This window comes from Rickettsia asiatica, from assembly GCF_007989425.1.
Taxonomy (GTDB): domain Bacteria; phylum Pseudomonadota; class Alphaproteobacteria; order Rickettsiales; family Rickettsiaceae; genus Rickettsia; species Rickettsia helvetica.
Map to the genome: position 1 here is coordinate 115,344 of NZ_AP019563.1, position 230,686 is coordinate 346,029.

Below are 230,686 nucleotides of genomic sequence, written 5' to 3' on the forward strand. Positions count from 1 at the left end.
ACCTGAGAAAAAAGTTGTCATCGCAACAACCGGAAGCGAGTGAAACCCGATAAATAATAATTGTCTGATGATTAAACTCAAATATAAAGGCGGTCTTATGATACTGCTAACGGCAGCAAAGCTAAATAGAGAAAAACTGCCTACACTTTGTGCAAACTTTATAGTACGTTTACCGACCGAATTAGCTATATTTAATAACATTTATGTATATTTTTTTGTTTTATAATTGTTATCTAAATCGTCATTGCGAGCAGCCGTAGGCTGCGTGGCAATCTCATGAAATAATAACAAACTCCTGAGATTGCTTCGTCAATTACTTTGTAATTTTCCTCGCAATGACGCTTACTTATAAACCCTCTTATATCTACTACTGAGACTAGTCAATACCTCATACCCGATAGTACCTATAATACTCGCTATTTTATCAGGCGTGCAATGATTTCCGATAATTTCCGCTTCCTGCCCTAGAAAAATATCGGATGGCGGTAGATCGGTAACATCGATATTTATCAAATCCATCGATACTCGCCCTACTATAGGAACACTGCGACCGTTAATAAACACCTCGCCTTGATTACTAAAATTACGGCTATATCCGTCAGCATAACCAAGCGGTAACGTTGCAATGACACTATCACGCTTAGTTGTAAAAGTCATATTATAACCGATATGGCTATCTAGTGTCAAATTCTGTAAGTGGATTATTGGGGCTTTTAAGGTTACAGGATTTTTCATTACAGGGTTAAGTCCGTATAAGGCTGCCCCTGGTCTTGCTAAATCAAAATGGTAATCCTGTCCTAAAAATATGCCGCCGGAATTAGCAAGGCTTGCTTTGACGTTCGGAAAATATTGTAAATAAGCTTTAAATCTGTTTAATTGTTCTAGATTATAAGGATTATCTATTTCCTCGGATATAGCTAGATGGCTTATAATATATTGTAAATCTAGCCCTTTTAATAAATCACGATCATTAATTAGCTGCTCTATCTCATCAGAGCTTAAGCCAAGACGATTAATCCCCGTATTGAAATGTAAATCACAAGGCAATAATCGGTTTTTCAAATTACCGAATTTTTGCCAAATTTCTATTTGTTTTAAGTTATTTAGAACAGGTGTTAAATTATATTCTATAAGCTCTAAAGCATCATGCTCAAAAACTCCGTTAAGAACTAAAATATTTGCATCATTACTTAGTGCTTTGCGTAAATTCACTCCCTCTTCACTTGAGGCCACAAAAAAATGCTTACAATTTTCTTCTATTAAAGCTTTAGAAATTTGCATTGCTCCAAGTCCGTAACCATCAGCTTTAACGGCAGCACCGACTAACGAGGTTTTGCAAATATCTTGTAATAAAAGGTAATTATTTTTTATTGCAGATAGATTTATTTCTAGAGTACATAAACTCATAATATATTTCTTAACTCTTTAACGATAATTGGCATTACCGGTATTATATGAAATTTTGGAGGTAAGTCACCTACTTCTATAGTATCGGTAACAAAAATATTATCTATTACCGAATTTTCAATTTTATCTTTAGAGACGGCAGAAAGCACTGCATGAGTTATAAAAGCACTAACCGATAAAACCGTGTGTTCTTTTAAAAATCTCGCTGCTTTTACTATTGTTTCGCCGCTATCTATAATATCATCAATTAATATGCAATTTTTGCCCTCTACACTACCTGTTATTGATATCATCTCACAATTATTATTTATATCCCTTTCTTTGTTTATATAAGCTGAATCTATATTTAGTAAATTACTAATTTTTTGAACTCGATTAATATTCCTTGATCAGGTGCAACTATGACGAAATTGCTATAAGTTCTTAAAAACGGGATATATAAATTTATAGGTTCAAGATTTAGAAACAGGAATATTAAAAAATTTCTCTATTTTATCGGAGTGTAAATCAATAGTAATTACATGGTTTACTCCGAGCTTCTCTAAAAAATCTGCTATTAACTTAGCAGGAATTATATTTTGAGAATTTATATTATCTTGCCTTGCATAACCGAAATAAGGCATTACCAAAATTATTCGATTTGCTCCTGCTTTTTTTGCTGCATCTACTAGCAAGAACAGCTCAATTAAGCGATCATTAACGGGTTTTGATGTGGATTGTACTATGATTATATCTTCATTATGAAACGATTCTTGAATTTCTACTTTTATTTCGGAATCATTGAAATAAGTAATTCTCGGCTCAATATATTTTATATTTAATGCTATAGCTAAACGAGATGCGAGTAACTTATTACTACTGCCTGCTAAGATTTTCATGTAAGTGGTTTATGTTGTTTAACGTCATTGCGAGCGACTGAAAGGAGCATAGCAATCTCAGGATTTTGACACGAGATTGCTTCGTCAATTACTTCGTAATTTTCCTCGCAATGACGTTTTAGTAATAATACCGAATTTAAGAACGACTTTCTAATTTTTGTATTAGTGCCTCAAAACCTTGATTTTTTAAAGTATCGGTAAACTCGTCTTGTTGAGCTCCAATAAGACTTACACCTTCCGTAATTATATCAGAAACTTTAAAAACGTCTTTTCCGTTTCCTTTCATTTCACGTACAAGATATTCTACTTTAATAGGGTCTTGCTCTTTATTACTAATGATATTCATAGCAACCATAAAATCGGTCGAGCTTAAAGTACGAACTCCTACTATTTTAGGCTGTTCACCTTTATAATCTTTTATTAAATCAGTATAAGATTTAGTAACATATTTAGAGTAAACTTTGATGAATTCCTGAACCTGCCCACCTGATAAAGTTTTTATCCCATTTCTGCCTAATGTATATTTAGCCATCCAATCAAAATCTAGGTTCTGAGACATTAACTCACGTGCTTTAGCAATTTTTACTCGCTCAGATAGCTTACTATCGTTTAATATACTAGAAGCTTCATTTACTAAATTAGTAACGTAACTGTTCAAACCGGCAGGCACTTTTTCATTAGAATAAGCGGAAAACGTTATAACTAATAGAAATAAACCTGTAATAATTTTTTGCATATAATCCTCTTTTAAGTTAATTTTTATTTTCTTTCATAAGGGCTAGGACATTTAAAATTTTCAGGATATTGAACCGATGCTTCACGAGCACGATGTAATGCCGATCTAATAGCCACATAAGGATCGGTAGAATTCTTCATCACATAATCACTAAACGGTAATACAACATATCGATCGTTTATTTTACTAACTGCTAGTACTCCTAAGTCAAAATCATTATGAGTGTAGTACCTTAATGGATTAAGAGCATAATTAGTAATTACCGAATCCGTCATGTCTCTTGCGTTAGTACTACCGATTATCGGCAATACTAAATAAGGACCTGGGGCAACCCCATAATGTGCGAGGGTACTACCGAAAGTTTGATGATCAGAGGGTAAACCTACTTTACCTGCCACGTCAAATAAACCGCCTATGCCAAGCGTCGTGTTAATGAGAAACCGCCAAACGCTTTTCATAGTTTTATCGTAATTTAACTGAAGCCCGTAATTTACCGCTGTAAGAGGTGTATCGACATTACTGACGAAACTATTAACACGTGCTTTTACGTAATCATTCGTGATATTCTTATAACCTATCGCTAAAGGACGCAATATTATATAATCTAACACAGAATTAAATGTAAATACTTTACGGTTAAATTTTTCGTATGGATCATAAACTTCCAAGCAACCGTTTTCATTTCTTCCACCATTATAGTTATATATGTCATTATCAACATATTCAAGATCAGCTCTTATCGATAATGAACATAAAATAATGGATAATATAATTAATATTCTCATTGATTTATGCTGTTTTCTTACAAACAATAATACTATATTTATTGTTTTCCGCTAGTATTATTTCTTCCGCAGTTAATATAGTAAAATTATTTTTTTGTAAAATATTATTTATTTCATTCAAATTAAAAATAAATTCCTTGCGTTTTACTGAAAATTGCGTCTTTGCGGCGTTCGGTAAACAAAGGGCACAATACCCTTGTTTACTAAGAGATGAGTATATTAAATTAAAATATTCTATTAAATTGTTAGTAAACGGTAATCCGCACAAACTAAAAATAATATCAAATTTATTAGAGTTTTGTTTTAAAAATTCATCGATAGCAATATTATATATTTGATCGTAAATTTTAGTGTTCGGATAATATGTTTCTTGTAAATCATTCATTAAAGTAGAAATTTCTACACCGGTTAAAGTAAAACTTTCCGGAAAACGTTTTTGTATTTCATAACCTACAAGCCCTATATTACTTCCAAGCTCTAGAATAGAGTAATTATCCGGTAAATCAGATATCTGCTTAAGTGCTTCATTAACAAACCTATACGGAAGATGGATATTTTTATCGTTATTAAAAATAGTAGGATAATATTGTGCAGTTAAATCACGATATTTTCCCCAAATTTCTTGAGGTATTTCAGTAATATCTTTATAATTTTTCAAAAAATTTATAAATATAGCTTTATATTTTTCATTAGATTTTTCTAAATATTCTATAGCTTGCCTGTAATTATTTTTTAAAAAATAAACCCATCCGAGTTGATAATATACTTTAGAATCATTAGGATTAAAAAATTTATCGACTAGTTTAAACCTAAGCAATGCATCATTTAAATTACCTCTATATAAATGATCGAGTCCAAGTTGATAATTAGTTTCGGCTAAATGAGAGAATTTATATTTACAATCACTTATATAATTTTTAAATTCTAAAATTTTATTCTTAATAAAATTCGGTATATTTATTATAGTTAAGCAATAATGTTTGATTTTGTCTTTTATTTTACCGAGCATAGTTTAATTACTAAATTAATATTACTTACTATAATAAAGCATATCTTGATAAATTTTTAAATAAAATAATAGTTATATTATGAAATCAAACACTAATATCTACAAAAGAAACATTATATTTATTAATCTAATCCGGTAAATGCTAAACGGATAAAGGAAGCTATAGAACAAGCAGAAAAAGGAGAACTGCTTAAAGTTAATTTAGATGATTAAATAATTTTTTTATTTTAGATTATTTTACATAGTTGTTGCAGCTTAAATCTTCTTCACAGAATTTAAAATTTACTATATTATAACTTTCATTAATACGGACTCAAATTATGTCAATTATTTCTACGATGCTAAGTTCTATAAAGCCGTCGCCGACCCTTGCAGTCGTTAAAAAAACTCTTGAACTTAAAAAAGCGGGAGTTGATATTATCGCACTCGGTACCGGTGAGCCTGATTTTGATACGCCTGATAATATCAAAGAAGCGGCAATCAAAGCTATTAAAGACGGTTTTACCAAATATACCAATGTTGAAGGGATGCCTCTTTTAAAGCAAGCAATAAAAGACAAATTCAAACGTGAAAATAATATAGATTACGAACTTGATGAAATAATAGTAAGTACCGGTGGTAAGCAAGTTATATATAATTTGTTTATGGCATCTTTAGATAAAGGGGATGAGGTAATTATTCCGGCACCCTATTGGGTTTCATACCCTGATATGGTTGCACTTAGCACAGGAACACCTGTTTTTGTAAATTGCGGAATTGAAAATAACTTTAAGTTAAGTGCGGAATCTTTAGAACGTTCAATTACAGATAAAACTAAGTGGCTTATTATTAACTCTCCTAGTAACCCGACAGGTGCAAGCTATAATTTTGAAGAACTAGAAAATATTGCTAAAGTTTTAAGAAAATATCCCCATGTAAACGTAATGTCCGATGATATTTACGAGCATATTACTTTTGATGATTTTAAATTTTATACATTAACCCAAATAGCCCCTGATTTAAAAGAACATATATTTACCGTAAATGGAGTATCTAAAGCTTATTCTATGACGGGTTGGCGTATAGGCTACGGAGCAGGTTCAAAAGCTTTGATTAAAGCAATGACTATTATTCAGTCGCAAAGTACTTCAAACCCTTGTTCAATAAGTCAAATGGCTGCTATTGAAGCATTAAACGGTCCTCAGGATTATATAAAGCCTAATGCTTTAAATTTTCAGAAAAAGCGGGATCTTGCTTTATCAATTTTGAAAAGAGTAAAATATTTTGAGTGCTATAAACCTGAAGGAGCGTTTTACTTATTTGTTAAATGCAATAAAATATTTGGGCATAAAACTAAGTCAGGAAAAATTATTGCAAATAGTAATGATTTTGCCGAATATTTACTTGAAGAAGCGAAAGTTGCCGTAGTACCCGGTATTGCTTTCGGCTTAGAGGGATATTTTAGAATCTCTTATGCTATTTCTATGGAAGAGCTAAAAGAGGCTTGTATTAGAATTGAGAGAGCAATCGATGTCATTCCTGATTAAGCTTGTATGGATACTAAATCGTCATTGCGAGCAGCCGTAGGCTGCGTGGCAATCTCGTCAAATATCCTGAGATTGTGCTTCGTCAATTACTTCGTAATTTTCCTCGCAATGACGTTAAAAACAATACCAAACCAATAAAAAATCAATGCGGAAAGTTTTTAAAAAGTTTTTAAAAAATAATAAATACGTACTTAGTATAATTACTATTTTACTATATTGGTATTTGCGTTTTGTTTATTTTACTTCGAGGCAGAAATTTATATTTTACGATAACGGCAATAAGGAAAAATTCCTAAACGAACAAGGTATAATCTTTGCATTTTGGCATAATATGCTCGCCTTAAGTCCAGCTATGTTTATAGGACATAGAAATATCTATGCTTTAATATCACCGCATTTAGACGGAAAAATTTTAAATGATCTAGTAGGAAAATTCGGTTGCAGAGTTATAGTAGGTTCTACTAATAAAAATCCAATTGGAGCTTTACGTAATATTATAGGTAAGCTATTTCAAGGTGCAAATATAATAGTCACGCCGGACGGTCCTAAAGGACCGGTATATAAAGTAAATAGCGGCATTACCGAAATTGCTTATAGATATAACAAAAAACTTATTCCGATAGTAAGTAGTACCTCTAAATGTTTTAGACTAAAAAGTTGGGATAAATTAATAATACCTCTACCGTTTGGTACTATTAAAATCATAGTTGGCTCACCTTTAGAACTCACAAATGATAAAATACAAAACCATATAAGCCTTGAAAAACAATTAGCAAGCTTAACAGAGAGCTTAAGGAAATGATGCTATATTACGCTTTAAGCTTTATATTATTACCTGTTTATTTTATCATAATTCTTATACGTTTATTAATAGGTAAGGAAGATATAAGACGCATCCAAGAGCGTTTTGCTATTGGCAAACACAGACAAGACGATTCTTTCTTAGTATGGATTCATGTAGCAAGCGTTGGTGAGTCTATGGCAGCTTTAACATTAATATATAATATAAGTAAACGTTATCCTGACGTTCGTTTTCTAGTAACTTCTTGGACTAACAGCTCCGCTAAAATATTAACTGCCAAATTACCTGAAATAGCAGTTCACCAATTTTTACCGATAGATAATATTATTTTTACTAAAAAGTTTTTAAGAAATTGGCAACCTAATTTAGGTATTTTTATAGAATCGGAATTATGGCCGTGTACTATTAATGAGGGATCAGGGCAGTGTAAATTACTACTAGTAAATGCTCGTATTTCCGATAAATCGTTTAAAGCTTGGCTAAAAAGAAAAAGCTTCTTTCAGCTTATCCTCAAAAATTTCAGTAAAATTATCGTGCAAAGCGAGCGTGACTTACAAAAATTCAATGAACTTGGCATATCAGATGGAATTAATTTAGGCAATATTAAATTTGCCAATGAAAAACTTCCGGTCAATCTAGAAGAGTTATCAAAATTAAGCTCACATCTAAACAATAGGCGAGTCGTGGTATTTGCCAGCACTCACCCCGAAGATGAAGAGGTGATTTTGCCTATAATCAAAAACCTAAAAGAGCAGTTTTTAGATTGCTATATTATCTTAATTCCAAGACATCCTGAGCGAGTTAAATCAATTATCGATAATTGTAAGTCACATAATTTATCCGCTACCGCTAAGTCGCAAAATGATTTACCTGTTTTAAGCGATGATCTTTATATAGTTGATAGGTTCGGCGAAATGGGGCTATTTTTTTCCGTAGCGTTAATCTCATTTATCGGCGGTTCTTTTAAACAAGGCGGGCATAATATTTTAGAAGCGGCATATTTCTCTAATTGTATTATATTCGGTCCCGATATGAGTAAAAACACCGATATCGCTAAAGGCGTACTGCAAAATGAAGCAGCTATCCAAATCAAAAATGGTGAAGATTTACTAACTAAACTAACATATCTACTTAGGTCTAATAATTCTCTAGAACTTAAAGCCTATCGTGAAAATGCTTTAAAATTTGTTGAGGACAACCAAAAAATCCTAGATGAATATTTAAAAGTAATTATGAAGTTTCTTTGATAGCTGAATTCAGTTAATAAAAATAGAACTTCTAAAAGAATATTTGACTTCTAATTGCAATATGATTAAATAAGCCTATTCAATAACTAAGGATATACTTATGGAAGACCCAGACTATATACGTACCCTTATAAATCAACGAGCAGCAGAGGATCACGAAAGAAGAGAAAAAGCTAAAAAATACGATAAATCTCCTGAACAAATAGTAACAGAAAGAGAAAAACATAGGCAGCTTCAAGAAAAAGAAGGCTATGAAATATGTTAATCCTACCTTTTATTAATATACATACGAAGTGCGTTAAGCCCGTACTTCTTTTATTAACAATAAAATTTTAAGGAGTATTTATTATGGGCAGAGATGATGATTTGTATAGGAAAGCCGGTTATAATTATGGGGTATTAAAAAAGCAACAAGATAGAAGAAAACTTTAAAAATGACCCTATTATCAAAGGCATAACTTATGTAGGTAAAGGGATATATAATTTAAGGCAAGGGAGCAATAGAAGTAGGAAAAACTATAGCCACCACTTTAGTAAATGCATATAAAATTTCTACGGGTAGCATTGAAATAGTTAATACTGATGTGAATGGTAAAACTCAAGTAGTAATAAAAGATTCCGAATCTAATACTACTACTTCAAATAATAATTCTACCACTATTACATCAACTGTTACTACTACAGCTAATACTACCTCTACCTCACATATTACAAGTAAAGCTGTTGAATTTAAAAATGAAAATGGTGTAGTAATATTAAAGTACAAGAAAAAACAATAAAAACTTCCTTAAAATTTAAGCTAAATAAGCAACATATAGTAGAAGTTAGAGAATATAGAGATATTACTTTTCCTGATATTATGGATGGAAGCACAAATCTACAATTAGTTTTATATGAATCTAATGGTTCAAGACCAGAAAAAACAAATGCTTCTTACTTGAAACTTGATTATACTGATGATGGAAGAATAATTAAGCTATCTTTACCAAATCCTCCGGTTCTTTCTAGCAAACCATTATACCCAGCTTGCATTATTTATCATAGTAAATTATATACTTTATCGGTGAATAGCGAGCATTATGAGCATTTAACTCGAAAAATTTATGAAAATAACGGAGTAGTAGAAATAGGACATGCTGACCCTGCATATCATATAGAAGCTATATATGGTTAATAATCATGACTTATTTTTTTTATTAAACTTTTTTGGGATTATAAAACAAATAGGTTTTGTTGCACGGCTTAAAAAAAGTACGCGATGTCATCACCACAAAAGTGGAGGTTTGTTGCATGAATCCAAAATCGTCATTGCAAGCGACTAAAAGGAGCGTGGCAATGACAAAAAAACTGATTCATGAAACAAGGCCGTTAACCCTGTGTGATGGCAGCTACTTCATCGGCAAAGTTTTTTTCTTCGTGTTCTATACCTTCACCAAGTTCGTATCTAATAAATTTGGCGATTTTAATTTCTGCACCGAGTTCTTTTTCAGCATTTTTAATTACTTCCGCAACGGTAAGTTTAGGCTCAAATAAGAAATTTTGCTGCAGCAATACAACTTCAGAGAAGAATTTACGTATCCTACCTTCTACCATTTTTTCTATAATATTATCAGGCTTTCCTTCTTCTTTAGATTTCTCAAAAAATACTTTTCTCTCACGCTCAACTAAAGCTTGATCCAAGCTTGAATCATCTATACTTTGCGGGTTATTGCCTGCTACATGAACAGCAATTTGTTTAGCTAAAGCTTCTAGTTTTGCTTTATCTTTTGCGTTAGACGCAAGACCTACTAATACGGAAATTTTTCCTAGATTCGGTACAACTTCATTATGCACGTACGAGCCGATTGCTCCTTCGGATATCTCTAATATATCCATACGACGTAATGTTAAATTTTCACCGATTGTAGCGATATTTTCTATAATATCTTCTTCAACTGATTTACCGCTTTGCATTTTAGATGTTTTTAGTGTGTCTATAGTTTTTGCAATTCCTGCAAGGTTTGCAATATCCTTAACTAAATCCTGAAACTGCTCATTTCTAGCAACAAAATCCGTTTCGGAATTTACTTCAACAACCACTCCGGTAAGCCCATCAACTTTTGCAGCCGTTAAGCCTTCAGAAGCAATACGTCCGACTTTCTTTGCAGCAGCAGCTAAACCTTTCTTACGAAGAAAATCAATAGCTTCTTCAAAATTACCGCTGGTTTCTATTAATGCTTTTTTGCAGTCCATCATACCTGCACCGGTTTTTTCTCTTAATTCTTTAACCGCTGCAGCACTTATATTTACTTCACTCATACCTTACTTTCTCCTTAATTATTATATTTGGCTTGGGTTGTGGCACCTAATCGTCATTGCGAGCAGCCATAGGCTGCGTGGCAATCCACAAAAAATAATAAAAAAATGCTAATTTATAGTATTTTTACTGGATTGCTTCGTCAAAACTTACCGCTTTTCCTTACAATGACGAAAAAATACGAGTCACACAACAACACTTATGCATTATCAGAATTTTTATTTTCATCGGCATCATTTAATGCTTGCTCAAATTCTGTATTTGTCTCTTCATCAATATTTTTCGTTTTAGAGAATTTTTTAGCTTGTTTTAATTTAGAAACATTTTTAGAAGTTAACGCCTTATCTGTATGCTCCTGCATAGCCCCTATATCAACTCCTGAAGCTTTCATTGATTCTTCAAGTCCTTGTAATGCCGCATCTGCAAATAAACTACAATAAAGTCTTATTGATCTTATAGAATCATCATTACCCGGAATCGGATAATCTACATTATCAGGATTAGAATTAGTATCGACTACTGCAACTATAGGAACATTAAGCTTTACTGCTTCATTAATTGCGATATGCTCTTTATTAGTGTCAATAACTACTAGAAGATCAGGTTTAGAATTAAGATTTCTAATACCGGCAAGAGATAGAAGTAACTTATCTTTCCTACGGCTCATATCGAGTATCTCTTTCTTAGTATAACCCATAAGTGCTTCTTCGCTTTCTAAGGTTTTTTCTAACTTATTTAGTTTTTCTATTGAACCCGCAATAGTTTTCCAGTTAGTTAGCATACCGCCAAGCCATCTATGATTTACGTAATATTGCCCGCATTTTTCGGCATATTCCGCTATAATATCACTTGCCTGTATTTTAGTACTTACAAATAATATTTTACCGTCTTTTTTTACGGTTTCATATATTGCATTCAAAGCAACGCTCATTAAAGCGGCACTTTGTCTTAAATCGATTATATGAACATCATCACGTTCACCATATATATAAGATGCCATTTTAGGATTCCAGCGTGAGGTCTTGTGACCGAAATGCACGCCCGCATCTAATAATTCTTTAATGTTAACAGATGGTATTTTTGACATTTTTAAATTCTCCTAATTGTTAGTTTATACCTCCGTAAGATGTTCATTCTAATGAACTAACATATATCTTACGTGTGAATTTTTTGCTTAAGTTTTGGAAAATCGTCATTGCGAGCGACTGAAAGGAGCGTGGCAATCCAGAAAAAGTAATAAAAAATGCTAATTTATAGCATTTTTAACTGGATTGCTTCATCAATTATTACATAATTTCCTCGCAATGACGACTTACAAGCCTACAAATTATATACGCATATTATGTAATTTACAAGCTTTTATTCTTTTCGCCAGATAGTAGTACCGTCAGGTTTATCTTCTAGAATTATCTGTTGTTCTAATAATTGATTACGAATTTGATCGGCTAATAACCAATTTTTTTGTTTTTTTGCTTCTAAACGTTTATTTACAAGCTCATTTATATAGAGTTCATCCACACCGCTATTAAACCACTCGTGTGGAGTCTTATTCATTAAACCAATAAAATTAGCACAAGTAATAAGAGCAACGGCATTAAGCTGCCTTTCTTCTTCAGTTGTAGAAGTAAATACCTCTTTAGCGTAGTCATTAATTATTTTTACGGCAAGCGGCGTATTCATATCATCAAGTAAGCTTTGCATGAAATTATGAGGTAAATCTATTTTTTGCACATTAATATTTTCTATAGCTCTATACCAATAATCTAAAGTTTTCTTCGCATCTTCTATAGCTTTATCATTATAATCAAGAGGACGCCTATAGTGACTACTTAATAAAAATAACCTTACTACTTCTCCTGAAATCTCTTTATCCATTAAATCCCTTACGGTGATAAAATTCCCAAGAGATTTACTCATTTTCTCACCGTTAACTGTTAAAAAACCGTTATGTATCCAGTATTTAGCATAGGTAGAACTTGGAAAAGCACATCTACTTTGAGCAATCTCATTGGTATGATGCGGGAAGATTAAATCTGCTCCCCCTCCGTGAATATCAAAATTCTCACCTAAATATTTGTAGTTCATGGCTGAACATTCAATATGCCATCCAGGGCGACCAAGTCCCCAAGGGCTTTCAAAATTCATATTTGCCGATTCATTTTGCTTTGCCGGTTTCCATAATACAAAATCCTGTGGATTTTTTTTTGTTTTACTATTTCCTACACGTACTCCCTCAAACATTTCTTCTAAATTTCGGTTAGATAATTCCATATAATTTGGAGCTGATAAAACATCAAAATAAACATGATTATCAGCAATATATGCGTGATCTTTTGCTATTAAGCGTTCTATTATTTCGATCATTACATCAATATGCTCTGTAGCTTTCGGCTCAATACTCGGTAATTTACAACCTAAATACGCCATATTTGTATGAAACTCTTGAGTAACTTTATCAGTCAACTCATTAATAGTAATGCTAAGTAGTTCAGCTCTATCGATAATTTTATCGTCAACATCGGTAATATTGCGTACATATTTTACTGCTCTACTGCCGAATATTTTTATAAGTATACGATAAAGTAAATCATATACTACTACCGACCTACTATTGCCTATATGAGGATTATCATAAACAGTCGGTCCACATACATACATTTTTACGTTAGCCTTATCTTGAGGATTAAAAACCTCTTTAGTACGGCTAAGAGTGTTATATAAGTGAAATTGAATTTGCATATTTTATTTACCAAAAACTGAAATACATTTCTTTCAAAAGTTAGTATTACATACTCCTTTTGAAAAAAGTTTAAAATTCGGAGTATACATTAGCATGCGATATATTAAACACATTTTGGCTAAATTCTTATTAATTAATAAAAATTAATGATTAATAGTTTACATAAGTTAATAAATATTGTATAATTTACCTCGTTTATATTTAAATAAATAATAACTAATCGAGGTTTGAATGAATTTACAAAATTCCCACTCAAAAAAATATGTTTTAACTTTTTTCATGTCAACATATTTGTTGACTAGTAGCTTTTTAAGTACAAGTGCTAGAGCGGCAAGCTTTAAGGATTTAGTTAGTAAAACACCGGCATGGGAAAAGCACAATTCAAAACAGCAATAAAATATTTGGAAAGATTTTACTCCAAATGAAAAAATCAAAAAATGGCAAGAAGCAGATTTAATTCCTAGTTTTAGTCAAGCACAAGATGATCTAGGAATAAAGTATAAGGAAACAGATTTATCAAGTTTTTTAGATAATACTAGACATAAAGCAAGACAAGCAAGAGCTAAAATTTTATTATACATCGAAAGAGTAAAACAACAGGATTTTGATATAAAAAAACAAGAATATATTAAGCAAGGCGTAGTTCCTACAGATATGGAAGCAGCAACAAATCTTGGAATAAGTTATGACCCTAGCAAAATAGACAATAATATAAAAAAAGATCAAAAGGTACGTCGTGCAGAAAAAGACAAAAAAGCGGTAATCGATCTATATATCAGCTCAATAAACAGAGATATTAAATACAAACACTATGTTGATTGATATTATCCCTGAAATGAAAGAAGTAAGGACTGCTCTTAACATAAATAAAGATGATGCAGAATCTTTTATTGGGTCAATAAGAACTGAAATTATGGAAAATGCAAAGGGATAATATATAGCGGATAGTCATATTCCTACAGAAAAAGAGCTAGAGCAGAAATTTGGTGCTGATAAAGGTGAGGCAACAAACTATATCGCATCAATAGAAACTCAGATGATGCTTGGTAAAAAATCGTACTATATAGATAATAATATTATCCCTAACGCTGACGAATTAATGAATGAATTTAAGATAGGGAAAATAAAAGCAAATTCTTATATAGAACAAATAAGAGCCGGAATAGAACCAGTTTCTAAATAACAATGATACTACTAAACCGTCTGCGCTGGACGCTCTCAAAAAAAGAGCAGGACCAAAAGTGATAATTGGTATATGTCAAATCAAGGTACAAATAATACAGGAACATCTTCGGGGGTGCCCACGGGTAGAAAAGAGAAACAACCATATTCTTTTGATCCTATAAGTACTTTTAAAACTTACTTTAATAATAAAGAAAGTAAGGGTAATTTAACTCAAGCTCAACACAATATAAATAGAATAATACAACAAGAAGAAAATATTGAAGAATTTAAAAATCTTATTAAAACAGATCCTGTAGCAGCATTAAATCTTAAAGTAGATAGTAGTTATAAAAAAGAAGCAGTAAATACTATCTTCAGTGATTTTAATGATGATACTATTCAAAAAGTATTATTTAGCAACGATAAGGAGCAATTAGATTTCAATACCAATATTGACGTTAAAAATAGACCTATTCTAAAAGAATTATTAGAAAATAGTTCTTCTGAAGAAAAAACTAAATTTGCTGAAAGAATTAAAGACTATGCAACACGAAATATATCTAATAGTCAATTTGAGGAAAAGGCACGATTAGATCTTATCAAACTAGCAGCAAGTAAAGATAAGAGTTCAGTAGAAAAATTTTTAGCTCTGCAATTAGAGTTAAAAAACAAAATGCAACCACGTATTATAAAAAGCGTCTATATTTTAACACCGGAAATAGTAGAAGAAATAAATATAGAACTAAAAAATAAAGGGCTAATAATAGATAGTTTAACTAAAGACGATATGATTAAACTAGCCAAAGAAGTAAATAAACAAACATTAAATTCAGTAATTAAAGTAATATTATCCGATAGTAACGTACTAAGTAATGAAACCAATAAAATTTTAGGGTTAGCAGTAGGTAATAATACAAATAATTTAGAACAAACACAAAGCGGCATTCCGAATCCACCACCTCTACCGCTAAATGGGAGTATGCCACCCCCACCACCTCCCTTAAATTCTCAAGGCTTTAGTAGCAACTCTAACAATTTTGATTTAAATAAGTTACAAGCAGAATATCCTCACATACATTCATTATATACTCAGTTTACTCGTAATACTACTGTTCAACCAAAAGTGCCACTTCAACCTTTAGTGCAACCAGCACAGAAAGAAGCAAGCCAGAGACAGCTTATGCCAAACTATATGTAGAATATAGAGCTGAGACAGGAGGTAAAAAAGCTGATGATTTACAAGATCAGCTTATAAAAAGAAAAGATGACATTACAAATGTTATACGTCAAATATTAACAGAATTATACGCCAACCAAGGAGCTGACGAGAAAACTCTTGTAAATTTATTTAGCATTTCAACCCTTGAAATCGAAGAAAAAGCTAAAGAAGCTTTTAACAAACTTGTTCAAGACTCGTATATACAAGATATAACCGTAAATGGTAAGAAAGCAACAACAAGCGAAGAGATACTTAAAAATCTTTTCAATGAAGACACTGATGATGCAGTAAAACGTATTTTATTATCGTCATGTAAAATATCTGAAGAATTAAAGAGACCTATTAAACTTGAATTAAATATTAAAAGCTCTTAAAGAGTACTCGCAAGAAAAACTAAAAAACACATCCATACCGGAAACATGCCACCACTGCCACCGCCTAGTTCAAAAGATTTGGAATTAACTTATCTAATAAGTTTAGGGATTACTAAAGATTGGATAAGTAGAATTACTAAATTAAACGCAAATACATCTACTTTTAAAACAACTCCAAAAATTTATAACTTTAGCTCCGATATAGCTGTAAGATATAAAGAATTTGCTTTATCAGGACCAAAATCAGCAGGATATAAAGCAAAATACTCTGATGCCGATTTGTTTAAAAAAGCTATAATGGAATCAGTAGCATTTGAGCATTCAAAAAATTTATCTAAAGTTCATCAAAATAATAAGTATTTTGTAAAAATCCAAGAAGCAGTCAACACTATGCACTCTAGCTTTATAGGTCCTAGAACTGAAATAGGGCAAGAAGTACATAATATTTATAAATCCAAACTTTTAGAGTTAGCAAAAGATAAAGAATTGTTTTTATTTGTTGAACAATTACTAGCAGAGTCTACTGAACTAGAACAAAAATACGGTAGTAATGTTCAATCAGAAAATAGTAACAATGAAAAGCAAGTAGGACGTTTAGATCTGAAACAATTACGATTATTCCAACAAGAAAACGAAGCTACAAATGACGAATCCTCAACAAAGGATTATACACAACATGAAGATAGCAATAAAAAGTTAGAAACATCGGATTCAAAAACCACTTCATCAATGATGTTATCAAATTCTAACGATAGCGAAAATTATAAATCATCAGATGACAAAAGATCACTTCTGGCATTAAGATCTAATGATGAAGAAGATGAAACTGATGAAAAAGGCAATAACACCACTGAAGAAGAATTAACAAAAGATATAGTTTTAGAAAGCAAAGATAAAGCTATCGATGTGTCACTCAAAACTGAAGAAATTGCAGAACAAGATGAAGCGACACAGAGACAACAGGTATCTGATGATACCAGTAGAAAAGTAGCAATATTAGTTAAGGCGACTTCAACTCTTCACAAACCTGTTCATTATAATATTTTAAGTGATAGATTAAAGGTTGCTGCAATAAGTGCCGGTGATGAAGAAGCTAGTATAAACAGAGGGGTATGGATTAGCGGCTTATACGGCATCAACAAACAAGGAGCTTGGAAAAATATTCCAAAATATCAAGGTCGTACCACCGGCGTAACTATCGGGGCCGATGCTGAATTTATCAATAGTCATGATGTTATAGGAATAGCTTATAGCCGTTTGGAATCCCAAGTTAAATATAATAAAAAACTAGGAAAAACAGCAATTAACGGTCATCTTTTAAGCATTTACGGTCTAAAAGCACTAATTAAAGGTTTCTCGTTGCAGGCTATAACATCTTACGGTCATAATTATATTAAGAATAAATCTAAAAGTATTAATAATATAATTGGAAAATATCAAAACAATAATTTAAGTTTTGAAAGCTCGTTAAATTATAAATATAGTATAAAATACGGTTTATATTTAATCCCTAATATCGGTTTTAAATATGATTATTCAAGAGCTAGCAACTATAAAGAGTATAATATAGATATAGAAAATCTGATGATTCAAAAGAAATCAAATCAATCATTTGAAAGTAGTCTTGGCGGTAAAATAGTGTTTAAACCTATAGCGACTACAAGTAATATAGTATTAACACCAAGTTTGTACGGTAATATTGAGCATCACTTCAATAATAAAAATACAAAAGTTAATGCAAAAGCGACTTTTAAAGGACAAACATTACAAGAAACAATTATTATACCAAAACAACCTAAGCTTGGATATAATATCGGTAGTAATATACTTATGAGTAGAAAAAATATAAATGTTCTACTTGAGTATAATTATTATACACATAGAAAATATCAAAGCCATCAGGGACTTGTTAAGTTAAAAATTAATTTGTAAAGCTATTACTCAACCGTTATAGGATTTTAGCTTATTAGTGGTTGAGTATACTCCGAGTAAATGAAGAATAGTATACTTCGACACAACTTGGAAAATAGCAAGGAGTCTGTAAGCCGAGGAGCGGAGCGTATATTAAACGTTCAGCATCCGAGGACTTACAAAGACATTGTCACCAATTTTTCAAGTTCATCGAGTATAGTTTACTCAATCTTCCTAACTTATCTGCTAATTGATGCAACAATTATTTTTAATTTAACCAATATATTAATAAAAAATAATGTTTTTCTTGATAAATTTTAATAAATGTTATATAACTCGCCTTGTTCATATATTAAAAAATAATCATTGAGATTAAGTTAATGAGTATAACAGGCAAATTAAAATCAGTATTGTTAACATACTCTGTTGTTATTAGTATATCAATAAATTTATTGACCACCGGTTCAGAAGCAGCCAGCGGTTCACTTCCTCCACCTCCACCTCCACCTCCACCTATAGAAGGTTTAAAAAACTTTAAATCCCCAATGAATCAATCAAGATACAATTCTAAGGGCGATCAATCACAACATAACAATAAAAGTCATACTACTAGTAGCATAAAAACACCTCCTCCCCAATCGCTAGAAGTATCTATCCCTACTGGAGAATTTGGTAAAAAATACGCTGAATTAATTAATCCGAATGCTGGTCAACAAAATTTAAAGATAGAATTTTCAAAGAATATAACATCTCTTATACGCGATGAATTAACACTTAAGAATCTTACCGCTGATGCAGACAAAATTCTTGCTCTTTTTAGTAAGAAAGATGATGTAATCTTAGGTGAGGCAAAAGAAAAATATAAAGAGCTTATACAAGATCCTTATATAGCCCAGTTTATAAGTATAAATAACCAAAAAACAGGAGATTTTTTAGATAATAAGCTCTTTGAAGAAAGTCTAGAAGAAGCAACATTACGTCTTTTATCATTAGAGCCACTAGATGCACAAAGGAAACAAGAAATTTTAAGTAAACAGGGTGATATATTAGGACAATTGAAATTTATAAATGAAAATTCTAGAATTTTAGGTGCGTACGGTAAGACGGCATCAACAGATATATCAAAAAAATTACCTAAAGAATTACCTAAAATTTTAAGTAAACAGGGTGATATATTAGGACAATTGAAATTTATAAATGACCATTCTGAAATTTTAGGTGCGTATGGTAAGACGGCATCAACAGATATATCAAAAAAATTACCTAAAGAATTACCTAAAATTTTAAGTAAACAGGGTGATATATTAGGACAATTGAAATTTATAAATGACCATTCTGAAATTTTAGGTGAACACAGTAAGGCAATATTAAAAGATACACTAAAAAAATTATCTACGAAGTTAGATAAAATTTCAAGCAAGCAATTAGTAGGTTTTATACTTGATGAAAATAAGATCAACACAAACTTAAAAAACGTTCCTTTTTCAAAAAAAGAAGTAAGAGAGCTAATAGATAGCTTAAATAATAAAATCTTAGAGAAAATTTTTCTCCAAGATGATGGTACGATAACTGAACAAGATTTAACTAGAATATTACAAAAATATAAAGAAACAGATTTAATAAAAAATTTAACCAAAGCTATAGTATATATTGATGGCAATACAAGTAATGAAACTGTAAATAAAACTTTAGCAAAAGGTTTAGAAAACACTACTCCAGAACAACAAGGGTTGATCTTAAATGTATTGACTCATAATATAAGGATACGCAAAGTTCTTATAAGTAAAATAGAAAGAGAGCGAAAACAAGACCAAAATCAAAGACTAAAAGAAAGAACCAAAGATGATCCTTTATTAGATGGACTAAAGAAAGTGCTTGCACAAAGGAAATATATAAATCAAGAAACAATAGAAGAACAGCTAGCAAGAAGAAAGCAAGAAACAGCAGCAAATTTGAATGTGTGGAATAGGGTTAGACAAAATATTCCAGATAGCCAAAATGATAATCAAAATGCACAGGATGAGAATAATCAAAAATGGAAAGAGGATAATCAAGAATGGAAAGAGGATAATCAAGAATGGAAAGAAGATAAGAATAATAACGATATTGACAAAATAATAAAAGCAAATCAGGAATTAGAGCAAGCAGTTAGCGTTGCAACAAGAAAATCTAATGAAATGGATCGTCTAATAAAAGACAATATAATAAAAAATGCAACAATATGCCAAGGATATTTAAAAGGAGCTGAAGATCAACTAACCTTAGTAAGAGACAAAGGGAAAGAGCTAATAGAGAATGCAGTCCAAGCATTTAAAATAATACCTAAAGAATATCAAGATGATATGGATGAGAATTGGCAGAATTATTTATCACTGGAAGAAATAACAGAACTAAATACACTAGAGGCGAAGATTAAGCCATTAAAGAGCCAACAAAATAAATTCGGGAAATTTACATCAAAGACAGACTTATTAGAATTTAGAATAAAACAAGCAGAACTTCAAATATTATCTGAAAGATTAAGAGAAGACGTAGTTACAAAACAAAAAAAGCAACTTGTTCAAAAGTACGTAGATACAACGATCGCACGTGTTAAAAAGGCAGTAGAAAAAATAGAAATAACTTTAGAGAACTTAAACAAGAAGAAAGAAAATAAACATGATAATGCAGAATCTATTCCACTAATTTCTAAGGAAATATTAGAGGCTCAAGAGCGGCTAAAAAAAGCTGAAGAAAAATTAGCACATATTACATTCAAGCATATAATTGCTCAACAGAGGAAGGTGGATAGTTCTGACGATGATTCTGATGATGATTGGGATGATGATGATAAAAAGGCAATAAAACGAAAAAAAGAGTTAGAAAATGCTCAAGAAGAGATAAAACAAGCTAAGAAAAACTTAGAGGATGCTGAAACAAAAGATGCAGAACGTAAACAACAAGAAGCAGAAGCAAAGCGTCAAGAAGACCTGAAGCGTAAGCAAGAGGAAGAGCGTCAGCAGAGAGAAGACGCAGAGCATCAGCAAAGACAAGACGCAGAACGTCAGCAGAGAGAAGACGCAGAACGTCAGCAAAGACAAGACGCAGAACGTCAGCAAAGACAAGACGCAGAACGTCAGCAGAGAGAAGACGCAGAACATCAGCAAAGACAAGATGCAGAGCATCAGCAGAGAGAAGACGCAGAACGTCAGCAAAGACAAGACGCAGAACATCAGCAAAGACAAGACGCAGAACGTCAGCAGAGAGAAGACGCAGAACGTCAGCAAAGACAAGACGCAGAACGTCAGCAAAGACAAGACGCAGAACATCAGCAAAGACAAGACGCAGAACGTCAGCAAAGACAAGACGCAGAACGTCAGCAAAGACAAGACGCAGAACATCAGCAAAGACAAGACGCAGAACGTCAGCAAAGACAAGACGCAGAACGTCAGCAAAGACAAGATGCAGAGCATCAGCAAAGACAAGACGCAGAACGTCAGCAAAGACAAGACGCAGAACGTCAGCAAAGACAAGATGCAGAGCATCAGCAAAGACAAGACGCAGAACGTCAGCAAAGACAAGACGCAGAGCATCAGCAAAGACAAGACGCAGAACGTCAGCAAAGACAAGATGCAGAGCATCAGCAAAGACAAGATGCAGAGCATCAGCAAAGACAAGATGCAGAGCATCAGCAAAGACAAGATGCAGAGCATCAGCAAAGACAAGATGCAGAGCATCAGCAAAGACAAGACGCAGAACGTCAGCAGAGAGAAGACGCAGAACGTCAGCAAAGACAAGACGCAGAACGTCAGCAGAGAGAAGACGCAGAACGTCAGCAAAGAGAAAACGCAGAGCGTCAGCAGAGAGAAGACGCAGAGCGTCAGCGTCAAGAAGAGCAGAACCGCCAAGAGCAAGAGCATAAACGTCTAGCAGACAAGGCAGAAGCAGAATGTCTAGAAGATATGGCTTCAATGTTTAAGAACGCAGAAGATGAAGCTGAACAAAAAGAAGAAGCAAAACGTCAGCGTCAAGAAGAGCAGAACCGCCAAGAGCAAGAGCGTAAACATCTAGCAGACGAAGAAGCTGAACAAAAAGAAGAAGCAAAACGTCAGCGTCAAGAAGAGCAGAACCGCCAAGAGCAAGAGCATAAACGTCTAGCAGATGAAGAAGCTGAACAAAAAGAAGAAGCAGAGGAAGAAGAATTAACAAAAGATATAGTTTTAGAAAGCAAAGATAAAGCTATCGATGTGTCACTCAAAACTGAAGAAATTGCAGAACAAGATGAAGCGACACAGAGACAACAGGTATCTGATGATACCAGTAGAAAAGTAGCAATATTAGTTAAGGCGACTTCAACTCTTCACAAACCTGTTCATTATAATATTTTAAGTGATAGATTAAAGGTTGCTGCAATAAGTGCCGGTGATGAAGAAGCTAGTATAAACAGAGGGGTATGGATTAGCGGCTTATACGGCATCAACAAACAAGGAGCTTGGAAAAATATTCCAAAATATCAAGGTCGTACCACCGGCGTAACTATCGGGGCCGATGCTGAATTTATCAATAGTCATGATGTTATAGGAATAGCTTATAGCCGTTTGGAATCCCAAGTTAAATATAATAAAAAACTAGGAAAAACAGCAATTAACGGTCATCTTTTAAGCATTTACGGTCTAAAAGCACTAATTAAAGGTTTCTCGTTGCAGGCTATAACATCTTACGGTCATAATTATATTAAGAATAAATCTAAAAGTATTAATAATATAATTGGAAAATATCAAAACAATAATTTAAGTTTTGAAAGCTCGTTAAATTATAAATATAGTATAAAATACGGTTTATATTTAATCCCTAATATCGGTTTTAAATATGATTATTCAAGAGCTAGCAACTATAAAGAGTATAATATAGATATAGAAAATCTGATGATTCAAAAGAAATCAAATCAATCATTTGAAAGTAGTCTTGGCGGTAAAATAGTGTTTAAACCTATAGCGACTACAAGTAATATAGTATTAACACCAAGTTTGTACGGTAATATTGAGCATCACTTCAATAATAAAAATACAAAAGTTAATGCAAAAGCGACTTTTAAAGGACAAACATTACAAGAAACAATTATTATACCAAAACAACCTAAGCTTGGATATAATATCGGTAGTAATATACTTATGAGTAGAAAAAATATAAATGTTCTACTTGAGTATAATTATTATACACATAGAAAATATCAAAGCCATCAGGGACTTGTTAAGTTAAAAATTAATTTGTAAAGCACCAATGGCTTTATTGCATGGAACGATTTTTTCGTTATTGCGAGGAAAAATTGAAAATTTTGACGAAGCAAGGAAGAAAAAAAAATGTTAAATTAACATTTTTTTATTATTTTTCTGGATTGCTATGCTCCTTATAGTCGCTCGCAATAACGGCTTAGGTATCAATGTAATAAAGCACTCACCAATTGGCGATAAAATAGAAAGGGATAAGCTTTTCCTAAGAGCTTATCCCTTTCTTAATGAATAAACTTATTAACCAAACTCCTGCATAGAATACTGGAGTACTAAATATAGTAAAAAATAGTTTAAATGAATAGCTATTAAGTACAAGATGACCTAATTGGTCAAAAGGAAAAATATTAAATAAGCTCATAATCCCAATTACAATAAAAGTATCAATAAATAAAGAAATTGCCGTACTAAAATTGTTTCTTATCCATAAATATTTACCTTTAGTAATTTTACGTATCCATAAATATATATTAATATCAACAAGTTGAGCTATATAACAGGCAAAAGTTGATGCTAAAAAAGATATATGGTATGAACCAAAGACTTTATGAAAAGTTATGTTATCAACATTAGACCAATTAGTAGCTTCCAATTTATCCATAAGACTTATTATTAGAACTACTATTATATTAAAAATAATAGCAAGCTTTACACAAAAATTGGCTCTTTCTTTACCGTAAAACTCAGCTATTAAATCCGTTAATAAAAAAGTTAACGGGTAAAAAATTGCTCCTATAGATAATTCAAGAATATAAAAATTAAAAATATTAAGGTAAACAAATTTTTGATATATTAAGTTTCCTACTATAATAAGGACTGTAAAAAACGTACATAAAATGATATAAATTTTTTCTTTTATATTAAATGCTATAGACATTTCTAAAATTATTTTGTGAATAAAATATTGCTATACTTTAATAATATATATCGGGAGTTCTAAAAACTATACTAAACTCTCTGATGTCATTCCCGCTTCCGCGGGAATCCAGTAACTAAAAGATACAAATGTATTTAGTTTTTCATATTAAAAGCTCAAATAATTTCACTTTTTTCTGGATTCTCGCTTTCGCAGGAATGACATAAAACGCATTTTTCGATCCATGCAACAAGGCTTGATCCATGCAACAATGCCAATAAAGGTAGACAATGACAAGTATGAGAGATATTACTAAGATAAAGCTGTAACTATTTAGCTATAGGTAAACTATTTTCTGCTTGATTTTCTTCAATTTCATTAATCTTAGAAACTAAATCTGATTTCTTTTTTGAGGAAAGGTTAGCAAGTACTATTGCATTTATTAAAAATAATGTTGTAAGTATTATAGTGCTTTTAGTAAGAAAATTACCGACTGTTTTAGCACTGACTACTCCCATATTATTACCGCTGCTTATACTACTAATTCCATCCGATCCGCTACGCTGCATCAGAATAACTATAATTAGCAATATTGCAATAGTAATATGTATAAAAAGAAGGATGTCTATCATAAATATAACTATTTTTAGTGGTGCTACTAGGGGGAATTGAACCCCCGACCTCTTCATTACCAATGAAGTGCTCTACCCCTGAGCTATAGTAGCAAGATTATTTCAAACTCTTTTTGCCATATATTTGTTATTAAATCAAGAAGAATTTTGGAAATTCGTTTACTATTTACAAAAAAGCGCTTATTCTAGCTTTTCATTCGCTCCGCCTATATGTACCTCATCATAAGATGCTACTGTAGTTTCATTAGCATGCATCCCAAATTCTTTATGTAAATAATCACTTAAAATCTTTAGGATTTTTTCTTTGGTTTGGCATGCTAATATCATTTTATTATCTTATACTAACTTTTGTAATTGGGCTATCTCTTCTGCAGAAGCAGGTCTCATTTCTAAAGATCCGCTTTCTTCTTGCTGTATTCGGTCAGTCATTACAGTCGTAGTAACTCTATGGCACGTACCGAATAAGTCTATATCTATCCTTGAAATTGCCTCGTTACTAGTTATTTTTTCAATATTTTTGGAGTGATTGATGCTATCCTGTGAGATACTAGCAAAAACTAATCCATTTTTAATACTCTTGTATTCATGACCATGGTAAGAACTCTTAGGTGTAAAAGCTACAATTTTATCATTAAATTCAACTAGGTTTGCAGGTTTTGTAATTTTTTTCATATTTTATCTAAACTTCTATTTTTGTAAAAAGATAAGGCGATCAATGCAAAAATACAGCTTAATATGACATAATAAACTGCCGAGGTTACATGCCCTGTTTTTTGTACTAAATATTCAAAGACAAGAGGCGTAGTACCACCAAAAATACTTGTAGCAGTGTTATATGAAATAGAGAGAGCGGTGTTACGTATATTTGTAGGATAAAATTCTGCTTGTAATGCCGGTTCAGGACCGATATAGCTAGCGGCAAGTATAGCGAGTATAAATTGTGAGATAATTACGCTTGTGAAGTCCCCGTTCTCAAAATTATTAAGTAAAAACGGCGTTGTTACAATAATTATTATCAGATTAATTACAAAAATTTTCCTGCGACCTATAATATCGGATAGATAACCGCTTAATAAAGTTACGGCTATCATAATCACGTAACATACGCTAGCAAGGCTATTTACCTCATTTTCAGTAAAATTACGGCTGATTTTTAAAAACGATACCAAGTAAATTGTAGTTAGATAGAATATTATCGAACCGGGAGCATTGATAAAAATCGAGATTAATATATCAAACCAATGATTGGTAATGACTTTTTTTAACGGTGACTGTAAAATCTTTTTCTGTTCTCTTAGATTTTTAAAATTCGGTGTTTCATGTGTATGTTTTTTAATATAAAATGCTGAAAAAAGAATAAAAAAACCAAGTAAAAAAGGTATTCTCCAGCCAAAACTATCAAATTGTGAAGCTGTTAGGATATTCTTGACGATATAAGAAACAAAAGAACCAAGCAATAAACCGGAGCATATACTAGACATTGAAATACTACCGGTGAAGCCTCGGTGTTTATGGCTAGTATGCTCAATAACAAAGGAAATAGAGCCGGTCAAAGCTCCTCCCATTGATAATCCTTGTAGAATTCGTACACAAATCATTAATATAGTCGCAGTTATCCCGATAGTATGGTAAGTTGGTAATATTCCTATTAATATGGTTGGGGCAGACATGCAAAATAACGCACTAGTTAAGGCTACTTTGCGTCCAAATCTATCACCGATAACACCAAAAAATATGCCGCCCAACGGTCTTGCCAAATAACCTATAGCAAATACTAAAAAAGCTTGCAGTAAAGAAGTATTAGCATCATCATTCGGAAAAAATTTTGCTCCTATTATGGGTGCAAAATAACCGAATAATACATAATCATACCATTCAAAAGTGTTGGCGATACCGCTTGAAAATACTAGTTTACTGCGATTCATGTTTTTTACTCATAGCTTTTTTTTCGGAGTATATTATAAATAAGGTGACAGGAATTATTATTACTGCTCCATGAAGTGTGCTTTTATCGGGAAACTCGTTAAATATGAAATATGCCGCTATTGCCGAAATCACCAGCTCTAAATATCTATAAGGAGCGGTAGCGGTTGCATCTACCATGGAAAAAGCTTTAAGCAGGAAGAATAATATTAAGCTTCCACTACTACCGAGTACAAACAATAAAGCTAATTCAAAACTACTAGGAGTTAGCCAATACTGCGAGGCTACAGGTAGCGACACTATAGCAGTTACTATTGCCGAATAAAATAGCATGCTAATCATCGATTCTTTTATTACGAATTTTTTATTAATAATGTCAAGCATAGCAAATGAAATAGCCGCTAATACAAAATACAAAATTTCGGGGTTAAAATCCTCGGCATGCGGTTTAAGCGTAACAACAAGTCCTATAAATCCTACTATGGTAACTACCCATCTTTGCCAAATAATATTTTCGTTAAGAAAAAATACGGCAAGTATTAAAGTAAATAAAGGAATAGAAAAACTTACGACGGTTGCAGTAGTAACGGGAGCTATGGTAAGACCATAAGTCCAGGAAGTCATACCGAAAAATAATAATAACCCTCTTAATATATGTACAAAAGGACGACTTGTTTTTAAGGTATTTTTACCGTAATAAACAACAAAAGGTAGTAAAACTATGCTACTGAAAAAGAAGCGGAAAAAAGCTACTTCAAAGCTATGTAAACGAGTCCCAAGATATTTAGACATTACATCATTGGCACTACTACTTATTAAACTAAATAAAAACCAACCTATACCGGTTAAATATGTTTTTAATGCATCATTCATTAATATGCTCCAATAATTTTCTATAATTTTACTTAAATGTCTTGACTTTTAGCATAAAAGAATTCTATCTTTTATGACAATGGTATAAATATATAAACAAAAATTTTATATAATAATACGGTAATCAATTTTAAGCAAGTAAAGGTTATAATTATTATGTTAAGAATAGTGAAAAAATTAGGGATAATTTTGTTTGTATCTAGCATAAGTATTAATAGTTTTGCTAAAAGCATTTATGATGATGTAGATTCTGCTCCTGACTATGATAGTACACCGTATTACGAAAACGAAGGAAGTTTAGTTTTCAAGATGCGTCTAGGAGGTGTTTTTTCAAGTGCTAAGCAAAAAGGATTACCTCCTCCTACCTCTCCTCAACCTGTTTCAGTAGGAGAAGTTGCAAAAAACGGTTATGGAGGTGATGCATCCACTACTATATTCTTTAACAATTATTTAGCCACTGAATTATCACTTGGCTTTAATGTTTTACGCACTAAATATACCTCCCTTGCAGCCGTTGCTCATAATTATGGCGTTGATAATGTCAAACTAGGAAAAAACAAACCTATTTATATGATTCCTGCAACGGTTACCGGACAATTTCATATAGCTCCTTACGGTGGAATAAGACCATATATAGGCATAGGTTATCACGGTTCTTATATGCTTACACAAGCTACCGGTCTTAAAATTAGAAACGGACACGATGCCGTAGGACAAATAGGTATAGATTTTTATGCTAAAGATGATACTTTAATCAATATTGACGTAAGACAATTTTTCTTAAATCCTAAACTTGAGTATAAACCGAATTTAGTAGGTAATAAAACCGTGACCTCTAAAGTTAAACTTAATCCTTTAATAGTTTCCGTAGGTATAGGATTTACTTTTTAAAAATATTTTGTTATTGCGAAGAGACATTGTTGTATGAACTGAGCCGTCATTGCGAGGAAATTACAAAGTAATTGACGAAGCAATCTCAGGAGTTTGTTATTTTCATGAGATTGCCACGCAGCCTATTTGGTATCAATGCAGATAAACCTCCTCGCAATGACGTTTCTAAATTATTAAATAAATTCACCCATGTCTCTGCAGATTATCCAATTACTATATTTAGCTTCCGCTATTTGTTTTATTCTGTCGCTAAAGTTTTTATCCTCACAAAAACAAGCATGTTTAGGTAGTACCATAGGTATTTTGGGGATGGCGATAGCAGTCGGCGTTACTTTTTTCCTACCGGATTTTACTCATAAATTACCCATTATAACCACTATATTATTGGGCGGTATAATAGGAGGAATTATTGCACTTAAAATTTCTATGATGGCAATGCCTCAATTAGTCGCAGGTTTTCACTCTTTTATCGGTCTTGCTGCAGTATTTGTAGCTTACGCTACGATACTTGCACCTGAAAATTTTTCTATAGGTATGGCAGGGAGCTTACCTATTAGTTCTTTGATAGAAATATCCTTAGGCGTCTCTATAGGTGCTTTAACTTTTAGCGGTTCGGTTATAGCTTTTCTAAAACTACAAGGCTTAATGAAAAGTAGCCCGTTAAAATTCTACGGTCAGCAATATATATGCTTATTAACGGCAATAATATTAGTTCTTTTGATAATATCGTTTATTCGTTCAGAGAATATATTTTTATTTAATCTAATAGTCTTTTTATCGCTGTTAATCGGAGTATTACTAATAATACCGGTGGGCGGTGCAGATATGCCTATTATAGTATCAATGCTAAATTCTTATTCAGGTTTTGCGGCAGCAGGTATAGGGTTTACGCTTAGCAATAGCCTACTTATTATTACCGGGGCATTGGTCGGCAGTAGCGGAGCTATACTTAGCTATATAATGTGCAAAGCTATGAACCGCTCATTAATCAAGGTTATTTTTGGAGCATTTTTCCCTACTCCTGTAGGAATTAGCAAAGATATAGACGACGATAAAATAGCAAAAACAAACTACCCTGAAGATGCAGCACATTTACTACTTAATGCATCGTCGGTGATAATTGTTCCCGGTTACGGTATGGCAGTAGCCCAGTCTCAGTATATCATAAAAGAGATGGTTGATATATTAGAACGTTCAGATATTAATGTACGTTTTGCCGTACATCCGGTAGCAGGTAGAATGCCTGGACATATGAATGTTTTACTTGCAGAAGCTAATATAGATTATGAGAAAGTACTTGAGCTTGAAGAAATTAATAGAGATTTCGCTACCACTGACGTAGTGCTTGTGATTGGGGCAAATGACGTAACTAATCCTGCTGCTAAAAATGATTCGAATAGTCCAATTTACGGTATGCCGGTACTCGATGTCGAAAAAGCACGTACGATTTTGTTTATTAAACGCTCTATGGCATCAGGATATGCAGGTATAGAAAATGAACTATTTTATCACGATAATACTTTTATGTTATTCGGCGATGCTAAGAAAGTAGTTGAGGAGATAGTTAAGTTTCTAAATGAAGATTGACTTAAATAACTCTATTTGTTATAACTTCTTAAATTAAGCCAAAAAACAATTATCATGAATTCGCAAAAAACATTACCGCTTCTGCCAAAAGCCACGGCTATGTGGTTAATTGAAAATACTTCTTTAACTTTTAAACAAATTGCCGATTTTTGCGGTATTCATGAATTTGAAATAAAAGGTATGGCTGACGGTGAAGTAGCACAATCTATAAAAGGTTTAAATCCAATTGCAAATGGTCAGTTAACTTTAGAGGAAATTGAGCGTTGCAGTAAAGATCCTAATACTAATTTACAAATTTCATATAGCCCTGCTGATGAATTGATGAAAAATCAGAAAAAACAGCGTGCTAAATACACTCCTATAGCAAGACGTCAAGATAAACCAGATGCTATATATTGGTTATTGTCTAATTATCCGAACATCCAAGACCATCAAATAATTAAATTAATAGGTACTACTAAAACTACTATAGATGCTATTAGAACCCGTAGCCATTGGAATATGAATTCTATTCGTCCTCGTGATCCTGTATTACTGGGGATCTGTAGTCAAATAGACCTGAATAAAATAGTAGAAAGCCTAAAGCCTCCATAAAATCCTATAAAAGAATCATAAAATTATACTCACTTCTATCCTGCAAAAAGCTTGCTTACGTGAATTATTTTCTGAGTGCCCGCCTTGATCAGCGTTATTGCGTGGCTTGTTTATGTCATTCCTGCATAGTCTATGTATTTAATAAGTGTTTAGAATAATGCATAATTCTAGATACTGTAAGGAGGTAACGATGGTGGTCAGGTTATTAATTTAATTATAATTAATGAACCGTGCCCCGGTGTGTTACTCCTTACTTAATTTGGTTCCAAACAATCAATAGAGCAAGGGGTTATTCACGATCAACCATTAAGATCAAGTGAATAACCCCCTAGCTCGTACATAGGACAGGAGAGAAAAACATAACAAAGCATATTTTTATAGGTATCGATGTATCTGAAGATACTTTAGACGTCTGGTTACACCCATTGAATAAATATAAAGTTTTTAATAATGATCAAAAAGGCATTAATGAGCTAGCCGAATATATAGCAGGTTATAGTATTGCTAAAATTGTAATTGAAGCTACCGGTAGGCTTGAATATAAAGCGGCAAACACCTTATAAAAAGCAGGATATTTGGTGTCAGTAGTTAATCCTTATTTTACATCAGCATTTAGAACTATGAGAGGTAAGTTTACAAAAACTGATACCATCGATGCACAAATGTTAGCATTATTTGCAGAAAAAATTAACCCTGAATCTAGAAAAGTAGCGAATGAGATAGAAAAAGAATTAAAAGAACTTACAGCTAGACGTAACCAATTAATTACTATGATAGTATCTGAACACAATCGCTTACGTAGAGTTACTAATCAAAAAATAATTAATAGTATAAATAATGTTATTGATTTACTTAATAGCCAAAAGGAAGAAGTAGAAAAGCTTATATTACATCTTATTTTAAATCTAGAAAGTTATAAAGAAATTATAATTTACTCATTACTATTCCAGGTATTGGCTCGATTATAGCAATAACCTTAATTACAGAATTACCGGAGCTTGGTAATTTAAATTGTAAACAAATAAGCTTCTTTAGTAGGGGTAGCACCTCACTGTAAGGAAAGTGGCAAAACAAGATTTAAAGCAAAAACTAAAGGTGGTAGAAAAACGGTACGGGCAGCATTATATATGGCAGCTGTTATGTCTGTAAGATGTAATTCTGCAGTTAAACCTTTTTATAAAAGACTTGTAGAAAAAGGAAAGGCCAAAAAATTAGCTCTTACTGCTGTAATGCGAAAGATAATAATAATTATCAATAACATTGTTAAAAACAAACGACCTTGGCAGGAGCAATATAAACAAATTATCTTGACTTCTTTAAACACAAATCACCAGGGCATTGTTGTATGGATAATTAATCGTCATTGCGAGCAGTCATAGACTGCGTGGCAATCCAAAAAAAATAATAAAAAAATTCTGATTTACAGAATTTTTTTACTTTCTTGCTTAGTCAATTGCCATGCAATTTTCTCGCAAACGGATTTTTTTATGGATTAAAAAAGTGATTTATTGCCTAATAAGTCGTTTATCGCTAGGTAAAGTATAACTTTTATCGGTAGAACGACAGGGACAAATATCAATTCCTCCACGCCTAGTATATACTATATAAATAGAAAGAAAATCAGGATTTATAGCGTTTTTAATGTCTGTAAAAATACGCTCGGCACACTGCTCTGCAAACTCATTACAATTTCTAAAAGATATTAGATATTTCAGGAAATAATCATGTTTTAACTTTTTTCCTTTATATTTTATAACGATTGTACCCCAATCCGGTTGACCGGTTACTAAGCAATTTGATTTTAGTAAATTAGAATTAATCTCTTCTTCTACCAAAACATCTTCATATTCAATTAAACTATTATCGGGTGGACCGTAATTATTGCATACTATATCTAAATCATCGATATTTTTACCGCTTGGAACACCAAATTCTATTTTTGTATTTATAGGCAATATCCGTCCTGTTACTTTAGCGTATGTAACATTACTTAGATCCTGCAAGATAATTCTTTCTAGTGCTTCTATTGATTCAACAACAAAGTTATTAAAAGAATTTAGATATAATTTAAATGATTTTGACTCTACTATATTTTCAGAATCCGTCGGTATATAAAAAGTGCCTACTCCAACCCATGGCTTACCGTTCTTATTAAGACAAGATAGTTCATATGTATTCCAAACATCTACACCGTAAAACGGAAGATTATTACTATTTATTCCCAGTGCGTTTCGATTATTTATACGTGGAATTTTAAATAATAAAGTCGCATCATAACTATCTTTATAAGTACTTTTTTTACCAAGTAAAGAAGTAGATAAAGGCATTAATTATGCTCCTTGTGCTAAAATTTCTTTTTGTTGTAATTCATCATATTCTTTTAGCATATAACCGCGTCCCCATACTGTGTCGATATAATCTCTACCGCCGGCAGCATCACTTAACTTTTTACGAAGTTTACAAATAAATACGTCAATAATTTTCATTTCCGGTTCGTCAACACTACTATATAAGTGATTTAAGAACATTTCTTTAGTTAAGATAGTTCCTCTTCGGAGTATTAATAGCTCTAAAATAGCATATTCTTTGTTCGTCAAATGTACCTTTTTGCCGTCAACTTCTACACTTCTAGTATCTAGGTTTACGCTAACCTTATCAAACCTAAATACTGATGCTGCATGCCCTTTAGAACGTCTAACTATAGCTTTAATTCTAGCAATTAATTCCTCTCTTACAAACGGCTTGGTTAGATAATCATCGGCTTCGGAAGAGAAACCGGTAATTTTTTGATCCGTATCCGTTAAGCTAGATAAAATTAAGATTGGAGTTTTTATTTTGGCAGCACGCAATCTTAGTAATATCTCAAAACCATTAATATCCGGTAACATAAGGTCTAAAATCACTAGATCATAACCACCGACTTTACCAAGTCTTAAACCTTCCACACCAACTGAAGCTTTGTCGCAAACTATCCCTTCTGAAGCTAAAGTTAGCTCAATTAAGTTAGCCATTTCCGGCTCGTCTTCAATTAACAAAACTCTCACTATTTTTCTCCATAAAATTCAATTTTTATATTGTGCTATAATTTAATTACAGTTAATTATTGTTAACTAAATTATAATTTTTTATCTAGTGCTTTATACATTCATTAATTACATAAGTAAAGAATATTTAATCAAATTGATAAAATTTTTACTATTAAGCTCTATCTGTGATTTAAAAACCATGGCGTTTAAAACGAAATTTATTAAATAATTAAATGATTTGCTTAGTTTTGATGCTCCGACATTTTTTTATGATATAAGGCACCAAAATCTATAGGATCAATCATTAAAGGCTGGAATCCTGCATCTTGAGTACAACTAGCTATAATTTTTCTAGCAAATGGAAATATCATTGCCGGACAATGAACTGATAATAAAATCGGATGTTGTTCAGCATCAATATTAATTAAATTAAATACTCCGGCATATTTTAATTCTATCTGAAATAATTTATATTTTTCATTTCTTGCGATTGCTTCGATATTTAATTCTACTTCATAGAAATTTTCTTCCGATAAATTAGTAATATTTATATCTAGAGATAAATCAATTTGAGGGCGTTGATCCAAAGCCGCAAGAGAAGACGGGGCAGAAGGGTTCTCAAGAGATAAATCTTTTATATATTGTGCATTAACGGAAATATGCGGCATTGCCTCATTAGTATCAGTGTTTATTGTACTCATAAAAATCCTTATTAAAAATTTAATATAATTTTTTACATAAAAAAGTTATGTTAAAGGTAAAGTTACGCCTACTTGTTTCATATATTTTCCTTGTCGATCGGCATATGAAGTATCACAAATTTGATCACTTTTTAAAAATAAAAACTGACAAGCTCCTTCATTTGCATATATTTTAGCAGGTAATGGAGTAGTATTAGAAAACTCTAAAGTTACATGTCCTTCCCATTCTGGTTCTAACGGAGTCACATTTACTATTATACCGCATCTTGCATAAGTGGACTTGCCGACACAAATAACTAATACATCACGCGGTATTTTAAAATATTCTATAGTTCTGCCAAGGGCAAAACTATTAGGTGGAATAATACACACATCTACTTCTCTATCAACTAAATTATATTCACTGAAATTTTTTGGATCAACCGTAGTAGAATTTATATTGGTAAATATTTTAAATTCATTAGATACTCTAGCATCATAGCCGTAAGAAGATAAGCCGTAAGAAATAATCTTTTCTTTATTATGAACTCTTACCTGCTTTTCCGCAAAGGGCCTTATCATACTTTGATTTATAATAGCTTCTTTTATCCACTTATCTGACATTATAGCCATAATCAAAACTTAATTTAATTAATAAACTAATGATTATAACTCATAATTATTTACAATACAAAATTTTTCTTTAAAACTATAAGTCTGAGACTACTTGAATAATGATAATGATAGTGATAATAATACAACATTATATACTTAAAATTAAATTATTACAAATTAAAATAGTTTTTTATTGTCAATTCTGAAAAGATTATTATATTCTAGCGTAGTTGATTTATATTTATTAATACTAAAAAATTTATTTTGTAGTAGTAAATTTTATTATTTAAGTTTATAGGGACTTTATTAAAATGAAAAAATTATTATTAGCTGCAAGTACTATTTGCCTTGCATCGGCTGGTCTTGCCGAAGAAAATCCAACACCTGTTATTTCTAATTCTGATACTGAAATAAAATTAGAAGGGTTCTATTTATTTGAAAACGGTTATATTAAACAGGATCATTTAATTTTATTTGATAAAAATGTAACTGATAACAGGAAAAAGCTAGGGTTTTACACGGAAGCAGCGTTTGCAGCAACTATTACTAAAACTATCAATGATGTAATAGCAGGTGCTAAAATAGTGCTTCAGCCTACTACAAGAGCAAAAACCTCTACAAGTTATAATGGATCACATATCTTTATTAAAACTAGTTACGGTAAAGTAGAACTCGGCTCTCCTGCTGATGCAAGTGCTAAATTGCGTATTACCGGTAGTCAAGTAACTGCAGGTACCGGAGGATGGTGTAGATATGCTCTACTTGACGGTCAGTATATGAGGTATAAAGGCTTAAAACCGGATTTTGATACTAGTGCTAGTTTTTATCTTGAATCATACTCGAATTATTTTGATCAAATCAATGATAAAGCTGAGAGAGCTAGAAGATTAAACTTTTTTACGCCTAAAATGAAAGGCTTCCAAGCCGGTATCTCTTATACTCCCGATACTGCTAATACGGGCGGTAACAAAGATATAAATAATTTAACGCTTGAAAGGTCAGGAAGAAACGGGGTTAGTGTTTCTAGAACCGGAATAAAGACGGTTAAATTAGAGAATAATGAAACTATGACTATTAATCAGAATGTTAGAGATGCTTTTTCTGCTGGCTTAACTTATGAACATGAAATTAGCGAAGATGCAGACTTAAAATTATCCGTTACCGGAGAGTACGGTAAACCTGCTCGTCGTCTTATTCATGCTAAAATGGACGGAACTAAAGTAGTAGAAGTATTGAATACTTATAAGCTTTCTAATTTAAAAGCATATAATCTTGGAGCCGTATTTACTTATGGTAATTTCTCTTGTGGGGCTTCTTACGGTAATTTAGGTAAAAGCTTAACCGCTAAAGAATATTATAAAGTCGGTCGTGATACCTATTATTACAATGGAGCAGTTGCTTATGGACAAGGACCTATAAAAACAAGTCTTGAATATCTCAAAACTTCAAGATATAAAAACACCGTTGATGCTGTAAGCCTTGCTACTGAATATAAGATCATGCCTGGTTTATTACCATATGCTGAAATTTCTCATTTCCAAGCTAAAGGTAAACCTGTATATTACCCTGAAGCACCTAGTAAAACAACACGAGGTACTGTTGGTCTTATAGGTACAAAACTTAAATTTTAATGATCTATAGATAATACATCATCAAATTTTCCATGTCATACCGTGGCTTGATCACGGTATCTAGAGAAATTAGTATTTTAAGCTGGATACCGCACTCAAGTCGCAGCATGACAACTGAAAAATCATTCCACGCAACAAAGCCTCACAGGGATAACATCGAGGACTTTCTAAAAACTGTTCAGAACTATAAACTAAAAAATCGGATATAAGTATTATTGTAAGAGTTAACAAAATTACTAACAACCACGTTATAAGCAAATTTGATGCAATAAAAAGGTACCAGCACCTATGGCGGCTGCTACTGCTATCGGAGAACCTTTAATAGATATAATTAAAGAGGATTGTTCTACTATAATTCAATTTTTCAAAGATAGTAATAGCTCTTAACTGGTGTTTATAACCTTTTCAGTAATAATAATGAAGATTTTACATATTATCAGTTAGAGGAAGGTCATCAGGATGATCAAGTTGATGTTATAGGAGTAAGAGATAGTAACATCTATTAATTTTAAATAGGCAAGATGAATTTAAAAGCCTATAAAAACTTTTAATAATAGAACGGTACAAGCGAATTTGTAAATAATTCGCTTGTATCAAACCATATAAAATATGCTGTTTTTTTTGTATATATTCAATCTTTATTATAATTATGATGAAAATCTATTATTTTTTGGGAAACCCATAGGAGGTAATTTACCGGTACTACCTCTTTTTCCTAAAAATGCAATAATATTTTTCTCGAGCTTTACTTTTCCATTGTTATTCCAGCCTAAGCCATCTTCTTTATTAAATATTTTAATATCTAAAAGTTTTGCATTCTTAAATTTTTGCAGCGTTACACCTTGCCCTTTTTTCATTTCAGGTATTTCATCTACATTAAATACCAGTAATTTACGGCTTTCACCGATACAAGCAATACTATCCCCGTTTACAGGTAAACAAGCTATACATGCATGACCATCCGGTACATTCATAATTTGCTTTCCTGTTTTTGTTTGAGCTATTACTTCGTTTGAATTAACTAAAAAACCCTTACCTATGCTACTTGCAAGTAATAAAAGCTGATCAGGCTTATAGACTAAAATATTAGTAATATCATTATTCCCTATATCCACAAGTAGCTTTATAGATTCTCCCGTTCCTTTACCTTTGGAAATATTATCAGCAAGTAATGTAAAAAACCTCCCTTCTGAACTAACTATTAATATTTTATCAGTCGTGTAAGCTTCTAAAATAAATTTTTCTGCATCACCTTCTTTATATTTAATAGTCGATAAATCGGTGTTATGACCTTTTAACGAACGTACCCACCCCATTTTTGAGCAGATAATAGTAATCGGTTCTTTAGTAATGAAAGCCGTTATATCAACTACTTGATTCGTAAGCGTTACTTCTTCAAAGCTTGTACGTCTAGCTCCTATTACTGTATTTAATCCGAATTTCGTTTGTACTGCTTTGATTTCTTTTTTAACTATTTTCCATAGTTCTTTAGGATTATTTAAAATCTCTTCTAATATAGCTTGTTGCTTCTGCAAATTACTATGCTCATTAATAATTTCCTGCTCTTCAAGTTTGCGTAACGAGCGAAGACGAGTATTTAATATTGCTTCTACTTGTATTTCGGTTAGTTTAAACCGCTCCATCATTATCGCTTTTGGCTCATCCTCTTCACGAATAATTTTAATGATTTCATCAAGATTTAGATAAGCTATCCTAAGCCCTTCTAGAATTTCTAAACGATGCTTGATTTTATTCAAAAGATATGTTGATCTGCGAGTAACAATATTTTGTCTATGATCTAGAAACTCTTGTAAAATCTCTAAAATATTCATTACTCTCGGCACGTTATTACTGCCGATTACATTCATATTTAGCTGAATGCGGCTTTCTAAATTCGTTAGCTTAAATAGAGATTCCATAACTATTTGCGGATCACAACTACGATCTCTAGGTTCGATAATTAATCTAATAATATCAGTTGATTCATCTCTAATATTGCTAACAAGCGGGATTTTTTTATCCTTTAGTAATATTGCTATTTGTTCTATAAGTTTTGATTTCTGAACCTGATAAGGTATCTCGGTTACGACTATCTGATATGTACCGTAACTTAGCTCCTCTTTTTCCCATCTGCTTCTCACTCTAAGACTACTGCGTCCAGTAGTATATGCAGCATTAATAACTTCAGCTTTATCAATAATTATGCCGCCGGTCGGGAAATCAGGACCTTTGATAAAGTTCATTATATCATTAATTTCAGCTTTCGGGTGGTTGATTAAATGTATTAGAGCATCACAAAGCTCATGTAAATTATGCGGCGGTATATTGGTTGCCATACCGACTGCTATCCCTTCAGAACCATTAGCTAGTAAATTCGGAAAACTTGCCGGCATTATTACCGGTTCTAAATCGGAATCATCATAAGTAGGGCGAAAATCTACCGTATCTTTATCGATGTCCTCCATTAATAACGTACATATTTCCGTCATACGTGATTCGGTATAACGCATAGCCGCCGCATTATCACCGTCGATAGAGCCGAAATTACCCTGTCCATCAATTAAAGGATAACGCAACGAAAAATGCTGAGCAAGGCGTACCAAGGTATCATACACTGCCACATCACCGTGCGGGTGATATTTACCTATTACATCACCGACCACCCTTGCACACTTCTTATAACCGGAATTCGGCTCAAGCCTTAGCTGTAGCATTGCGTATAATAATCTACGATGTACAGGCTTGAGTCCGTCACGTACGTCAGGAAGCGAACGTGACATAATTGTCGACAACGCATAAGCAAGATAACGCTCCGATAATGCATTAGCAAAGTCAATATTTTCTATTTTAGCTTCTTTCATAAGTGATTGTGTATTTGTTTTTGTTACATGACTCCTATGTCATTCCTGCGAGGCATTGTTGCGTGGTTCAGAAAACGCATTCGATGTCATCCCTGCTTTCGCAGGGATCCAGAAAAAATAACCTTAATATAGGTACAAAATTATATACTATTAATAAAATAAATATATAAAAACGTGTTTTATATATTTTACTGGCTTCCCGCTTCCGCGGGAATGACATAGAGTATACAAATATCACTTCAACACACAACTCTGCTTGTTATAAGCTAATTTCTTACAAACCGCTTTAGCTTGACTAAGACTACTATAATCACCGGCTAAGATTAAATAGAAAAATTTGCCGTCGTCATATTTAACTTTTTTGGTTGTGATAACAACATTTTTAAGAATTTTCGGGAATTTCTTTTTTATTCTTTCCCCTTCTTTCATTGCTTCTGCTTCAGATTTTACCGAACCTAGTTGTACTTTATAACTTTCATTATTTTTACAATTTTTAGGATTATTAGACTTATCTTTACTTCCTTTTTCAAGCTTTATTATATTTAAATCCGTTTCATTTTTGGAGTTATTATTTGGCTCTATTAATGCAATAAGGTTAGATATTTCATCAAAAGATTCATCGCTTTGACTTTGGTTACGAGAATCTATACTCATAGGTTTCTCAGGGTCAGGAAGCAATTTTACGGTTTTAATATTTGTATCTTTAGCAATAAGATTTTCATATATCGTACTATGTACTGCTGCTATTTGGTTATTTTCTATTATAGACGGTTTTATTTTTGTAGGCAGCTCATCAGGATAAATAGTAATTACCGGTTTGCTATTCTGATAATATTGATAACCAAAATAAATAGCGGATATACATATTAAGCACACTAGAAATATTTTAATAAAAATATTATTGATCATATTTAGTAAATGAAAAATTAGTAGACAAAGATCAATTTCAAAAAGAGCAAGAAGTTCACAAGGCGAGGACCACAACGTATACTTAATACGTGAGAACCGCAGCTCTTGTAGAACAACATAGCCAATTTTTGAAATTCATCGAGTATACAATTACATTTTGTTCATCGGTTCTACACCTATCACTTCAAGGCCGCTAGCTATAACTTTTTGTATAGCTTTAGCAAGAGCAAGGCGTGCTAGAGTTAATTCTTTATTGTTTTCAATTACAAATCTATAGTCTCTATTTTCTTTACCGAAATTCCATATAGAATGAAATTTTGAAGCTAAGTTTATTAAATAAAATGCGATGCGATGCGGTTCAAAATATTTTGCAGATGCTTCTAATGTTTTTGTCCACGCAGCTAAAAGTTTTATGATTTCAATCTCTTCTTCTGATGATAATAAAGATAAATCATACTTACCTTCTTCAAAGTCATTATAATATTTCGGCATTAGTGCCATAGCTTTCGATAAAATCGATATTGTTCTTACATGGGCATATTGTACGTAAAAGATAGGATTTTCTCTTGATTGTTCTTTTACTTTTACTAAATCAAAATCAAGCGGCTTATCATTTTGTCTAGTCAACATCATAAATCTTATGATATCTTTCCCCACCTCATGATTTACATCTTGCACACTAGCAAAGCTCCCAAGACGTTTTGACATTTTAACCGGCACACCGTTTTCAACGAAATTGACCAATTGACAGATTTTAACGTCTACTTTAACCTGCTGCTCTTTGCCTAGAGCCTTAACTATTGCCTCAATTCTTTTAACATATCCGCTATGATCCGCACCAAGTACGTAGATTAAGTGACTCGCTCCTCTATCTATTTTATCCTTAGCATATGCAAGATCGGAAGCAAAATAAGACCAACTTCCGTCAGCTTTTTCTATAGGACGATCTTGACTATCACCGTACTTAGTAGATTTAAATAATTTTTGAACTCTGTTATCCCATTCATCGTGAACTTTACCTTTAGGAGCAGGGAGCGTTCCTTCATAAATTAACCCCATACCGGTAAGTAATTTAACTGTTTCTTCTATCTCGCCTTTATCATGCAATGACTGTTCAGAAAAAAATATATTATGTTTAATACCGAGGTCCTCTAAATCTTTTCTATTTAAATCAAGCATTTTTTCTACGGCAAAATTTTTGACTATTTTGAACCTTTCCGCTTCATCCATCGTTAATAATTTATTACCGTATTCTTTCGCTAAAATTTGCCCGAGCGGGATTAAATATTCTCCAGGATATAAACCGGTAGGGATAGTAATTTTTTCGCCTAAAGACTCTCTATAACGTAATAATACTGTACTAACTAAATCATTTATTTGTGAGCCTGCATCATTAACATAATATTCTTTTGTAACAGTGTAACCTACCTTTTGCAAAATTCTTGCTAGCACATCACCATATACTGCACCCCTAGCATGTCCTATATGCATTGGACCGGTGGGATTTGCCGAAACATACTCGATGTTAATATTTCTGCTTTTATCTATATCAATTTCAAAAAATTTTTCTTCGTGCTGTAAAATATCTTTTATCGATGCCTGCCAACTATCAGCTTTTATAGTGAAATTAATAAAGCCCGGTCCTGCTATTTCTATACTTGCAATATAAGGTAATGTTATAAGTACTTCTTTAAACTTTAAAGCCACTTCCCGAGGAGAAATACTTTCTTTAGCAGCAATAATCATTGCAATATTACTTGATAAATCACCGTTAAAACTATCTTTCGGTGTTTCAATAGTAGCAGTATTTGCTATTTCTTGATTATTATATAATTGCTGACTTACTGCAATTATATCTTGTTTCAATTGATTAAATATATTCATAATTAAGTTTTTAGATATTATTAAAATTCAGAGAACAAAGTTGATTATATTCCTGAATGGCAAAACGATCAGTCATACCTGCTATATAATCGGCAATAACTCTAGCTTTACTATATGTTTCATTAGAGTCTATTAGCATTTTCCAATTAACCGGTAATAAATTAATATCATCCATATAAACCTTAAACAGACCTTGTACGATTTTAGTACATTTAAGGCGGATGGCCGTAATTTTATTACTTTTATAAACTCGCTCATGTAAAAACTTCTTAGTTTCCTTAATACGTTCATTAGTTTTTTCCGTAAAATCCACTATCTGATAATTCAAGTTACGTATCTCGTCTATATTAGTAATTTTTTCTTTATTTAAATTTTCTTTTGTTTGCCATAATAAATCGGTAATTAACTCATGTATTAGCTTACGTACTACCTCATAAATCAGACATGAGGAGCTAATATTTTTAAATTTTGACTTGAGTTCAAAAACATGCTGATCAATATATTTAAGTTCAGTAAGACTATTAAAATCGATAATTTTAGCACCGATACTATCTTCTAAATCATGCGAAATATAGCTAATATCATCGGCAAGTGCTGCTATTTGAGCCTCTGCTGATGCATACGTATCAAGTTCTAAATCATTTTGCTTATTATACTCTGCTATATATTCATTTATTTCATTGGTTATAGGACCATTATGTTTTACTATTCCTTCTAATACTTCCCATGTTAAATTCACTCCATTATAAGCCGCATATCTTTTTTCAAGTAGTGTTAATATCTTTAAAGATTGAGCATTATGGGAAAAGCCATTATACTCTCTCATACATTCATTTAAAGCTCTCTCTCCCGCATGACCGAAAGGCGTATGCCCAAGATCGTGAGCAAGTGCTATTGTCTCAGCTAAATCACTTGATAAATTTAAAGTATTAGCAACTGAACGTGCAACAGTCGAAACCTCTAGAGAATGAGTTAGCCTATTTCTGTAATGATCTCCCTCGTGATTAATGAAAACTTGAGTTTTATATTGCAAACGCCTAAATGCATTAGTATGTATAATGCGATCACGATCACGTTCAAACTCGTTTCTATAAGATGTTGGGATTTCCTTATATAATCTTCCCCTACTTTTAAGAGGATCAGAAGCGTATGAAGCTAGCATCGTTATCCTTTATTACTTTTTGTAAATAAATAATCGGCATATGAAGATCAACTTTAAAAAGAGCAAGGAGTTCACAAGGCGAGGATCGCAGCGTATACTTAATACGTGAGAACCGAAGCTCTTGTAGAACGACGACGCCAATTTTTGAAGTTCATCGAGTATACGAGTATACTTGAAAAATATTCATTATACTATATAATTTATGAGACTTTTACAAGGTAATTTTGGTGATGATAACAATTACGGATAGAGCTTTTCAGCGAGTTCACAAGTTAATAGAGCTAGAAAAAGATAAGAATTTAGTACTGAGAGTTTCGGTTGATAGCGGCGGCTGCTCAGGTCTTATATATAATTATGAATTAGTCTCAAAAGATAATATAGAACAAGATGATTATGTCATTACTAAACATAATGCTACAATTATTATTGATCCTATCTCTCAAAAATTTATGCTGGATTGCACTCTTGATTTTATAGAAGAGCTAGGCAGTTCATATTTCAACGTTAGTAATCCGCAAGCTAAAGCAAAATGCGGCTGTGGTAATTCTTTCTCGGTATAAATGCAAGTATTGCGAGTGGGCATTGTTATTAGAATGCCGATGTCATTTCCGCGAAAGCAGGGTCTGTCAGATTCTTTGTGTAAGTATGATTTCTCTCCATTTGCCCAATTTTGTAAAGTAGTATCACAAAGGATTGCAAATTGATTTAAAGCCATCGCCCAATTCTTAATAGGCATTGTCCATTTTTTAGAGGCATTTGTCAACGCCAAAAAGATTATTTTCTGAATCGATTTGTCATCTGGAAACACTCCTTTATTTTTAATAATTTTATGAATTTGACGGTTAGTGGATTCAATAGCATTAGTAGTGTAAATCGCTTTTCTAATGTCTTCCGGAAAGCTAAAAAATGGAGCTATGCCAGACCAATTTCGTTGCCATATGTCAAAAATAACTGGATATTTTTCATCCCATTTTTTGGCAAAATTTTGTAATTCTCTTAATCCCTCTGCTTCATTTATTGCAGAATAAACTGCTTTTAAATCAGCTGTTACCGCTTTTAAATCTTTGTATGATACGTATTTTACAGAATTTCTTACCATATGAACAATACACAACTGCACTATGGTTTTTGGAAAAATGTTATTTATCGCCTCTGGAAAACCCTTAAGACCATCAACACATGCAACATATATTTGTTCAACTCCTCGATTCTTAAGTTCTGTTACTACCTGCATCCAAAATTTAGACCCTTCATCTTGCCTATCCAAATTCCTAATAGCTCTTTCTTGCCCTCCATATTCACTCCAATAGCTATATAAACTGCTTTATTTATTATTACATGATTATCTCTTGCCTTAACATGAATACAATCTAAGTACATTATAGGATATACATTATCAAGTGCTCTATTCTGCCAGGCAGTTACTTCCTCTAAAATACCATCAGTTACCTTTGATATTAACTCAGATGATACCTTGGTGGCATATAGTTCTTCTAAGTGCCATTGTATTTCCCTAATGGTCATTCCCCGAGCATATAAGGATATTACTTTATCATCAAATCCTTCAAATTTACGCACTCCTTTTGGAATTAGTTGAGGTTCAAATTCTCCGTCCCGATCCCTTGGCACTTCTACTTTCAATTTACGACCTTCTGGATCTATTAGAGTCTTTTCATAATTGCCATTATGTCTGTTATCTGAGTCTTTCTCATTTTTAGAATGTTTCTCATAACCTATATGAGATTCCATTTCTTTCTCTAAAATCTTATTTACTATCTGCTTTTTAATTTCCTGAAATATCCCTTCTTTGCCAAATATCTCAGATGGATCACTTTGTGATAGTATTTCTGATACTACTTTTTCTATAGTTGGATTTGATACTTTGCTCTTATTTTTCATATTAGCCTCATGTAAGTTGTTTTAATTAATTTTATTCTTAACTATTTTTATAACTTACACAAACTTTCTGACACCCTCAACATCGCTGAGTCTTTTTCTTAAATCCTCAGTCACAAAGCTTTCTTTTTCTATTTTAACACTATTTAGGTTAATCTTGTTCTTAAATGACGTAGGCAAATAATGTTCTAGAAACTCACGAGCAGCTACAGGCTCACTCATGACTTTTTTAAATAACTCATCATGCCTTGGACGCTCAGAAGCATCGCTATTTGTACTTAAGTCTATTTTCTGTTGTTGATTATTACGCTCTTCATTAGTCATTCTTGCAAATCCTTATAATCTCATAGTCATTGTATGTTCTAACTCCCTTTCTAGGCGTAGCTCTTTAACTTCTGCTTTTACCTTTGCAAAGGTTGTAGCTATTTGCTTCTCATCTACAAAGCCTGGTATATTATTTTGCATCTCATGCTTCATATATTTAAGCGGGCATGAATATTTCTTAGCTCCTACCATCACATGCTCATCATCTAATAGCTGCTTAATATTCTCATTATGATGCTCCATATAATGCTTCTCACATGTTTTACTTAAATTATTAAGCACATTATGACTATCAGAAGAGTTAAATTGATTAGTATATCTTGATCATTTAATATACCATGTTTTTGGGCATATACTACCATATTATGCATATTAGTAATTAACTTATCTTGCTCTATAGTCTTAGGCATTTGAGATCGCCGATAATACACTACTGTCATACTTCTCTGCATATTTAAGCTTACCATCAAGAGACTTAAAGAACTCATGCTCACGGCTAATTGCAGTTAACACTTCATCAGCTGTTTTAGCATTCGCTTTATCTTGCTGAATCACCTGATGCTGATTCTCTAATTGATGACGCTCTAAATTACTATCAAAGTGCTTGTATGTATCTTCTAGATTCTTACTATCCTTGAGCTGAGCTAGTATGTCTTGCGTACTGAAGACGTAATTATGCTCTACTGCTGCTGCTACCTCTTTTAATTTAGGTAAAAGTTCTTGTGCCTTGTATTCAAGAGCTTGTTGCGATAGTTTTTCAAATTTATAGTTAAATGTTGTATATTTGATATTGCCATTTAGTGCTACAAAAAATTGCTGATCTTTTTCTAAAGCTACAAATACCTCGGATACTGTCTTGGAGGTCAATATCTCATGCTTAATTTGCTCCGTATGCGATATTAAGGTCTTGCGTTCTGCTTCTCTTTCAATATCCACTAATCTTGTCTGTTCTAAGCGTCTCTGATAATCAGCATAAACCTTATAGCTAGTAGCAACTTGCTCATATGATTTCTGTGCCCAAGCTTTTAGGTTGCAATGTTCTTCATATACTGCATTTGCGATCTTGTTTTTATCAGTATTGTCTAGTGCATATTTACTACTATACTCTGAGATAGCACTATACACGTTTCATGCTATCTCGTTATGATGACTATCCGGTAAATCATTGATATTCATACCAAGCTGAGCTGAATTCAGAATAGATACGTCACGAACAATATTTTTGTATAACGTTACTTTTCCTTGTGATTCTCCAAAGTTTTTAACCATCAGCTCCAAGTAATCTCTATATATCGCATTAGTACCAGCGATACCACCATATGCTAACGCCTTTTTCTCATATAGATTTTGAGCATCATCTATTAACTTTGTTTTGGTCTCTATAGTTTCAATACCAGAAGCATTATTACTATTACTGCTACTTAAAACCTGGATCTGATCACTTAAACACTCATCACGAATAGCAAGACTAGTTAACATATCTTGATACATCAAAGAGTTGTATTTTAAATAGTCATGCGCTACGCCGCCCTTCCCTGTTGCCTCTAGATATTTAACGTAATTACTTGATTCTTCTGAACTAAAGAAAGTAGAAGCTTTATGCTCATTAGCACTGATGCTTGCAATTTTCTCTTCATCTAGGATCTTACCTTTAAATACCTCCTGCCAAATATTACGCTCAAATAGCTTCTATTGTACTTCTTGATCTACACTTCTTGCTTTATCTGTTGCTTCACTTGGTTCTTCAGCAAGCATATTAGTTAATTTAAAGTTAGTATTCTGAATCACGCTCTGTATCTGCTGCATATCTAAATGAGCAGATCTCACATTTTCTATTGCCTCTTTGACATTTGCAATTGTCATACCTTTAGGCAATCTATCCGCCAAATCCCATTTTTCAGGTAGTAAATCCTTGTGAAAGCTACCATTAAATTTTAGTCTGGGTGGATCAACAACACTCACAAAACCTATATGATCATTTGCTTTGTTTAACTTGTCTTTAATAATGTCTGCAGCTTTAAAGCCTGGCTGATCATTATCAGGCCATATTGTTACATCCCGTCCTTTTAGTTGCCCCCAGTTCACTTTATCAGCAGCATTACTTCCGCCCATCCATGATACTACGTCATATTCAGGCAATATTTTAGCTGCAGCCACAGCTGCTTTTTCTCCTTCCACTATCAGTATAGGTCTGCTGCTGCAAATAGCTTTCTCTATGCCAAAGATAGGCTTATCTCCTTTGTCGGTAAATCCTTTAAGACGCCAAACTATATTCTCGGCTTTCAGCGTTGTAGCAATAGGTGACAGGCATCGTGTTTTTCTTGCCATCTTTTTTGCCAACAAATCTCACTACATAGCCTAGGATTTTGTCGTCTGCATCTTTATAGCTATACACTGCCTCCAATGTATTATGCTGCATCATACCTTTTAGATGCTTGTTTGGATCAAAGATTTCAGCATTTGTAATTTTGTCGGACGCTACTACCCACTCATTTGCTAATTGAAGCTTTGCTTGCTCTAGCCCGTACTCTTTATTGGCTCTGCTGGCTGTAATATGAGCACGGTAATCATAACTACTTGATTCCGCACGAATTCCAGCAAGCTCGGCAACTATCTCAAGTGATTGACGCTTGCTAACTAAAGCTCCTTCTTGTACAAAACTAAAGATATTGCCGCCTGCTCCGCTACTATGACTTATCCATGTACCTTTGCTTAAATTCATGCTAAGACTACCAATACTAATCTCGCTGCCGCTTCTCTTAATAGGTTTAATGCTTCCTCTAACGCTGCTTGTGTACTGTCTAAATATACGCTCTATGTCGCTGCTCGTTAAAGCTTGCTCCACATCTTTAAATCTTAAAGATGGTACTTTAGTGCGTCTTCTACTATCCCGAGTATTAGTAGCACTAGCAAGAGTAGTACTAGAACTAGCATCAGGATTAACAGAGTGATCAGTGTTATGAGCTCTAACGACTTTCTCATGAGACTCAGCGTGGTGATGCTTATGCTCTTTGGAATATGCTTGATACTCATCATCATATTCCTCATTAGAATCATTAAGTCTTGTGTATTTCTCGTTCTGACTATTATTAGTACTCACAAACTAAATCTTGGACCTCATCACTCTCAATTAAAGACTTAAAGCTGCTGATATTTAAGCCGCTACCTACCTGCATTGATTTTAAACTATTTAAAAACTTCTCTTCTTCCTTGCTTGGTTTTAAGTGCTCGAGAACTTTTAGCTCTTCTTCAAGTACTTTAATTTTTAGCTCCTGCTCTTTTAATTAAATCACCATCCTGAATTTCATTAAGCCTTGCCATATTCTCCTCATACTTTAGAAGTTGCGTACCTAATTTGCTTACCTGCTCTATAGATTTACGTCTGCTGCTACTTACTCCAAATATCGTACCTATTCCAATGCCGGGCAACTTACCAAGCATTGATGGATTAGATTTAACTTTCGATATTAGTTCTTTCATATCTACATCAGAGTTAAAGGCTTTAACCGCTTCCCACCTATTTATAATATCGCTACCCTGCTGCTCGTAAATACGCCCAAGATAATGAGGAAATAATGTTTGAACGAAATTCTCTTTAACGTCCTTTTCTTGCTTTAAATCACTTAAATGCTTTTGACTCTCAAGCAAATCACATCTCTTTAGTTCTAATAATTCCTTATTATCGAATATATAACTGTCTATAGATGATAGGTCCTTTTGTAATCTTCTGATTAATTTGCTTGCAACTTTCGTAGTATTAGAGGTAGGTTTTTGCTCTACTGCCTGCGTACTTCTCGCACTATCTCTTTCTGACAAAATCTCACCGCTAGCATCTCGAACTAACATCATTAAATCTTGATATGCCTTGCAATTACTTATTGTGCTTTTTTGTGTAATATCCTGTAAATAGTACTTGTAGGTGTCAAAACCAGCATGTTTGCGTATCGTCTCATAGTTAAGATTAAGCTGAATGGTCTCCGCTCGCCCATTAATACGGCATTGCTGGTGAATGTGCTATTTTCTTGGATTAGCTGCAATCTAGTTGATATTCTACTAGCTATTTGCTCTAACTTCTCTTCGTACTTTGCTCCTTGCTCGCGTACCTTAGCAATCTGCTCTTCTAACTTGGTTTGTCTTTCCTCTGACTTGCTAAAATTCTTCTCTCGTACTAAAGCTCTAACTTCTACTTTGTTCTCGGCTAATAATTTGCTCTCATCTCTCTTTGCAATAATCAATCGCTTAAATTCATTAGCATTCTCAGCATCAATTACGCTAGCGTAGCTATCGCAAATAACCCCAGCGTAATCCCTTAAAATACCTTTCTCTAACTTTAATTCCTCAAAAATCTCCTTAACATTCTCTAAATCACTCTGTCTTAAGCAAATTGCTATGATTTGGCTTTGATGTTTGCTATCAAGCTCTTTAAAGTTAATTTTAAGCTTGTCTTCACTATAGGTGATGCCTTTTGTTTCTTTGTTTTTTCGTTCTTTTAAGTAGTTATTTTCAGCTCTCTCACCTCTTTCGCTTTTTAAAATATTTTCAATAATGTATTTAAAGCTATCCTCACCCTCAGCAAGTGCAATACTATAGGGATCTATCTTTAAATCTTTGATGTTTAAATCTAATTCAAAACTAAGGGCAGGACTTGTATCATCTAACTTGATGCTCTTTAAATGCGTCACTTGTGCTAAAATACGCCCATATAATCTTGTGATATTACCGGAAGACTCAATATCTCTCTTCCACTCTCTCATCTTTCTGTGGCATTCGAATACTCGTGACCTTGCCTCTAAATACTCCCTGATGATTAACTGGTTCCCGTCTAATGTGCCATTACTTCTATAGTCTATGGCAAAGCTATTATTAGCTCTTCTGCTGACTGCAAGCGTTAAGCCAATTAGGTACTTCTTGTGGCGAGTCTATTTTAGATGATGCCTCAAAACTATTAATCTTAAACTGCCTTCTGATGTTTTCTATATCACTATCAAGACGCTGATATACGAGCCCCTCTAACTCTTTTGCGGATGCATGAAGCTTCACCTCCTCCCGATGACGTGACATTAAAACTAAAAACGCTTCATAACCAATAGAACGGTCAAAATATACATGCATGCGGTCTACTGTCTCACCTTGCAATTTATAGCCAGTTAGAGCATATCCATGATTTAACTTCACTCTTCTCTTATTGTTAAAAGAATCTAAAAATGTATTAATCTCGATTATATCCTTTGAACCATCAGCTTTATGTACTAGTACCCGTAAAACTCCATCTCCTTTACTATTAGCACTGCCTCCAAAAGAATTTACAGACAATATTGTTCCAATCTCCCCGTTGCTTATACCGTATCTTAGACTATTCTCTTCAAATACAACCTGGTCGCCTTTCATCAGCGGCAGCATACGCCCGCCGCTACTAATTAATACCTCTTTTCCTTTTAACGCCCCGCTGTGCTTTAGCTCATCCCTGACTCTGATGTTAAATTCAGATACTTTCTCATTCGTATATGCACCAATTGCAATACTGCGTATAGCTATTAAATCATCTCGCTTAAGACTCTCCATCTGCTCAGTATATTCTTTGGTAAATGACGATACTAAGCTAGTTTTAGTCTCTTCTTCATTATCCTTAATATTAAAAACATCTAATTCTCTGTATATCTCAATTGCTTCATGCATCTGGAAGCGTCCCATAGCTTCAGTAGCTTTCCTGTACTCTACTCTTTCCTGTCTTCTGACTTCTGATAGTTTCACTCCACCTGCAATCTTACGGGCTTTGTTAAATGCTCCAGTCATACCAACAGCGGTAAACTGGTTGTTATCACCAACTAGCACTAATTTAGCCTTAGCTCGTAGTACCTCGTGAGCTAAATAATCCATATTAGCAAGCTCTATCATACTTGCCTCATCCACAATCAGTACAGTCTTGCTATCAAGCACATCTTGACGCATAAAGTTAAATACCGAGTCACAACCAATAGATTTTAAATATTCCTCCTCTTCATAATACTTACTGCTTAAATCTATCTTAAAGTTTTTTCCTTTAGACTCTGTAATCTTCTTGCGTAATAAACTCGTATTATCAGCTTTTATTCCAGCATTCCTGCTAAGTACCTTAGCAGATACGCTACTTGGTCCAGTACCTACTACCTTAAATCCTGCACTTTTGTACTGCCGCACTATCTCTCTCATTACGAAAGTCTTACCAGCCCCAGGATTACCTTCGGGTACGCTGATATCTGAGCTATTACATACTGATAAGATTGCGTCAATCTGCTCTGCACTAAACATGGTTCTTACTGCCAAATATATTAAGCTTTAAGCCTAAACTACCTCCTATATTATCGTTAAATTTATTTTGCAGGCGTACTCCTGCTGTGTTTACTAATTCAGCTATTTGTTCTTTGAAACTATTTCTTTCTAAACTCTCATTGTTAATATTAAGCTTATGTTCTTCTTTTGAATTTAACTCTTCTACAGCAGACACATAGCGACGCTCTAAATTCACTCTTGATTTAAGTGAATACAGCGTTCTGCCCATCAAGTCTTTTTGGTCCATCAGCTCAATCTTGTCAGATACCAAAAGCTGGTTGTAAAGTCTTAAAAACTCCTCTCCATATTCCTTGTTCAGATGCTCGATAGCTGGGTTATTACTTTTATTTTCTGCTGGATTATTACTTACGCTTTTTGGTGCATCTTCACTACTACCTTGCTCCTGCACTAACCCCTTGCCAAACCCTCTAATAGCTTCTTGTTCCTGACTAATATTGCTGCCTTTTGATACTAAATGCACCATTAAAGCGTCTGATAATGCTATTGCTATATCTTCTTTAGTAAATACCGGCTTCGTATATGAAATCTTACCTAATACTATCTCAGGATTCTCTTTTATCTTCCGTACATTCTCAACTATTATTTCTCGATTCTTTGCCTCTAACTCTGTACCCTGCATATGATACGTCACGCCCCGATGCTTAGTCGGCTCTTGTTCTATCCCAAGTACCTTGTATGACTTAGCAGTTACCCTAAAAGGTAAACCTGCTTCCTCATACAGCTTATTAATTGCTATCTCACATTCTTCTCTTAGAAAATATAAGACTCTTGGACTTTCTAACTCTCTATCTTTTACCTTTCTAATTACTACTTCCCCATTCTCTAAACGCTCTAATCTTCTTGTAAAATACTGTATATGCACATGTGGATTATTAGGATTATCATAGTAAATATTCACATCACATACTATACCTCGTGATACTATCCATTTTTGGACATATGCCTCAACTATATCTTATATTATCTTCCTTAGTTACTTCTTTAGGCAATGCAAATTCTATCTCAGCTCCAGGTCTTGAATCCACTCTTTTCTCTCTTGCTTCAGCTGCATTCCATAACTGCTCTCTATCTTTTAACCATGATATATCTTTAAACTCCTCAGGTACAAATATTTTACTATAAGCTACTCCTGTTTTTTTGCTAAAATCATAAGTAATACTAATAGCTTCTCCACTTTCTTTATCTATATGTTATACATGAGCTTTGAAGCACAAAAAGAAGCTCTAAAAGCTAAACTTGCGAGATGGAAAGAAGAATCGAAACAAATCTTAAAATTACTGCAATCAAAATATCCTCTATGCTTCTCTATCCCCGCAAAACCACTAGCTATAGGTATAAGTAAGGAAGTTATAGAGTATAAGCTAGACCATAGTAAATAGGTACATACTATGCTAATATATATGTTATAAATAATAATAAATAAATTATGGCAAGCAGTTACAGTTACGATTTAAGAATGAAACTATTCAAAGCTCTAGATGATGGGCTCTCAATTGTTAAAGCATGTAAAATATTCAATATAGGTCGTAACACTATATATAGATGGAAAGCTCTTAAATGGGAAACAGGAGATATAAAAGCAAAACCTTATGGTCTAGCAAAGGGTTATAATGCAAAAATAAATCTCAAAGAATTTGAAGAATTAATTATCAATAATCATGATAAAACAGCTAAAGAATTAAGTATTATACTAGGTAATAGATTACAAAGAACTAGAATAAATTACTATAGAAAACTACTAGGCTACACTTATAAAAAAAAGTCATCTTCATCCCAAAAGGGATATTGGTTTAAGGAATGAATTTATAGAAAAGATACAGCAAATTTCTAAAGAAACTCTAGTATTCATTGATGAGTCAGGAATAGAAGATAATGCTTGTAGAGAATATGGATGGAGTATAAAAGGTACTAGATGTTATGGAAACAAAGTGTATCAACATAAATCCAGGATCAGTATGATAGCGGGGCTTCGTAATAATCAAATTATAGCGCCAGTAATATTTGAAGGAAATTGTAATAAAGAAATATTTACAACAGTCTGTTCAGGATGATACAGATTTAAGTGATTGTTTCATAGTTTCTAAGGAGAGTTTTTATGCCATCAAAAACAACGTATCTAAAAGTAAAGAATAATACTGCAAGTAATATAACTACAGCAGTGCGTAATATTGATAATTATGATTGGGGTAGCAAGAATAGACCAGATCATAATTTTAATAATAAAGTTATTAAACCATCTAGAGAATTAATAATGCCTGAAGATATTAATACTTATGCTACTGCAAATTTATATACACTTGATTTAATATTTGATGATCATACAAAAATATCTTGTCGAATTGATCAAGGCATTGCAGCCGGTAGAAAAGAACAGTTTATAGATTATATACCTGCTACTATATTGGGAGCTTGTGTTGCCGTTACTCCTCCTGCTATTGTGGGGGGGGTAGTTGCTTCCACCTATATTGGGGATGCTATTTATTCAAACATCCAACATAGTGAACGTGGTATAATGGGCTCAGGAGATCATGCGAATCATGCTGCATCAATTAGTGTTATGGGAGATACTGTTGTGGTAGACGTGACCTAGACCTTGAGCATTTAGAGTCTATAATATAATTGATTTAAAGCAAGTGACTAATTTTAGGTATTTTTCAACAAAGGTACGAAAAGTCCTGTGTATGGGGCAAAAGTTAGATTTTGTGCTAATTGTACAAATAAAACATCAGTATGGATAAATACTCAAGTTTTTACAATGCTTATAATACAAGTAAAGAACCAGTATTTGGAATGAGTCATTGCTTTAATGAGGTGTAGAAGTCAAGCCGGATTGTTGAAAAAGTATTTTTATATCCCTATCCCTGCTGTGTAATAACTGTACCTATTTCCTATGGTCTAGCTATATTGTTGTTATATTTGATAAACTATCAGCTAGATTTGCAGTAGTTTTAGTAGTGCTACTTGAATAGTGATTAGCTAAATTACTTAGTTTTTGAAAATATAAAATTGAAACTAATATAAAAATACTTACCCAAATTAAAGTAGCTATAGCAAACTTTATATTGGCTAACGATAAAATATAAATAGCAAAAATTAATGCTAAACTATAAGCACAAAAACGATCTATAGATAGTTTAATTAATTCTATATGTACTATCAACTAGATTATTTACTTTATGCGTTAGATCGCCTGGGAAATTATTTATGAAGTAAGAATGGCTTCTGTTTAATAACGCATAAAAAGCTCTATCAGCTATTTTTGCTTTAAGTAAAGGAACCATTCTGATATCTACAAAATAACCATAAAGCCTAAAAATAGTAGTAATAAACAACGCCATAAAAATATAAATACTTATAGGTAAAAAAAGATGTTCAACAACATTATTGTCTTGATATTTTATCGCTGTATCTAAAATATCTTTTACCACGTACTTTCTCAAAGATAAATCAATAGCCCACATTAAAGTTACCAAAAACATTATTGCTATATTTACCTTGAACTGAGATAATATATTTAAGATAAATAAGAGAACTTTCTTAAAATTATGCAATGTAGTGTTATTCATCATAATTTATTGAAATAATTATTAAGAATTACAATATGCAATCCAGTCGCTCATGCAACAACGCTATCCTCAACGAGGAAAATACAGATTCACAAATAAAAAACATAGTGCCCTACGATTATAAAAAGAAACGTGAAGAATTAAATAAACTAGTCAAAAATCACATAGCAAAACAACAGCAAAATTTAACACAAAAAAACAAATCTATGTCTGTCTAAAAACGAACGTTTCCGTACACCCCTTATTCCTATATCCATAAATTATATTGACTTACTTTAATACAGACCTTATATTCAGGACACCCTTTTTAATACAATTTACACTATCTTCTATGTCTCGTACTTTTGCATATGCCCGCGTTTCTAAACTCGAACAAATACCTGAAAATCAAATCAGGGAAATTGAATCAGCAGGTTTTACCATCGAGCCACACAGAATAATTGTTGAAACTATATCCGGATCAATGCCTATAGCACAACGCCAAGGATTTGCAAAGTTACTAGATAAGATGGAGAAAAATGATGTATTGGTGGTAACTAAGCTAGACCGATTAGGACGTGATGCTATTGATGTAAGCATCACAGTTAATAAATTAGAGAAAATAGGAATTAAAGTTCATTGTCTTGCACTTGGGGGCGTTGATCTTACCAGTTCAGCTGGAAAAATGACTATGGGAGTAATTAATGCTGTTGCTCAATTTGAACGTGATTTGTTAATAGAGCGTACTCAATCTGGGCTTGCGAGAGCTAAAGCAAATGGTAAAACTCTTGGACGACCACAAATTTTAACAGAATTACAAAAAAAACAGGTTATACAGCAACTAAAAGAAGGCAAAACTATCACATCTATTGCAAGACATTTTAATACAAGCAGGCAAACTATCATGCGTATCGGAGATAATAACCTCTAATACTTGCTTGTACCGCTTTACATTCATTGATGATGGACACCACTGTCTCTAAAGGGCTTTGTTCGGAAGGGTAATAAATAGGTGTGAAGTATAGGGAGAATGATATATAATATTGTGGATTAGATTAACAATAAATTGATAATGCCATACAAGGAACGGGTAAAAGCAGGTTTACCGAGGAAAAGAGATAAACAAAAATATAAAGTAATAAACTGGTCACAATATAATCAAAGTTTAAGACAAAGGGGAATGATCAGTTTATATTTTCCTGAAGGGGATCTAGAAACATTATTTATTAATGCCAAGCCTTATGTAGAAGGAGAATCTGGCAGAACAACGACATACCAAGTGCCATATATATAACTAATTTACACATTATATCGTTTATTTGGTTTCGGGCAGCGTCAAATAACAGGTTACTTTGAAGATCTATGGCAAAATAAAGGACTTGAGATTCCAGTCCCAAGCTTTGGTCATTTATGTGATTTATTTTCAAAGATTCCGTTAGAGGTAAAGCAGTGTTGTAATAGACTTGCTGAGCGTACCAAGAATGGTGAAGCTATATCTCTGATACTAGATAGCACAGGTCTTAGATTTAATACAGCTAGTAACTGGTATGCAATGAAATATAATAAAATCTGTAAGAATAAGCCATGGCAGAAAATGCATATTTCTATGAATCCTGAAATGAATATTTATGATGTTGAGATTACTGATTGCCATACTTCTGATATAGAGATGCTAGAGTCTTTAATACCAGAGAATATATCGGTAGATAAAGTAATTGCTGATGGTGCTTACTATAGTATTGAAGGAGTTGAGAAATTAAGTAATAGCGGTATTACGCCAGTAATTCCTCCTCCACGCAATGCTAAAATATATGGTCGAGATAACACTATATGGCATGATAAGGTTGTAGGTTATATTAGTAAGAAAGGTAACATTTATGCATTTTATAAAAAATACTGTTATGGGGTTAGGGCACGAATTGAAGCTCAAATTTCAAGAATTAAGAGATGTATTGGTTCATCTCTATTAACTAAAAAAATAGCATCACAAAAACGCGAAGCCACTGTTATTGCTAATATTATAAATTTATGGAATTCATTTGGGTGTTAGCAACGGATGTAAAATGATACAGAGTAACGGATGAAAATTGATACAGTATTAAATATCTATCTTCTGAATAAGGAGGTAATGAATAATGATAATACTGGATCAAATAATGGAAATAAAAATATTGCATAAACATGGTAAAAGCCTAAGAACGATATCAAGAGAAGTAGGTATATCAGTAAATACGGTACGTAAGTATTTAAAATACGATGGTCCCCCAAAATATAAGGATAGGGAGAAGTTGGTCACAAAGCTCGCCCCATATAAAGATTACTTGAGTGATAGAATAAAATCAGCCCATCCTGTACCTCTGCCTGGTACTGTACTATTTCAGGAGATAAAAGAGTTGGGTTACGCAGGTGAGATAACCCAACTCAGGGATTATTTAAGAAGTATAAAGCCAGTAGTTAAACAGGAGAATATGATAAGATTTGAGACTGCTTCTGGAAAACAAATGCAAGTTGATTGGATTGAATTTCGTAAAGGGAAAAATCCTCTATCAGCTTTTGTTGCTACTTTAGGATTTAGCCGAGCAAGCTATGTAGAATTTGTTAGCAATGAGAAGTTAGTAACATTAATAGAGTGCCATAAGCGGGCGTTTGATTATTTTGGTGGAGTACCGGAAGAAGTACTTTATGACAAATTTACTATAGCTGCAGATTTGATGCTTGTACTTAATGCTGGGCTAAATCAGGGAAACCTAGACTCTATATATTCAAAAGAGTCATACTACCATATAAATTACTTATAATAGACGAATTTGGGTATCTGCCGTTAAAACAGGAACAATCTAATCTATTATTTTAGGTTATAGCAAAGCGTTATGAGAAGGGTAGTATAATTCTTACAAGTAATCTTCCATTTTTGGGCAATGGCACAACAGGCTTGCTCAGGATAGTGCTCTTACAGCTGCTATCTTAGATCGTCTGCTTCACCACTCCACTATACTCAATATTAAAGGTGATAGTTTCAGGCTTAAGGATAAAAAGAAAGTTGGTCTTGTGCCAATAGAAATGATTAATAAACAGGAGGATAATCTTATGACTTAAATATTAGATAATTTTTTTATGATACTGTATCAATTTTCAGCCGGCACATATTAAAAATCTGTATCATTTTTGAGGGTGTCAGAAAGCAGGAATCCAGTAACCTTTTGTCATCCTGCGACTTGATCGCGGGATCTTAGGACATAGTCTGTGATATAAAACCCCGTGATCAAGCCACAAGGTGACGCTCATTTCTAGATTTCCGCTTTCGCGGAAATGACATAAACCAGGTCTACACAAGCAAGCCTATCGCAGGAATGATATCGCAACGTCAAACTTTTAATGTTGATCATTAGGGTTGCATAGCTGCTCCACCTACCTCCACTTCGTCATTATCACCGTAAGGAGGACACACTATTTCATTACTATTACCGTTATTATTCCCATCTTCTTCGTCATCTGAAGCATTACTATCTACCATAATATAAATATGTTGTTGTTGGGCTTGTTGAGCTATTAAACTTTGTTTTAATGTTTCAGCTTGAGATTTTCTTAAATTTAGCCCTTGTCCTATACATTGCTCCGTAGAGAGAATTTCCAAACTTTGAGATTGTCTTATTAAATCATCGCATATAAAAACTCCGCAGTCCCAAGTATTATCTTGTTGTAGAATTTGTAAGTCTATTATTTTTGCATCAGGATAAACCTCAGTAATAAGTTCTATTAAGTCAGGACGATCATTTAACGATCTGCCCAGAGGATCATTATACGTAAATATTATCTTATTTGTATTATTATCTTTACTTAATCACCATACTTACCCAATATGCATGCCCTGTATTAATAGGCATAAGTACAACTTTACTTTTTTTCCTTCAAATCCTCATATACTCCCTCTCTAAGTGCATCTCTTACTTGTTCAGGCTTTGCTAAATCAACGTGGGTAACTATAGAGAATTTATTTTTGTCTATATTTGCTTCTAATATATTTTTTATATCATCTTCACTATACCAGTAATTTGGTTTTTGTATATTTTCTATAGTGCGAAGTGGGGTGTTTTCCATTGGCTGTGATTGTTGTTGATGCTGTTGTGTTTGCTGCGGCTGAATTAAAGCTTCTTTTTGTGCTTGCTGCTGTGTATTATTCTGTTTGGTTAATTCTTTTTGATCATTAGTTAATTGCTCATTTTGATTTTGTTGTACTTTTGGCCACTCCTTGGCTTGCAGCTCCGGCAGTGAAACAAAATCATTTATTATATCTGTGTATCACTTAAAAATTTTGTTCTGTCAGCCTCCTTGGCAAACATACTAAGATCCTCTATTTTGCCTTTGTCAAGCATTGCACGTATAAAAGCAGTATTTTTTGCCATATCTGTATCAAAAGCTTTTAAAGCCTTTGATACTCATTCTTGTTTTTCTTTCTCATTTTTGTCAACTCTACTTGCAGCTCTCAAATATTCAAGCCCTGCTTTTGGCATTAAATTTAATTTAAATAAAAATTCTGCTACAGATATATGAAGATCTTTTTCTAAAGATATATAATGTGCTTTTTCTTCTCGTTTATTTTTTAAAATACTAAAAATTTCATGAAGAATACTACTACTATCCTCAATATCCGGCTATACTTAAACTTACTTTAAAATATTTCATTGCTTAATGAATCAACTTGATAGCGTTCCCATTTTCATTTTTACTTCTACACCATTTCCCTAGTGCTAAAAATAAGTCACCTATTTTTTTACAAATATTGCTAAAAATGTCCGAAAAAGTGTCATGATCATAGCTAAAGTTAAAATCTTTATCAATTTCTAGAGCATTAATATATTCTCTTATTGCTCTAAACCAATCTAATTCCGATTTACTATTTTCATAGATCATACCTAAATAATAATAAGCATTGGCTTTTATTTCATTTATAGATATAACAATATGCTCAGCTTGCGGTCCCGTAAGTTTATCAAGCCATTCTAATGCTTCTTTATAATATTTTTTTTGTTCTTTATTAGATTCTACATTATCGGTTACTTGATAAGGTTTTAATTTTATATCTAATATAGCTTTATCTAATAAATTTTCTTCAATTAAGATTTTTTTTGCTTCTTCAACTGCCCCCGTCAGCGGCTGCAAATCTTGCGATTGCGGATAAAGTTTTTTACAAAAAGATAAAGCTTTACATTGCTGATTTAAGAAATATACATAGTGACCTAATATCTCTTGAAAAGAAATTTTATCTTTTATATTTTCTGCCTTATAAAATTTTCTTATAGTTTCTAAAAATGAACAAACCATATTTAGGTGATCATTAGAATATTTAATATATGTATCTTCAAGCTCTTCTATTTCTTTTAAAACAATGAAAAAGTTTTCTTCGGTTTTTTGTACCGGTGATTTATTTAATATTTTTTTGGGTATATAAGGTTTTATTAATGAATAATCACGTAAAAATATATCTGCATTTAATGGGTAACATAAATCAAGCTTATCAAAAGAAATAAATGGGCTTATTTATGTTATGTTTATTGACTTGAAAAAAATTTATAATAATTTTACCTATAGTTAAAATATTCTCCTTTACTTGATTAGATAAAACTGGTGATAAAATTGGCTTCTGTGTTTCTGATTTTTGTGGTTTTATATATACTTCTTTTATTGTAGCCCATTTACCTTGACTTAAGTCCTTAATATTAAGTGTATCCGAAAAGGGTCTCATACATAGGTTTATCAGTTTCTTTACATGTTCGATGATCAATGGCTCATATAAGGTTTTTTTACTCAAAATATCTTGTAGCTCTAATTTCAACGCAATACTTATAAGATTTTTTTATTCCTCAGTTATAAGAGGATTCGCATCGGAACCAGAATTAAGTAGAGCATCTCCTTTACCTTTGGTGGAAGAAGCAAATGTATCCAAGTTAGCATGTTTCTGCTCATCTATTACAGTAATATTAATGTTTTTTTCTTCTTCATTTTTACTCTTAGAAATAGCCTCTATAGTTGTAGAAAGATTTGCATCGGAAGCAGAATTAGGTAGAGCATCTTCTTTATCTTTGAAAGAAGCAAATATATCAAAGATTTTACGTTTTTGTTCATCTATGAGAGCAATATTAGCATTTTTTTCTTCCACAGTTTTACTCTGAGAAATAGCCTCAATATAAGAAAAATTTTTTCCCGCTCTACTTGTATTTCATTATTTGCGATTGTTCTAATTAATAACGAAATAGCAGATATAACAATAAAAAAATCTTTGGTATCAAGTGTTTCTAAAAAAGATTTAGTATCACCGCTAGGTTTTTTAAATAAATTGACAGATTTTTCTAATTCGGTAATTATAAATTTTTGTTTTTTATCTAGGTTTTGACGCTTCAAAGCCTTACTGAGTTTACTTTTTTCTGCTTTAATTTTAGCTTTTTTTTCTTCTTCAGTTTTATAATCAGCAACAGAAATTATATAAGATAAAGCATTTTCTAGTTCATTTTTAATGTCAGGTGTTAACTTACCTTTACTACCTCTAAAAATATTAGTGAATTGTTTATATGTAGAATCCACAATATCATTTGCACTATTATCTCTAATTACAACTGAAAATCTAACTTTTTCGGCTAATTCTAATATTTGCCAGTAAATATATGAATTAAGGATTGTTTGAATAGAACCTATCTCTTTACTATGAACCCCTAGACATTCTATAATATTAATTCCACCTTCATCATCAGATATAAAAAAATTATTAACAAGCTTATGTCCATTGTCTGCTTCATGATGTATTTTTGCATTATATTTTGGTTTTTATGCATGCAAAGAGCGTTCTTTGTCTTCTTCTAATTTTTGTCCGCTTAAAAAACAACTAAGAGCAGTCGCACCTACTTTATTCATTTCCACTATTGCAACTAGTTTCTTTATAATATTTCCTGTTTTAGTAATTTCATTATGACTTTCTGCAATCAATTTTAAAAGCTTATTACCGTTCTTTATGACTGGTCTTTCCAGTTCATAAAAATTTATAAGAGGTTGCAAATTTTTATTTTCGATTTCATCCTCGATGTTTTGAGCTTTTGTTTTCTTTAAATATGCATTTACAAAATTTTCATTAAAAATATCTATTTCGGAAATGAGTCGAAATTCTGAATTATCATTAAAATTAGGAGAGATTTTTAATTCTGTTAGCTTATGTTGATTATTATGTTTTATCTCTAATAAAGTTTTTATTCCGATATTAGTTATTGCTTTATTACTTACTAAAGAAAGTTTAGTTATTGTTTTGTTAAGCCTAAACACACCTCAGCTAAAATTTTTATTTGCTCATCATTTATACCGCAATTGTTCAAAAATACTTGCTCTATAGTCTTATTATTCCTTAAATAATTTGCTATATATTGTATATCTTCCGTTATAAAGGGGGTAGTTACTAAAATCCAAAGCGGTTATATGGATAAACTCCGCAAGCCCGCTATTTGGTTTTATTAATGTTTCATTAAATATAGAACGAGTGTTATTAGAGAGCCAAGCTATAATATCTTTATATTCATACTTAGATATGAAGCTTGTGTTTGGAGTTAATATATCCTTAATATTACGTAATTTCATTAATATATTACATTCTTCAAGAACAGTTAAGTTTGGAGTGTTTTTTCGTTCCAAAATATTATTAAAATACTCTGTCAAAAAATCATTTATATTTTTTAAACCTCGTTCCTGCTTGGGACTACCAAACAGTACATTACCAATCGCATTTACCATCTTTCTCATAACATTACACCTATAAATTATTTATCTTTCCACAAATCAAAATATTTTTGATCTATAAGTTGAATAAATAAATATTAATACTATTTAAAAATTTTCTGAATAAGTAAATTTACAACAAGGATTTAAAGGTGAATTGGTAAAATTCTGAGGATAAGAAACTTCTATTTTTTATGTTGTAAAAAATTATCACTTCTATTTTAAAATTGAATTAATAGGGGATATTTATATATATTTTGATAGGTAAAATTTAAGGTTATTTTTTTTTTGTAATTTTATCATATTTTTTTAGTTTGATAAGAATGGACTCTAGATTATCCAACTTAATCATACATGGGCCGTCACTTGGAGCGTTATTGGGGTCTTGATGTACTTCCATATACATACCGGCAATACCTATAGAAGTTGCTGCCCTTGCAAGTAGCTCTACATATTTTCTTTCCCCTCCGGTACTACCTCCTAGCCCTCCAGGCTGCTGAACGGAATGCGTCGCATCAAAAACTACAGGTACATTTAACTCCGCTATTATTGCAAGACTACGCATATCAGATACCAAATTATTATAACCAAAACATGCACCACGCTCTGTAAATAATATATCCTTTACTCCAAAAGCTTCTAGTTTTGTTTGTACATTTTTCATATCCCACGGAGCTAGAAACTGTCCTTTTTTTACTTTTACTATTTTACCTGTTTTTGCTGCAGCTTGCAGCAAGTCGGTTTGTCTACATAAAAATGCCGGAATTTGTAAAATATCTGCTACTTCGGCTGTTTCGGTACATTGACTCTCTGAATGGACATCAGTAACAATAGGACAATCGAATTCAGATTTTACTTTTGATAAAATTTCTAAACCTTTCTCAATACCAAGTCCTCTAATCCCATTTATGGAAGTTCTATTAGCTTTATCAAAAGAAGATTTATAAATAAATGGAATCTTAAGCTTGCTAGTTAATTTAACAAGTTTTTCTGCCATAAACAACGCATGATCTTTTCCTTCAATCTGACAAGGCCCTGCAATTAGGACAAACGGTAAATCATTTCCTATTTTGATATTGTTAAGTTTTACTACTTTTTGCATAATTCTTAGATTTAATTATTGAGTGAGGCACGGATTAGTATTTCTCTGTTATATCAGGTGCTGATTCATTTTCTATTAAGTCATTGTTAATTATTAGCGTATAATATTTTTCTTTTATTGTCGTTAAATCATAATTACCATGATAATAACCTTCTAGGTTAATAATTTTTTTTAAATAAAAATTTACCTGCTCTGTTTCTAACGGTTCATCTATATTTTTTATAATAGATGACTTAATATTAATTAAATACGCTTTTATTTTTTTAAATTCTTTAATAATTATAAAAATATCATGTGGTTTTGTTACCAAGATTCCTACAAATAAAATTAATAATATTTGCATTAAAGACATATTTATATTAATTTCTTATGTTTATATTTTGGATTAAAAATACTTTCCCCGTTAGTACTTAGCATATATTCATGATAATCTTGATAATTTCCTTCAAACCATGTAGCATTATTTTCTTTATCATATGATATAATATGAGTGGCTATTCTATCTAAAAACCACCTATCATGACTAATCACCAATACACAACCTGCAAAATCTAAAATAGCATCTTCAAGTGCTCTTAACGTATCAATATCTAAATCATTAGATGGCTCATCTAATAATATAACATTTGCTCCTTCTTTTAGTAATTTTGCCAAATGCACTCTGTTACGTTCTCCACCTGAAAGTTGTCCAACTTTTTTTTGTTGACCACTGCCTCTAAAATTAAAAGCTGCACAATAAGCTCTACTTTTAATTATTCTATTACCAAGTTGTAATTCATCTAGACCTTCTGAAATTTCTTCCCATATAGTCTTATTATCATCTAAATGATCCCGTGATTGATCAACATAACCTAATTTTACCGTTTGACCAATTTTAATAGAACCACTATCCGGCATTATTTTACCTGTAATAATATTAAATAAAGTAGACTTACCTGCTCCATTCGGTCCAATAATTCCTACAATAGCTCCACGTGGAACTTTAAAACTAAAATCTGATAATAATATTTTATTATTAAATTTTTTAGCTATATGTTTTGCTTCAATAACAAGATCACCTAAACGAGGTCCGTTAGGTATAATTATTTGAGTAGGATCAGTTTTTTGTTCTTGTTGTTTATTTAATAACTCTTGATATGCTGTAATACGTGCTTTATTTTTTGATTGTCTAGCTTTTGGAGTTTGACGAATCCATTCAAGTTCACGATTCAATTGTTTTTTTCTATCATCGTCTTCTTTACTTTCTAAAGCTAATTTTTTTTGCTTCTGCTCAAGCCAAGAACTATAATTTGATTCCCACGGTATACAATTTCCACGATCTATTTCTAATATCCATTCTGTAACATTATCTAAAAAATAACGATCATGGGTAATTACTATTACAGTACCTTCATAATGCTTTAAATAATCTTCAAGCCAAGAAACTGATTCTGCATCCAAATGATTTGTAGGTTCATCAAGTAATAACATATCAGGTTTCTCTAAAAGCAATTTACATAAAGCCACTCTTCTTTTTTCTCCACCGGAAATTTTTGTAATATCTGCTTCTTTTGGTGGGCAACGTAAAGCAAGCATTGCGATTTCTATTTCACGTTCTAGATTCCATCCATCACAATTATCTATTTTTTCTTGCAATTCTGCTTGTTTATCAAAAAGCTTTTGCATTTCTTCATCAGTGATTTCAGCAGCAAATTTATTACTTATATAATTAAATTCATCAACAAGTTTTTTCTTTTCATGAAGGCCTTCTATGATATTATTAAAAACATTTTTACTAGCATCAAGATACGGTTCTTGAGGTAAATATCCTACTTTTATACCAATTTTAGCTGTTGCTTTACCTTCAAACTCTTTATCAATACCTGCCATTATTTTTAATAAAGTCGATTTACCTGCTCCATTTGGGCCTATTATACCGATTTTAGCTTTTGGTAAAAATGATAAATTTGTTTCTTTTAAAATTCGTTTACCATTTATAATTTTGCTTAAACCAACCATTTCATAAACATATTGATATGACATAAATTACTTATTTCCTTATATTATTATTTTACACCGATAAATATATTTACTACTGCATTGTATGAATTATATTGCTCTATGATCATATAATTCAAAATCAGATATTGTAATTTCTATCATTGTTTTTCTCGTTTAGATATTTAATTTGCACAATCTTAAGAAATAAAATACTGTATATATACTTTAATTTTAATAGCTTGAGATTTGTATGTACTTTTATACTTACAATTTATTTCGTTCAAGCTTATTGATAATTTTTTCATATGCATTTTAATTTAATTTTAGTAATATCAAGTCTAATTCTTCTAAATCTTTATAATGAAATATTAATTTTCCGCCTAATGGATAATTTTCTATTGTTATTTTTATACCAAATTTTTCTGATAAAGCTTTCACTAATAATTCTAGATCATTATCGGTAGCGTTATCCTTTAAACAACGCTTTCCTACTTTGTTATTATTGTTAGGAGATTTTGTATACTCATTTTTATACCATTGTCTTACTAGTTCTTCTGTTTGACGTACATTTAAATCATTATTTATAATATGATCGGCTATTACTTCTGCATGTTCATGATTTATTAAACATCGAGCTTGACCCATACTTAGTATATTTTCATTTACTTTATCTTGAATAGACTGCGGCAAATTATTAAGTCTTAACAAATTAGCTATATGACTACGACTTTTACCAAGCCTCTCAGCTAATTTTTCTGCCGTATAATTAAAATTTTCTACTAAATATTTAAAGCCACGAGCTTCTTCCATAACTGTTAAATCAGTTCTTTGTATGTTCTCAATTAACGCTATTTCCATACTCTCTCTAGCATCTAAATTTTTTATAATTACTGGTATCTCTAAAACTTTTGCTAATTTACATGCACGCCAGCGTCGCTCTCCTGCTATAATTTGGAAATTATTATCAACAATAATAGGCTGTAATAAACCATTATTCAATATAGAATCTGCTAATTCTTTTATTTTATCATATTCAAAGTTTTTTCTAGGCTGATTCTCATTTGGTCTTATTTTATCAATATTTATTATTTGTATTATTTCTGATTCTATAGAAATAACTTCTTCTCCAAGTAATGAAGATAATCCTCTTCCTAGTCCTTTATTTTTCGCCATATCTTTCTAAGATTTCTTTTGTAAGTTCTATATATGCAACTGCTCCCGAACATTTATAATCATATATAATAGCCGGTTTTCCATATGAAGGAGCTTCAGATAGTTTAATATTTCTTGGAATAACGGTTTTAAATACTAATTCTCCTAAGCATTTTCTAACATCCTCTTCTACTTGCTCAGTTAAACGATTACGCTTATCATACATTGTAAATAATATACCTGCAATCTTTATCTTAGGATTTAATTTTTTCTCTACAATTTCAATTGTTTTTAGCAAGTGACTTAATCCTTCTAACGAATAAAAATCACATTGCATTGGAATCAGCACTTCATCGCTTGCAACTAAAGCGTTTACCGTTAATAAATTTAATGAAGGAGGGCAATCAATAATTATATAATCATATAATATTTTTATTTCTTCCAATAGCTTCATTAAAATATATTCTCGGTCCTTTAATTTTGTTAAATCTAATTCAGCCGCAGATAGATTAGTGTTTGAAGTAATTATTTCTAAATTTGGTATATCTGTAGAAATTATTGTATCTTTCAATTCTATTAAATTTGTTAATACTTGGTATATAGTATTTTTGCGTTGTTGCTGACTAATTCCAAAACCGGTACTACTATTCCCTTGAGGATCAAGATCTATAACTAAAATTTTTTTATTTACAGCAGCAAAAGCTGTAGCTAAATTTACAGTAGTTGTAGTTTTAGCTACCCCTCCTTTTTGATTAACAATAGCAATTACTTTCATATAATTTTTGTTAAATTACTAACTTCTAGAATTTTCCCTTCTTCACAAGTAATACTTTGATGTATTAAATAATCAAATAACCACATCTCTTTAGCTTCTACTATTTCAGTTAAATAATTTTTTCCTTTTAATAACAAAAATTTTTCTCGTACTGAAATATTTTTTATACAATTAAATATTGTATTTAAGTTAGAGAAAGCTCTACAAGTTAATATACTGCAATCTATTTCTACTTTTTCTATTCTTTGATTAATTATTTGTATGTTATTATTTGATATCTTTGATGCTTTTTCTAAAAATATACATTTACGTAAATCAGCTTCTATTAAACTTACTTTCGCTACCCCTGCTATAGATAATACTATACCAGGAAAACCGGAACCGCTTCCTATATCAACCAAGTGTATTTCTTTATTACTAATATATTGTATTAATTGTAATGAGTCTACTATATGACGTTGCCAAAAATTATGTATACTATTATCCGATACAAGATTTATTGATTTATTCCATTTTTTAACTAACTTTTGAAAAATTTCTAACTTTTCAATTATTTCATGTGGAACTTCCATCACTATATTTAGTTTTTAAATAAATTATAATAGCCGTAATTGCTGCAGGTGTAATCCCTGGAATTCGACGTGCTACGCCAATAGTAGCAGGTTTATGAGAAGAAAGTTTTTCCTGTATCTCTAATGATATACTTGGTATTTTAAAATAGTCAATATTTTTAGGTATTAACTGTGCCTCTTCACTTTGAAATAAATTAATATCTGCGTGTTGTCTAGTTAAATATGAAGCATATTTTGCTTCAATATAGAGTAATTGCAAAATATTATTATTTTGCGTTTCTTTAAGCATAGGAAAAATTTTAATAGCTTGTTCAACATTAAAATTAGGTATTTTAAATAAGTCTAATACTGTTTTATATGTACCATCCTGTGCAACCTTTATACCCATTTTAGCAAGTTTACTAGTAGTTAAAGACAAGGTATTTAATAATGATTTTGTTTTTTCTATATCTTCACATTTTTTTGTGAATATTTTTTTACGCTCTTCTGATACAACTCCAATATTTATACCTAATCTTGTTAAACGCAAATCAGCATTATCAGCTCTTATAGATAATCTATATTCCGAGCGAGAAGTAAACATACGATAAGGTTCTATAGTACTATATGTTGTTAAATCATCTATCATTACCCCAATATAACTATCTGCTCTTGTTAATATAAACGGCACTTGATTTTTTACTGCTAAAGCAGCATTTATACCGGCTATTATGCCTTGCCCTGCAGCCTCCTCATATCCTGTAGTACCGTTAATTTGCCCGGCAAAATATAGTCCCATTATTTTTTTTGTCTCTAATGTAACACTTATTTCATGTGGATCAACATAGTCATATTCTATAGCATAACCAGGACGTAAAATAGTTGCTTTTTCTAAACCAGGGATTGTTTTGATTAATTTATGTTGTATATCTTCAGGTAAAGAAGTGGAAATACCATTTGGATAAATCGTATAATCATCTAATCCTTCAGGTTCTAAAAATATACGATGTTCTGATTTTGTACTAAATCTGACTATTTTATCTTCAATAGAAGGACAATATCGTGGTCCTATCCCTTCTATTTGCCCTGAATACATTGCAGATTTATCAAGATTCTCACGTATAATATCATGAGTTTCCGAGGTTGTTTTGGTTATAAAACAATTTATCTGAGGAACATTAACAATATTGGTTAATTCAGAAAAAGGACGAGGAGTTTTATCGCCGGACTGTAAAGCTGTGTTACTATAATTAATAGTACGCCCGTCAATTCTTGGCGGTGTACCTGTTTTTAAACGGGCAATCTTAAATCCTACTCTTTTTAATGTGTTTGATAATCCATAAGAAGGTTCTTCATCTACTCTACCGGCAGGAATTTTTGTCGAGCCGATATGAATAAGACCTGATAGAAAAGTACCCGTAGTTAATATAATTTTTTGACAAGGAATTTTGCTACCGTTATTTAAAATAACCGCTTCAACTTTAGAAGATTTAATTTCGATGTCTTCCACTTTTCCATATAATATATCTAGATTAGGGTAATTTGTTAATATTTGATACATCGCTTTTTTATAAAGCTTTCTATCAGCTTGTGCCCGAGGTCCCCAAACTGCTGGTCCTCTAGTCTCATTCAGCATTTTATAATGTATACCGGCTTGGTCTATAACATAACCCATTAACCCATCAAGTGCATCAATTTCTTTAACTAATGTGCCTTTTGCAATTCCACCGATTGCTGGATTGCAAGACATCTCTCCTAAATTTTCCGGTTTTAACGTAATTAAGAGAGTAGAAATTCCAAGACGTGCAGAAGCTGCCGCTGCTTCCACGCCTGCATGTCCACCGCCTATAACTATTACGTCATATTTTAGCATTAATTATTCTATAATTTCAGATTTGTTAAAGAAAAATTCGATTTCTCTTTTTGCACTATTTTCACTATCTGAACCATGAATACTATTAGCCTCAATTGATTCGCCTAAATCTTTTCTAATAGTTCCTGCTTCAGCGTCAGCAGGATTAGTTGCACCCATAACGGTGCGGTTTAAAGTTATAGCATCTTCTCCCTTAAGAACTTGAAGTACTACTGCTCCTGAAGTAATATATTCAACTAAGCTATTAAAAAACGGTCTTGCTCTATGCTCATCATAAAAACATTCAGCTTCATATTTAGTTAAAAATTTCATTTTCTGAGCTACTATCTTTAAGCCTGCATTTTCCAAATAAGTATTAACTTGTCCTATTTTATTCCTCTTGATAGCATCAGGCTTAATCATTGAAAAAGTATATTGTATTGTCATTTTATAACCTTTATATAATTATTAAATTTATTTTTTAGCTGAACGATTCCATGTTAAAGCGAATAATCCTCCTCCTAAAAGAGCAGAAATACTGAAAAATATAAATACCCCATTCCAACCGTAATTATCGCTAATCCATCCTACGCCGACTCCCGCAATAGCCGCTCCTAAATAACCAAATAACCCTGATAATCCATTAGCCGTACCGACAGCTTGACGGGTACTGAAATCAGCAGCTGCTATACCTACAAGTAGTTGAGGACCGGATACAAAAAAGCCTATTAAAGAAAGAATTACTATACTTAATAATTCACTTTGAATAGGAATTTTCCAAAATAAGACTAATAATAAGCTAAGCAATACCATACATATGGATGCAACAGGACCTCGACGACCTTGAAATAGTTTATCAGATAAAACACCTGCTATTAATGCCCCTGGGATACCTATCATTTCATATAAACCGATTTGTAAGCCTGCATTTGCAAGACTTATATTACGTAAATCTTTTAAAAATGTTGGAGCCCAATAAATTACTCCGGAACGTATTATATAAACAAACATGTTTGCTAAACAAACATACCATATTAGCTTATTACAAAAGACCATTTTAAGTAATTGGGGAGTTAATAGCTTCTCATAATCTCCTATAGCTTCAGGCGGATATTCTTTATATTCCTCTACGGTAGATAAACCTACTTCTTTTGGAGAATTACGAAGCCTATTATATAAAAAAAGCGATACTATACAAGCAACTACACCGGGAATGAAAAAAGCAGCTCTCCAATCAAATTTATCGATTAAATAACCGCAACTTATCATAGCAAGGGCACCACCTATTTGATTAGAAGTTGCACCCATAGCCCATTTAGTTCCAAGTTCTTTTGAAGCGAACCAGTGAGTAAGCATTTTTGTTGCAGGAGGCCAACCCATAGATTGAAACCAATTACTGGCTATCCATAAAATTCCTATAAGCCATAAAGAATCTGAAAAACCTATTAGAATAGTAATGATCCCGACAAATAAAAGGCCCAAAACCATAAATATCCGAGCATTAACTTTATCGCTAATAAACCCGTTACAAGCTTTACTAACTCCATACATAATAGATGAAGCAGTTAATATCCAACCAATTTGTGTTTTAGTAACCCCAAAATATTCTCTTATAGCAGGAGTTGCTATATTAAAATTCTGACGACAAAAATAAAAAGTCGCATAACCTATAATAATAGAATACAAAATCCTTATTCGCCAACTATTATATTTTTTTACATATGGCAATCTTGGAGTTTTAATTTTGGGTTTTGTATTTGTCATATTATAAACTCTCCGACTATAAAAAAACAAGTTTCTTAGAAACTTGCTTTTTTTTATAATATTAAATTTTAACAAATTCTATTTTTCGGTTTTATTTACCAAAACTTGATACTCTTTATTTAAACCTTTAACAGCATATATCCATAATATTACTATTACAAAGAATATAGAAGCAAAATAAGGAGTTGCCTCTACAAAACCAAATGCAGGAAATAAAATAAAGAATGTAGATTGAATAATAGCACCGCTTGATTTACCGAATCTTCCTCCGATAACTTCAACAGCAGCTTGTCCTTTTACTCGTAAATCCTTATCAAGCGGGATATATGCCATATTTTTAGTGGCATCAAATAAAGAATATTTTACACCTTTACTTAAAACATTTTGAATCATACCGATCATAACAGCAAGTGCTAAAGGACCTGAAGCAAGAATGCCTGTTAAATGCATAGCAATAACGCTATCAAAAAAGATAAATGCAAAAAATGTTGCACCGGTAATTAACATCATTAATGGAGTTATCATAGCTGCAGTTAGCCATGATACTTTTCTTAAAATATTACTACCTATAAGCATGAAAGCAATTGCAACCCAACCCTGATAAAATTGGAACTTACCCATATATATAGTATAAGCCTCTTTCGTCGGATATAATTCTTTTACTTTGGATTTCCAAACACCTTCAACTAAATTTACTGAAACACCATAAGCAATAAGTAACAATGCAATATAACCTACATACTTAGAAGTAAAGATCATTTTAAAACTGTCTATTAATGACATTTTAGCTTTAGCTTTCTTTTCTTTTACTAATGCCGGATCATAAAGTCTAGGATCGGTTAGAACGTTTTTATTCATCCATCTATATGTTAATATTACCAAAAAGCTACTTGTTATCATTATAACAAATAAAGGCACAAATTTTAGATGTTCTGCAACTATTTGAGTTTTTTCATGCAAGAAATATCCAATAATCACGGATGTTACAGGCAATGCTAAATTAGCAAGTAAACCAAACATTGAGTAAAAACGTTTAGCTTCATCGGTTTTAGTAATTTGGTTAGCAAATTGCCAAAATAATAAACTAAGCATCATTGTTCCCCAAAGCTCTGCCATAGTATAAAAAGATGCAAAACTCCATTTCCCAACTATTCTTATAAACCATTTGAAATTAGGGTAAGCTAAACTTAAAGATTCTATGGTTTCAGGATCAGGATGAACTAAATCAGGGTAGGGGTAAAGAACAAATGCAAATAATGCAAAATACCCTAAGAAAAATGAAGTAATAACATAAAACACGTTTTCTTGCTTTAAAATATCGCAGAGCTTAACATAAATTACCATAGCGATTACGGCAGAAGGTAGTACTATATATGTTTTTAAGAAACTTATTGCTTCTGCCCCTATATCCGTTACTACAAACCCGTCTTTAATTGAACGAAGCGTTGAGTAGTTTAATAAAATACAGAACATCATAAACGCCATAGGAAGAAACTTCTTATTTTCATATCTTTCTATAGGCCAAATTACCTTTCTTAGTTCCGAGAGATAATTATCACTTTTCATAGTACTCATAAATTAAATTTTTCTATTTATTTTGAAGATAAATATTATACTAGAATATGTTAGAAAAGTCAAACCTATTGATTTTTCCTCAAAGGAAATTAAATAAAATATATTGACTCTGAGATGCATAAAAGAACTATGATAATTTATTTACTTGATTTTAATTTCTATCTATAATCTTCTATTTATAAATTATTATAATGAAAGTATATGTCCAAATTAAAAACAGCTCTATTATTAACTGCTATAAATTTTTACAACAGGTTGTAAAAGTAATATGAAAAATGAAAACAATATTTCATTACCGCAATATGTAACTTTGAAAATTCAAACCTTAAATAGTTCAGAGGATAAAACTATTAGAATAAAGGCAAAAACGTTAAACTTCCCTTTATCTGCAGAAGACTTACTTGATGTATCTATATTAGAGAAGAAATATGATCAAGAAGAAAATTGTGCAGGGCTTGCTGCACCACAAATAGGCATATCAAAATGTATAATAATATTTGCAGTACATGAAAATGAAGAGTTAAAAAAATGGCGTCCTGATCTTACGGATACAATGCCTAAAACTATATGGATTAACCCCTCATATAAACCGATAGGTATTGATAAACATCAAGATTACGAAGGGTGCTTTTCTGTTGAAAATGCTACAGGACCAGTAGCAAGATATAAGAAAATTCACTATCACGCATATGATATAAATGGAAATCAAATTCAAGGTATCACAGAAGGATTTTTAGCAAGAGTTATTCAGCATGAAATTGATCATCTAAACGGAAAAGTATTTTTAGATTATGTAGCTCCCGAAAAAATCATGAGTAAAGAAGAATATTTAGAAAAACGTAAAAAAGCAATGAAGTAAGGTTAGCGTTCACAGATTTTTCACTATCACCTAGTTCGCTTGACCACGGGGTCCAGAAAAAATAACTTCAGCACTGTTACCCACACTACATGTTTAACAAAATAAACATATAAAAATAAATATCTGCATTGTTGCGTGGACCGGTAAAATCCACTGTGTCACCCCGTGGTCAAGCCACGGGGTCCATAAAAACAATTTAAAATACTAATAATATTAGTATTTTAAGCTGGATCCCGCGATCAAGTCGCGGGGGGATGACAACGGAAAATCGATCCACGCAACAATGCCTTCCCGCAAAAGCGGGAATCCAGAAAAAAGCGAATTTATTTGAGTTTTTAATATGAAAAATTAAATATATTTGTATCTTTTAGTTACTGGATTCCTGCGAAAGCAGGAATGACATCGTTCCATGCTAAGGCAGCGTAAATTTACTTTATATTATTTGGTATAATAACTATTGCATCGGATACAGAACGTACCGTATGTTCGCCTAAAGCTTCATCTTCATCGCCTGTAACATTATTTATAATTTTTCCGTCCATAAATAACGTAGAAGAGCCGCCGCCATCTAAATTGATTGCCGATTCACATCCAAGGCTTAGCATATATTCTGCAAGCTCTGCTTTAGTTAACCCTATCACTGTATCATTAACAAGATGTTTTTCTAGAATTTTTAAAGCTTCGGGAATTGTTAATTTTTCAAAAGTTATACCTTTTTCTTTTCGTAGAATTGATCTCACTTGTGCAAGTTTAAGGTCTTTTACATGTTGCTTATAAATATGTTCGGCTACAGCTATAGTACCGTCATTACGCACTCCTAGAGCCGTACGAGCATGAGCCGGATCATTTTGCTTTGGATTATCTATAACATTTTTACCGTTTTGAACCAACAAAGGAATACCGGTTACTACTGAAGCGGTTTTGCTTAAATTTATAGGCTTACCGTCTTTATCGATAAATTCTAAATTTAGCTTTACATTCTCCCCTATTTTTTTACTATCGGTAAACTTATTTCTTATGGAAAGGACAATATAAAGCCTTTTTGTGGAATTTGATTATCACCATGTCCGCTTATTTCCGTAACAATAAAATTAGACCTCTTCGGAAACTTTACTTCTAGAGGTAATTTGTACGTCGATCCAGTACTCGAATCCTCACGCACATTTGAGTACGCTGCGGTTCTGCGTTCCGTGTCTCCTTCAAATTCCTCTCTATAAGCGAGTTTCCGAAGAGGTCTATTCTGATCAATCAAAATTTCTTTGTTAGTATATGGCGTTAATGTAGTAGACGTCCAAACATCATTATAGAAAGTAACATCTTTTGAATTTGAAAAATAATTAACTTGATTTGGAACAATAGATTTATCACCTATTTCTACTGAAATTTTTGCACTAGCCTTGGTAATTTGAATATTGCCCTGATCTATAATTAACAAGCTTTGTAGTTGTTTTCTAAGACTAAATAGCTTGCCGTCAATCATTAAAGTAAGACTTGGTCTGCCATCATCGCTACCGGCGATTTCAAAGAATCCGGTATTAATAGCAGCTATAGCATTAGTGCGTGATGCCATAGCGTCTACTGTTTCTCTACCTATAACCTGATTATGTGCTTTAACTAGTTTTAGCCTAAAATTCTTAGGATCAATAGTTAACACATGAATAACATGCTTATCTTTTTCATAACGATTATAGGTTAAGCCTTTATATTCCTTTGCGTATATTTTAAAACTGATTATTAAAGCAAGAAATAAGTAAACTAATCGATCATATTGTTTTACTTTTTTTCACAATAAAATTTAACCATAATGCCTCTTTACTTGGAGAGAATCTCTTACTCTTTTCCGTCCATATTTTAACTATCTCAAAAAGCCCGTTAAAATAAGGTTTTATTGTATCTTCATTCATATTGTAAAAATCGCGATCATCACTTTGTATAATATCTGAACCATATCCGTAAGAAGCATAAAAAATTCCCTCTGGCTTTAATGCAGCGTGAATTTTTTTATAAACATTGGTTGTTTCATTATAAGGTACATGAAGGAGAGTTGCTTGAGTCCAAACTCCATCAAACAACTCATCAAAATCAATATCTTGAAAAGTTAATTGCCTTACATTAGTTCCAGTTTCTTTTGAGGCTAATTTAACCATTTCGGTTGAACCGTCAAAAGCGGTAACTTGATAGCCTTGACTTAAAAAATATTTTGTATCACGACCAACTCCGCAACCGGCATCTAAAATATGAGCTTTTTCAGGTAAATAGCTAGTAAATGCTTTATAGTTATCAGATAAATCTGCATTGATTATTCTGTTATAAAACTCTTGAGCATTATTATTATAATATTGTATATTTTTCATAATTTTATATATTGTTCCCAACTGTTAGTATATTTATACTCACCCAATAATAAAATACAAATAATTTCTATTATATCTTTTAATTGACTATTAGATTTAAACATGATCTACTTGTTAAGAAGTTCTTGCGTAGATACCGAGGTCGTCATTGCGAGCCGCCATAGGAGTTGTTGCATGGTCTCTTATGTCATTCCGTTGATCGCAGGAATCCAGTAAAAAAAATGATAAAAACAAAGAAAATTATATAGAAATGTATGTAATTTGCTTAAAAAAACTGGATTCCTGCGATCAACGGAATGACATCGAACGCTTTTTTGAGCCATACAACAAGACCCATAGGCGGGGAGTCAAAAAAATAACTTCAATATTGACACAAAAGTTACATACTTGACAAAATAAACATATAAAAAACTTGTTTTTTATATATTTTACTGGAGTCCCGCGGAAGCGGGAATGACATAAGACGATCCACGCAACAATGCCACTTATTAAGAATAAGGTTTATATGATAAAAAAAATAATATTTGGAATAGCTATTTTACTTAGTACAAGCTGCTTTGCCAATAGTACAACTTCTGACGGCTCAAAAAAAGATGCAGCAAAAACTAACGATGTTACAACACAAAAAATTATAGATGATTTTTCTGCTTACGCCGGTACTATAAAACCGGAAGTACGGGAGGAAATACAAAAATATAGAGTAGAAATAGTCGATATTAATAAGAAGAAACGTGAACTATATAACAGCCTTTCCAAAGAGGCTCAAAATTTTTTAGCAGAGCAACAAAAATATAAACAAAAACTATCTATCTCTAAACTATCGGCAGAAAATGACCCAAAGAATAATACTGTTGATTCTAATAATAATAAGGATAAAGATACAAAATAAATTACTGTTATCAGCGTTGTTGCGTAACTCAAAAATCGTCATTGCAAGCAGTCGTAGACTGTATGGCATCCATAAAAAATAATAAAAAAATGTTAATTTAACATTTTTTAACTAGATTGCTTCGTCAATTGCTACGCAATTTCCTCGCAATGACGATTTTTGGTATCTCTACAAGCAACACCTTACAATAACAACTTATTTAACTTCATAAATCTGCTCCACTACACCATCAAGACCCATTAAAAAAGTATAAACTTTTAATTGGGGGAATTTTTCTTTTATTATATCACGTGCCTTGTTTAAAATTTCTGCATGTGCTGCCGTTTCTTTTTCCTTGGTATTTAGCTGTTCCTGACCTATAAGTATTTTATAAGCTCCACATTCTCTATGATCAAGAAAAACAATTTGTTTGATGTTATGTAATTCTTGCAAAATCTCGATAGTATCTTCTATTGTTTTTCCCCAATAAGTATATTTGTCGTTAACAAGGGCAAGCGATGCACCGGGCAATGATACTTTATCAAAATTATCTTCTAATCCTAATTGCTTCATTAATTTATCTGTTTCGTCTATTAATCTAAAATCTACACAACTAATTAAAAGAGTAGAAGCTTCATTTAATGTTTTTAAATGTTCATTACTTACTTCTACCTTTACAACTTTCTTATCGGCAATTATATCATTGTTAGCAGCGTAAAGATTTAAACTAGACACCATAATAAACCCTAAAATTACATATTTTACATATATCATAAAATTCTCCTATTTAAAAATATTTCTTACATGCTGTAAAATAAGAATAACCTGTAATGATTGTTAAAAAAGCGGCAATCCATAAAATTATTTCCCCTACTATATCTAAATAAATAATTCCTGAACCTTTTGAGCCTAGTATCAATATCGATAAAGCAAACATTTGTAAAAACGTTTTTACCTTAGCGAGTCTCGATACAGGCACACTAACCTTTACTAGAGCTAAAAATTCCCGAAGGCCGCTAACTAAAAATTCTCGTGCTAAAATTAATAAGCAAGGTATCTCATCTACGTTATCCTTTTTTAGTAGCATTATAATAACGCAACCTACTAGTAGCTTATCTGCTATAGGATCAAACATCTTGCCGAAACTTGTAACTAAATTATATTTCCTTGCAATATAACCGTCAAAAAAATCCGTAATACTAGCTAAAACAAATAATAATGCCCCAAGTTTACGTGCAAGTGAATTATTTATATAAAATACCAGTATAATAACCGGAATTACCATTATTCGAGCAATAGTTAGATAATTAGGTAAATTTTTATCTATTCTCATTAATTAATTAAATTTATTAATATAATATTGTTGAATTATGGATAGAATATTATTCCAAGACCAATATATTAAAAGTCCCACAGGAAAACTACTAAACATAAATAAAAAAATTAGCGGCATAAATTTCATTACTTGAGCTTGCATCGGATCTGCAGGTTCAGGACTCATTTTTTGCTGTAAGAACATAGTAATAGCCATTAAAATAGGCCATGCTCCAATCATTAAAAATGATGGCGGCGAGAACGGTAATAAGCCGAATAAATTAAAAATAGTAGTAGGATCAGATGCAGATAAGTCTTTAATCCAGCCGTAAAACGGTGCTTGCCGCATTTCAATAGTTACATACAATACTTTATAGATAGAGAAAAATACCGGGATTTGAACAAGTATAGGCAAACAACCCGCTATCGGATTTACTTTTTCTTTTTTATATAAAGCCATAATTTCTTGATTTAAACGTGCCTTATCATCACTGTATAAATTTTTTATCCTATCGATTTCCGGCTGTAAATTTTTCATTTTTTTCATCGAACGATAAGACTTATTGGCTAAAGTAAACATTAATAGCTTAATTATAACCGTAACAATTAATATACTAACACCGAAATTACCGACATAGCCATAGAAAAAATTCATGGCGTAGAAAACCGGTTTGGTAATTATATAAAACCAGCCGAAATCAATAGCTCTATCAAATAATTTAATATCATATTGCTTTTCATATTTATCAAACAAGTCTACTTTTTTTGCTCCTGCAAAAATTCTACTTTTAATGGAAAAATTTTCGCCAGGCTTTATTATTTGTACCGGTGAAATAAAATCTACCTGATATCTTTCAGCCCCTTGCTTAAGAGCATAATTAAAATTCGAGCTGTAATTACTTGATTTATCCGGAATCAAGGAAGATAACCAATATTTATCGGTAATTCCTATCCAGTCAACCTTACTTGCTGCAAATTTTTCACTTTTCTTATCTTTAATATCATCATACGAATATTCTTTAAGATTCTCGTCTATACACCCGATAGGTCCTTGATGTAATATATTCACCGCTTTCTCTATGGTAATATATTTACGGTTTATTAAACCGTAAGATTGCACAGGAAGTTCTTTATCACTATTATTAACGATGGTTTGCTCTATAGTAAATAAATAGTTTTCATCGACAGTAATAGTAACTAAAAATTTAACTCCGTCTTCATTAACCCAAAATAAATTAACGGGTTTTTCAGGGCTTAATATTTCACTATCACTATTCCATATAGTATCGTTGTTAGGGAGTTTTACACTAGATAAATTACTAACTAAACCAATTTCAGCAAAATATGCATTTTCTGTATTAGCCGGTGAAAATAATCTCACTTCAGGACTATTTTTAGATAAATCTTGTTTATATTTCTTTAATATTAAATCGTCAAATCTAAGTCCTTTTAATGAAATAGAACCGGTGAGTGATTCAGATTCTATTTTAATACGCTGTACTTGACTTTCTTCTTGAACAACAATATCAGCTGCAGGTTCGACTAAAGCTTTTAACTGTTGTTTCTTTAAATTTTCTGCTTTCTGCACTGTTATTTGCCGTTGCTGTTTTTTTTGTTCAGGTTTTACAACAAAATATTGCCAACCGAAAATTATACTTAAAGACAGTATAATAGTGGCTATTAAATTAATTATATTATTATTCATTCCTAGGTCTTAAATTTTCATATTTTTAAAGCCTTAAGTTTAAAGCATTTAGAGAAAATAATCAAGTAGTATATATGCTTCTTTTCTTTCAAAAGTAGTGAATATCCAAGATGAAGGGCGACTTCCATCTTGGATACAAATTTAATTTATTTTTACTACTTTTTATTTTACTTCAGATATATTATACCACTCCTACATTCTGAAATATTTTTAATTTAAATTCAGGAAGTATAGAAATTAAATGTTCAGAAATATTGTCCTGTATATTTTCATAACCTACTAAATTCACTTCTTTAATGAAGATATATATTTCTATAGGCAACCCATTAATCGTAGGTTCAAGCTGTCTTACTAGAAAAGTAAACCCTTCAGTATAAACTGCCGGATTATTTTTTAGATATTCCTGGATATATAATTTGAATAGTTTAATATTAGTTAAATCTTTCTCTTCTTTATCAAGAGTGATTTTATCTATTACATCCTTTGATATATAAGGAGATTTTTTTAGTTCTTTTAAAATAGTAGCATCACAGAAGTTAATAGTTGCCATATTAATATTAAATACTCTTTTTACCCTTCTTGCTCCTGATTCACTAATTCCTCTATAATTAGTTACGTTAGAATTTAAAATGCTGTAAGTAGGAACTGTAGAAATAGATTGATCAAAATTCCTAATTGTTACTACGGAAATAGTAATTTTTTCAACTGTTCCTTCAATTTCGCCTATACGTACCCAGTCTCCAATATTAATAATTTCTTGAGTAGTGAGTTGCAAGCTTGCAAGTAATCCTAAAACGGTATCTTTGAAAACAAATGTTAAAAGAGCTGCGGCTGCACCTAAGCTTGTTAAGAATGTACTAAGCGAAATATTTAATATATATGAAATAGTTACCATTGCTGCAATAACTATGACAATAATTTTTAATATTTGAAAATATAAGCTAAGCGGTGCATTTTTTGTAACGGCTTTGATCCTATTGTGATACAGATCTGCAAAAGCATCTATAAGCATTAATAATAAAATCGTCACGGATATACTAGTATATAAGATTACTATAGTATCTTTGATTCCCAGTAATACATGTGCTTTAAAAGAAGTAGGATGGAAAATATTTCCCCAACATACAAAGTAAAGTGCTAATAAAGTGTGTAATAAATAACGAAATATAGAATATTTGTTTAGTATCCTTTCATAATCATCATAATGATGTCTAGTTAAATAATTTTTTACAGGAATAAAAATTAATCTTTTAATTAGAAATATCACCGGTATAAGAGATACTAACATAACAAACAATAATACTAACTCAGTACTTGAGGTATGATATAGATCCATTAAATATTGCATATTTTACCTATCATTATTATTATAAAATATAAATCTTTTTTATTATTACTAAAAATTTTATTTTTATCAATAATTTTAACTCAAAAGAATTTGGTATTGCTAACCAAATATAGATACTGTCATTGCGAAGCCACGAAGCGGCTGTGGCAATCCATAAAAATAATAAAAAACTGGATTGCTTGATCAATTACTTACGTAATTTTCCGTAGCTCAGACGTTAAATGAATTAAATAACTTATTTATCTATGACATTTCCTAATATCAATCCAATTATTTTCTCTATAGGTCCACTTGCTATCTCTTGGTATTCTCTTTCATATGTAGTAGGAATTTTGCTAGGCTGGTTCTATGCAAATAAAATTATAGAAAAATTTAAGCCTCAAATTATCAAAAAAAATCTAGAAGATTTCATTACTTATGCCGTTATAGGCATAATAGTCGGGGGTAGACTAGGGTTTGTTTTATTATATAATCCTTCTAGATATTTTTCAAATCCAATAGATATCTTAAAAACTTATGAAGGCGGGATGTCTTTCCATGGCGGAGCTTTAGGGGTGATTATTGCTGCTTATTTGTTTTGTCGAAAATATAAAGTTAATTTTTTAAGCCTCACGGATATAATAGCCCCTGTAGTACCTATCGGATTATTTTTAGGTAGAATCGCTAATTTTATTAACGGCGAACTATACGGACGTATTACAAATTCTTCTTTTGGTATGATTTTTCCGAATAGTGATTTGATGCCAAGACATCCTAGTCAGTTATATGAAGCTTTTTTTGAAGGTTTAGTATTATTTTATATCTTAGCGTATGCAACATTTAAGCACAAAACTCTTAAAAAATGCGGTTTAAACTCAGGACTATTTTTAATATTTTACGCTCTTTTCCGAATCGCTATTGAAATATTTAGAGAACCAGACATACAAATTGGGTTTATTTTAGATAGCTTAACTATGGGACAGATTTTATCTATACCTATGTTACTTTTAGGAAGTTATTTAATATGTCAATCAAATCCAAAATAAGACAATTAATTGATCAAAACGGCTATATTACTTGTGATGTTCTCATGCAGGAGGTGTTAAACTTAAATCCTACTTCCTATTATAAGCAAGTAAAATCGTTGGCTAGTGAAGGTGATTTTGTTACGGCTCCTGAAATTTCGCAGCTATTCGGTGAAGTTATCGGCTTATGGTGTATCAAAGAGTGGCAAAGAATCGGTTGTCCAAAAAGCTTTAGTTTAGTAGAACTTGGGCCAGGTCGAGGTCTATTAATGCGTGATTTACTACGTACTACAAAATTAGTACCGAAATTTTATAAAGCTTTATCAATTGAACTAATAGAAATTAATCAAAATTTTATTGCTCATCAAAAGGCTAATTTACAAGATATTAATTTACCAATTAGTCATCGATCATTTGTAGAAGATATACCCAAAAAACCTACTATAATAATAGCTAATGAATTCTTTGATGCTATGCCGATAACACAATATGTTAAAGTCAAGGAATTATGGTATGAAAGAATATTTATAGTGCAACCGGTAGATGGAAGAATTAAATACGATAAAATAAGCGTTAATAAGCAATTACAAGAATATCTGCTGCATACTCATATTGAAGCAAAAGACGGAGCAGTACTTGAAGAATCTTATAAATCGATAGAAATTATAAAATTTATAGCTGAACATCTAAAAAAACTAAGCGGCAGCTGCTTAATAATAGATTACGGCTATGATATAGCTCCGAGTAACAGAACTAGATATCAATATAATCCAACATTACAAGCAGTCAAAAATCATAAATATTGTCCCATCCTTGAGAATCTTGGAGAAGCCGATTTATCGGCACATGTGGATTTTTACACATTAAAAACAGTAGCTAAAAATAGCAAAATAAACGTAATAGATACAATATCGCAACGAGATTTTTTAATAGAAAACGGAATCTTATTACGCAAGCAAACATTGCAAGACAAGCTTAACGATGAGCAAGCACAAATAATAGAAAGACAGGTAGAAAGATTAATATCACCGAAACAAATGGGAGAATTATTTAAAGTATTACAGATAACGAATTAATTCATTATTTTCCAATGGGGAACATATTTACATATAAATTCAAAAGGCCTCTCTTTGGCACAAGGAGTTAGTTTTATTTTATTATTCAAGAAGCCGCTAACATTCAAAATCTTATCCACATCAAACTGATAATCTTTATGCGGTAATTCCCAATTTGTGATATGTTGTAATGCACGAGATTTTGCCTCTTGTTCACTTTCTGCTACAACAAAAATATTTTTATGAAGCTCTGTAAACTGTTTGCTATCATATCCTCCCAAATTAATAAAATATAACTTGGCTTGATTATTATTAGGTTCAATTCAACAATTTCAATGCTATATCCATCAGCCCAATTCAGTATACCCCAGGCCTCTAAATGCAAACTTTCTAGAGAACCCCCACCAACTTTTTTTTAAGTAATCATAAGTATCCTCAATAGTTTCGGCTATGACTAATCTAATATCATGCAATTCTATTAAAGCTCCGCTACAAGAACCTCCTATGTAAATAATAAATAAGTTTTTCATTACACGCTGTGACGTTCTGCAATTAAATTTTTTATTTTACCGATAGCTTTAGCAGGGTTTAAGCCTTTAGGACAGGTTTTAGTACAGTTCATAATCGTGTGGCAACGATAAAGCTTAAATGGGTCTTCTAAAGCTTCAAGACGTTCACCGGTATGATCATCCCTTGAATCGGCAATCCATCTATATGCTTGTAGTAAAATCGCAGGACCTAAATATTTATCACCGTTCCACCAATAGCTAGGACAAGAAGTAGAACAGCAAGCACATAATATACACTCATATAAACCGTCAAGCTTTTCTCGGTCTTTAATCGACTGTAACCTTTCAGAGTTTGAAGGGGTAGGGCTATCGGTTTTGAGCCAAGGTTCTATCGATTCATATTGTGCGTAAAAATGCGACATATCAGGTACTAAGTCTTTCACTACTTTCATATGAGGAAGCGGATAGATTTTGATATCGCCTGATATATCTTCTATTGGTTTTATGCATGCTAAAGTATTTGTACCATCAATATTCATTGCACAACTACCGCAAATTCCTTCTCGACAAGAACGTCTAAATGTTAGAGTCGAATCGATTTCATTTTTGATTTTAATTAAAGCATCTAAAACCATTGGTCCGGTTTTACTTAAATCTATCTTAAAACTATCGATAGTAGGATTCTCGTCGAGGTCAGGATCATATCTATAAATTTTTATCTTTCTAGGTTTTAGCATTTCCTCGTTTTCTTTATGCTCTCTACCTTTTTTTACTACTGAATTTGACGGTAATCTTAACTCTGCCATTTAAGTACTCTCTTAAAATTTATTTTTAGGACTATACAAAATAATTAGCTAATTCACAATCTTTCATACCATTAATAAAATCTTTGATTTTTAATTTTAGTTGAATGTTATTACCAGGATGTCTAATTGAATCTTTAGGGATTGTTCTACTTAAAGAACCATTACCGCCTTTTCGTTGAATTACAAATATAATTACCTATTATAATATTACCCTTATTTGTAAAAATAATATCATAATTTAGAGTTTTTAGAACATCTTTCATTACATAATATACGCATTAATTTTTCTTCTCTTTGATATAAAACTAATAATTCTCTTGCAGTTTCATTTGAGAATGACCATTTAACCATTTCTTCTGCAATAGGCTGAAAAATTAATAATACCTTTTCTTGTTCTTCAAGTGGAATAAAATTCGATTTAACATTTCTTGATTTGTTAATTATCAAGTTCTGTAGATAATCTAAACAATTTAAGTTAAATGTTTTGCAAAAATTACTTATAGACACTCTTGTAAGTTGATTATAGGCTATTGCCTGCTTATATGCTCAATACTAACATCTATATTATGACCACAGCTAAAGCTCATTTTAACATCAGATTTTTCTGCATATATTCCTGTACTGATAGCATGGGAAAAATTACCTTCTATTTTAAAAACATCTCTAATTTTATCTATTATATCAATATGTTCACTGATACTATTTTTAAAAAGGGTTTCTACATTTTTACTATATATGCATTGCTATTATCCATTAAACTGCTCTTATTGAGTCATATATATTTGCTATTATTTGTGGAATTACTGAATTGCCTATAACCCTTTAATCCATCTGCAACATAATGATCTTGAGAGAAGCCCATTAAATATTTACATTCATTGATAGTCTTCTTATATTATCATTTATATAATAAAGACCGGTTTCTAGCACCGACACCGCCACCAAAAGCCGATAAAGTTATTGAATGACCGAAAGGGCTGTAAATCCTTTCACCTTGACCGCCTTTATTAACTTGACCGATCCTAATTGGCTTTTAATTGCTTTTCAACCGGCGTTTTATCTAAAACAATATCATCTCTTTCTTTCGGTTTTACATATTTGAGTATATATTCACTGCTAAAATCTTTTCATAAACAAACAAAATAAACTCTTTCTCTTGCTTGCAGTACTCCAAATAATGAAGCATTTAACACATTTCTATATACTTTATAGCCAATCCCATCTAATTTTTGGTCTATAGTTTCAATTACGCTGCCATTATTAATATTCAGAATATTTTTAACATGCTCAAGTAATAATTATAGGGTTTGTGATATTGTGCTATTCTGATTATTTCATAAAAGAGTCTACCATTATTATGCCAAGCTTCTTACCTGAAATACTAAAAGATTGGCAAGGAAAACCGGCACATAAAATATCATGTTTAGGGATTTTGGTTTCTGATATTTCCGTAATATTACCGTATGGCTTATCACCGAAATTTCTTTTATATGCTTCTTGTACGTCTTTGTCTATATCAGAAGAAAAAACACATTCAAAACCCTTTGTTTCCAAAGCTTTTCTAAAACCACCGATACCGCAAAATAAATCTATAAATTTATACATAAATTATACTATTAAACTTAGGAAGCGGAATTTTCTTTTTTAGCTTTAGTTGTTTTTGTTTTCTCAGGTGATTTTTCTTTATCTATTTTTATAGTAGATGAATCATTAAAAGGAAATTTATTCTCCTCTTCTGAATCTAAAGCTCTACCGCTAAGTAAATTTTTAATTTGCTGACCGGACAATGTCTCATATTCAATTAAAGCATTAGCCAAGGTATGAAGTTGATCTATATGTTTTGTTAAAATATCTTTTGCAAATTCATATCCTTGCGTAATAATTCTTTTAACTTCGGCATCAATTAACTCTGCAGTAGCTTCCGAGGTTTCATTATTAGGTTGTCTACCATACATATCATCACTGCTTGAACCGTGGAATATCGGTCCTATTAAATCGCTTAAACCTGCTTTTGTAACCATCGCTCTTGCAATATTAGTTGCACCTTTTATATCCGACGAAGCTCCTGAGGTAACTTTATTTCTACCGAAAATAATTTCCTCCGCTACTCTTCCCGCCATATAAACTGCTATAGATGATTCCATCTGTTCACGATTCTGAGAATATTCATCAGTTTCAGGAAGTCTTTGCACCATCCCAAGAGCATTACCACGCGGTATAATCGTAGCTTTATGAATAGGCGATGCTGCAGGACAATAAAGCCCGACTAATGCATGTCCTCCTTCATGATATGCAGTCAACCTTTTTTCTTTCTCCGACATTGCAATAGAGCGACGTGCGACTCCCATCAGCACTTTATCTTTTGCCTCTTCCATGTCGTGCATATCTACTTCTTTCTTACCAAGCCTTGCAGCAATAAGAGCAGCTTCATTAACTAAATTAGCAAGTTCTGCACCGGAAAAGCCGGGAGTACCTCTAGCAATAATTCGTGCTAATACACTAGTGTTATATTTAATTTTCTTTAAATGTACTTTTAGAATTTGTTCACGACCATTTATATCAGGATTTGCAACGGCAATTTGACGATCAAACCTACCGGGACGTAGTAATGCACGATCAAGAACGTCAGGACGGTTTGTAGCTGCAATGATCACAACTCCCTCGTTTGCTTCAAATCCGTCCATTTCGACTAACATTTGGTTTAAGGTTTGCTCACGTTCATCATTGCCGCCGCCCATACCGACACCTCTATGGCGACCTACCGCATCAATTTCATCGATAAAGATAATACAAGGAGCATTACGTTTACCCTGTTCAAACATGTCACGCACACGGCTTGCACCGACCCCTACAAACATTTCAACAAAATCAGAGCCGGATATGCTAAAAAACGGAACATTAGCCTCACCTGCAATTGCTTTAGCAAGAAGTGTCTTACCGGTTCCAGGAGGACCTATAAGTAAGCAGCCTTTTGGTATTTTACCGCCAAGCTTTTGGAACTTGCTTGGATCTCTTAAAAAATCTACTATTTCAGTTAATTCTTCTTTTGCTTCATCGATACCTGCTACATCTTTAAAGGTAATTTTTGGTCCTTTATCTGATAGCAACCTAGCTTTAGATTTTCCAAATCCCATGGCTTTCCCGCCTCCATGCATTTGACGCATGAAAAAAACCCAAACACCTATTAATAAAAGCATAGGAAACCAAGAAATTAAAAAGCCTAAAAAGGTATTCATTCTTGTTTCAATAGGCACTACTTCAATATTAACATCATTGCTAGTAAGACGATTTACTAAATCAGGATAATCAGGAGCATAAGTGCTAAAAGTAGAGTCGTCATTTGAAGTGCCTTCAATTACTCTACCTTGAATTTTTACCGAATTAACGGTCTTTTCATCAACTCGTGTTAAAAAATCCGAGAAAGTTATATTATTTCTTCCGCCAAGTAAACCGTCAGATTGGAAAACATTAAAAAGTAATATTACAAAAACAAAAAGTGCTGCCCAAGCTAAAATACTTCTACCTTGATTATTCATCGATATAAAACCTAATTAAAATTTATTTACAGATAGCCTCTTAAATACCGGTGTTAGCAAAAATGGGTGAAACGAGATACAAAATTTGGAGAAAAAGACACTTCAAAGTTCCACATGTCGTCATCATAATATGATATATGTGGTATTGCTATAACTTTTTCAAGTATTTTAATGATAGGTAAGGTAAATAAAATTGCATTGTGGTTTTTACAGGATAGATTTTTCAAAGGTTCTAAATCTAATTGTTTCTTTATCATTTTATAATCTTCTAACGATAGATGAGTTACAAAACAATTTGGAGTTTCTTGATTTCTTGTGATGCAAAATCTATTATCCCAAATAATGGATTTATCTAGTAATATTTTACTCTCAGGTAATTTTTTGCCGAATTCCCTATATATAAGTAACTCGTTTTGTATACGCTTAATTACACAGCCATGAAGGGTATTCTTAAAGTTTACCTCTTGAGTAATTAATTTCAAAATAGGTTCTACCGAATAAAAACGAGCTACTCTAGATTGTCCACTAATCATTATCAGTAAAAAATTAATTATTTGTACTTTTACCTCATTTGACAATTTATCAAATTTAACTAAATCGAGAAAAGCAAAGCCATATTCAAAAATCTTGACTGCTTCAACTATCGCCGATATTAATTCAGGCTTAAACTCGTTTTCTATAAGTTTGTTGGTTTTAAGTTGTTGTGAGATTATTGCGGCTTTAATATAATCTTCTTCTTTAGCTAATTTTTGTCTAATAAGATTCCGCTTATATTTATCTGATAAATTCGATTCATCTTCAAACCATTTTATATTATGATTGACTAAATACTCTACTAATTCACTTTTTAGAATATTATATAGCGGTCTAATTATTTGTATATTATTATACCAATTGATATTACTGCTACTAAGTCCAAATATACCGCTATTACGCTCTAATCTTAAACAAAAATTTTCTACGTAATCATCCTCATGGTGAGCAGTTAGAAGTACTAATATATCGAGTTCCAGGCATAGATTTGTCATCAAATCATAGCGTCCTTCTCTTGCTCTTTCTTGTAAATTAGAAAAATTATTTTGATGATCAAAAGATAAACTATAATGCTTGCGATTGAGACTATTACTGATATTTTGGATATAATGGGTCTCTTGCTTCGACTGTGCCCGTAAGTTATGATCAACCGATATAACAAATAATTCTATATTATTTTTTTCTGCCCAAATATTAGCAAGATAAAGAAGTGCTACTGAATCGCTCCCACCGGAGACTGCAACCGCTATTTTAGATAAGCCAAAATTACCTATTAGATTATTGATATTATACTCAAATTTTTCATATAGCATGGTTGCAAAATGTTAGTATTGTAAGTTTGACAACGTCATTTCTGCGGAAAGGCTTTGTTATATGGCTCATATCCTTTCGTCATTGTGAGAAGAAACTGCAAGTTTCGACGAAGCAATCTCGTGCCAAAATCCTGAGATTGCCACGCTCCTTTCAGTCGCTTGCAATGACGATTTGATATCCACGCGAGAATGACATCGAGCAGGTTTTTCAAGCCACGCAACAGTACTCTACTTTCGCAAGGGTAACAAAAAACCACCTAGCTAGATGATTAGATGATAAAGAAAAATTTATGCTGACTCAGCTAAATCTTTTGAAGTTTCAGTCTTTTGTTCGCGTAAATAATCTTGTGCTTCTGATTCTGATCTTGCAACAATAACCGTAACTATAGCATTAAGCTCCGCATGGAGTCTTATTTCAACTGTATAAATTCCGGTAGATTTAATTTGTTTATCAAGAATAATATTTGAATGAGAGATATTATAAGATACATTTTCAGATAATTTATCGGCTATTTCTTTATTAGTAACCGAACCGAAAAGTTTACCGTCATCTGATGTTTGACGGATAAAAACTAATTTTTGATCTTTAATAAGAGCATTGATTTTTTCTACTTCTTCTCTTATTTGCTTATCTTTTGCTTCAAATTCGTGTTTTTGCTTAACTATTAGCTCTTTATTAGGCTCAGTAGCTCTAATAGCTAATTTTTGCGGTAAAAGATAATTACGACCAAACCCATCTGCTACTTTGAGTATGTCGCTAATTTTACCTAATTTTCTTACGGGTTTTATTAATATAATTTCCATGTATTATGCCTTTATTTAGCTTGAAATACAAAAGGTAATAACGCTAAAATTCTTGCAATTTTAATAGCATTATTTAGCTTTCTTTGTTTCTTTGCACAAACATTTGTGATCCTGCTTGGTAGCATTCTACCGCCTTCAGAGACAAATTTTATTAAAAGCTCAGGATTTTTATAATCAATAACAGGTGCATTAGGCACAGAAAGAGGGCATCCTTTACGTCTTCTAAAAAATACTTTTTTAGCAGTTTTATCTCCTACCTTGCGAGTAGCTGTTTCACTAGCATTATTACTTTTTAACATTCTTTAACCTTAATTCTTACAAATTTAATTATTAATCGTTACGTCAATTACCGGAGTATTCTCTGTACTCTGATTTTTTAATATCGGTGAAGGTTCACTACTAATTGAATCTGCTTTAATTGTAAGAAATCTAATGATATTTTCGTTAAGCTTCATTTTTCTTTCTAGTTCTTCTTTTACACTACTAGTAATATCTAGACCTAAAAAATAATAATGCCCTTTTTTGTTATTACCGATTTTGTAAGCTAAAGTTCTTAACCCCCAATATTCTTTTTTTATGATAGTGCCATTATTATCTTTAATAATTTTAGCAAAATCATCAACGATTTTATCTATATCGTTTAATGATACGTCTTGGCGTATAATAAAAACTGATTCATAAAAGCTCATGATATATAAGAATCTCCAACAAACAAACTTTAAAATAAAGCCATTTATAGCAACTAAAACTATTAAATTCAAGTATTATCTTTAAAAAATTATTATTTCTTTGTTTCTTTTTGTAAAAAGTTTGCTATAAACCCTAATAAATTAGAAAATTATTATAAAAGTTTTTAATTATTTATCAAATATTAATGGAGATTAATTCAGTGTTTGATAAGCTATTACCTGAAGTTTTAATTATAGAAGAAAAAAATGTTAATATTTCTTTAAGTAATGATATAGAGAGCAGGATTTAATATAATTAGGGCTTCAACTCTAGAAAAAGCATTAACTTATTTTTTTAGTCAGCCGCTTGCTATCATGATTTATTAGTGCAGAATTACAAGAAAATCCTTTAATAACAATAAATAATGTTAGAAAAATTAATAAATTTTCTAAAACGCCCATAATATTTTTATTATCAAACAAGCAATTAAATTTAACAGAAATAGACGATAACGTGCTATTTTTTTATAAGCCTTTCTTATCTGAGCAAATAGTAGGTACTTTAAAAAGTTTATTGAGACATTCCAAATCAGTTTTACAATAATATTATTAAATTTAATAATATAAATATTGATTTAAATACTGAAAAAGTATACAAAGACGGGCTAAATATTCGTCTAGGTCCTACTGAGTTTAAAATTTTACGACTTTTTTTTCAGTTTCCAAATGAAGTATTTTCGCGTCAAGAAATAATAAAATATTTATGGGAAAGTGAAGAGACCTTTAATGAACATCTCATAGATGTTCATATAAATTAGGATTAGAGAGGCCTTAGGGAAAGACAATTTAATTATTAAAACCGTTCGTTTTATCGGTTATTGTTTAAATAAGGATAGCGACTAGAATTTTGTTGTCAAAATTTTCTTTGTATTTATGCATTAAGTATGTTAATATCTATTAATTATATTTATGTATATTATATATAATAAGATTTCGTTACCGATTTATATATTTTATAACTAAAAACTGTAAATTTTATGTTAAGTAAACTAAATAAGCCTGCTTTATTTGCTTTAATATTTTATCCTATTTTTATTATATCTCTTGTAGTTAAATATTCGTTTGATTATGGAATAGGACTAACTGAAGTTATTTTTATAATTGCTAGTTATTATATTAATAATATTACCGTTGGGATCGGTTTACATAGGTTATGGTCTCATAATGCCTATACAATAAATAAATATGCCGAGTTTGTCTTAGTTATGCTGTCTGCAGGAACATTACAAGGACCGGCTTTATCTTGGGCATCGAATCATTATAAGCATCATAGATATACGGATGAAGATCAAGATCCGCATACTCCATTAAAATTTGACAATAAATTTTTAGGCTTTATGTGGTCTCATATAGGATGGATGCTAGTCGGAAGCGGTAGCTATAAGTCTATTGATCGCATTACTTGGGCTAAGCACGGGAAAAACAATTTATTAAAATGGCAGCTAAAATATTATTGGCAAATAGCAGCTTTTATGAATATTGTCGTACCTTTATTTATCGGTTACTTAGTCGGCGGTACTATACAATCGGCATATGCAGGATTTTTATTTATGGGACTCGGGAGATTCCTACAGCAGCAAGCAACATTCTGTGTTAATTCTTTATGCCACTTTGCCGGTAGTAAAAAATATTACAAAGGCACTGCCGGAGATATTTGGTGGATGGCATTATTCTTACTCGGTGAAAATTGGCATAATTACCACCATGCTTTTCCTTCAGATTATCGTAACGGTGCAAAATGGTATCATTTTGACGTTCACAAATGGATAATATTTTTAATGAGTAAAATCGGTTTAGCTTCAGAACTTGAACGTACTACAAAAGTACGTATACAGGCAAAAATGCAAGAAACTTTAAGCTATCTTAGTGAAAAACAAAAGCAAAAATTGACCTTAATGCAAACTAAAATAGACCATTTATTAGAAAATCTATGCTTAAAAATTAAAGAGCTTGAAGAATCATCTATTACTATTAAAAAACAATTTAAAAAATCTTTTGTAGAAATACAGGAATCTCTTAAAAATTTAGCGGAGCAAGTAAGTTCTGCAATGCAAATAACAGAAAAACCTTCGGAAAAATTACTAAAAATAGTTAATAAGAAAATTATTGATGCCGAACAATCTATTTATAAGCTGTATAACAAATTGAATGCTTTGAAGGTATAGTGTAACCCTTCGGTGTCATTCCCGCCTACGCGGGAATGACATTGGTATCCATGCGGGCAACACCTTCTCGCAATGACACAAACTATCATTTTTTACTTAACAACGCCTCTAATTAGTTTCAATTTGAATGATAAAAATTTTAGGTATAGAATCAAGCTGTGATGATACAGCTGCTTCTATAATCACCGAAAATCGAGAAATCTTATCTAATATAATCATTTCACAAAATACAGAACATGCAGTTTTTGGAGGGGTAGTACCTGAAATTGCTGCACGTTCTCATTTATCGAATCTAGATAAAGCATTAAAAAGCGTTTTAGAAGAAAGCAATACTAAATTAACGGAAATTAGTGCCGTTGCTGCAACTTCCGGTCCAGGTTTAATCGGTGGTGTTATAGTCGGCTCAATGTTTGCAAGATCGCTAAGCAGTGCTTTAAAAAAACCCTTTATTGCAATTAATCATTTAGAAGGTCATGCCTTAACCGCAAGATTAACCGATAATATCCCTTATCCTTATTTACTCTTGCTAGCTTCAGGTGGGCATTGCCAATTTGTAGCAGTTTTAGGACTCGGAAAATATAAAATACTAGGATCTACTATAGATGATGCCGTAGGCGAAGCCTTTGACAAGGTAGCAAAAATGCTAAACTTAGCTTTTCCCGGAGGACCTAAAATTGAAAAAAGAGCAAAACTTGGCGATCCTCATAAATATAAATTTCCAAAACCTATAATTAACAGCGGTAATTGTAATATGTCATTTTCAGGACTTAAAACTGCCGTACGTACTTTAATAATAAATTTAAAGGAAATTAATGACGCTGTAATTAATGATATAGCGGCAAGTTTTCAATTTACTATAGGAGAAATTCTAGGTAGTAAGGTACAGGATGCTATTAGAGCATATGAACAAATAATAAATAATTGCGATAAGAAAAATATAGTAATTGCCGGCGGTGTCGCTGCTAATAAATATTTACAAGAAATATTAAGTAATAGTGCTAAGACACATGGTTATCGGCTTATTTATCCACCTATCCACTTATGCACCGATAATGCTGCAATGATTGCATATGCAGGACTTGAGCGTTACAATAATAAGCTATTTACTCCTTTGAATGTCTGTCCAAAAGCTAGGTGGAGCTTGGAAGAAATATAATTTTTTAATATTGACACTTCTTAATTTAGTAGTATGATATGTAATGATCTATATAAAAAAGAGGTAAGTTTATGAGCAATAACAATTATGAAAACATATACAAAGCATTTAATTGTTTTTCAGAAGCAACAAATTCTGCCTATTCAGCCGTAAATAATTTTTTAGAATTACCTAATGTATTTAATAAATATCCTACTGTTATTTCTTTAATTTTTTCTAAAACAGCAAAATTAGACTCTAATATAACCAATATAATTAAAAACGGTGTTATTATATATGAGATATCAACAACCTTAATAGGTGCCGTAAATACTTTTTATAAAGATAAAAAACTAGTCGATAAAATATTAAAAGACGGACAGAATGCTATTAATAAGCTTATTGAAACAACAACCTACTTATCGCCAATAGTTACAGATATTACAAATTCTTACTTAGTTGATCCGCATAAAGAAGAAAAAGCACTATTATTTGACTTACAAATTCCTAACTCTACTAGTAGTGATTATTATAAATTTTCAGGAGAAGTAACAAATTTAGCTGAAATTGAAAGTTATTAACTCTAAATTTAGGATAAGATTTAAATCTTATCCTAAATTTTATAAATATAAACCTAGCTCTAGCTGAAGTTTTAGAGCATATTCAAGTGACTGCATCTCATTATTGGTTATTACAGAAATTTTAGATTTTAACCTTAACTTACTTGCTGTTGTTATTTGATCTGTTATTGCTTTATTCTGTTTACCATTTATGATAACATATACTTCCCATGGATAACACTTATTCACATTAGTTGTTAAAGGTATCACTTGCAAACGGTTTAACGTTTCATTGGCTACATCTTACTGATAATTATTGCTGGTCTTATTTTACTTATTGCTCCACCAAGAGAAGGATCAAAAATCACCCACCATACTTCACCTCTTTTCATCAAAACTATCCTGAATTAGACCTTCTGCCCAGAGTCGTGTGCTTCTTTTTCTCTTTGCGTATCTTGAGCTATTCCTTGACAAGAAGCTTTAAGTTGTTCCTTAATTAAATATGGCTTAACTATATTTTCTATAAACTTACTAATCTTACGTTCGCCAATGATTGAATACAGATTGTAATAAACAGTTTCATCTATAGAAATCGTTAATTTTTTTGCATATACTAATTTTATACGTGTAATATACGTATAAAATATCATAATTATAAAAATTAATCAACTCATTTTTATCTTCAATTCTTTATCCTTTGCATTTATTTTGACCGTTTTACCGCTACTTATTTCGCCTGCTAAAATCATTTTGGCTAAATTATTTTGTATTTCCCGCTGGATAAGGCGTTTTAAGGGTCTTGCTCCAAAGCTTGGATCATAACCTTTTTCAGCTAAATAATTTAAGGCAGATTCATCAAATTCAAGAGTAATATTTTGTGCTAGTAAAATCTTCTTTAGACTTTCTAATTGAATTTTAACTATATCATGAATATTATTGCGATTTAAACGATGGAATAATATAATTTCATCCAATCTATTTAAAAACTCCGGTTTAAATACTGCTCTTACATACTCCATTACTTGATCCTTAACTTTATATGTATCTTCGTCCTCTTTCTGATTAACAAGAATTTCTGCTCCTAAATTAGAGGTTAAAACTATAATAGTATTTTTAAAATCAACCGTTATACCTTGACTATCGGTTAATCTTCCCTCATCAAGTATTTGCAGCATAATATTAAATATGTCGGGATGGGCTTTTTCAACCTCATCAAATAATATTACCTGATAAGGGCGGCGTCTTACTGCCTCCGTCAACACCCCACCCTGATCATATCCGATATAACCGGGAGGAGCTCCTATCAGGCGAGAAATAGCATGCTTCTCCATATATTCCGACATATCTATACGAAGTATTGCATTACGATCATCAAAAAGAAAACCGGCTAAGGCTTTGGTAAGCTCGGTTTTACCGACTCCGGTTGGTCCTAAGAATAAGAACGAGCCAAGCGGGCGGTTAATATCCTGAATACCTGCACGTGATCTTCTAACCGCATCACTGACCCCTTTAATTGCTTCATCCTGCCCTATTACCGATTCTCGTAATTTCTGTTCCATCACAAGTAGACGCTCACGCTCACTTGACAGCATAGTATCAATCGGGATTCCGGTAATACGAGAGATAATACTTGCTATATCGCTTTCCGATACAATTTCTTTTAACAGCCCTTTATTATCCATACTTTCGGCTTCCTGAATCTTTTTCATAATCTCAGGTATAATTCCGTATTTTAGCTCACTAGCTTTCGCAAGATTAGCATCACGTTCGGCATGTTCAAGCTCATTTCGGCTACGATCCAGCTCTTCTTTGAGCTTTTGTGCTTGCTGTAGTTTAGACTTTTCAGCTTGCCATTTAGCCCCCATATCATAGGATTTAGACTCTAATTTTTCCAACTCTGTGGTTAAATGCTCTATTTTCTTTTTAGAATGCTCGTCATTTTCTTTTTTAAGTGCTGCAAGCTCAATCTTTATCTGAATAATACGGCGATCTAGCTCATCAAGCTCTTCGGGCTTACTTGACAACTCGATTTTCATACGGCTACAAGCTTCATCAATCAAATCAATAGCTTTATCAGGTAAATAACGATCGGTAATATAACGGTTTGATAACGTCGCTGCTGCAACTATTGCACTATCGGAAATTCGCACGGCATGATGTAGCTCATATTTTTCTTTAATTCCTCTAAGTATTGATATAGTATCCTCAACCGTCGGCTCACTCACGTAAACAGGCTGGAAACGGCGAGCAAGTGCTGCATCTTTCTCAATATATTTACGATATTCATCTAAAGTAGTAGCACCGATACAGTGCAGCTCACCACGAGCAAGCATCGGCTTTAGTAAATTCGAAGCATCCATAGCACCGTCGGTTTTTCCCGTACCGACTAATAGATGCAATTCATCGATAAATAAAATAATTTCACCGCTTGATTCTTTGATTTCACCAAGTACTGCTTTAAGACGCTCCTCAAATTCACCTCGATATTTAGCTCCCGCTATTAATGCTCCCATATCAAGCTCAATAATACAGCAGTTCATAAGCGATTCAGGTACGTCCTTACTAAATATGCGTTGTGCAAGCCTCTCTATTATAGCAGTTTTACCGACTCCGGGTTCGCCGATCAATACAGGGTTGTTTTTCATGCGTCGTGATAGTACCTGCACCGTTCTTCTTATTTCTTCATCACGCCCGATTATCGGGTCAAGCTTACCGTTTTCTGCAAGCTCTGTTACGTCTCTGCCGTATTTCTTTAGAGCATCGTAACTATTTTCTGCCGATTCGGTATCTGCTTTTTTGCCTTTACGCAGCTGTAAAATAGCTGCTGCTAGTTTTTTACTATTAATTCCATTATTCGTTAAAATTTTACCGGCTATAGTATTATCATAAGTTAATGCTTCAAATATACGCTCTATGGTTACAAAACTATCCCCGCTGTCTTTAGCAAGGCTACTCGCTTTTTCTAAAACTTTAAGAGCTTCAGCAGAAGAATAAACTTGTCCACCTCCCTCAACCTGAACTTTTTGGGTTTTATTTAGTCCTAGCTGAACTTGATCTTTTAATAAGTTTATATTACCGTCGGTATTATTAATAAGGGTTTGAATTATACCTGTTTCTTCACTTAAAAGACTAGATAATAAATGCAAAGATAATATTTGCTGATGATCGTTTTTAGCAGCAAGTGATTGGCTACTAGCTATCACTGATTTAGCATGTGCAGTAAATTTATCAATGTTCATGTAAATAATATATTTTAATTATTAAGATTAAAGAATTTTAATAGATTATTTTTATATAATTATTTTAAATTAAAATAACAAGAGATGAAATAATTATAAAATATTAACTTATGACCGTATCATCTCTAAGACAAAATTTTTAATTGATACAACTCAAGAATTTTTAAAGATACAGTATATTTCAGAAAGGTTCAGACAAGATAAATTTAAATGCGAGCCTGCGAAAGCAGTAGATAAGCTATGTGAGTACAGGCGAGTTATACAAAATTCGCTTGTATCAAGCTTTATGAAATACGCTGTACAAAAAGATGGTCTTGTTGCATGGATCGGTTTATGTCATTCCCGCGTAGGCGGGAAGTAAGAAAAAACATATAAAAAACTTATTTTCTAGGTTCCTGCTTTCGCAGGAGTGACATCGGTATCCATGCAACAAGACCCAAAAAGATATAAAAGGACCAAAAATATAAATTATACAGGGAGAAATAATGTCAGAACTTGCAATTGTAACAGGCGGTACTAGAGGAATAGGTAAAGCTACCGCTTTAGAATTAAAAAATAAGGGTCTTACTGTAGTAGCTAATTTTTTCAGTAATTACGATGCTGCTAAAGAAATGGAAGAAAAATACGGTATAAAAACCAAACGTTGGAATGTAGCAGATTTTGAAGAATGTAGAAAAGCAGTAAAGGAAATTGAAGAGGAGTTTAAAAAACCGGTAAGTATTCTTATAAATAATGCTGGTATTACCAAAGATAAAATGTTACATAAAATGAGTCATCAAGATTGGAATGACGTCATTAACGTTAATCTCAATTCTTGCTTTAATATGTCTAGTAGCGTAATTGAGCAGATGCGAAACCAAGATTACGACCGTATAGTAAATATCAGTTCAATTAATGCTCAAGCAGAGCAGGTTGGACAAACTAATTATTGTACCGCTAAAGCTGCTATTATCGGTTTTACTAAAGCCTTAGCCCGTGAATCTGCTTCTAAAAATATTACCGTTATGCATAGCTCCCGGGTATATCGCAACAGAAATGATAGGAGCGGTACCTGAAGACGTACTTGCTAAAATCGTTAATAGTATCCCCAAAAAAAGACTAGGACAGCCTGAAGAAATAGCTAGAGCCGTGGCATTTTTAGTTGATGAAAATGCCGGTTTTATAACAGGCGAGACTATTTCCATCAACGGCGGCCATAATATGATTTAAACAATTAACTTATAATAGATTAGAATATAAAAGAGGAAATAAGACAATTATACTCTAATGGAGTGAAACTTTTTAATGAAAGAGACTATGAAGAAGCACTTAAGATACTTACCTTACTTAAAGAACTAGATAAAACTTACATACATCTCTGGTACTATTACGAGGGAATTATTTATTATGCCCAAGGGGAAACTACTAATGATTCAGACAAGAAACAAGCCCTTTACTTTAACGCAGAAATTTCATTTCGACAAGCAGCCCCATATAAATCTAAGCCTAAAGATACCGATTTTTTATTAGGAAGAACTCTTTATAAAGAAGGTAAATTAAAGGAAGCCAGTATTGTATTTGAAAAATATACACCTTGCCCAGAGAATGAGGAAGAATTTCAGGAAATTCTTAGCAGAATAGAACAACAACCTAATAATAGTCTTAGTTTATCACAGCTGTTACCGAGAGAAAATCATTTTTTATCTAATAGTCAATTAATTTATAATAAATATAACAATAACGAAGACCTTGCGAGAAGAGTATCACAACTAAAAGTTATAGTAGATAAACATGAACAAGAAATTGCAAAAATAAAAACAATATTACAATCTGCAAATATCCCACTTACCGCAGATATAAACGAGCAAATTACAAAATTGAAAGGCATTGATCCTAAATTAGAAGACTATTATAAATGTTTTAATGTTGCTTCACATAATGTATGTATTGCTGCTAGTGCCGTAAGTAGCGGCTTAGTAGTTCCTGATTCGGGGCATTTGGAACGTGTGAAAGCCTCTTCTTTTGTGAAATGGGTTTTGTTATCTTGGCGACATAGCAGCATCCGGTTTTTAGGTCCTTTTACCACTGCCTTAATAGCAGTTCTGCATGATGCCGGCGATAATATGTTTAACTCTAAGGAAGAAGCAAAGCTAGTAGATGTACTTACTAAATTTTGTAAAATGATTAATAAACAATCTAATACAACGATACCTATAGGACAAGATCTACAGAAATTAGCTTTATTTTTTGCTAATTTAAGGAGTGTGGAAATCGCAAAAATTAATAAACTAGATAAGCAAAGTAGTTTTAATAAATTCAGTAATTTTTTTGAGGCTAAACTACCGATGCAAAATAAATTTTTTCGTTACGATGCTGAGGAAATTGATGGTAATCCTATGGAGAAACAAGCGTTTCAAGATGTTACTTTTTTGATTGGTTATATGTATCATAATGCAAAGGAGATATTAAAGAGTACTGAACCGTTTTTAAAACAGGTTTTAACTGCTTTAGAAGATGGATTAAACAAATCACATGGGATGATATAAAAAGTAATCCTCTTAGAACAGAATGTAAACGTACTAAAACGGTAGATAAATTACCTAAAGAACCTTTTACAAAAATAATGGAACGAATAAAAGAGGGAACATGGGAAAATATAGATTTAAATCTTGTCTCAATTAACGAGGGTGTCAGAAAGTTTATGTAAGTTATAAAAATAGTTAAGAATAAAATTAATTAAAACAACTTACATGAGGCTAATATGAAAAATAAGAGCAAAGTATCAAATCCAACTATAGAAAAAGTAGTATCAGAAATACTATCACAAAGTGATCCATCTGAGATATTTGGCAAAGAAGGGATATTTCAGGAAATTAAAAAGCAGATAGTAAATAAGATTTTAGAGAAAGAAATGGAATCTCATATAGGTTATGAGAAACATTCTAAAAATGAGAAAGACTCAGATAACAGACATAATGGCAATTATGAAAAGACTCTAATAGATCCAGAAGGTCGTAAATTGAAAGTAGAAGTGCCAAGGGATCGGGACGGAGAATTTGAACCTCAACTAATTCCAAAAGGAGTGCGTAAATTTGAAGGATTTGATGATAAAGTAATATCCTTATATGCTCGGGGAATGACCATTAGGGAAATACAATGGCACTTAGAAGAACTATATGCCACCAAGGTATCATCTGAGTTAATATCAAAGGTAACTGATGGTATTTTAGAGGAAGTAACTGCCTGGCAGAATAGAGCACTTGATAATGTATATCCTATAATGTACTTAGATTGTATTCATGTTAAGGCAAGAGATAATCATGTAATAATAAATAAAGCAGTTTATATAGCTATTGGAGTGAATATGGAGGGCAAGAAAGAGCTATTAGGAATTTGGATAGGCAAGATGAAGGGTCTAAATTTTGGATGCAGGTAGTAACAGAACTTAAGAATCGAGGAGTTGAACAAATATATGTTGCATGTGTTGATGGTCTTAAGGGTTTTCCAGAGGCGATAAATAACATTTTTCCAAAAACCATAGTGCAGTTGTGTATTGTTCATATGGTAAGAAATTCTGTAAAATACGTATCATACAAAGATTTAAAAGCGGTAACAGCTGATTTAAAAGCAGTTTATTCTGCAATAAATGAAGCAGAGGGATTAAGAGAATTACAAAATTTTGCCAAAAAATGGGATGAAAAATATCCAGTTATTTTTGACATATGGCAACGAAATTGGTCTGGCATAGCTCCATTTTTTAGCTTTCCGGAAGACATTAGAAAAGCGATTTACACTACTAATGCTATTGAATCCACTAACCGTCAAATTCATAAAATTATTAAAAATAAAGGAGTGTTTCCAGATGACAAATCGATTCAGAAAATAATCTTTTTGGCGTTGACAAATGCCTCTAAAAAATGGACAATGCCTATTAAGAATTGGGCGATGGCTTTAAATCAATTTGCAATCCTTTGTGATACTACTTTACAAAATTGGGCAAATGGAGAAATCATACTTACACAAAGAATCTGACAGACCCCAATTAACCCGAAATCATGGTTTTTTTTCAGGTTTTCATGGAAAGATGAAGAAAGAGGAATGCAAGAATTTTCTGATCCTAAATATCATGATAAATTATGTACTAGAAGTAAGAACACTAAGACCCCAGATGATTTAACAAATTATTTGTTATTTATATTCGTGAGATATGTAAAGTCGGAAAGAAAACATGCATAGAAGGGTTTTTAGGAAAACATCCTCACATAGTTAACATAGCTGAAGCAACTGCTCCGGAATTATTTGTAAATGAATCGGCTATCAATATTTGTTTTAAAGAGGATATAGCACGTCAAAATGCAACGAAAGCAGCATTACAATTAAAATCATCAGATCAATTTTTTAGAGACTGCTTTATAAAAGTATTTCCTAATTTAGACTATAACAAATATTTTCAAATATTGAATATAGAATATAATCAAGAAGACGGTACAGCATTAATATCCTTCAATTTTAGTAATGCGGATGGTACAAGTACAGGTAATTTAGAAGATAATAACCACTAAATTTTTAAAATGACTAGCATATATCACATTCTTGACCATGTTCCTGCTATTTATAAACAGGATATGGAAATAGAGTATGAGCATTTGGCAATGCAATTAATTAAGTCCGGTAAATTACGGATAGATACCGATGATTGCTGCAATTTTGCAAGATTTACCGAGCCTGCTCTGAATATAAGTTTGATGGTTAGCAAAGAAGAATTAACAAGCCCGCATTTAATCCCTGAAACTACCAAACTTTTTCAAAATTTATACAGAAACTCTGCTTCAGATCAGAAAATAAAATCAATTTTCGACAACTTAAAAAAGCAAATATAAAAGCTACAGCCGGTTCAGAAAGAAGTAACCGAAATGCTGGCACGTATTTTTGTCCAGTCTGCCCATCCGATCGTAATAAGATGGCTTCTTCTTAACAAGACGGAAGTATTTCTTACCTATTCGCATAATATCGGCGATATGATGGATATGGTTAGCTGGCAACGAGTAGGCGGTAATAGCGGTATGCAAAGCACTAACGGCAAGGATGTAGCTATTTTTGTTTCATGCGGCGGTAATCCTTTTGCTGAAAACAATAAAGATCATCCAACTTACGGCAACGGCTTTGCTGCGGCAGCAAGACTTCAGATTATCACAGCCCAAGAGCTGGGGCATTTTGCCAATATAAAAAGAGATGACAGAGGCAAGCAAATAACTCGCCATTCGGCTAATTTTTCTGGTACTAAAGCTACCGATAAAGTACGAATTGCTAGAAAAAATGACATAATACATTGTCATAATTTGCTACATAAGCTCCTTAAAGCAGGTATGAAAAAGCAATTAGATTATGAAACGAAACTTAAATTTTATAATGCAAATAAAGTTAGCGGCTTAAAAGTTTATGCTATAAAATTTATGATTTTTATATATAAATTTCGGCTTTTAAATTATAGCAGTAGGAATAATCTAATATTTGTAAAAAAATTTAAAACCGACAAATATATGGCCTTAATGATTGATGCTATGTTTAAAGATATGCAAGCTAATTTATCACCGGCAGCTGACGTGTATAAAAATAAAAACCCTGAAATTGAAGAAGCCATAGCATGTATTGAGGCACTCGCTAGAGTACCGCAACAAGCCGTAAAATGGGGATATTTAACTACCAAAGAAACTATGCAAGACCTTTATAAAATATATTATAATGAGGTTATACCTTCTCTGATTACTAGCTATAATGCTGTCACCGGTGAAAATTATAAACGTGATTTTAAAAAACCAAAAAGTAGTTTCTTTTCTAAAATTAATATCTTTAGTAACAAAAAGCTAGTGCTAAAACCGGTTAGGGAGTTATGAGCTATTGCTTTTATAATAATTTAGTATTATATTTAATATAAAATTATATATAAAAAATGATATGACAAGCTTATCTATTACTCTACCCGATAATATAGCTAAAGCTAGTAATGAAATTGCTAAAAAGCTAGGATTATCTAGAACGGCATTTATTCGTCAAGCCATTATACATGAACTCGATATTCTTCAGTCTCAATTTGAATAAGACGATATTATAAAAAGCTTTAATGCAATGAAAAAATCTAAAAAATATCTAGAAGAAATGACAGAAATCACTGAAAATTTAAATTCGGAATTACTAGAAGAAAAGGAAAAATGGTGGAGCAAAAAGAAATATTAACACGGGGGTATTTATTTAGCTAGACTTGATCCTGCTAAAATAAATGAAATTGGAAAAACACGTCCCATAATAATACTAAATTCACAAACAATATTAGATTCCATCCCTCCTATAATTTTTATTTGTCCTCTTAGTAGCCAATCGCAACCGGAATTTAGTAATCTTCATTTTGAATTAGATGTATGAGATAACTTAGAGGTAAAAAGTTATGCACTAATAGAACATTGTAGATCAGTAAGCATAACAAGAATTATCTATCCAAGACTAGCACAAGCTACTTCTTATGAAGTAAATCGTATTTTACGGGTCTGTCAGATTCTTTGTGTAAGTATGATTTCTCCATTTGCCCAATTTTGTAAAGTAGTATCACAAAGGATTGCAAATTGATTTAAAGCCATCGCCCAATTCTTAATAGGCATTGTCCATTTTTTAGAGGCATTTGTCAACGCCAAAAAGATTATTTTCTGAATCGATTTGTCATCTGGAAACACTCCTTTATTTTTAATAATTTTATGAATTTGACGGTTAGTGGATTCAATAGCATTAGTAGTGTAAATCGCTTTTCTAATGTCTTCCGGAAAGCTAAAAAATGGAGCTATGCCAGACCAATTTCGTTGCCATATGTCAAAAATAACTGGATATTTTTCATCCCATTTTTTGGCAAAATTTTGTAATTCTCTTAATCCCTCTGCTTCATTTATTGCAGAATAAACTGCTTTTAAATCAGCTGTTACCGCTTTTAAATCTTTGTATGATACGTATTTTACAGAATTTCTTACCATATGAACAATACACAACTGCACTATGGTTTTTGGAAAAATGTTATTTATCGCCTCTGGAAAACCCTTAAGACCATCAACAACATGCAACATATATTTGTTCAACTCCTCGATTCTTAAGTTCTGTTACTACCTGCATCCAAAATTTAGACCCTTCATCTTGCCTATCCAAATTCCTAATAGCTCTTTCTTGCCCTCCATATTCACTCCAATAGCTATATAAACTGCTTTATTTATTATTACATGATTATCTCTTGCCTTAACATGAATACAATCTAAGTACATTATAGGATATACATTATCAAGTGCTCTATTCTGCCAGGCAGTTACTTCCTCTAAAATACCATCAGTTACCTTTGATATTAACTCAGATGATACCTTGGTGGCATATAGTTCTTCTAAGTGCCATTGTATTTCCCTAATGGTCATTCCCCGAGCATATAAGGATATTACTTTATCATCAAATCCTTCAAATTTACGCACTCCTTTTGGAATTAGTTGAGGTTCAAATTCTCCGTCCCGATCCCTTGGCACTTCTACTTTCAATTTACGACCTTCTGGATCTATTAGAGTCTTTTCATAATTGCCATTATGTCTGTTATCTGAGTCTTTCTCATTTTTAGAATGTTTCTCATAACCTATATGAGATTCCATTTCTTTCTCTAAAATCTTATTTACTATCTGCTTTTTAATTTCCTGAAATATCCCTTCTTTGCCAAATATCTCAGATGGATCACTTTGTGATAGTATTTCTGATACTACTTTTTCTATAGTTGGATTTGATACTTTGCTCTTATTTTTCATATTAGCCTCATGTAAGTTGTTTTAATTAATTTTATTCTTAACTATTTTTATAACTTACACAAACTTTCTGACACCCTCTTGTTCAAAGATATACGTATCATTGTTATCATAATTATAATTACCATATAATTGTAATCTTGCTAAAGAATCTTCATATCGGAAATTTTCAAGTATTTCTTGATTTTTAGATATCTGAATTTCTGCTAAACAATGTTCAACATAAGCTTTCAGTGCTTCTTGACGAATTCCATCATGTAAAGCTTTTAACATGAGTAAAATTTACTAATGGGTTAATACCATTATTTGCATTAGTAGTAATCATAGCTTCTTCGTGTTTTTGATCAATAGACATCTTTCCAAACTTCGCTTCTAGAGGTAATTTAGACGTCGACCTGGTACTCGCATCCTCACGTATGTCTATATACGCTGCGGTTCTGCGTTCCGTGTCTCCTTTAAATTCCTCTCTATAAAGCTGGTTTGGAAAGATGTCTAACAGGTAATTTATAAATTAAAGGCTCTTCATTACTTACTTCTATCTTATCTATTTCAAGATTTTCTGATTCAGTATTGATTTTTTCTTCAAAATTTATCTCTGGGAAAAGTGCTTTCACATCCGTTATTTCAAATTTTCCTCCTTTTTACCTACTTCATAAGCTTTAGAAACAATTTGTTTATAAATAACGTCAATTAATTCTCGTTTTGTTTATATTTCATCAGAATAGTTAATTCCTCCTTCATTCCAAAACTTTACTATTTTAGAAAAAGTAGGAATATATTTACCGGTCTTTGCTAAAAATTTTTGTATAAATGTAGGTTCAATAAGAGGGGTTAATGTAGGATTTTCTTCATATTTTTTAAATACATACTCGACAATTTTAGGTATATTTTGATCTGTTTCTATTTCGTCAGGTAAGCCATATAATATTTTGTTGGCTATTACTTGATCCATCTTCTTATACAAAATATTAACCCTGATCCATGTCCATACCGGATTAGTTGTAAAACAAAGCTTTATTACATAAAATGCTAGCGATATAGGTAGAGATAATAACTTTAAATAGTTTTAAGGCAAGTATATCGTATTGGATGAGGGGCGTGGACTATAAATCTCATCCATATCGTGGTTTAACTCACATGATGTTTTAATCTATTGTATACTTCTGTTTAATTAAGTGAGAAGTGATATCATGTATGGCATATCATTACTTAAATTTAACTAATTCGTCAGCAAAATATAAAAAACGTTAACATTTGTCAAATGCTATTTAACGAGATTTTGTTTTAAATCAATTATAATACTTGCAAAGTTTTATCAAGATAAATAGAATTATCCAAAGTCAAAAGTAATATAAGGAATAAGTATGCTTAACATAAACTTTGTGAATGAAGAATCATCTACTAATCAAGGTCTAGTAGTATTTATTGATGAACAGTTAAAGCTTGATAGTAATTTAATAGGACTTGATCAACAACATCACGGATTAATTTCTAAAACTATTCAGAATAAACTGCAATTTACCGGTAAATATGGACAGATCAAGGTTATTCCATCTGTCATTAAATCAGGTGAGGTTAAATATTTGATAATAGCAGGTCTTGGGAATGAAGAAAAATTAACTGAAGCAACAATCGAAGAGTTAGGCGGCAAAATCTTACAGCATGCAACCGGTAGCAAAATTTCTACTATCGGCTTAAAACTTACAAATAGAATTAGCAGGTTTACATCTCAAACATTTACATCTTTAGTTGCTAGCGGTGCGTTTCTTGCTTCTTACAGATTTAATAAATATAGAACTACCTTAAAAGAAGCAGAGAAGTTTGCAGTAGAGTCAATTGAAATTTTTACCGATAATAGCACTGAAGCGGCAAAATTATTTGAAGTCAAAAAATTAATTGCTGAGGCAGTATTTTTTACAAGAGATATAAGTAATGAACCGTCAAATATTAAAACTCCGCAAGTCTATGCCGAAAGAATAGTTGATATACTTGAACCGCTAGGAGTAGATGTTGATGTTATCGGTGAACGTGAGATGAAAAATCTTGGTATGGGAGCATTACTTGGGGTGGGGCAAGGTTCACAAAACGAGTCAAAGTTAGTGGTTATGGAATATAAAGGCGGCAGTAAAGATGCTCCGACCATTGCTTTGGTTGGTAAAGGAGTGATTTTTGATACAGGCGGTATTTCATTAAAACCGTCAAGTAATATGCATTTAATGAGATACGATATGGGAGGTTCTGCAGCAGTCGTAGGTGCCATGATTGCGGTTGCCGGTCAAAAATTACCTATAAATATAGTCGGTGTTGTAGGGCTTGTCGAAAATATGCCGTCCGGTAATGCACAGCGTCCAGGGGATGTAGTAACTACCATGTCAGGGCAAACCGCAGAAGTTTTAAATACTGATGCAGAAGGGCGTTTAGTACTTGCCGATGCCGTTTGGTATGCACAAGAAAAGTTTAAGCCTAAATGCGTGATTGATGTTGCAACCCTAACGGGAGCAATAACCGTAGCACTTGGTAATACATATGCCGGTTGTTTTTCCAATAATGATGAGTTAGCTGATAAGTTAATAAAAGCAGGGGAAGAAGTTAATGAAAAACTTTGGAGAATGCCGCTTCATGATGAATACGATGCAATGATTAGCTCCGACATAGCCGATATAGCAAATATCGGGAACGTACCGGGAGCTGCCGGAAGCTGCACGGCTGCACATTTCATTAAACGTTTCATTAAAGATGGAGTAGATTGGGCCCATTTAGATATAGCAGGCGTTGCAAATAGTAATAAAGCTTCAGCACTTGGTCCTAAGGGAGCAGTTGGGTATGGTGTTAGATTACTTGAAAAGTTTATTAAAGAATATACTTAATGTCACATTGCCTGCGTGGATCAAAAAACGCATTCGGTGTCATACCGTGGCTTGACCACGGTATCCAAAAAACAATAAAAAATACTAAAATTATTAGTATTTTGCACTGGATCCCGCTACAAGCTCGCGGGGGGGGGGGGATGACATGGGTAGAAATCGATCCACGCAAGCCAAACCTTCGTAGGAATGATATTGAGTGTATTCCTTGATCCAAATTAAACTTCGTCTATATATTATTTGTTTATTCTGAATATAATTATGAACACAATAAATAAACCTTATATATTTGTTATAGGTAATGAAAAAGGTGGAGCAGGTAAAACTACCTGTTCTATGCATCTAATAATCGCTCTGCTTTATCAAAATTATTCGGTAGTAAGTATAGATACCGATTCACGTCAAAGTTCGTTAACGAATTATTTAAAAAATCGAGATTTATATAACAAACAAAATCCTGATAAAACTGTATTAGTACCGAAACATTTTCATATATCGGAAAGCGAAGTAGAAGAGCAAGCAAAGAGTTTTGAGCAGGTACTCAAAAATAATCAGGATGCCGATTATATAGTGATTGATACCCCGGGCAGTCATACTCCTTTATCAAGGGTTGCTCATTCTTACGCCGATACAATTATTACACCAATTAATGATAGCTTTCTAGATTTAGACGTAATAGCAAAAGTCGATAGCAAGGATGAAATTATTAGCCCGTCAATATATAGTCAAATGATTTGGGAACAGAAAATGGAGCGTGCTAGTCGTGATAGAATCAGTATAGATTGGGTAATACTTCGTAATCGTTTAAGTAATCTTGATGCATTAAATAAAAGACGCGTAGGAAATGTATTAGCTAAACTTGCTAAAAGAATTAACTTTAAACTTGCAGAAGGGTTTAGCGAACGTGTAATATATAGGGAATTATTTTTGCAAGGTCTCACATTACTTGATCTAAAAACTGCAAAATATGATAGAGCATTTAATAGCTCACATGTGCTTGCACGTCAAGAATTACGAAATTTTTTAGACTTTCTAGGTATTAAGGCTGCGTTTAAAGGTTAATTTCTATTAAAGTTTTTCTTGTATAAAGTTAAAAAATATATATAATGTGCAAAATTAATATGTTTTAACTTTATAAGAGAAACAAATGCCAAATATTTCACCGGAACAACGAAAGGAAGCTGATGAGCTTATCAACAAATATAAAAATTTAACTCCTGAAGAACAAAAAGAAATTGATAGAAAACTTGAATCACATTTTAGAGAAAAAGATCTTAAACGAAATGACCTTCAGTTAAGAATGAATAAGATATTCGGTAATCTATCAAGCGAAAATCAAGAAAAATTACAAGTAAATAATAACCCTATAAATAAAATTAAAGAGGAGTTATTACCGTTAATTAAAGGAATAATAAATTTAGTAGAAAATGTTGCAGAGATAATTAAAAATCCTAAGAAAGCAATATATGAATGGATTAAAGGTGAGTTAAATCAAGTAAAACCTCAACAACAAAATCATATCAAATCAGTGCCAAAACAAAAGAATATTCCTACATTATCAAGATAAATTTTTAGTTTTTATTTGCGAAAATTTACAGTTTTATGTATATAATATAGGGGAAATCGTATAATAAAAAAATAAAAATGCATAAATACAGAACTCATAATTGTAATGAATTACAAATATCCGATGTAGAAAAAGAAGTTAAATTGTCAGGTTGGGTACATAGAAGAAGAGATCACGGGAATCTAGTTTTTATAGATTTACGTGATCATTACGGTATAACTCAAATAGTGTTTACTGATCAAAATCCCCAGCTTATGGAGGATGCAAGCCGTTTACGTTATGAGTCGGTAATTACGGTTATTGGAAAAGTGGTAGCAAGATCAAGCGATACTATTAATGATATGCTTTCGACGGGTCATATTGAAGTATTAGCCGGAGAATTTATTGTTGAGTCAGCTGCAGGTACTCTACCTTTTGTTATTAATACCGAAAAAGACGCTCCGGAAGATTCAAGGCTTAAACATCGCTTTTTAGATCTTAGACGTGAGAAGTTACATAATAATATAATACTTCGCTCACAAATTATTTCTCATATTCGTCATTTGATGACGGCAAGAGGTTTTACCGAATTTCAAACACCGATCCTAACGGCAAGCTCCCCTGAAGGTGCTAGGGATTTCTTAGTACCGAGTAGAATGCATCCGGGTAAGTTCTATGCATTACCGCAAGCACCTCAGCAATTCAAGCAGCTCTTGATGGTTTCAGGGTTTGATCGTTATTTCCAAATTGCTCCTTGTTTTCGGGATGAAGATGCAAGAGCCGATAGATCCCCTGGTGAGTTTTATCAGCTAGATGTAGAAATATCGTTTGTTACACAGGAAGACGTATTTAGTACTATTGAGCCTGTGATATATGATTTATTTACTAAATTTACGGATAAGAAAGTATCAGAGACTCCCTTCGTCCGTATTCCATATAATGAATCTATGCTAAAATACGGCTCTGATAAGCCTGATTTGCGTAACCCTATTATAATTGCCGATGTAACTGAGATATTTAGAGATTCCGATTTTACGATTTTCAGAGAGAATATTAAAAAGGGTAGCATAGTTCGTGCTATTCCTGCACCTAAGGCAGCTGTACTGCCTCGTAGTTTCTTCGATAAAATGATAGAGTTTGCAATATCCGAAGGAGCAGGGGGGCTTGGCTATATTCAGTTTAGTGAAACTGGTGAAGCAAAAGGACCGGTAGCAAAATTTTTAACCGAGCAGCAATTAGAAAGTTTAAAGGTTATAGCGGGTATAAGTAACGGTGATGCTGTATTTTTCGCTAGCGATAAGAAAGAGAAAGCTGCTAAACTTGCCGGTAAGGTTAGAATAAGACTTGGTGCAGAGCTTAATTTACTTGAAAAAGATTGTTTTAAATTCTGCTGGATTACCGATTTTCCATTCTATGAGTTAAATGAAGAAACAGGAAAAATTGATTTTAGCCATAATCCGTTTTCTATGCCGCAAGGTGGTTTGGAAGCCTTAGAAAATGCTAAAACAACGGAAGAACTACTTGAGCTTACCGCATACCAATATGATATTGTTTGTAACGGTATTGAACTTTCTAGCGGTGCTATTAGAAACCACAAGCCGGAAATTATGTATAAAGCATTTTCCATAGCAGGTTATAGTGAAGAGGAAGTTGATAAGAGATTTGGGGGTATGATTAGAGCGTTTAAGTTTGGAGTTCCACCTCATGGCGGAATAGCCCCAGGAATTGACCGAATTGTTATGCTGCTTGCCCAAGCTACCAATATAAGAGAAATAATTGCGTTTCCTTTAAACCAACAGGCTGAAGATTTACTAATGAACGCCCCAAGCTATGTAGAGGATAAAGCTCTAAAAGAGCTAAGCATTATGCTCTCACCATCTGCTAGAAAAAATGCGGAAGGGGGGTAAGGATTATAGTTGTTGTTACAGGCTTTTTCGTCATTGCGAAGAAAATTACGAAGTAATTGACTAAGCAATCCAGTAAAATGCATAGCATTTTTATTATTTTACTGGATTACCACGTAGTCTACGGCTGCTCGCAGTGACAGCTCTTGGTATCCACGCAACAACGTTTTTGAGAATAACATAGCAGTCAGGAATAATACTAATTAATCTCTTCTATTGCCTAAAAATCTCATTAAATATAAGAAAAGATTTATAAAATCTAAGTATAAAGTAAAGGCTGCCATAATAGAAAGCTTTTGTCCTACTTCATCGTTTCCTGCCATGTAATACATAGACTTAATCTTTTGAGTGTCCCAAGCAATTAACCCCATAAATACTACTATTCCAATAAGAGAAGTAGCAAAAGAAAGAGCCGAGCTTTTTAGAAATAAGTTGACTAATGAAGCAATGATAAGACCTATAAGACCCATTGCAAAAAATGAACCCATAGATGTTAAATCTCTACTTGTACTATAACCGTATAAACTCATTGCTCCAAAAACAGAAGAGCAAATAAAGAAAGTACGAGCTATTGATGCACCGGTATAAATAAAAGCTAAATATGCAAGCGACATACCGGTTAAACCGGCATAAACCCAAAATAATATTTGTGCCGTTTGCAGGTTCATTCGTCCGAAACCCATAAAAAAATATAAAGCAATACCGAGCGGAGCAAACATTATAATAGTGCCAAAACCTGTTTGAAACATTAAATTATAAATAGGCTCAACTGATATAGTCGTTACGGCTGCTACACCGGTTAGTAAAAGTGCTAAAGCCATATAATTATATACTTTAAGCATGTATTTTCTTAAGCCTGCATCAAAAGTTTTATTTTTTGAGGTGGCAGTTAAAGTTTTTGTATAATCGATCATAAGTAACCTTAGGATTATGTTATTTATATAATAAAATATAGACTCTTAAAGGTATTTTTTCAAGCTATATTTTATAAATATCTTGCATTGAATATAAAGCAGAAGGTTTATCTTGTAGCCAAATAGCGGCTTTAATTGCACCAATGGCAAAAGAATTTTTATTCAGAGCTTCGTGTTTTAAAGTGATTATTTCATCGTCACCTAGGAAAGATATTTCATGTATACCGTGAACATTCCCACCACGAAGCGAGGAAATACCTATTTCTTTTTCGCTTCTTGGTCTATTACCACGATTAAATATTATATTTAATCCTTTTTCGCTTGCAATTGTTTCAGCAAGCATAACAGCAGTTCCTGAGGGTGAATCTTTTTTATTACGGTGATGCGTTTCTAGAATTTCAACATCGTAATCATCTAGTATTTTTATTACTTCTTTAGCTAGATAGCTAAGCAAATTAGCTCCTATACTCATATTTGCAGAATATAAAACAGGTAAAGTTTGAGCTGCTTTTTCTAAAAGCTTAAAATGTTGAGGCTGGAGACCTGTGGTTCCGATTACTAATTTTGTATTATGTTTTAATGCATAATTAATTAATTTTTCTAATATTTCAGGGGTAGAAAAATCGATGATCACATCAGAATTTTTACAAAAATTATCTAAATTATTAGTACTATTGAATTTTGCTGAAATTTTGCAATCTTTAAATTTATCTATTCTTTCAGCAATAACCTTTCCCATTTTACCGGTAGAACCGCTAAGACCGATATTAATCATATTGATAATATATACTCCTAATAAATGAACAGTAAAAGTAGACGAAGCTTAATTTGGAAAAGAGGAATTAGTATATAAGGCGAGGAGCGGCAGCAGTTATTAATACGTGAGCTACCTGCGAACTTATTAGACAACGTACAGCATATTTCAGAAAACTTCACGACAAGATGAATTTAAATGCGAGCCTACACAGCGTAGATAAACTACGTAAGCACAGGCGAGTCATGCAAAATTCCCTTGTATCAAGTTTTCTGAAATATGCTGTAGCCAATTTTTCAAATTAAACGAGTATAAGATTTATGAAAATATAATAGAGGCTTTAAATCATTTTTAATAGCGGTATTTATTACTTCACCGATAAATATAACATGATCACCGGCATCGTAAGAAGCATATTTATTACATTCTATATGACAAGTTGCACCGTTTATTAAAGGACAATCGGTTTTATTGCCAAGCTCATAATCAATTTTTGTAAATTTATTAGGTTGTGATTTAGCAAAATGTTTTGAGATATCAATTTGATTATCTGCTAACATACTAACTGCAAACTTATCACTTTTTTGAAAACTGTTTATACTAAAAGAGTTTTTATTAAGGCAAAATAATATTAACGGCGGTTTTAAAGATACGGAAGTAAAAGAACTGGCAGTAAAGCCAAAAAGCTCGTTGTTACAATTTGTTGTTATAACAGTCACTCCCTGAGGGAATCGGCTCATAGCATCTTTAAATTGACTTTCTGTTACTGTCCCAACCATTTTTTCATAATTTTGTTAATGGTTCCGTCTTTTTTTAATGAATCGATTGCCTCATTAATTTCATTAATTAGTCCTGAGTTTTTAGACATACCTATAGCAAAATCGGATGAAAATTTTTCTAAAGTACTGCTTTCTAAATTTGAATTATTTTCTTTTAATTTTTTGCCTTGAAATTCCTCAGAAATAATAGCATCTATGACTCTGGCTTTTAATTCTTCAACTAACATTAAATGATTTGCTAAAGAATGAACTTTAATATTCATCGTCTGTGATAGATCTTGTGCTTTTTTTTCTAAAACACTACCGAGCTGTACTCCTACTATTTTATTCTCTAGATCTTTGCTACCTTGTATATTATCACCTGTTCTATATATTATGGCAAATCTTGCAGTAGCGTAATTATCGGAAAAGCTGATATATTCGGCACGCTCCGGTGTTACGGAAAGCTCCGCCACCGCAACATCAATATTTTCACTAACCAAAGCTGCAAGTAAACCGTTAAAGTCGAAGTTTTTTATGATAACTTTTTTATTTAGACGTTCGCTTATTGCTTTGATAATATCAATATCAATCCCAACAATCTCTCCGTCTTGGATGAATTCATAAGGAGGATTATCTGCGGCAGTACCGACTATTAAAGTTTTTTCCGTTTCTTTTTTATCACAAGAAACTAGTAAGAAAGATAGTAAAAATATTTTCAGAAATTTCATAAAAATAATGTTTTAAGTTTGAGTATGTCCTGTGTCATCCCACGATTTGATCAGCCTTGTTGCATGGCTTGAAAAATCCGTTCGGTGTCATACCGTGGCTTGACCACGGGGTGACACAGTGGATTTTACTGATCCATGCAACAAGGCCACGTGGGAATGACATTGAACGCGTTTTTTGATCCACACAACAAAGCCGACTTGATTGCGGTATGACATTTGGTATAGAGAAAACATCAAGAACTCAATTTCTCCTTTAAAAGCTGATTCACAAGCGTCGGATTAGCCTTACCGCTGGTTTTTTTCATTACCTGCCCTACAAAGAAACCGAATAATTTATCCTTACCACTTCTATATCCCTCTACTGATTCAGGATTTTCAGCTATTACCTCGTCAATTACCGTGTTTAGCACGTTATTATCCGAAACTTGTACAAGTCCTTTTTCCTCTACTATTTTATCAGGTGCTTTACCGGTTTCAAACATAATTTCAAAAACGGTTTTTGCAATTTTACCGGAAATAGTATCATTTTCTATTAATTTTACCAGTTTTGCAAAGTTACTAGGAGTAATTTTGCATTCATTTATTCCTATCGATGCTTTGTTTAATTGTCCGAACAACTCACTAGTTAGCCAATTAGTAAGCATTTTAGGGTTACATTCATTTGCTGCTTTCTCAAAATACTCAGCAACTGATTCATCGGCTACTATTACTTCGGCATCATATTTACTTAAGCCAAATTCCTTCGTATATTTCTCAATCTTTTGATCAGGTAGCTCAGGTAAGTTTGCTTTTAGCTCGTTTATTAACTCATCAGAAATAACAAGTGGTAATAAATCGGGATCAGGAAAATATCTATAATCCAGTGCTTCTTCTTTTAAACGCATAGTTCTTGTTTCGCCGCTATCGGCATTAAATAAGCGTGTTTCTTGAATTATTGCTTCACCGTTTTCAAGTAAGTTTACTTGTCTTTTAGCTTCAAATTCTATTGCTTTAATGATGTTACGAATTGAATTAATATTTTTAATTTCGCATCTTGTACCTAGTGGCTCGCCGCTACGTCTTACTGAAACATTAGCATCACAACGCATCGAGCCTTTTTCCATATCACCGTCACAGCTGCCGATATAACGTAACAAATTTCTCAGCTTTTTTACAAATTCAGCCGCTTCTTCTGGTGATGATATATCAGGTTCGGTCACAATTTCCATAAGCCCAATACCGGCACGATTCAAATCGATAAAGCTGTAATGTGGTGATTGATCATGCATAGATTTACCCGCATCTTGCTCCAAATGCAAACGGTTAATACGAATAGTTTTAAGATCGCCGGTACTAGTCGGTATTTCCATAGTGCCATTTTGTACTATAGGATAGTAAAATTGTGAAATTTGGTAACCTTGCGGCAGATCGGCATAAAAATAATTTTTACGATCAAATACCGAATATTTATTTATTTTAGCTTTAAGCCCAAGCCCTGTTTTAATTGCTTGGTGTACACAATGCTTATTTAATACCGGTAACATCCCGGGCATTGCTGCATCAACATAGGAAACCTGCGAATTTGGACTTGCTGCAAAAATAGTACTACTGCCTGAAAAAAGCTTAGATTTTGAGGAAATTTGAGCATGGATTTCAAGCCCTATTACATATTCCCATTTCCCTGTATTACCTTCAATATATGCCATAATTAAAAACCCTTTGGCTCAAATTTAATATGTTTTACACCTGACTCAATTATCGATGCTACTTTCAAAACATTATATTCGTCTAATTGTTTACCTATAATCTGCATCCCAAGAGGTAAACCTCGTGCCGATAATCCAGCAGGAACCGATGCACAAGGTAAACCGGCTAAACTTGCAGGAATAGTGAATAAGTCGTTTAAATACATAATAGTCGGATCATTTTGTTTTTCACCGATCTTAAAAGCTTCGGTCGGTGCTGCAGGTAACAAAATGGCGTCAACTTTTGCAAAAGCATTATTAAAATCGTTTGCAACTAAACGACGTACTTTTTGAGCTTTTAGATAATATGCATCCATACAACTAGATGAAAGCACATATGTTCCAATCATAATACGGCGTTTTACTTCCTCCCCGAATCCGGCTGATCTAGTCATTTCATACATTTCGTCAAGCGCCATATTTTCACGTTCTACCCGAAGACCGTATCTAACACCGTCATATCTAGATAAATTTGAAGAAGCTTCAGCCGGTGCTATTACGTAATAAACGGCAACACCGTATTTAGCATGCGGCAAAGTAATATCAACTATTTCAGCACCGGCGTTTTTAAGTAGCTCTATGGTATCCTGCCACATTTTCATAATATCAGGTTCAATAATACCGCCTTCACCAAGGCTAAGAGGTACGCCTATCTTCATATTTTTCATAGAACTTCCGATAGCGGATTGTAGCTCTGGAACTTCTGCTTTAATCGAAGTAGAATCTTTTTCGTCAAGCCCCATCATCACTTCAAGCATAATGCTACTGTCTAAAACGCTTCTAGTAAATATCCCTGCTTGATCAAGTGAGCTAGCAAACGATACCATCCCGTATCTTGAGCAACGTCCGTATGTCGGTTTAAATCCAACTAAACCCGTAAAGCTTGCAGGTTGACGTACCGAGCCGCCCGTATCGCTACCAAGAGCAGCGGATGCCATGAAGCCGCTAACTGCCGCAGCTGAACCGCCTGAAGAACCGCCTGGAACTAAATCTGCATTATCATCATTTGCTTTCCAAGGGCTAATTACATTTCCAAAACAACTAGTAATATTTGCTGAACCCATCGCAAATTCATCCATATTAGTTTTGCCGAGCATCACACCGCCCTTATCAAAAATATTTTGTGTAACGCTTGATTCATAATTAGGTATAAAATTTTTCAGTATATTAGAACATGCCGTAGTTCTAATTCCTTTCGTACAGAAAAGATCTTTAGCGGCAAACGGGATACCTTCAAGGGTTCTTGCTTTATTTTGAGCATAATTTTGATCGGCTGCTTCAGCCTGTTTTAAAGCTAAATCAAAAGTTTCGGTAACATAAGCATTTAGGTTTTTATGCTTTTCTATTTGTTTAATATGTGCATTAACTAATTCCTTACTTGTAAAATCTTTATTTTTTAGACCTTTTACACTGTCTGCTACTGTTAATTTGTTTAGTTCCGTCATAATTATTTAACAATCTTTGGAGTGATAAAATATTTTACTGCTTTAGCAAGCTGAGCACTATTTCCGCTTACATTATCAAATAATTTATTTGATAAATCAGAACTCGTAACTTCATCCTCTCGCATTCTAGCATTCATATTAGAAACCGAAGTTAAAGGCTCTATATCTTTGCAATCTATTTCATTTAAAATATCGATCATATCCATAATAGTACTAAGCTGAGTAGAAAATTTTTCTACAGTATCTTCTTCAAATTTTAATCTAGCTAATTTTGCTATTTTCTGTGCTTCTTCTTTTGTTATCATTATTCGCTCATATTTTCATTTTTTGCCGTAGAGTTTATACTTACAACCGAACTGTCGTTATTTTTTACTGTTTTATCGCTAAAAAAACATGGAGGGATAAAGTTTTTTGTATAAAGCAATCTTTCTAAAAAAGATGAGTCTGCAGGTAAAGAATTTGTAGTCTCATTAACAAATTTTACTGCTCGGATCATTGCATCCTTTTCATCTTCATCCACAATAAAAGCGGATGGATCTTGTGAATGCTTATTATTTAGTTTATCAGGATTTAATACATACCATTTTCTGTTGCGATCTTCTTCCAGGTAGCTTAAGATAATCATTGGCTGAAAAAGCCCAAAAATCCTGATCTACTACTTCAGATTTTACATATTGATAAAGTTTTTTAATAGCAAGTCCTGTTTCAATAAACTCAAACATAATTATAATCTTTCAATTTCTTCTTTAGTGAACATCATATATTTAACTATTTTATCTATAGGTTCTCATTATCTGCTAACATTTCTTTTGCTACTTGAATAGTTTTATCTTTTTCTCCCTTCTCTATCCCTTTTTTAAATCCTTCCGCTATACCTTCCATCAGTCCTTCTTCTTTGGCAGATTCGATAACGCTATATTTATCTCTAAACCATTTTAAATGATCTTCATAAGCTACACGTTCAGTTTCATTAAAGCTCATTATTTCCATAACTTCCAAAGCTTTTTTAATATGAATATCATCAAGTTCTTCCGGTAAATTATCTTTACTTAATAAGTCATTTCTACTTAAAAAAGCTAGCCATCTATCTAACGAATTTTTAACTTTGCCTATGATATCCTTTAATTCATCAGAATCAGAAGTAAATTTTGTTAATTCAAGAGTATGTATCTCAAAATCATGAAAATATTTATTTTTTGATTTATTTTCCATAATATGAAAAACATTGTGATAATTTTCTGCTGCGGCTATAATCTCAAAATTTAAAATATGAATAGCTATAGTTTTTGTAAGCTGAGAATAAGGAAATCCTTGTTGCATTTGCTCAGCATAAACTTTTGACCAATAATATAAAATTCTTTTATCATAATGTAGATCATCGCTAATTTGAATTTCAATATTAAATCTTTTCCCGTCTTGATTTTTAGCTTTAATATCTAATATCGATAGTTTATCTGTTTGGAAATTTTGAAAATTATAGGGATTTAATAATGTTATCTCTACTACTTTATCTTCTTCCGATACCACGGAATTAATAAGTGAAATAAGTAAATCTTTATTTTCTTCGACGCCAAAAAGTTTTTTAAATACGAGAGCTATTCTAGGAGTAAGAAACATATAATTAAACAGTCATTATTTCTTGTTCTTTTTGTTTTATTGCCGAGTCAACTTTACTGCTATAATCATCGGTTAACTTTTGTACTTGTTCAGATAAGCTATGATGCTCATCTTTTGCAATAATATTATCTTTTTCTAGCTTTTTAAGTTCTTCATTGCCATCTCTTCTAATATTACGTAATGAAATTTTAGTATCCTCACCATATTTATGAGCAAGCTTTACCAGTTCTTTACGTCTTTCTTCAGTTAAAGCTGGTATCAGCAGTCTGATTAATTGACCGTCCGTTGCAGGAGTTAAGCCGAGATTTGCTATCGTAATTTCTTTCTCTACCGATGATACCATAGATTTATCCCAAACCTGCACGTTAATTGTTCGTGCATCAGGGGTTGATAGAGAAGCAACTTGTGAAAGCGTCATTTTACTCCCGTAAGCTTCCACGGTTACGCTATCAAGCAAATGAACCGAAGCTCTACCGGTACGCAGCCCTTTAAGCTCATGATCTAAAACTTTGAGAGCTTTCTCCATCTTTTCTTGTAAGTTTTTCTTTAAATTCTCTTTCTCCATTTTTATTTTATCCATACTAAATAATTATATTTTTATATATGTGAAGTATTTTAAGAATTAGATTTTATTTTGAGGGGTGAATACCCGCAGCCTATACTTAATCGGTGAGGATACGAACCCCTGATAAAATGAAAAAATAATTCTTATAAAGACGAGCAGTATATTATTCCTCAATTGTCGTATATTCCCCTTTATCCTGTATTACTCTAGCAAAATTTCCCTGTTCTTTTATTGAAAATACCCTTATAGGTAATTTATTTTCTCTTGCAACTGCAATAGCTGCCATATCCATGACTTGCAGGTTGTTAGTTATAACATCTTTATAGCTAATAGTGAAATATTTTTTAGCATCCGGATTTTTTTTAGGGTCGGAATCATATACGCCGTCAACCTGAGTTGCCTTTAATAAAATATCGCAATTCATTTCGATTGCACGAAGTACTGCAGCACTATCGGTTGTATAAAACGGGTTACCCGTGCCGCTGGCAAAAATTACTACTCGTTTTTTTTCCATATGTCTTTTAGCTTTGCGGCGAATATAAGGCTCGCATACGCTCATCATAGGAATAGCCGATAGAACTCTTGTATAGATATTGAGGCTTTCCATAACGTTTTGTAAAGTTAATGCATTAATCACCGTTGCAAGCATACCTATATAATCCGCTGAAGCTCGGTCCATACCGATGAGTGCTGCATTAATCCCGCGGTAAATATTTCCACCGCCGACTACAATAGCGACTTCTACTCCTAAATCGATAACTTCTTTAATATCGCCGGCAATCTTTTTTATTATGTCATATTCATGCCCAAATTGCTTGTCTCCCATTAAAGCTTCCCCTGAAACTTTAAGTAAAACTTTTTTATACTTTAGAGTGTTTATATCTGATATCATTTTCTACTTCAAGTTGTTTAATATCTGCTTAATTTTTTTAATCATTATACCTCTTTGTAGGTCGGTAATCGATGATTTATTGAGTGCATGCACTAATAACATATTATTATTTATATCAAGTGTTACTGTACCCGGAGTTAGAGTAATCGAATTACCATATATTATTTCGCCTATTTCTTCTAGTCCTTCTGCGTCAATCCATTCAAAAATCGGATCTATCCCTATCTCTCTTTGCCAAATTATTTTAATAACCGAGAAAGCCGATTTCCATATTTCTAATAATAACCAAGGAAAATATAATATAAATTTAATTTTAGTGAGCATTAACATTTCCGGTTAATTTGATATTTGAAGTAAAAGGTATCAGTAGCATTATAAATACAAATAACAGCCCTATCATATTAAATATATTATTTATTGCAATTACAAAAGCATCATTATTTAATTTGTTTGCTAATAACAAATATGATGCTTTTTCGGGACTCAGAACTTTTCTGCTTAATAATGCAGTATAAGAATCTAGCTGTTCTAATGCCATTATAGAAGTAGACGAGATATTTTCCGATAAATATTGCATAAAGGTTTTAGTATCATTAGTAAGTATAGTACTGATTATTGCAAGCCCTACCGCTCCTCCTAAATTACGAGTAAGATTATAAAGCCCGCTAGCGTTGCCTACTCTTTCTTTTGGCATATTGCCAAGAGCTATATTATTAGTCGGTATAAAACAAAACATTAATGAAAGCCCTCTAACAAATTGAGGAAGCACAAATGCAGCAAATTTAGAATCAGGCGTTAGAAAACTATTCAAATGACATCCAAGAGCAAACCCTCCAAGCCCTATAATAAGCATCAGGCGTAAATCTACCCCTAGCCCTAGCATTCTACCGGCGAGTGGTGCAGATAAAAATTGTGCTCCGCCCGTCACCATCATAGTAGCCCCGATTTGTAATGTATCATATCCGGCAATAGTAAAGAGAAATAGCGGTAATATATATACTGCCCCGTATAATCCGATACCCATAACGAACGAATAAAGGCAACTAAAAGTAAAGTCTTTATAAAGAAATGTTTTTAAATCTAAAATTGGATTAATAAAGGTTAGTTCTCTAATGATTAATAAAATAAAACCTAAAGCTACTGCAATACTTAAAAATAATATTAAATTATCCTCAAGCCAACCTTTTTTGTTTCCTTCTTCTAAAACATACTGTAATAAGCCGAGCGTTAAAGCCATTAATAATATACCGAGAAAATCAAAATTTTTCAGTAATTTATAATTTGGTTTATCAAAATCCCCATATAAAAAGACTACCATGCATACGAAAATACCAGGTATGACGTTTAATAAAAACATAAAATGCCATGATAAAATCTCCGTAATATATCCGCCGAGCGTAGGTCCTAAAGTAGGGGCAACAGTTACGACAAGTCCAATTAAGATAGTAACGGTAGGACGTTGCGATGCAGGAAAAATTATAAAAACGGTACTAAAGACCGTCGGTATCATAGCACCACCAAAAAATCCTTGTAATGCTCTAAAGATAATCATGGATTCAATATTAGTTGCAAGCGAACATAATACGCTCATAACCGTAAACCCTAAAGCTGCAATAAAATAAGAAATTCTGGTAGAAAGTAACCTTGCTAAAAAGCCGGTAATAGGAATAATGATAACTTCAGCTATTAAGTATGATGTTTGAACCCAAGAAAGTTCATCGCTTGAAGCGGCAAGACCTGCAGCTATTACAGATAATGAGCTAGCGACAATTTGAATATCAAGTACTGACATAAACATCCCGACAACCATACTAAAAAAGGCAAATAATTGCTTTTTAGAAAGAGCAGGCGGTTGTAAATTATCATTTGACATAATTAAATTATACGATTTAAATTAAATTTTGTATATAGAACCTAACAATATTATAAATTATTGTTGTCATATAAGATTTTTTTAGATGTTTTTTTAAAAATAAAGTTAATAAGTGACATAAAAATACGTGTTTAAAATAAAAAATTGTTGTACAACTTTTAATTTTTAATTAAACTATTTATTAGGATATAAGTAGACAAGACCTAATATATGGTAATCATTTTATTTATATTTAGCAAATAATAAATATGTGATTGATTTATTAAAAAATATTTACTATAATATTAATATTTATTAACTATAATTGATTTATCAATATGCAAAATCCAGCACAAAAAGTTATATCTTTTTCAGAACATAAATCTGATATAGAACGCATAAAGAAATCAATAGAAGAGGGGTGGATGATAGTAAAGCTAGTACCTAATAAAGACCGTTTTATCGGACTTTTAGAAAAGATTTCGCATGCTGAAGATGAAACAATCTATATTCCTCCAAGAAAAAAGATAATAGTTAATTAACACGAATAACGAATTATTACATAATCTGCTATTCAGCTTAAACAGTTGAATATAAAAGGTGAAAGGTGGCTTTCATCTTTTATATAAAGCTAAGTATATATTATTTTTTAGCAAAAACTTATAATTCTTTACAAAGTATAATGGAATTGCCTAAAAAAGTAGTTTTGTTTTACACAACTCTTTAAAAAGACCTTATTGTCATTCCCGTGTAGCATTGGTGTTGTTGCATGATCAATTCCACCCTGTCATCCTAGCTCATTTGTAGCGGGATCCAGTTTAAAATACTATGGTGACTTTACGGTTAATAAAGTTCATCACCGCAGTTGCTGCAATCTTGCCTATATTATGGCTTAGGGAATCACGAATGGCATCATGCTCTCTTGTTACTGTCTTACCGTTTAGCCTAACATTTGCTTGCTCTGCCGCTTTTGTGATAATCGTTATTGCCTGCTCCTTAATGTCATCAAGGATCAGTTCTATCTTTGAGATTGCATCAATGGTAGTGTTGCTGCCGCCTGCTGCACTCCATGAAGTAACACGCCAACAGAGTAATGGCTGCCTGCTGCACAAAACACTCCGCTAGATAGTGCGTTAAGCACTCTAGTATGCTTCGAGGTTTTGGTAATGTTGAAGCACGCTTGCTGCACCACCGCTTTTAATAACAATTCCTACTCTAAACAGCTGTAACCGCTTAAAAAGGTATACCGTTATGAGAATTAAGAGCCATAATAACGCTCTCCGCTATCTTATTCTCTATCTTCTGCTCTAAGCCGGATAATGCATTGTCATTTACAGCCTTTACTGCTAACTCCGTTACTTTCTCTATCGCTATTGAAAATTTCTAATTATGCAATAAGCAATATTCAATGATTTAATGCTTGTATCTCTTTTAAGTAAGGTGATTTTGTTTTTTTCAAAAAAGGTATTACTTTTTCTCTTAAGTCAGGTATCATAATTGCTATATCAACTAAAAGTGCTTCAGCATAATCACAAACACGGCTTTCAGCAAGCTTTAAAAATTTCTTAATAAGCGGTAATATTACATCAAAATTTATTTTTTGGAATCTGATTACTATATAGTTTAATCCCTGAAAAGCTGCTATATAGATATCTTCATTTTCTTCTTATAGAGAATATAAACAAACCTCTAATGCTTCATTATAATTTGAAGAGTTTTGACAGAAACTTAAAATAAATGCTATTTTTTCTTCTTTATCATTTAAGGAATATATTAAAGACTTATCAGTATACTTTTTTAGTTCTGTTCTAGTAAAAAATCAATACCATTTTTAAAGTATTCTAGGCAAATTTTTCTTCTTAACCCCACTACACGGTAAGTAATTGTTCCTAAGTATCAATAGTTTCATATTTTATTCGTTCACTATCACTTCTCAAATTTTTAAATAATATAGGTAATATCAACTCTCCTTTAATATTGTTAAATCTACGAACCACAATGTCTAAAGCTTGAATGGCTGCAGCTTGCAATAATTCTTCAGGATTTTTCAAATTTTTTATAATATAATTCATTGCTTCCTCATAATTTTCGTACATGCCTACATGGATAATATAGTAAAAAGATTTTTTCCATTCCGGAAAATTAGCTACTTCAGGCTATTTTTTGAATTCTTCCTCATTAGTTATCATATATTTTTATACCTTATACTATTTTATAATTTTACCATTTGTTTTTATTAGGTTATTTTTCATAAGGATATTTTTTAAAGCCGCTTTAGGTGCTGGACTTTTTGACCACTTGGATTGATAGTGATGATAAATTATTAGTATTTTAAGTTATTTTTCTGGATACCGTGGTTTGACCACGGTATGACACGAATGCGTTTTTCTATACATTATTAGTATATCAGGTTCTACCACACCTGTCACAAAATAGGGCTATAGTTTTATTTAGAAAATGGTGCCAATGTGGGGATTTGAACCCCAGACCTACGCATTACGAATGCGCCACTCTACCAGCTGAGCTACATCGGCTGAAAATATTATTATATTATGCTGAATTAGAAATTGTATGAATATTGCTCTTACAGCTTGTTTCCTTGTCATTGCGAGAAGAAACTGTAAGTTTCGACGAAGCAATCCAGTATAAAAATGCTAATTTTAGCATTTTTTGTTACTTTTTATGGATTGCCACGCAGCCTATAGCTGCTCGCAATGACGACTTGGTATCCATGCAGTAATGTTATAATTTAAAGATGCGTCGAAAATCTTAAATGGAAGTGCTGTGTATCATCATATTTCTTCTTCTTAACCGGGAAGCCCCAATCCATTCTGATCGGTGCAAAACGTGTTACCCAAATAAAGCCGAAACCAACAGAAGCTCTAAGCGATTTATCGTTATAAAAACCGTTTGGAGTTTGATATTGTTTCTTATTTAGACCTACTCCCCCAACGCTTCCTAAATCCATAAAGACTGCACCGGTTAAATTAAATTCCTCAGGTACAGGTGTTGGGAAATTAAGCTCTGTTGAAAATGTATAATATCGCTCCCCGCCAAGTCCTTCATTAGTGACCTTTTCACGAGGTCCAACCCCACCGCTTGCAAAGCCTCTTAAACTATAATCACCTAAATTAAAGCGATCGGAAATTCTAATAATTTTTCCTCCAAGCCCTGCAATATCACCACCGGAAGCAGATAATTTTAAAGTAAGCTTGTTATGTATAAAAGATTTATAATATTTACAGTCAATTTCATGTTTTATATATTTGTTATCACCTCCAACGCCGGCAAATTCTTGTGTGCCGCTTACTAAATAACCGTTCTTTGGAACAATTTTATTATCGGTTTGATCATAAGTAATAGTATGTCCTATAGCAGAAGTAATGAATCTTCCCATTTGTTCTTGTAAAAATATTGAACTTGATGGAGTAGGAGCACTTAGAATATCACGTTTGATTAAATAATCTATTTCGTGACCTAAATCCTCTTTAATTTCATAACCAAGAGAAGTTTTAACTCCTATAGAGTGTAACTTATAGCTTTGATCAGTTGTATTTAATACGCTAGCACCACGTCCTGTATAGTTTCTAAATGCGTTTACGCCAAGTGATAAATCACGATCTAAAAAGTGTGGTTCGGTAATACCGCCGTAATAGCTTGTAGTGTTTTTACTTACTTGTACACCGGCATTAAGCAGTGTACCGGTACCGACTAAATTACGCTCTAGGAAAGAGAAACGTCCGAATAAGCCGCCGGCAGTATTATATCCTAAATCAAAACCTATAGAGGAAGTAGATTTTTCATCAACTTCAACGTTAACATCATATTTATCTTTAGCTTTAGTTGGAGCTAAGCTAATTGCTACTTTCTCAAAATAATCTAAATTTCTAAGATTACGCTCACCTTTTTCAATATATGAACGGTTAATTATATCACCTTCTTCTGTTTTAAATTCTCTTCTTATAACATGGTCTTCAGTTTTAAGGTTATTAATAATATTAATTTTATTAATATAAACCTTATCGGCTTTCTCAATAATAAATTTAATATCTGCAGTATGATGAGCATTTTTCATTATATCCGGATAAACATTTACCGCAGGGTAACCGTTCGCTGTAAAATATTCTCCGATTTTTTCAGCTATATCATCAACCATTTTCATATTGAAAACCTTGCCTTGCTTAATATTAACAATTTTATTAAGCGGTGTTATATCTATATTAGTTAATTTATTGTCTATCGTAACATTACCGAAGCTATATTTTTCTCCCTCTTCAATGGAATAGGTAAGGGTGAAATATTCTTTAGTATTATTGAGTTCTGCCGATGCCGAAATTACTCTAAAATCTGCAAAACCTACAGATTGATAAAACCCTCTTAGTAATTCTTTATCATACTCCACTCTATCAGGATCGTAAGTATCGTTACTTTCTAAAAAACGAAACCAACGAGATTCTTTAGTTAAAACAATAGATTTAAGTTCTGAATCACTATAATTTTCATTGCCGCTAAAATAAATATATTTAATACCGGTTTTTGGTCCTTCTGCTATATCAAAAATAACCTTAACTCTGGTGTTTTCTAAATTTTCGATTTTAGGTGTTACTGTAGTAGCAAAACATCCGCTACGTTTATAAATTTCTAATATTTTCTTTACATCTAATTCAATTTTAGCTTGGCTAAGAGATTCGCCCGATATTGTATAAATTTCTTTAGCGAGCATATTAGTTTTGATTTTAGAATTACCGCTAAATACTACGCTACTTATAAAAGGTGTTTCAGTAACATTGACTATTAAATTACCCTCATTTGTTATATGCATATTTATATTTCTAAAAAGTGAGGTGGCATATAAACGTTTTATTGCTTCATCTTCTTTAGAATTATTATAGGTTTCTCCTACCTTAAGCTTTAAATAGCTCTCAATAGTAGAACGCTCAACCCTATGGTTACCTTCGATAGTTATTTTACGAATTACAGAGTCAGCTAATGAAATATGATAATAAAAAATCGTTAATAATAAAATTATTAACTTACTAATTGATCTGATTTTCACCTAAAACCTTCTTTAAGATTTAAATATTCTATGGTTTAATGCATTAGCTACAAATTCATCGTCATTGTGAGGAAAAACTGTAAGTTTTGACGAAGCAATCCAGTAAAAAATTCTGACTTACAGAATTTTTTTATTATTTTTTCTGGATTGCCACGCAGCCTACGGCTGCTCGCAATGACGATAAAGTTCTCCTACACTAATGCATTTAAACATAATTAATGTACTCCACTATAGTGGATAATATTAGTCAGAGCAAGTAAATCTATTATTTAAGAAAACAAATTTTGTATATCGTTGGAAACAGAAATTATAATAAGAAAAATTATGATTATTGCTCCTAATTGTAACAAAATATTTTTAGTCTTAGGATTCGGTAATTTACCTGTAATTGCTTCATATAATATAAATACTAAATGTCCGCCGTCAAGCACCGGTATAGGTAGTAAGTTAAGTAACCCTAAATTAACGGAAAGCATTGCTATAAATAATAGATACATTTGGCTTCCCCCCGCTATAGATTGTCCTGACTCTTTAGCAATAGCTACCGGTCCTTCTATCTCATCGAATGAACGTTTTCCTACAATCATTTGCGATATTGCTTTTAGAGTTAAAGCAGACATATCTATAGTAGTATTAATAGCTTCCCAAAATCCTCCTAAAACTCCTATTTTAGTATGAATAGGTTCATTTTTAGCTATAATACCGATGCGAAGAGTTTTCTTAACTTTCTTTTCTTCGGGAGGCGATATAATTATTTCTTGAGGCATTATATTAACGATAAATTCCTCATTTTTTCTTTCTATAGTTAAAGTAGAAGAACTAAAGCCGTTAATTAATATTTCTTTCTGCACATCCCCGAAATCTTTAACAGATTTATCGTTAACCTTAACAATTTTATCTCCTTCTCTTAAGTCTGCTCTCTCTGCCGGTGATGAAGCTACTACATCACCTATTATAGGAGGAATCTCTGTTTTGCCAAAGTAACAATAAAAACCTGCAAATATTATTATGGCAAGTAAATAATTAATTAACGGACCTGCTGCAACTATTAAAAAACGTTCTAAACAAGATTTAGCATAAAAAGCTACTTTTTCGTTAACTTCTTTAGTCTTATCCATAAGGTTGCGATCATAGCCGTAAATCTTGACATAGCCGCCAAGCGGTATAAGACAAATCTTCCACCTAACTCCTTGTTTATCGGTAATACCTATTAGTTCTTTACCGAAACCTATCGAGAACTCCTCAACTTTTACATTAAAATATCTAGCAATGTAATAATGCCCAAACTCATGGATAAATACCAAGATACTGATGGTTATAATAAATCCGATTATAGATAACATAAAAATTTTATAAGTTTACTAATAAATTATTTTAAGGTATAAATTGCAAGGTTACAGATATCATTTTGTCATTGTGAGTGGGTGTATTGCCTGCGTGGATGCCACATCGTCATTGCGAGCGACTGAAAGGAGCGTGGCAATCCAGAAAAAATAATAAAAAATTCTGATTTACAGAATTTTTTACTGGATTGCTTCGTCACAATTTTCAATTTTTCCTCGCAATGACGGTGAAACTGATACACGCAAGCAATACTCACTCGCAATGACGAAAATTAAATTTTAAATTTCTTTTCTCTATGAGTTCAAATAAAATTAATAAAAAGTCGATTGCACGTATTGCAGCAGTACAAGCTATTTATCAAAACATATTGCAAAATAACGAAGATATAGATGACATTATGCAAAATGTACTTTCTTTTTATCAAAATAATAATTATATAACAGATTTACCGGAGAATTTAAAAATATCATTAAGTATAAGTCATTTTAAAATGCTAGTAAAGTCAGTATTTGAAAATATTAATAAACTAGACGAAATTATCGACAATCATTTAACAAATGATAAAGATCCTGCACATATGCCGATCTTACTCCGAGCTTTATTGCGTGCCGGTATATGTGAGCTATTATTTTGCCCTACTACGCCTGCTAAAGTAGTAATCAACGAATATACGGACATAGCAAATGACATGTTAAATGAACACGAGATCGGTTTTGTTAATTCCGTATTAGATAAAATAGCAAAGGAAAATAAAAAAATCCCATGACAAATAATTTAAGCGGTTATAGAAATAAATTTGTTAGAGTTAAGACTTCTAAAAAACGTACCGTTTCCTCTAATAACTGGTTAAAACGACAATTAAACGATCCGTATGTTGCAAAAGCACGCATGGAAGGCTTTAGGTCGAGAGCTGCATATAAACTACTTGAAATTCATGAAAAATTTAAACTTTTTACTCCTAACATGAAAATTGTTGATTTAGGGGCAGCCCCTGGGGGATGGAGTCAAGTAGCTTCCAAGCTTATTAAAGCTTCGGATAATAACCTAAATAATAAAATAATCTCTATCGATTTATTAGAAATCGAACCTATTGCTGGAGTTGAATTTCTTCAAAAGGACTTTTTTGAAGAAGATACGGAAGAATTAATTATTCAGGCTTTAGACGGTAAAGCTGATATAGTAATGAGTGATATGGCATCAAATACCATAGGTCATAAAGCTACAGACCATATAAGAACCTTACTTTTATGTGAGCAAGCTTTTGAATTTGCTTTAAAAGTACTAAAACCCTCCGGTCATTTTATTGCTAAAATTTTTCGTGGCGGTGCAGAAAACGAATTATTAAATAAAGTGAAGCGTGAATTTAGAACGGTGAAACATTTTAAACCTTCATCCAGCCGCAGCGAATCTACGGAAATCTATTTAGTTGCTCTAAATAAGAAATAATGAATATGAAAGGTGAAAGGTGGTTTCCGCCTTTTATATAAATTGATTATATATGTTATTTTTTTATTTAACATACTAGAGGATATAGATGATAATTACTCATATCTCCTGTTGTTTTGACTTCTTGAGCATATTCTTGACTGCAGCTTTGAAAATCATTATACATCTCAACTAAATTAGCTCCAGTTTCAACTATTTGATTATATAAATTATTTTTTAAATTTAGAGTATTTTTAGCATATTTTTGTATTTCTGCTTCCCAATCATCTATGGTTAAAGTAATATTCTGTTTCAAATCAGAGAAATTAACAAGTCCATGTTTACTGATTCCGGCTATTATTTCCTCAAAGCCTTCGACTATTCCATTAATTCCTAGGTATTTTGTAACTTTTTGTTTGGCAAAATTATATAAATATGATGCCCATTCTTCTGATTGTGATAGTTCTGTTTTTTTACCAGGAAGTACCATTGTTGTTTTTCCCAAATGCTTATTAGTAATATTAATAAGATTATGTTTTGCATTATATATCTTGAAATGGGTAGCTAGCTCTTCTATTGGAGTTGTTACTTTTCCGGTAAATAAATTTTTTTCGATGGCTCTTACAATTATCGGTTTTGAGCCAGGGCTGTCAAAAGTTGTAGATTTATTAAAATGTAAGTTGCGAGAATGTATTTCTACTGAGGTTAAATCTGCAATTATTGCTCCAAGTGAATGACCGCTAGTATTAAAACTATATTCTGCGGCTTTACTTAAACTGCCTAATTTGTTAATTACTTCATTAATAAAATCCTGAAGCGGAGTTAGTTTAGTAGGTAAATAGTGAAGAGTGATAAGTCCATCGTCTAATAAATCATATATATTGAATTTTGTGCCGGCACTAGCAATATGAACTTCTTGAGTTTTTTTATTTATAAATGCGACGGCTTTATAACCATATTTAGCAGTGCTGATATGATCACATGAAGCAGTCAGTATTTCCCAGCCGCTATCTGTTAATTGTTCATTGACCTTTGATGTTTCTAGATTATAAATATTTAAATCATCTGTTTTATATGCGAGGTCTAACCCTATATAAGCAAGTTTTTTAGTGCTAATATGTTTAGAATTTTTGTGCTTAGACATATCTATCTCTTTTTTAACCTGTAACCATATTTTATGGTAATTTGAAATAAAAGTCAACTAATTAGTTAATGTCTATTAAGATATAGAATGTGAATTTATTTTAAAGTATTAAAATATTCTGCAAGCCGCAGTAGATTAAAGAAAATTTATAGAGTTGCTTTAAAGTAAAAAACCATCAACTATTTATCAATAATTGATGGTAATTTAGATTATAATTAAAGTATAGAAGTTTACTTTCCTATTAGAGATACTTCTACCCAGTCGTCTTCAATATCTTTTAACTCTAGGGTAGGCTCTTCTATCCCTTCCGGAGTTGTATTTGAAATAGTATCAATAGTGTTATTGCAAGCTTCTACTATATCTGAAATAGTATTAGCTCCACTGTGTGCTAATCTAGCAATACCGAAAACAACATACTCTAACATATCATTGGTATTAAATTATTATTTATATTGCCTATTTGTTCAACTTCCATAGCACAAGATTGTTGCAAATCATTATATGCCCAATGGAATATATCTACTCCAATCATACTAGTATATTCATCATCAGTAATTCTAGTTGTATCGAGTAAATATACATCCTTGCCGCTAGATGGAATAGCTTTAAGTTTTGAAGTATCTTCGTTATTTTCTAATATTTGTTCATTCCAATCGGCTATAGGTAAAACAGCATCATCTTTTAAATCAGCAAAATTCTTTAGCTTATGATTATTTATTCCTTCAACCATTTTATTAATGCCTAGATATTCTGCAACTTTGTAAGCGGCAGAGCCAGCCATATTATATAAATATGTCCCCCATCCTTCTGCTTTTGATGATTCTGACTTCTCAATATTATTTACTTTCGGTAGAATTAAGTGTATTTTACCGGCATGATTATTGGTAGTATTAATAATATTAGGTTTTGCATTATATATCTCAGAATGTTTAGCTAACTCTTCTAGCGGAGTTATTACTTTTCCAGTAAATAAACCTTGATTTATAGCATATTTAATTACTTCTTGTGAACCTGGGCTGTCAAAGGTTACGGATTTATTAAAATTTAAATTACGAGAATGTAATTCTACGCCGGTTAAATCTGCAACTATTGCTCCAAGTGAATGACCGCTAGTATCAAAAATATATTCTGCAGCTTTCTCAATACCGCCTATTTTTTCAATTACTTCATCAACAAATTTTTGAGCCGTTTTTAGTTTATTAGGAGCATAATGGAAAATGATAAGTACATCATCCCATACATCATTCATATCTGCTTTTGTGCCGGCACTAGCAATATGAATGGCCTTAGTTTCTTTATTTATAAATGCAACAGCTTTATAACCATATTGAGCTGTATTTGCATTATCACAAGAAGCAGCAAGTATTTCCCAACCACTACCTACTAAATGACTACCATTCGTCATTAATGCTTCTGTAAGATATCGATTTGTATCATCTGTCTTATACGCAAGATTTACTCCTAAATGGGCAAATTCCTTATGGTTTATAGCATTTGTAGGAATTTCTGTTATAGTTAAAGATTCAAATTCTTTCATTGATATTTCCAACATTAGTTTATCTTATATTACCACAAAATACGGAATTTTGTAACAAATGTCAAGTATTAATATTAACATCCATTAAGTTACTATTAAATAAAAATTGACATTTATTTACTTTTATTACACAGTGCATTTGCATTATACTCAAAAACCATGAAATATGGTAATTTAAATTTAATAAAGAGGAAACAATGTTTTCATCTAATAACATCCTTTGCTCTCTTTTCAAAAGCTATAATCATTTTTTCGGTTGCTTTGGTAAAATAAGTGCCAATTAATTTATCCAGTATTACGGACTTCATTTTAAAATCAATAAAGAATTTTAATTCAGTTCCTGCCGTGCATGGAACAAATTGCCAAGTACTTTTTAAATATTCAAAAGGTCCTGAAATAGCTACCGTATTAATCAAATATATTCCATCATCTGTTATTTCGCTTGTAACTCGTGAGTTATATTTTTCTGAAAAGCCTTTTAACTGAATTACTAACTCAGCAATGATCTCATTGTTATAGTCAATTGATTTGGACTCGCCTACATCGTCGCTCGTCGCTCTCCTATTAGTTATAGGCTTCGCTCCTCGCTCCTTGTATCCAAATCCAACTGAATTGACTATATCTTCTGAAATGATTCTAGCGGCAGAACACCAAGGCAAGAATTTAGGATAAGACTCTACATCCCACACCAAATCAAACAATTTCTGTGGCTTGTAAGGTAAAACCTTAATTTGCTCAAATGATGGCATAATATTAGAAATCTGTTACTTTACCTTTATGCTGCCAGTCCCCATACCTAGTAGGCTCCAAGCCTTTAACACCGCCAATTTCTTTTTCTTTTGGCAAATTTTCTTCTTCTAATATATTATTATTTTTTTTCATTCTTCATAGTAATAATGTGAGATTTAATCGTATTTATATTAATAGTAGTTTAGCTGAAAATAGCAAGATAGAATTAGCAAACGATCATATTCATTATATTAAAACGGTGCTACGTCTTAAAGTAAATGATGGCTTGCGTATCTTTAACGGTACGGATGGAGAATTTTTAGCACAAATTACCGATATAGGTAAGCCTAACCTATCGGTTAGGCTTAAAGAACAGTTAAAAAAGCCTTATACGGAATCTGCTTTAACTCTTGCTATTGCTATAATAAAGCAAGATAAATTAATGCTTGCAATAAATATGGCTACGCAACTAGGCGTAACTAAAATTATTCCGTTAATTACGAGGCGATGTCAATTTAGATCGGTAAATATCGAACGTTTAACAAAATGTGTGATTGAGGCAACAGAGCAATCAGAACGTCTTACTCCCCCGATAATTGAAAAAGCTATCACAATACAAGATTATCTTAAAAAGAATAATAATTTGATGTTATATGCTAATGAACATGCAAAAGAAGAAAATTCTATATTACGAATTTCATCATCACTTAATAATAGGTATATAACTATTATTGTAGGACCGGAGGGAGGCTTTACTAATGATGAGCTGGAACTTCTTGCCTCATATAAGAATACAAAATCTGTAAGTTTAGGAAGTAATGTATTACGTGCTGAAACAGCAGCAATAACTGCTATAGCACAAGTGAGGTTGTTACGATGTCATTCCCCGCGAAAGCGGGAATCTAATCACTCTGAATGTCATCCCGCGACTTGATCGCGGGATCCAGTTAAAAATACTAAAATTACTAGTATTGTAAGTTACATTTTTGGATCCTGTGGTCAAGCCACGGGATGACACTATGTGCGTTTTCCGAGCCATGCAACAAAACTAACGTAAAATAATCATTTCTCATTTTGAGCTATATATCTACTAAATTTTATAATTCTATAATTTATTAATCCTTCTTAAAAGTTTGATATATTACAGGTATAACAAAAATTGTAAATATAGTACCGATGCTTAATCCTCCAACTATTACAAAACCTATAGAATTACGAGCGGCAGCATCGGCCCCATCTGCAAAAACTAGAGGTAAAGCTCCGACTACAGCAGCAAGGGTAGTCATAAGAATTGGACGCAAGCGAAGTTTTGAGGATTCTATTATAGCTTCTTGAACCTTTACTCCTTTTGCTCTTAGCTGATTAGCAAATTCTACTATCATAATAGAATTCTTGGTAATTAATCCAATTAAAGTAATAAGTCCGATATTACTATACATATTAAGGCTATTTTACCAGCAAGCCAGAGAGCAAGTACACCGCCGGTTATTGAGAAAGGTACAGCGAGTAATATTAATAAAGGGTCAGTAAAGCTTTCAAATTGAGCTGCAAGCACTAAATAGATAAATACAAGAGCAAATACAAATGTTATAAGCATATTACTGTCTGCCTCTCTCATTTGTTTAATTTCTCCGATATATTCAATTATAGTATTACTAGGATCAAGTAACTTAGCGGCTATTTTATTGATTTCATTAATTGCATCATCAATTTTTTCGTCAGGAGCAAGATCGGAAGAAATAGTAACGGATTTTGAATTATTATAATGATTATATGATTTTACTGATATTGTTTCCGTAATATTGGCTATTGATTCAAGCGGTAACATATTATTATTTTTTGCTCTGATTAAAATTTTACTAAAATCGCTAATATCTTTTCGATCTTTTTGATTAAATTGTAATATAACATCATATAAATCATTACCCATTCTAAAATCCCCGATTTGTTGACCTGCAAGTAAATATTGTACTGTTTTGCCTATATTTGCCAAATCCATTCCGTATAAATAAGCCTTATCACGGTTGACTTCTATACTTATAGTCGGCATTGCTGATTGTAAATTTCTATTGACGTTTAAGAAAATAGGATTTGTTTTCATTATATCAATAAATTATTGTGATATTTTATCTAGATCATCATATTCAAGGTTCGTTTGAATAGTAAACTCGATAGGGCTACTTGCATTCCCGCTAACCATTGAACGTGGATCCATAGCGAAAATCGACATGCCTGGTATTTCGAAACACTGCTTATTTAACATATTCTTAATAGTTTCTTGGGAACGAGAACGCTCACCCCAATCTTTTAACGGAATGAATCCAAAAACATTATCGCTACCGCCTGCACCTATTACCATCAGATAACCTAATATATCTTTATAATTAGCAAGGATTTTTTCGGCTTCTTTCACTACTTTAGTAGAAGATTCTAAGCTAGAACCTTCAGGTCCTTTAAGAGAAACTTGTAAAAATTCTTCTTAGGGTACGAAAATTTTTTGAGTAAATTTAAAACTAATAATCAGTACTATAAATGATGATGCAATAATGATGACAAATTTCTTTTTATTGTCAAAAGTTAGCTTTAGATAGTAAATATATTTATTTTGAATAAATTGTAGAATGTCGTTAAACTTTACTAAGAATTTCGGTAAGTCCGTATTATGTTTTGTCACCATACGACTTGACATCATAGGAGTTAAAGTTAAAGCAACAAATCCTGAGAACAAAACACAAAATGCTAAAGTCCAAGCAAATTCAATAAATAATTTCCCGATAAAACCCTCTATAAAACCGACGGGTATAAAAATACGGCAGCAAGCGTAATAGTCATAGCAATGATTGCAAAGCCGATTTCTTTAGAAGCAAGCATAGCCGCTTCCATGGGTTTATGCCCCATTTCATTATATCTAAAAATGTTTTCAAGCATAACTATCGCATCATCGACAACTAAAACTATAGCAAGTATCATAGCAAGGAGCGTAAATATATTAATAGAAAATCCAAAAGCATACATTACACTAACAGTACCGATCAACGATACCGGAATTGTCACAAACGGAATTAAGGTAATTTTAGCAGAAGCAAGAAATAAATAAGTGACTAAAACACTAATATTAAAGCTTCAAAAATTGTTTGCAATACCGCATAAATTGATGCTTTTACAGGCGTTACTCCATCGTATGCGATACCCATACTTATTCCTTTGGGCATTGATTCTTTAATTCTTTCTAATTCTTTAGTTACTTCATTTGATAAATCTATGATGTTAGCTTTTGATTCTTTTATAAGACCAAGAGCAATGGAGCTTTTGCCGTTATATCTAAAAATTATGTCCTCATCGGGAGAAGTTAAAGATATTTTCACTATATCTCGTAATTTTATTATGCTTCCATTTTGTACTTTTAGAATAATATTGCCGAATTCTTCCGGTATAGATAAAGAACCTTCAAGAGTTACTATAAAATTATTACTTTTTATTTTAATTGTACCTGCGGGATAATCTTTATTTTGTTCTTTTATTGTGGATTCAATCTCTAATAAAGAAATTTTATGCTGATATAATTTTTTGGAGTCGGGTTCTATTCTCATTATATATTCCCGACCGCCGTAAATTTGTGATTGTCCTACGCTTTCAAGTAACGGTGTTTGTAGATTATCTTCGACGATCTTTGTTAATTCTAAATCGCTATATTGATCACTTTCAATACTTATAAAAAGACTAGGAAAACTATCGGCATCAAGTTTTGCAACCGACGGAGCCTTCATATCTTGTGGGAACATATAAGTGATATCTGATATTTTGGAGCGAACATCGTTTAGTGCTATTGCAATATCGGTAGATAGTAGAAACGATAAAGTAATACTACTTTCGCCGGTAAAACTTTGAGAAGTTATATAATCTAAATTTTTAACCGTCTTTAAAGCTTTTTCTATACGCGTTGTTATTTCTTTTTCCATATATAAAGCATCGGCACCTGCATAATGAGCATCGACATTTATAATGGGAACTGAAATATCCGGAGTTCCTCTAATTTATAGCTTGGTAAAAAAAATTGCTCCAAGAACTACGATAACCAAACTCAAAACCGTAGCAAAGACAGGACGTTTAATACAAATTTCAGACAGTAACATTGGATTTAATATATTTTTCTTTAAAAATTTTATTCTAAATTAATTCGAATAGCGAATATTATATAATCTGCTATTCGGTTAGAAATATTGAATATAAAAGGTGAAAAACGGTTTCCACCTTTTATATAAATTAAGTATATATTGTTTTTTATTAAAAAACTTATAATTTTTTACAGAGTAGAAAATTAGCTTTTATAATTTACTATTGATAATAAATTAGGGTTTTAATGATAAATTTTCACTTTAATTACTTGATTAAGATAGTTTTAACAGTATAACTGATGTAAAATGGCTACATTTTTCTATAAATTAATATAATAACGTATATATTTTAAACTTTGTAAATAACTGGCATTTGCAGTATGTGGGTAGTTTGTTATAATTAACTCACATAAAAAATATATTGATGTATATTTATTGCCAGTTGTATATATTATTTTATAAAAAAACATCAATACATATTAATCCATTAAAGGAGAGTTGATTTTATTATGAATACACATAACAAAAAAGAACCAAAAAAAATGAATAAAACCGAATTTATAGCATTTATGACCGACCATGGTCATAATCATAAAAATGCTTCACATAAAACATTAACAAAAGCTGATGCCGAGAAAGCACTTAATTTAGTTCTTGATAGTGTGATTAGTGCTATAAAGAGCCACCATAATATTAATATAACAGGTTTCGGTTCATTTGAAATACATCATAGAAAAGCACGTGAGGGGCGTAACCCAAAAACCGGAGCAAAAATGAAAATAGACGCTTACAATCAACCTACTTTTAGAGCCGGAAGAAAAATGAAAGAAGCTTGTAATTAATGATAAAGAAGTAACTTATAGTACTGATAATTTCCGAACCCCGTTACAAGCTTGCGGGGTGATACTAGAAACACCGGCTCATGCAACAATGCTCTGCAAAAGCCGGAATGATATAGAACGCTTCTTAAGTGCAATTCATAATGATATTACAACCATTGATAATTGAACACCTAGAGTTTAACTTAAAACATAATAAGCTATACAATAGTTGGCTTATCGAAGCCGAAAATATAGAGCAAGCTTTAAAAGACGTAGAAGAGTTTATATATATTAAGCTTTTTAAGAATAGCATTCCTCTTGAAAACAATCCTGATTATCATTTCATCGCTAGGGAAACTTTAGCTACATCTAATGCTAAAAATATTTCTATTGAACAAATAAGAAAATTACAAGACTTCTTAAGCAAAACTTCTGCAATTTCAGGTTATAAAGTTGCAGTAATTTATTCGGCGGATCTTATGAATTTGAACGCGGCGAATTCATGCTTAAAAATTCTTGAAGATGCACCAAAGAATAGTTACGTTTTTTTAATTACTTCAAGAGCTGCAAGTATTATATCTACAATTAGATCAAGATGTTTTAAAGTTAATGTTAGATCATCTATCCATAATACTAAAAGCGAATTATATTCTGAGTTTATTCAGCCGATAGCAGATAATGAAACGTTAGATTTTATTAATCGTTTTACTACTAAAGACCGAGAATTATGGCTAGATTTTATTGATAATTTATTATTATTAATGAATAGAATTCTTAAAAAATCTGCTAACGTTAATATTGAGCTTCTAGATTTAGAAAACAAGATTTTTAATAAACTGCCAAATAAGCATCCTTCCTATTTACTACAAAAATTTACCGACATAAAAAAGTTAATATATAATACCATTGATTATGATTTGGACTTAAAAACCAGTTATATATTAGTGGTGAATGAGTTTTCTAGTAATTAACACGATATCACTCCGTTCCTTTCCATGTTATCCATAAAACAACAAAACATATTGAGAGAAATATACTCCTTTTTTTAAAAAGATAGTTAATAGGTATTCAAGATGGAAAGCAGTTTCCCTCTCGAATATAAATTTAATTTATGTTTTATTTTGACTATTGTTCATTTACTCGTAGTATATATTAGGTTTTGGGAACTTTATAAATTAAATTATTTGCATGTTTAAAACTTTAACACAAAATTTAACGAAGATTTTTGATAAGCTAGTCAGCTCAGGGGTTTTGACCGAAGCCCAAATAGATGCTGCTATGCGGGATATAAGAGTAGCTCTTTTAGAGTCGGATGTTGCATTACCGGTGATAAAAGATTTTATAGCAGAAGTTAAACAAAAAGCTTTAGGGCAGGAGGTTATTAAGTCCGTTTCACCAGGGCAGATGATAATTAAAATTATCCATGAAGAGATGATAAATCTCTTAGCTTCAAGTGAAAGTGAGACAAAGATAAATTTAAATTCAAAGCCGCCTGTAAATTTCCTAATGGTAGGGTTGCAAGGGAGCGGTAAAACTACGGCGAGTAGTAAGCTTGCTTTACGACTGAAAAATCAAAATAAAAAAGTTTTACTTGTTTCTCTGGATACTTACAGACCAGCAGCACAAGAGCAACTCGCTATACTTGCAAACTCAGTACAGATTAATTCATTACCTATTGTGCAAGGTGAGAAACCTCTTGATATTGTCAAAAGAGCTATTGCCGAGGCTAAAATTTCTGCTTATGACGTCGTAATTTATGATACGGCAGGTCGTACACAAATTGATAAAGAGATGATGGAGGAGGCACTTGCAATAAAAAAGATAGTGGAGCCTACCGAAACTTTATTAGTAATTGACAGTATGACAGGACAGGATGCAGTAGTCATGGCAAGCGGCTTTAATGAAGAGTTAGAGATTTCAGGATTAATTTTATCTAGAATTGACGGCGATTCTAAAGGTGGTGCAGCACTTAGCGTAAAATATATTACTAAAAAGCCGATTAAATTTTTAAGTAGCGGTGAAAAACTAACCGATTTAGAAGAATTCGATGCTGAACGTTTAGCTTCTCGAATACTTGATATGGGTGATATTATCTCTTTTGTTGAAAAAGCAGCTAGTATCGTTGATAGAGAAGAAGCCGAAAAAACGGCAGCTAAATTAAAAAAAGGTAAATTCGATCTAAATGATTATATGCAGCAAATGAGAAGTATAAAAAAAATGGGAGGTTTTGGCAATATACTTAGCATGTTACCGGGTAGCGGTAAAATTATGGATCAAATAGATCAATCAAAATTAAATAGTAAAATAATTGAACATCAAGAAGCAATTATTTTATCTATGACGCCGAAAGAGCGTAAAAATCCTGATATAATTAATGCCTCTCGTAGAAAACGTATAGCTGCTGGAGCAGGAACTACGGTACAAAAGGTAAATATTTTGCTAAAGCAATATAAGCAAATAAACGAGATGATGAAAAAAGCCAGTAAAATGAATCCTAAGAATCTATTACATAGCGGAATTGAAAAATTGTTTTCTTAAATAACTTTATGGATACATATTTATTATGAATACAGAAAAAGAAATGATAACAAATTGTATTGATGCACTTTTTGAACCGGATAGCCCATGGGATAAAATAGCACAATATGTTGAAGGTAAAGGTGAGTTCGTCCATCCAATACTTAATATTGCCACTATTTATGATTTACATTATGGTCTTATTGATTTGCGTAAAAGTTTTCCGGATATGACTCAAATTGTTAAATTAGTTGGAGTTCTTAAGAATGGTAACTTAATTGCTAAAACTTTTGCTTCAGCAACATTTAAAGAAGACCTCGCTAATTTTAAAGTAAACGGTAAGCATTGGTGTATTCCGGTATATTGGGAATTTGAATTAAACAATGGAAAAATTAAAATTGCTTCGGAATTAGCTAACCATCATGCAATTAATAATCAATTAGGTCTTGCCTTATTTAAAGCCCTATTTGAATTAGAATAATATTTTTATTGGCTTAGTTTATTTCAATTTATAATTGCAAAAGTAATATTAATTGTGTATTTATAATGGTAGTATATCATTAATATTTATGTCTAAAAACCTAAAGCACGACAAGATTATACGAAGTGCATTTGAAAATCCAATAGTTACCAAAGAGTTTTTTCAAATGCACTTACCACCACATATACAAAGTTTGGCTTCTTTTAAAACCCTTAAAATGGAAAAAGATAGTTTTATAGATAAAACACTTAAGAAATCCATATTAGATCATTGGCTGCAAGAAGGTAGAGAAGAAGGCAGAAGAAAAGAAAAAATTATTATAGCAAAAAATTTAATCAAAGCTGGTTTAAAAACTGACTTAATAATTGCTTCAACCAGATTAAAAAAAGAAGAAATTGAGAAATTACAACAAACTGCCTAAATTCTTTAAAAATATGAAAGTTACGGCAGATGATTTAAGCATTTATATTCATTGGCCTTTTTGTTTGTCAAAATGTCCATATTGTGATTTTAATTCTCATGTGGCAAGCACTATAGACCACAATCAATGGCTTAAATCTTATGAAACGGAAATCGAGTATTTTAGGGATATTATTCAAAATAAATACATTAAATCTATTTTTTTCGGCGGTGGAACTCCTTCGTTAATGAATCCTGTAGTCGTTGCAGGAATAATAAATAAAATCAGTAATCTAGCAATTATTGATCATCAAACCGAGCTAACTCTAGAAACCAATCCTACATCCTTTGAAACTGAGAAGTTTAAAGCATTCAAATCCGCTGGAATTAATCGTGTTTCAATTGGAGTACAATCCTTAAAAGAAGAGGATTTAAAAAAATTAGGTAGAACTCATGATACTTTGCAAGCCATCAAAACAATTGAGGCGGCAAATGCGATTTTTCCAAGAGTATCATTTGATTTAATATATGCACGTAGCGGTCAGAAATTAAAAGATTGGCAAGAAGAATTAAAACAAGCTATGCAGCTCGCTACTTCGCATATTTCTCTTTATCAGCTGACTATCGAAAAAGGTACGCCGTTTTATAAATTATTTAAGGATGGTAATCTGATTTTGCCGCATTCAGACGCGGCAGCTGAGATGTATGAATGGACGAATCATTATCTAGAATCTAAAAAATATTTTAGATATGAAATATCCAATTATGCTATGATAGGGAATGAATGTTTGCATAACTTGACTTATTGGAATTATAATAGTTATCTAGGTATAGGTCCTGGAGCTCATAGTAGAATAATTGATGCTTCAAGTTCGGTATCGGCAATTATGATGTGGCATAAACCTGAAAAATGGTTAGATTCGGTTAATACAAAAAATGTCGGTATTCAAACTAACACTAAGTTAACACATCAAGAAATCATTGAAGAAGTACTAATGATGAGTTTACGTCTTAGCAAAGGCATAAATATTTCTACATTAGAACAGAAAATAAACGCAAAATTAGCAGATATTTTAGACATGAATAACCTGCAACATTATCAAAACCAAGACCTAATTAAGTTAGATAAAAATATCTATCTTACCGATAAAGGTTTAATGCTGCATAGCTACATAGTACCTAGATTAATTATATGAAAATTATTCAAGTAATTTTAAAGTTTATAATTATTTTTATTATTCCTTCTATTCATGCGATGGAATGTAAACTTGAGTATAAGACCGAAAAGATATACGTAGACGGTATTGAGTATGATCAAAAAGTCGGAAATCCAATTACACCGATAGCAGGTGCTATTAAGGCAGATAATATTGATGAAGTAAAAAAATATCAGATGAGGGATATGGAGTAAATCAACCATGCTTGGGTCGGACTCCTCTAGATTATGCTATATCGAATAATAATATAAAAATTGCCGATTTTTTATTAAAGCGTGGTGCATCCATGAATTTAATCCATATAAATATAGGATTTATGAAGCCGGAAATTGCCGAATTTTTAATTAATCAGGGAATGAGTCCTAATTTATAAGATATGAAGACGGTATCCACGCAACAATGCCTTGCGAGGAGCTGTGTTAGCAACACACATTAATCTTAGGAGTTTTTGCACTATCTACCGGTCTTATTGTGTGGATCGAGAAACGTATGTCATTCCCGCTTTCGCGGGAATCCAAAAAAAACGAAATTATTTGAGCTTTTAATATGAAAAATTAAATATATTTATATCTTTTAGTTACTGAATTCCCGCTTTTAGCTAGGAATGACATCGATCCATGCAACAAGACCCTATCTACTGGACAATTACCACCATTCTACGAATGCTCGCAATGATGTTTTTACGTGATTTACATAAAACCGTTTGGTATTATGGTTATTATACCCATATCCAAGATTGAGCAGAATTTGCTAATATACCTTGGTTTATATCTTTCACTGAATATATTCTAATAAAATAACGGTCTTTTCCATCCCATTTAGGACTATAGCTATCTCTTTTATGTAAAACCATTTTATTGCTTAATACAACGATATCACCGGAAGTAACATATATATAGTTTTGAATAGATTTTTGATCTACGATTTCTCTAATTTTATTTAAAAACCCTGCTGCTCTTTGTGTTTCAGGAATAGCATCCATTTTTATTCTGCTGTAATAACCATTAGCATGTTCTACTAATAAAGGGAGATTCTTGCTCATTATTTTACATGAAAAAGAATCTGCACTTGTTACTGTAAATTCATTACTACACCCTATTAAGATATCTTGATAGCTTAATTGATTTAATATATCTTTAAGACTAATATATGCTATAGGTAGATTCTCATATCCTTTATTTACAATACTGAAAATTAAGTAATCGGGTAAAGAGGGAGATAAGTTATCACTCTTCTCTGTCATTGGACGGTATGCAGCATCTACATGCCAATCTAAATCATTATACGGCGATTGAGAGCTACGTTCATTATGAGCATTACGTCTTGGTACTACTGCTCTAATAATATTCTTGTCTTCATCTTTATATAAGATAGAAAAACTACCGATTGTCCCTATTACTCCATACATATGACAAATTAATTCTTCTATTCCGCTAATCCGAACCTCACCGTCATAAGGGGTCATTATATTATAATTTTTTTGATCGATGTTTTTTATATGTATAATTTCTGTATCATTATTTACGGCATCTGTAATCTCTTTTATATAATTTACATAGTTTGTGTCTAAAAAATACGGTAGATTTATATAGATTTTCGGTAAAGTTATTTAAAACTTCATCGCTATTATTAGACATCTTTCCAAACCAGCTTATAGAGAGGAATTTAAAGGAGACATGGAACGCAGCACCGCAGCGTATATAGACAATCGCGCAGATGCGAGTCTAGGCTCAACGCATAAATTACCTCTAGAAGCGAAGTTTGGAAAGATGTCTAATATTAAAATTTTTTAGATAAATTTCCTTTCTCATAATATAAATCATTGCTAATTCAACTCAAATGACTATGGGACTGTTAACAAAATAATTTTGTTAACAGTCCCATATCTTTAAATCTTTTTTATAACTGAGTTCCAATTTTTAGAAGCATTAATAATACCGAAAGGATCTACATATTTTGTATCTACTAAATATAAATCTTTTTTTTCTTTCAACCAACTAGTTAATCTAACGATTTTATTGTTTAAATTTTCTAATTTTGCTATACAAGTTTTTTCATCTAAAGTTTTCCTCCAAACATCATAGCACGCATTATTATAATCAATATTAGTATCTTCAATGATGAAATAATCCCCTTCTTCAAAGATATTATTATGAAAATATTCTAAAATACCTATAGTATTAATATGAGCATCTTCTATTAAAAGTATAGGATATACTATTTCGGATATTTTTTCTTTTGGGAATATCGCTTCTACTTTATTAAAATCGCCTTGTAAAAACTCTATTCTATTATCTCCTTTTACAGTTTGATCAATATTTTCAAAATCGAATCTATACTAATAACTTTACCGTCTTTTACCGACAAACTTTGTATGTCCGCTAACCAAAGGGCGGAAGCTCCTTTAAAACTTCCAAATTCAATTATGGTTTTGGGTTTTAATTCTTGAATTAAACCTTGAGTAATAACAATCTGAAAAGGACTTTTTTGTAATGGTATATTTTTCCAATTAATATCACAGCTATTTTCAGCGATAGAATGCTAAAATGATTCAGATATATCACTTACTGAAGTTCTATTATTTATAGATACAAACCTTTTTGATTGTACTGTATTATTTAGGAACTTTAACATACATCCTCAACTTTAAGTTAATATAGCTATTATAATACATACTTTAGATTCTAAAATCAATAGAATTTTTAAATCAAAAATTGAAATAAAAAAAGAAATTTTGATAACTATACTTCAAGTAAATGAATAGGAAGTAGTGTTGTTGTGTTAATACCCAAGCTGTCATTACGAGCGGGCATTATTGCATGAATAGGTGTTATTCCCGAGAAAGCAGTAATCCAGTAACTAAAAGATACAAATATATTTAATTTTTCATATTAAAAGCTCAAATAATTTCGCTTTTTCCTGGATTTCCGCTTTCTCGGGAATGACATAAAACGCATTTTTCGATCCATGCAACAATGCCTATAGTCGCTTGCAATGACGATATCCGGCCTTAGTTAGCAATATTATTAAGATAAATATACTTCCTTATCTAAAGTATCTTCGCTGTTATCTATAATCATAGTAATTGTTGCATCGCCGGTAATATTGATAGTAGTACGTAGCATATCAAGTATTCGGTCAATACCGGCAATAATTGCTACTCCCTCTATAGGTAAGTGAACCGAAGAAAGAACCATAGGCAGCATTATCAAAGAGGCACCGGGAATACCGGCACCGCCGATAGATCCAAGTGTTGAGGTGAGAATAATTACTAAATAGTCGTGAGGAGCAAGCGTTACTCCCATCATCTGAGCAAAGAATATAGTAGTAAGAGATAAATTTATAGCAAAGCCATCCATATTAATTGACGCACCTATTGGAAGTACAAACGAAGTACTAGACTCTGAAATGCCAAGCTTTTCACGACAAACTTGCATAGTAGTTGCAAGAGTCGCTTTGCTACTTGAAGTAGAAAAAGCAAGTATCTGATACTCAAAACTTTTCTTATAAAAAGGTATAGGGGAAACACGGCAGAATACATATATAAGTAAGCCAAAAACTAAATATTGGAATGTCATCGCTATAACTACCGCTACAACAAGTTTCGATAAACTAATCATTACCTCAACTCCCTGCATGCCTACAATCCAACCTGTTAAAGCAAAAGCACCGTAAGGGGATAATTGAATAACAAACGATATCATTTTTAATATTAATTTTGACATTACATGAATTAAATCAGTAATAGGTTCACCGATAGATTTCATTTTGTTTAAGGTAATCCCAACAAAAATAGCAAAAAATACAACTTGCAAGACATCACCGTTTGCAAAAGCCCCAACAGCATTATCAGGGACGATATTTACAAAAAAATCAATTATATTAAATGAAGTTCTGCTTGTCGTTCCTGAAGAGGTGAAATCTATATGTATGTCTACTCCTGGCTTTAATACTAAGGCAACAGTGAGTCCAAAAACCGTGGCAAAAAAAGTAGTACCTAAAAAAGCGGCTACCGCTTTCATTCCTACTCTACCAAGAGCAGAAGTATCATTCATACTAGTGATACCGGAAACCAAACTGAAGAAAATTAAAGGGGTAATGATCATTTTTATCAAGCGTAAGAAAATGTCACCGATAGGTTTAATATAATTAACATATTGTGGTAAGTATATACCAAATATAATACCTAAGATTAACCCTAAGGTAACTTTTTGCCATAATTTCATAATTTACTTACTTAATTTTTAAATTTGTTCAACTATAAGTTTATTTACTATTTTGGTCAACCCATTCTAAGTACTTTTGAAAGCCATAGTCAATATTTATTTTTATTATTTGCGGTAATTCATAATTATGAATTTCAAGGAGTTTATTTTCAATTTCGTTATAATTAGAAGATTTTGCTTTAATTACAAGTCTATATTCGGTTTCTAAAGTTACTCTACCATCCCATCTAAAGTAACTTTTGACATCGTCAATTTGAATACAAGCAGCAAGATTTAATTCTAACAAAATAGATGCTATTTTTTCGGCAATTTGCAAATCATTAGTAGTAGTTAAAATTAAACAGCAATCTTGCATACTCGATGAACTTGAAAAATTGGCTACGTCATCTTTGTAAGTCCTCGGATGCCCACGTACTCCTGTACGCTCCGCTCCTCGGCTTACAGATTCCTTGCTCTTTTCTACTAAGTTGATCTTTGTATAATCCCTCTTCATTTCATAGAGATACATACCTAAACCTCAACAAAACAATTCGGTGTTTCATATAGTTTGAGGCTCGCTATGAAGAAGTTTTGACCTATGAAAAGTTTAGGAAAAATTTCATTCTTTAAATGCATCGCTATATTTTCTGCAGTTGGGTTATTTTGCATGTAATATATTTTTTGACCGGTACAATTTTCTATTTGCTGCCCCATTTTTTTATCGTCTTGATGTAGGATTAAGCTATGATCAAAATTTTCGTCAATCCATTTTTTAGCTAAATCCTTAATTAAACCAAAATCGATTACCATACCAAGTTTATCGATTTCGTTTGCAGCTATAGTTATCTCAAGAACATAGCGATGACCATGTAAAAACTGACATTTATTTTGATGTCCAATAATTCTATGTCCTGCATCGAATTCAATGCGACGAGTACATTTTATCATTATTATATACTTTCTTTCTTTGAATAATTTTACTTCTTTTTCAAGAAGTAAAAACGGGACGCAAATCGTCATTGCAAGGAAAAATTGAAAATTGTGACGAAGCAATCCAGTAAAAAATTCTGATTTACAGAATTTTTTTAATTATTTCTGGATTACCACGCAGCCTACAGTTGCTCGCAATGACAACATTTTCTACAAATTTAATAATAACTTCTCTGGATTTTCAATTAGTTCTTTAATTTTTACTAAGAATGATACTCCTTCTTTCCCGTCAATTATACGATGATCGTAAGATAAAGCTATATACATCATTGGACGTATTTCAATTTTACCATCTATAACTACAGCTCTTTCTTCAGTTTTATGTAAGCCTAGAATACCTGATTGAGGTGGATTAATAATCGGTGTAGATAATAATGAGCCATATACGCCGCCGTTAGAAATCGAGAATATCCCCCCTGACAAATCAGCCATAGAAAGCTTACCCTCACGAGCTTTTTTAGCCAAAGTTCCTATAGCTTTCTCCACTTCGGCAAATCCCATTTTATCGGCATCCCTAACAACCGGTACAACAAGTCCTTGCTCTGTTCCGACAGCTACCCCTATATCGTAATAATTCTTATATACTAAATCATCGCCGTCTATTTCAGCATTTACCGATGGAATAAGCTTTAAAGCTTCTATAGTTGCTTTAACAAAAAACGACATAAATCCAAGTTTCACAGCATGCTTTTTCTCAAACTCTTCTTTATATTGATTACGCAAGGCAATTACTTTTGACATATCGATTTCGTTAAAAGTAGTCAAAGTAGCTGCCGTATTTTGTGAATCTTTTAAACGCTGTGCAATAGTTTTACGCAAGCGTGACATGCGAACACGCTGCACTCTATCTTCATTAGATTTACTTATTGTAGGAGCAGAAGTAGCTGCAGGCGTAGTGTTTATTGTTGCAAGTACGTCACCTTTGGTAATTCTACCGTCTCTACCTGTTCCTTTTATATTATTGGGGTCAAGCTTATTTTCGGTAACTAATTTTTGTACGGAAGGAGCAAGAGTATTATTAGCCACGGCGGGTTTTTCTACAGGTTTTTCTGAAGTAGGTTGCGTGGCTATTTGAGCTTTAGCAGATTCATTATTAGTACCGGCAGTATTTGCAGCTGCCCCTTCAGTTATTTCGCCTATTTCTTCGCCAACTGCTACATTTGCACCATCAGTTTTCGATATTTTACCTATAGTACCGTTGCAAGGAGCATTAACTTCTAAAGTCACTTTGTCGGTTTCGATTTCTAACAATAATTCATCGGTTTGAACTGAATCACCTTCTTTCTTATACCATTTGGCAATAGTTGCTTCCGTTACGGACTCCCCAAGTGACGGTACTATAATTTTAACGCTCATAATTTATTTTACTCCTATATTTGTATGGCATCGCCCTGTATAGTTCTATCGTCATTGCGAGAAGACGCCATAAGCGTCGACGAAGCAATCTTGGGCAAATTCCTGAGGTTGCCACGCTCCTTTCAGTCGCTCGCAATGACGATTCTTAGGCAATACCCTAAGAATCATACTCCCAATGCTTCCCTTAATAGCTTCTCCTGCTGTTGATTATGTGCTTGCAGCGAACCTACTGCCGGAGAAGCTGATTCTTCTCTACCTACATATTTAAATTCATTATTAATTCCGGCTTCTTTTAAAGCATCGTTTAAGTGAGAAACTATATAACGCCAAGCTCCCATATTCTTTGGTTCTTCCTGACACCAAATAAATTCCTGCGTCCTATTATATTTTTTTAATAGCGATGCTACAACCTTTTTTTCAAAAGGGTATAATTGCTCAAGCCTGACAATTACTATATTACTATTATTGCCACGCATTTCAAATAGATCATAATATATCTTGCCGCTACATAAAATTACTTTAGTAATATTGTTTGTATCTACTTTAGTTACTTCATCTAAAACCGGCAAGAAAGTAGTGTTTTCTCCTAGCTCATCGAGTTTAGATACGGCATGTTTATGACGTAATAATGATTTTGGCGACATTACGATTAACGGTTTGCGGGTATCATCAAGTATTTGGCGACGTAGCAGATGAAAAATAGAAGCAGGAGTAGTTGGATATGTAACATACATATTATCCTCAGCCGCTAGCTGCAAGAACCTCTCAAGTCTTGCCGAGCTATGCTCCGGTCCTTGCCCCTCAAATGCATGAGGTAACAAAACCACAAGCCCGCTCATACGAAGCCATTTAGTTTCGCTGCTTGAAATAAACTGGTCAAAAATAATCTGAGCTCCATTAGCAAAATCACCGAATTGTGCTTCCCATAAAACTAAATTTTTTGGATTTACTAACGAATAACCATACTCAAAACCAAGCACCGCATATTCAGATAAATTACTATCGGCTACCTCGTATTTTGCTTGTTCTTTAGATAAATTATTTAGAGGTATATAGGTAGTATCATCAATTTGGTTGTGCAATACTGAATGACGATGCGAGAAAGTACCGCGTCCCGAATCTTGTCCAGTTAGCCTTATATTTGTGCCTGAAGTAAGCAAGCTTGCAAAAGCTAGCTGCTCTGCCGTTGCCCAATCAATAGGCTGATCTCTAGTCAGAGTAGCTTTTCGAGCTTCAAATAATTTTACAAGTTTTGAATTAACGGCAAAATCTTTCGGTATTTCACATAGTTTAGTTCCTAAATCTTGTAATGTTTTTTTACCGACGCCCGTTATTGCAGCTTGTGTACGAGTACGAGAAATGCCTTGCCATAACCCGCCTAAGAAATGTGCTTCTTGCTTATAACTTTTTGCCTGCTCATATTCCTTATCTAGCTTTGCTTTAAATTCTTCTTTTAACTTAGCAAAATAATTATTATCAATTATACCGCTTTTTACTAACTCATTTGCGTAAATATTTCCAGGGGTTGGTTTGCTTTTAATAATGTTATACATCTTGCCTTGCGTATACATTGGCTCATCACCCTCATTATGCCCGTATTTGCGGTAACAAATAATTTCTACTACAATATCCTTACCGAATTTCTGCCTGTATTCTACCGCAATATTAGTTGCTTTTAACACTGCTTCTATGTCATCACCGTTAACGTGTAAAATCGGAGCAGCTATTATTTTAGCAAACTCCGTAGAATATCTACTAGCTCTAGTATCCGCAGCATTAGCCGTAAAACCTAGCTGATTATTAATTACGAAATGCAATATTCCGCCAATATCATAAGCAGCTAAAGGTGACATTGATAGACTCTCGGCAACTACGCCTTGACCGCAAAAAGCAGCGTCACCATGCACTAAAATAGCCTTAACTTTGCTGCGTTTAGTATCTCCAAGAATATCTTGCTTTGCTCTTACTTTCCCTGCAACTATAGAATTTACTGCCTCTAAATGCGATGGATTATCGGCAAGCGATAAATATATTTTCTTATCCTCTATAGTTCTATCGGACGAATAGCCTAAATGGTATTTTACATCGCCTGAAACATTTAGCTCATCAGGAAATACGCTGCCGCTTATGAAGCCCGCAATAACGGCTTTATATGGCTTACCGACTACTTTAGTCAGAGTGTTTAATCTCCCTCGATGTGCCATACCGATAACGATTTCTGAGACACCCTGATGCATAGATAAATCTATAGCTTTACTCATGGCGACTATAGAAGCATCTCCGCCCTCAACGGAAAAACGCTTAGCTCCAGGAAATTTAGTATGTAGATACTGCTCAAACCCTTCTACTTCTACTAAATCATTTAGGATAGTTTTTTTGTCTTCAGAAGAAAATGTAACTTTGCTTTCTAGCTTATTATATAACCAGTTTTTTTCTTCTATATTTTCTATTTGCTCAAACTCTACACCTATAGAACCCGTATAAACTTTATCGAGCTTGGTAACTAATTCAGATAATTTACAGTTCCAAGTGCCGACAAATTCATCCGTAATATTGATATTTTCTTCTAGCTGACCGCTATCAAGACCAAAAGTTTCTATATTAAGCTTTAAATCATTTTTTGTTTTGCGTATCTCAAGACTAAGCGGATCAAGATTTGCTAAATAATGAGCATGCTTGCGATAAGCATGTATCATTTCTTTAGCTTTTAAACTAGACATCTTTCCAAACTTCGCTTCTAGAGGTAATTTATACGTCGATCCGGTACTCGCATCCTCACGTACTAGTGTGTACGCTGTGGTACTGCATTCCGTGTCTCCTTTAAATTCCTCTCTATAAGCTGGGTTGGAAAGATGTCTACTATTTAAGCCTTCTGAAGATAGATTATTATTTAACGGTTCTTTTTTTATTTCATCTGGGATAATTACTTTAGCCGTACTTTTATTGAGTAAAGTATTATTATCCTTAATTTCGGCAAAAAACCCTTGCCAAGTTTGATCAACTGAAGCAGGGTTTGTTAGATATTGTCTATATAGTTCTTCAACAAAAACAGCATTCCCACCAAATAAATAACCTGTTTTTTTTAAATATTCTTCCATATTGTTGTTTGTATTGTTTGATTAACGTCATTGCGAGGAAATTGCATAGTAATTGACGAAGCAATCCAGCTAAAAATGCTAATTTATAGCATTTTTATAATTTTCTTCTGGATTGCCGCGTCGCTATGCTCCTCGCAATGACGACTCCGGTATCTACGCAATAATGCTTACTCGCAATGACGATTTTATTACTATAAATACTTCCCTTCTAAATATCTTATATACACCTCAGGGTTAATTTTTTCCTCACCGCTAGCACTTTTTAATAAATCGGCTGAATTTTTTAACGAACCGAGATTTCTAAAATTCTTATTTAGATAATTATTTAGATTACTAAAATCACCCTTTAATATATCATCTTTTATATTTGGATGCATCTCTTTTACTTTTTTCATCACCATTGAGGCGATAATTGCTCCGTTTGTATAGGCGGGAAAGTAACCAAAATTTCCGTGTGACCAGTGAATATCTTGAAGACAACCGTTACTGAAACTTACCGGTTTAACGCCTAAATATTCCTGCATCTTACTATTCCAAAAGCTTGGTAACTCATCAAGATTCAAATCATCATTGATAAGCATTTCCTCTATCTCAAAACGTAATATTACATGCATCGGATAAGTTACTTCATCTGCATCCACTCTTATAAAATCAGGCGTAACTCTTGTAATTTTTCTATATAAATTTTCTGCTGAATATGCTTCACTTTTAAAAGCAAATTCGTCTCGAAGTAATTTAGCTAAAAATTCCGTAAATTCTCTTGATCTACCTACTTGCATTTCCATAAATAAAGACTGACTCTCATGAAAAGCCATACCTTTAGCAAGTCCAACCGGCTGCCCTTTATAAATTTCCGGCAAATTCTGCTCATATAAAGCATGTCCTGTTTCGTGAATAATTCCCATTAAACCGCTTATGAAATTGTCTTTATCATACCTAGTAGTTAAACGTATATCGTTTAGCGTACCACCGCAGAAGGGATGAGTCGATTCGTCTAATCGTCCTTTTATTAGATCAAACTGCATAATTTCCATAATGCGTTTTCCGATATGCTTTTGCATTTCAGGAGCTAGTGCACTATTCTTTACTAGTTCTTTCTCGCTTTTCTGTTTTTCTAAAACTTTATTTATAAGCTGCGGGAGTTCTCTTTTAAGTACTGAAAAAACTTCGCTGATCTCACTACTTTTTCTGCTTGGATCAAACATATCTATTAATGAGTCGTATAATCCGCAATTAAAAACATCTGCTCGTACTTTAACAACTTCTTTCGTATAATCTAAAATTTTTTGTAAGTGTGGTTTGAATAAATTATAGTCGTTATTTTTTCTTGCTTCTCGCCAAACAAGTTCGGCTTTAGTAGTAGCGGCTACCAATTTCTTTTGTAGCTGTTCGTCAATACAATTTGCATCTATTATTTTTCTCTCAATCTCTCTAATATTAGCATTTTGCCATTCATTAAGGTTCTTTGATTCTTCTTTTGCCTTGCTAAGTAACTCTTTTAGCATAGGAGATTTGAGCATAGAATGAACAAGCGACGTTAAAGTTACTATTTCGTTGCTGCGACTTTCTCCTGAACCTATAGGCATATTTACAGCAACATCCCAGTATAATATGCTCAAGATATTATTAAAATGAGAGATGGCCAGAAACTCGTTTTCTAATTTTGTATAGTTGTTGTTCATAATTTTTCCTTATTGTCATCCCGTGGCTTGTCCACGGGATGACAGTGCAATAACTCTTTTGCTGCTTTTAAACTAGCCTCGGTGATTGTTTTACCTGAAATCATGCGGGCGAGTTCCTCTTGTCTTTCATCTAAATTTAAGGCTTTTACCGTTATTTTTGTTTCTTTTTCTAGCTGCGTTTTCTCAATTTTTATATGCAAATCCGCTTTACCTGCTACTTGCGGCTGGTGAGTAATAACTATTACCTGCGTAACTGAGCTAAGCTTTTTTAATCGCTCACCTACTTTATCTGCAACCTCTCCGCCAATCCCGACATCTATTTCATCAAATATAATAGACGGTTTTACCATTTTATCAAACAAAGAAGTTTTTAAAGCTAACATGAACCTTGATAATTCACCGCCGGAAGCGATTTTATTAATTGCTTCCGCTGCCGTTCCCGGGTTAGTAGAAGCTTTAAACACAATATCGTCATTGCCGCCGGCGGTCGGTTCTTTTTTAGCAGTTATCTCAATCCCAAAAATTGCTTTCGCCATTTTAAGCTGTTTTAGCTCCTGATGCAATGATTCTTCTAGGTGTTTTGCAGCAATAAGACGCTTTGCGGATAAATCGCTCGCTAGTTCATAATATTTTTTCTGTAATAGTACTTCTTGAGCTTTTAACTCATTGCTATTTGCTATTTTGTTTTTTAATATACCGAGCTGCTCTAAAGATTTATCTAAAAATACACCTAATTCATCAGCGGGAACATTATATTTACGGCTAATAGCTTTTATTAAAAATAATCTTTCTTCTGTTTCTTCAAGATTATATTCCTCATAATTAAAACTATCTAACAGATTTGATAATTCTTGGCGTGCTTCTTCTAGATTATTATAGGCCTCCTCTAAACTTGTAACGATAGCTTCAAAACGCTCATTGTCGCCTTGCCTTGCTAATAATTTCTCTGCTCTATTAATCGATGTATTTATTTCGGGGTTATTAATTTGTTCTAGAATATCTTTTATTAGCTGTAAATCCTTATCTTTATTTTGCAAATCTTTTCTGATATTTGCTAATTTTTCTTCTTCACCTATTTGAATGTTCAGCTTAGTTAATTCTTCCGTTGTAAAGCTCAAATAATCAATTTCCTGCTCTATAGAATTTTGTTTAAGTGTTATTTCGGCAATGTCTTTTCTAGTATCTTGCCAAGTCTGATAACATTTAGAAAGCTCGGCTCGAAAGTCCAAAAGATTTCCGTAACTGTCTAAAATATCACGCTGCGTATTTGCTTCTAGAAGAGAAATATTATTATTTTGTCCATGAAGCTCAAATAAATAAGTAGCTAATTGCTGCATAAGAGCTTTAGTCACCACTTGATTATTAATGAAAAAATTTTTTCGTCCTTCGGCTTTTTGCAGACACTTTACAAGCAATAACTCTTCAGGCTCAATAAAATTTTGGATCAGAAAATTTTTTATTTCTGCATTTAAAGAGAATATTATATTAACAACAGCGTAATCTTTTCCACGCTTTATTATATTATTTGAAGTTTTATAACCTAGGCAAAATAAAATCGCATCAAGTAAAATAGATTTACCGGCTCCTGTTTCACCGGTAATAACGCATAAACCTTTATTAAACTCAATTTCCAGCTCGTCTATCAGAATGAAGTTTTTAACTGAGAAACTGCAGAACATATGCTGCTTAATTTTAGTGGTTCTGAACTAGCCTATACGCATAACTATACCATTGACTATCAGGATAGTTATAACCTAGCACCGAGGCATATTTTTTTGCTTCATCCGGCAGCCCAAGCATCATATAGCTTTCGGCTAAACGGTAAAGAGCTTCTACCGAGTGAGAAGTAGTTTGATAATTATCAATTACTTCTTCAAATCTGTTAATTGCTGCCATTGGGTTCTTTTTCTTTAAGTAAAACCGACCTACTATCATCTCTTTACCTGCTAAATGATCGTTTACTAGGTCGATTTTTAAAGATGAATCAATAGCATATTTAGTATTTGGGAATTTTGCTATTACGTCTTCAAAACTATCTTTAGCTAGGAAAGTTCTAGATTGATCATGATTTACGTCTGAAATTAACATATAATATGATAATGCTTTAAGGTAATATGCATAAGCAATGTCAACATTTGCAGGGTGCAAATTAATGAACATATCAAGCACATCAACCGCTTCTTCATATTGAGCGGCGAGGAATAAAGAATAAGCCTGCATCAATTCGGCTTGCGGCGTCACTTCATTACCTGGATGTTGGTAAAATACTCTTCCGAATTCTTCCGCAGCTTTCTTATATTTTTTCTTTTCCAATAAGGTAATACCTTCATTATAAAGGGTAGGGATAGGAACTACTATGTCATCACTGTTTTTTTTGCTTTTGCATCCGCTGAAAACTAACCCTATAACTAAAAGGGTACTCAATAATTTTGCTAATTTCATAAGAACTTAAATTCAGTTAATACCTAAATATACATATAAGCTTACAGAATTTCAAGGATTCAATTTAAAATCTCATAAACTTATAAATTAGACCTATTCAGAAATGAGGATTTAGGTAGGAATCCCTCCGAAGACACTTAACTTCGAACCGCAGCGTACACGCAAGTAACGTGAGGATTCAAGTACCGGATCGACGTACAAATTACCCCTAGAAGTAGAGTTTCCGAATAGGTCTATTTTTTGGACTTATTTCTCTACCCAGTGTTCTTTATCATTATTTATGGTATTTTTTTTCTATGGCTGACCATGCTACTGTATGTGCAACTGTCTCTCTAGAGTTATTTCCACGTCTTTTATCGGCATCCTTATATTGTTCAAATGCATGATTAAAAGCTTCGCGATAAATATCCTTAGCATGGCTCGGAAGATGATTTTTGACTGAATCAAGTAAGTCGTTATTATTTTTCTGGATTGCCACGCTCCTTTTAGTCGCTCGCAATGACGAGGCTTATATTCATGACCATAAGCTTTTCATTTTATTAAAAAAGCTGCCGTCATTTTCTTTTTCATTTATGGACTCTTTTTTGAATTCTTCTAGTAATTCACGTTGTCTTTTAGATAAATTTTTAGGTACTTCAACATGAATATGTGTAAGCATATCACCCCTAATAGTTGATCTCATTTTAGACATACCTTTGCTGCGTAGCCTTAATTGATCACCGTTTTGTGTGCCTGCAGGAATTGTTAAGTTTATTTTTCCACCTTCAATTACCGGTACTTCTATCTCTCCTCCAAGAGCGGCATTCACAAAACTAATAGGTAGTTTACAATGTAGATTTGCTCCGTCTACTTTATAAATATCATGTGGTTTTATTGCTATATCAACGTATAAATCACCGCTATTACCGCCTCTAATACCTGCTTCCCCTTCTCCGGTATGTCTTATTCTAGTACCGTTTTCAACACCGGCAGGAATATTTACTGATAAATTTCGTTGCTTACGGTAACGTCCCATGCCATGACATTTTTTACAAGGATTTTTTATAATTTGTCCGTTACCTTGGCATTTATGACAAGCTTGCTCGATCGTAAAGAATCCTTGCTGAATTCTAGTTGCTCCAACACCGCCGCAAGCATCGCAAGTAGTTACGGTTTCACCTTTCTCAGAACCGCTACCGTGACAAGTATCGCATTTTACTTCGCTAGAAAAGCTAATATTTTTTTCTATACCGTGAAATGCTTCCTCTAGGTTAATTGTCAGATCATATTTTAAATCCGAACCTCTAACTTTAGCTGAAGTTGGGCGTGATGATCTTCTGCTGCCTCCCATAAAGTCGCTAAAGAAGTCGCTGAATATATCATTGATATCGGGGTGAAAACCGCCATGATTTCCTTCTCCCCCTCGTGATTGTTGATTTTGAAAAGCATCGTGTCCAAAACGGTCATAAGCAGCTCTTTTTTGTTCGTCTTTTAAAACATCATAAGCAGCATTGATTTCTTTAAATTTCTTCTCGGCATTCGTATCTCCGGCCGTCGCATTATCGGGATGATATTGTTTAGCTAGCTTATGGTAAGCTTTTTTAAGATCAGCTTGACTAGCTGTTTTACTAATACCTAGTATTTGGTAATAATCTTGTGACATAATTTAATTTATAAACACGGTTGTCATCCCGCGACTTGATCGCGGGATCTTAGGAATCCATTTATATATTTTACTGGATCCCGCGATCAAGTCGCGGGATGACAAATTCAGTATGTTACTTCTTCTCTACATCCTGAAAATCAGCATCTACTATTTTTTCATCATTAGCGGCACTTTCTTCAGAAGGCTGATTCTCGTTTTGTGTTTTATACATTGCTTCGCCGATTTTCATGCTAGCTGCAGTTAAGCTTTCGGTCTTTTCTTTAATCAAAGCAGCATCTTCCGACTCAAGAACGGCTTTTAAAGCGGCTAGTGCTTCTTCAACAGTTCCTTTATCTTCTGATGATAATTTATCACCATACTCTGTAAGAGTCTTTTCAGTAGAATAAACTAAACTATCGGCAGCATTTTTCGCTTCAATAAGCTCTTTACGCTTTTTGTCTTCATCGGCATTCTGCTCAGCGTCTTTAACCATTTGTTCGATTTCGGCATCGCTAAGACCGCCGGAAGCTTGAATAGTTACTTTCTGTTCCTTACCGCTTGCTTTATCTTTAGCCGAAACATGCACTATTCCATTAACGTCAATATCAAATGTTACCTCTATTTGTGGAACTCCTCTCGGTGAAGGAGGTATGCCTTCAAGATTAAACTGACCGAGTAATTTATTATCCTTCGCCATTTCACGTTCACCTTGGAACACTCTAATAGTTACGGCATGCTGATTATCATCGGCAGTGGAAAATACTTGGCTTTTCTTAGTAGGGATAGTAGTATTACGATCGATTAATCTTGTAAATACGCCGCCAAGAGTTTCAATACCAAGAGATAGAGGCGTAACGTCTAATAATAATATATCCGTTACTTCTTTATTAAGTACTCCGCCTTGGATAGCAGCACCAAGAGCTACAACCTCATCAGGGTTTACGCCTTTATGCGGCTCACGTCCGAAGAATTTTTTTACGGCTTCTTGTACTTTCGGCATTCTAGTCATCCCGCCGACTAACACTATTTCTTGAATATTTGAAGCTTTTAAGCCTGCATCTTTTAATGCTTTTCGGCAAGGCTCAATGGTTTTTTCAATTAAATCGTCTACTAATTTTTCGAGTTCCGCTCTAGTAAATTTGATATTTAAATGTTTTGGACCGCTACTATCAGCCGTAATATAAGGTAAATTAATATCGGTAGTTACTGCAGAAGATAGTTCTTTCTTAGCTTTTTCCGCCGCTTCTTTCAAACGCTGAAGTGCTAAAGGATCGTTACGTAGATCTATACCGCTTTCTTTTTTGAATACATCTATTAAATGGTTTAATATTCTTGTATCGAAATCTTCACCGCCAAGGAATGTATCACCATTCGTTGATTTTACTTCAAAAACACCATCACCGATTTCAAGAATTGAAATATCGAACGTTCCGCCGCCAAGATCATATACTGCAATAGTTTTACTTGCCGATTTATCAAAACCGTAAGCAAGAGCTGCAGCAGTCGGCTCGTTAATTATTCTAAGGACCTCAAGACCTGCTATTTTACCGGCATCTTTCGTTGCTTGACGCTGTGCATCATTAAAATAAGCAGGTACGGTTATTACTGCTTGTGTTACTTTCTCCCCTAAATAATTCTCGGCAGTTTCTTTCATTTTTTGTAAAATGAAAGCACTAATTTGACTTGGTGAATATTTATTGTTATCCGCTTTGACCCATGCATCCCCGTTATCGGCTTTAACTATATTATACGGCACGATATCCTGATCTTTTGCAACCATAGGATCGGTAAAATTTCTACCGATTAATCGCTTTACCGCATATATAGTATTGCGAGGGTTAGTTACTGCTTGTCTTTTAGCAGATTGTCCGACTAATTTTTCGCCGTTTGCAAAAGCTATTATTGACGGCGTAGTTCTCTCACCTTCTGAATTTTCTATTACTTTTGGCTCTTTCCCTTCCATTACTGCAACACAAGAGTTGGTAGTTCCAAGGTCGATACCTATTACTTTTCCCATAAGAATCCTCGTTTTCTTTTTTTATTTTATTATGACTTTTTATTTGATATAATGCGGCTTAAGTGATTTTACAAGAGGTGAAAATGAAAAAACTACCGATGTTGCTAAAACTTTTATTTATTATTAATTTAATTTTCCTAAATAATATAGTTTTAGCATCTAGTGAAACAAGCACTATTATATTTGAAAAAGCGAAGAAAGCAATTGTAACGATCGATACTAGAATTGCCGTATCGGCGTATGATGATACAAGTAGTTGGACTGGAACGGGATTTATTAACGATAAGAACAACGGTTATATAATTACTAATACTCATGTTGTCGGCGGTGCGTCTATCGGAACTTATTTTGTTACTTTTTATAACGGTGAACAGGCAGAAGCAAAGCTTATCTATTACGATATTTGGCAAGATTATGCCGTTCTAAAAGTAGAAAGTAAAGACATACCGGTATCGACAACACAAATAGCTTTCTCAAACGAGCTTCCAAAATTAAATCAAAAAGTTTTTGTAGTCGGTAACACGGAAGCAAAAGGCTTTTCTTTCCATACCGGTTATTTGTCTGATCTTTATAATATTGAAGGTTTAATGCCGCAATGTACTTATGTTATTAACCTAAATAGTACCGGCGGTGCTAGCGGTTCACCGGTATTAAATGATAAGATTGAGGCTATAGGAGTATTATATGGTGGTGGTAAAACTCATTCTCTAGCACTGCACGGTGATTATGTAGCTCGCACTTTAGAAAGTTTAAAGAATAATAAACAACCAAGCAGAAAACATATAGGAATAATAAGCGAGTTATATTCTTTAAATAAAGCAGTTAGACATCATAATTTCCCTAAAGAAGAAATGGATAAATATATAAATAAATTTTCTGATAGTAGAAATAGAGTGATAAGCGTTAAGGCAGTTCTAGCCGGATCGCCTGCTGAAAAATCTTTAAAAGCCGGTGATATTGTTTGGGCGGTGAATGATAAGGAACTCGGCGGCAATCTAGCATTATTTGATAGAGAAATGGATAATTTTAAAGGAATAGCTATTAAACTTACTATATTTCGTGATGGAAAAAAGCTAGAACAAGCAGTAGATTTATATGATGTGAACAATAATAAAATCGCTAAAATGGTAAATTTTGGCGGTGCAGTATTTTTTGAAGCCGATGATTATTTTAGTAATAAATCAGGAATTCCGCTTAAAGCTTTAAGTATAGCCTCCGTTCAATCCGGTAGTAGCTTTAGCTCTATACCGACATTCTTTACCAAAGATTATAAAAATGTTTATAGATTACAAATTTTTGAGATGAAAGATTTAGGATTAAGTAATCTTGACGATTTAGTGAAATTCTTACCTGCTATTACTAAAGAGAAATTTATAACGGTTAGATTTAGAAATTATCAACCTTATTATGCTAATTTCGGTTATAATGAACTTATCTCGTCACATGATGATATGATTGCCGATGTAACTCTAGATTCTATAGATACTAAGCCTTATATATTAAAGTATAATACTATTTCTCACGATTGGGATATGGAAAATATAAAACTTCAGTAACTAATCCATTGTGATAAATTAACAATTCTTAATCAATTAAGTAAGATATAATTCAACTTGATTTGTTGCGTTATTATTCTTAAATTTATAATCTTAATTTTAGGAGAATTGCAAATTAGCTCATGTCGTTCGCCAACTATATATTCCTGCGTGGATACTGAAGGTTGTCATTGCGAGCGGGCATTATTGCGTGGATTGGAGAACGCTTTTGATGTCATTCCCGCGTAGGCGGGGATCCAGGCTAAAAAATCTTAATCTAAAAGATTTTTTGAAAAGCTTGATTTATCTCGCTTTACCCTGGATTCCCGCCTACGTGGGCATGACATCGATCCTTAAGTTGACACCCATGTGCTTTCGCGGGAATGACATCAATTCACCACTAATTTGCAATGCCTCCTAAAATAATTAACAACTTATAAATTTAGGAAAATTAATGACTAAGCAATATACCTGTATGATGAAGAATTATGTAGTGCTGAAAATACGTTAAATTATTTTAAGTACCTACACAAAAACAATAAATTAGAAATTTGTAAACAGTATTTATCAGATATAACAAGACCCACCTTATATGCTGACCACTCAAATTTATATGATATTCTGAATTTAGCAGTTAACGGTAAAGAATATGCTTTAATTAATTGCATGCAACAATTAACCCCTAATTTAGAATGTTATATGTCTTCTAAAAGTTTAATGATAACAGAGTCATCCTATTGCTCAGAAGGACATGAACAATATTCAAATCTTTTAGGGCATTCCTTGGAGGAGTAGATATGGTATTCCTGCCTTCGATAGGGTGGCATCGAGCCTTAAACTGACGTCTAGGCACCTCTACGAGAATGATATCAGAGTCATACAAGCCCATGATATTGTAAAGGTTTTAGTGGCAACTAATAAATTTAGGAGAATTAATGAGAAAGCAAAAAATGTCTACTTTACCTACATCAGATTTAGATAAATATAAAACTCCAGGTCCAAATTCGCCTGATTCAGATATAGCAATGAAATCCGCATCAGTAAAGAGTGATATAGAAGAGTTAGAACAATTATTTAAAGATACAACAAAAGACGGTATAGCAATTTTTAATAGTGCATTAAAGGTATGTATTGAAAATATAATCCCAATGCTTTATTACACGAAGCAGCTGAGCATGGTAAAAAAGAGTTAGCAGTAGAGATCTTAAAAGTAAATCGAGACTCTATAGATTCTACCACTCTTCAGGGTGTATCGGTATTACATTCAGCAATTGCAGGGGTTAGTAATAAAGAAATTATTGAAATTCTATTACAGGCAGAGCCTACTTTAGTAACAAAAAAAGATGCTTCAGGTCTTACTCCGTCACGTTATAATACTAGTAAAGAAATACTAGAAATATTACAAGATTATGAATGAAATGTTATAGATCAAATTCTTATAAAAACGCCAAAATATGTTCCTATAACCCCTTCAAAATGTTCTCCTATAGAAGTACGACCTAATTGGGAAAAAGATTTTGAAGAATATCTGGAATGTAAAACAGTAGTTGGGCAAACTAATCCTAAAATAAATAATGATGAGTTTTAAAAAGCTTAAACTAAAACCATTAACTTAAAACGGCTCTCTTCCTTGTAAATTTAACATAGAATATTAGATTTGCAAGGAGGATGTAGAGAGTTCTTTAATAAAAAACGGTAAGTATGTAAAACTGACCGATAAAGTATTTTAAGCTTAAAAAATTATAATTCAGTAGTAGGAATATACTTGATACTTCCATCTTCTCCTATCAATGGGTAATACTCTGTTTGAGGGTTATAATCATCATAACTAATTGATGTTTGTAATGATAGTTTTTGTGCTAATATTGCCAATGTTTCTTCATATAACTCAAAAGATTTTTCTAAATCCTCTTTTGTAATCTTTACAGTTTTAGCTTCATCTGTATTTACCTTGAGTGTTTCAATATTTTCTGTTGAGTTATATTTTGTTAAAATTACTTTTTCTTTTTTTTGGGAAGCAAAAATATATTTTTATTTTTACCAATGCTGTTTTTATGTCTATTGGAACACTTAGAATTAACATCTATAATACCTTAAAATTATTTTGAAGCGGTAATAGTACAAGCCTCACTTATTAATGTCAACATTTAACATATAAATATTAATAAATGCTAATTATTATAATTTTCTTTCACAAAATCGAAATAAACTGTTATTAATATAAAAAACTAATCTTAATCTATATATGCGTTCTTTATTTGTAATAATTATATTCTTTCTAATGAGCAGTTGTAATTTAAAACCGGTATATAGTGAAAAATACAGTAGAAATAATGATTTAGAAGTTATTGAAGTTGAACCGATTAGAACAATTGAAAGAGCTGAGTTTTATCATCGTTTAACTAGTATTTTACCTCAGAAAGCAAAAGCAAAATACCTGCTTAAAGCAGAGCTTATCGCAACAACTATGCCTGCTACTATTGAAAAAAACTCCAATGTTTTAAGGGAATATATTAATCAATTAGTTAGATATAAATTAATTGATATAGAAAGTCAAAAGGTTTTAATTGAAGAGAAGTTTTACCAAAACACGTCATATAATGCTATTTTTACACCATATGCAACAAATGTTGAAAGAGATGAAACAGGAATGGATTTGGCATATCAAGCAGCAGAAGAAATTCATAGCAGATTAATTTTATATTTTACACGGAAATAGTTAAGCTATGAAATTTTATTTTTCACAAATAGGTAGATTATTTGAACTAATAACAGTCGGAAAGATTAGAGCTCTTTTACTATATGGTCCTGATAAAGGTTATATAGGAAAAATTTGTAAGCATTTAGTAAAAAGCTTAAATATGCTACAAACTTCTATAGAATACGCAGATCTTAATATTTCATCTTTAGAAATATTACTTAATTCGTCTAATTTTTTTGGTCAAAAAGAATTAATTAAAATTAGATCGGTCGGGAATTCAATCGATAAGAATTTAAAAACAATTCTAAGCAGTGATTATATAAATTTTCCTGTATTTATAGGTGAAGCAATTACTTCAAGCGGGAGCGTTAGAAAGTTTTTTGAAACAGAAGAATATTTAGCGGCAGTTGCTTGTTATCATGACGATGAAGCAAAAATTGAACGAATTATTTTAGGTAAAGTAGAAAAAACTAATAAAATTATAAGTAAAGAAGCTATCACTTATTTAAAAGCTCATTTAAAAGGTGATCATGATTTAATTTGTAGCGAAATAAATAAATTGATATATTTTGTTCACGACGTACGCGAAATTACTTTAAACGACGTTCTAGAAGTTATAAGTAGCGAAATTACGGCAAACGGCAGTGATTTAGCAATGTATTTTTCAAAAAAAGATTATAGTAATTTTCTGCAAGAGCTTGATATATTAAAAAAACAAAATATCAATGAAGTTTTAATTATTAGAGCATTAATAAGGCATTATTTAAATTTATATATAGTTTTGTCGAAAGTACAAAACGGTGAGCGTTTGGAACTCGCAATAAAATCATTATCACCACCGATTTTCTATCAGTATATTAATGATTTTATGAAGATAGCAAACGGCCTTAGCCTAACTGAATGTTTAGAGACTTTAAAATTATTACAGCAAGCGGAAGTGGATTATAAATTAAATCCTGCCGGTTTTGATTTATTCCAAAGTATACTCGTTTAATTTGAAAAATTGGCGTCGGCGTTTCATATTTTTTGATCCTCACACTAGTATGTACGCTGCGGTCAAAAAATATGAAACGCCTTGCTCTTTTCCAAATTAAACTTCGTCTACCTAATTTTAAACTTCTTTCAAAAGGAGTATATTTATGCCTAGACCTGATTTTTCTGACCCTGACAAACAAATTCACGAGATAATTAGAGTTAATCATGCCGGAGAGTATGGTGCAAAAAGAATTTATCAAGGGCAGCTAAAATATATTAAATCTCAAAATGATCATATATTGATTAAAGAAATGCTTGATCACGAAGAGATCCATTTAAATTATTTTGAAAAAAAATTACTGGAAAAAGAAGTAAGACCCACGGTTTTATTATTTTTTTGGCATCATTACGGATTTTTACTTGGTGCTTTATCTTCCTTGATGGGAATAAAAACGGCGATGCTTGTTACCGAGAGTGTAGAAGAAGTAATAGAAAAACATTATGAACAGCAAATAAATTATTTAGAAAATAAAAATGTTGAGTTGGAATTATTAAATAATATTATTAAATTTCGACTTGATGAGATTGAACATAAAAATATTGCTATAATGAATGATAGTACAGAGGCAATATTTGCAGAAATAACTAGTAAAATAGTGAAGATAATTTGTCATATCTCTATAATTTTAAGTAAGAAAATTTAGAGTTAACAACTTAATTAGTTAAAAAATCTAGAAATATTTTACTTCTAAGATATTAAGAAGATAATAAAAAAACATTAATAATATTATTAGAAACGGTGGTGAAAGGAAATTTTTTTTAAATTTTTTCTTTATTTTTTGCATTTGTATTTTTTAGAATTAATAAATCTTTATTTTTATCAAACATAGCTAATACTACTCACAATTCCTTTATTTAATTTATGCCTAAACCTAATCTAGAAATTAATAAATAAAGGTGCCAGAGGTTAAACTCTGTTGCTGTAAGACAACAACCTCCATTATACTTCATGATTTTACTCACTTATAATAATAGACCCCTGGCATAACTTAATATTAAGTTTTGACAGATTGGTCTTGCAACAATGGAGCTTAAACATTATTAGCGGTCTATATATTAGTTGAATAATATAAAGAATCAAGAGATTTTAGTTGTCATTAATAATAAATAATGTAATTCTGAGTTACGAGGCATATTTTCTATATAAATCTGCTTCTAGAATTTGCTTTTACATCAATAATAATTTATATTTATTATACTCGATGAACTTGAAAAATTGGCTATGTCGTCTTTGTAAGACCTCGGATGCTCACGTATTATTATACGCTCCGCTCCTCGGCTTACAGACTCCTTGCTCTTTTCCAAGTTGATCTTCGTATATCTACTCGAAGTATAATTAGAAAATGATAAAATAAAATATGAGTCCAAATTCACATCCTATTACTAAATCGCACTTATTCCATATAGTAGCCCCAAGCCCTTGGCCCGTCCTAACATCTTTTGCTTTACTTCTTTTGGTTATAGGCGGTGTCTCGTTTATGCATGGCTACAAATTTAATATATATATTTTATCTGCAGGAGTTATTTCAGTAGGTTACTGTTTATATTCTTGGTGGAGGGATGTAGTGAAAGAAGGAATAGTCGAACATCAGCATACTAGCCCTGTTAGAAAAGGTTTACAAATAGGTATGGCGTTATTTATCTTAACGGAAATAGTATTTTTTGGTGTATTTTTTGCTTCTTTTTTTAAATCAAGTCTATCACCCGTAGGTCTTTTAGACGGTGTATGGGTTGTAAAACAGGGAATTTGGCCTCCACCTACAATTAAAACTTTTGATCCATTTGATATTCCTTTTATCAATACTTTAATACTACTCTTATCAGGTACTACCGTTACTTGGGCTCACTACGCCTTAGAAGAAAAAAATCAAAAAGATTGTGTAACTGCACTTGCTCTTACCATATTGCTTGGAATATTTTTTACAACTATGCAGGCATATGAATATTATCATGCGGCATTTAAATTTACAGATGGTATATATGCTTCTAATTTTTATTTAGCTACGGGTTTTCATGGAGCTCATGTAATTATAGGTACTATATTTCTAATAGTTTGCTACTTTAGAGCAAAAAGAGGAGATTTTACTACAGAAGGTAATGGACATTTAGGGTTTGAATTTGCTGCATGGTACTGGCATTTTGTGGACGTGGTTTGGTTATTTTTATTTACGTTTGTTTATATATTTGGAAGTTAAATTATACTATATGTGATTATAATGTTACTTAAAATAAGTGTTTTTAAAATATTTTTGCATATTAATTAAAATTGCATATATTTAGGAGTTGATTTATATATAAATAAATTATACATTACTTTTTAAATGCTAATATTTTATTGAGGTAAAAACATATGAACTTTCCTATTCGTAAATTAAACGAAGAATTAATCGATTATAATCTATCATTACGCATATTATTTACTATTCTAAGCGTGGCTATTATTATGGTAGCTTTTGATAGCTTAGGTAGTAATGTCGGCGATCCTGTAGGTGATGCATTATGTAAGTTAATTAAAGTATTCAGAGGCAATACTGCAAAAGGTATAGCTGTTGTCGGTATAATTGTTCTGGGAATTCAAACATTAAGAGGAAAATTGCAGTGGGAGGTAGCTTTAGTAGTAGTTACTGCAATCATTATATTATTTAAAGCTCCAGATATTGTTAATATGGTATCAAGTGATACTAATAGCTCAAGTTGTGGTGTTTCCTAATACACGATAATAAAAATCATTATATCTTTGTAATACCCATAAGTTTCGGCTTATGGGTATTTTTAAGTGACGTTGTTGCATAGCCCTTATGTCATTCCCGCATGACATCAATTGCCTTTATACTCAGGTCAACGGCAACGTTCGTACAATACAGGGCTTGACCACGGTATCCATAAATATAAAAATACTAATAATTTTAGTATTTTTATGTGTTAAGAGCCACGCAGGAACGTTGATTACTTAAATAAAAGCCCTAATCTATTACCTATAGCAATATCAATATATTTTGCCGTAACAGGGATCCCTTCAATATTCATTTCTAGATGTATTGCTTGTTTTGCAGGGATTTTTGTTTGTAGTTTTGTAATTGATACATATTCATCTAAAGCTTGATTATTAGTATCCATTACTCTAACTTTGATTATAGGATCGGAAATTAAATAATCAGACTCATTAGATAATTTATAAAATATCTTCATACCACCTATATGACGAGATTTTCCTAAATTAATTTCCTCTATCTTTAATTGATCATATTTACCTAAGAATTTAAAGCTATCTATTAGTAATATCACTAAACAAAAAATTATAAAGCTAGTCCATAATATTGGAAATATATTATATTTTTTCTTAGGAGGAATATACGGTAAAATAACCGGCACATTAGCATTGTAATGATTTTTAATAGGAGTTTTAATAGTTTCCGTGTTTACTTTATCTTTAAAGTCATTTAATTTACTAGTATTATAGTCTAATTTTTGATACCACAAATGGCTACATTTGGAACATTTTACTCGTCGTCCGTTAATACCTATTTGATTGCTTGTAACAATAAATCTTGTTTGGCAATTTGGGCAAGTAATATACATAGTTAATTATAATTATTATGTTTGACTTTCATGATAATCTCATTTATTATTTTTGGCAATAAAACAGTTAAAAGATATGTCCTCTCGTATTAAAGAAATTGAAGAAGCTTGGCAAATTAAGGACAAACTTCTTCAAGATTCTTCAAAGCTTATAACATTAAAGAACACTCTTAATGATATTATAGAAAGCTTAAATCAAGGTACAATTCGTGTTTGCGAAAAGAAAGAAAATAGTTGGCAAGTTAATGAATGGGTAAAGAAAGCTATATTGCTATATTTTATCACTACGGAATCGCAGCTTTATAATAACAATTATAATAGTTGGTATGATAAAGTTGCTCCTAAATTTTCTGCAGATATCGATAAAAATACATTCAAAAAAGCAGCTATACGCAAAGTTCCCGGAGCTGTTGTTAGAACTGGTACTTATATAGCTAAAAATGTCGTAATTATGCCTTCTTTCATTAATATAGGTGCTTATATAGATGAGGGAACAATGATTGATACATGGGCTACTATCGGCTCATGTGCCCAAATCGGCAAGAATTGCCATATTTCAGGCGGCACGGGAATAGGTGGAGTGCTTGAGCCATTGCAAGCAAAGCCTGTTATCATTGAAGATAATTGTTTTATCGGTGCAAGATCGGAAATAGCAGAAGGTGTAATAGTAGAGGAGGGAGCAGTAATTAGTATGGGGGTGTTTATCGGTAGCTCTACAAAAATAGTATACAGAGATACAGGTGAAATTATTTACGGCAGAATTCCGGCTTATTCTGTTGTAGTACCTGGGGTATTACCTGCTAAGGAAGCGGGTAAGCCTGGACTTTATTGTGTAGTCATCATAAAACAAGTCGATAAAACTACGAGAGCTAAAGTAAGCATAAATGATCTATTAAGAATGTAGATCAATAATATCGCCGATTATATCCTTAAAATACTCCTTTCTTTGTTGTGCTGAAATATCTGTTTGTTGAATTGCGTTATTATTTGAGTTTCCTAAGAAAGTATTGTATGCCATAAGCATTGCATTTTATTGTTTTTGAGGATCACGTACAACACCAGCTGCTTTAAAATATGATTCTGCAGCATCTGCTTCCTGTTGTTTTTGAAAGCGAAGTTCGTTTCCTTGGTCCATATATAAATCATATTTTATAGGCTTTTCAGCCTTATTTATAAGGCTGTCATAACATTTTAATATAGAGTCTAATTTATTATTCTTTCTATAAAATATGATAGCTGAGTCTTCACGTCCTAAGTTAAATAGCATATCACCGATTTTATTGTACATTTCTTTAAGTTCTTCATTACATGTTAGAGCTGCATTATAATTAGCTAAAGCTCCGTTATAATCTTCTTCTTCGCTCAATATATCGCCTATTTTAGAGTAGCAGCCTAAGCTATAGTTTTGGTTACTTTTGCCTTGTCAGAGTACTTATTTAACCACTTTATGACTTCTTTATAATATTGCACCAGTTGATCGTTTTTAGGTTCTATATTTTTTATAGAAGATATAGATAGTTATTTTGTACGAATAAATCACATATTTCAATTAGGGAACTATAGCAATCATTGGATTGAGACCATGTTGTAGATAACATTTCTTCAAATAATGATAATTCTTTAATTTGTAGCTCTAACACATACCGGTAAGCTTGAATAACTGGCTTATTATCCGTGAATTTCTCAATAGAGTCTAAAATTTGAAATATTGCCGCTATGAGGTTATTATCTTGTTTGTTTGATATGATAGCTTGAAATTCCGATAATTGTGCTAATCCTTCAAAACAAGAAGGAGTTTTTTCTATAGCCGGATATTGTATTGGAGAACTTGGTAAATATGGTTTAACATAACCCTTATAGTTATTATCTAAAAATTTTGAGTAGTTAAGAGGTGTATATACACTAAAGCCTTCAAAAATTGATTGGATAGTATTAATTATACATTCTACATTTATCTGTATTTGTGTATGTAAATTTTCTATAAGACTGTCTTGTTCCTCTAGAAATGAACTTAGCTTCTTTATCTCTAGATTTTGCACTCCTGCTCTCTCTTCTAGATCTTTTAGCTTTAGGGTCAGCTTTATTTCCTCATTTTGAGAAGTAGGCTTATGGAAAAATTTTATATCTGAAAATTCTAATATATCCTTGTTAATAGCAATGCTATTTTGTAACATCGGTATAATGTTTTCATGATTATTTTTATTATGTTGTGTTATTATACATATAACATTTCCTTTTAATTTTTTGTGTTCTTCTGTAGGAAAAATATTTTTAAAGTCTTCTATAATCCTGTTAAAGATACTAGGGGATTTTACAGTCTCTTCTTTTGCTACTATGATAAATTTTAATTTATCGGTCATGTGAACTAGCTTTTTAATAAAAAATACATTGATTAACTCTTGAACTGTATCGGGTACCTCGTTAGAGCATTCCCAAAATACTTTTTCTGCAATTTCAAATTTTTTTGGGTAATATACAGCTGGTTCATATTTATGCTTAATTTCCGGTGTGTCAAAATCAAATAATTTATCAAATGTAAATTCTTCACCGTTTTCGATAATCTTAAGGTTGTTTTCAAGAGCATTTAAAAATGTGCTTTTTCCGCTATAAGGCAATCCTATTATTACTGTAGTTTCTGATGTTTTTCCTGCTTGTATTAGTGAATAATTAACCTCAGTCAATGCATTTAGAATATTTGCTTTTAAAGAATCAAGAGCAGTTTCTTCTTCTGTTAAAGATTTAATCTCAACTTCTGTGGGAATTTTAAATTTTATATATAACCGTTAATTTATTCTTTGATATAAATTTTTATACTGTCGCTTTCGCCGCTATCACTGATAGCTCTAACAATAAATTCACCGGCTTTTGCTTTCCATATTACTGCTTCGTTTGGTTTTGCGGTTGCTATTAATTTATTCTCCACAAACCAAAAAATGTTATTGGTTTTATTATCGCTAATCGCACTAAAAGTAATATTATCACTATTTTTAATTGAATGTACGGAATTTTTAACGGGTATATAATTTTAGGTTTTTGATGATGCCAATTTATCAACCTATTGCAATGGTTTGTAGGTATCGATTTCAGTAATATATGTATTCCTGCTTTTTGATAAACCGAAAGCATATCTCTGTCGGCTATAAATTTACTGTTTTATATTCTGTTTGTCCTTTAATAAAGTTGCAAGCAAGCATACCGGTTTTTAAATCTATCAACATTTTTCTATAAATGCCTGATTGTTTTATCGGCGATTTGCCTTTAATGAATAAGATTTCTGCTTTAACCGGACACATATCGTTATCGATATCTCCCGTATCTGCACAAACTTTTACTTTAGTAATATTTAGTTCATTAATTTTTGAAAGGATTAAATCTTCATCTTTATTTGGTCTAGCTATGGATTCGATAATATTAAAGAATAAAGGGGCTGCAGAAATATTACCCGTAAATGTTCCGTGAGTTTGCCCTTTGAAATACCCAACCCAAACGGCAAGTACGTATTTTCCGAATATGCCGACGCTAAGTGCATCTCTAAATGAGCTGGAAGTACCTGTTTTCCAATAAATCGGTAAGTTATGCCTTGTATTGTTATAGGTAATAGGACGAGTCGTATCTTTTATAATATCAAGTGTTAAATAGCTTGCCTCGGGGGATAGTAGTATGGTGTCCGTGTCATCCCCACGACTTGACCACGGGATGACACATCAAGTTTTTCTTAAGCGGTTTATAAGTACCGAGATTAGCAAGCATAGCATAAAGAGTAGTTAACTCTTCAAGAGTAATTGCTGCTGTGCCGAGTACTATAGATAAGCTGTAATTTTCAGGTTTTCGTAAGCCGCTAATTTTTGCTTGTTGTAAGAACTCATAAAAATTCGGGTTTTTTAACTTAGATGCTAGAAATATTACAGGTACGTTACGGCTCTTTATTAACGATTCTCTAGCACCTAACCCACCTGTAAATCTGCTATCAAAATTTTCCGGTTTATAATGATCATAGTAAGTAGGTGTATCCTTTTAAGGTTAGCGGATGTATTAGTGATTGATCAAAACTAAGTGCATAGACAAACGGTTTTAAAGCTGAGCCTGGAGATCTTCGACTTTTAGTGCCGTTAATCTGTCCGCAAATATCGTTATTAAAAAACTCTCCGGAGCCAATACTTGCAAGCACTTCCATAGTAGTAAAATCAATAAGAATTATGGAGGCATTATTAATGCCGTATTTTTTCCGATCATTAATATATAGCCGAACTTATTTCTCTATAGTAGTTTGTAGATTTTTATCTATTAGTAGTATATATAATAGGGCTATCATTACCGGTTAGTATATCTAAAGTAAAATGCGGTGTGATAAAAGGAAGATTTTTATTTTGATTAAATTTAATCGGCAAACTAATTAACTTATTATAAATAATATCTTGTGGGTGAGTCGTTAGCCATTCGGTAAATAGATATTTACGTGCTTTAAAAATATTAATATCATTCCCGCCTCTTTTAAGCGGATTTTGCGGGATTACTGCAAGGCTTAGAATATCGATCAAATTTAAATCTTTTAGGTCATGATTGAAGTAAATATAACTGCCAGCTGCTACCCCTTCAATATTACTACCGTAAGGCACTAGATTTAGATAAGCTTCTAGGATTTCATTTTTTGAATAATGTAGCTCTACATGAATAGCTTTAATGATTTGATGGATTTTACCAAGAATTAGTAGAAGAATTTATTCCGTATCTTAAACGTGCTACTTGCATTGTTATAGTAGAGCCGCCTATTTTATGATTATTCTGTAAATAAGTAGAATAAAAAGCTTTGGCTAAGGAAACGGGGTTAATGCCGCAATGTTTGTAAAAATGTCTATCTTCATATAACAATACTGCTTCTATAAAACTTGCCGGTATTTTGGTTTTGAGAGACAATTTATGTACCTTGTAATTTGTTATGTAGTTTTTGCATTCCTAGCTAGAAGCAAGAACCCGGTAACCTTAGTATCATCCCGCGACTTGATCGCGGGATCTCAGGATACAGCCTGTGACACAAGATCCCTTGGTCAAGCCATGGGATGACAACATTATCCTATAACAATCATTATAAAGCATTTTAAAAATAATGAAAAATTTAATAATATAGCTTGCAATGTATAAAAGTAATGTCGTATAATGCAACCACAAGGCATTAATAAATTAATTAATCGTTAACAAAAATTAAACATTACGATTATTACAAATATTAAACTATAATATAAAACCTACGTTACTATCTACCTTGTATCCTATCAATAAAAATTTCTTGACATAATATTTTTTCGTGTATTATTACCTTTAATAATAAAGAAAACATTAATATTTTAATTAATAATCAATATTTATTAAAAGGGAATTAGATATTATGGAAAAAAATATGAAATCTATAAATTCTAAACTTACAAAATTATTCTTACTTAGCTGTGCTAACGCGGCAATCATGACCGGTATGCCTAGCGTAGCAAAAGGGGATATAGAAATCTATGATATATTGAATCATACTCCTGAGTATGAAGCATTAATCCCTGCACAAAAGCTTAATATTATAAGAGGGATGCAAGGTCGTGAAGATTTTGCTGATCTTTTTGATGATCTTATGCCAGGGGAAAGAAGATTATTCAATAACGAAATAATAGAAGTCACTAGGCTTCAAGCAGCTGCTCCTGTACTTAACGGTGCTAGAGAAAGAAGAGAAGCACGTGTAGCCGGTGTTGAAGTTGTTGATTTAACAGGTAATACAGCAGTAGAAACAGGACGTAACGAGCAAGAGATGGCTCTAGAAAATAGGCTTCAAGTATTGGAAATCCTCGCTAAAGCTGAAGGAGTAAATGCTGTAAGTGTTAACGATAAAATTAAAAAGGCTATACATTTTAATAACATAGAAAATTTAAATACACCTTTGGAGCAGTTAAAATATATAGCTATGGCAGGTGGTGTAGATGCTAATGATAATTTAAAAGTTGTAAATAATTATGTTGAAGCCCCTTTAACAAAAGAAACTTTTGAACATGTATATTTTAGCACTAATATTACTGATGCTAATATAAGAAATGCAGATATTAAAGTTGATTATTATAAACCCGGACAAAGTGATTTATTAAAAAAGTTTAAAAGTATAGCAACCCCGGAAACAAAGCGTAAATTATTAAATCAATTTGAAAATTATGTTACTCAAAACTTAGTTGAACTTGAGGCTAACAAATCTAATATTCCTACAAGACAGGCTATAATAAAACTAGCTGATCCTGCAAGATTAGTTACTTATTTAGAGAAAATGGCTGAATTAAAGACGGCATATATCGATAACGGTAAAAATAAGGTAGTTAATGAAGAGGGTAAGTTAGTTGATGAAGAGGGTTTAAAGAATTATAACAAGATTTTAAAAGATGCCGGTTTAATAGCTAAAGATTTGGATGGCAAGAAAATGCAAGCATTTATAGATAATTTTGATGCTTTCACAGTGAGTGATCTAGCACTTGTCCTAACAAAAAGACCGTAGGTGAAATAAAAACAGATAATGAGCGTTTAGTAGGGCTTAATAATACAATGTCACCGCCTCGACCAACAGGTAGAGCGGTTAGAAATTTAAATAATTTGGATGCGATAGCTGATCTTAGTCCTAAATTAAAATTAGCAGGTCATAATCTAAAAGCAAAAGAAGGTGTAGCTGTAGTGGGAGGAGTACCTGCCTCCGTTATAGGTGGAGCAGCTGCAGCGGTAGTTGCAGAAATCCTTGTAGCTCCAAATACTTTAGAAGGCATATTTCATAACGAGATGTAAAAATACAAAAAATCCTGAAACATTAGAAGTAAGAACATTAGGTGCAGAAAATGATTTAGGAATTACAATAAAAACACTTTTAACTTTAGAGGAAGGAAAAGCTCCACATGAGTCTTTGAAATGATTTTCAGAAGCAAATCCTGATAAAGCACAGCTAATAATAAAAGCTAAGAATATTTGGAATAGATTAAAAGATGATGATTTAAATAAAGCAAATTTCAAGGCAAGCTTTAACTTTAAATAATAAAATAGCCAAGAGGAATTTTTTAAAGAGCTGTTTAATGAAGCAGAGCATAACGTAATAGACCGTTTAAATTATACTTTTGGTAAATTACCGCTGGACTTACAAGATCATATTACGGCAAGAAGTAATGAAATAAAAATAAAAAATGAACTACAAGGTAAGAAAACAATTATATCAAGAATAGATTATATTGCTAAAAATGAAAATGTTTTAGGAGCAAATTCTTTAAATAATGAAATAGAGAGAATTGTTGATAATTTTAATACTTTAAAATTTTCCGATGCACTAGATCTTGCTCTTAATAAAGGAGACGTACATGATAATATAGCCCTTATTCCTAAAGCAAATGAAGTAGATATTCAAGTAAATAATTGGATTAATAACAATATTGTTAATTTAACAGTGGAAAGTAATATAGATAGTGGCGATTTAACATTTTTATAAAATAAAGCTGCCCCGGCAACATTATCAAAAATTTATGAAACGGCAGTTGATACCAAAGCTAAATTACTAAAAAAAGTTTTAGCCGATAATGCAGCCGATTTATCTAAAGCTTCTAAGCATATTACGGAGAAAAATATAACAGACGCCGTACAAAATAATTTCAATGTAAAAATGAAAGCTTTAACACCTGATACTAAAGATTTCTCAAAAGAAGAAATTGTAAAATTTCTTAATGTAATAAGGATAAGAAAATAGAAGCGGTATTAAAAGAAATAAAAAAAGCAAAAGCTTTAGCAGTTAGGGCAGCTGCTGCTCCTGTTGTTGGTGTAGGCATGCCACCGCCTATGATGGTAGGATATAATAGGCTTGGTATGGATGGTCTGGTTAGAAAGATGAATATTTTAAAGCCTATCGAAAATCTTTTTCCTAAAAAACCCGATATAGATGCAGGTGAAGTAGTTTATATTGCTCCTACTTCTGAAATAGGAAAAAAATACGACGCTGCCGTTCAAGCTATAGCAGCTTCAGTTAACACTGAGTTAAAAAAGGAGTTAGTAATAAAAATTAAAGGAAAAGAAAAGTTAAAAGCATTAATTGTAGAAGAAGTTTTTGAGAAATATACAACTAAAAATGCAGATGCACTTGATGGTAATATAAATCAATTAGCTCAAGCTATAAAAGAAGGAACCGATATTGAGTTCATCAGTCCTAAAAGAGAAGTAACAAGTAGTATAGATCAAGAAACAAGAAATCTATGTGTTAGAATAAATCAAGATGCAGGCTTAATGCAGCAACTTAAAACGAATAATCCTAGGTTAGCTGCAGAGTTATAGCAGAGGCAGCTGTAAATGAAGAAGAAGTTGCTACAAGACTTCCAGAGTCAGCAGCAGCACAAGCAGTAGCAAATGGAGACGTTATAAGCTATGGGGGAGTAGTTGTAGTAGCTCCTGCTGTGTGCTCCTATAGCTCCTGTTGCACCGTTAGTTTTACCGGCAGACCCCTAATAGCTGCTCCTGTCGCTACAGCTCCATTAGCACCGGCACCGGTGGTTATTAATATGGAAGATGTAGAGGTAGTTCCGCCTCCGGTGGAAGAAGCTCCACATACTGATATAGAAATTATGATTGTTCGACGTATAGAGAGGATTGTTCCTGTAGAGGGCAATATTGAAGACTTTGATGATGATGATAATATAATACGGGAGCAAACAAAAGTAGAAGTATCTAGTAGCACTGCAGTAATTGTAAATAAATTAGAATCTAAGGATTCTGAAGATAGCCTTGAAAACTTGAAACAAGAGGAAGCAAAAAAAGAAGAGGAGGCAAAAGTAGCTGCTTCTATAAAGGAAGCAGAAGAAGCAAGAATTGCTGAAGCTGTAAGAGTTGAAACTGCTGAAGTTGCAGAAATGCAAAATGTAGTAAAACAAGACGAAGAAATGATTGGAGCAATATATAATCCGATTCGTGATATCGCTCAAATGAGCCGTAATATTATATCGCATAGAATGTTCTCTAGTGCTGCGGTTGCTGCGCGGGGGTGATGAAGATGAAAGAGTGTTAGATCAAGGGGGCGCTTGGATCGCAGGTACTTACGGTATTAATACGCAAAAAGGTTTAGGCGGTTATAAAGGTCAAGCTTCGGGCGGTACTATAGGTTTTGATATTGGCTTTGATAACTACAAAGATTTAGTCGGTATTAAATTGGATTCAAAGTTTAAATCTAGCGGTAGCAGGTCAAATACTAATATCGATAGCCATATCGTATAACTTTATACGGACAAAAAGAATTACCGAAAAACTTTATGATCCAAGGTATGTGTGCTTACAATCATAATATTGTAAAGAGTAAAATCAACCGTTGAGGTACTATTGCAACCGGTAAATATAAGAATGATAATTATAACTTTGAAACTTTATTAAGTTACAATCATTTTATGAGAGGCGGTATTACTCTTACTCCAAATCTCGGTGTAAGATACGGTCACTCTAAAGACGGTTCGTACCAAGAAAGTAATGTAGGTATTCAGCATTTAAGTATCGCGTCTAAGAAGCAAAACTTATGGAGCGGTATTTTAGGCGGTAAGGTAGCTTTAGCTCCACAAAAAATAGCTGAAGGTTTCAGCGTTACGTCTGCACTTCAAGCTTCTGTAGAAAATTACTTTAACGATAAGAGCAAAAAACTTAATACTAAAGTAAAGTGGAAAGATAGAGAAGTTAATGAAACCGTTGCATTACTGAAGCAACCTAAAGTCGGTTATAATATCGGTGCTAGCGTTTTAATTGAAAAAGGGAATCTAAGCGTATTACTTGAATATAACTGTCATGTACAAAAGAAATATCAAAGCCATCAAGGGTTTTGTGAAGTTAAAAGTAAAGTTGTAAGTTATTGTTATTCCACGTATGGTTAATGTCATCCCGCAACTTGATTGCAGGATCTCAGGACACAGCCTGTGATACAAGATACCGTGGTCAAGCCACGGTATGACATCGAGTGCGTTTTTCGATCCATGCAATAATGCACTCCCGCTTTCGTGGATGACATAAGAGCCGTAAATAATACTTATTCCTCATCTCTTACTACTAAAACTGATATATCTGAATGACGGACGATTTTAGAAGCATTAGGTCCAAGCATATAATCTTTTAATTGTAGTCTGACTGCAGAGATTATTATTAAATCGGCTTTAATTTCATTAGAGTGCTTAATTATTTCATCATAAACGGCACCGCTACCTATATAATAATCTGTTTCAATTTCATCGAGAATATAATGTTTAATAAGGTCTTTAATTTGAGCTTGATACTTTTCTTTTTTCTCCATTCTCCAATTTTTAGGTAAATAATCTTCAAACATTTTCGTACCGAATTCAGGAATTACATACATAAAATGTAATTTTGCTTGAAAGTTCGTCGCAAGCATTAAAGCCTTAGAAAGAATACCTTTTATAGATTTTTTATCATTTAAATCTATAGGTATAAGTATATTTTTAAATATAGTATTTTCAGACATAAGATATTGTTAGTTTTTGTTTCTTACTGAATCATGTTTTGGTAGAACAAAATTTTTAGTATCGGTGAAATAGTTAATGTCGAGGTTATTTAATAAGTAATTAGAAAGTTTAAAATTTGCTACGTTTCTATGAAAAGCTCCGATAAATTTGTCTAAAATATCACGATTTACCTTATCTCTAGTTACTAGGATTGCCGATACTTTTACTGTAGTTTGATCATCGGTAATCCTTTGATATAACCCTTTGTGAAGCACCGTTTTATGAAAAGCTCTATTTTGTTTTACTAATTCTGCTATTTTATCATTTTCAATTGAAACGAAATCAACTTCACACTTATTAGCTATTAAATTTACTAAGGGGTTAGAGTGTCCAACCATCATTATTATAGCATCTATTTCCTTATTACAGAATTTATTAATAGAATCTTCATAATTAATGTGTAACTCTTCAGGTTCCTTAGAAAATTTATATAAAGAACGTACGGCATCATAAGTAATATTACTACCGGAAAATGCTGGACCGTTAGTTATTTTTTTTCCGTCAATATCAGCAAAAACTTTTATTTTATCCTCATCTTTTACAATAACCGTAAAAAACTCATCATGTAGATTAAGCACCTGACGTAAATTTTGCATTTTTTCTTGATCGTGATAATAACCTATGCCCTTATACGCTTCTACTGCAATATTGGCCTGCACTAAAGCTAAATCAATTTTGCCTTGTTGTAATAATTTTAAATTTTCTATACTGCCGTTTGTTGCAACAACTTCACATTTAATATGTTCATTATTTTTATCATCATTTGTAATAGTCTTGCATAAATCAAGTCCAATAGCATAATATCCTTTTAAAATAGAGCCGGTACCGATTTTAATGACTTTTGGAGCAGCATAAATATTACTGCAAATAAGAAATATGCTAATAATAGTAGCTAGTTTAAAATTATTCATAAAACTAATTTGGATTATTTTCGGTGTTTTGGTCTTCTTTATGTTCACCAAGTTTGAGTTCTAATAAATTAATAGAACTGATATTTATTCCTTTGTCTGAAAACTCAATATCAAACTTAGCTTTTTCTATATTGTTGTAAGCCGAATTTACATCATTTTGATCTATATTTAATTGCTCGTCGGAAGCTTTATTAATTGCTTTAGCAATAATTGTTTTAATTATTTTCTTGGAAAAAATAATATTATTCGGTAATAATTTATCAACTATGGAATTATAATTTTCCAGCTCAAAATATAGTTTTCCTTCCGGTAATTTATTGGCAAAGAATTGTAAAGCACCGTTTAAATTAACTTTAGAATCATTATCACAAGTAAAAATAAATCTTTCTATATTAAAATTTTGTAAAATAGCTGAATCTTCTCCGTCTTCAGCAAATTTTAAAGAAGCAGCAATATCTAAATTAGCATTTTTAAAATTCAAAATATCTTTTTCTGAATAATAATTCATATTTAAAAATAAGGATATATTTTCCTCACTTGCTAAACTCTGTTTTCTTATAAGAAATGCTAAATCATTAATTTTAAAAATTTCTTGATTATCTTTAAATATAGATAATGCTTTATTATTTAACTGAATTGATTTTAATATTTCTTTTAAATTAGCATCTTTTGATATTTTATATAAAGGTTTATTAAATTTTCCTATACCCTTTATGTCATCATCGCTGCGTACATCATAGGTAAATGTTTTGTCGCCGTAATTATCGACTTCTCTAATAAAAGGACCGAAATTAAGAGCAGCTCTTTTAGTACTAAAAGCTATATTTAGGACAATATTTTTGCTAGTAAATTCTTTAGAATTTACATGATCAATTAATTTTACTTTAGGATCCGTTACGGTAATTTTCCAATTAAAAGGATAGCCTGAAAACTTAACGGCATTATAAGATATTTTAAGATTATCGGATTCAGAATTTTTAATTAAACTTACAACGTTATTTTTTATAGTATATGCAGTTGCAAACCATATTATAGTAAAGGCTAAAAACACAAAAAGAAGTATTTTACGTATCACTTTTTTAATCCATTATAATTTTATATTACGAGTAGCAGAAGGAAGGCGTACTTTTATGCCGTCTAATTCTTCGGTTAAAATAATTTGACATCCCAATCTAGAAGTATCGGTAAGACCGAAGGCTAAGTCAAGCATATCTTCCTCTGCTTCCGTAGGTTTTTTTAATTTGTTGTAAAATTCTTCTTCTAAAATAACGTGACAAGTAGCACAAGCAAGCGATCCTTCACAAGCTCCCTCAAGGTCTAGATCGTTACTATGGGCAATTTCTAAAATAGAAAGCCCTATCGGTGCTTCTACTGTTTTTTCTTCTCCATCATTTATAATAAATGTTACTTTTATTTTTCCTGACATTCTTCTTATTTTTCCTTATCTAAATTAGCTCGATTATATATAAAATTTTATATGTAACTGAGGCTATTTAATTTGATTGATATTTTTGCCTTTTAGCAAATCATTAATTATTATATTAAACTTTGTATCCATAGATTTCTTTATTTTGGATTTAAAATCTTTAATAGAATTATTAATTAAGATCCGATCTCTAGCGTGTGCGGCTTCTTTTATATTATCTAATAAAGAATTAATTATAGATATCTCACTGTCCGATAATAAAGCTGTTAATTCCGCTATAGCATGTTCTATGCTAAAGATTAAAGCCTCTGCTTCAATTACTGCTTCTTGTAATAATCTTGTAGTATAATCTATTTTAGCATTTTTATAAGCGTTTTCTAACATAATATCAATCTCCGTTTTATCAATACCGTGATTTGGCTTTACTTCTATAGTATGTGATGTATTACTGATTTTCTCATAAGCAGAAACGGATAATATACCGTCTGCGTCAATAGCAAAAGTAACTTCGGCTCTAATATCTCCTGCTTTCATAGGAGGTAATCCTTTTAACTCAAATCGAGCCAAGCTACGGCAATCTACAGCCATTTCACGTTCACCTTGCAATATATGAAATTGTATACCGGTTTGATTATCGGCATAAGTCGTAAATTCTTTTACTACCGAAATAGGAATCGGAGTATTACGCATGATGATTTTTTCAACTATACCACCATATAATTCCATGCCCAGCGATAGAGGTACTACATCAATCAATAATGAATTTGTATTGGGTGTTATTAAATTTTCTGCTTGTAATGCAGCCCCCCATACAACTGCTTTATCAGGATCAATATCTGATAGAATATCTACTTTAAATGCTTTATATAATTCGTCTTTTATTAAAGGAATGCGGGTTGCACCTCCTACTAAAATAACTCCGTCTATATTTGGATTTCCTGCTTGTTCTAAACACTCTTTAGCTATATTGATAGTATGTTCTACTAAAGGTAAAATTAATTGTTCTAATATTTGCTTATTAATTGACATATTATCATTATTAAAACTATCTTTATATGTTAAAGTTTCTTTTGCTTTTTTTGCAAGTTGTAAAGTATCTATAGAATTAGGTAAATCAAATTTATTACAAAGATATTGTGTAATTACTACATCTATATCGTCACCACCAAGCATATTATCGCCATTTGTTGCTATAACTTGAAAAATACCTTCTTGTATATTAAGAATAGATACATCAAAAGTGCCGCCGCCTAGGTCATATACTAAATAACAACCGTTTTGATTTTTATTTAAGCCGTAAGCATAGGCAGCTGCCGTCGGTTCGGCAATTAGCCTTAATACTTCAAAACCTGCTATTTTAGCTGCAAGCATTACTTCGCCTCTTGCTGCATCGTTAAAATGTGCAGGTACTGTTATTACTGCTTTAGTTATATTAGTCTTTAATTGTTTCTCTGCTTGATTTTTTAGGTAAACAAAAACTTCTGCTGCAATTTCAGGAATCCGCATCCTTTTAATAGACATCTTCCCACACTTCGCTTCTAGAGGTAATTTAGACGTCGAACCGGTACCCACATCCTCGCGTATGTCTATATACGCTGCGGTGCTGCGTTCCGTGTCTCCTTTAAATTCCTCTCTATAAGCTGGTGTGGGAAGATGTCTATTAGCAAAATTTAGCTTAAGCTCGCCTTTATTTACATCTAAATAATCTTTAACTAAAGAAAAAAGTGCCGGAGTGTTTAAAATTTCTTTTAATGTTTTACCGAATAATCTTTTAATAGAACGAAGTCCCTTATTATTACCTATAGTAAAATTGTTACTTGTAAAATCTATAGTAGTTGGGATTAATTCTTTATCATCTATAGATTTAATAACTTTAACTTTTCTATTAGCTGCAATAGCTATTAATGAGTTAGTAGTGCCAAAATCGATACCGACTGCTATTTGCTGTTCTTGCTTAAAATCAGCTTGCTCTGGTTCCCTAATTTCTATTATTTGCATGATTTTATTTTTTCTTGCAGTTTATGCAGCAATGTCCCAATATATTTAAGCTTGCTAGTTTTTATAGTTGCGTCTGATAGATTTTGTTCTTCAAAAGCTTGTTTTAAAGAATCAATCTCGAGCTTTTCCATTAATTCATATTTATCTTTTATTTTTTCTAGATCACTAAATAAGATAGTATTTTCAATTATTTCCATTTCATCCCAGAATATGCTTAATTCTAGCGGCGAAAGTAAACTGCGTGTTTTTTCATCATTCAAATTTATATTTTGCAAAAGCAGCATATATTCGGCACGCTTTAAGGCATCTTTAAGAGTAGAGTAAGCGTTATTTAATTCAGCCGCAGTAATTAGATTTTGTTCCTTTGCCTGCAAAGTTTTTGCTTTATCGGGATGATATTTTACCTGCATAGCAAAATATTGCTTTTCTAATATCTTTAAATCAATATTATACTCTTGCGGAAGCCCTAGTAATTGAAAATAATTTTGCACTTTTACTTTTTTGTAATTCTAAACTGTTCTATCATATATCAAAAATTAAAAAAATACAATTATGGAAGTAGATCTATTACATTTTGAGAAGAAATATCAGGAGTATGTTGTAGCAGGTATAGATGAAGCAGGTAGAGGACCGCTCGCAGGTCCAGTAGTAGCAAGTGCCGTTATAATAGATAACGCCAATATTATAACGGGTATTAAAGATTCTAAAAAGCTTTCCAAAAAGAAAAGAGAATTACTATATGAGCAAATAACTAGTAACTATGTTTGGTCAACCGCTATTATTTCTCATACCGAAATTGATGAGATTAATATATTAGAGGCAACTAAAAAAGCTTGTTCTATTGCTGCGGCAAATCTCACAACTAAGCCGGAGAAAGTTTTAGTTGACGGTAATATGCAGTTTAAGGATGCAAGATTTGTCAGTATAGTTAACGGTGATAATTTATCGTTATCGATTGCAGCGGCTTCCATTATTGCAAAAGTTACTAGGGATCGTTTGATGTTAGATTTAAGCACTGAATTCCCACAATATTTATGGCATAAAAATTCCGGCTATGGTACTAAAGAGCATATCGAAGCTATTAATACCCACGGCTTATCACCGTATCATAGGAAGAGTTTTAGGTGTTGTTAATAGGCGTTATTGTGTGGATACTAGAGTCGTCATTGCGAACAGCCGTAGGCTGGCGTGGCAATCTCATGAAATAATAACAAATAACAAACTCCTGAGATTGCTTCGTCAATTACTTCATAATTTTCCTCGCAATAACGAAAAAATCGTTCCACGCCACAATGCCTACTCATAATGACGATTTTGGTATCCACAACGTACACCATTAACTCAACTCGAGTGCCGCCTCTTCTAGAGTTTTTAGCTGATCACGAAGTTTTGTGGCTTGTTCAAATTCAAGATTACTTGCAGCTTTAAGCATTTCTTTCTTTAATTTGTCAATATGAGCTTTTAGCTTAGCAGGGTTATCAAATAAATTATGAGTTTGTTTTTTATCAAGCTTACTATCGATTTTCTCAAGTTCTGCTAAAGCGTGAATAGCACGGTTGATGGTTTTTGGAATTATGCCGTGTTTTTCATTATATTCCTGTTGAATTTGCCTTCTACGCAACGTTTCACTAACGGCTTTATCAATAGATTTAGTCATTTTATCGGCATAAAGTATAACTTTACCCTCGCTATTTCTTGCAGCTCTTCCTATTGTTTGTATTAACGATACTTCCGACCGCAAAAACCCCTCTTTGTCTGCATCAAGTATAGCAACTAAGCCGCATTCAGGGATATCAAGCCCCTCCCTTAATAGATTAATACCCACTAAAATATCAATAGTACCTTGTCTTAAATCTCGTAAAATTTCGATACGTTCTAGAGTATGAACGTTAGAATGTAAATAAGAGGTTTTATATTTTAGTTCCTGTAAATAGGCGGTTAAATCTTCTGCCATTTTTTTAGTTAAGGTGGTGACTAGAACACGGAAACCTTTAGCGATAGTGCTTTGAATCTCGCTAATTAAATCCTCAACTTGGTTAGTAGCAGGTTTGATAATACATTCAGGATCAAGCAGTCCCGTAGGTCTGATAATCAATTCTACAACCGTGCCGCCGGTTTCTTCTAACTCGAACGGTCCTGGAGTTGCTGATACAAAAACGGTTTGCGGTCTGAATTTTTCCCATTCTTCAAATTTTAAAGGTCTATTATCAAGAGCAGAGGGCAGACGAAACCCATGCTCTACCAAAACTTCTTTCCTTGCTCGATCGCCGTTATACATCGCTCTAATTTGCGGTACGGATACGTGGCTTTCATCAACAAATAATAACGCATCTTCCGGTAGGTACTCGAATAATGTTGGTGGCGGCTCACCGGCATTACGTCCTGTGAAAAAGCGAGAGTAGTTTTCAACGCCTTTACAGCTGCCTGTTTCCGTTAACATTTCAAGATCATATTGAGTACGTTGATTTAGCCTTTGTGTTTCAAGTGGTTTATCTTGCGACTTTAAGAACTCTAAGCGTTTTTGTAATTCTTCTTCAATGCCTGATATGGCATTATTTACCGTTTCTTGAGGCATCACAAAGTGCGAATTACCAAAGACCATAGCTTTATCGAGCTTAGCAAGTTTTTCGCCTGTTAGGGGATCGAATTCATGTATATACTCAAGTTCATTACCGAAAAACGATAAACGCCAAGCTTTATCGCTATAATGCGAGGGAAAAATATCGATATTATCCCCTTTAACTCGAAAACAGCCACGCTCAAACCTGATATCGTTACGCTCATATTGTAGATTTACCAAATCATTTAACAGCTTATCACGAGGATAGCTTTGACCAGGCTCTAAATTAACCGTCATTTGATAATACAAATCAGGAGATCCAAGCCCGTAAATACAAGAAACGGAAGAAACTACTATAACATCACGACGCTCTAATAACGATCTTGTAGCGGAATGACGCATTAAATCAATCTGCTCATTAATTGATGAGTCTTTTTCTATAAAAGTATCGGTGCGTGCTATATATGCTTCGGGCTGGTAATAATCATAATATGAGATAAAATACTCAATGGCATTCTTTGGAAAAATCGATTTCATCTCTGAATAGATTTGGGCAGCTAAAGTTTTATTATGAGCCATAATAAGAGTAGGGCGATTAGTTCTCTCTATAATATTCGCCATAGTAAAAGTTTTGCCTGATCCCGTAATACCAAGCAACATTTGTGAGCGTTTCTTACTATTTAATCCTATTATAATTTCATCTATTGCTTTTGGTTGATCGCCTGCTGGTTTATATTCTGAGATAATAGAAAAATTATTCATGCATTTTTACTTGCTTTAAAAACTATAGTTTAAGATAATATATTAAAATCTAACAAAAAAATATAACATTATGAATAAAGCTATATTACACACAATTATTATTTATACTCTCGCTAGTTGTCCTTATTGTATAAAAGCTAAAGCATTGCTTGATGAGAAAAATATTGCTTATGAGGAAATTGAAGTAAGTAATTTTACTCAGGAAGAGAAAAAAAAATTTATTAAGAAAGCCGGTGGAAAAAAGACCGTCCCGCAGATATTTATAGATAATATGCATGTTGGCGGTTGTGATGATCTGTTTGATCTTGAAAAAGAGGGAAGGCTAGATAAGTTGTTAGAAAATCAGCCGAAGAAGACTTTGCCTGCTGCCGGGGCGTAATTAATAAAAACGTCATTGCGAGGAAATTGCATAGCAATTGACGAAGCAATCTCAGGAGTTTGTTATGATTTCATGAGATTGCCACGCAGCCTATGGCTGCTCGCAATGACGGTTTAGTCTCCATGCAACAATGCCCGCTCGCAATGACGCTGAAAACTTCAAAAATGTTCAAAAACAACAATCGCAAAAATTCATTCTATCTACTTCTGCCGTATTTATGGTCGAAGGATTTTGATATACGCCTGCGTATTGTTACCTCTCTTATTTGTCTAGTCATAGCTAAAGTAATAAATATTTTTGTTCCGATTGTTTATAAATATATAATAGATGGGCTAAATAAAAATTTTGCTCTTTCGGTGATTATCGGGATTATTGTTGCATATGGCGGAACAAAAATACTTGTTCAAATTTTCAGTGAATTACGAAATATCATTTTTTCAAAGGTAGGACATCAAGCAACACGCTTAGTTGCTCTAAATGTCTTTAAGCACATGCATAATTTAAGTATGCGTTTTCACATTACTAGAAAAACAGGAGGCTTAAGTAGGTCAATAGAGCGTGGTACTAAAGGTATTGGAGTGGTGCTGCGATATTCATTGTTTAATATTTTCCCGACAAGCGTAGAAATTATACTAGTAAGCGGGATGTTATGGTATGTTTACGGTATTTGGTTTGCCGTGACTATCTTAATAACAATGATAGTTTATGTTGGCTATACTTTCTTAATTAGTACTTGGCGTATTTCTTTTGCAAGGGAAATGAACCAAAGCGATAACACTGCCAATAATAGGGCGATCGATAGTTTACTGAATTTTGAAACCGTTAAATATTTCGGTAATGAAGAATATGAGGCCGTAAAGTTTAATGAGGCTTTACAAACTTATGAAAAATCAGCCACTAAAACTACTAACAGCCTATCGATTTTAAATATAGGGCAGGATGTTATAATATCCTTAGGGCTTGTTAGCCTTATGATACTTTCGGCAAATGCTATTAATCAGAATAAAATGACCGTCGGCGATTTAATAATGGTTAATACTTATCTATTTCAGCTATCAATTCCGCTTTCAATACTTGGCTTTGCCTATAGAGAAATTAAAAACGCTCTAGTTAGTATGGAAGATATGTTTAAGCTGCTTGATATACCGGCAGAAGTACAGGATGCGGTAGATGCTAAGGAGCTAATTATCTCAAAAGGTGAGGTTAGTTTCGATAATGTTAGCTTTGCTTATAATCAGGAACGTCCGATTTTGCATAATATAAGTTTTACGATCAAGAGCGGTAAAATCTTAGCAGTAGTCGGTAGTAGCGGGGCAGGGAAATCGACGATATCACGCTTGCTATTTAGGTTTTACGATATTAATGGCGGCAATATTACTATAGACGATCAAGATATAAGAGAAGTAACGCAACAGTCGCTTCGTAAATCTATCGGAATTGTCCCGCAAGATACGGTGTTGTTTAACGATACGATATATTACAATATTGCGTACGGTAATAATGCAGCTAGTTATGATAAAGTTATAGCAGCCTCAAAAAATGCTCATATTCATGAGTTTATTAGCATGCTACCCGAAGGGTATGAGACGCAGGTAGGCGAGAGAGGCTTAAAGCTTTCGGGTGGTGAGAAACAGCGTATTGCAATCGCAAGAACCATCCTAAAAAATCCGGCAATATATGTTTTTGATGAAGCAACTAGCTCGCTTGATACTAAAACCGACAAGCTAATTCAAGCAAGCCTTAAAGAGCTCTCGGCATGCCATACTACCCTTATCATTGCCCATAGACTATCAACTATTATCGATGCAGACGAGATTATCGTTTTGGATAACGGCTATATAGTCGAACGAGGCAACCATAAAACCTTGCTACAGCACAAAGGCTATTATGCCGAACTTTGGTATAAACAGCAGGAAGAGGAGCAAAAGTAAATAAAATACTAATAAATTAATATATCTTTACTTAATTTATAATTTTGTGTATAATAGTTTTTTAACAAAAAATAAGGTAAAGATTATGCCAGAAAATACAGCAATACGTAATGGTGCTAGCGTAGAGAATCTAGGAGCATCGGGTAGTCCGGTAGTAGGTGGTGATACGCTTACATTTGGGAGTTCCTCCGATATTTGTAATAATTTAGTTAATGAAACAATAAATGCGAATGGAGTGCGTGTTATTATAGATAACCCTATAGTTAATTTAAACCTAGTGGAAATCAGAAATGTTAGTACTTCGCATACCAACCCTATTTCTTTTTCAAATGATGAGACAAGAGTTTCGGTTAGAGCTGAACCTCAGGTTATTACAGAAGTTAAAAATTATAACACCATAAGCTTGTCGAATGAGAAAAAGATTGTTTGGGACGGAGCAGAAATTTTATGGATATATGATACTAAATCAAATGATATAGATGCAATTCTTATTAAAGATATTAGATTCAGCTTTAAAGATATTAAATTCAAGTTTTGTTGTTCTAAAAATAATTTTGATTACAATCATTTTGATCATAATGATAATGAAGGAGAAGGCTTTAGGATATTGATTGGCGATTCCCACCATAGCCTTATAGAGGTTTGTTAGTTTAACCTACTAAAGGTGTTATTGTATGCCTCAATGTCATACCTAGCTAAAAGCAGGTATCCGGCTCTTTCCATTGTCACCTCGTGGCTTGACCATGGAGTCTAGAAAAAAATTAAAAAAGACTAGAACCCGCAATCAAGTTAGCTAGGATGACATTAAAGGTTACTTGGATTCTTGCTTCTGCAGGAATGATATCGATAGATAATTGACATTTTTAAAAAATTGAGTAAAATCTCTTGCAGGAATAGCGGCGACGTTATTCCGGGGTTTCAAAGCCCTTTACACAGATGGTTAGCATTACCCATTTAAAAATGCTCCTCAACTTTTTCATGGTCGGGGAGATATTAGGTATGTCCAAGGTTTAAGGTGTAAACTTTAAGCCTAAAGCCTATCATAGCTGTTGTTCTATAGGGTATGTTACTAACGCCCTGGTGATTGTGTTTAAGAAGTCAAGATAATTTGTTTATATTGCTCCTGCCAAGGTCGTTTGTTTTTAACAATGTTATTGATCATTATTAAAAACTTTATATTTATTCAATGGGTGTAACCAGACGTCTAAAGTATCTTCAGATACATCGATACCTATAAAAATATGCTTTGTTATGTTTTTCTCTCCTGTCCTATGTACGAGCTAGGGGGTTATTCACTTGATCTTAATGGTTGATCGTGAATAACCCCTTGCTCTATTGATTGTTTGGAACCAAATTAAGTAAGGAGTAACACACCGGGGCACGGTTCATTAATTATAATTAAATTAATAACCTGACCACCATCGTTACCTCCTTACAGTATCTAGAATTATGCATTATTCTAAACACTTATTAAATACATAGACCACCAAGAGTTTATTTCTCTTCGGTGGTTGAAACTTGAGCAATTTAAGTTTAATCAATAGGGAGTAATTACATGTTCAACAAAAATAATACATTATTATCTAAAATATTACCGATTTCTAAGAAAAATAAAGATTTAGAAAAACTAAGATCTAAGTTTAAACAAACGCTAGAAGAACAGGTAACAGTAGATGAAATAAAAAGAATAGAGCAGCGTTCATTATATTTAGAAAGTATAAAATAATATATAATAAAGTTTGTTAACTCTTACGATTATGTCATTGCCTAGAAACGGTTGATATCGTCATTGCGAGCGACTAAAAGGAGCGTGGCAATCCAGAAAAAGATTAAAAAATGCTATAAATTAGCATTTTTTACTGGATTGTTTTGTCAATTACTTCGTAATTTTCCATAGCTCAGACGTAAACTTTTCAAATTATCAACTTTTTCTAGGCAATACCTTCTACTTCTCTAAAAATCCTTATTGACAATAAAACTTAGCTCAATATATATACTTAAGTTTAGTTAAAATTAATTAACTTTTTGAAGTTTGGTATGTTTTTATTTGAATTTAGTCGTGGTAATAAAGCCGCTTATTTATTAGGGTCAGTACATTCTTTAAGCATAGATTTCTTACCAACGGTAGCAAAAGAATTTTTATTGAAACAGAAAATACTTATTACCGAAGGAGATGGAGAAAAATCTGTTTCAGAGAGATTACAATTTTGTTCAAAATTAAATTTGCTAAATGAAAATGCTGATAGTACACATGATGATATTGATCCAAGAATATTAAAGATAGCAGCAAAAGCTTTATCTCATAAATCGGAATTAAATCTTAAATTACATGATTTATCTCATGAAGGGGTTATAATGCTTGCTGCTCTAGACGGAGGACATAAAGGTATGGATTTTGAATTAGCAAGACATTAATCTATAAGAAGGAAAGTTAGTGCTGAACTTGGATGAGGCAAACACCATGCAAGGTATAGATATAAAGTGCCTTGAGAATTATGTTATTTCCTGTGTAGACGACTCAAGAGGGATGAATATCATGTCTTTAGAATATTTGAAAGGGCATATATTGACAGATATGATCCCATCAGATGATAGCCCAATGCCCATTAAACAACGTAACACAGCATGGATAACTAAAATAGATCATTACTTTAAAGAATATAATAAAGATATTGTATGTTGTGTAGGAACAGCACACTTAATTTGGTGAATATGGCTTGCTAAAGCTATTAATAGAAAGAGGATATTTGATTAATAGAATTAACAATGATTTAAGTAAAATCGGATTTTCTAGAGATGATTTAAATGAATTAGAATCATCAGCTAAAGATTTATTTATCTATGACGAAAATATAAATGCGTGGTTCATCAATAAGGAATTAGACTATAGAATTAGAGAATAACCAATTATATAAAGCAATAAGTTTGACTAATCCATTCTATGAGTTTCAAAGTGATACTAGTATAGAAAATAATAATTATGTAGAAATTTTAGGATCAAATTAAATTAGTATCCAAAATGAAAATCCCCTTTTATCTTGGATACACATTATTTTAAACCTCCTTTCTAAAGGAGTTTTAATACTGCCTTTCAAAGAAAAAAGTAAATACAAGCAATCCTTGAAAGAAATTTATTATGTCTCTATTATTAAATATAATTCATTAAATTTAAGGCTAAGTAATCGTGACTGATAAATATTCTTCTAATTTAGTACCGGTAAATATCGAAGATGAGATGAAAGTATCTTATCTTGATTATGCTATGAGCGTTATAGTAAGTAGAGCTATACCGGATGTTCGGGACGGCTTAAAGCCGGTACATCGCCGAATTATCTATGCCATGCATGAAGCCGGTAATCATGCTAGTAAACCTTATAGAAAATCTGCTAGAATAGTCGGTGACGTGATGGGTAAATACCATCCGCACGGCGATAGTGCTATTTACGATTCATTAGTACGTATGGCACAAGATTTTTCCTTGCGTCTGCCGCTTGTGGATGGGCAGGGTAATTTCGGCTCGATGGACGGTGATGCGGCGGCGGCAATGAGATATACCGAATCTCGAATGGCTAAAGTTTCACATAAGCTCGTAGAGGATATCGATAAAGAGACCGTCAGCTTTAACCCTAATTATGACAGTTCTGAAGAAGAGCCTTCTGTACTTCCTGCAATGTTTCCCAATTTATTGGTTAACGGTAGCGGAGGTATTGCGGTCGGTATGGCAACTAATATCCCGCCTCATAATCTTGGTGAGGTTATCGATGCGTGCTGTTTATATATAGATAATAACGATATAGAAATTTTAGATTTACTAGAAGTTGTTAAAGGACCTGATTTCCCTACGGGTTCAATGATTTTAGGTATTAGCGGTATTAGATCGGCATATCTTACCGGTAGAGGTAGTATCATTATGCGAGGTCGAGCCGAGATTGAGAATATCAGTAATAATCGTCACGCAATTATTATTACCGAAATACCGTATATGGTAAATAAGGCAAGGCTCGTTGAGAAAATCGCTGAAATGGTTAAGGAAAAGCATATAGAAGGTATAAGTGATTTACGTGACGAATCGAATAAAAACGGTGTAAGGATTTTTATTGAGTTAAAGAAAGACGTAGTTGCTGAAGTAGTCTTAAATCAAATATATGCATGTACGCAGCTACAAACTAGCTTCGGTGTTATTATGCTTGCTCTTAAAGACGGGCTACCGAAAGTGATGAATTTGAAAGAAGTAATCGCAGCTTTCGTTAGTTTTAGGGAAGTGGTAATTACTAACCGTACTATATATTTGCTAAATAAAGCAAGAGATAGAGCACATATTTTACTAGGACTAACTATTGCCGTTAGTAATATCGATGAAATAATACGTATTATTAAAGCTTCAAATGACCCGAATACAGCTAAACAAGAATTAATGGCTCGCCAGTGGGAAGCATTAAATATCCTACCTCTTGTAAAGCTGGTTGATGATAAAGCAATGTTAAATGAGCAAGGCAAATGTAACTTTACCGAAGTGCAAGCTAAGGCAATCTTAGAAATGAGATTGCAACGCCTGACCGCTATGGAGAAAAACAAACTTGAAGAGGATTTAAAGAACCTCGCTACGGAAATCACCGAATATCTTAATATACTCGGCTCTCGTACAAGGTTACTTGAGATTTTAAAGGAAGAGCTAATTAAAGTTAAAGAAGAATTTGCGACTCCTCGTCTTACTTCAATTGAATTCGGCGAATTTGATCAAGATATAGAAGATTTAATTCAGCGTGAAGAGATGGTGGTAACCGTAACGCTTGGTGGGTATATCAAACGTGTACCTCTAAGTAGCTATCGTTCGCAAAAACGTGGCGGTAAAGGAAGATCAGGGCTTTCAATGCGTGATGAAGATATTACCACGCAAGTTTTTGTCAGTAGTACTCATACGCCAATGTTGTTCTTCTCAAATATCGGTCAGGTTTATAGCTTAAAGCTTTATAAGCTTCCTTTAAGTAATCCGCAAGGTAAAGGAAGACCGATGGTTAATATATTACCGCTGAAAGAAAATGAGCATATTACGAATATTATGCCGCTACCTGAAAATCAGGATGAGTGGGATAATTTAAATATTATGTTCGCAACTGCCAAGGGTAACATCAGAAGGAGCGATTTGCTAGACTTTAAGAAGATTCAGTCAAACGGTAAAATTGCTATTAGGCTTGATGAGGACGATAAATTAATTGACGTAAAACCATGTAAAGAAGACGAGCATATTTTACTTGCCACCAAAGCCGGTAAAGCTTTAAGATTCCCTGTTGAATCATTGCGTGTTATTAAAAGTCGTACTTCCGATGGGGTACGAGGTATGAAACTAGCCAAAGATGATTTCGTGATTTCTATGACTGTGCTTAAAGGTATTAGTAGTACAAAAGAAGATAGAGATGCTTATTTATCTGTGCCGTGGGAGCAGAGACTTGAAATTGCTAAAGGTGAGGCGTTTAATCCTGAAGAACTTGGCGTAAGCTTAACTGTTGAGGCTATTTTAGAAATGGCAAATTCCGAAGAATTTATCTTGACGGTTACAGAGAACGGTTTTGGTAAAAGAAGCTCGGCATATGGTTATAGAATTACCGATCGTGGCGGTAGCGGTATAATCAATATGGATATTAACGACAAAACCGGTTTAGTCGTCGGTGTTATGCCGGTCAAAATGGATGATGAGTTAATGCTGATCACTAATAATGGCAAGTTAATTCGCTGTAAACTTGAGTCAGTGCGTATTACGGGACGTAACACTAGCGGCGTAATCCTGTTTAAGCTAGATGACGGTGAAAAAGTCGTATCTGTTTCTCTCATTGCTGAAAGTGCCGATGGTGAAGAGGATAGTGAATTAGAGGAAGAAGGTTTAGAGCAACCTGAAGAGGTGTAAGGGCTGAGGCGTTGTTATTCCCGCATAGCTCTTAAAAGGCTCTCGATGTCATTCCTGCAAAAGCATTTTGCGTAGATACCTAAGTCGTCATTGCAAGCAGCCATAGGCTGCGTGGCAATCTCATGAAATAATAACAAACTCCTGAGATTGCTTCGTCAAATTACTTTATAATTTTCCTCGCAATGACGATTGGATATCCACGCAACAAGGTTATAATCTTTGTGTGGAAAGTTATATATTGGTAATAAATTATGATATGGTTATTAATCGCGATTGGTTTAACCGTTGCAGTTCTTGTTATAGGGGTAGTGTCGATGGCTATCGGAGGAAAGTTTGATAAGAAATTTAGCTCAAAGCTAATGACTTTGAGAGTGTTTTTTCAGGCAGTTGCTATATTATTGTTATTTATAATATATTTTTATAAAGTTAATTTATAAATGCCTGAAAATAACTACTTAATTCATTTCTCGTATTTCTTCCCACTTATCTAGAATTTCTTCTAACGTAACTTCTTCAACTTTTTTATCTTCATCTTCAAAATCTCTAATCAATTTTTCTAGTTTTGATAATGAAATTTTTTTTTCATTATACTGATCGCTATAATGTTCCTCGAGTTGTTCGGCAATTTCTTCAATATCACCCCAATGCATTATTATTCCTCCTTAATTTTATGCAAGCCTTATTTATTAACATGTTATCTGATATTTACTATTATTTTTTACTAAATATTATTAACTCAATAAATTATTATTATTAGGTGAGTTTATTATGCAACTATTGCCACAATTAGATAGGTTTGCTGCTTTTCTTTACATGTAGTGGGTTTTATGGTATATTAAAATAAAATATTAAGATTAAATTATGTCAATATTATCAATAGTAACAGCACCTGATCCAAGATTAAAGCAGAAATCTCAACCGGTTTTAGAAGTTACCGACCAAACACGGAAATTTATGGATGATATGGTTAAAACTATGTACCATGAGGATGGGGGAGGGCTCGCTGCCGTGCAGGTGGGAGTATTAAAACGTATTATGGTAATTGATATAAAGGATCATGATCCAGTAGAAAGGCCAAAAGATTTTTATCCGCTTTTTATAGTAAATCCCGAAATAATAGAAAAATCAGAAGAGCTAGTTATAGCTAATGAGGGCTGTATTTCATTACCGGAGCAACGTGTTGATGTCGCGAGACCGGAATCTATAAAGATTAGGTATTTAGACTATCATAATAAGCAACAAGAGCTTGAGGCAAATGATTGGCTTGCAAGAGTTATCCAGCATGAGTATGATCATTTAGAAGGTAAGCTCATGATTGATTATTTAAGTAGTCTGAAACGAGATGTAGTGCTTCGTAAGCTTAAGAAACTCAAAAATAATATAGTGTGAAAGTAATCTTTATGGGAACGCCTGAATTCGCCGTTCCCGCTCTTAAAAAACTTATAACTCATCACGAAGTTATGGCTGTTTTTACACAGCAACCTAAAGCTAAGGGTAGAGGACTTAACCTAGCTAAATCCCCGATACATCAATTAGCATTTGAGCATCAAATTCCTGTTTATACTCCTTCTACTCTTCGTAATGATGAAATAATAAATCTAATTAATAAAGTTAATGCTGATATTATAGTTGTTATTGCATATGGTTTTATTGTGCCGAAAGCTATATTAGAAGCTAAAAAATACGGTTGTCTTAATATCCATCCGTCCGATTTGCCTCGTCATAGAGGAGCAGCACCTTTGCAGCGTACCATTATAGAGGGTGACCGAAAAAGTAGTGTATGTATTATGCGTATGGATGCAGGGCTTGATACAGGCGATATATTGATGAAAGAAGATTTTGATTTAGAAGAAAGAACAACGCTGAAAGAATTGCATAATAAATGTGCTAATTTAGGAGCTGAATTACTAATAAAAACACTTGCAAATATCGATAATATAGTACTGATAAAACAGTCAAGCGACGGCGTTACGTATGCTCATAAACTAACAAAGGCAGAAGGAAAGATTAATTGGCATGAATCCGCATATAAAATAGATTGTAAAATAAGAGGGATGAATCCTTGGCCTGGAGCATATTTTAGTTATAATGATAAAATAATTAAAATCCTTAAAGCAGAATATTTAAATGCGGATCATCACTTTACTTCCGGTACCGTTATTAGCGATAAGCTGGAAATAGCTTGCGGAAGCGGTATATTACGAGTGAAAATTTTGCAGCAAGAAGGAAAACGAGCTTTGCCTACTTCCGAGTTCTTGCATGGTACAAATATTTTAAAAGGAGTAATATTAGAATAATGAAAAATAAGGATAAGATTTATCCTTATTTACGATGAGATTACTTATGCATTATCTGGTAAAATTTGTGAATCTCCTAAACATTTAAGGAGATCAAGTCCATTATATATTAAAGGCAATATTACTTCATCCAATATAGATAGATCAGATGAATAAGAAAGTGCTGTTTATTGTAATAATTAGGAGTGAGGAGATAAGTAAGCATCGGTTCATAATTATCCTTATTTATAGCATTTTTAAATTTATTCATTCTATTTTCAAAATCGTTATTTAATTCTACTATTTTTGGTTTGATTTCTTTCCAGATCTCTTGGCTTTCGCTATCTGTGTAACCCTCAGTAGAAGAATTTTTTAAGTGTTTTGTATAGTCTTGAGGAACGCTTAAAGTATTGCCATCGCAATCTTTTGTAAATGCATATGTTCCATATTGACCATGACGTTCCCCTTGAGGTTTTAATTCAATTATACCAAACTTTGTTTTTAGATGATTATTAAACTCTGTTATGTGGCTTTCCATTGTATAACTTAATGACCCAAATAATTTGTATTGTCCTAATGGAGTATAAAAATTCCCCTTTATTGCTATGTTATCATTTTTCATTATTATAGTATCTAAATTATCTATTTGATTGTAACGAAAGTTAGGTTCAGACCAAGAAAATATCTCCTCTGTAAAACTAATATCATATAAAGGTGCTATTGATCTAATATATAAAGCTATTTTAAATATATTAAAATAATAGTTAGTTAATTTTTCTATTTTAATAGTATCCATAAACCTCTATATATTTTTTAGAAAAACCATATTGCGTGGAAAGAGCAATGCATAATTATATCAATAGCCGCTTTATAATAATTAACAATATTTTTTAATATGTATTAAAAAATATTAACTAACTCTTTGAAATTATTGTTTGTTAAAACTCAAAGCGGTTTGATAAGCAGAGAAGGAAAAATGAAAGCAGTAAATAATATTTTACAAAAAGGCAGATTATTTTTTGAAGATTTTAACGGTAAGGTAGATACAAAATAGAGACCGCAGGTCTAAACAAAAAGCCGATAAAGCCTACTTTAAAAAGAGGTTAAAATAACTTTAAGCTCCCTCATAAAAAATAAAATTAAAATTATTTGAAATTAGTGTTTGACAAGCTTTAAAAATATAGATATAAAATCATCACACAAAGTTTGAAACGTAAAACTTTGTAGCTGTTTAAAAAGTTGATAAAGCTAAAAACTAAATACACCACGATAATAAAAATTTATATCGTGAGTAGATACTGAAAATAATTGTGAAATTAATTCTGTATGCATCGTGTAATCTCAAGTAAAAAAGCGTAAGTAAATATAATAAGAGCATTTGGTGGATGCCTTGGCATTAGAAGGCGATGAAGGACGTAATACGCTGCGATAAGCTTCGGGGAGTTGCGAATAAACTTTGATCCGAAGATTTCCGAATGGGGAAACCCACCTAATTTATTAGGTATTGTATAGTGAATACATAGTTATATGAGGCAAACCCAGCAAACTGAAATATCTAAGTAGCTGGAGGAAAGGACATCAACCGAGACTCCGTTAGTAGTGACGAGCGAACGCGGACCAGGCCAGTGGCTTCAAAAAAATAACTAAAACAACATGGAAAGGTTGACCATAGAGGGTGATAGTCCCGTATAGGTAAAAAGTTTGAAGTCCTTGAGTAAGGCGGGACACGTGAAATCCTGTCTGAACATAGGGGGACCACCCTCTAAGCCTAAGTACTCTCTAGTGACCGATAGTGAACAAGTACCGTGAGGGAAAGGTGAAAAGTACCCCGACAAGGGGAGTGAAATAGTATCTGAAACCAAATGCTTACAAGCAGTCGGAGCAAGCGTATTTATATGTCTTGTGACGGCATACCTTTTGTATAATGGGTCAGCGACTTAGTTTATCTAGCAAGCTTAAGCCGTTAGGTGTAGGCATAGCGAAAGCGAGTCTGAATAGGGCGTTTAGTTAGATGAATTAGACCCGAAACCGGGTGATCTAGCCATGGCCAGGTTGAAAGCGGAGTAAAATCCGCTGAAGGACCGAACCCACTACTGTTGAAAAAGTAGGGGATGAGTTGTGGTTAGGGGTGAAAGGCCAATCAAACTCGGATATAGCTGGTTCTCCGCGAAATCTATTTAGGTAGAGCGTTATAGCGATTACCGTCGAAGGTAGAGCACTGAATGAGCTAGGGGGTCCCACAGACTTACCAAACTCAATCAAACTCCGAATGTCGACGAGTACAGCATAGCAGACAGACTATGGGTGCTAAGGTCCATAGTCGAGAGGGAAAAAGCCCAGACCGCCATCTAAGGTCCCTAAATCATGACTAAGTGTTAAAGGATGTGAGAAGACCAAAACAACTAGGATGTTGGCTTAGAAGCAGCCATCATTTAAAGAAAGCGTAATAGCTCACTAGTCTAAATAAGTTTTCTTGCGCCAACAATGTAACGGGGCTCAAGTCATGTACCGAAGATGCGGATTTATGCATTTGGCATAAATGGTAGCGGAGCGTTCCGTAAGCCTGCGAAGGTGAACCGTAAGGTTTGCTGGAGGTATCGGAAGTGAGAATGCTGACATAAGTAGCGATAAAGAATGTGAGAAACATTCTCACCGAAAGTCCAAGGGTTCTTGCGTAAAGTTAATCTGTGCAAGGTTAGTCGGCCCCTAAGATGAGGCTGAAAGGCGTAATCGATGGGAATCAGGTTAATATTCCTGAACCTGAAGGATGTGACGAAAATAGTAAATTGTACAGTCTTATTGGATTGATTGTGCAGTGAATATTTTCCAGGAAATAACACCTTCACATGGACCTCTCACATAACTTACTTTATAGAGAGAAATTTGTAGGAGACACGAAACACAAAACCGCAGCGTACATAAGCGTACGTGAGGATTTGAGTATCGGATCGACACACAAATTGCCTCTAGAAATAAGTTATGTGAGAGGTCCATAAAGACCGTACCCGAAACCGACACAGGTGGACAGGTAGAGTATACCAAGGTGCTTGAGAGAACGATGCTGAAGGAACTAGGCAAATTGCATCTGTAACTTCGGAAGAAAGATGACCTGTATATGGGCAACCATGTGCAGGTGGCACAAGCTAGGGGGTAGCGACTGTTTATTAAAAACACAGGGCTCTGCAAAGTCAATAGACGACGTATAGGGTCTGACGCCTGCCCAGTGCTGGAAGATTAAAAGGAGGGGTGCAAGCTCTGAATTGAAGTCCCAGTGAACGGCGGCCGTAACTATGACGGTCCTAAGGTAGCGAAATTCCTTGTCGGGTAAGTTCCGACCCGCACGAATGGCGTAACGATTTCCCCACTGTCTCCAGTATCGACTCAGCGAAATTGAATTCTCCGTGAAGATGCGGAGTTCCCGCGGTCAGACGGAAAGACCCCGTGAACCTTTACTATAGCTTTGCACTGGTGTTAGGAATCAGATGTGCAGGATAGGTGGGAGACTACGAAGCGAAGGCGTCAGCCTTTGTGGAGTCACCCTTGAGATACCACCCTTTTGGTTCTTGACATCTAACCGAGATCCTTGAATCAGGATCCGAGACAATGCATGGTGGGTAGTTTGACTGGGGCGGTCGCCTCCCAAAGAGTAACGGAGGCGCGCGATGGTTAGCTCAGGTTGGTCGGAAATCAACTTTTAGAGTGCAATGGCATAAGCTAGCCTGACTGCGAGTCTGACAAGACGAGCAGAGACGAAAGTCGGTCATAGTGATCCGGTGGTCCCGAGTGGAAGGGCCATCGCTCAACGAATAAAAGGTACTCCGGGGATAACAGGCTGATGATTTCCAAGCGTCCATAGCGACGAAATCGTTTGGCACCTCGATGTCGGCTCATCACATCCTGGGGCTGGAGAAGGTCCCAAGGGTTCGGCTGTTCGCCGATTAAAGTGGTACGTGAGCTGGGTTTAGAACGTCGTGAGACAGTTCGGTCCCTATCTGCCGTGGGTGTAGGAAGTTTGAGAGGATCTGCCTTTAGTACGAGAGGACCGAGGTGGACGTACCCCTGGTGGACCAGTTGTCGTGCCAACGGCACAGCTGGGTAGCTAAGTACGGAAGGGATAACCGCTGAATGCATCTAAGCAGGAAACCTACCTCAAAACTAGACTTCCCTATTAGAGCCGTGGAAGACCACCACGTTGATAGGTCGGGTGTGGAAGCACAGTAATGTGTGTAGCTAACCGATACTAATAGCTCGATTGATTTACTTTGCTGTGAGATTACATATGCATATAGTGTTAATTCTATAAGAATAAACCTTTTTAGAAATTTGCTTATAGGGAGGAATTTGAAGGAGACACGGAACACAGAACCGTAGCGTACACTTGAGTACGTGAGGATTTGAGTACCAGATCGACATACAAATTACCCCTAGAAGTAGAGTTTCCGAATAGGTCTAATGTAGTATCAACTCACAAAGTTATCAGGTTTATATACAGCTTTATCAACTAATAAAGATGTTGTTGCATGACTAATGTCATACCGTGGCTTGACCACGGTATCCAGTAAAAATTATTTTGCTGAGTATCGTAGTAAAAGTTAGGATATAATGTTAAGACTTTTTTTGAGTCGTGCAACAATATTAACAGCAAACTAATACAAATCTATCTTTTAAAAGTTTGTATTGCTAGCTTGGTGGTTGTAGCATGAGTGAAACACACGATCCCATCCCGAACTCGAACGTGAAACCTCATAGCACTAATGGTACTATGTCATAAGGCATGGGAGAGTAAGTCGCTGCCAAGCTTGCAATGCAAATTTTTAATTATCTGTTCTTTCTCTTTATGGGATATTTTATATTCATAATTTTCACCTTTTTCTATATTAGTAATGCTTACGCATTAAAGAATAAACATCAATTTATTTCCAGAGAATCGTTAAAATCTAACATAGAAATTAAAAAGCTATTTAAAAAAAATACTGATCAATTTATTTTAGAGTTACCAAACGGCACAGTAATTAATGAAGGTGGAATTTTAACTCAAGAAGGTTATATTCTACAAGATACTCAAATAAGCTTAGGTGATTAACATCGTTTATTAAATAAAAAACGAGATATTAATACAGAAAATCCTTTATATTTTAATGGAAAATTAGCAGTAATTTCATCTTCTGGTTCTGAAAATTGGTATCATTAGCTGCTACAAATTTTGCCTAGATTATAATTATATTAAAAGAATCAGATCTTGAATATGATCGTATCTATATTAATAATTTAAAATATTCATGGCAAATTAAGTCATTAGAAATAGTATTAAATTATTTAGATATACCGGAAGATAAGCTTTTTGTAGTAAATAGTGACTGTATAATTCAGGCTACTAGAATTGTTCCATCTATACCGTTTATTCCGGTAAAAGGTACACCTTTGCCTTTATGGCTAAAAAAAGATTTAAGAAATATTTTTATTAAAGATAATAGTAAAGCATACGATAAAATATATATTTCTCGTAAATACGCTTCTACCCGAAAAATAGTTAATGAAGAAGAATTAATAGAAAAAATTGAGAAACTCGGTTTTAAGGTAATATATCTAGAGCTATCCTCCCCGTATGAATAGGCCTGGCTTTTTAATAAAGCAAAAATAATAGTTGGACCGCATGGATCAGGATTTGTAACCTTATTTTTGCGGCTCCAAAATGCAAAGTAGTAGAGATTGATCACGGCACAACTCCCTCTAGAAGTTTTTATAAAAGAGTGGCAAATTATATGTCATGCGATTATTATCCTTTTTATGTAGATCAGACAACAGAAGAGCATTTAGAAGACGATATAAAGATCAATATTGATGAATTTATTTATAGATAGCCTCTTAAGGAAGTTAATTCTTAAAATCATTATTTAATAAATAAGATTCGCTATTCATTTCATTTAGTCTTGAAATAGTGCGTTTGAATTCTGTGGCTCGTGCTGAACCTTGATATATTTTATTTGGGTTATCTTCTAAGCTCATAAATAAAAGTATTTTATAGAAATAGGCATTATCGATAAAATTGATAAATCTAACAGCTGTATTTGTATCATTAGCATCGATAGTATGAACGTTCCCCACTATAATAACGTTGAAATTTTGGCAAATATTAACATAATCGATATAGCTTAAGTCTCTTGCAAATAATTCATTATAATCTGTTACTAATATTCTTTTATACACTTTTTGAAACGATATTTCTCTACCTAGAACCTGTATATTTTGAGAAACAAGATTATTATCACTAATATCTGTGATAATTTTTTCAAGTTTGTTTTGGTTTTCTAAAGTTAAGGGATAAATTATCCTTGCCCCTTTAACTCCTAACGCTTTATCAAATCGATAATCATGGTGATTATCTAGATATTTAACATAAAATGTATTATTGATTATCTTTATAAAAGGTAGGAAAGATTCTCGTTGTAACCCGTCTTTGTAAAGATTATTGGGACTCGTGTTAGAGGTTATAAAAATAAAAATATTTTGCTTTATTAATTCATTAAATAATCTACCGATTATCATTGCATCGGTTATGTCTTTAATTTCAAATTCATCTATTCCAAGTACTCTAGTTTTTTTAGCATAATCTTTGGCAATTTTAGGTATGATATCTTTTTGATTTTCCGTTTGTAATTTATGCATAGATTTATGAATTTCCTGCATAAAGTTCTGATAGTGTAGAATAGTTTTAGGTATGCTTATCGCTTCAAAAAAAGAATTCATAAGCATAGTTTTACCGCTGCCCACTGGACCGTATAAATAAATTCCGCTTTTTAAATTATTTTGGTTAAAGAATTTAAATAAACTTTTTGGCTTATTAAGTTCTATTGCCAGTGGTTTTAATTCTTCTAATAAAGCAGTTTGTTTTGAATCTAGTATTAATGCAGTAGAGGATTTTATCATCCAAAATATTTTTTCTCTAGTTTGTTATATGTTTTTTCTAAAATCGGTAAGTATAATTTAATATTTTCAAAAACTCGTTTTGCATCTTCATATTTATAAACATGAGAAGTAATATTATGATCATCTAACAATTTTAAGCCACATTGTTTCATCATCGATCATACTAAATTGAAAAGCTTTACTTAGGACATCTTTTGGAGTAGTACTATCAATTTTTTCATGGGTTAGTGATTTTCTTTAGTACTTTCCAAAATAGCTCTATTACGAATTCAAATCACTGAATAGCAGCATCTAAAAAAATAGGATCTTTATCTACTTTAGTTCTTTCTATAACCTCGTGTAAACATTGTATAGCTTGTCCCAAGGTTCTAAAATAATCTGCCCAAAATATTTCTTCCATTAGCGTGAACCTTTTTTATAAAGAATTTTTTTAAAATTAACGATGTTTTATTTAAGCTTATCATCGTCATTTAATGTATCAAATCGTACACAATCTATTTTTAAAAGTGTATCTGCATCATATATTATTTCTAAAACTTGCTGCCAATCATCTTCATTTGCATTAGGGCAGAGGATGGCAATATCAATATCAGAACGTTCAGTATTATCACCTCGCCCGGGGCGTGTGGGAGCCAAAAAGCCAAATTTCTTCTATAAAGGGTAATTTGGTTAGATTTACAAAAAATATTCTTTGATACTATTCATACTTTCCTATACAAAAGTGTTGCATCGCCGTAGCTAAAAAAACGCATTTTTTCTTTTATAGCATATTTATATAGTTCATGCATCTCTTTAAATCCGGCAAAAGCACATATAAGCATAAATAAAGTAGATTTAGGAAAATGGAAATTAGTAAGTAGCATATTGGCTGTTTGAAATTTAAAACCCGGAGTTATGAAAATATTGGTTTCAAAATCACTGGCTTTTACGATGCCGTTATTGCAAGAACTCTCAAGTGTTCTAAGTGTTGTAGTGCCGACTGCAATAATGCGTCTTCCCTCTTGCTTTGTTTTATTGATGATTTCAGCAGTTTCAGGAGTAATAGAGCAATATTCGGTATGCATTTTATGCTCATGAATATTTTCGGTTTTTACAGGTAAAAAAGTTCCTGCTCCCACATGTAATGTTAAAAATGTGGTTTGTATATTTTTTGCCTTAAGCTTATCAATTATATCCTTTGTAAAATGCAAGCCTGCTGTTGGTGCTGCAACCGATCCTTCTATTTGACTATAGACAGTTTGATAGCGTAGAGGGTCTAGTTTATCGTCATTGCGAGGCATTATTTGGGATGCCATGGCAATCTCAGGATCTTGTAACGAGATTGCCGCGTCAGGACTGCGTCCTTCCTCGCAATGACGTTTAAATGATCTCCTAATATAAACCGGCAGCGGCATCTCACCGTATTTGTCCAAAAATTCAAATACCGAAATATTATCAAGTTCAAATTTTATGTTAATCTCGCCCATTGCAAATTTTTTGGTAATGATTACCTTATGATTATCAAAATAAAATTCATCGCCTATATTAAGTTTACGAGCTGGTTTTGCAAAAGCCGACCAACTATTATAGTCAATTGATTTGGACTCGCCTACTATGTCACTTGTCGCTCTCCTATTAGTTATAGGCTTCGCTCCTTGCTCCTTGTATGCAAATCCAACTGAATTGACTATATCTGATAATTTTTTATTTAAGTTGATAGTAATATTTCTCCCCAAATGTAACTTTGCTTTAATCACTTTGCTATTATTAAAGACTAATAAATCACCTTCTTTTAAGTAATCTATTATGTTATAGAATTTAGTTTTAATAGGCGGCGTAGCAGCAATTAGTAAATCCGATCGGTCACGTTTACTAGATGGATATTGTGCAATAAGTTCACTTGGCAAGTCAAAGTCAAAATCAGAGAGTTTCATTATTAGAACACCAGTAGCTAAAAAAGCGATTATAACAGCATATTACGATATTTAATATAAGATTTTATTTATTAATAAGTAATTAATAAATTAATTATCTATTGACTAATCAATATTTTTCTATATAATATAAAAATATTATTAATTGATTAACAAAGGGGAAAATTATGAAGAAACAGGCAGAACAAATAGAAATAACTGATGATATAATTAGGAATAAATTTTATGAGATATTAAGCGGTAAAGATATAGAAGAACAGCAAACTATGGGATTTAATAATATAGATGAAATAAAAAGATATCAATTTTTGAGAGAAAATTTTGTCAAAGAAGTAAAATACTTAATTAATAGTCTAGATTATAGTAGTAATCCACTTAAGGCAGCTTGTAGAATAGCATATAATAATAGTAAAGGATCCGTACTGCTATATGTAATGCAATCACGAAAAACGATACTAATTTAGTGGAAGCTTTATTAACAAGTTTAGGAGTTGATCCAAATACGGAATTTAATAAATATGAAGTTAAAACCTTTTTGGAAGTTGCTTTCTATACGAAGAATAAAGAAATGGTTAAGCTTTTACTTGAAAAAGGAGCAGATCCTATTTCTGGTTTTTATAAGCACATAAAACGGTATGAAGCAAGAGAAGAAATGGGTTTTGATAATATAGATGATTATTCCGATGCTTTAATAAGATTAAACAATAATTCAATATCTGAAGAAGATAAAAGTAGAGTAAAAAGGCATGAATTTTTTAGAGAAAGTTTTGTCAAAGAATTCACCGCTTTTATTGAAGATCCAAATAAAGATGTTGATAGTGTGCACTATGGGGCATACACCAATATAGCTAAAATAGCAAGAAATCCTAGAGATTTTACAGCTAAAGCAATTCAACAAGGTGATTACGATTTAGTTGATACTTTGTTAACAGCTTTAAGTATTGATCCAAATAAAGTAGCGTATATATCGGATGCTGCTGCTGGAAGTCTTTTATATTTTGCGTGTATTAATAATCAGAAAGAGATAGCTAGGCTTTTAATTAAAAAAGGAGCAAATATAAAATTTGCCGATGATTTTGGTATGATCCCCTTATATAATGCTATAGAAGCCAGGCATCTGGATATGGTAGAATTTCTACTTGAAAATGGAGCTGATCCTAATTACATGGGAAGGAAAATTTTCTCTTGTTTAGAATAGCTACCTTCAGATACAAAGATATAGCTATGGTAACTAAATTGCTTGCTTATGGTGCTAATATGGAAGTTATAAATATGGATAATGAAAAGACCATATTTGAACAGTTAACATATTTAGGTAGAAGTTATTTGGCTGAGGGGCCTAAGGATAAGCAAAATAAAATAGATATGATAAAAGTATTTTTACAATACGGTGCTAATCCGGATGTACTGTATTCTAACGGTCAAATGATCCGTGACATGGAAGTAATTTATGAACCTTTGAAAGCTCTTTTAAAATTAGAATCCGCATTTCGTAAGAATGATTACAAGGCAATAGGGGCTATTGACAAGAAAGATTTAGCTGGATTTGTTCAATGGAAAGCAGACATATTGCCGGTTATAAAAGCTGTTTCTAAGGATGAGTATATTAAAAGCCTATTAGAGCTAAATACATTTTCAAAACAAGTGAATTTGGATTCAGATGATTTTAAAAACAACCATTAATAGAATTAAGAGCAAAGATAGCTAAATTGGCACCGTCTTTGAAGTTTTTATGCCTTTTAAAAATTGGAGATATTATTAAAGGTAACGTTGAAGGTGAGATAACATTTGATGAGAAGATAAAATATAATACTGTAATAAATTGGCTGAAAGAGAAAGAGATTTATATTGAAGTAGCAGGAGAAGCAGAGGCTCATACTGACTTAGTTTAAAGGTTGAGGCTGGTACTGTCGAGCTTGTTGTATGGTTCAATTTTCCGTCATTGCGAGGCAAATTACGAAGTAATTGACAAAGCAAGCTCCAGGATACTTGACAAGATTGCCACGTCGCTCCGCTCCTCGCAATGACGATTTGATATCCATGCAACAACACCGCAATTTCCGTAGCTTATGACGATAGATAACACATCCTCACACTATCAACCCTTTAACTTGTGAGTTCCATAATTTTTGATATAGCTTACTATTTTTTAGTAATTCTGCGTGGCTACTATCATCGATTATACTACCTTTTTCAAAAACTAAAATTCTGTCCATATTGAGTAAAGTAGATAATCTATGAGCAATAACTATCACGGTTTTATTTTGCATTAAATAATCCATTGACTCTTGAATTAGGCTTTCCGTTTCGCTATCTAAACTACTTGTTGCTTCATCGAGAATTAAAATAGGAGCATTTTTTAAGATAGCTCTTGCTATAATAATTCTTTGACGCTGACCGCCTGATAAGTTATTCCCCCGTTCACCGCACATAGTATCGTAACCGTCCGGTAAATTATCGATAACATCGTGGATATGTGCAGATTTTGCTGCTTCTATAACTTCCTCAAGAGTAGCTTCTTTTTTTCCGTATCTGATATTTTCCAAAATAGTACGATGGAAAAGTACCGGTTCTTGTGGTATAAGGCTAATAGCTTTTCTTAGAGAATCTTGAGTTACGTTTTTAATATTTTGATTATCTATTAAAATCATCCCTTCTTCTATATCATGTAACCTAGTGAGTAAACTAATAAAAGTGGTTTTCCCTGAACCGGAAAATCCGACTAGCCCTACTTTTTGTTTACTCGGTATTAATACCGATTTATTATAAAATAGATTGTTATTATGATGATAATTAAACGTAACATTTCTAAATTCAATAACACCTTCTTTGATATCTAAAGGAGTAGCATTTTCAATATCAGTTATAATATGTGGTGCCATTAGGGATAAGCCTTGATTAAATGCTCCGACCTGTTCGAACATATCACCGATTTCTTGCGTTAAATCCCAAATATCGTCTGCTACATTTATACATAATGTTAGAACTAATACGCAATCACCTATGCTTATAGATAATTCACTACGAAGTCTAGATAAATAATAGATCATTATAAAAATCATTATTGAACAAGAAGTCCCAAGAGCATAACGCAATTTGAACATAAAGAATTGCATAGTCTGCTCATCAGCTACGGCATTTTCTACTCTTGTTTCTAGATGTTGACGTTCAAATTTATGGGCTGTAAACATTCTAACCGCATTAATGTTGCTAATTGCATCTACGATACTACCAGCAACAAAAGATTGGCTTCTAGCATAATTTAATGAGTATTTATTGATTTTATCCGAAAAAAGAACATTAAGCCCTAAAAAAACCGTAATCCATAAAATAAATATCGTAGCAAAAACGTAATGTACCGAATATAAAGCAATTAATGCAAATACAATAATTGCTAGTTTACGAAGAATTTTTTCGCCGAATATCGAAATGATCATCTCAAACGATCTTGCGGTTTCAGTAATACGATTGCTAATATGTCCTGCTAGATTATCCTGAAAGAATTTATGGCTATGATATTGGGTATAATTATAAAGTTCATTTAGTATTTTTCCTTTTATTACGGGCATAGTTTTTAGATATAGATAATCATATGAACGATATGCTATATTAATACTCTCCCACCAAAGAGCATAAAATACTGCCCAGTAAATCATGGGAGATAAAAGATTATTAGCATTCTCATCGCTGCAAGATTCAATTAGATCAATGATTTTCTGAAGTAATATACTATCAATTGCCGGAATCATACCGAGTAAAATACAAATTACAGTCAATAAAGTAATTTTAACTTTATCGAATTTTAAAAAATAAATACCTAAGCTAAATGTTGATTTAGATAAAGTAGGGTATTTTATCACGGTAATGTACCTCGATTTTAAAATAATATATTTTCGTGTTATTTTGGAGCATATTTTAATTTAATTATTTTGCAAAAATATACCTAAAAATATTAAATACTATGGAAAAATAATAAACAAGCCTTGCTTCTTACCCTAAATAATGCTACAAAATTCAGAAAATAACTTCAAAATCATTAGAAATGCAAGAAAAAGAATTATCTAATAATTTTTTAGAAGAACAAGAAAAGTCTAAGGAAGATGATTCTCCGTTCTTTGATGTAAAATATATTTGTCAAGCAAGTTTATTAATTACAGATTCTATCCAAAAAGGGTATGATGTAACGCAATTGCCCAATGGTGATATTAATATTACAGAAGTAAGAATAGTAAATGTTCATTATAATTGGAACTCCGAAAAAGGAAAATTTGTTAAAACTAATCAGATAGAATTTAATAATAGCAAAGGTGGATGATTAAATCAAATACTGTATACTCGTTTAATTTGAAAAATGGGCTAAGTCGTCCTATAAGTACTGTGGTACTCACGTATTAAGTATACGTTCCGCTCCTCGTCTTATAGACCGATTACTCTTGTCCAAATTAAACTTCGTCTACTCTTCATTACGCTTGGAGTATATATTGTTATTGTCAAAAAGCTTATTATCTTAAAACAGCAGCTTAAATATGGAATTTGATCAAGTATTATTATCGAGGATTCAGTTTGCTTTTACCATAAGTTTTCATATAATATTTCCTGCTTTTACTATAGGGCTTGCAAGCTTTTTAGCGGTAATTGAAGGGTTATGGTTAAAAACAAAAAAGCCGGTTTATCAAGAAATATACAAATTTTGGGTGAAGATTTTTGCCGTTACTTTCGGTATGGGAGTAGTTTCAGGCGTTGTAATGTCTTATCAATTCGGGACTAACTGGTCGAATTTTTCAGATAAGGTTGGAAATGTCCTTGGTCCGCTTCTCGGTTTTGAAGTATTTACTGCCTTTTTCCTCGAATCTTCTTTTTTAGGTATAATGTTATTCGGCTTTAATAAAGTCAGTAAAAAAGTACATTTTATTTCTACGTTAATAGTTGCCATTGGTACTGTAATCTCAGCTTTTTGGATACTTGCAGCTAGTAGCTGGATGCATACGCCTGCTGGTTTTGAACTGCGAGGCGAAGGATTCTTTTATCCTTTAAATTGGCTAGAAATTATCTTTAACCCTTCTTTCCCATATCGCTTTTTCCATATGATTACAGCGGCTTATTTAACTACTTCTTTTGTTATTGGTGGTGTAGGTAGCTTTTATTTACTAAATAATCGTTATAAAGAGCATGCTAAAATTATGCTTTTTATGGCGGTGTTAATGGCGTTAATCGTTGCACCTATTCAAATATTTATCGGTGATCTGCATGGTTTAAATACTCTTAAATATCAGCCGGTTAAAGTTTCGGCTATGGAAGGTATTTGGAATACGGAAAAAGGAGCGGCCTTTAATCTTATCGGCTTTCCTGACGGGGAAGAAGAAAAAACAAAATATGCTATAGAAATACCTTATGCTAGTAGTTTAATCTTAACGCATAACTTAGACGGTGAAGTGAAAGGATTAAAAGAATGGACAAAAGAAGAGCGTCCACCGGTTGCTGTGGTATTTTTTAGCTTCCGTATTATGGTAGGCATCGGTTTCTTAATGGTATTTACAGGTGTAGCCGGCTTATATCTTTACTTGAAGAAAAGATTATATACTACGCATTGGTTTCAATATTGGTATATATTAATGTCACCTTCAGGTTTTATTGCAGTACTTGCCGGTTGGTTTGTAACCGAGGTAGGTAGACAACCTTATATAGTGTATAATATTTTAAAAACCGTAGATACGGTATCACCGGTACTTGGCAAATATGTATTTATTTCTCTAATTGCTTTTGTAGTAGTGTATGTGATCATTTTCAGAGCGGGTATATATTATATAATGCATTTGATAAAGAAAGGTATAGAAGCGATAGATAATAAAGAAATGTACGGAGAGATCGGTTTGAATAACCCATTATTAGAAAAGTAATAAGCTTATGTTAAATTTTGCACCTTATATAGATTTACCGCTTGTTTGGGGTGGGCTTATAGCTACCGCTATTTGTTTATATGTTTTATTAGACGGTTTTGATTTAGGAGTAGGGATCTTATTTCCGTTTGCACCTACTGATGATTGCCGTCATAAAATGATTAATTCTATTGCTCCTTTTTGGGACGGTAACGAAACTTGGTTAGTACTTGGCGGCGGTGGTTTATTTGCAGCTTTCCCGCTGGCATATTCACTATTAATACCGGCTTTATATATTCCTATTACATTGATGTTACTCGGTCTAATATTTCGCGGTGTAGCTTTTGAATTCCGTTTTAAGGCTCATATAGGTCATCGTTATATTTGGGACTACGCTTTTCATTTCGGTTCTATGCTTGCTGTTTTTTGTCAAGGTTTAATGCTTGGTACGTTTGTCCAAGGAATAGAGATAGAAGGACGAGAATTTGCAGGGAGGAGCTTTGATTTTCTTACTCCCTTTTCCATTATGACGGGGATAGCATTAATATTCGGTTATGCACTCTTGGGTGCTACTTGGCTTATTCTGAAAACAGAAAAGAAAACACAAGATTGGGCTTATAAATCTGCTTTATATATTTTATTTTACGTTGCACTTTTTATGGGGCTTGTAAGCTTATGGGTTCCTTTCTTAAATAACCACATAAATCATCGTTGGTTTAGTGTACCTAATATTTACTATTTATCGATTGTACCTATTGTAACGGCTTTAATATTTATCAAGTTAATTAAAGCCGTTAAGCAGAAAAAAGAAGTAAAGCCATTTATTTATACGATCTTGTTATTTTTATTAGGATATTTAGGGCTTGCGATAAGTATATGGCCATATATCGTTCCTTATAAAGTTACGCTTGAAACCGCAGCAGCAGCACCGGAGTCACAGTCTTTACTGTTGATAGGGGCTGGGATATTTCTACCTGTCATACTTGGCTACATATTCTATTGTTATTATATATTCCGTGGCAAATCATCTCATCATCCGATATATTAAAAAAATCACCTCTTGTCTAAAAGGGTGGCAATGGTTTATTATTCTATGGCTTAGCGGATTATTATCCACATTACTTTTAACTTATGTAGTTAAGTTAGTGTTGAGGATGATAGGGTAAAGAAGTAATTAAAATCGTCATCGTCATTGTGAGCGACTGCAAGGAGCGTGGTAATCCAGCAAAAAAATTAAAAAAATGCTAGCTTATAGCATTTTTTACTGGATTGCTTCGTCAATTACTTCGTAATTTTCCTCGCAATGACGAAAAAATTGATCCATGCAACAAAGCTAATATTTACGTATAATAAATATAACTTAAAGATAAGAGAAAAAATAGTTATGATTTCAGAAGAAGATTATCGTAATATGAATGAGACCTTATATTTATTATCTATTCTTAATATGTATAAATCCATAATTGAAGGACGAGCAGAACCGATAGAAAAATGTAGCGATAAATTAGAATGATAATTGTTTCATTATAAAAATGCTTCATATGCGGATATATTATGAATAAGTCATTAACTGAAAAAATCTCAGCATTTATTATTACCAAAAATGAAGCGGCAAGAATAACAAGAGCTATAAATAGCGTAAAAAATATTGTCGATGAGGTGATAGTAGTAGATAGTGAAAGTACTGATGATACAGTTAGTATAGCTGAAAAATTAGGAGCAAAGGTAATAGTAAAGTCTTGGCTTGGTTATATAGGGCAGAAATCTTTTGCCGAAAGCCTTTGCGTAAATGATTGGGTTCTTAATATTGATGCCGATGAGGAGTTGTCTAAAGATTTACAAGATGAAATAGAGTATATTTTTGCATCTAAGAATCAAGATCAATATCTAGCTTATCAAATAAAGCTGTTAATAATACATCGTAATGACCAAAAGCCACGAATGTTTGCTCCATTTAATAAATGTACTCGGTTGTATAATAAAAAATTTGCAAGCTTTGCAAATACCGTAAATAGTACTACTCATGATTCGGTGATATTTAATAAAGATGTTGATTTTGAAGGTAAAATTTATCTATTAAATGAGGCTGCTTATCATTATTCGGGTACTTCAATTGAGCAGTTGGTAACTAAAGCAAATTTTTATTCTAGCGAGCAAGCAAAAGATTTAATGATGCAAGATAAAAAAGTTTCAAATATCCGAATAGCATTTGAAATGTTATGGTGGTTTTTTAAAGCATTTTTTATCAGACGATATTTTATATTCGGTTTTGACGGTTTTGTAGATTCAATGATTTTTGCTTTTGCAAGGTTTCTAAGGCTTGCGAAGTTAAGAGAGTCATCGCTTAAATCAAAAAACGTCATTGCGAGCGACTATAAGGAGCATGGCAATCTCATGAAGTAATATAAAATTCCTGAGATTGCCACGTCGATGCTATGCATCTCCTCGGAATGACGATTTAGAAAATAAAAATAAATTATGAAAGAAAATTTTAACGTTAGTAAATTAAAAAACGGTTTGACAATTTTAACATATAATATGCCTTATGTTAATTCGGTAGCAATAAATTTAATTGCTAAAGTTGGAGCACGTTATGAAAATGCAGAAGAGGAAGGCATATCTCACTTTCTTGAGCATATGGCTTTTAAAGGTACAAAAACTAGAACGGCAAAACAGATAGCGGAAGAGTTTGACTCTATAGGCGGACATTTTAATGCCTATACCGGTCATGAGAATACGGTATATTATGCACGAGTCTTGTCTGAAAATTGTGATAAAGCACTTAATATACTTGCCGATATAATTCAAAATTCTATTTTTGCTGACGAAGAAATAGCTAAGGAATATCAGGTGATCATGCAGGAAATTGCTCATCATCAGGATAATCCGGATGACCTAGTATATGAGAAATTTTATAATAAAGTTTATAGAGATCAACCATTAGGTAAGTCGATCTTAGGTACTGCTAAAACCCTTGCAACTTTTACGAAAGAACATTTTTTTAATTTTATAGGTAAACATTATAATGCCGAAAATCTCTATTTATCAATTGCCGGTAATATTGATCATGATAAAATAGTAATTATAGCGGAACAGTTATTTTCTTCTTTGAAGCAAGGAGTAAAAAGTAGCTTTATTCCGGCAAAATATATAGGCGGAAGCGGCTTTATTAATAAGGAGTTAGAGCAAACTAGTTTAGTGCTAGGGTTTGAAGGTACATCATATATTAATTTAGAAAAGCTTTACCAAACCCATCTACTTTCTATAATATTCGGCGGCGGTATGTCATCGCGTTTATTCCAAAATATTCGCGAGAAATTAGGTTTAGCATATGCAGTAGGTAGTTATAATAGTGCTTATTTTGATAGTGGAGTGTTTACAATTTATGCATCCACTGCACATGACAAGTTAGAATTATTATATAGAGAGATTAAAAATGAAATAATAAAAATGACTGAAAAAGTAAGCACAAAAGAGATTATGAGAGCTAAAACACAACTTCGTAGTAATTTACAAATGGCTCAAGAGAAAAATACCTATAAGTCAGAAGAAATAGGTAAAAATTATTCTGTTTTCGGTAAATATATTGCTCCTGAAGAGATTATGGAAATTATCATGAGTATAAAAGCTGATGATATTATTAATACGGCAAATAAAATATTTAGCGGTACTACTACGTCGGCAATTATCGGTCCGAATGATCTTCAGGGGTTTTAATGTCATTCCCGCGAGCTTGTAGCGGGATCTCAGGATAGAGCCTATGATAAAAGATCCCGTGGTCAAGCCACGGGATGACACAGAATACTTAAATGAATTTTGAGACAAATAAATGAAAAAAAAATTATATGAAGGTTCAAGTAAAATTTTATATTCCGCCGAAGAAGATTTTTTACTTATAATGGCTTTTTCCGATAAGGCTATTTTAGAAACCGGCGAGACTGTTGATATATCAGGTAAAGGAGTACTTAATAATAATATTTCTTCCTTTCTAATGGATAAACTGGAAATGATCGGCATTGAAAATCATTTTATCGAAAAAATAAATATGAGGGAGCAATTAATTCAATATGTCGAAGTTTTCCCGATACAAGTAATAATATCATCGGTAGCGTGCGGTAGATTTGTAAAAGAATTCGGAATGGATGAAGGGTATGTATTTGATAAACCGATCATTGATTTTAAGGTCCGAAGTCGTGAATTTAAATATCCGATAGTTAATGAGTATCAAATATTAAATTTCGGCTGGTTAACTAGGGATGAAATTAAAGCGGTAAAAGAGCAGGCTTTGCGTATATATGATTTTCTAAGCGGCTTATTTATCGGTGTCGGGATTCGGCTTGTTGAGTGTAAATTAGAATTTGGGCGTGTGTTTAACGGTGAAGAATCTATCATTATGTTAACTGATGAAATTAGTCCGGATAATTGTAGATTATGGCATATTAACAGTAATGAAAAATTAGGATTTGAATTGCTTGCAAAAGAACCAAATAAGGTTTTTGAATCATACCAGCTAATAGCTGATCGTTTAAAAGAAAAATAAATATATTTTTTAAGCGATATATGCTATTTTGGACTTGACAAAAACGCTCCGATGTCAATCCCGTGGCTTGACCACGGGATCTTGTATCACAGACTGTGTCCTGAGATCCCGCGATCAAGTTAGCTAGGATGACACATCAAGGTAACTAGATTCCCGCTTTCGCAGGAATAATATAAGAGAATTTTTAGTTTTTAATAATTTTTTACAGTAGAAAAGATGAAAATACGATTTATTATAATAAGCTTTATGGCTCTAATCTTAGTAGGATGGGGATATGCTGCCTATAAATTTGAACATCAAAGTAAAGAGAATATTATCTCTATTCTTGATAAATATGAAGAATATATAACTTATGATGCAATAAAAGTTAATAAATATGGATTTAGTGTTACTTTAAATAAAGTAATGTTAAAACCTATAGATTTTTATTTTGATGAAATAGTTATTAGGCATATACCGTGTTTAAATATTACAAAAATTGATTCTTACGGAAATAATATAAAAATTACTACCGCTCAAGATGAAAAAAATATTTTTTACTCACCTGATCATCATACAACAATTTGGTTTAGAAAATCTTTGTTTAATAGAGAGCCTGATTATTGGAAATTAAGCTTAAGTGACAATAAATCAACTCTTTATAGTTCTCTAGATGCAGAAAAATTAGCAGAGAGTGATATTAGTAATTCTGTAATTACTAATACTAAAACATCAGATAATCTTAATGTATTAACTGTGGATGGAAAAAGCACCATTTCTTTTACTTCTGAAAACTATAGTAAAAATTTATCTGATAAAGTTTTTAAATTTTTAAGAGATAAAATAGGAGAGGAAGCTAATTTTGACTCATTTGAATATGATGTAGCACAGTTGGATGCGTTAAATGTGCCAACTACTTATAATAGCCAATTAAAGCTTAAATATAGTGATGAGCTATTAGCTCTTGGAAAATTATTAATTCAAAATTTTTCTCTAGATCAAAAACAAGATAAAAATATGCATGCTGTTATTTTTATGCAGATATTAGGAGAATTAGTAAAAGGTAAGCCATTTTTATTTGCTTGCGATTTTGAAAGAAAAGGAAAAATAGAAAGTAATTTATACAAATTAAATATAGAAAAAGATAAAATTTTTGATTTTGCTTTAAATATTAAATCTACTAAAGAACCTTCCGAAATATACCAAAAAACGGCAGTTGAAGCTTTAGGACGTTACTTTAGTAATGGTTTAAACAAAAGAGCCGAGTTAGACAAAATGTTTAAACTAACTAGCCCTATTACTCAAGAAGACGGGGAAAAAGTAATGGGTATTTTTGCAAAAATAAATAATTCCAAATTTAATTTAAAAGGTGAGTTTGATCCCGAAGAAAAAAAATTATCCGGTAAAACTAATCTTGTAATGGATGATTTTAATTTTGCTATTGATATTGATATGCCTAATTTAGAGAATCCTATAAATCTAGAAAGCATAATAAAATTATCGGATCCGAGTGCGATTATAAATAATTTTGTGAATTATACTAATAATGCTATTATACCGGTACTTAACAAAATAGAAGATTCTAAGGAATTTGCTTTAAATCTAGGAAAACAATCTTCAGTAATAAAGCAATACGGTTTTGGAGCAATAGAAGCTTTTAGTAAAAATTCTGAATTAAAAGACGGTGAATCTTTAGTAGTTGATGTAAAAAGTAAAGATGCCGGACTAACCTTTAACGATAAAGCTATTGATCAGATCTTTAGTGATGCAAGAGTATTAGAATTTATGAATGCCATGGCTATGATAGATCAAGAAAGAAAACAAGTTGTCGGTAAATAATTTAAAGTATTGTTCAGTTCGAGAAATTGTCATCCTAGCTAACTTGATCGGCGTTGTTGTGTGGATCGTTTTATGTCATTCCTAGCTAGAAGCGGGAATCCAGTAAAACATATAAAAAAACAAGTTTTTTATATGTTTATTTTATCAAATATGTAACTTCTATATCAATATTGAAGTTATTTTTCTAGATCCCCGCCTATGCGGGGATGACATCGAGTGGGTTTTTCAATCCATGCAATAAAGCCGATTTGATTTCGGGATCCAAAAAAATAAAAAAGACAGGATACCGTGGTCAAGCCATGTTATGACAGCGAATTTTTCAAGAACCATACCGACAACGTGTAAAGTAGAAACCTAGAAAAAATAAGTTGGAATAAAAAATGATAAATATATCTTTTCCTGACGGTAGTGTAAGACAATTTGAAAAAAACATTACCGCCTATGAAGTAGCAAATGCAATTTCAATGTCACTTGCAAAACAAGCAATGATTGCTGAAATAAACGGTGAGTTTAAAGACTTAAGTACTGTAATTGAAAATAATTGTAAGCTTCGTATTTTAACTGCAAAAGATCCTGAATGTCTTGAGATCATCAGACATGATGCAGCTCATATTATAGCTGAAGCTGCTAAAGAATTATTCCCTGATATTCAGGTAACTATTGGTCCTGCAATTGAAAACGGTTTCTTTTACGATTTTGCTAAGGATACGCCATTTACGCCGGATGATGTGGCGATGATAGAAGCAAGAATGCATGAAATAGTCAAGCGAAACGAACAAATTACTAGAGAGCTATGGGATAGGGATAAAGCCGTAGAGTTTTTTAAATCGATAGGAGAGCATTATAAAGCCGAAATTATTGCTTCAATTCCGGCAGGTGAGCCCATTACTTTATACAGGCAAGGTAATTTTATTGATCTATGCCGAGGTCCGCATGCTCCCTCTACAGGGTTTGTTAAGCATTTTAAGTTGATGAAAGTTGCAGGAGCTTATTGGCGAGGTGATAGTCGTAATGAGATGTTGCAGCGTATATACGGCACGGCGTGGGCTACGAAAGAGCAACTAGATAATTACCTTTTTATGCTTGAAGAAGCCGAAAAGCGTGATCATAGAAAACTTGGGCGTGAGCTTGATTTATTCCACTTCCAAGAAGAAGCTCAAGGAATGGTATTTTGGCATGATAAGGGCTGGAGTATATATAATACTATCGAGCAATATATTAGGAAAAAGATTCGTAAAAACGGTTATATTGAAGTTAAAACTCCTGTTTTGGTGGATAAAAGCCTTTGGGAGGCTTCAGGACACTGGGAAAAATTTCGTGATGATATGTTTGCGTTAGAAACAGATGACAAGACATTAGCTTTAAAGCCGATGAATTGCCCTTGCCACGTGCAGATATTCAAACAAGGTATCAAGAGCTATCGTGATTTGCCTCTTCGTATGTCGGAGTTTGGTTTGTGTCACCGTAATGAGGCGTCCGGTGCATTGCACGGTTTAATGAGAGTACGGAGTTTAGTGCAAGACGATGCACATATATTTTGTGTGGAGGAACAAATTACCGATGAAACGGTTAGTTTCTGTAAGCTACTTACGGAAGTTTATAAGGATTTCGGTTTTACCGATATAAAGGTAAAATTTTCTGATCGTCCTGAAATCAGAGCAGGAAGTGATGAAGTTTGGGATAAGGCTGAGAATGCTTTAAAAGAAGCAGTAGAAAAAGCAGGTTTTACTTATACGCTAAACCCAGGCGAGGGAGCATTTTACGGACCGAAACTGGAGTTTGTTTTAACCGATGCGATAAGACGGCAGTGGCAATGCGGTACACTTCAGATGGATTTTGTATTGCCGGAGCGACTCGATGCTAGCTATATCGCAGCAAGCGGTGAGAAAAAAAGACCTGTAATGCTGCATAGAGCAATACTAGGTTCGCTTGAGCGTTTTATCGGTATATTGATCGAAGAATATGCCGGGCGTTTTCCTCTTTGGCTTGCTCCTATACAGGTCGCCGTGGCGACCATTACCAGTGATTTAAACGATTATGCTTTAGAAGTACAAAAAGCTTTAGTTGATAATGGCGTAAGAACGGATATTAATATCTCACCTGATAAAATTAACTATAAAATTCGTGAGTTTTCTAATCAAAAAATACCAATGATTGCTGTAATCGGTAAACAAGAGCAAGAAAATAAACAAGTAACGATTAGAAGACTTGGAACTACTGACCAGGAAGTATTATCGATCGAACAGTTGATAACATTAATTAAGGAAGAGAATAGTAGGTGTCTTTAAGAAAAAATGTATAAAGATTTAACATCATTGCGAGGAAATTATGTAATAATTGACGAAGCAATCTAGTTAAAAATTCTGATTTACAGAATTTTTTATTATTTTTGCTAGATTGCCACGCTTCTTGCAGTCGCTCGCAATGACGATATCAACCATTTTTAGGCAATGCCAATGTGCTAAATAACTACCGGTAGATTTTAAATCTAAAATGTGATATAAGACATTTATAATATGTATCATAGGGATATGATATCCCAGTTAGGAAAAATCCCAAGGAGCTTATGTGAGAACTATTATTAATATAGCTGATTCGCAAGTTAAAATTCTAGATCAATTATCCAAGAAAAAAAAGTATCAATAGATAAAATTATTAAGCAAGCTTTAGCTAGTTACATTTTTTTAAAAACTTTTTTATAATTAACCTGAATGAAGAAATTGCCGAGATGCAGTAATCCTTCGTAAAGAAAATAAAATTAAACTATCTGATGCTATAATATGGGCTACTGCAAGGTTTACCAATAGCATATTAATCACAAGAAATACTAAAGATTTCCCTGTTAATGCTTTTGATATAAAAGTACCTTACAGCATATAGGTTAGATCTGGGCATTCTTTATAGAACCTAAATGTGACCAATATTCTCTCAACTTATGAAAATCAAAACTCATCCTGTTTCTTTTTTATGGTCTGTTATAAAGCCGTATAAATATCTATATCTAATTATGATGATTGCTCCAATCGCAAGTGGTTTTCATCTTATTTTATATAACTATGCTGTGAAGCTTTTGCTTGATTTATTTACCCAAAATGAAAAGATTACATTTGCTCAAAGTTATAAACCGATAATATGGTTTGTAGCAGCACAAGCTATACTTGACGGGGGGGCTCTTGGCGTGCTCACAATTTTGCACAGCTTAAAGCCATGCCTTATATCTTTCAAGATATGATGAATAAAATATGTCATCGTTGTTTTAATTTGCCATACACTTATTTTCAAAATAACCCTTCCGGCTCTATAGTTGGAAGAGTACGGGGCATAGGTGATAATTATTCTAAAATGCACCAAGCAATTGAGTATAAATTAAGCCAAACTCTACTTATTACATTATTTTCCGGTGTTACTCTTGCCTATATTAATATTAAAATATTTATTATTATTGTTGGTTTTACTGCTGTTTATTTACTGCTTGCATTACGGTTTTTTATCAAACTTGCAAAAATGGAGCAGGATAAGCAAGATTCTTGGTATAATTTATTTGGTATCATAGCTGATTGTATTACAAATATCTTTACTATTGTTTCATTTGCAGCAAAACAGAGAGAATTAAATAAAATAGAAGATTATTATCATAATGTGCATAATATTTTAACAACTAGATATTATAAATATGATCTCATTATCTCTATAATATTGAACTTAGTATATTGGGTATATTTGATAGGAGTATTTGTATATGTAATTTACTTGCGTAATCTTGGTGAGATCGGTATCGGTGATATCGCTTTTATTATGTCCCTAACTTTTTTATTTGCTGAAAATTCTTGGCATGCTACTATGAGAATTAAAGACTTTTTAGAAGATGTGGCAGCGTTTCGCTCCGCCTTTACAATCATGAAAATCCCACAAGATACTATAGATAAAGAAAATGCCGCTGAATTAAAAATTTCTAAAGGGGAAATTGTATTTAAAGATATATCTTTTGCTTATAAAGAAGAGAGTAGTGTATTGAACAATCTTAATTTGCATATAAAAGCCGGTGAGAAAGTGGGTATTGTGGGGCATTCAGGCGGCGGTAAATCTACTTTGATTGCATTATTGTTGAAGAACTTTAAAGCCGGAATCGGAGATATTATAATTGATAACCAAAGTATTTACGATACTTCTTCTGATAGTCGCGGGAGCAGATATCATTAATTCCTCAAGATATTATGCTTTTTCATCGCTCAGTAGGTGAGAATATCGGGTATGTGAAAGAGAATGCATCGCCTAAGGAAATAGAAAATGCCACCAAAGCTGCAAATATCCATGAATTTATCGAAAGTTTACCGGAAAAATATAATACTATTGTCGGTGAGAGAGGAGTAAAGCTAAGCGGCGGGCAGAGACAACGCATAGCAATTGCCCGTGCTATTCTTAAAAACGCTCCGATCTTGGTTTTAGATGAAGCAACTTCAAGCCTTGATAGCCATACAGAGCAAGAGGTACAAAAATCTATTGATACAATGCTTGATATTGATAATGTAACTATAATTGCTATAGCTCATAGATTATCTACTATAAAACACATGGATAGGATATTGTTATGGATAAAGGCAAAATCGTAGAAGAGACGGTACTTTTAAGGAACTTGTTCGTAAGGAAAAGGGTAAGTTTAAGGAACTCTGGGAGCATCAAGTTAACGGCTTTGTTTAAAAATTAGTATTTAGGTGTTGTTAACTAATTATAGAAATCGTCATTGCGAGTGATCTTTGATCGCATGGCAATCCAGAAAAAATAATAAAAAAATTCTGTAAATCAGAATTTTTTACTGGATTGCTTCGTCAATTGCTATGCAATTTCCTCGTAATGACGGAAAAACTGATCTACGCAGCAATGCTTTCTTGTAATGACGAAAAAACAATATTTATAATATAATTTTGTTGGACTTTATTCCTAAAAAAACTTACTATTTAGGAATACACTCCTAAATAGTAATAAAAAAATGTTTAACAGATATATAAAATTAATCTTAGATAAAAAGCAAACTGCTTTTTTATAGGGGGCAAGAAAAACAGGGAAATCTACTTATTTAAAAGAATTATATCCGAATTCTATATATTATGATTTATTAAAAACCGACTTACAGATTAGATATTTAAAACAGCCGTCAAATTTTCGAGAAGAAATATTAGGACTTGAGAAAGATAAGCTTACTTTACCGATTATAGTAGATGAAATACAAAAAGTACCGGCATTACTTGATGAAATACACTGATTTATAGAAAATACAGACAGCTATTTTATTTTATGCGGTTCAAGTACAAGAAAATTAAGAGTAACAGGAACAAATTTATTAGGCGGTAGAGCAATAAAATATAATTTTTATCCTTTAGTATATCCCGAAATAAAAGAAGATTTTAATTTACTTAAGATATTCAATAATGGTTTAATCCCGCTACATTTCACTAGTAATAATCCTCGTAAACTCTTAAAAGCCTATGTAGAAGATTACTTAACAAATAAAATTCGTGTTGAAGGGTTAGTGCGTAATATAGCAGCTTTCAGTAGATTTATAGATAGCATCGCTTTTTTTCTCACGGTGAGTTGTTAAATTATTCTAATGCCTGTGATTGCGGAATAGACGCAAAAACAGTTAAGGAATATTATCAGAGACTTGTCGACACGTTAGTAGGATATTTAATTTATCCTTATACTAAAAAAGTTAATAGAGAAATTATATCGTCTATTCCAAAATTTTATTTTTTTGATGTCGGAGTTGCAAATAATATCATACAATACCAATTTAATGAAGTAAGAGGGCGGAAGCAGGAAAAGCTTTAGAACATTATATATTTACGGAACTGACAGCTTATTTAGAGGTTTAAACGATCTCGATTATCGTATAAATTACTGGCGTACCAAAACAGGTTTAGAAGTTGATTTTATAGTTAGTACTATTAGAGGTAAAGCGGTGCCGATCGAAGTGAAAATATCATCAAATGTACATAATAGCGAACTTCGAGGAATTAAATCTTTTATAGAAGAACATCAACTAAGTAAAGGGTATATTGTTTGTTTGGAATCAAATCTTAGAAAAGTAATTTAGGGTACGCAAGAAATAGATATAATACCGGTGCAACAGTTTTTAGAGAAATTATGGAATCATGAAATTTTATAAATGAATGTCATTCCCGCTCTCGCGGGAATCCAGAAAAAACTTTTAAAAATCAAGAAATTACAGGTATTTTTGATAATTGCTTTAAAGTTTCAGAAAAAAATAAAAATTCTTCTGGATTTATATATTTTTTGGATTCCCGCTTTCGCAGGAATGACATACTTTTGAGTTATACCCCTAAGGTTTTTTTACCTTTAGATTGTTCTTGTTCAACTGCTTGAATATGAGACTTGACTTGAGGGATTGCAAGATCGACTACATGTTCATATCTAACACCGTTTTCAAATAAAACTTGACCGCATTTATTCACTTGAATAACATCTTCTTTAGAGAATTTATTTAAAATAATTTCCGTGATGTCATAAAGGAATTTCCAAGATAATTCTATTCTTTCTTGTAATGTCAGCTTTTTATTTTCCGGTTTTTGACTATTAAGGGCAACATTTGGCGAATCGTCAATATTACCTCCTTCAGCAGGTAATATATTTTTTTTACGTGCTGCTATTTCCTTATAAATTAAAAATATTAATAATAATACTAAGCAACCTATGGCAATTAAAATATGAGTATTAGAATTAGACACTATTTTGCTCTTCCTTGTTGTTGAGTTAAGTTTTGTGTTTTAGAAAGCATCGTAACCTTTACCTATATTAACTAAGTTAGCTATATCAGGAGCTAGCTTTGCAACTGCTAAGACCGGAGGCGGTAATAAGTTAGTTTTTATTGTTAGACTTATAATATTTCCGAGTTCTTTACTTCCTGGTATTACTCCTACTATTTTTTTATGTCACTTGCAATTTCCGTAGCTTTTTCTGCGGCTTTACATAAGGATTCTATCTTTTCGCCAAAAGAAGCTTCCGGATTTAATACTTTTAATAATTCTGTTTTAGTTTCATTTAGATTACCCGAAATAGTATTCTTTACAGAGTTTAATTTGTCAATATTTATATCTTGTTATATCTTGCGGAATTGCACTTTCAAGATTACTTTTTAGTTCTGCTATTTTTTCTTCTACTTCATCTTTGCTTTTTGGTATAGCTTTAGCAGCTTTTGCAACATTCTCTAGTGAAACTTTGTTATTAGGGTTTTTATTTACTATTTCAATAATTTTTCGAGGTGGTTCCTTTGATATTTCTGAAATTGCGGCAACTTTCTTGGCTTTTTCATAGATGCTTTCAAGCTTCTCATTAGATTTAGCCTCTTCCCTTATTTCTTTTATATCATTATGCAATTTTGTTATTTTTGGCAATAATTTTTCAGAGTCAATAAGATTATTTATTTTCTCAAATATTCCGCTTGTTTGAAGGAATATCCCAAGAATTGGTATTTGAGTTGATATGACCCCGACTAATATATTTTCTAATGATTCTATAATTTTTTTAGAAGCTCCAGGATAGAGTTTATCTAATTCTTGCTGAAATTTTAAAACTTGTTCTAAAACGTTTAAACATTTTTCTACAATAATCCCGTCAAATAAAAAGATATCTTTTGTTTTTAACTGTTCTTGATATGCTTTCTCAAGTGCTTCAGATAAAGTAGTTAGAGATTCTTGGATTGTCCTATTAAAAAGTTTTTCTATTTTCTCTATATCAATATTTTCAGTGTGAGATAATTCATTTAAAGAATTTTGTAAAATATAAAATAAATGATCTTCTAAATCTTTTACATTCATTTTCAAAGATTTTGTAAAACCATTTAATTTTATTAAAAGTCTTTGTAGTTCTTCTTGTTGTTCTTTATTTAATCCGCTGAAACTAGAAAAATCAATTATAGACATAAAATTTATTATCTTGTTACCAAATGTTAATTAATCTTAAAGCTTTATAACCGTAAAATAAAATGTAAAATAGTGATCATTGCCCTTGAGATTAATTTTTGTTATATTACGTGCTAACATTGCTACAATAGATTTATATTGTTTTATTGGGATATAGGTATATTCTTGAAAGATTAAACTAATTTAACTAACATATTATCAATTATTCAAAAAATTTATGCGTAAATTAACTATATTTATTGTTACATTATTACTAACTAGTTCAGTTGTCGCTGTTGATTTGCAGGAAGCTTTAACTGAAGGATATAAGAATAATGAGGAGCTGAAAGCTGCTAGGATTAAGTTTTTAGACTCGATTGAGCAGTTTCCACAAGCTTTTTCAGGGTTTATGCCTAGTGCCGGATTGCAGATTAATAGACAAAATAGTAAGACTAAATATAATAAAAAATATGCAGATAGACTTGGTCTTACTCCAAGGGCAACAGATAGCGATCAAGGTGCATTAACAATTCAACAGTCTCTATTTAACGGTGGTTCTAGCGTTGCGGCTCTTAAAGCTGCTGAAGCAGGATTTAGAGCCGCACGAGGTGCATATTATGCCGGTGAACAAAAAATATTATTAAATTTAATAACTGCGTATCTTGATTGTTTTGAGAGCAAAGAGAAATATGATATTTCTGAAAGTAGGGTTCGCACTAACATACAACAAGTTAACACCGTTGAGGAGAAATTAAGACTTGGAGAAGCAACGGAAATAGATATAGCAACCGCAAGAGCAGGGCTTGCAGCGGCAGAAACGAATAAACTAGCTGCTTATGCCGATTTTCAAGGAAAAAAAGCAAATTTTATTAGAGTATTTGGAATAGAGCCGACTAATATCACTATGCCTGAGTTACCTAAAATGTTACCTGCTTCATTAGATGAGTTAATAGGAAGAGCTATTAAGCTCAATCCTGATATTGATTCGGCAAGGCATAATGTAACTTCGGCTAAAGCCTTAGAAATGGCAGAAAAAGGGAAATTATTACCGCAAGTAAGCGTGCAACTGCAATCCGGTAGAACGCACTACAATCCACAAGGTGATATAAATGCTATAAATAATAAAAGCTATACTACTATTCTTTCGGTAAATATTCCTATTTATCCTGAGGGAGGAGCTCAATATT

223 protein-coding genes, 2 tRNA genes, 2 rRNA genes and 35 pseudogenes (2 of these 262 only partly in view) are annotated in these 230,686 nt (G+C 32.6%); 116 read left to right on the top strand and 146 right to left on the bottom strand.

Annotated features, from left to right (window positions below):
- The 4 genes from RAS_RS00625 to prs form a co-directional block, all read right to left on the bottom strand.
- Positions 1 to 201, bottom strand: the 5' end (the start) of a protein-coding gene (locus RAS_RS00625; RefSeq protein WP_010423991.1) for an MlaE family ABC transporter permease. The gene continues 579 nt to the left of window position 1, outside the view; the window shows 201 of its 780 coding nt (coding positions 1-201); it begins with the start codon at positions 199 to 201; the stop codon falls past the left edge of the window.
- 141 nt (positions 202 to 342) lie between these two features.
- Positions 343 to 1,407: an alanine racemase gene (locus RAS_RS00630; RefSeq protein ID WP_010423994.1), complete on the bottom strand. Its 1,065-nt coding sequence runs from the start codon at positions 1,405 to 1,407 to the stop codon at positions 343 to 345.
- Positions 1,404 to 1,787 (bottom strand): phosphoribosyltransferase family protein, encoded by a 384-nt coding sequence (locus tag RAS_RS09205; RefSeq protein ID WP_332094828.1) that lies wholly within the window; start codon positions 1,785 to 1,787, stop codon positions 1,404 to 1,406. Before RAS_RS09205 ends, RAS_RS00630 begins: the two co-directional genes overlap by 4 nt.
- A gap of 72 nt (positions 1,788 to 1,859) precedes the next feature.
- Positions 1,860 to 2,285 (bottom strand): ribose-phosphate diphosphokinase, encoded by a 426-nt coding sequence (prs, locus tag RAS_RS09210; RefSeq protein WP_029374849.1) that lies wholly within the window; start codon positions 2,283 to 2,285, stop codon positions 1,860 to 1,862.
- Between the two features lie 37 nt (positions 2,286 to 2,322).
- Between prs and RAS_RS10880 the strand changes: the two are divergent.
- A pseudogene (locus tag RAS_RS10880) lies at positions 2,323 to 2,415 on the top strand (lytic transglycosylase domain-containing protein); the annotation flags it as partial.
- Positions 2,416 to 2,421: 6 nt separating this feature from the next.
- Here the strand turns inward: RAS_RS10880 and RAS_RS00640 are convergent.
- Genes RAS_RS00640 through RAS_RS00650 form a run of 3 tightly spaced genes read right to left on the bottom strand, consistent with a single transcriptional unit; the run spans position 2,422 to position 4,815 of the window.
- Positions 2,422 to 3,021, bottom strand: coding sequence for a Tgt2/MlaC family protein (locus RAS_RS00640; RefSeq protein ID WP_147141365.1), 600 nt, complete (start codon positions 3,019 to 3,021; stop codon positions 2,422 to 2,424).
- Between the two features lie 23 nt (positions 3,022 to 3,044).
- Entirely contained in the window at positions 3,045 to 3,806 is a 762-nt protein-coding gene (locus tag RAS_RS00645) for an MlaA family lipoprotein (RefSeq protein WP_147141368.1), read from the bottom strand.
- 4 nt (positions 3,807 to 3,810) lie between these two features.
- Positions 3,811 to 4,815, bottom strand: coding sequence for a methyltransferase domain-containing protein (locus RAS_RS00650; protein ID WP_147141372.1), 1,005 nt, complete (start codon positions 4,813 to 4,815; stop codon positions 3,811 to 3,813).
- A 320-nt stretch (positions 4,816 to 5,135) separates the two neighbouring features.
- Here RAS_RS00650 and RAS_RS00655 point away from each other — a divergent pair, with 320 nt between their 5' ends.
- From RAS_RS00655 to RAS_RS00675, 6 genes are all read left to right on the top strand, one after another.
- Entirely contained in the window at positions 5,136 to 6,341 is a 1,206-nt protein-coding gene (locus RAS_RS00655; RefSeq protein ID WP_147141375.1) for a pyridoxal phosphate-dependent aminotransferase, read from the top strand.
- A 145-nt stretch (positions 6,342 to 6,486) separates the two neighbouring features.
- Positions 6,487 to 7,143 carry a lysophospholipid acyltransferase family protein gene (locus RAS_RS00660; protein ID WP_147141379.1) on the top strand — a complete coding sequence of 219 codons (657 nt, stop codon included), beginning with the start codon at positions 6,487 to 6,489 and terminating at the stop codon, positions 7,141 to 7,143.
- Entirely contained in the window at positions 7,140 to 8,390 is a 1,251-nt protein-coding gene (gene waaA, locus RAS_RS00665; protein WP_147141381.1) for a lipid IV(A) 3-deoxy-D-manno-octulosonic acid transferase, read from the top strand. The genes RAS_RS00660 and waaA overlap by 4 nt, the downstream gene beginning before the upstream one ends.
- A gap of 100 nt (positions 8,391 to 8,490) precedes the next feature.
- A complete protein-coding gene (locus tag RAS_RS08390; RefSeq protein WP_172616101.1) occupies positions 8,491 to 8,655 on the top strand; it encodes a hypothetical protein in 165 nt (54 codons plus the stop codon).
- Between the two features lie 319 nt (positions 8,656 to 8,974).
- The gene (locus RAS_RS00670) at positions 8,975 to 9,169 is read left to right on the top strand and encodes a hypothetical protein (RefSeq protein WP_147141385.1); all 195 of its coding nucleotides are present in this window, start codon (positions 8,975 to 8,977) and stop codon (positions 9,167 to 9,169) included.
- 35 nt (positions 9,170 to 9,204) lie between these two features.
- On the top strand, positions 9,205 to 9,564 hold the full coding sequence (locus RAS_RS00675) for a hypothetical protein (RefSeq protein ID WP_232049382.1): 360 nt from the start codon (positions 9,205 to 9,207) through the stop codon (positions 9,562 to 9,564).
- 194 nt (positions 9,565 to 9,758) lie between these two features.
- Here the strand turns inward: RAS_RS00675 and tsf are convergent, their stop codons facing one another.
- The 3 genes from tsf to cysS all read right to left on the bottom strand — a co-directional run bounded on the left by tsf (position 9,759) and on the right by cysS (position 13,425).
- Positions 9,759 to 10,688: a translation elongation factor Ts gene (gene tsf, locus RAS_RS00680; protein ID WP_147141391.1), complete on the bottom strand. Its 930-nt coding sequence runs from the start codon at positions 10,686 to 10,688 to the stop codon at positions 9,759 to 9,761.
- Positions 10,689 to 10,885: 197 nt separating this feature from the next.
- Entirely contained in the window at positions 10,886 to 11,773 is an 888-nt protein-coding gene (rpsB, locus tag RAS_RS00685) for a 30S ribosomal protein S2 (protein WP_147141395.1), read from the bottom strand.
- Between the two features lie 272 nt (positions 11,774 to 12,045).
- Positions 12,046 to 13,425 carry a cysteine--tRNA ligase gene (gene cysS, locus RAS_RS00690; protein WP_147141397.1) on the bottom strand — a complete coding sequence of 460 codons (1,380 nt, stop codon included), beginning with the start codon at positions 13,423 to 13,425 and terminating at the stop codon, positions 12,046 to 12,048.
- Between the two features lie 280 nt (positions 13,426 to 13,705).
- Between cysS and RAS_RS10885 the strand changes: the two are divergent.
- The 6 genes and pseudogenes from RAS_RS10885 (at position 13,706) to RAS_RS10910 (ending at position 23,346) form a co-directional block, all read left to right on the top strand.
- Positions 13,706 to 14,248 (top strand): annotated as a pseudogene (locus tag RAS_RS10885) (hypothetical protein).
- Positions 14,249 to 14,261: 13 nt separating this feature from the next.
- Positions 14,262 to 14,609: pseudogene (locus tag RAS_RS10890) on the top strand (hypothetical protein).
- A 72-nt stretch (positions 14,610 to 14,681) separates the two neighbouring features.
- Positions 14,682 to 15,788 (top strand): PIN domain-containing protein, encoded by a 1,107-nt coding sequence (locus tag RAS_RS10895; protein WP_408634808.1) that lies wholly within the window; start codon positions 14,682 to 14,684, stop codon positions 15,786 to 15,788.
- 440 nt (positions 15,789 to 16,228) lie between these two features.
- Positions 16,229 to 18,115 carry an autotransporter outer membrane beta-barrel domain-containing protein gene (locus RAS_RS10900; RefSeq protein ID WP_408634809.1) on the top strand — a complete coding sequence of 629 codons (1,887 nt, stop codon included), beginning with the start codon at positions 16,229 to 16,231 and terminating at the stop codon, positions 18,113 to 18,115.
- Positions 18,116 to 21,535: 3,420 nt separating this feature from the next.
- On the top strand, positions 21,536 to 22,003 hold the full coding sequence (locus RAS_RS11305) for a bacteriophage T4 gp5 trimerisation domain-containing protein (RefSeq protein WP_458693528.1): 468 nt from the start codon (positions 21,536 to 21,538) through the stop codon (positions 22,001 to 22,003).
- 41 nt (positions 22,004 to 22,044) lie between these two features.
- Positions 22,045 to 23,346 (top strand): autotransporter outer membrane beta-barrel domain-containing protein, encoded by a 1,302-nt coding sequence (locus RAS_RS10910; protein WP_408634839.1) that lies wholly within the window; start codon positions 22,045 to 22,047, stop codon positions 23,344 to 23,346.
- Between the two features lie 220 nt (positions 23,347 to 23,566).
- Here RAS_RS10910 and RAS_RS00710 read toward each other — a convergent pair whose 3' ends face one another.
- The 6 genes and pseudogenes from RAS_RS00710 to RAS_RS00735 all read right to left on the bottom strand — a co-directional run bounded on the left by RAS_RS00710 (position 23,567) and on the right by RAS_RS00735 (position 27,645).
- A complete protein-coding gene (locus RAS_RS00710; RefSeq protein ID WP_147141403.1) occupies positions 23,567 to 24,238 on the bottom strand; it encodes a queuosine precursor transporter in 672 nt (223 codons plus the stop codon).
- A 308-nt stretch (positions 24,239 to 24,546) separates the two neighbouring features.
- Positions 24,547 to 24,849, bottom strand: a complete 303-nt coding sequence (gene secG, locus RAS_RS00715; RefSeq protein WP_147141406.1) for a preprotein translocase subunit SecG — start codon at positions 24,847 to 24,849, stop codon at positions 24,547 to 24,549.
- A gap of 18 nt (positions 24,850 to 24,867) precedes the next feature.
- Positions 24,868 to 24,942, bottom strand: a tRNA-Thr gene (locus tag RAS_RS00720).
- An 87-nt stretch (positions 24,943 to 25,029) separates the two neighbouring features.
- Positions 25,030 to 25,236 (bottom strand): annotated as a pseudogene (locus RAS_RS00725) (hypothetical protein).
- A gap of 281 nt (positions 25,237 to 25,517) precedes the next feature.
- Entirely contained in the window at positions 25,518 to 26,774 is a 1,257-nt protein-coding gene (locus tag RAS_RS00730) for an MFS transporter (RefSeq protein ID WP_147141409.1), read from the bottom strand.
- Positions 26,761 to 27,645 carry a DMT family transporter gene (locus RAS_RS00735; protein ID WP_147141412.1) on the bottom strand — a complete coding sequence of 295 codons (885 nt, stop codon included), beginning with the start codon at positions 27,643 to 27,645 and terminating at the stop codon, positions 26,761 to 26,763. The genes RAS_RS00730 and RAS_RS00735 overlap by 14 nt, the downstream gene beginning before the upstream one ends.
- 156 nt (positions 27,646 to 27,801) lie before the next feature.
- On the opposite strand from RAS_RS00735, the gene RAS_RS00740 reads away from it, so the two are divergent.
- The 6 genes and pseudogenes from RAS_RS00740 to RAS_RS09220 all read left to right on the top strand — a co-directional run.
- A complete protein-coding gene (locus RAS_RS00740) occupies positions 27,802 to 28,536 on the top strand; it encodes an OmpW family outer membrane protein (protein ID WP_147141415.1) in 735 nt (244 codons plus the stop codon).
- Between the two features lie 189 nt (positions 28,537 to 28,725).
- Complete coding sequence (locus RAS_RS00745; RefSeq protein WP_147141418.1) at positions 28,726 to 30,123, top strand: NAD(P)(+) transhydrogenase (Re/Si-specific) subunit beta; 1,398 nt, start codon at positions 28,726 to 28,728, stop codon at positions 30,121 to 30,123.
- A gap of 54 nt (positions 30,124 to 30,177) precedes the next feature.
- The gene (locus tag RAS_RS00750; RefSeq protein ID WP_147141421.1) at positions 30,178 to 30,717 is read left to right on the top strand and encodes a cell cycle transcriptional regulator TrcR; all 540 of its coding nucleotides are present in this window, start codon (positions 30,178 to 30,180) and stop codon (positions 30,715 to 30,717) included.
- Between the two features lie 425 nt (positions 30,718 to 31,142).
- Entirely contained in the window at positions 31,143 to 31,280 is a 138-nt protein-coding gene (locus RAS_RS08395; protein WP_172616098.1) for a hypothetical protein, read from the top strand.
- A gap of 15 nt (positions 31,281 to 31,295) precedes the next feature.
- Positions 31,296 to 31,685 (top strand): IS110 family transposase, encoded by a 390-nt coding sequence (locus RAS_RS00755; RefSeq protein WP_172616097.1) that lies wholly within the window; start codon positions 31,296 to 31,298, stop codon positions 31,683 to 31,685.
- A gap of 69 nt (positions 31,686 to 31,754) precedes the next feature.
- A pseudogene (locus RAS_RS09220) lies at positions 31,755 to 32,096 on the top strand (transposase); the annotation flags it as partial.
- Between the two features lie 126 nt (positions 32,097 to 32,222).
- On the opposite strand, the gene queF reads toward RAS_RS09220, so the two are convergent.
- From queF to dcd, 4 genes are all read right to left on the bottom strand, one after another.
- A complete protein-coding gene (queF, locus tag RAS_RS00765) occupies positions 32,223 to 33,044 on the bottom strand; it encodes an NADPH-dependent 7-cyano-7-deazaguanine reductase QueF (RefSeq protein WP_147141427.1) in 822 nt (273 codons plus the stop codon).
- Positions 33,045 to 33,047: 3 nt separating this feature from the next.
- Positions 33,048 to 33,761, bottom strand: a complete 714-nt coding sequence (ctrA, locus tag RAS_RS00770; protein ID WP_147141430.1) for a response regulator transcription factor CtrA — start codon at positions 33,759 to 33,761, stop codon at positions 33,048 to 33,050.
- A gap of 224 nt (positions 33,762 to 33,985) precedes the next feature.
- A complete protein-coding gene (gene secB, locus RAS_RS00775) occupies positions 33,986 to 34,444 on the bottom strand; it encodes a protein-export chaperone SecB (RefSeq protein WP_010420460.1) in 459 nt (152 codons plus the stop codon).
- A 45-nt stretch (positions 34,445 to 34,489) separates the two neighbouring features.
- A complete protein-coding gene (dcd, locus tag RAS_RS00780; RefSeq protein WP_147141434.1) occupies positions 34,490 to 35,056 on the bottom strand; it encodes a dCTP deaminase in 567 nt (188 codons plus the stop codon).
- 293 nt (positions 35,057 to 35,349) lie between these two features.
- Between dcd and RAS_RS00785 the strand changes: the two genes are divergently transcribed.
- On the top strand, positions 35,350 to 36,669 hold the full coding sequence (locus tag RAS_RS00785; RefSeq protein ID WP_147141437.1) for a porin: 1,320 nt from the start codon (positions 35,350 to 35,352) through the stop codon (positions 36,667 to 36,669).
- Positions 36,670 to 37,316: 647 nt separating this feature from the next.
- Here the strand turns inward: RAS_RS00785 and parC are convergent.
- From parC to RAS_RS00810, 4 genes are all read right to left on the bottom strand, one after another.
- Positions 37,317 to 39,530: a DNA topoisomerase IV subunit A gene (parC, locus tag RAS_RS00790; RefSeq protein WP_147141441.1), complete on the bottom strand. Its 2,214-nt coding sequence runs from the start codon at positions 39,528 to 39,530 to the stop codon at positions 37,317 to 37,319.
- Positions 39,531 to 39,764: 234 nt separating this feature from the next.
- The gene (locus tag RAS_RS00795; protein ID WP_147141443.1) at positions 39,765 to 40,439 is read right to left on the bottom strand and encodes an SPOR domain-containing protein; all 675 of its coding nucleotides are present in this window, start codon (positions 40,437 to 40,439) and stop codon (positions 39,765 to 39,767) included.
- A 150-nt stretch (positions 40,440 to 40,589) separates the two neighbouring features.
- Positions 40,590 to 42,323, bottom strand: a complete 1,734-nt coding sequence (gene argS / locus RAS_RS00805) for an arginine--tRNA ligase (protein WP_147141446.1) — start codon at positions 42,321 to 42,323, stop codon at positions 40,590 to 40,592.
- A gap of 10 nt (positions 42,324 to 42,333) precedes the next feature.
- Complete coding sequence (locus tag RAS_RS00810; RefSeq protein WP_147141449.1) at positions 42,334 to 43,485, bottom strand: deoxyguanosinetriphosphate triphosphohydrolase; 1,152 nt, start codon at positions 43,483 to 43,485, stop codon at positions 42,334 to 42,336.
- A 227-nt stretch (positions 43,486 to 43,712) separates the two neighbouring features.
- On the opposite strand from RAS_RS00810, the gene RAS_RS00815 reads away from it, so the two are divergent.
- Complete coding sequence (locus RAS_RS00815) at positions 43,713 to 44,045, top strand: iron-sulfur cluster assembly accessory protein (RefSeq protein ID WP_147141453.1); 333 nt, start codon at positions 43,713 to 43,715, stop codon at positions 44,043 to 44,045.
- A gap of 131 nt (positions 44,046 to 44,176) precedes the next feature.
- Here the strand turns inward: RAS_RS00815 and RAS_RS00820 are convergent.
- The 13 genes and pseudogenes from RAS_RS00820 to RAS_RS10370 form a co-directional block, all read right to left on the bottom strand.
- A pseudogene (locus RAS_RS00820) lies at positions 44,177 to 45,384 on the bottom strand (IS256 family transposase); the annotation flags it as partial.
- Positions 45,385 to 45,462: 78 nt separating this feature from the next.
- Positions 45,463 to 45,705, bottom strand: a pseudogene (locus RAS_RS00825) (Rpn family recombination-promoting nuclease/putative transposase); the annotation flags it as partial.
- 12 nt (positions 45,706 to 45,717) lie between these two features.
- Complete coding sequence (locus tag RAS_RS00830) at positions 45,718 to 45,987, bottom strand: hypothetical protein (protein ID WP_232049248.1); 270 nt, start codon at positions 45,985 to 45,987, stop codon at positions 45,718 to 45,720.
- On the bottom strand, positions 45,972 to 46,115 hold the full coding sequence (locus RAS_RS09225) for a hypothetical protein (RefSeq protein WP_232049249.1): 144 nt from the start codon (positions 46,113 to 46,115) through the stop codon (positions 45,972 to 45,974). The genes RAS_RS00830 and RAS_RS09225 overlap by 16 nt, the downstream gene beginning before the upstream one ends.
- Positions 46,108 to 46,830, bottom strand: coding sequence for a hypothetical protein (locus tag RAS_RS00835; RefSeq protein ID WP_147141456.1), 723 nt, complete (start codon positions 46,828 to 46,830; stop codon positions 46,108 to 46,110). The genes RAS_RS09225 and RAS_RS00835 overlap by 8 nt, the downstream gene beginning before the upstream one ends.
- 3 nt (positions 46,831 to 46,833) lie before the next feature.
- A complete protein-coding gene (locus tag RAS_RS09230; RefSeq protein ID WP_232049383.1) occupies positions 46,834 to 47,196 on the bottom strand; it encodes a hypothetical protein in 363 nt (120 codons plus the stop codon).
- A gap of 198 nt (positions 47,197 to 47,394) precedes the next feature.
- Positions 47,395 to 48,033 carry a toprim domain-containing protein gene (locus RAS_RS09235; RefSeq protein ID WP_232049250.1) on the bottom strand — a complete coding sequence of 213 codons (639 nt, stop codon included), beginning with the start codon at positions 48,031 to 48,033 and terminating at the stop codon, positions 47,395 to 47,397.
- The gene (locus RAS_RS09240) at positions 47,960 to 48,805 is read right to left on the bottom strand and encodes a hypothetical protein (RefSeq protein ID WP_232049251.1); all 846 of its coding nucleotides are present in this window, start codon (positions 48,803 to 48,805) and stop codon (positions 47,960 to 47,962) included. Before RAS_RS09240 ends, RAS_RS09235 begins: the two co-directional genes overlap by 74 nt.
- Before the next feature lie 158 nt (positions 48,806 to 48,963).
- Entirely contained in the window at positions 48,964 to 49,554 is a 591-nt protein-coding gene (locus tag RAS_RS00845; protein ID WP_232049252.1) for a hypothetical protein, read from the bottom strand.
- A gap of 26 nt (positions 49,555 to 49,580) precedes the next feature.
- A complete protein-coding gene (locus RAS_RS00850; protein WP_197734691.1) occupies positions 49,581 to 50,459 on the bottom strand; it encodes a hypothetical protein in 879 nt (292 codons plus the stop codon).
- Between the two features lie 109 nt (positions 50,460 to 50,568).
- A complete protein-coding gene (locus RAS_RS09245; RefSeq protein WP_232049253.1) occupies positions 50,569 to 52,008 on the bottom strand; it encodes an AAA family ATPase in 1,440 nt (479 codons plus the stop codon).
- A complete protein-coding gene (locus RAS_RS09250) occupies positions 51,986 to 52,933 on the bottom strand; it encodes a MobA/MobL family protein (RefSeq protein WP_269472999.1) in 948 nt (315 codons plus the stop codon). Before RAS_RS09250 ends, RAS_RS09245 begins: the two co-directional genes overlap by 23 nt.
- A 46-nt stretch (positions 52,934 to 52,979) precedes the next feature.
- A complete protein-coding gene (locus RAS_RS10370; RefSeq protein ID WP_332094829.1) occupies positions 52,980 to 53,222 on the bottom strand; it encodes a MobA/MobL family protein in 243 nt (80 codons plus the stop codon).
- Here RAS_RS10370 and RAS_RS00865 point away from each other — a divergent pair, their 5' ends adjacent.
- From RAS_RS00865 to RAS_RS00875, 3 genes and pseudogenes are all read left to right on the top strand, one after another.
- Positions 53,223 to 53,414 carry a ProQ/FINO family protein gene (locus RAS_RS00865; RefSeq protein WP_232049254.1) on the top strand — a complete coding sequence of 64 codons (192 nt, stop codon included), beginning with the start codon at positions 53,223 to 53,225 and terminating at the stop codon, positions 53,412 to 53,414.
- 47 nt (positions 53,415 to 53,461) lie between these two features.
- Positions 53,462 to 54,071 (top strand): annotated as a pseudogene (locus tag RAS_RS00870) (transposase); the annotation flags it as partial.
- Between the two features lie 59 nt (positions 54,072 to 54,130).
- The gene (locus RAS_RS00875) at positions 54,131 to 54,625 is read left to right on the top strand and encodes a hypothetical protein (protein ID WP_147141462.1); all 495 of its coding nucleotides are present in this window, start codon (positions 54,131 to 54,133) and stop codon (positions 54,623 to 54,625) included.
- Between the two features lie 309 nt (positions 54,626 to 54,934).
- Here RAS_RS00875 and RAS_RS09255 read toward each other — a convergent pair whose 3' ends face one another.
- Both RAS_RS09255 and RAS_RS00880 read right to left on the bottom strand, forming a co-directional pair.
- Positions 54,935 to 55,195: an ABC transporter transmembrane domain-containing protein gene (locus tag RAS_RS09255; protein WP_232049255.1), complete on the bottom strand. Its 261-nt coding sequence runs from the start codon at positions 55,193 to 55,195 to the stop codon at positions 54,935 to 54,937.
- Positions 55,170 to 55,601, bottom strand: a complete 432-nt coding sequence (locus RAS_RS00880; RefSeq protein WP_232049256.1) for an ABC transporter ATP-binding protein — start codon at positions 55,599 to 55,601, stop codon at positions 55,170 to 55,172. Before RAS_RS00880 ends, RAS_RS09255 begins: the two co-directional genes overlap by 26 nt.
- A gap of 331 nt (positions 55,602 to 55,932) precedes the next feature.
- Between RAS_RS00880 and RAS_RS00890 the strand changes: the two genes are divergently transcribed.
- The 5 genes and pseudogenes from RAS_RS00890 to RAS_RS09260 all read left to right on the top strand — a co-directional run.
- On the top strand, positions 55,933 to 56,511 hold the full coding sequence (locus tag RAS_RS00890; RefSeq protein ID WP_147141468.1) for a recombinase family protein: 579 nt from the start codon (positions 55,933 to 55,935) through the stop codon (positions 56,509 to 56,511).
- 135 nt (positions 56,512 to 56,646) lie between these two features.
- Positions 56,647 to 56,874 carry a hypothetical protein gene (locus RAS_RS00895; RefSeq protein ID WP_232049257.1) on the top strand — a complete coding sequence of 76 codons (228 nt, stop codon included), beginning with the start codon at positions 56,647 to 56,649 and terminating at the stop codon, positions 56,872 to 56,874.
- Between the two features lie 258 nt (positions 56,875 to 57,132).
- Positions 57,133 to 57,630, top strand: a complete 498-nt coding sequence (locus tag RAS_RS00900) for a transposase (protein ID WP_232049258.1) — start codon at positions 57,133 to 57,135, stop codon at positions 57,628 to 57,630.
- 106 nt (positions 57,631 to 57,736) lie between these two features.
- A pseudogene (locus RAS_RS00905) lies at positions 57,737 to 58,222 on the top strand (IS21 family transposase); the annotation flags it as partial.
- A 45-nt stretch (positions 58,223 to 58,267) separates the two neighbouring features.
- Positions 58,268 to 58,676: pseudogene (locus RAS_RS09260) on the top strand (ATP-binding protein); the annotation flags it as partial.
- 289 nt (positions 58,677 to 58,965) lie between these two features.
- Here the strand turns inward: RAS_RS09260 and RAS_RS10915 are convergent.
- The 18 genes and pseudogenes from RAS_RS10915 to tlc1 form a co-directional block, all read right to left on the bottom strand.
- Complete coding sequence (locus RAS_RS10915; RefSeq protein WP_147141481.1) at positions 58,966 to 59,394, bottom strand: hypothetical protein; 429 nt, start codon at positions 59,392 to 59,394, stop codon at positions 58,966 to 58,968.
- Between the two features lie 80 nt (positions 59,395 to 59,474).
- Positions 59,475 to 59,678 (bottom strand): hypothetical protein, encoded by a 204-nt coding sequence (locus tag RAS_RS08405; RefSeq protein WP_172616084.1) that lies wholly within the window; start codon positions 59,676 to 59,678, stop codon positions 59,475 to 59,477.
- Between the two features lie 84 nt (positions 59,679 to 59,762).
- Positions 59,763 to 60,263, bottom strand: a pseudogene (locus RAS_RS10920) (hypothetical protein); the annotation flags it as partial.
- A 3-nt stretch (positions 60,264 to 60,266) separates the two neighbouring features.
- Positions 60,267 to 60,902, bottom strand: a complete 636-nt coding sequence (locus tag RAS_RS09265; protein WP_232049260.1) for a hypothetical protein — start codon at positions 60,900 to 60,902, stop codon at positions 60,267 to 60,269.
- Positions 60,903 to 61,434: 532 nt separating this feature from the next.
- Positions 61,435 to 61,737, bottom strand: coding sequence for a hypothetical protein (locus RAS_RS00940; protein ID WP_147141484.1), 303 nt, complete (start codon positions 61,735 to 61,737; stop codon positions 61,435 to 61,437).
- Positions 61,704 to 62,159 (bottom strand): hypothetical protein, encoded by a 456-nt coding sequence (locus RAS_RS00945; RefSeq protein ID WP_147141487.1) that lies wholly within the window; start codon positions 62,157 to 62,159, stop codon positions 61,704 to 61,706. The genes RAS_RS00940 and RAS_RS00945 overlap by 34 nt, the downstream gene beginning before the upstream one ends.
- 240 nt (positions 62,160 to 62,399) lie before the next feature.
- The gene (locus tag RAS_RS00950) at positions 62,400 to 62,888 is read right to left on the bottom strand and encodes a hypothetical protein (RefSeq protein ID WP_147141491.1); all 489 of its coding nucleotides are present in this window, start codon (positions 62,886 to 62,888) and stop codon (positions 62,400 to 62,402) included.
- Positions 62,889 to 62,960: 72 nt separating this feature from the next.
- Positions 62,961 to 63,359: a hypothetical protein gene (locus RAS_RS09270; protein WP_232049261.1), complete on the bottom strand. Its 399-nt coding sequence runs from the start codon at positions 63,357 to 63,359 to the stop codon at positions 62,961 to 62,963.
- A gap of 253 nt (positions 63,360 to 63,612) precedes the next feature.
- A complete protein-coding gene (gene kdsA / locus RAS_RS00960) occupies positions 63,613 to 64,437 on the bottom strand; it encodes a 3-deoxy-8-phosphooctulonate synthase (protein ID WP_147141495.1) in 825 nt (274 codons plus the stop codon).
- Positions 64,438 to 64,471: 34 nt separating this feature from the next.
- Entirely contained in the window at positions 64,472 to 64,789 is a 318-nt protein-coding gene (locus RAS_RS00965; RefSeq protein ID WP_147141498.1) for a DUF2672 domain-containing protein, read from the bottom strand.
- Between the two features lie 2 nt (positions 64,790 to 64,791).
- A complete protein-coding gene (ettA, locus tag RAS_RS00970) occupies positions 64,792 to 66,459 on the bottom strand; it encodes an energy-dependent translational throttle protein EttA (RefSeq protein WP_147141500.1) in 1,668 nt (555 codons plus the stop codon).
- Between the two features lie 270 nt (positions 66,460 to 66,729).
- Positions 66,730 to 67,590, bottom strand: coding sequence for a ParB/RepB/Spo0J family partition protein (locus tag RAS_RS00975; RefSeq protein WP_147141503.1), 861 nt, complete (start codon positions 67,588 to 67,590; stop codon positions 66,730 to 66,732).
- Positions 67,577 to 68,344: a ParA family protein gene (locus tag RAS_RS00980; protein ID WP_010420510.1), complete on the bottom strand. Its 768-nt coding sequence runs from the start codon at positions 68,342 to 68,344 to the stop codon at positions 67,577 to 67,579. Before RAS_RS00980 ends, RAS_RS00975 begins: the two co-directional genes overlap by 14 nt.
- Positions 68,341 to 68,916, bottom strand: a complete 576-nt coding sequence (gene rsmG, locus RAS_RS00985) for a 16S rRNA (guanine(527)-N(7))-methyltransferase RsmG (RefSeq protein ID WP_147143873.1) — start codon at positions 68,914 to 68,916, stop codon at positions 68,341 to 68,343. Before rsmG ends, RAS_RS00980 begins: the two co-directional genes overlap by 4 nt.
- Entirely contained in the window at positions 68,900 to 70,768 is a 1,869-nt protein-coding gene (gene mnmG / locus RAS_RS00990) for a tRNA uridine-5-carboxymethylaminomethyl(34) synthesis enzyme MnmG (RefSeq protein WP_147141507.1), read from the bottom strand. The genes rsmG and mnmG overlap by 17 nt, the downstream gene beginning before the upstream one ends.
- Before the next feature lie 3 nt (positions 70,769 to 70,771).
- Positions 70,772 to 71,194: a nucleoside-diphosphate kinase gene (gene ndk, locus RAS_RS00995; RefSeq protein WP_147141510.1), complete on the bottom strand. Its 423-nt coding sequence runs from the start codon at positions 71,192 to 71,194 to the stop codon at positions 70,772 to 70,774.
- Positions 71,195 to 71,221: 27 nt separating this feature from the next.
- Positions 71,222 to 72,511, bottom strand: a complete 1,290-nt coding sequence (locus RAS_RS01000; protein ID WP_147141513.1) for an MFS transporter — start codon at positions 72,509 to 72,511, stop codon at positions 71,222 to 71,224.
- Between the two features lie 78 nt (positions 72,512 to 72,589).
- Positions 72,590 to 74,086: an ATP/ADP exchange transporter Tlc1 gene (gene tlc1 / locus RAS_RS01005; RefSeq protein ID WP_147141516.1), complete on the bottom strand. Its 1,497-nt coding sequence runs from the start codon at positions 74,084 to 74,086 to the stop codon at positions 72,590 to 72,592.
- Positions 74,087 to 74,287: 201 nt separating this feature from the next.
- On the opposite strand from tlc1, the pseudogene RAS_RS01010 reads away from it, so the two are divergent.
- Positions 74,288 to 74,945 (top strand): annotated as a pseudogene (locus tag RAS_RS01010) (peptide deformylase).
- A 428-nt stretch (positions 74,946 to 75,373) separates the two neighbouring features.
- Here the strand turns inward: RAS_RS01010 and RAS_RS10925 are convergent.
- The 3 genes from RAS_RS10925 to RAS_RS01030 form a co-directional block, all read right to left on the bottom strand.
- The gene (locus RAS_RS10925) at positions 75,374 to 75,838 is read right to left on the bottom strand and encodes a phosphodiester glycosidase family protein (protein WP_232049262.1); all 465 of its coding nucleotides are present in this window, start codon (positions 75,836 to 75,838) and stop codon (positions 75,374 to 75,376) included.
- Positions 75,839 to 75,960: 122 nt separating this feature from the next.
- Positions 75,961 to 76,599 (bottom strand): palindromic element RPE1 domain-containing protein, encoded by a 639-nt coding sequence (locus RAS_RS09275; protein ID WP_232049263.1) that lies wholly within the window; start codon positions 76,597 to 76,599, stop codon positions 75,961 to 75,963.
- Between the two features lie 109 nt (positions 76,600 to 76,708).
- Positions 76,709 to 77,299, bottom strand: a complete 591-nt coding sequence (locus tag RAS_RS01030; RefSeq protein ID WP_147141520.1) for a class I SAM-dependent methyltransferase — start codon at positions 77,297 to 77,299, stop codon at positions 76,709 to 76,711.
- A gap of 505 nt (positions 77,300 to 77,804) precedes the next feature.
- Between RAS_RS01030 and RAS_RS01035 the strand changes: the two genes are divergently transcribed.
- Positions 77,805 to 78,188, top strand: coding sequence for a hypothetical protein (locus RAS_RS01035; protein WP_147141523.1), 384 nt, complete (start codon positions 77,805 to 77,807; stop codon positions 78,186 to 78,188).
- Between the two features lie 195 nt (positions 78,189 to 78,383).
- On the opposite strand, the gene RAS_RS01040 is transcribed toward RAS_RS01035, so the two are convergent.
- The 4 genes from RAS_RS01040 to RAS_RS01055 form a co-directional block, all read right to left on the bottom strand.
- Positions 78,384 to 78,941: a carbonic anhydrase gene (locus tag RAS_RS01040; RefSeq protein ID WP_147141526.1), complete on the bottom strand. Its 558-nt coding sequence runs from the start codon at positions 78,939 to 78,941 to the stop codon at positions 78,384 to 78,386.
- A 13-nt stretch (positions 78,942 to 78,954) separates the two neighbouring features.
- Positions 78,955 to 79,500 carry a CDP-diacylglycerol--glycerol-3-phosphate 3-phosphatidyltransferase gene (gene pgsA, locus RAS_RS01045; RefSeq protein ID WP_147141529.1) on the bottom strand — a complete coding sequence of 182 codons (546 nt, stop codon included), beginning with the start codon at positions 79,498 to 79,500 and terminating at the stop codon, positions 78,955 to 78,957.
- Positions 79,501 to 79,503: 3 nt separating this feature from the next.
- A complete protein-coding gene (yidC, locus tag RAS_RS01050; RefSeq protein WP_147141532.1) occupies positions 79,504 to 81,186 on the bottom strand; it encodes a membrane protein insertase YidC in 1,683 nt (560 codons plus the stop codon).
- A gap of 181 nt (positions 81,187 to 81,367) precedes the next feature.
- Positions 81,368 to 82,534: a mechanosensitive ion channel family protein gene (locus RAS_RS01055; RefSeq protein ID WP_147141536.1), complete on the bottom strand. Its 1,167-nt coding sequence runs from the start codon at positions 82,532 to 82,534 to the stop codon at positions 81,368 to 81,370.
- Between the two features lie 245 nt (positions 82,535 to 82,779).
- On the opposite strand from RAS_RS01055, the gene lgt reads away from it, so the two are divergent.
- Positions 82,780 to 83,559 (top strand): prolipoprotein diacylglyceryl transferase, encoded by a 780-nt coding sequence (lgt, locus tag RAS_RS01065; protein WP_147141539.1) that lies wholly within the window; start codon positions 82,780 to 82,782, stop codon positions 83,557 to 83,559.
- Complete coding sequence (locus tag RAS_RS01070) at positions 83,538 to 84,614, top strand: class I SAM-dependent methyltransferase (protein ID WP_147141542.1); 1,077 nt, start codon at positions 83,538 to 83,540, stop codon at positions 84,612 to 84,614. Before lgt ends, RAS_RS01070 begins: the two co-directional genes overlap by 22 nt.
- Here RAS_RS01070 and RAS_RS01075 read toward each other — a convergent pair.
- From RAS_RS01075 to tilS, 8 genes are all read right to left on the bottom strand, one after another.
- Positions 84,611 to 84,874, bottom strand: coding sequence for a hypothetical protein (locus tag RAS_RS01075; protein WP_147141545.1), 264 nt, complete (start codon positions 84,872 to 84,874; stop codon positions 84,611 to 84,613). The two genes, RAS_RS01070 and RAS_RS01075, sit on opposite strands and share 4 nt — an antisense overlap.
- Positions 84,875 to 84,940: 66 nt before the next feature.
- On the bottom strand, positions 84,941 to 85,123 hold the full coding sequence (locus tag RAS_RS10930) for a DUF1543 domain-containing protein (RefSeq protein WP_147141547.1): 183 nt from the start codon (positions 85,121 to 85,123) through the stop codon (positions 84,941 to 84,943).
- Entirely contained in the window at positions 85,123 to 85,908 is a 786-nt protein-coding gene (locus tag RAS_RS01085) for a succinate dehydrogenase iron-sulfur subunit (RefSeq protein ID WP_010420601.1), read from the bottom strand. The genes RAS_RS10930 and RAS_RS01085 overlap by 1 nt, the downstream gene beginning before the upstream one ends.
- A 231-nt stretch (positions 85,909 to 86,139) precedes the next feature.
- Positions 86,140 to 86,415 (bottom strand): hypothetical protein, encoded by a 276-nt coding sequence (locus RAS_RS08425; RefSeq protein ID WP_172616102.1) that lies wholly within the window; start codon positions 86,413 to 86,415, stop codon positions 86,140 to 86,142.
- A 620-nt stretch (positions 86,416 to 87,035) separates the two neighbouring features.
- Positions 87,036 to 87,182 carry a DNA cytosine methyltransferase gene (locus RAS_RS10375; RefSeq protein ID WP_332094831.1) on the bottom strand — a complete coding sequence of 49 codons (147 nt, stop codon included), beginning with the start codon at positions 87,180 to 87,182 and terminating at the stop codon, positions 87,036 to 87,038.
- 55 nt (positions 87,183 to 87,237) lie between these two features.
- A complete protein-coding gene (locus RAS_RS10380) occupies positions 87,238 to 87,462 on the bottom strand; it encodes a DNA cytosine methyltransferase (RefSeq protein ID WP_332094832.1) in 225 nt (74 codons plus the stop codon).
- 68 nt (positions 87,463 to 87,530) lie between these two features.
- Positions 87,531 to 89,444, bottom strand: a complete 1,914-nt coding sequence (gene ftsH / locus RAS_RS01105) for an ATP-dependent zinc metalloprotease FtsH (protein ID WP_147141549.1) — start codon at positions 89,442 to 89,444, stop codon at positions 87,531 to 87,533.
- Positions 89,445 to 89,497: 53 nt separating this feature from the next.
- Positions 89,498 to 90,790 (bottom strand): tRNA lysidine(34) synthetase TilS, encoded by a 1,293-nt coding sequence (gene tilS, locus RAS_RS01110; protein WP_147141552.1) that lies wholly within the window; start codon positions 90,788 to 90,790, stop codon positions 89,498 to 89,500.
- Between the two features lie 59 nt (positions 90,791 to 90,849).
- Between tilS and RAS_RS10935 the strand changes: the two are divergent.
- Positions 90,850 to 90,963: pseudogene (locus tag RAS_RS10935) on the top strand (zinc ABC transporter substrate-binding protein); the annotation flags it as partial.
- Positions 90,964 to 91,078: 115 nt separating this feature from the next.
- Here the strand turns inward: RAS_RS10935 and rplI are convergent.
- From rplI to rpsF, 3 genes are read right to left on the bottom strand one after another with little or no spacing between them, the layout of a single operon-like run.
- Positions 91,079 to 91,594, bottom strand: coding sequence for a 50S ribosomal protein L9 (rplI, locus tag RAS_RS01115; RefSeq protein WP_147141557.1), 516 nt, complete (start codon positions 91,592 to 91,594; stop codon positions 91,079 to 91,081).
- 11 nt (positions 91,595 to 91,605) lie between these two features.
- Positions 91,606 to 91,893: a 30S ribosomal protein S18 gene (gene rpsR, locus RAS_RS01120; protein ID WP_010420625.1), complete on the bottom strand. Its 288-nt coding sequence runs from the start codon at positions 91,891 to 91,893 to the stop codon at positions 91,606 to 91,608.
- Between the two features lie 24 nt (positions 91,894 to 91,917).
- Positions 91,918 to 92,283, bottom strand: coding sequence for a 30S ribosomal protein S6 (rpsF, locus tag RAS_RS01125; RefSeq protein WP_147141560.1), 366 nt, complete (start codon positions 92,281 to 92,283; stop codon positions 91,918 to 91,920).
- 677 nt (positions 92,284 to 92,960) lie between these two features.
- Between rpsF and RAS_RS09285 the strand changes: the two genes are divergently transcribed.
- From RAS_RS09285 to RAS_RS01150, 4 genes are all read left to right on the top strand, one after another.
- The gene (locus tag RAS_RS09285) at positions 92,961 to 93,080 is read left to right on the top strand and encodes a winged helix-turn-helix domain-containing protein (RefSeq protein WP_232049384.1); all 120 of its coding nucleotides are present in this window, start codon (positions 92,961 to 92,963) and stop codon (positions 93,078 to 93,080) included.
- 219 nt (positions 93,081 to 93,299) lie between these two features.
- Positions 93,300 to 94,487, top strand: a complete 1,188-nt coding sequence (locus RAS_RS01140; protein WP_147141563.1) for a fatty acid desaturase — start codon at positions 93,300 to 93,302, stop codon at positions 94,485 to 94,487.
- Between the two features lie 127 nt (positions 94,488 to 94,614).
- The gene (tsaD, locus tag RAS_RS01145; protein WP_147141566.1) at positions 94,615 to 95,643 is read left to right on the top strand and encodes a tRNA (adenosine(37)-N6)-threonylcarbamoyltransferase complex transferase subunit TsaD; all 1,029 of its coding nucleotides are present in this window, start codon (positions 94,615 to 94,617) and stop codon (positions 95,641 to 95,643) included.
- A 71-nt stretch (positions 95,644 to 95,714) separates the two neighbouring features.
- Entirely contained in the window at positions 95,715 to 96,203 is a 489-nt protein-coding gene (locus RAS_RS01150) for a DUF5424 family protein (RefSeq protein WP_147141569.1), read from the top strand.
- 39 nt (positions 96,204 to 96,242) lie between these two features.
- On the opposite strand, the pseudogene RAS_RS10620 reads toward RAS_RS01150, so the two are convergent.
- The 3 genes and pseudogenes from RAS_RS10620 to clpB form a co-directional block, all read right to left on the bottom strand.
- Positions 96,243 to 96,574: pseudogene (locus tag RAS_RS10620) on the bottom strand (type II toxin-antitoxin system PemK/MazF family toxin).
- Positions 96,575 to 96,589: 15 nt separating this feature from the next.
- Positions 96,590 to 96,832 (bottom strand): hypothetical protein, encoded by a 243-nt coding sequence (locus RAS_RS01165; protein ID WP_232049264.1) that lies wholly within the window; start codon positions 96,830 to 96,832, stop codon positions 96,590 to 96,592.
- Positions 96,833 to 96,847: 15 nt separating this feature from the next.
- The gene (gene clpB, locus RAS_RS01170) at positions 96,848 to 99,421 is read right to left on the bottom strand and encodes an ATP-dependent chaperone ClpB (RefSeq protein WP_147141580.1); all 2,574 of its coding nucleotides are present in this window, start codon (positions 99,419 to 99,421) and stop codon (positions 96,848 to 96,850) included.
- A 485-nt stretch (positions 99,422 to 99,906) separates the two neighbouring features.
- On the opposite strand from clpB, the pseudogene RAS_RS01180 reads away from it, so the two are divergent.
- From RAS_RS01180 to RAS_RS10940, 7 genes and pseudogenes are all read left to right on the top strand, one after another.
- Positions 99,907 to 100,630: pseudogene (locus RAS_RS01180) on the top strand (SDR family oxidoreductase).
- A gap of 62 nt (positions 100,631 to 100,692) precedes the next feature.
- Entirely contained in the window at positions 100,693 to 101,946 is a 1,254-nt protein-coding gene (locus RAS_RS09290) for a tetratricopeptide repeat protein (protein WP_232049265.1), read from the top strand.
- Positions 101,947 to 102,161: 215 nt separating this feature from the next.
- Positions 102,162 to 103,432 (top strand): annotated as a pseudogene (locus RAS_RS01190) (IS256 family transposase).
- 66 nt (positions 103,433 to 103,498) lie between these two features.
- Positions 103,499 to 103,636 (top strand): hypothetical protein, encoded by a 138-nt coding sequence (locus tag RAS_RS08430; RefSeq protein ID WP_172616103.1) that lies wholly within the window; start codon positions 103,499 to 103,501, stop codon positions 103,634 to 103,636.
- 335 nt (positions 103,637 to 103,971) lie between these two features.
- A pseudogene (locus RAS_RS01195) lies at positions 103,972 to 105,294 on the top strand (DUF2748 family protein).
- 61 nt (positions 105,295 to 105,355) lie between these two features.
- Positions 105,356 to 105,499: a ribbon-helix-helix domain-containing protein gene (locus RAS_RS01200; RefSeq protein WP_147141583.1), complete on the top strand. Its 144-nt coding sequence runs from the start codon at positions 105,356 to 105,358 to the stop codon at positions 105,497 to 105,499.
- 183 nt (positions 105,500 to 105,682) lie between these two features.
- On the top strand, positions 105,683 to 105,820 hold the full coding sequence (locus RAS_RS10940; protein WP_408634840.1) for a hypothetical protein: 138 nt from the start codon (positions 105,683 to 105,685) through the stop codon (positions 105,818 to 105,820).
- A gap of 125 nt (positions 105,821 to 105,945) precedes the next feature.
- Here the strand turns inward: RAS_RS10940 and RAS_RS01210 are convergent.
- Positions 105,946 to 107,217 (bottom strand): annotated as a pseudogene (locus RAS_RS01210) (IS256 family transposase).
- A gap of 54 nt (positions 107,218 to 107,271) precedes the next feature.
- Positions 107,272 to 108,410: pseudogene (locus RAS_RS01215) on the bottom strand (palindromic element RPE1 domain-containing protein).
- Positions 108,411 to 108,578: 168 nt separating this feature from the next.
- On the opposite strand from RAS_RS01215, the gene RAS_RS01220 reads away from it, so the two are divergent.
- The 5 genes and pseudogenes from RAS_RS01220 to aspS all read left to right on the top strand — a co-directional run bounded on the left by RAS_RS01220 (position 108,579) and on the right by aspS (position 113,531).
- Positions 108,579 to 110,081: a leucyl aminopeptidase gene (locus tag RAS_RS01220; RefSeq protein ID WP_147141586.1), complete on the top strand. Its 1,503-nt coding sequence runs from the start codon at positions 108,579 to 108,581 to the stop codon at positions 110,079 to 110,081.
- A pseudogene (locus RAS_RS11285) lies at positions 110,081 to 110,263 on the top strand (hypothetical protein); the annotation flags it as partial. The gene RAS_RS01220 and the pseudogene RAS_RS11285, both read left to right, overlap by 1 nt.
- A gap of 76 nt (positions 110,264 to 110,339) precedes the next feature.
- Positions 110,340 to 111,140: a division plane positioning ATPase MipZ gene (locus RAS_RS01230; protein ID WP_147141589.1), complete on the top strand. Its 801-nt coding sequence runs from the start codon at positions 110,340 to 110,342 to the stop codon at positions 111,138 to 111,140.
- A gap of 85 nt (positions 111,141 to 111,225) precedes the next feature.
- On the top strand, positions 111,226 to 111,645 hold the full coding sequence (locus RAS_RS01235) for a DUF3106 domain-containing protein (protein WP_147141592.1): 420 nt from the start codon (positions 111,226 to 111,228) through the stop codon (positions 111,643 to 111,645).
- A 77-nt stretch (positions 111,646 to 111,722) separates the two neighbouring features.
- Positions 111,723 to 113,531: an aspartate--tRNA ligase gene (gene aspS, locus RAS_RS01240; protein WP_147141595.1), complete on the top strand. Its 1,809-nt coding sequence runs from the start codon at positions 111,723 to 111,725 to the stop codon at positions 113,529 to 113,531.
- A 200-nt stretch (positions 113,532 to 113,731) separates the two neighbouring features.
- On the opposite strand, the gene RAS_RS01245 is transcribed toward aspS, so the two are convergent.
- The 14 genes from RAS_RS01245 to RAS_RS01310 form a co-directional block, all read right to left on the bottom strand.
- On the bottom strand, positions 113,732 to 114,442 hold the full coding sequence (locus tag RAS_RS01245; RefSeq protein WP_147141598.1) for a Bax inhibitor-1/YccA family protein: 711 nt from the start codon (positions 114,440 to 114,442) through the stop codon (positions 113,732 to 113,734).
- A 64-nt stretch (positions 114,443 to 114,506) separates the two neighbouring features.
- Positions 114,507 to 115,217, bottom strand: coding sequence for a 4-hydroxy-tetrahydrodipicolinate reductase (gene dapB, locus RAS_RS01250; protein ID WP_147141600.1), 711 nt, complete (start codon positions 115,215 to 115,217; stop codon positions 114,507 to 114,509).
- A 275-nt stretch (positions 115,218 to 115,492) separates the two neighbouring features.
- Positions 115,493 to 115,975 carry a flavin reductase family protein gene (locus RAS_RS01260; RefSeq protein WP_147141606.1) on the bottom strand — a complete coding sequence of 161 codons (483 nt, stop codon included), beginning with the start codon at positions 115,973 to 115,975 and terminating at the stop codon, positions 115,493 to 115,495.
- Positions 115,960 to 116,685 (bottom strand): ABC transporter substrate-binding protein, encoded by a 726-nt coding sequence (locus RAS_RS01265; protein WP_147141610.1) that lies wholly within the window; start codon positions 116,683 to 116,685, stop codon positions 115,960 to 115,962. The genes RAS_RS01260 and RAS_RS01265 overlap by 16 nt, the downstream gene beginning before the upstream one ends.
- A 233-nt stretch (positions 116,686 to 116,918) precedes the next feature.
- Complete coding sequence (gene gatB, locus RAS_RS01270; protein WP_147141613.1) at positions 116,919 to 118,370, bottom strand: Asp-tRNA(Asn)/Glu-tRNA(Gln) amidotransferase subunit GatB; 1,452 nt, start codon at positions 118,368 to 118,370, stop codon at positions 116,919 to 116,921.
- A 2-nt stretch (positions 118,371 to 118,372) separates the two neighbouring features.
- Entirely contained in the window at positions 118,373 to 119,854 is a 1,482-nt protein-coding gene (gatA, locus tag RAS_RS01275; RefSeq protein ID WP_147141616.1) for an Asp-tRNA(Asn)/Glu-tRNA(Gln) amidotransferase subunit GatA, read from the bottom strand.
- 2 nt (positions 119,855 to 119,856) lie between these two features.
- Entirely contained in the window at positions 119,857 to 120,159 is a 303-nt protein-coding gene (gene gatC, locus RAS_RS01280; protein ID WP_147141619.1) for an Asp-tRNA(Asn)/Glu-tRNA(Gln) amidotransferase subunit GatC, read from the bottom strand.
- The gene (locus RAS_RS01285; protein ID WP_147141622.1) at positions 120,159 to 120,479 is read right to left on the bottom strand and encodes a hypothetical protein; all 321 of its coding nucleotides are present in this window, start codon (positions 120,477 to 120,479) and stop codon (positions 120,159 to 120,161) included. Before RAS_RS01285 ends, gatC begins: the two co-directional genes overlap by 1 nt.
- A complete protein-coding gene (locus RAS_RS08435; RefSeq protein ID WP_172616104.1) occupies positions 120,418 to 120,576 on the bottom strand; it encodes a hypothetical protein in 159 nt (52 codons plus the stop codon). Before RAS_RS08435 ends, RAS_RS01285 begins: the two co-directional genes overlap by 62 nt.
- Positions 120,577 to 120,631: 55 nt before the next feature.
- Positions 120,632 to 121,471, bottom strand: a complete 840-nt coding sequence (locus tag RAS_RS01290; RefSeq protein ID WP_232049266.1) for an Rpn family recombination-promoting nuclease/putative transposase — start codon at positions 121,469 to 121,471, stop codon at positions 120,632 to 120,634.
- Between the two features lie 4 nt (positions 121,472 to 121,475).
- Complete coding sequence (gene frr / locus RAS_RS01295; protein WP_147143896.1) at positions 121,476 to 122,036, bottom strand: ribosome recycling factor; 561 nt, start codon at positions 122,034 to 122,036, stop codon at positions 121,476 to 121,478.
- Between the two features lie 163 nt (positions 122,037 to 122,199).
- Positions 122,200 to 122,928, bottom strand: a complete 729-nt coding sequence (gene pyrH / locus RAS_RS01300; RefSeq protein ID WP_147141624.1) for a UMP kinase — start codon at positions 122,926 to 122,928, stop codon at positions 122,200 to 122,202.
- A 3-nt stretch (positions 122,929 to 122,931) separates the two neighbouring features.
- Entirely contained in the window at positions 122,932 to 123,258 is a 327-nt protein-coding gene (locus tag RAS_RS08945; RefSeq protein ID WP_147141625.1) for a monovalent cation/H+ antiporter subunit E, read from the bottom strand.
- Positions 123,242 to 124,801 (bottom strand): DHA2 family efflux MFS transporter permease subunit, encoded by a 1,560-nt coding sequence (locus tag RAS_RS01310; protein WP_147141629.1) that lies wholly within the window; start codon positions 124,799 to 124,801, stop codon positions 123,242 to 123,244. The genes RAS_RS08945 and RAS_RS01310 overlap by 17 nt, the downstream gene beginning before the upstream one ends.
- A gap of 317 nt (positions 124,802 to 125,118) precedes the next feature.
- Between RAS_RS01310 and RAS_RS01315 the strand changes: the two genes are divergently transcribed.
- Positions 125,119 to 125,322: a DUF2674 domain-containing protein gene (locus RAS_RS01315; RefSeq protein ID WP_147141633.1), complete on the top strand. Its 204-nt coding sequence runs from the start codon at positions 125,119 to 125,121 to the stop codon at positions 125,320 to 125,322.
- A gap of 276 nt (positions 125,323 to 125,598) precedes the next feature.
- On the opposite strand, the gene RAS_RS01320 is transcribed toward RAS_RS01315, so the two are convergent.
- From RAS_RS01320 to rseP, 5 genes are all read right to left on the bottom strand, one after another.
- A complete protein-coding gene (locus RAS_RS01320; protein WP_147141637.1) occupies positions 125,599 to 125,892 on the bottom strand; it encodes a hypothetical protein in 294 nt (97 codons plus the stop codon).
- 777 nt (positions 125,893 to 126,669) lie between these two features.
- On the bottom strand, positions 126,670 to 126,876 hold the full coding sequence (locus RAS_RS09300; protein WP_232049267.1) for a hypothetical protein: 207 nt from the start codon (positions 126,874 to 126,876) through the stop codon (positions 126,670 to 126,672).
- Positions 126,877 to 127,238: 362 nt separating this feature from the next.
- A tRNA-Thr gene (locus tag RAS_RS01330) sits at positions 127,239 to 127,314 on the bottom strand.
- Between the two features lie 215 nt (positions 127,315 to 127,529).
- The gene (gene bamA, locus RAS_RS01335) at positions 127,530 to 129,836 is read right to left on the bottom strand and encodes an outer membrane protein assembly factor BamA (RefSeq protein WP_147141639.1); all 2,307 of its coding nucleotides are present in this window, start codon (positions 129,834 to 129,836) and stop codon (positions 127,530 to 127,532) included.
- A 269-nt stretch (positions 129,837 to 130,105) separates the two neighbouring features.
- Positions 130,106 to 131,179 carry an RIP metalloprotease RseP gene (gene rseP, locus RAS_RS01340; RefSeq protein WP_147141642.1) on the bottom strand — a complete coding sequence of 358 codons (1,074 nt, stop codon included), beginning with the start codon at positions 131,177 to 131,179 and terminating at the stop codon, positions 130,106 to 130,108.
- Between the two features lie 296 nt (positions 131,180 to 131,475).
- Between rseP and nusB the strand changes: the two genes are divergently transcribed.
- Together nusB and RAS_RS01350 are read left to right on the top strand one after the other, a co-directional pair.
- Positions 131,476 to 131,946, top strand: coding sequence for a transcription antitermination factor NusB (nusB, locus tag RAS_RS01345; protein ID WP_147141645.1), 471 nt, complete (start codon positions 131,476 to 131,478; stop codon positions 131,944 to 131,946).
- Positions 131,943 to 132,626 carry an RlmE family RNA methyltransferase gene (locus RAS_RS01350; RefSeq protein ID WP_147141648.1) on the top strand — a complete coding sequence of 228 codons (684 nt, stop codon included), beginning with the start codon at positions 131,943 to 131,945 and terminating at the stop codon, positions 132,624 to 132,626. The genes nusB and RAS_RS01350 overlap by 4 nt, the downstream gene beginning before the upstream one ends.
- A gap of 67 nt (positions 132,627 to 132,693) precedes the next feature.
- On the opposite strand, the gene RAS_RS01355 is transcribed toward RAS_RS01350, so the two are convergent.
- From RAS_RS01355 to RAS_RS01375, 5 genes and pseudogenes are all read right to left on the bottom strand, one after another.
- The gene (locus RAS_RS01355) at positions 132,694 to 133,749 is read right to left on the bottom strand and encodes a hypothetical protein (RefSeq protein ID WP_147141651.1); all 1,056 of its coding nucleotides are present in this window, start codon (positions 133,747 to 133,749) and stop codon (positions 132,694 to 132,696) included.
- Between the two features lie 230 nt (positions 133,750 to 133,979).
- Entirely contained in the window at positions 133,980 to 134,174 is a 195-nt protein-coding gene (locus tag RAS_RS01360) for an RP165 family protein (protein WP_147141655.1), read from the bottom strand.
- Positions 134,168 to 135,286: a hypothetical protein gene (locus RAS_RS01365; protein ID WP_147143899.1), complete on the bottom strand. Its 1,119-nt coding sequence runs from the start codon at positions 135,284 to 135,286 to the stop codon at positions 134,168 to 134,170. Before RAS_RS01365 ends, RAS_RS01360 begins: the two co-directional genes overlap by 7 nt.
- Before the next feature lie 203 nt (positions 135,287 to 135,489).
- Positions 135,490 to 136,035 (bottom strand): SRPBCC family protein, encoded by a 546-nt coding sequence (locus tag RAS_RS01370; protein ID WP_147141658.1) that lies wholly within the window; start codon positions 136,033 to 136,035, stop codon positions 135,490 to 135,492.
- Positions 136,036 to 136,039: 4 nt separating this feature from the next.
- A pseudogene (locus RAS_RS01375) lies at positions 136,040 to 136,168 on the bottom strand (DUF1674 domain-containing protein); the annotation flags it as partial.
- A 16-nt stretch (positions 136,169 to 136,184) separates the two neighbouring features.
- Here RAS_RS01375 and RAS_RS01380 point away from each other — a divergent pair.
- Positions 136,185 to 136,949: a 16S rRNA (uracil(1498)-N(3))-methyltransferase gene (locus RAS_RS01380; protein ID WP_147141665.1), complete on the top strand. Its 765-nt coding sequence runs from the start codon at positions 136,185 to 136,187 to the stop codon at positions 136,947 to 136,949.
- Between the two features lie 181 nt (positions 136,950 to 137,130).
- Here the strand turns inward: RAS_RS01380 and RAS_RS01390 are convergent.
- Positions 137,131 to 140,049, bottom strand: a pseudogene (locus RAS_RS01390) (efflux RND transporter permease subunit).
- Positions 140,050 to 140,639: 590 nt separating this feature from the next.
- On the opposite strand from RAS_RS01390, the gene RAS_RS01395 reads away from it, so the two are divergent.
- From RAS_RS01395 to RAS_RS01430, 8 genes and pseudogenes are all read left to right on the top strand, one after another.
- Positions 140,640 to 140,972 (top strand): HU family DNA-binding protein, encoded by a 333-nt coding sequence (locus tag RAS_RS01395; RefSeq protein ID WP_147141668.1) that lies wholly within the window; start codon positions 140,640 to 140,642, stop codon positions 140,970 to 140,972.
- A 140-nt stretch (positions 140,973 to 141,112) separates the two neighbouring features.
- Positions 141,113 to 141,922, top strand: a complete 810-nt coding sequence (locus RAS_RS01400) for a DNA polymerase III subunit delta' (protein WP_172616105.1) — start codon at positions 141,113 to 141,115, stop codon at positions 141,920 to 141,922.
- A 217-nt stretch (positions 141,923 to 142,139) separates the two neighbouring features.
- A complete protein-coding gene (gene ffh / locus RAS_RS01405) occupies positions 142,140 to 143,489 on the top strand; it encodes a signal recognition particle protein (RefSeq protein ID WP_147141671.1) in 1,350 nt (449 codons plus the stop codon).
- Between the two features lie 25 nt (positions 143,490 to 143,514).
- The gene (locus RAS_RS01410) at positions 143,515 to 143,949 is read left to right on the top strand and encodes a hypothetical protein (protein ID WP_147141674.1); all 435 of its coding nucleotides are present in this window, start codon (positions 143,515 to 143,517) and stop codon (positions 143,947 to 143,949) included.
- 88 nt (positions 143,950 to 144,037) lie between these two features.
- Positions 144,038 to 144,370 (top strand): Rpn family recombination-promoting nuclease/putative transposase, encoded by a 333-nt coding sequence (locus RAS_RS09305; RefSeq protein ID WP_147141677.1) that lies wholly within the window; start codon positions 144,038 to 144,040, stop codon positions 144,368 to 144,370.
- Between the two features lie 13 nt (positions 144,371 to 144,383).
- A complete protein-coding gene (gene hemW / locus RAS_RS01420) occupies positions 144,384 to 145,544 on the top strand; it encodes a radical SAM family heme chaperone HemW (protein ID WP_147141680.1) in 1,161 nt (386 codons plus the stop codon).
- A complete protein-coding gene (locus tag RAS_RS01425) occupies positions 145,541 to 145,759 on the top strand; it encodes a hypothetical protein (protein ID WP_147141683.1) in 219 nt (72 codons plus the stop codon). Before hemW ends, RAS_RS01425 begins: the two co-directional genes overlap by 4 nt.
- An 11-nt stretch (positions 145,760 to 145,770) precedes the next feature.
- Positions 145,771 to 145,979, top strand: a pseudogene (locus tag RAS_RS01430) (ankyrin repeat domain-containing protein); the annotation flags it as partial.
- 304 nt (positions 145,980 to 146,283) lie between these two features.
- On the opposite strand, the gene RAS_RS01435 reads toward RAS_RS01430, so the two are convergent.
- Complete coding sequence (locus tag RAS_RS01435; protein ID WP_147141688.1) at positions 146,284 to 147,030, bottom strand: Fe(II)-2OG oxygenase family protein; 747 nt, start codon at positions 147,028 to 147,030, stop codon at positions 146,284 to 146,286.
- 163 nt (positions 147,031 to 147,193) lie between these two features.
- Between RAS_RS01435 and RAS_RS01440 the strand changes: the two are divergent.
- Positions 147,194 to 147,340: pseudogene (locus RAS_RS01440) on the top strand (palindromic element RPE1 domain-containing protein); the annotation flags it as partial.
- Positions 147,341 to 147,768: 428 nt separating this feature from the next.
- Here the strand turns inward: RAS_RS01440 and RAS_RS09310 are convergent.
- The 13 genes and pseudogenes from RAS_RS09310 to dnaK all read right to left on the bottom strand — a co-directional run.
- Positions 147,769 to 147,867, bottom strand: a pseudogene (locus tag RAS_RS09310) (CmcI family methyltransferase); the annotation flags it as partial.
- Positions 147,867 to 148,100 (bottom strand): CmcI family methyltransferase, encoded by a 234-nt coding sequence (locus RAS_RS09315; protein ID WP_332094833.1) that lies wholly within the window; start codon positions 148,098 to 148,100, stop codon positions 147,867 to 147,869. The gene RAS_RS09315 and the pseudogene RAS_RS09310, both read right to left, overlap by 1 nt.
- A gap of 491 nt (positions 148,101 to 148,591) precedes the next feature.
- Positions 148,592 to 149,791: a dicarboxylate/amino acid:cation symporter gene (locus RAS_RS01450; protein ID WP_147141693.1), complete on the bottom strand. Its 1,200-nt coding sequence runs from the start codon at positions 149,789 to 149,791 to the stop codon at positions 148,592 to 148,594.
- 40 nt (positions 149,792 to 149,831) lie between these two features.
- The gene (gene cutA / locus RAS_RS01455) at positions 149,832 to 150,146 is read right to left on the bottom strand and encodes a divalent-cation tolerance protein CutA (protein WP_232049386.1); all 315 of its coding nucleotides are present in this window, start codon (positions 150,144 to 150,146) and stop codon (positions 149,832 to 149,834) included.
- 155 nt (positions 150,147 to 150,301) lie between these two features.
- Positions 150,302 to 150,718, bottom strand: coding sequence for a 6-pyruvoyl trahydropterin synthase family protein (locus RAS_RS01460; protein WP_147143908.1), 417 nt, complete (start codon positions 150,716 to 150,718; stop codon positions 150,302 to 150,304).
- A 192-nt stretch (positions 150,719 to 150,910) separates the two neighbouring features.
- Positions 150,911 to 152,116, bottom strand: a complete 1,206-nt coding sequence (gene odhB / locus RAS_RS01465) for a 2-oxoglutarate dehydrogenase complex dihydrolipoyllysine-residue succinyltransferase (RefSeq protein WP_147141699.1) — start codon at positions 152,114 to 152,116, stop codon at positions 150,911 to 150,913.
- 164 nt (positions 152,117 to 152,280) lie between these two features.
- Positions 152,281 to 155,214 carry a 2-oxoglutarate dehydrogenase E1 component gene (locus RAS_RS01475; RefSeq protein ID WP_147141702.1) on the bottom strand — a complete coding sequence of 978 codons (2,934 nt, stop codon included), beginning with the start codon at positions 155,212 to 155,214 and terminating at the stop codon, positions 152,281 to 152,283.
- 191 nt (positions 155,215 to 155,405) lie between these two features.
- A complete protein-coding gene (locus RAS_RS01480) occupies positions 155,406 to 156,896 on the bottom strand; it encodes a carboxypeptidase M32 (RefSeq protein WP_147141705.1) in 1,491 nt (496 codons plus the stop codon).
- Positions 156,893 to 158,575 carry a DNA repair protein RecN gene (recN, locus tag RAS_RS01485; RefSeq protein WP_147141708.1) on the bottom strand — a complete coding sequence of 561 codons (1,683 nt, stop codon included), beginning with the start codon at positions 158,573 to 158,575 and terminating at the stop codon, positions 156,893 to 156,895. Before recN ends, RAS_RS01480 begins: the two co-directional genes overlap by 4 nt.
- A 13-nt stretch (positions 158,576 to 158,588) precedes the next feature.
- Positions 158,589 to 159,338: an outer membrane protein assembly factor BamD gene (locus RAS_RS01490; protein WP_147141710.1), complete on the bottom strand. Its 750-nt coding sequence runs from the start codon at positions 159,336 to 159,338 to the stop codon at positions 158,589 to 158,591.
- A 274-nt stretch (positions 159,339 to 159,612) separates the two neighbouring features.
- Positions 159,613 to 159,816: a ChaB family protein gene (locus RAS_RS01500; RefSeq protein ID WP_232049268.1), complete on the bottom strand. Its 204-nt coding sequence runs from the start codon at positions 159,814 to 159,816 to the stop codon at positions 159,613 to 159,615.
- A 36-nt stretch (positions 159,817 to 159,852) separates the two neighbouring features.
- The gene (gene dnaJ, locus RAS_RS01505; protein WP_147141713.1) at positions 159,853 to 160,980 is read right to left on the bottom strand and encodes a molecular chaperone DnaJ; all 1,128 of its coding nucleotides are present in this window, start codon (positions 160,978 to 160,980) and stop codon (positions 159,853 to 159,855) included.
- A gap of 115 nt (positions 160,981 to 161,095) precedes the next feature.
- Positions 161,096 to 162,979 carry a molecular chaperone DnaK gene (gene dnaK, locus RAS_RS01510; protein WP_147141717.1) on the bottom strand — a complete coding sequence of 628 codons (1,884 nt, stop codon included), beginning with the start codon at positions 162,977 to 162,979 and terminating at the stop codon, positions 161,096 to 161,098.
- Positions 162,980 to 163,041: 62 nt separating this feature from the next.
- On the opposite strand from dnaK, the gene RAS_RS01515 reads away from it, so the two are divergent.
- Both RAS_RS01515 and RAS_RS08955 read left to right on the top strand, forming a co-directional pair.
- Entirely contained in the window at positions 163,042 to 164,535 is a 1,494-nt protein-coding gene (locus tag RAS_RS01515; protein WP_147141720.1) for a S1C family serine protease, read from the top strand.
- Between the two features lie 914 nt (positions 164,536 to 165,449).
- A complete protein-coding gene (locus RAS_RS08955) occupies positions 165,450 to 165,707 on the top strand; it encodes a hypothetical protein (RefSeq protein WP_197734678.1) in 258 nt (85 codons plus the stop codon).
- Between the two features lie 547 nt (positions 165,708 to 166,254).
- Here RAS_RS08955 and RAS_RS09330 read toward each other — a convergent pair.
- Positions 166,255 to 166,597, bottom strand: a pseudogene (locus RAS_RS09330) (hypothetical protein).
- Positions 166,598 to 166,759: 162 nt separating this feature from the next.
- Here RAS_RS09330 and RAS_RS01530 point away from each other — a divergent pair.
- The 3 genes from RAS_RS01530 to RAS_RS01540 all read left to right on the top strand — a co-directional run bounded on the left by RAS_RS01530 (position 166,760) and on the right by RAS_RS01540 (position 168,894).
- Positions 166,760 to 167,233, top strand: a complete 474-nt coding sequence (locus RAS_RS01530; protein ID WP_147141723.1) for a hypothetical protein — start codon at positions 166,760 to 166,762, stop codon at positions 167,231 to 167,233.
- Between the two features lie 7 nt (positions 167,234 to 167,240).
- Positions 167,241 to 168,209, top strand: coding sequence for a DNA polymerase III subunit delta (holA, locus tag RAS_RS01535; protein ID WP_147141726.1), 969 nt, complete (start codon positions 167,241 to 167,243; stop codon positions 168,207 to 168,209).
- 145 nt (positions 168,210 to 168,354) lie between these two features.
- Positions 168,355 to 168,894 carry a demethoxyubiquinone hydroxylase family protein gene (locus tag RAS_RS01540; protein WP_147141728.1) on the top strand — a complete coding sequence of 180 codons (540 nt, stop codon included), beginning with the start codon at positions 168,355 to 168,357 and terminating at the stop codon, positions 168,892 to 168,894.
- 529 nt (positions 168,895 to 169,423) lie between these two features.
- On the opposite strand, the gene RAS_RS01545 is transcribed toward RAS_RS01540, so the two are convergent.
- Positions 169,424 to 169,555, bottom strand: coding sequence for a palindromic element RPE5 domain-containing protein (locus tag RAS_RS01545; RefSeq protein WP_232049269.1), 132 nt, complete (start codon positions 169,553 to 169,555; stop codon positions 169,424 to 169,426).
- A 53-nt stretch (positions 169,556 to 169,608) separates the two neighbouring features.
- On the opposite strand from RAS_RS01545, the gene RAS_RS01550 reads away from it, so the two are divergent.
- Positions 169,609 to 170,445, top strand: a complete 837-nt coding sequence (locus RAS_RS01550) for a cytochrome c oxidase subunit 3 (RefSeq protein ID WP_147141731.1) — start codon at positions 169,609 to 169,611, stop codon at positions 170,443 to 170,445.
- 155 nt (positions 170,446 to 170,600) lie between these two features.
- On the top strand, positions 170,601 to 170,960 hold the full coding sequence (locus RAS_RS01555) for a TrbC/VirB2 family type IV secretion system protein (protein ID WP_010423681.1): 360 nt from the start codon (positions 170,601 to 170,603) through the stop codon (positions 170,958 to 170,960).
- 236 nt (positions 170,961 to 171,196) lie between these two features.
- Here RAS_RS01555 and RAS_RS01560 read toward each other — a convergent pair whose 3' ends face one another.
- On the bottom strand, positions 171,197 to 171,829 hold the full coding sequence (locus RAS_RS01560; RefSeq protein WP_147141734.1) for an MJ0042-type zinc finger domain-containing protein: 633 nt from the start codon (positions 171,827 to 171,829) through the stop codon (positions 171,197 to 171,199).
- A 76-nt stretch (positions 171,830 to 171,905) separates the two neighbouring features.
- On the opposite strand from RAS_RS01560, the gene dapD reads away from it, so the two are divergent.
- Entirely contained in the window at positions 171,906 to 172,733 is an 828-nt protein-coding gene (gene dapD, locus RAS_RS01565) for a 2,3,4,5-tetrahydropyridine-2,6-dicarboxylate N-succinyltransferase (RefSeq protein ID WP_147141737.1), read from the top strand.
- Here the strand turns inward: dapD and RAS_RS10395 are convergent.
- From RAS_RS10395 to pbpC, 5 genes and pseudogenes are all read right to left on the bottom strand, one after another.
- Positions 172,722 to 172,853 (bottom strand): hypothetical protein, encoded by a 132-nt coding sequence (locus tag RAS_RS10395; RefSeq protein WP_269473001.1) that lies wholly within the window; start codon positions 172,851 to 172,853, stop codon positions 172,722 to 172,724. The two genes, dapD and RAS_RS10395, sit on opposite strands and share 12 nt — an antisense overlap.
- 6 nt (positions 172,854 to 172,859) lie before the next feature.
- Positions 172,860 to 173,195, bottom strand: a complete 336-nt coding sequence (locus RAS_RS01575; protein WP_147143917.1) for a hypothetical protein — start codon at positions 173,193 to 173,195, stop codon at positions 172,860 to 172,862.
- A 133-nt stretch (positions 173,196 to 173,328) separates the two neighbouring features.
- On the bottom strand, positions 173,329 to 173,868 hold the full coding sequence (locus RAS_RS10625) for a hypothetical protein (protein ID WP_332094803.1): 540 nt from the start codon (positions 173,866 to 173,868) through the stop codon (positions 173,329 to 173,331).
- A gap of 95 nt (positions 173,869 to 173,963) precedes the next feature.
- Positions 173,964 to 174,189: pseudogene (locus RAS_RS10630) on the bottom strand (hypothetical protein).
- 428 nt (positions 174,190 to 174,617) lie between these two features.
- Positions 174,618 to 176,728: pseudogene (gene pbpC, locus RAS_RS01585) on the bottom strand (penicillin-binding protein 1C); the annotation flags it as partial.
- A 568-nt stretch (positions 176,729 to 177,296) separates the two neighbouring features.
- Between pbpC and RAS_RS10635 the strand changes: the two are divergent.
- The 6 genes and pseudogenes from RAS_RS10635 to RAS_RS09360 form a co-directional block, all read left to right on the top strand.
- A pseudogene (locus RAS_RS10635) lies at positions 177,297 to 177,719 on the top strand (cell surface protein); the annotation flags it as partial.
- 674 nt (positions 177,720 to 178,393) lie between these two features.
- Complete coding sequence (locus RAS_RS01605; protein ID WP_147141740.1) at positions 178,394 to 178,627, top strand: hypothetical protein; 234 nt, start codon at positions 178,394 to 178,396, stop codon at positions 178,625 to 178,627.
- Positions 178,628 to 179,647: 1,020 nt separating this feature from the next.
- Complete coding sequence (locus RAS_RS09345) at positions 179,648 to 180,148, top strand: hypothetical protein (RefSeq protein WP_232049272.1); 501 nt, start codon at positions 179,648 to 179,650, stop codon at positions 180,146 to 180,148.
- 119 nt (positions 180,149 to 180,267) lie between these two features.
- Positions 180,268 to 180,855 (top strand): hypothetical protein, encoded by a 588-nt coding sequence (locus RAS_RS09350; protein WP_232049273.1) that lies wholly within the window; start codon positions 180,268 to 180,270, stop codon positions 180,853 to 180,855.
- On the top strand, positions 180,839 to 181,081 hold the full coding sequence (locus RAS_RS09355) for a hypothetical protein (RefSeq protein ID WP_232049274.1): 243 nt from the start codon (positions 180,839 to 180,841) through the stop codon (positions 181,079 to 181,081). The genes RAS_RS09350 and RAS_RS09355 overlap by 17 nt, the downstream gene beginning before the upstream one ends.
- A 101-nt stretch (positions 181,082 to 181,182) precedes the next feature.
- Positions 181,183 to 181,722, top strand: coding sequence for an autotransporter outer membrane beta-barrel domain-containing protein (locus RAS_RS09360; protein WP_232049387.1), 540 nt, complete (start codon positions 181,183 to 181,185; stop codon positions 181,720 to 181,722).
- A 152-nt stretch (positions 181,723 to 181,874) separates the two neighbouring features.
- Here RAS_RS09360 and RAS_RS01630 read toward each other — a convergent pair whose 3' ends face one another.
- The 6 genes from RAS_RS01630 to hscB all read right to left on the bottom strand — a co-directional run bounded on the left by RAS_RS01630 (position 181,875) and on the right by hscB (position 187,190).
- The gene (locus RAS_RS01630; protein WP_010423665.1) at positions 181,875 to 182,324 is read right to left on the bottom strand and encodes a universal stress protein; all 450 of its coding nucleotides are present in this window, start codon (positions 182,322 to 182,324) and stop codon (positions 181,875 to 181,877) included.
- 9 nt (positions 182,325 to 182,333) lie between these two features.
- A complete protein-coding gene (locus RAS_RS01635) occupies positions 182,334 to 183,275 on the bottom strand; it encodes a TAXI family TRAP transporter solute-binding subunit (protein WP_147141743.1) in 942 nt (313 codons plus the stop codon).
- Between the two features lie 4 nt (positions 183,276 to 183,279).
- Positions 183,280 to 184,350, bottom strand: a complete 1,071-nt coding sequence (locus RAS_RS01640) for an RP198 family tick cell line-upregulated protein (RefSeq protein ID WP_147141747.1) — start codon at positions 184,348 to 184,350, stop codon at positions 183,280 to 183,282.
- Between the two features lie 12 nt (positions 184,351 to 184,362).
- Complete coding sequence (locus RAS_RS01645; RefSeq protein ID WP_010423662.1) at positions 184,363 to 184,701, bottom strand: ferredoxin family 2Fe-2S iron-sulfur cluster binding protein; 339 nt, start codon at positions 184,699 to 184,701, stop codon at positions 184,363 to 184,365.
- 63 nt (positions 184,702 to 184,764) lie between these two features.
- On the bottom strand, positions 184,765 to 186,699 hold the full coding sequence (hscA, locus tag RAS_RS01650; protein WP_147141751.1) for a Fe-S protein assembly chaperone HscA: 1,935 nt from the start codon (positions 186,697 to 186,699) through the stop codon (positions 184,765 to 184,767).
- Complete coding sequence (gene hscB / locus RAS_RS01655; RefSeq protein ID WP_147141754.1) at positions 186,690 to 187,190, bottom strand: Fe-S protein assembly co-chaperone HscB; 501 nt, start codon at positions 187,188 to 187,190, stop codon at positions 186,690 to 186,692. The genes hscA and hscB overlap by 10 nt, the downstream gene beginning before the upstream one ends.
- Positions 187,191 to 187,251: 61 nt before the next feature.
- Here hscB and RAS_RS01660 point away from each other — a divergent pair, with 61 nt between their 5' ends.
- Positions 187,252 to 187,833 (top strand): ribonuclease HII, encoded by a 582-nt coding sequence (locus tag RAS_RS01660; RefSeq protein WP_010423658.1) that lies wholly within the window; start codon positions 187,252 to 187,254, stop codon positions 187,831 to 187,833.
- 202 nt (positions 187,834 to 188,035) lie between these two features.
- On the opposite strand, the gene uvrB is transcribed toward RAS_RS01660, so the two are convergent.
- Positions 188,036 to 190,021 (bottom strand): excinuclease ABC subunit UvrB, encoded by a 1,986-nt coding sequence (uvrB, locus tag RAS_RS01665; RefSeq protein WP_147141758.1) that lies wholly within the window; start codon positions 190,019 to 190,021, stop codon positions 188,036 to 188,038.
- Between the two features lie 70 nt (positions 190,022 to 190,091).
- Here uvrB and grxC point away from each other — a divergent pair, with 70 nt between their 5' ends.
- The 9 genes from grxC to RAS_RS01705 all read left to right on the top strand — a co-directional run bounded on the left by grxC (position 190,092) and on the right by RAS_RS01705 (position 198,670).
- Complete coding sequence (grxC, locus tag RAS_RS01670) at positions 190,092 to 190,400, top strand: glutaredoxin 3 (RefSeq protein ID WP_147141761.1); 309 nt, start codon at positions 190,092 to 190,094, stop codon at positions 190,398 to 190,400.
- A gap of 164 nt (positions 190,401 to 190,564) precedes the next feature.
- Positions 190,565 to 192,331: an ABCB family ABC transporter ATP-binding protein/permease gene (locus tag RAS_RS01680; protein WP_147141767.1), complete on the top strand. Its 1,767-nt coding sequence runs from the start codon at positions 190,565 to 190,567 to the stop codon at positions 192,329 to 192,331.
- 85 nt (positions 192,332 to 192,416) lie between these two features.
- Positions 192,417 to 192,980 carry a hypothetical protein gene (locus RAS_RS01685; RefSeq protein WP_147141771.1) on the top strand — a complete coding sequence of 188 codons (564 nt, stop codon included), beginning with the start codon at positions 192,417 to 192,419 and terminating at the stop codon, positions 192,978 to 192,980.
- Positions 192,981 to 193,886: 906 nt separating this feature from the next.
- Complete coding sequence (locus RAS_RS08455; RefSeq protein WP_172616106.1) at positions 193,887 to 194,057, top strand: hypothetical protein; 171 nt, start codon at positions 193,887 to 193,889, stop codon at positions 194,055 to 194,057.
- Between the two features lie 311 nt (positions 194,058 to 194,368).
- Entirely contained in the window at positions 194,369 to 194,746 is a 378-nt protein-coding gene (locus RAS_RS01690) for a hypothetical protein (RefSeq protein ID WP_147141774.1), read from the top strand.
- A gap of 46 nt (positions 194,747 to 194,792) precedes the next feature.
- Positions 194,793 to 195,041 carry a hypothetical protein gene (locus RAS_RS01695; RefSeq protein ID WP_147141777.1) on the top strand — a complete coding sequence of 83 codons (249 nt, stop codon included), beginning with the start codon at positions 194,793 to 194,795 and terminating at the stop codon, positions 195,039 to 195,041.
- A 37-nt stretch (positions 195,042 to 195,078) separates the two neighbouring features.
- Positions 195,079 to 195,234: a hypothetical protein gene (locus tag RAS_RS08460; RefSeq protein WP_156790193.1), complete on the top strand. Its 156-nt coding sequence runs from the start codon at positions 195,079 to 195,081 to the stop codon at positions 195,232 to 195,234.
- A gap of 281 nt (positions 195,235 to 195,515) precedes the next feature.
- Positions 195,516 to 198,233, top strand: a complete 2,718-nt coding sequence (gene gyrA, locus RAS_RS01700; RefSeq protein ID WP_147141781.1) for a DNA topoisomerase (ATP-hydrolyzing) subunit A — start codon at positions 195,516 to 195,518, stop codon at positions 198,231 to 198,233.
- Between the two features lie 251 nt (positions 198,234 to 198,484).
- Positions 198,485 to 198,670, top strand: a complete 186-nt coding sequence (locus RAS_RS01705; protein ID WP_147141784.1) for a twin transmembrane helix small protein — start codon at positions 198,485 to 198,487, stop codon at positions 198,668 to 198,670.
- A gap of 18 nt (positions 198,671 to 198,688) precedes the next feature.
- Here the strand turns inward: RAS_RS01705 and RAS_RS01710 are convergent, their stop codons facing one another.
- Complete coding sequence (locus RAS_RS01710; RefSeq protein ID WP_147141789.1) at positions 198,689 to 198,883, bottom strand: Fe-S cluster assembly protein IscX; 195 nt, start codon at positions 198,881 to 198,883, stop codon at positions 198,689 to 198,691.
- Between the two features lie 211 nt (positions 198,884 to 199,094).
- On the opposite strand from RAS_RS01710, the gene def reads away from it, so the two are divergent.
- A complete protein-coding gene (def, locus tag RAS_RS01715) occupies positions 199,095 to 199,622 on the top strand; it encodes a peptide deformylase (RefSeq protein ID WP_147141792.1) in 528 nt (175 codons plus the stop codon).
- A complete protein-coding gene (gene fmt / locus RAS_RS01720) occupies positions 199,619 to 200,530 on the top strand; it encodes a methionyl-tRNA formyltransferase (protein WP_147141796.1) in 912 nt (303 codons plus the stop codon). Before def ends, fmt begins: the two co-directional genes overlap by 4 nt.
- 121 nt (positions 200,531 to 200,651) lie before the next feature.
- On the opposite strand, the gene RAS_RS01725 is transcribed toward fmt, so the two are convergent.
- Complete coding sequence (locus RAS_RS01725) at positions 200,652 to 201,305, bottom strand: hypothetical protein (protein ID WP_147141799.1); 654 nt, start codon at positions 201,303 to 201,305, stop codon at positions 200,652 to 200,654.
- A gap of 129 nt (positions 201,306 to 201,434) precedes the next feature.
- Here RAS_RS01725 and RAS_RS09365 point away from each other — a divergent pair.
- The 6 genes and pseudogenes from RAS_RS09365 to RAS_RS09375 form a co-directional block, all read left to right on the top strand.
- A pseudogene (locus RAS_RS09365) lies at positions 201,435 to 201,616 on the top strand (hypothetical protein); the annotation flags it as partial.
- A gap of 250 nt (positions 201,617 to 201,866) precedes the next feature.
- Positions 201,867 to 204,774: ribosomal RNA gene (locus RAS_RS01730) — 23S ribosomal RNA — on the top strand.
- 54 nt (positions 204,775 to 204,828) lie between these two features.
- Positions 204,829 to 204,960 (top strand): annotated as a pseudogene (locus RAS_RS01740) (palindromic element RPE1 domain-containing protein); the annotation flags it as partial.
- A gap of 233 nt (positions 204,961 to 205,193) precedes the next feature.
- Positions 205,194 to 205,308: ribosomal RNA gene (gene rrf / locus RAS_RS01750) — 5S ribosomal RNA — on the top strand.
- 38 nt (positions 205,309 to 205,346) lie between these two features.
- Complete coding sequence (locus RAS_RS09370) at positions 205,347 to 205,592, top strand: hypothetical protein (RefSeq protein WP_232049275.1); 246 nt, start codon at positions 205,347 to 205,349, stop codon at positions 205,590 to 205,592.
- Positions 205,593 to 205,930: 338 nt separating this feature from the next.
- The gene (locus RAS_RS09375; RefSeq protein WP_232049276.1) at positions 205,931 to 206,122 is read left to right on the top strand and encodes a glycosyltransferase 61 family protein; all 192 of its coding nucleotides are present in this window, start codon (positions 205,931 to 205,933) and stop codon (positions 206,120 to 206,122) included.
- A gap of 261 nt (positions 206,123 to 206,383) precedes the next feature.
- On the opposite strand, the gene zapE is transcribed toward RAS_RS09375, so the two are convergent.
- From zapE to queA, 5 genes are all read right to left on the bottom strand, one after another.
- Positions 206,384 to 207,436, bottom strand: a complete 1,053-nt coding sequence (gene zapE / locus RAS_RS01760; protein WP_147141805.1) for a cell division protein ZapE — start codon at positions 207,434 to 207,436, stop codon at positions 206,384 to 206,386.
- Positions 207,433 to 207,591: a hypothetical protein gene (locus tag RAS_RS08475; protein ID WP_172616107.1), complete on the bottom strand. Its 159-nt coding sequence runs from the start codon at positions 207,589 to 207,591 to the stop codon at positions 207,433 to 207,435. The genes zapE and RAS_RS08475 overlap by 4 nt, the downstream gene beginning before the upstream one ends.
- A gap of 119 nt (positions 207,592 to 207,710) precedes the next feature.
- Positions 207,711 to 207,836 (bottom strand): hypothetical protein, encoded by a 126-nt coding sequence (locus RAS_RS10400; RefSeq protein ID WP_269473002.1) that lies wholly within the window; start codon positions 207,834 to 207,836, stop codon positions 207,711 to 207,713.
- 47 nt (positions 207,837 to 207,883) lie between these two features.
- Positions 207,884 to 208,072: a nucleotidyltransferase domain-containing protein gene (locus RAS_RS01765; protein WP_232049277.1), complete on the bottom strand. Its 189-nt coding sequence runs from the start codon at positions 208,070 to 208,072 to the stop codon at positions 207,884 to 207,886.
- 65 nt (positions 208,073 to 208,137) lie between these two features.
- Entirely contained in the window at positions 208,138 to 209,349 is a 1,212-nt protein-coding gene (queA, locus tag RAS_RS01770; RefSeq protein WP_147141809.1) for a tRNA preQ1(34) S-adenosylmethionine ribosyltransferase-isomerase QueA, read from the bottom strand.
- A gap of 167 nt (positions 209,350 to 209,516) precedes the next feature.
- Between queA and RAS_RS09380 the strand changes: the two genes are divergently transcribed.
- From RAS_RS09380 to RAS_RS09385, 4 genes are read left to right on the top strand one after another with little or no spacing between them, the layout of a single operon-like run.
- Positions 209,517 to 209,813 carry a hypothetical protein gene (locus RAS_RS09380; RefSeq protein ID WP_232049278.1) on the top strand — a complete coding sequence of 99 codons (297 nt, stop codon included), beginning with the start codon at positions 209,517 to 209,519 and terminating at the stop codon, positions 209,811 to 209,813.
- Positions 209,813 to 210,547: an ankyrin repeat domain-containing protein gene (locus RAS_RS01780; RefSeq protein ID WP_232049279.1), complete on the top strand. Its 735-nt coding sequence runs from the start codon at positions 209,813 to 209,815 to the stop codon at positions 210,545 to 210,547. The genes RAS_RS09380 and RAS_RS01780 overlap by 1 nt, the downstream gene beginning before the upstream one ends.
- A 26-nt stretch (positions 210,548 to 210,573) precedes the next feature.
- Entirely contained in the window at positions 210,574 to 211,032 is a 459-nt protein-coding gene (locus tag RAS_RS01785) for a hypothetical protein (RefSeq protein WP_232049280.1), read from the top strand.
- A 26-nt stretch (positions 211,033 to 211,058) separates the two neighbouring features.
- A complete protein-coding gene (locus RAS_RS09385) occupies positions 211,059 to 211,241 on the top strand; it encodes a hypothetical protein (RefSeq protein WP_232049281.1) in 183 nt (60 codons plus the stop codon).
- A gap of 198 nt (positions 211,242 to 211,439) precedes the next feature.
- Here the strand turns inward: RAS_RS09385 and RAS_RS01790 are convergent, their stop codons facing one another.
- Positions 211,440 to 213,209, bottom strand: a complete 1,770-nt coding sequence (locus RAS_RS01790; RefSeq protein WP_147141812.1) for an ABC transporter ATP-binding protein — start codon at positions 213,207 to 213,209, stop codon at positions 211,440 to 211,442.
- Positions 213,210 to 213,391: 182 nt separating this feature from the next.
- Here RAS_RS01790 and RAS_RS01795 point away from each other — a divergent pair, with 182 nt between their 5' ends.
- The 10 genes and pseudogenes from RAS_RS01795 to thrS all read left to right on the top strand — a co-directional run bounded on the left by RAS_RS01795 (position 213,392) and on the right by thrS (position 223,871).
- Positions 213,392 to 213,664, top strand: a complete 273-nt coding sequence (locus tag RAS_RS01795) for a DUF2671 domain-containing protein (RefSeq protein ID WP_147141815.1) — start codon at positions 213,392 to 213,394, stop codon at positions 213,662 to 213,664.
- A 211-nt stretch (positions 213,665 to 213,875) separates the two neighbouring features.
- Positions 213,876 to 215,246: a cytochrome ubiquinol oxidase subunit I gene (locus RAS_RS01800; protein WP_147141817.1), complete on the top strand. Its 1,371-nt coding sequence runs from the start codon at positions 213,876 to 213,878 to the stop codon at positions 215,244 to 215,246.
- Positions 215,247 to 215,253: 7 nt separating this feature from the next.
- Positions 215,254 to 216,273 carry a cytochrome d ubiquinol oxidase subunit II gene (gene cydB, locus RAS_RS01805; protein WP_147141820.1) on the top strand — a complete coding sequence of 340 codons (1,020 nt, stop codon included), beginning with the start codon at positions 215,254 to 215,256 and terminating at the stop codon, positions 216,271 to 216,273.
- Positions 216,274 to 216,427: 154 nt separating this feature from the next.
- A pseudogene (locus RAS_RS10645) lies at positions 216,428 to 216,539 on the top strand (lytic transglycosylase domain-containing protein); the annotation flags it as partial.
- Positions 216,529 to 216,738 (top strand): type II toxin-antitoxin system Phd/YefM family antitoxin, encoded by a 210-nt coding sequence (locus tag RAS_RS01815; RefSeq protein ID WP_147141823.1) that lies wholly within the window; start codon positions 216,529 to 216,531, stop codon positions 216,736 to 216,738. The pseudogene RAS_RS10645 and the gene RAS_RS01815, both read left to right, overlap by 11 nt.
- 41 nt (positions 216,739 to 216,779) lie before the next feature.
- A complete protein-coding gene (locus tag RAS_RS01820; protein ID WP_147141825.1) occupies positions 216,780 to 217,628 on the top strand; it encodes a glycosyltransferase family 2 protein in 849 nt (282 codons plus the stop codon).
- Positions 217,629 to 217,703: 75 nt separating this feature from the next.
- Entirely contained in the window at positions 217,704 to 218,942 is a 1,239-nt protein-coding gene (locus tag RAS_RS01830) for a M16 family metallopeptidase (RefSeq protein WP_147141830.1), read from the top strand.
- A 112-nt stretch (positions 218,943 to 219,054) separates the two neighbouring features.
- Positions 219,055 to 219,765: a phosphoribosylaminoimidazolesuccinocarboxamide synthase gene (locus tag RAS_RS01835; protein WP_147141833.1), complete on the top strand. Its 711-nt coding sequence runs from the start codon at positions 219,055 to 219,057 to the stop codon at positions 219,763 to 219,765.
- Positions 219,766 to 219,981: 216 nt separating this feature from the next.
- Positions 219,982 to 221,583, top strand: coding sequence for a phosphoribosylaminoimidazolesuccinocarboxamide synthase (locus tag RAS_RS01840; protein ID WP_147141836.1), 1,602 nt, complete (start codon positions 219,982 to 219,984; stop codon positions 221,581 to 221,583).
- Positions 221,584 to 221,963: 380 nt separating this feature from the next.
- Positions 221,964 to 223,871, top strand: coding sequence for a threonine--tRNA ligase (gene thrS / locus RAS_RS01845; RefSeq protein WP_147141838.1), 1,908 nt, complete (start codon positions 221,964 to 221,966; stop codon positions 223,869 to 223,871).
- Between the two features lie 5 nt (positions 223,872 to 223,876).
- Here the strand turns inward: thrS and RAS_RS09390 are convergent.
- Together RAS_RS09390 and RAS_RS10965 are read right to left on the bottom strand one after the other, a co-directional pair.
- Positions 223,877 to 223,998 (bottom strand): annotated as a pseudogene (locus RAS_RS09390) (lytic transglycosylase domain-containing protein); the annotation flags it as partial.
- Entirely contained in the window at positions 223,938 to 224,108 is a 171-nt protein-coding gene (locus RAS_RS10965; RefSeq protein ID WP_172616108.1) for a hypothetical protein, read from the bottom strand. The pseudogene RAS_RS09390 and the gene RAS_RS10965, both read right to left, overlap by 61 nt.
- Positions 224,109 to 224,518: 410 nt before the next feature.
- On the opposite strand from RAS_RS10965, the gene RAS_RS01855 reads away from it, so the two are divergent.
- The 6 genes and pseudogenes from RAS_RS01855 to RAS_RS10410 all read left to right on the top strand — a co-directional run bounded on the left by RAS_RS01855 (position 224,519) and on the right by RAS_RS10410 (position 227,674).
- Positions 224,519 to 224,815 (top strand): hypothetical protein, encoded by a 297-nt coding sequence (locus RAS_RS01855; RefSeq protein WP_232049282.1) that lies wholly within the window; start codon positions 224,519 to 224,521, stop codon positions 224,813 to 224,815.
- Complete coding sequence (locus tag RAS_RS09395; RefSeq protein WP_269473003.1) at positions 224,812 to 225,783, top strand: ABC transporter transmembrane domain-containing protein; 972 nt, start codon at positions 224,812 to 224,814, stop codon at positions 225,781 to 225,783. Before RAS_RS01855 ends, RAS_RS09395 begins: the two co-directional genes overlap by 4 nt.
- 14 nt (positions 225,784 to 225,797) lie before the next feature.
- The gene (locus tag RAS_RS10405) at positions 225,798 to 226,193 is read left to right on the top strand and encodes an ATP-binding cassette domain-containing protein (protein WP_269473004.1); all 396 of its coding nucleotides are present in this window, start codon (positions 225,798 to 225,800) and stop codon (positions 226,191 to 226,193) included.
- A gap of 446 nt (positions 226,194 to 226,639) precedes the next feature.
- A pseudogene (locus tag RAS_RS10655) lies at positions 226,640 to 226,843 on the top strand (ATP-binding protein); the annotation flags it as partial.
- 329 nt (positions 226,844 to 227,172) lie between these two features.
- On the top strand, positions 227,173 to 227,409 hold the full coding sequence (locus tag RAS_RS01870; protein WP_147141841.1) for a DUF4143 domain-containing protein: 237 nt from the start codon (positions 227,173 to 227,175) through the stop codon (positions 227,407 to 227,409).
- A gap of 61 nt (positions 227,410 to 227,470) precedes the next feature.
- A complete protein-coding gene (locus tag RAS_RS10410; RefSeq protein ID WP_269473018.1) occupies positions 227,471 to 227,674 on the top strand; it encodes a DUF4143 domain-containing protein in 204 nt (67 codons plus the stop codon).
- A gap of 238 nt (positions 227,675 to 227,912) precedes the next feature.
- Here RAS_RS10410 and RAS_RS01880 read toward each other — a convergent pair whose 3' ends face one another.
- Both RAS_RS01880 and RAS_RS08490 read right to left on the bottom strand, forming a co-directional pair.
- On the bottom strand, positions 227,913 to 228,326 hold the full coding sequence (locus RAS_RS01880) for a DUF2660 domain-containing protein (RefSeq protein WP_147141846.1): 414 nt from the start codon (positions 228,324 to 228,326) through the stop codon (positions 227,913 to 227,915).
- A pseudogene (locus tag RAS_RS08490) lies at positions 228,326 to 229,520 on the bottom strand (hypothetical protein). The gene RAS_RS01880 and the pseudogene RAS_RS08490 overlap by 1 nt, the downstream one beginning before the upstream one ends.
- A 217-nt stretch (positions 229,521 to 229,737) precedes the next feature.
- Between RAS_RS08490 and RAS_RS01895 the strand changes: the two are divergent.
- A protein-coding gene (locus RAS_RS01895) for a TolC family outer membrane protein (protein ID WP_147141848.1) crosses the window boundary here: on the top strand, positions 229,738 to 230,686 show its 5' portion. The gene runs 413 nt beyond the window's last position; 949 of the gene's 1,362 nt are visible here — the first part of the coding sequence; the start codon lies at positions 229,738 to 229,740; its stop codon lies off the right edge, out of view.

Coding starts and splice junctions, on each gene's coding strand:
- cysS (WP_147141397.1), bottom strand. CDS start 13,425: ATGCAAATTCAATTTCACTTATATAACACTCTTAGCCGTACTAAAGAG.
- RAS_RS09270 (WP_232049261.1), bottom strand. CDS start 63,359: ATGAGAAAGATGGTAAATGCGATTGGTAATGTACTGTTTGGTAGTCCC.
- RAS_RS01370 (WP_147141658.1), bottom strand. CDS start 136,035: ATGCCATCATTTGAGCAAATTAAGGTTTTACCTTACAAGCCACAGAAA.
- RAS_RS09305 (WP_147141677.1), top strand. CDS start 144,038: ATGTCTAAAAACCTAAAGCACGACAAGATTATACGAAGTGCATTTGAA.
- RAS_RS01315 (WP_147141633.1), top strand. CDS start 125,119: ATGCAAAATCCAGCACAAAAAGTTATATCTTTTTCAGAACATAAATCT.
- cutA (WP_232049386.1), bottom strand. CDS start 150,146: ATGCAAGATTGCTGTTTAATTTTAACTACTACTAATGATTTGCAAATT.
- thrS (WP_147141838.1), top strand. CDS start 221,964: ATGATAAATATATCTTTTCCTGACGGTAGTGTAAGACAATTTGAAAAA.
- RAS_RS01400 (WP_172616105.1), top strand. CDS start 141,113: ATGATATTACAACCATTGATAATTGAACACCTAGAGTTTAACTTAAAA.
- RAS_RS01395 (WP_147141668.1), top strand. CDS start 140,640: ATGAATACACATAACAAAAAAGAACCAAAAAAAATGAATAAAACCGAA.
- RAS_RS00865 (WP_232049254.1), top strand. CDS start 53,223: ATGTTATACATGAGCTTTGAAGCACAAAAAGAAGCTCTAAAAGCTAAA.
- uvrB (WP_147141758.1), bottom strand. CDS start 190,021: ATGAATAATTTTTCTATTATCTCAGAATATAAACCAGCAGGCGATCAA.
- RAS_RS01690 (WP_147141774.1), top strand. CDS start 194,369: ATGTTTTTATTTGAATTTAGTCGTGGTAATAAAGCCGCTTATTTATTA.
- RAS_RS01085 (WP_010420601.1), bottom strand. CDS start 85,908: ATGGCAGAGTTAAGATTACCGTCAAATTCAGTAGTAAAAAAAGGTAGA.
- holA (WP_147141726.1), top strand. CDS start 167,241: ATGAAATTTTATTTTTCACAAATAGGTAGATTATTTGAACTAATAACA.
- RAS_RS08435 (WP_172616104.1), bottom strand. CDS start 120,576: ATGTTTGAGTTTATTGAAACAGGACTTGCTATTAAAAAACTTTATCAA.
- tilS (WP_147141552.1), bottom strand. CDS start 90,790: ATGCTATATGAAAAATTTGAGTATAATATCAATAATCTAATAGGTAAT.
- RAS_RS01460 (WP_147143908.1), bottom strand. CDS start 150,718: ATGATAAAATGTACTCGTCGCATTGAATTCGATGCAGGACATAGAATT.
- RAS_RS00710 (WP_147141403.1), bottom strand. CDS start 24,238: ATGTCTATAGCATTTAATATAAAAGAAAAAATTTATATCATTTTATGT.
- RAS_RS01540 (WP_147141728.1), top strand. CDS start 168,355: ATGCCTAGACCTGATTTTTCTGACCCTGACAAACAAATTCACGAGATA.
- RAS_RS01800 (WP_147141817.1), top strand. CDS start 213,876: ATGGAATTTGATCAAGTATTATTATCGAGGATTCAGTTTGCTTTTACC.
- dapB (WP_147141600.1), bottom strand. CDS start 115,217: ATGATTAATATCGGTCTTAGCGGTTCTACCGGTAAAATGGGAAAGGTT.
- RAS_RS00785 (WP_147141437.1), top strand. CDS start 35,350: ATGAAAAAATTATTATTAGCTGCAAGTACTATTTGCCTTGCATCGGCT.
- RAS_RS00880 (WP_232049256.1), bottom strand. CDS start 55,601: ATGAATAACACTACATTGCATAATTTTAAGAAAGTTCTCTTATTTATC.
- RAS_RS00975 (WP_147141503.1), bottom strand. CDS start 67,590: ATGGCGAAAAATAAAGGACTAGGAAGAGGATTATCTTCATTACTTGGA.
- hemW (WP_147141680.1), top strand. CDS start 144,384: ATGAAAGTTACGGCAGATGATTTAAGCATTTATATTCATTGGCCTTTT.
- RAS_RS08430 (WP_172616103.1), top strand. CDS start 103,499: ATGCAAGAATTTTCTGATCCTAAATATCATGATAAATTATGTACTAGA.
- RAS_RS01245 (WP_147141598.1), bottom strand. CDS start 114,442: ATGATCGATTATACAAAAACTTTAACTGCCACCTCAAAAAATAAAACT.
- RAS_RS01150 (WP_147141569.1), top strand. CDS start 95,715: ATGAGCAATAACAATTATGAAAACATATACAAAGCATTTAATTGTTTT.
- RAS_RS09300 (WP_232049267.1), bottom strand. CDS start 126,876: ATGTACGAAAATTATGAGGAAGCAATGAATTATATTATAAAAAATTTG.
- RAS_RS01165 (WP_232049264.1), bottom strand. CDS start 96,832: ATGATATTTTATACGTATATTACACGTATAAAATTAGTATATGCAAAA.
- RAS_RS08405 (WP_172616084.1), bottom strand. CDS start 59,678: ATGGAAAACACCCCACTTCGCACTATAGAAAATATACAAAAACCAAAT.
- RAS_RS00650 (WP_147141372.1), bottom strand. CDS start 4,815: ATGCTCGGTAAAATAAAAGACAAAATCAAACATTATTGCTTAACTATA.
- RAS_RS00740 (WP_147141415.1), top strand. CDS start 27,802: ATGTTAAGAATAGTGAAAAAATTAGGGATAATTTTGTTTGTATCTAGC.
- RAS_RS01855 (WP_232049282.1), top strand. CDS start 224,519: ATGAAAATCAAAACTCATCCTGTTTCTTTTTTATGGTCTGTTATAAAG.
- rpsF (WP_147141560.1), bottom strand. CDS start 92,283: ATGAGCTTTTATGAATCAGTTTTTATTATACGCCAAGACGTATCATTA.
- ettA (WP_147141500.1), bottom strand. CDS start 66,459: ATGTCATATCAATATGTTTATGAAATGGTTGGTTTAAGCAAAATTATA.
- RAS_RS08390 (WP_172616101.1), top strand. CDS start 8,491: ATGGAAGACCCAGACTATATACGTACCCTTATAAATCAACGAGCAGCA.
- rsmG (WP_147143873.1), bottom strand. CDS start 68,916: ATGGAAGTTCCACATGAAATAATTGAAAAGTTAGAAATTTTTCAAAAG.
- RAS_RS01350 (WP_147141648.1), top strand. CDS start 131,943: ATGACAAATAATTTAAGCGGTTATAGAAATAAATTTGTTAGAGTTAAG.
- RAS_RS00845 (WP_232049252.1), bottom strand. CDS start 49,554: ATGATGTTAGTTCGAGATGCTAGCGGTGAGATTTTGTCAGAAAGAGAT.
- RAS_RS01235 (WP_147141592.1), top strand. CDS start 111,226: ATGCCAAATATTTCACCGGAACAACGAAAGGAAGCTGATGAGCTTATC.
- pgsA (WP_147141529.1), bottom strand. CDS start 79,500: ATGAGAATAGATAAAAATTTACCTAATTATCTAACTATTGCTCGAATA.
- gatB (WP_147141613.1), bottom strand. CDS start 118,370: ATGGCATATATTGAAGGTAATACAGGGAAATGGGAATATGTAATAGGG.
- dnaK (WP_147141717.1), bottom strand. CDS start 162,979: ATGGGAAAAGTAATAGGTATCGACCTTGGAACTACCAACTCTTGTGTT.
- RAS_RS01635 (WP_147141743.1), bottom strand. CDS start 183,275: ATGAATAATTTTAAACTAGCTACTATTATTAGCATATTTCTTATTTGC.
- RAS_RS00900 (WP_232049258.1), top strand. CDS start 57,133: ATGAAATATAATAAAATCTGTAAGAATAAGCCATGGCAGAAAATGCAT.
- RAS_RS00640 (WP_147141365.1), bottom strand. CDS start 3,021: ATGCAAAAAATTATTACAGGTTTATTTCTATTAGTTATAACGTTTTCC.
- RAS_RS01815 (WP_147141823.1), top strand. CDS start 216,529: ATGACGAAAAAATTGATCCATGCAACAAAGCTAATATTTACGTATAAT.
- RAS_RS01630 (WP_010423665.1), bottom strand. CDS start 182,324: ATGTCTGAAAATACTATATTTAAAAATATACTTATACCTATAGATTTA.
- RAS_RS11305 (WP_458693528.1), top strand. CDS start 21,536: ATGCAGAGCATCAGCAAAGACAAGACGCAGAACGTCAGCAAAGACAAG.
- RAS_RS01260 (WP_147141606.1), bottom strand. CDS start 115,975: ATGGTTGGGACAGTAACAGAAAGTCAATTTAAAGATGCTATGAGCCGA.
- RAS_RS01475 (WP_147141702.1), bottom strand. CDS start 155,214: ATGGAAGAATATTTAAAAAAAACAGGTTATTTATTTGGTGGGAATGCT.
- zapE (WP_147141805.1), bottom strand. CDS start 207,436: ATGATAAAATCCTCTACTGCATTAATACTAGATTCAAAACAAACTGCT.
- RAS_RS01705 (WP_147141784.1), top strand. CDS start 198,485: ATGATATGGTTATTAATCGCGATTGGTTTAACCGTTGCAGTTCTTGTT.
- RAS_RS01795 (WP_147141815.1), top strand. CDS start 213,392: ATGCAAGAAAAAGAATTATCTAATAATTTTTTAGAAGAACAAGAAAAG.
- RAS_RS00645 (WP_147141368.1), bottom strand. CDS start 3,806: ATGAGAATATTAATTATATTATCCATTATTTTATGTTCATTATCGATA.
- tlc1 (WP_147141516.1), bottom strand. CDS start 74,086: ATGAGTACTATGAAAAGTGATAATTATCTCTCGGAACTAAGAAAGGTA.
- aspS (WP_147141595.1), top strand. CDS start 111,723: ATGCATAAATACAGAACTCATAATTGTAATGAATTACAAATATCCGAT.
- secG (WP_147141406.1), bottom strand. CDS start 24,849: ATGATAGACATCCTTCTTTTTATACATATTACTATTGCAATATTGCTA.
- RAS_RS01030 (WP_147141520.1), bottom strand. CDS start 77,299: ATGAAAAATATACAATATTATAATAATAATGCTCAAGAGTTTTATAAC.
- RAS_RS01070 (WP_147141542.1), top strand. CDS start 83,538: ATGTCAATCAAATCCAAAATAAGACAATTAATTGATCAAAACGGCTAT.
- gatC (WP_147141619.1), bottom strand. CDS start 120,159: ATGATAACAAAAGAAGAAGCACAGAAAATAGCAAAATTAGCTAGATTA.
- ftsH (WP_147141549.1), bottom strand. CDS start 89,444: ATGAATAATCAAGGTAGAAGTATTTTAGCTTGGGCAGCACTTTTTGTT.
- rpsR (WP_010420625.1), bottom strand. CDS start 91,893: ATGTTAAAAAGTAATAATGCTAGTGAAACAGCTACTCGCAAGGTAGGA.
- RAS_RS01435 (WP_147141688.1), bottom strand. CDS start 147,030: ATGACCCCTTATGACGGTGAGGTTCGGATTAGCGGAATAGAAGAATTA.
- parC (WP_147141441.1), bottom strand. CDS start 39,530: ATGAAAGAAGCTAAAATAGAAAATATTGACTTTGCTAATGCATTATCG.
- RAS_RS01035 (WP_147141523.1), top strand. CDS start 77,805: ATGATAAAAAAAATAATATTTGGAATAGCTATTTTACTTAGTACAAGC.
- RAS_RS01530 (WP_147141723.1), top strand. CDS start 166,760: ATGCGTTCTTTATTTGTAATAATTATATTCTTTCTAATGAGCAGTTGT.
- RAS_RS08955 (WP_197734678.1), top strand. CDS start 165,450: ATGAGAAAGCAAAAAATGTCTACTTTACCTACATCAGATTTAGATAAA.
- RAS_RS01725 (WP_147141799.1), bottom strand. CDS start 201,305: ATGGATACTATTAAAATAGAAAAATTAACTAACTATTATTTTAATATA.
- argS (WP_147141446.1), bottom strand. CDS start 42,323: ATGAATATATTTAATCAATTGAAACAAGATATAATTGCAGTAAGTCAG.
- def (WP_147141792.1), top strand. CDS start 199,095: ATGTCAATATTATCAATAGTAACAGCACCTGATCCAAGATTAAAGCAG.
- kdsA (WP_147141495.1), bottom strand. CDS start 64,437: ATGCAAAAAGTAGTAAAACTTAACAATATCAAAATAGGAAATGATTTA.
- recN (WP_147141708.1), bottom strand. CDS start 158,575: ATGTTCTGCAGTTTCTCAGTTAAAAACTTCATTCTGATAGACGAGCTG.
- RAS_RS01310 (WP_147141629.1), bottom strand. CDS start 124,801: ATGTCAAATGATAATTTACAACCGCCTGCTCTTTCTAAAAAGCAATTA.
- ndk (WP_147141510.1), bottom strand. CDS start 71,194: ATGACAATACAATATACTTTTTCAATGATTAAGCCTGATGCTATCAAG.
- RAS_RS00810 (WP_147141449.1), bottom strand. CDS start 43,485: ATGCTAGCTTCATACGCTTCTGATCCTCTTAAAAGTAGGGGAAGATTA.
- dnaJ (WP_147141713.1), bottom strand. CDS start 160,980: ATGTCACAAGATTATTACCAAATACTAGGTATTAGTAAAACAGCTAGT.
- RAS_RS01695 (WP_147141777.1), top strand. CDS start 194,793: ATGCAAGGTATAGATATAAAGTGCCTTGAGAATTATGTTATTTCCTGT.
- RAS_RS01000 (WP_147141513.1), bottom strand. CDS start 72,511: ATGACAAATACAAAACCCAAAATTAAAACTCCAAGATTGCCATATGTA.
- yidC (WP_147141532.1), bottom strand. CDS start 81,186: ATGAATAATAATATAATTAATTTAATAGCCACTATTATACTGTCTTTA.
- RAS_RS09225 (WP_232049249.1), bottom strand. CDS start 46,115: ATGCCTAAGACTATAGAGCAAGATAAGTTAATTACTAATATGCATAAT.
- mnmG (WP_147141507.1), bottom strand. CDS start 70,768: ATGCTAAAATATGACGTAATAGTTATAGGCGGTGGACATGCAGGCGTG.
- RAS_RS01710 (WP_147141789.1), bottom strand. CDS start 198,883: ATGCATTGGGGTGATATTGAAGAAATTGCCGAACAACTCGAGGAACAT.
- RAS_RS09380 (WP_232049278.1), top strand. CDS start 209,517: ATGAAGAAACAGGCAGAACAAATAGAAATAACTGATGATATAATTAGG.
- RAS_RS00735 (WP_147141412.1), bottom strand. CDS start 27,645: ATGAATGATGCATTAAAAACATATTTAACCGGTATAGGTTGGTTTTTA.
- RAS_RS08945 (WP_147141625.1), bottom strand. CDS start 123,258: ATGTTAATGCTCACTAAAATTAAATTTATATTATATTTTCCTTGGTTA.
- RAS_RS10400 (WP_269473002.1), bottom strand. CDS start 207,836: ATGGAAGAAATATTTTGGGCAGATTATTTTAGAACCTTGGGACAAGCT.
- RAS_RS01365 (WP_147143899.1), bottom strand. CDS start 135,286: ATGAAAGAATTTGAATCTTTAACTATAACAGAAATTCCTACAAATGCT.
- gatA (WP_147141616.1), bottom strand. CDS start 119,854: ATGACGGAACTAAACAAATTAACAGTAGCAGACAGTGTAAAAGGTCTA.
- RAS_RS00750 (WP_147141421.1), top strand. CDS start 30,178: ATGAATTCGCAAAAAACATTACCGCTTCTGCCAAAAGCCACGGCTATG.
- RAS_RS09235 (WP_232049250.1), bottom strand. CDS start 48,033: ATGGCAAGAAAAACACGATGCCTGTCACCTATTGCTACAACGCTGAAA.
- RAS_RS01410 (WP_147141674.1), top strand. CDS start 143,515: ATGAATACAGAAAAAGAAATGATAACAAATTGTATTGATGCACTTTTT.
- dapD (WP_147141737.1), top strand. CDS start 171,906: ATGTCCTCTCGTATTAAAGAAATTGAAGAAGCTTGGCAAATTAAGGAC.
- RAS_RS09230 (WP_232049383.1), bottom strand. CDS start 47,196: ATGTATCAAGATATGTTAACTAGTCTTGCTATTCGTGATGAGTGTTTA.
- queF (WP_147141427.1), bottom strand. CDS start 33,044: ATGCCTTTATCTACTTCTTTACTTGGTAAAAAAAGTACTTATAAAGAT.
- RAS_RS08455 (WP_172616106.1), top strand. CDS start 193,887: ATGTTCAACAAAAATAATACATTATTATCTAAAATATTACCGATTTCT.
- RAS_RS09265 (WP_232049260.1), bottom strand. CDS start 60,902: ATGGTTTGTTCATTTTTAGAAACTATAAGAAAATTTTATAAGGCAGAA.
- RAS_RS01355 (WP_147141651.1), bottom strand. CDS start 133,749: ATGTCTAAGCACAAAAATTCTAAACATATTAGCACTAAAAAACTTGCT.
- dcd (WP_147141434.1), bottom strand. CDS start 35,056: ATGGCTATAATGTCAGATAAGTGGATAAAAGAAGCTATTATAAATCAA.
- RAS_RS00965 (WP_147141498.1), bottom strand. CDS start 64,789: ATGTCTTTAATGCAAATATTATTAATTTTATTTGTAGGAATCTTGGTA.
- RAS_RS01140 (WP_147141563.1), top strand. CDS start 93,300: ATGTTAAGTAAACTAAATAAGCCTGCTTTATTTGCTTTAATATTTTAT.
- RAS_RS01685 (WP_147141771.1), top strand. CDS start 192,417: ATGCCAGAAAATACAGCAATACGTAATGGTGCTAGCGTAGAGAATCTA.
- clpB (WP_147141580.1), bottom strand. CDS start 99,421: ATGAACATTGATAAATTTACTGCACATGCTAAATCAGTGATAGCTAGT.
- RAS_RS01450 (WP_147141693.1), bottom strand. CDS start 149,791: ATGAAATTATGGCAAAAAGTTACCTTAGGGTTAATCTTAGGTATTATA.
- RAS_RS01830 (WP_147141830.1), top strand. CDS start 217,704: ATGAAAGAAAATTTTAACGTTAGTAAATTAAAAAACGGTTTGACAATT.
- grxC (WP_147141761.1), top strand. CDS start 190,092: ATGAATAAAGCTATATTACACACAATTATTATTTATACTCTCGCTAGT.
- ffh (WP_147141671.1), top strand. CDS start 142,140: ATGTTTAAAACTTTAACACAAAATTTAACGAAGATTTTTGATAAGCTA.
- RAS_RS00850 (WP_197734691.1), bottom strand. CDS start 50,459: ATGAGAGAGTGGAAGAGAGATATTGAGTCTTCCGGTAATATCACAAGA.
- RAS_RS01490 (WP_147141710.1), bottom strand. CDS start 159,338: ATGAAATTAGCAAAATTATTGAGTACCCTTTTAGTTATAGGGTTAGTT.
- RAS_RS01040 (WP_147141526.1), bottom strand. CDS start 78,941: ATGATATATGTAAAATATGTAATTTTAGGGTTTATTATGGTGTCTAGT.
- RAS_RS01645 (WP_010423662.1), bottom strand. CDS start 184,701: ATGTCAGGAAAAATAAAAGTAACATTTATTATAAATGATGGAGAAGAA.
- RAS_RS01290 (WP_232049266.1), bottom strand. CDS start 121,471: ATGTTTCTTACTCCTAGAATAGCTCTCGTATTTAAAAAACTTTTTGGC.
- RAS_RS01200 (WP_147141583.1), top strand. CDS start 105,356: ATGACAAGCTTATCTATTACTCTACCCGATAATATAGCTAAAGCTAGT.
- pyrH (WP_147141624.1), bottom strand. CDS start 122,928: ATGATATCAGATATAAACACTCTAAAGTATAAAAAAGTTTTACTTAAA.
- RAS_RS00660 (WP_147141379.1), top strand. CDS start 6,487: ATGCGGAAAGTTTTTAAAAAGTTTTTAAAAAATAATAAATACGTACTT.
- RAS_RS01660 (WP_010423658.1), top strand. CDS start 187,252: ATGGAAGTAGATCTATTACATTTTGAGAAGAAATATCAGGAGTATGTT.
- lgt (WP_147141539.1), top strand. CDS start 82,780: ATGACATTTCCTAATATCAATCCAATTATTTTCTCTATAGGTCCACTT.
- RAS_RS00875 (WP_147141462.1), top strand. CDS start 54,131: ATGCCATCAAAAACAACGTATCTAAAAGTAAAGAATAATACTGCAAGT.
- RAS_RS01265 (WP_147141610.1), bottom strand. CDS start 116,685: ATGAAATTTCTGAAAATATTTTTACTATCTTTCTTACTAGTTTCTTGT.
- RAS_RS10900 (WP_408634809.1), top strand. CDS start 16,229: ATGCCACCACTGCCACCGCCTAGTTCAAAAGATTTGGAATTAACTTAT.
- RAS_RS09370 (WP_232049275.1), top strand. CDS start 205,347: ATGGGATATTTTATATTCATAATTTTCACCTTTTTCTATATTAGTAAT.
- RAS_RS01560 (WP_147141734.1), bottom strand. CDS start 171,829: ATGTATATTACTTGCCCAAATTGCCAAACAAGATTTATTGTTACAAGC.
- RAS_RS01480 (WP_147141705.1), bottom strand. CDS start 156,896: ATGAACAACAACTATACAAAATTAGAAAACGAGTTTCTGGCCATCTCT.
- tsaD (WP_147141566.1), top strand. CDS start 94,615: ATGATAAAAATTTTAGGTATAGAATCAAGCTGTGATGATACAGCTGCT.
- hscA (WP_147141751.1), bottom strand. CDS start 186,699: ATGCAAATAATAGAAATTAGGGAACCAGAGCAAGCTGATTTTAAGCAA.
- RAS_RS01835 (WP_147141833.1), top strand. CDS start 219,055: ATGAAAAAAAAATTATATGAAGGTTCAAGTAAAATTTTATATTCCGCC.
- frr (WP_147143896.1), bottom strand. CDS start 122,036: ATGGAGAAAGAGAATTTAAAGAAAAACTTACAAGAAAAGATGGAGAAA.
- RAS_RS10910 (WP_408634839.1), top strand. CDS start 22,045: ATGTTTAAGAACGCAGAAGATGAAGCTGAACAAAAAGAAGAAGCAAAA.
- waaA (WP_147141381.1), top strand. CDS start 7,140: ATGATGCTATATTACGCTTTAAGCTTTATATTATTACCTGTTTATTTT.
- RAS_RS00745 (WP_147141418.1), top strand. CDS start 28,726: ATGTCTCTGCAGATTATCCAATTACTATATTTAGCTTCCGCTATTTGT.
- secB (WP_010420460.1), bottom strand. CDS start 34,444: ATGAGTACAATAAACACTGATACTAATGAGGCAATGCCGCATATTTCC.
- RAS_RS01285 (WP_147141622.1), bottom strand. CDS start 120,479: ATGATTATCTTAAGCTACCTGGAAGAAGATCGCAACAGAAAATGGTAT.
- RAS_RS01555 (WP_010423681.1), top strand. CDS start 170,601: ATGAACTTTCCTATTCGTAAATTAAACGAAGAATTAATCGATTATAAT.
- cydB (WP_147141820.1), top strand. CDS start 215,254: ATGTTAAATTTTGCACCTTATATAGATTTACCGCTTGTTTGGGGTGGG.
- RAS_RS00890 (WP_147141468.1), top strand. CDS start 55,933: ATGTCTCGTACTTTTGCATATGCCCGCGTTTCTAAACTCGAACAAATA.
- RAS_RS00795 (WP_147141443.1), bottom strand. CDS start 40,439: ATGATCAATAATATTTTTATTAAAATATTTCTAGTGTGCTTAATATGT.
- RAS_RS00630 (WP_010423994.1), bottom strand. CDS start 1,407: ATGAGTTTATGTACTCTAGAAATAAATCTATCTGCAATAAAAAATAAT.
- RAS_RS00730 (WP_147141409.1), bottom strand. CDS start 26,774: ATGAATCGCAGTAAACTAGTATTTTCAAGCGGTATCGCCAACACTTTT.
- RAS_RS00655 (WP_147141375.1), top strand. CDS start 5,136: ATGTCAATTATTTCTACGATGCTAAGTTCTATAAAGCCGTCGCCGACC.
- RAS_RS10405 (WP_269473004.1), top strand. CDS start 225,798: ATGCTTTTTCATCGCTCAGTAGGTGAGAATATCGGGTATGTGAAAGAG.
- RAS_RS01425 (WP_147141683.1), top strand. CDS start 145,541: ATGAAAATTATTCAAGTAATTTTAAAGTTTATAATTATTTTTATTATT.
- nusB (WP_147141645.1), top strand. CDS start 131,476: ATGAGTTCAAATAAAATTAATAAAAAGTCGATTGCACGTATTGCAGCA.
- rseP (WP_147141642.1), bottom strand. CDS start 131,179: ATGTTATCTATAATCGGATTTATTATAACCATCAGTATCTTGGTATTT.
- RAS_RS01220 (WP_147141586.1), top strand. CDS start 108,579: ATGCTTAACATAAACTTTGTGAATGAAGAATCATCTACTAATCAAGGT.
- RAS_RS01820 (WP_147141825.1), top strand. CDS start 216,780: ATGAATAAGTCATTAACTGAAAAAATCTCAGCATTTATTATTACCAAA.
- RAS_RS10895 (WP_408634808.1), top strand. CDS start 14,682: ATGTCAAATCAAGGTACAAATAATACAGGAACATCTTCGGGGGTGCCC.
- RAS_RS08475 (WP_172616107.1), bottom strand. CDS start 207,591: ATGATGAAACAATGTGGCTTAAAATTGTTAGATGATCATAATATTACT.
- RAS_RS01680 (WP_147141767.1), top strand. CDS start 190,565: ATGTTCAAAAACAACAATCGCAAAAATTCATTCTATCTACTTCTGCCG.
- RAS_RS01840 (WP_147141836.1), top strand. CDS start 219,982: ATGAAAATACGATTTATTATAATAAGCTTTATGGCTCTAATCTTAGTA.
- RAS_RS01055 (WP_147141536.1), bottom strand. CDS start 82,534: ATGCAATATTTAATGGATCTATATCATACCTCAAGTACTGAGTTAGTA.
- queA (WP_147141809.1), bottom strand. CDS start 209,349: ATGAAACTCTCTGATTTTGACTTTGACTTGCCAAGTGAACTTATTGCA.
- tsf (WP_147141391.1), bottom strand. CDS start 10,688: ATGAGTGAAGTAAATATAAGTGCTGCAGCGGTTAAAGAATTAAGAGAA.
- RAS_RS10395 (WP_269473001.1), bottom strand. CDS start 172,853: ATGCTTATGGCATACAATACTTTCTTAGGAAACTCAAATAATAACGCA.
- RAS_RS01550 (WP_147141731.1), top strand. CDS start 169,609: ATGAGTCCAAATTCACATCCTATTACTAAATCGCACTTATTCCATATA.
- RAS_RS09395 (WP_269473003.1), top strand. CDS start 224,812: ATGATGAATAAAATATGTCATCGTTGTTTTAATTTGCCATACACTTAT.
- RAS_RS01605 (WP_147141740.1), top strand. CDS start 178,394: ATGTCACCGCCTCGACCAACAGGTAGAGCGGTTAGAAATTTAAATAAT.
- rplI (WP_147141557.1), bottom strand. CDS start 91,594: ATGGAAATTATATTAATAAAACCCGTAAGAAAATTAGGTAAAATTAGC.
- odhB (WP_147141699.1), bottom strand. CDS start 152,116: ATGAGCGTTAAAATTATAGTACCGTCACTTGGGGAGTCCGTAACGGAA.
- RAS_RS10965 (WP_172616108.1), bottom strand. CDS start 224,108: ATGATACATATTATAAATGTCTTATATCACATTTTAGATTTAAAATCT.
- RAS_RS01785 (WP_232049280.1), top strand. CDS start 210,574: ATGGTAACTAAATTGCTTGCTTATGGTGCTAATATGGAAGTTATAAAT.
- RAS_RS00980 (WP_010420510.1), bottom strand. CDS start 68,344: ATGAAAGTAATTGCTATTGTTAATCAAAAAGGAGGGGTAGCTAAAACT.
- RAS_RS01230 (WP_147141589.1), top strand. CDS start 110,340: ATGAACACAATAAATAAACCTTATATATTTGTTATAGGTAATGAAAAA.
- RAS_RS10930 (WP_147141547.1), bottom strand. CDS start 85,123: ATGAAAAACTTATTTATTATTTACATAGGAGGTTCTTGTAGCGGAGCT.
- RAS_RS09345 (WP_232049272.1), top strand. CDS start 179,648: ATGCCACCGCCTATGATGGTAGGATATAATAGGCTTGGTATGGATGGT.
- RAS_RS01360 (WP_147141655.1), bottom strand. CDS start 134,174: ATGTTAGAGTATGTTGTTTTCGGTATTGCTAGATTAGCACACAGTGGA.
- rpsB (WP_147141395.1), bottom strand. CDS start 11,773: ATGTCAAAAATACCATCTGTTAACATTAAAGAATTATTAGATGCGGGC.
- prs (WP_029374849.1), bottom strand. CDS start 2,285: ATGAAAATCTTAGCAGGCAGTAGTAATAAGTTACTCGCATCTCGTTTA.